The organism is Ensifer adhaerens, assembly GCF_002940685.1.
Taxonomy (GTDB): domain Bacteria; phylum Pseudomonadota; class Alphaproteobacteria; order Rhizobiales; family Rhizobiaceae; genus Ensifer; species Ensifer adhaerens_E.
The window spans coordinates 228,162-458,847 of record NZ_PNFP01000003.1; the positions used below are offsets into that span (position 1 = coordinate 228,162).

A 230,686-nucleotide genomic window follows, 5' to 3' on the forward strand; every position below is an offset into this window, starting at 1 on the left:
TCACCGGTGCGATCGGGGTCGGGCGAGGCGAGGGCGGCAGCGCGATCGAGGCGATGAGGTTTGACGGGTCGGCGACGGCGCGAAAGGCTGGCATCGAAGTGAAGGTGCCCGTCTACCAGGGCGGGAAGGCGGCGGCGGAAGTGCGCCAGTCGAAGGAAAACCTCGGGAATGCGCACTTCACCGTCGATGTTCAGCATGCCGAAGTGCAGGCGAAGGCGGCCTCTGCCTGGGCGCAATACCAGGCAGCCCTCGCAACCGCCTCCGCCAGTCGGGCGGCGGTCAAGGCGGCGACAATGGCCAAGGACGGCATGATGGAAGAACAGGCGATCGGCCAACGCACCCTGCTCGACGTTCTCGAGGCCCAGGCCGATGTGGTGAAAGCGCAGGTGAGGCTTGCCAACGCCGAGCGCGACACGGTGGTCGGAGGGTATCGAATTCTGTCCGCCATCGGCAAGCTTGGCGCCAAGGACCTGGGCCTTGTGGCCCGGCGGACGGATGCCGAGGGGCGCTGAACGGACGCGCCCTTCGTTCCTGCGCTGCGGACGGCTCGGTTACACGCATATCGAGGTTCTAACGGGTGCATGCGGTCATCCCATCGGATGACCGCATTCGAGCTGGAGATGCCGGGCGATCCAGCCTGCTCGGTGCACGCCAAACGCTGGCATTTGCTTGCGCCGGAAGGCCGGCCCTATCCGAATGTCTCGATCCCCTCCGCCAGATCATACCATGTGTGCCGGCGCGAGGCCCAGAAGACGGCGGCCGGCGGCGGAAATTCCGGGTCCGCAAAACACCCGACCGAGACCACCACCGCATCCGAAAGCGCTTCCGCCTCCATGTAGACGAGCGTCCCACATGTCGGGCAGAAGGTCTGGTCCACCCAGCGTCCCGAGCTGCCGTTGCGCCGCCATATCCGGCGTTCGCCTTCTATGCTGGCGATGGCTTGCCTGGAAAATCGGGCGCGGTAACCGAAACCGGACCCCGTTGCCCGCTGGCATTCCAGGCAGGCGCAGGCATAGACGCGCGCAGGAGGACCGGTAACGGTCATTTTCAGACCGCCGCACGCACAGCTTGCCGTTCGCCTGCCGGCGTCTTCCGTGTCCTGCGGTCGTCCATCTTGTTGCAAGCGATCGTTCGTGCTCATCGCACGGCCCTGCCAGCAGCCGAGACGTCGCGCCGCAGATGTGCGGCGATGGCTTCAACCTTGTCCGAAAACACCCGGGCGACTGCGGGCCCCATGCGCCCGGCGCCGAGACCACCTATATTGATCATGAACGACAACTCCGATTGGTTGGGGAGCGCGGTCACCGCCCCCCCGACAAAGCTGCCGTCTAATAGGAGCGGTTTTCGGAGCCTGTAAATTACGCACTTTAAAGTAAGCGGTAACTCGGACGTAAGGAGTATTGCGAGTGAAACGGTTGCAGCAGGACGATTGCGGCTTTGCTTCGGCGCTCAACGCAATAGGCGGCAAATGGAAGACGCTCATATTGTGGGAGGTCAACGTCGAGCCACGCCGCTTCGGCGAGTTGCGACGGCTCCTTCCGGGCATCAGTGAAAAGGTCCTGACCCAGCAGCTTCGCGAAATGGAAGCCGATTGCCTTGTTCGCCGTGAGGTCTTCCCGGGCGCGGTTCAGAGGGTCGAATATTCGGTGACGGAAGCTGGCAAGTCGCTGAACGCGGCCGTCACAGTCCTGTCGAACTGGGGCAAGGAGCATCAGGCGAGGCTCGCCTCGAAGGGTGACGGAAGAGGGGACGTCGGTTCGCCTATTCTGGCCGAGGCCTGATATCTCAATCTCGCCCGAGATGGTGGTGCCGGCCTTCGTCCCGGCGTCGACTGCGTTTTAAATCCGTCTTGTCGGATGTAGCGACCAAGGACACGGCCACCGCAATCCGCTGTCATTGTGCGGACCTGGCACCGGAAGTTTCTAGCCTGGCCCGCTGTTTGCTGATCCGTCCAGATATTGCCCTATCGCCGTAGCGGCGGTGGGCCGACGGAGTTACGGATAACGAGGTCCGGCCGCAACAGGATTTCGGTTTCGGAGGCAGCCCGGTCCGAGAGCAGCTCAAGCAGCAAGGCCATCGCATGCTTGCCGATGGCGGTGCGCGGTTGGCGGATCGTCGTCAGCGACGGGGACATGAAACCCGCCTGCGGCACATCGTCGAAGCCGGTGACGGAAAAGTCCTGCGGTATGTCGTAGCCGCGCGCCTTGAGGCCGAGCGTCACGCCAAGCGCGGTCTGGTCGTTGACGCACATGAAGGCCGTCGGAAGGTCGTCACGCATGAAGAGCTGTTCCAGCGCCAGCCTGCCGCTTTCCACCGTTCCGTCGCCTTCGAGGATCAGCTGACGGTTCAGGGGAATCCCGGCCGCGGCGAGACCGGCTTCGTATCCGGATCGACGCCGGGCGTAGGCGAGGCGGGTATGGGAATCGCCGATGAAGGCGATGCGCCGGTGCCCTTCGGATATCAGGAGATCGACGACCTTGCGCGCACCTTCGACGTCATCGACCCCGACATAGGGGATGCCGCCGTTGAACACCGGCTCGAAGACGCCGACGGTCGGCGGCAGCCTCGCCGTCAACGTCTGGTGGCCGAAAGGAAGGATGCCCGTAAACAGGATCATGCCCGCGGCCTGGTTGGAATTGAAGAATTTCAGATATTCCAGGCCACGCTGGGCGTCGTTCTGCGTATGGCCGATCAGGACGCCGTAACCGTGCGCGCGCGCTTCGTTTTCGAGACCGACAAGAATGCTGGAAAAATTCGGGTCGCCGATATCGGGCGCGACCACGAGGATCATGTTCGAGCGACCGAGCCTCAGGCTGCGCGCCATCGCGTTGGGCGTGTAGCCGGTGATCGCGATCGCCTGATTGACTTTCAGCCGGGTGGATTTGGCAACCTTCTCCGGCATGTGAATGGCCCGCGACACGGTCGCGATCGACACTTCGGCGATCCGTGCGACGTCTTCGATGGTTGCGGGCTGGGAATTGGACACGCTTGGCCTCGGAATCTGCTGCGAGGACGTTACACAGGTTCGCCCGACGGTCAAACGAAGAAGCCAAAAAAATTGTCGGGCAATCATGATGTAAACCTTTACATCGGCGAGTGTAAAGGTTTACATCAGTGAAATAGCGGTGGAGGCCGCAGGGAGGGGATAATGACCACGGAGCATGTCGACGGGGCTCCCGTCGTTTTGTCCGCGCGCCGCATCAGCAAATCGTTCAGCGGCGTGCAGGTCCTGTTCAGTGTCGATTTCGAGCTGCGCCAGGGCGAAATTCATGCGCTCATGGGCGAGAACGGGGCTGGCAAATCCACGCTGGTGAAGATCCTGTCGGGCTTCGAGCAGCCGACATCGGGCGAGATCCTGTTCGACGGCAAGTCGACGAAGCTGCCGGCCAATGGCGCTGCGGAAGCGCTCGGTATCGTCATCATCCACCAGGAATTCAATCTCGCCGAACATCTGACCGTCACCGAAAGCCTGTTTCTCGGCCGCGAGGTAACCCGCTTCGGCGTGCTCGACCGCAAGTTCATGCGCGCCGAGACCCGTCGCGTGCTCGATCTCTTGGGCTCCCATGTCGACGAGAACGCGTTGATCGGCTCTCTCTCGATTGCCGAAAAGCAGATGGTCGAGATCGCCAAGGCGATCAGTCGCGATGCGCGCGTCGTCTTCATGGACGAGCCGACGGCGGTGCTGTCGCGTGAGGAGACGAACTTCCTGTTCCGGCTCGTGCGCAAGCTGCGCGACAAGGGAACGAGTTTCGTCTTCGTGTCGCACAAGCTCGACGAAGTCATGGAGCTGACCGACCGCGTGACCGTGCTGCGCGACGGCCAATGGATCAAGACCTCGCCGACCTCCGTGCTCGACGGCGAGGCGATCGCCCAGCTGATGGTCGGGCGCGAGCTCTCGAGCCTCTATGCCGCAAAGAACGAGCCGGATGTCGACGAAGAGGTGGTGCTGCGTGTCGATGCCGTATCGACCGGCTACGTCCGCGACGCGAGTTTCGAGGTGCGCCGCGGTGAGATCCTCGGCTTTTCCGGCATGATCGGCTCCGGCCGGACGGAGCTGATGGAAGCGATTGTCGGGTTGCGTGCCCGCACGGCCGGCGAGGTGCTGGTTCGTGGCCAGCCCGTCCCGGCCGGCGACGTCCATGCCGCCAACAAGGCCGGTCTCGCCTACATGACCAAGGATCGCAAGGCCAAGGGGCTGCTGCTCAATGCCGGCATGATGGCGAACCTGACGCTGCAGTCGCTCGGCCGGCACAGCCGTCTCGGCTATCTCGACCCCGCAAGCGAGGAGGCGGCGCTGGTGAAGGCGCGCCGGCGCTTCGACATCCGCGTGCGGGACGACAAGATCGTGGCCGGGCGCATGTCCGGCGGCAATCAGCAGAAGCTGCTTCTCGCCAAGGTCATGGAAACCGATCCCAGCATCATCATCATCGACGAGCCGACCCGCGGCATCGACGTCGGCACCAAGCAGCAGATCTATCACTTCATCTCGGCGCTCGCGCGGGACGGCCGCTCGATCATCGTCGTCTCCTCGGAAATGCCCGAGATCATCGGGCTGTGCAGCCGCGTGGCGGTCATGCGGGAAGGCCAGATCGCCGGCGTTCTCGAAGGCGACGAGATCTCCGAGCAGGAGATCATGCGCTACGCCGCAGGGCTGAAGAAGAAAGCGGCGGCCTGAGTCGCGCCGGCTGGCGCGCCGGCAATCACAACAAGATTCCCGACAGGTGGGACGGAGGTTCGATTGGATATGAGCGTGAACCAGGAAGGCAGCCAGGAGGCCATCCGCCGCCGGAGCTGGCGTGACATCGATCTGAGAGCCGTGGCGCCGTTCGTTGCGCTGGCGTTGCTGCTCCTGGTCGGCGCGCTGGTCAATCCCAACTTCATCAGCATCAACAACCTCGCCAATGTCGCGACCCGGAGCGCCTTCATCGCCATCATCGCGGTCGGCGCGACCTTCGTGATCTCCTCGGGCGATCTCGACCTGTCGGTTGGCGCCATGGTGGCCTTCATCGCCAGCCTGATGATCCTGTTCATGAATTCCGGCGTCATTGCCGATCCGGTGCTGATGCTTCTGGGGGCAATCCTCTTTGCCATCGTTGCTGGCACGCTCTGTGGCCTCACCAACGGCCTGATCACGACGGTCGGCCGGATCGAGCCCTTCATCGCGACGCTCGGCACGATGGGCATCTATCGCGGGCTGACGACATGGCTCTCGCAAGGCGGAGCGATCACGCTCAAGGAGCCCGAGCTTCAGGAAATGTATCGCCCCGCCTATTTCGGCACGATCGCCGGCGTGCCGGTCCCGATCGTCGTCATCCTCGCGGTGACCGCCGTTGCCGCCTTCATCCTCTACCGGACGCGCTATGGGCGCCACGTGGTCGCCGTCGGCTCCAATCGCGACGTCGCGCGCTATTCCGGCATCTCCGTCAACCGCGTGCGCACGGTCGCCTTCGTCATTCAGGGCCTGTGCGTGGCGGTCGCCGTTCTCCTCTATGTGCCGCGCCTCGGCTCCACGTCTGCGACAACGGGCATCCTGTGGGAGCTGCAGGCGATCACCGCCGTCGTCGTCGGCGGCACGGCGCTCAAAGGCGGCGCGGGCCGCGTCTGGGGAACGATCTGCGGCGCCTTCATCCTCGAGCTGGTCGGCAACATCATGCTGCTCTCCAACTTCATCAGCGAATACCTGATCGGCGCCATCCAGGGTGCGATCATCATCATTGCGATGCTCGTCCAGCGCTCGCTGGTGCGGAAATCGTGAGACGGCCGGGTCCACAGGTCCCCCGGCCTGCAACAGGCTGACCTGATATTTGGGAGGAACTTAATGCGTAACAAGCTATTCGGCCTGACGCTCGCAGCCATGACCGCCCTTGCCGGCGTGTCGCATGCGCAGGAGGAAAAGAAAGTGACGATCGGTGTGTCGATCCCGGCCGCCGATCATGGCTGGACGGCCGGTGTGGTCTTCCACGCCGAGCGCGTCGCCAAGCTCCTGATGGAGCGTAATCCGGGCCTCAACGTCATCGTCAAGACCTCACCGGATCCGGCGAGCCAGGCCAACGCCGTCCAGGATCTGGAGACGCAAGGCATCGATGCGCTCGTCATCCTGCCGACCGATCCCGATCCGCTGGTCAACGCCATCAAGGAAGTGAAGGGCAAGGGGACCTTCGTCGCGCTGGTCGACCGGGCGCCGAGCGTCAACGACAATTCCGTGCGCGATCTCTATGTCGCCGGCAATAACCCGGCGCTCGGCCAGGTCGCCGGCGAATACATCAAGGCGACCACGCCCGAAGCTGAGGTCGTCGTCATCCGCGGCCTGCCGATCCCGATCGACCAGCAGCGGCAGGACGGTTTCGACAAGGGCATCGAAGGCTCGAAGGTCAAGGTTCTCGACCGCCAGTACGGCAACTGGAACCGTGACGATGCCTTCAAGGTCATGCAGGACTACCTGACCAAGTACCCGAAGATCGACGTTGTCTGGTGCCAGGACGACGACATGGCCGTCGGCGTGCTGCAGGCGATCGAGCAGGCAAAGCGCACCGACATCCAGTATGTCGTGGCCGGCGCGGGCTCGAAGGAAATGATCAAGAAGGTCATGGACGGCGACAAGATGATCCCGGTCGACGTGCTCTATCCGCCGGCGATGGTCGGCACGGCGCTCGAAATGACCGTCGCCAACTTCTACGGCCAGGTCCCGGTCCGTGGCATCTACACGATCGACGCGACGCTCGTGACCAAGGACAACGCCAAGGACTTCTACTTCCCGGATTCTCCGTTCTGATCCAGATCTGATGCGATGGCGGCCCACCGTTTTCGGGCCGTCATCAACCGTCACGGAAGGGCCGGGCCGGCCGCCGGATCCCTCTGCAACGCGGGTCCATCGGGCCCGACACGATGCCGGGACGACTGTCGTCCCTCCGGCTGTCCGATTGCATTAGCATCCTGTTGAATTTCGCCCGCACTCGTCATAGAACTGTCACACAGGCACCCGACCTTCCCTTCGCCTCCAGCCAGTTCAACATGTGAACGATGATGCAAACAACCACTGTGTCACGTCTGTCATCTGACGCGATCGCCGTTTCCGAAGCAGCGCCGGTCACCGTCAATCAGGCCGGCGCAATCTGCTTTCGCAGGGAAAGCGGCGGGAATTGCTTCGAGGTGCTGCTGATTTCCGGCCGCACCACCGGGCTCTGGGGTATTCCCAAGGGGCACCTGGAATGCGGCGAGGACACGGCTGCCGCCGCCGCCCGGGAAGCGTTCGAAGAGGCCGGCGTCATCGGAACGGCGCTGAAGGACGAAATCGGCGGGTTCACCTACAGCAAGATCGGCAAGGCCGCCGTCTATCACGTCCAGGTCCACCTGATCGCCGTTGCTTCGATGGCGGCTGACTATCCGGAAAAGGGTGCGCGGACGATACAGTGGGTGCCGGTATCCCTCGCACCGTCACTTGTGGGGCAGCCTGGTCTCCGGATGCTTCTTGCGGAGCACCTGGGTGGGCTTGCAGACTGCGATCTCGAGAACTCCGTCCGCCTCGCCTGTCCCTAAAGCGCGTCGCGATCTTTCAGATTCGCTCGGTGCGCTTTAAATATTTGATTTATCACATGTCGTCATCGCAAGACCGCTGCGCACTTTTGCGCGACCCGCTTTAGAGCCGGTCCCGTCTGCGGCGCAATTCGGCGGCGATCATGGCCTCGTCCCGCCGAAGGCTGAGGCGTTGCGCGGCCGCCATGCCCTCCTTCCAGACGGACATGGCAGCCGCTTCCTTTCCCTCCAGCCAGAGCGATACACCCGACCACAGCGCAAGTTGTGGCCCGCCGATCGGAAAGACCCGGGCATAACGTTTGAGCTCCCGCAGCGCCTGGCCCTCCCAGTGCGGCCATTCCTCATAGGCGGTGGCGAGGCCGGCCTCGCGGCCGCGCAGGAAGACTTCGGCCGCGCCGGAGATACCGACCAAGGTGCTGTGGGACGATGGCCGTCGCATCAATTTCACCAGTTGCAACGTTTCGGCGGCCGCCTGGACGCTCTCGGCATGCCGCCCGGTGCGCGCCAGGGCGAGCGCAAGCGCGCCCTTTGCCGAGATCTGTGCGGCAAGATCGACCGAGCCGAGCATGGCCGAGCCGATCAGCCGGAGAATGTCGACGGCCTCGCGCGGTTGATCCGTGTGCAGCACGCAGAGCGCCTTGCACCGCAACGCCCAGATCTCCTGCTGGATGTTGCCGGCATTCTGTGCACGGGACAGAAGGGCGATCGTCGTCGGTTCGAGAGCGGCCTGCTCGCCGCGATAATAGAGCGACCAGAAGCGCATGCCCTGGGCGTTGCACCACCGCAATTGATCGCCTGCTCGAAGGCAAAACTGCTGGCCCTGCTCGAGCCGGGCGTCCACTCCCGGCCATTCTCCGCGCCCGAGCTGCCACAGAGCGTCGAGATTGCAGACATGCGCATGGATGGCGGTGTCTGCGAGCTCGGTCGCGATCCGCTCCGCCCTCTCCATGAAATACCCGCATCCCGACCGCCAGCCCATCATCCCGAAGCCGCAGCCGAGCTGCGAGGCGGCAACGGCCATTTCGGTCGTCCGCCCGGTCCGCTCCGCGCGTGTCACCGCGCCGATGAGGTTGCACATGCCACGGGTGAAGCGCAGCTCGAAGTAATCGACCAGCGCCGCCTGGTTCAGGCAACGCGCCATCTCTCTCTCCCAGGACAACCGGTCGTCGCGGCGGGCAAGCTTCGCCTTGTCCGGCAGCACCTGCTGTGCCGCCAGCCGCAGGCCGCCGGCAGCAAGGCGCAAAAGGGTCGCGGACGAGGAAACGGGAACCGGCTGGCCAGCCGCCTTCAGCGCGTTCCTGACGGCAATACCCTGTGCGTGAATATCGCCGCGACTGTAGTGCGCTTCCGCCAGCTTGCGCCGCCAGCGAACCGCCTGCAGCCGCTGCTCGGGCGTCCAGTCCTGCGGCTTCGGTTCGTGCGCCATGCAAATGCCGAGAAAGGACTCGACTTCCCTGAAGGCGCCGACCTGCAGGGCCCTGGCGGCGGCCAGGTCCGCATATTTTACGACCTTCTCCTTGTTCTCCGCCGCCTCGAAATGCTGGACGAGAACCGCGAGGTCGCCGCCCATGGCCTCGATGCGTGTGCGCTCCAGCCAGTGGGCGAGCGAAGCGTGAAGGCGGCTGCGCAGGTCGCCGGGCATCGATCCGTAGACCACGTCGCGCGTCTGGTCATGGCGAAACTCGTAGTTTCCGGCCTGGCTGAGCCGGCGCACCAGATGGGCATCGACGAGCCGTTCGACGGCGGATGCGAGGCCTTCCGCGTTCAGCTCGTCCTTCAGCAGCGCCTCCAGTTCGGCGAAGGCGAAGGAGCGTCCGATGACGGCAGCGGCCTTGATCACATCCTGCGATATCGGGTCCAGGCGATCCACCCGCTCCCGGATGACCCGTTCGACGCCCTCGAAATACTGGAGATCCTCAAGCGGACGGATCGAGCGCCAGAGGCCGTCGCGCACCGCGATGAGGCCCTCGCTCTTCAGCGTGAGGGCAATCTCCTCGGCAAAGAAGGGATTGCCTCCGGCAAGGACGGCGATCCGACGCGCAAGGTCCTGTTGCGGCGGCACCTCCCCGAGGGTGCGCGAAACGAGTTCGCAAACGGTGCCGTCGTCGAGCTCTTCCAGCTCGAGGAAGCGGTAGCGTCGCGCCGGCTCCTCCGCCTCGGTCCCCGCCTCGACCCGTCGCCTAAGTTGCTTCAGGTCCTCGGGGACCTCTTCGGAGCGCACGCAAAGCACGAGCATCAGTGAGGGAACGGCACCGAGCACCCAGTCGACGAGGCGCAATGAGGCGGAATCCAGCCACTGGCTGTCTTCGAGCACGAGGGCAAAGGGCCGGGGCGCCAAGACCCCGAGAATATCGCCGAGGAGGCGCATCGTCGCATCGGCGCGATGGGCGCCTTCCAGATGGCGCGTCCCCTCGTTCTGCTCGATCTCGATCGCCAGAAGATCGTTGAGGAGGGGAAGGCGGTCGGCGATCCACGGCGCCGTGCGGATGCGCGCGGTGATACTTTCGAGCAGGATGAGGCCATCGCTTTCGACGGGCAGTCCCAAAAGCGTTTCAAGGACGCGCCGCCATGCCAGAAGCGAGCTTCTGCGGTCGTCCCGTTCGGCGAGCGTTATGGCGATGGCGATGCCGGCAGCGTGAAGATTGTCGGTGAAGGTGGCCGCCAGCCTGCTCTTGCCGATGCCCGGCTCGCCCAGAATGACGACGAGACGGCTCGAACCGCCAAGGGTCTCCTCGAATACATGCTGCAGAAAGGCGAGTTCACGCTCGCGTCCAATCAGCGTTGCCGCAGGCAGGGCCCGCGGCCGCGGCTCAAGCGGGCGATAGACGGGCGCCACGTCGCCAAGCCCCGCCAGTTGGACGGTTCCGCGCCGTTCAAAATCGAAGGACGCCCGGCTTGCCCTCTCGGTCGGCGCATCGCACAGCACGTCACTGGAGGCTGTCATAACGAGGCGTGCGGCGCGATTGACCGGCGTGCCGAGAACCATCAGCTGTCGGCGGCGGGCACTGCCGACGACGCGAAACAGGGCGTCGCCCGTCGCCACGCCGACCGACACGGCGAGCCCCATATCCGTGATGTGGCGACCGATCGCGCGGGCCGCGTCCACGGCACGGGCGGGGTCGTCGCGGTGAAACGTCCCGCGGGTCCCGAAAACGCAGAGGTAGACGAGCCCCTTGTCGTCGAACAGGAGCTCGCCCGGCGGGCCGCCGCAGCGGTGTGAAATCGCCTGAAGCGTTGCGCAGAGGTCCTGGTGCCGGCCGAGCGCTTCGGCGTCCTGGTGCTGGAGACCGATGATCCGCACGAACACGACCGACACCGGCCTGATCTCTGCAAGCGTGTCCAGCCTCGCATCGCGATGGACATCGGCTTTTGTGGCCGGGGGCTCGCTGATCGAAGCCGTCGGCGAGGCGACCAGCAGCTCCTGAAGCTGCATCGGCAGGAATGCGACGAGCCATTCGTCGGCGATTTGCGGATGCGGTTGTGTAGCGACCGGCGCGCGTATCTCTCCGCCACCGTCGCCAAGGGCCTTCGCCGCCTCCGGCGACAGGACGACCTCCCAGCGATGGGCAAGCACCTGCGCGCTCGCGGCCTGAACGACCGCATCGCCCCCGGCGACCAGGTTCCAGACCGGCTGGCCGCCGATGGCCGCCGCCCAGAGCTGCCCGGCGCCAATGCCGATATGCAGGGTGGGCCCGATTTCGCCCGCGCCCGGATCTCGCCGCTCGCGGCTCTCCACGCAGATCGCTTCCGCGCACTCGGCCGCACATTTGACCGCGCTCGCCAGGCCCGTTTCGTCCGCTGGCCAATAGCCAAGAAGCGAGTCGCCCGCAAAACAGAGGACTTCGCCGCCCCGGTCGCAGATATGATCCGCGCAACGCGCATAGGAAAGACCTAGCAGTTTCGGGATCTGCACGAGGCCTTCCTTGCCGCGTCTCGCCAATTGCTCGACGAGGGCCGTGTAGCGCGAAACGTCGACAAAGATCACCGCGGCCGGAAACTCTACCGCCGCCGGTCGCTCTCCGTGAGCGCCGTAAAGCCGGCCGAGCAGGTTCAGCGGCAAAAAACCTTCGAGCGATTTTGCGATCGTCTCCATGTTTCCTTCGCGCGGTGATTGATCACGAACTGCGCGAAACAGGGGCATTCTTCGCGCAGAAGTGCATTTATCCCTCGCCGATTTGCTGACTCTCGCATATTATTTAGCAATCGCTAAGAGGGCAGCCGGCTTCGAGATACCGGCAGTGGCGGAAACCGCGCAAGTTTCGGACTTTTTGCATTCTTCCCGGATGTCGATGTCCTTTTTGGGATTCACCGAAAGACATGAGCCACCGCGGCTCGCACACCGAGTTCAGGCGTCAGACGCATCTTATGGAGAGCGTTATGCCCGAGTGGAACTACGGATACCCACCCCCGCAGCACCGGTTCCAGGGAGGCGGCAATGGTCGGCGCTGACTTCGACAGCGACTCTCACACGGCCTGGATATCCAAAGGTTTCGAAACGCTGGTCGACCGGGTTCGAAAAGCGCCGGCAGCACTCCACTTTGACGTTCTCATCGTCGGCAGCGGCTATGGCGGCGCAATCGCGGCCGCCACCTTGGCCGGACGCACGAATGGAACCGGCACGGTCAAGGTAGGGGTGCTCGAGCGCGGAAAGGAGTATCTGCCCGGCTCGTTTCCAACGGGCCTCGGCGAATTGCCCCGCCATATCCGTCGCGATCGCAACAAGGAAGGTCTGGTCGACGTGCGCATCGGCCCGGAGGTCGTCACTGTGGTTGCGAACGGTGTCGGCGGCGGTTCGCTGATCAATGCCGGGGTCATGGAAGTTCCCGACGCCAAGGTATTTCAGTCGCGCTGGCCCGACGACCTCAAGGATCTCACCACCTGGCGGCAGTATTTCGACCGCGCATGCGAGCTTCTGGGCGGCGCGAAAAACGGCGTTGCGAACAGCATCTCGAAACATCCCGACGGCCTTCCGCAGAAACACAAGTCCTTCCGCAACATTGCGCCGTCCGGCTTCCGCGAGGCCGCGATCACCGTCGCGATGACGGACACGGAGAGTTCGGGAAACGTCAAGCTCAACAAATGCGTGCGCTGCGGCGACTGCGCGACGGGCTGCAATTTCGGCGCCAAGAACTCACTCGACGTCAACCTGCTCGTGACCGCCTTGCGCAAAAAGGCGGAGATCTTCAGCGGGGCGACCGTGCTCAGCATCGAAAAGGACGTTGGCAACTGGATCGTCAATTGCGTCTACACCGATGCGGCCCTGCGCGCCCGCGACGGCGAGGTTCTGCAGGTGCGCGCCGGCAAGGTCGTGCTGGCGGCGGGCACGCTCGGCTCATTCGAAATCCTGAAGCGCTCGCAGGCCGCCGGGCTCGCTCTTTCCCTCCATCTCGGCAATCATTGTTCCACCAACGGTGACATGCTGGTGACGGACTATGCCACATCGAACCCGGTCAACACCGTCTCGGACGAGACCTTGCAGCCGTCGAAGCGTGCCATCGGCCCGACGATCACCGGCGTCATCGATCTCAGAAAAACGGCGGGCGTTCTGATCGAGGAACTCTCCGTTCCGGCCAGCCTGCGGGTGGCCTTCACCGAGATCTTTGCAACGCTGAACACCCTGCACGGCCTCGACCGGATCGACTGGTCAATGCATGCAAAGGGCTTTCCGACAGATGATGCCTATGTGGTGCCGACCGGCCGGATCGAACATTCCGCCGTCTATGCGGTCATGGCAGATGACGGGGCTGCCGGCCGCCTGGAGCTCGACGGAACGGCGTCGGAGAGCAACGACGGCATCGCGCGGATGCACTGGGACGATCTGCCGTCCCTGCCGGTGTTCGACGCCGAGGTCGAGGCATTGGCACGACTGACCAGAAATACGGGCGGACGCATCATTGCCAATCCCGTATGGAAGCTCCTGCCGGTTGGTTTGAACTGGCTGCTGCAGAACAAGCGCGGTCCACTGACGACCGTGCACCCGCTCGGCGGATGCGTGATGGGCAACAGCGGGGCGACCGGCGTCGTCGATCATCTGGGACGTGTCTTCAAATCGGATGCGCCGCTCGATTTTCACGGGGGTCTCGTGGTCCTCGACGGCTCGATCATCCCGACGGCGCTTGGCACCAACCCGGCGCTGACGATCGCGGCGGTGGCCTTGCGCGCCTCGGAGGCGCTTGCGGCAGAGTGGAGCTATGCCGTCCCAGCCACTGCAGCCTCTACGGCCCCTGCGGCTCCTGAGCTGCCCTCGGTCCGCCCGGTGTTTCGCGAAACCGATGTCGCTGCGTCCGCTCCCGATGCCGACGCAGAGATCATCGAGCGCCTTGTCGGCCGGGTCAGGTTTTCATCCGGGGGGGCGCCAGCCGAAACCAGGATTGTCGAGCTCACGCTACGTTTCGAGCCGAAGGCGCTTATCGATCTGGCTCCAAGCAATGGCGGCGATGGTATCCTTAAGGTTGCGTCCGATGCCACGGTGCCGCTCGCCCGCAGCATGATCCGCATTTTCCCTGCGGATCAGTGGGAAAATCTGCACAAGACATGGGCGCCTGCCGGGCTGAAGGAGCAGAAGCTCGAGGCGATCGCCATCTTTACCGCACCCTTGACCGGTAGCCTGCGCGTCCTTGAGCGCCAGTCGAGCTGGGTTGGCGGCAGGATATGGCGTGCCGGCAAGGCCTGGGTGCTGAACCGCGGCCTGCGTGACAGCTATCAGGCGGTCGTTGACGGCGACGGTGGCCCCGGCTTTTTCGAACGCGTCCGGTCGGGCCTTGCTATCGCCAGCCGGTCCGGCGAGATCCGCGCCTTCGTCTATGATCTGAAAATCGGTGCGCCCGACCCGATTACCGGCGGCATCGCGCTTGCGGGCGACCGGATCGTCGGCACAAAGCGCTTCACCTATGACCGGCGCTCCAACCCCTGGCGTCAGCTGATGGAAGTGGCGCTGGAGCAGTTTCCGGGGGCGGAGGCAACCGGTGGCGGCGTGCTGACGCTTGACCTCGACTATCTCGCCCGCATCGGGGTACCGCTTTTCCGCATGACGGAGCAGCGCGATGGCGTTGCCGCGATCGGGGCGCTCCTGACCTTCCTCGGATATTTCCTTCGGCTCCTCTTGGGCATGCACATCTGGAGCTTCCGCGCGCCGGACAAGGACAAGGATCCGGCAAACGACGTCGTGGACTTTCGCCCTCCCGCGCAGCTGAAAGTTCCCGGTGGTACGGTCGCCGCACAGCGGCAGACGCTCGTCGTCGGCACGACGAAGCCTCAACTCGGCGGGCCGCCGGTTCTTGGAAAGATCCTGCTGACCCGCTACCCCTATCCGGGAACGACGAAGCGGCCGCTGGTGATGATCCACGGATACAGCGCCGGCGGCACGACCTTTGCTCACCACGCCGTCGATCCGAACTTCGCCAGCCATTTCTGGAAGACGGGGCGCGACGTCTGGATCGCCGACCTCAGGACCAGCCCGGCGCACCCGACCGCCAGCGCCGCCTGGAGCTTCGACGAAATCGGCAAGGAAGACGTGCCCCTGGTGTTGAAGACGATCTCGACGCAGACCGGCGCGCCGAAGCTCGACGTCATCGCGCATTGCATGGGCACGATGGTTTTCAGCATCGCGGCGCTGGAAGGCAAGATCACCGATCTCGTCGACCGGGTGGCCTTCACGCAGGTCGGACCGCTGGTGGTCTTCACGCCAGCCAACATCTTCCGCGCCTATGTCGTGCGTTATCTTCTCGGCTTCCTGCCGGACAGCTACAGCTTCAACCCGGAGAAACCAACGCTCGCCGACGATCTCTGGGACCGCGTGCTGTCCACGCTTCCCTATCCGGTGGAAGAGTTCGACGTCGAAAATCCGGTCTGGCCCTGGAAGCGAACGCCGTGGACACGGACCCGGCACCGGATGGACGCCCTTTACGGTCGGGATTTCAACGTCGCGAACATGGAGCCGGAAATGCTGCGTTTCATCAACGAGCATTTCGGCGCGCTCAGCCTCAACACGGTTTCCACGACGGTTCACTTCGTGCGCAACGCGATGCTCACGAACTACAAGGGCCAAAACACACTGGTTGCGCGAACCAAACTGGAAACGCTTTGGCCTTTCCCGACGTTCAGCGTGCATGGGTCGGCCAACGGTCTCACGGATCCGGCCACCGTCGATCGCATGCGCCGCATCTTTGACGACGCCGGCCGCGTTTATCTGGAACCCTATCTCAATCCGGGAGCCGGCCATCAGGACGCACTGGTCGGCACGACCCGCCACGCGAGCTTGCAGAAGATCGAGGCGTTCCTCAACCAGAACATCCAGCGACAGCCCGTGGCCGCAGACACCGAGATGACGGCCTACCCGCCCTGGATCGGTCCCATCATCACGGAGGAGAATGGTGAACTGATCATCCGCCTCGGCGCGCTGCCGTCGATCCGCCAGACCGAGGGCGTGATCATGCTGCGCGTCCAGCTGAATGGCGACGACCTCCTGCGCCCGGACGGCCAGCCCTGGGATCTGCCCTACGTCCTCAGCCACATGATGGTCTATTGGTCACCCGCTCTGCGCGACATTGGCTGGGATGCATTCAAGGCGCCGCTTCCCACGTCGATGCCGGGATACGATCCGAACTATCCCGGGAACGCATTGCTCGTCCTGCTCGCCTACGCGGAGGATGCCTTTCTGGCCCCGCCCGGCGCCATAGAGGCCGAATACTACGCGCTTGCCAAGGAAGGCATCGTCTACGAGGCATTTCCGCTCGCATCGAACGCCAATCCGGAAAAAATACTGGAAGCGCTTCCCTTTAGGCGTTTCGAGCGGATTTCCAGCGCGGTCTCCCGGACAATGAATGCGCCCCGACCCGACATCAATCCGGGCAAGGGTTCGAAACTGGCGCCGAACCGGCTCGTCTTCAAGGACATGACCCCAACGACAAACCTCACGGTTGACGCCGGTCCGGCGACAGGAACGACTGCCGCATCCGCAATGACGCTGAATTTCCTGATGGGCGAGTCCGCGCTCGAAAATCTGGTCGAGCAGGACCGGGCGCTGATGGACGGCGTCATCCCCTACGATTCGCCGCAGGGCCAACCGGCGTCCGGCGATACCAGCTTCATCCTGGCGTCATGCCAGTATCCAGCCGGCTTCATCGACGGCAAAGTCGCCTATCGCTCCTATGCGGACGTCGCCGGCAGAATAGGGGCGGGCGCGGGGATCCAGCCAAAATTCGCACTCTTCGTCGGCGACCAGGTCTATGTGGATCCGACCGCGGGGCTCTATGATCCGGCCGCCAACGATGACAGGTACCGTCTCCCCTACGAGGCGTGGCTGCGCGAACGCAGCGTGCGCGAGGTCTTGCGACGCATGCCATCGTTCATGCTGCTCGACGACCACGAGATCGGCGACAACTGGGAGCCGCTTGCGTCTCCGAACGATATCGGGTCGAACGCCGATCTGAAGAAGTACGGCCTTGAGGCCTATGAAAAATATCAGCGCGGGCTGTTGAAGAGCCTGGAGGAGTTCGACTACGAGGGCTTGCATTTCTTCCTGCTCGACACCCGAAGCCAAAGATCGCACCGCAAGATCGGCGCCGGGCTCGCCAATGCAACCCTGTTCAAGGCGGGCAACGGCGAGACGTTCAGTCGGCTGGAGACGTGGCTTGGAAAGGTCGGCCCCAAATTCATCGCGTCGCCGGCGATGTTCCTGCCGCGCCACAGGCGGGCAGTCCAACGCGACGCCAGTCTCAGTCCGGACAATCTGAGTGCGCTGCATTCCGACGGTTGGGATGGCTATCCGAACAGCCTGCGCGATGTTCTCGGCGTCATCGCCGCCGGAAAGATCAGGCATGTCGTGTTCCTCTCCGGTGACGAGCATCGCGGCTGCGTCGCGACCGCGCAGCTGACGGAGCTGGACCACACACCGCTCACGACCGTTCATTCGATCCATACCGCCGCGATGTACGCGCCCTATCCCTTCGCAAACGGGATCGACGAGGACATCGTCGAGCAGGAAACCTTCGAGTTCGACTACATGGGCAAACGCTATCGCTGCGTCGTCGAAGCGACGCGCCCCGCTCCCAGAGATGGCGCAACGTACCTTCGCGTCCGGCAGGACGCGGGCGATTGGAAGCTCGACTGCGAGTATGCCGGGGCCGTGCAGACGCTCGTGCTCTGACCCAATCGTCGCACGCAAGACGGTCAAGGCATAGCCGTCAGGCAGTCGTGACCGAAGCGCCGGGGGCTTGCGGTCATGTAAGCCTTGAACCCGACGCAAAGGCATATTTCAGGACGTCCGTCACAGCATTTCGCAGCGTCGAATCCACACGGTCGCGCAGCCCCTTGTCGTCGCTTGACAGTCGGTTCAAAATAAACTTAACATGTTAATGGATTGAAGTTTCCCGATGAAGAGCGAAGGGAAGCTTCAAGCGACCGGGGAGGTCTGCCGACCGGATAACCTTCATTTGAAGTGAAGGGTCCGGCGCGTGCATGCGATGCTCTTCGAGCACAAACATGGGGTCGACAGGGAGGAACTTATGAAACTGAGCAGACGGAACTTGATGAAGACTGGCGGTGCATTTCTTGCCGCACCCTTCGTTCTGAAGATGGGCGTGGCGCGTGCCCAGGAAACGGTGACGCTGAAGCTGCACCATTTCCTGCCACCGGCGTCCAACGTTCATCAGCGGCTGCTGACGCCATGGGCGAAAACGCTGGCGGAGCAGAGCGGCGGTGCGCTGAAGGTCGACATCTTCCCGGCCATGCAGCTCGGCGGAAAGCCGCCCCAGCTCTACGATCAGGCGTCCAACGGCGTCGTCGATATCGTTTGGACCTTGCCCGGCAACACGCCCGGACGTTTCCCATCCACGGAAGTGTTCGAACTGCCGTTCGTGGCGGCAAAAGAGGCCACGGTCAATGCACAGGCCTGCCAGGAATATGGCCAGACGCACGTGCTGAAGGAAACCGGCGAGACGCAGCTCCTGTGCTTCTGGGCGCACGATCAGGGCCTGATCCATACCAACAAGGAAGTGAAGACCGGCGCGGATCTCGCCGGGCTGAAACTGCGCAATCCGACCCGCCTTGCCGGTGAAGCGCTGGCGGCGCTGGGGGCGACGCCGGTCGGCATGCCCATTCCGCAGGTGCCGGAGGCGCTGGCCCAACGGTCGATCGACGGCTGCGTCATCCCCTGGGAAGTCGTTCCCTCGATCAAGGTGAACGAGCTCACCAAGTTCCATACCGAGATCCCGGGTTCGCCGACGCTCTATACCGCAACCTTCTTCCTGGCGATGAACAAGAGCAAGTATGACGGCTTGCCGGCCGACCTGAAGGCCGTGCTGGATGCCAATAGCGGCATGGCCTTCGCCAAGAAGGCCGGTGAAATGTGGGACAGCGTCGGTGCCGAGGTGCGCGCCGCGATCGAAGCGGCCGGAACCGGAACAATCAGCACGATCAGCGAGGACGAGAAGGCGAAGTGGGTGGAGGCGACCAGGCCCGTCCATGACAAGTGGATCGAGGACATGCAGGCCAAGGGTCTCGATGGCAAGGCGCTGATCGCCGCGGCGCAGGAGCTTATCCAGAAGTATTCGGGCTCCTGAAACCTCCACCGCCCCATCCGCCCGAACGCGGCGTCTGAACGCGCCACCACATGAACCAACAGCTCGAGGCCTCAATGATGGACGACGTGGGACACGAGGAAGCGGTCAAGCTGCCGCGCCGCCGCGAGGTTGAGCGCCTCGCAGCGGGGATGGCAATGATCGGCGGCACGCTTCTTTGCCTTGCGGCGGGACTGGTCACCGTCAGCGTACTCGGCCGTTGGCTCTTCAACCGGCCGGTGCCGGCCGACTACGAACTGGTGGAGGTGGCGGTCGGGGTCGCCGCCTTCTCCTTTCTCGGATATACGCAGGCGCGCAACGGTCACATCGCCGTCGATACCTTCACGCTGGCTCTGCCCGCCCGGGTCACAAGGGTCATCGACGGCCTATGGGACCTGCTGCTGGCCGGTTGCCTGGCATTTTTTGCCTGGGGCCTGTTCACCGGCGGCCTGGAGGCGAGGGGATACGGGACGACTCTCATCCAGCTGCCCTGGCCGATCTGGCCTGTCTACCTGATCTGCGCCGCGCTGGCGGCGCTCGCATCCCTCATCGGGTTGTCTGTTTCCCTGCTCAAGATCGGAGGCGACCGATGAGCGGTTTTGCCATTGCTTTCGTTGGCTTCGCAGCCATGCTGCTGCTGATCGCCATCCGGATGCCGATCGCCCTTGCGATGCTCGCGGTGGGGGCTGCCGGTTATGCCTATCTCTCCGGCCCGCATGCGCTGATCTACTACCTGCAGACCAACACCTACAGCCAGTTTGCCAGCTACACGCTTTCCGTCATACCGCTGTTCATCCTGATGGGCGCGCTTGCCGAGCAGTCCGGCATCGCGGCAACGCTGTTTCGCGTCGCCGAGCGGGGCTTTGGACGGTTCAAGGGCGGGATGCCGATGGCGGTCATCGCCGCCTGCACCGGCTTCGGCGCGATCTGCGGTTCGTCGGTCGCGACCACGGCGACCTTCGGCCGCGCGGCCCTGCCGGAACTGCGCCGGGCGCGGGTCGATGCCGGCCTCGGTACGGGGACGATTGCTGCCGGCGGTACACTCGGCATCCTCATTCCCCCATCCGTCATCCTGGTGATCTACGCGATCACTGCCGAACAGAACATCGCCAAGTTGTTTCAGGCCGCCTTGGTGCCGGGACTGCTCGCGGCAGCCTTCTATCTCATCGCGATCGCAGTCGTCGTCCGGCGCAAACCCGATCTCGCGCCGCCGGTGACGGCGACCGAAGTCGCACCGACACCCCGTCCGCTCTGGGCAAGACCCGCAGGACTGGCCATTCTTGCCGGTGGTGCTGCCGGCTGGTTGCTGGGTTCGCTCGGGACCGTCGGCGGCATATTGCTGGTGATTTTCGGCGTGCTTCTGCTGGCGGCGGATTTCGCCATCGTCCCGGCCGCGGCGGTCGCGGTTACCGTTGTCGGCGGTATTTATGGCGAGGTGTTCACGCCGACGGAAGGGGCTGCGGTCGGCGCCGCGGTAACGCTGGTGATCGGGCTCCTGCAAAGGACGCTGAGCCTTTCGGCCCTGAAGAACGCCCTGCTGCAGACGGCAGAAACCAGCGGGATGATCTTCCTGATCCTGCTCGGTGCGGAGGTCTTTGGCGCGTTTCTGGCCTTGACCCAGATGCCGGCGACACTGGCATCGATGGTCGGACAATCGGGCTTGCCGCCCTATGTCGTCATCTGCGGGATGCTCGTCACCTACCTGGTGCTCGGCGCCGTCATGGACGAACTGGCGATGATCCTGCTGACGCTGCCCGTCTTCATCCCGATCATCCTGACGCTGGACCTGGGCATGCCGACCGAGGACGTGGCCATCTGGTTCGGCATCCTCGTCCTCATCGTCGTCGGCATCGGTCTTTCGGCCCCGCCGATCGGCCTCAACGTTTTCATCATCAACAAGCTCGCCTCCGACGTTCCGATCATGCAGACCTATCGCGGCGTGATGCCATTCGTCGTCGCCGACCTGATCAGGCTGGCTATCGTCACGCTCTTGCCTGGCGTCGCGCTGGCGCTCGTCCGGCTGTTGAATTGAGGCTCGAAGGTCCCGTCGGTCCGGCGTGGCTTACTGGTCCTTCCAACTGTGGAACATGGCGGCCTGGCCGGCATGTTCGCCGTTGGCGCTGATGAGTTGCCAGACCGTCGCGTCCTCGATCCAGAACCGGCGGCCGGACTTTGCGATCCGGAGGCCGCGATAATTGTCGATGAACCCTTTGGCGGCGACGCTGTCGAGAAGGCGCTGGCGTTCCGCGCGGTCCGGCGCCTCGGCCGAGAGGCGCGACGGCATCCCGACGAACTCCTGCCAGTCATAGCCGAAGCAGGCCTGGGCCGTTCTGTTCGCGTAGAAGAAACGAGGGTCCTCCGACCGGTCGTGCGCAAGCAGCGCAAAGGGCGCGCTCTCGTAGAGCCATCTGCTATCGATCGGATGATCGACCAGCTCTCTGCCCGTCACCTGGCGGAAACTTGTGACGATCAGGGCGAAGGCGTCCTCGGCGTCATGCTCGGTTGTCATCGCCCGTCGCCTCCATGTACCGCCGTTGGACCACGCCTCAGGCACTCAGGGCGGGGATGAATTTTCCGTCATAGCGAACGCGAAAGTTCCGGCGCTGGGCATCTTCCTGGAAGCAGACGAACACCAGTTCCAGGTCGTTTGCGCTACTGCGCCTGCCAAGCAGGCTGAGCGTGATGACGACCACGCCGCCATAAGTGCGGGTCAGGGCGATCGCTGCCCTTCGAATTTCGTTGGTGCCGGCGTCGTCCCGCTCTTCGCGGCGCTCGTAGACCTGCCAGAAGGGAGAAGCTTCCCAGGCCGCGCGCAACGCCTCGGTGATCTGGTCCTTGAACTCCTCGACGGATCTGCCCTTGCTCCACGAGACGGTCTTTTCGGTGTAGTCGGCAAAAATGTCGAGATAGCCGTCATAGTCGTTCGCATCGGAGAAACACCGCTCGATCATCCCGAGCGCCGTTTCATCGGAAATTCCTGCCTTGAAGTATATCGTCATCGAATCGCCAACCTTGCCTTGAACGCCTATCTAGTCAAAGCGCCAAGGATGTATCTAGTCCCCAGAATGCCGGATCGGCTCAATCTGCGCCGGTCGTTGCTCGATGGTACGGCCTCCGCGCGGGCCGACCAAATCGTGTGGCGCGTTTTGCATGCCAAGCGAGACATCCCGCAATGGGTGCAAGGCCCGCACGAGCCCTGACGCTTCGGTCCCTGACTGTAAGCTATTGGTTGCCTTGGGAAAGATGAGGCAAAAACGTTGCGAAACTGCGGGGAAACGAGACGAAATTTCTAAGGCTTGGCACAACCAGGGTCCGCGTTCCCTCGCGCTCCCACACGCCGGCCGATAGGTTCTGAGGCAGCATCAACACCGGAGATCCGCATGAAACGCCTCCTCATTCTCGGCGCCACTCTTGCCGCGTATTTTGTGACCCCTGCGCTGGCACAGGAGCCGACGAAGCTTCTCAACGCCTCCTACGACGTTTCGCGCGAACTCTTCGTTGCCGAGAACGAGGCCTTCATCAAGCAGCATCCGGGCGTGACGATCGACCAGTCGCATGCCGGCACGTCCAAGCAGGCGCGTTCGATCCTCGAAGGTCTCGAAGCGGATGTCGTGACCTTCAACCAGACCACCGATATCGAGTTCCTCGCCAAGAACGGCTTTGTTTCCAAGGATTGGGCGAAGGCCTTCCCGAACAATGCCTCGCCGTTCTATTCCTTCCCGTCCTTCCTGGTGCGCAAGGGCAACCCGAAGAACATCAAGGACTGGTCCGATCTCGCCCGTGACGATGTCCATGCCGTCTTCCCCAATCCGAAGACCTCGGGTAACGCGCGCTACACCTATCTCGCAGCCTATGCCTGGGCCAAGGAGGCCTATGAGGGCGACGAGGCGAAGATCGAAGCCTATATCACCAAGATCTTCGACAACGTTCCGGTCTTCGACACCGGCGGCCGCGCCTCCACGACCACCTTCGTCGAGCGCGAAACCGGCGACGTCCTGATCACGTTCGAGGCGGAAACCCGCAGCATCGCCAAGCAGTATGGCGCCGACAAGGTCGAGGCCGTCATTCCTTCGGTCAGCCTGCTTGCCGAGTTCCCGGTCGCGGTCGTCGACAAGGTCGCCGAGAAGCACGGCACGCAGGCGCTCGCCAAGACCTATCTCGACTTCCTCTATACGGAAGAAGGCCAGCGCATCGCCGCCGAATTCGGCCACCGCGTCCGCAATGAAAAGGTCGCCGGCGAGTTCAAGGATCAGTTTCCGGCCATTCGCCTCGTCAATGTCGATGATGTCTATGGCGGATGGAGCAAGATCCAGAGCGAGCACTTTGCGTCCGGCGGCATCCTGGACAAGCTCTACGGCAGCCGCTGATCGCCACACGACCCCACAATCAGTCAGCCCGGCAGACGAACCCGTCTGCCGGGTTTCACCATGACATGACAAGGAAATGAACGCTTGAGACGCAATGTCCTGCCCGGGTTACGCCTGTCGCTGGGGGTGACGCTGCTCTATGTGAGCCTGATCGTCGTCCTGCCCCTGGCGGCCCTCGTATTCAAGGCGGCGAGCCTCGGGCCGCAAGACTACTGGCAGATCGTCACCTCGTCGCGCGCCCTCGCCAGCTATCGGGTCACTGTGCTGGCAGCCCTTGGCGCCACCCTCTTCAACCTCTTCTTCGGCCTGGCGCTCGCCTGGGTGCTGGTGCGTTATCGCTTTCCGGGGCGCCGCATCGTCGACGCCATGGTCGACCTGCCGTTCGCCTTGCCGACGGCGGTTGCCGGCATTTCGCTGACGGCACTCTTCACCACCAACGGCGTGTTCGGCTCGATCCTCGACAGCTACGGCATCAAGGTGGCCTATACCCCGCTCGGCATCATGATCGCCATGTGCTTCACCTCGCTGCCCTTCATCGTGCGAACGGTGCAGCCGGTGCTGGAGGATCTCGATCCGGCGTTGGAGGAGGCGGCGCAGTCGCTCGGCGGTTCGGATTTCGCGATCTTCCGCAAGGTCATCCTGCCGTTGCTGACACCGGCGCTTCTCGCCGGCGTTTCGCTGTCGTTTGCCCGCTCGCTCGGCGAGTTCGGCGCAATCATCTTCATCGCCGGCAACCAGCCGATGTCGACAGAGATCACAGCACTGCTGATCTTCATCCGGCTGGAGGAGTACGACTATCAGGCGGCCGCCGCGATCGCGTCCGTCCTGTTGCTCACGGCCTTCCTCATGCTCGCGGTGACCAACTGGCTACAGGCGCGGGCGTTGCGCTACACGCGGAGGTCCTGACCATGAGTTTCAAGAAAACCGCACGCACGCTGCCGCGGGTCGGCGATGGCCCCTTCTTCCGCCGCGCCCTGATCGGCATCGTGCTGACGCTCGGCGCGCTGCTCATCCTCGCACCGCTGCTGATTATCGGCGTCGAAGCCTTCTCCAAGGGCTGGCAGGTTTATCGCGACACGATCCTGCATCCCGACACGCGGCACGCGATCATGCTGACCGTACTGGCCGCTCTGATCGCCGTTCCTGTCAACACCGCCTTTGGCGTTGCTGCTGCGTGGGCGATCACCAAGTTCGATTTCCGTGGCAAGGGCTTCCTGCTTGTCGTGATCGAGATCCCGTTCTCGGTCTCGCCCATCGTTGCCGGTGTCGCCTACCTCTTCGTCTACGGCCTCCAGGGCCTGTTCGGTCCGACGCTCGACGCCTACGGTATCAAGATCCTGTTCGCCATCCCCGGCATCATCCTTGCCTCGATGTTCGTCACCGCACCGTTCGTCGCCCGCGAACTGATCCCGCTGATGCAGGCCCAGGGGCGCGACCTCGAGGAGGCCGCGACCTCGCTCGGCGCCTCCGGCTGGCGCACGTTCTTTTCGGTGACCTTGCCGAACATCAAATGGGCGCTGCTCTACGGCGTCGTGCTTTGCAATGCGCGGGTGATGGGTGAGTTCGGCGCGGTTTCGGTCGTCTCGGGCAACATCCGCGGCCAGACCAACACGCTGCCGCTCCATATCGAGCTGCTCTACCACGATTACCAGGCGGCGGGCGCTTTTGCGTCGGCTTCCATTCTGGCGCTCATCGCCGTTTTCACCATCATCGCCAAGGTCGCCCTGGAGCGCCAGGGGGCGGGCCGCGTCCGCCCAGCCGCCAATCCCGCGGAGAATGCATCATGAAGATCCGCCTTGACCATGTCGTCAAGACTTTCCAAACCTTCCGTGCCGTCAAGGACGTTTCGCTCGAGATCGAAAGCGGCGAACTTGTTGCGCTGCTCGGGCCCTCCGGCTCGGGCAAGACCACCATATTGCGCATGGTCGCGGGTCTCGAATTCGCCGATGGCGGTCACATCTACTTCGGCGACCAGGATGCGACCGACATCCCGGTGCGCGATCGCGGCGTCGGCTTCGTGTTCCAGCACTATGCACTTTTCCCGCATATGACCGTGGCGCAGAACATTGCCTTCGGCATGGAGGTGTCAAAAGTGAAGCGGGACAAGGCGGCCATTCAAACGCGGGTCGCCGAACTCTTGCACCTGGTGCGCCTCGAAGGGCTCGGCGAACGGTTTCCGGCACAGATCTCCGGCGGTCAGCGCCAGCGCGTCGCGCTTGCCCGCGCGCTTGCGGTCGATCCCAAGGTGCTTTTGCTCGACGAGCCCTTCGGCGCGCTCGACGCCAATGTGCGGCGCGAGCTTCGCCGCTGGCTCCGCGAGATCCATACGAAGCTCGGCATCACCACGCTGTTCGTCACCCATGACCAGGAGGAGGCCCTGGACCTCGCCGATCGCGTCGTGATCCTGAAGGATGGCCATATCGTCCAGCAGGGAACGCCGGAAGAAGTCTGCCGCGAGCCGAAGTCGGCCTTCGTCATGAAGTTCCTGGGTGACGCCAACATGCTTCCCGCCGAGGTGCGCGACGGCCGCGCCCATGTCGATGGCGCGGTGATCGAGGTCTCCGGGATCGCCGACGGCAAGGCCGAGCTCTATGCCCGCCCTGTCGATCTCGATTGGGCGGCCAGCGGGCCCGGAATTCCAGCCAGCATCGCCCGCGTGATGGACCGCCCCGGTGGTCGCCGGGTGATCGCGACCACCGGGAGCGGCGTGCCTCTCGAGCTGGACCTGGAACCGGAGCGGGCCGTGAAGGCCGGCGATACGGGCTACGTGACGTTGCGCCGCGCGACGGTGTTTGCGGCCTGACGTCCGGTCGCAGGCATCGATGGCGCCCGGCAACTGGCGCGGCACGCTTGGCTTGAGTTCGAAATATGCTGCATTGCGAAAATGCCGGCGCAGCAATACAGTCGCATTCTCCTCACTGCGGTCGCGAAGATGAAGCCGAGCGGATTGAACGTACTGGTCATCGACGAGAATCGCATTCGCGCCGCCATCATCGAAGAGGGGCTGCGCGACGCGGGCTATGACCAGCTCACCGTCATCGACGACATGCACGGTCTTGCGCGGCGCATCGCCGACCTCAATCCCGACGTCATCGTCATCGATCTCGAAAACCCCAACCGCGACATGCTGGAGAGCATGTTCCAGCTGTCACGCGCGGTGAAGCGCCCCATCGCGATGTTCGTCGACAAGTCCGACGAGGCGTCGATCGAGGCTGCGGTCGAGGCGGGGGTGTCGGCCTATATCGTCGATGGGCTCAAGCAGGAGCGGGTGCGCCCGATCCTGAAGATGGCGATCAGCCGCTTCAATGCGTTTTCCCGTCTCAACCGCGAGCTCGAGGAGACACGCGGCGAACTGGAAAACCGCAAGGTGATCGATCGGGCCAAGGGGTTGCTGATGCGCTCTCGCGGGCTCACGGAAGAAGAGGCCTATGCGCTGCTGCGCCGCACCGCGATGAACCAGAACCGCAAGATCGTCGAGATCGCCCAGAGCCTTGTCACGGCGGCCAGCCTGCTCGACCCGGGAGGGAAGGAATGACGACGCGCCACGCCATCACCGCCGGCTTCGTGCCGCTGCTCGACAGCGCGCTTCTCGTCGTCGCCCGCGAGATCGGTTTTGCGCAAGAGCAGGGGATCGACCTTACCCTCCTGCGCGAACGCTCCTGGGCGAGCATCCGTGACCGGCTTGCGGTTCGCCATGTCGATGTCGCGCATATCCTCGGTCCCATGCCGATCGCCGGCAATCTCGGCCTCAATGTGCCTGCGCCCGAAATGATCGTGCCGATGTCGCTGGGTCTCGGCGGCAATGCGGTGACCGTGTCCCAGGCGCTCTGGCAAAAGATGGCGAACAACGGCGCGACCGCCAATCTCGACGCGCGGACAAATGGGGCAGCCCTGCGCAAGGCGATCGATGCGCAACCGGGCACGCCGCTGCGTTTTGCTGTCGTACATCCCTATTCCGGGCACAATTACGAACTGCGCTACTGGCTGGCGGCGAGCGGCATCGATCCGGACCGCGACATCGAGATCGTCGTGCTGCCGCCGCCGGACATGGGCGATGCGCTCGCCGAAGGCGTGATCGACGGCTATTGCGCCGGCGAACCCTGGAACACCTTCGGGGTGCTTCGCCGCGGCGGACATCTGGCAACCGTCAAGGCGGCGATCTGGCGATCGAGCCCGGAAAAGGTGCTCGGCGTCAACGCGCGCTGGGGGCGGGCCAATCCCGAAGCCATGGCCGCTTTGCTCGTCGCCCTCCACCAGGCCTCGCTCTGGTGCGCGCGGCCGGAAAACCACGAGGCGCTTGCCAGCCTTCTGGCAAGGCCCGCCTATGTGGGCCGCGACGCCGAGCTGCTTCTTCCAGCGCTCAACGGCAAGCTGCCGGTCGGCGGCGGTGAGGTGCGGGCGATCAGCGACTTCTTCGTTCCGAATGCCAAGGCGGCGACCTTCCCCTGGAAGAGCCATGCCCTGTGGTTCTACACCCAGATGGTGCGCTGGCGGCAGATCGAACACACGGCCGAGCGCCAGCGCATCGCCGCGGAAACCTATCGGCCGGACATCTACCGCGCCGCCCTGAAGCATCTCGGCCTTGCCATGCCGTCGGCAAGCGCCAAGGTGGAGGGCGCCTTGACCGTCGAAACCCCGGTCGGCTCGTCAGGCGCACTGACGCTCGGCCCGGACGGCTTCTTCGATGGCGGGCGCTTCGATCCCGACGACCTCGACGCCTATATCGCGGCACAGTCTGCCGGCTGAATGCGCGGCGCCTAATTTATGCGCACTGCACAAAAAATGGCTTCGCATTGCACCAGCCATCATCACGCATCTGGGTTCGTCAGAGCGCAATTTTTCACTTTTGCATATATATCAATAGCTTGCTGAAACTGGCACGCCGATTGCATTTCTATTCGTAGGCCCTCGGGCCACGAGATCGGTGTCCAACGACGGGCGCCTTACCAGCAAAGCCGCTGATCGGGAACTGCGCGCACGGACTGTCCGTGTCGCGGCACGCCCGGCCAGCGGTTTTTTGTTTTCAACCCCAAGATGGAGCGGCACGACCTTGTCGGGCCACGGAGAAGCCATGTCTGAGAACAAGCAGCCACTATCGGCAAGTGAACCCGCCACCGCGTTGTGGATGTCCACCTTCGCCTTCACCATCTGTTTTGCCGTCTGGACGATCTTTGCGATCATCGGCATCCGCATCAAGCAGGACCTTGGCTTGAGCGAGGCACAGTTCGGCCTGCTCGTCGGCACGCCGATCCTCACCGGCTCGCTGGTGCGCATCCTGCTTGGCGTCTGGACCGGACGCTACGGCGGGCGGCTGGTCTACACCCTCACCATGCTCGCGGCGGCGCTGGCCACCTTCCTGCTCGCTTACGCGACCACCTATGCGCAGATGCTGCTCGCCGGCCTCGGCATCGGTCTTGCCGGTGGGTCCTTCGCCGTCGGCGTCGCCTATGTCTCGCCGTTCTTTCCGCCGGAAAAGCAGGGCACCGCGCTTGGCATCTTCGGCGCCGGCAATGTCGGGGCGGCGGTGACAAAATTCGTCGCGCCTTTCGTCCTCATTGCCTGGGGTTGGCAGACGGTTGCCGAGATCTGGGCGGCCGCACTCGTCGTCACGGCGCTCGTCTTCTGGTTCACGACCAGCGACGATCCGGCCTTCCGCAGCCGCCGCGAGCAGCAGGTGCCGAAGCGCAGCTTGCTCCAGGAATTCGCGCCATTGAAGAACGCGCAGGTCTGGCGCTTCTCGCTCTATTACTTCTTCGCCTTTGGCGGCTTCGTCGCCCTTTCGCTCTGGCTGCCGCGTTATCTCGTCGGCGTCTATGGCTTCGACATTGCAGCCGCCGGCATGATCGCCGCCGCCTATTCCATCCCCGGCAGCATCTTCCGCGCCTTTGGCGGCATGCTTTCGGACCGCAAGGGCGCACGCAGCGTCATGTACTGGATGCTCGGGGTCTCGGCGGTGGCAACGCTGATCCTGTCGCTGCCGGCAGCGGGCGAGGCGAGCGGCTTCGGCATCACGCCTGCTGTGTTCATCATCGTCGTCTTCGTTCTCGGCTTCGTCATGAGCCTCGGCAAGGCCGCCGTCTACAAGCACATCCCGGCCTACTACCCTGACAATGTCGGCGCGGTCGGCGGCATCGTCGGCATGGTCGGCGGGCTCGGCGGCTTCGTCCTGCCGATCGCCTTCGGCCTGCTCAAGGATGCGACCGGCCTCTGGTCGAGCTGCTTCCTGCTTCTCTTTGGCGTCGTCGCCGTGTCGCTCGTCTGGATGCACGTCTCGATCCGCGAGATGGAGCGCCGCGCGCTTTCCCTGCCCACGGCTGCCGCCGCCTGAACTGACAAGGACAGACCATGACAGAGAAACTCGTCATCATCGGCAATGGCATGGCGCCGGGGCGCATGCTGGAGCACCTCATCGAAAAGGCGCCCGACCGCTACGAGGTCACCATTTTCAACGCCGAGCCGCGCGTCAACTACGACCGCATCATGCTCTCGCCGGTACTGTCCGGCGAGAAGGAATACGAAGAGATCATCATTCATGGTGATGGCTGGTACATCAAACACGGCATCACGCTCTACAAGGGCCACCGCATCGTGGCCATCGACCGCGATGCCCGGACCGTGACCTCCGACCATGGGGTTACCGAGACCTACGACAAGCTCGTGATCGCCACCGGCTCCGTGCCCTTCATCCTGCCGGTGCCCGGCAAAGACCTGCCCGGCGTCATCACCTATCGCGATCTCGACGACGTGCAGGCCATGCTGCTCGCCGCCCAGTCGCGCGAAAAGGCCGTCGTCATCGGTGGCGGCCTGCTCGGCCTCGAAGCCGCCGCCGGCCTTGCCGGCCGCGGCATGGACGTCACCGTTCTTCACGTGATGCCGACGCTGATGGACCGCCAGCTCGACCCGGCCGCCGGCTATCTCCTTGAGAAGGAGCTGGAAGGCCGCGGCATCAAGATCATCTGCAAGGCCAACACCAAGGCGATCGTCGGAAACGGCAAGGTCGAGGGCATCGAACTTGACGATGGCCGCATCATTCCGGCAACGCTCGTCGTCATGGCCGTCGGCATCCGGCCGAGCGTCGGCCTCGCAAAAGAGGCTGGCCTTGCCGTCAACCGTGGCATCGTCGTCGACCAGGGCATGCAGACCTCGGACGGTCACATCTGGGCGCTTGGCGAATGCGCGGAAGTGGGCGGCATGGTCTATGGCCTCGTGGCACCACTCTATGAGATGGCGCGTGTCGCCGCCTCCCATCTTGCCGGCGAGCGCTCCGCCGCCTTCGTCCATTCCGACACGCCGACCAAGCTCAAGGTGACCGGCATCGAACTCTTCTCGCTCGGCGACTTCGCCGATGGCGACGACCGCGAGGAGATCGTGCTGCGCGATGCCGCCGCCGGCGTCTACAAGCGGGTGGTGCTGAAGGGCAACCGCATCATCGGCACGGTGCTTTACGGGGAGACCGCTGACGGAGCCTGGTTCAACGATCTCAAAAAGAAGGAGACCGACGTCTCCGAGATGCGCCAGACGCTGATCTTTGGTCAGGCCTTCCAGGGAGGTGCTCCGCTGGACCCTATGGCGGCCGTTGCAGCCTTGCCGGATGATGCGGAAATCTGCGGCTGCAACGGCGTTTGCAAGGGCAAGATCGTTTCCACGATCGCCGGCAAGGGCCTGACGTCGCTCGACGACGTGCGTGCCCACACCAAGGCGTCCGCCTCCTGCGGCTCCTGCACCGGCCTTGTCGAACAGTTGATGACGCTGACGCTCGGCGAGAGCTACAGTCCCGCGGCCGTCCAGCCGATGTGTGGCTGCACCGACCTCGGTCATGACGAGGTGCGCCGCCTGATCAAGGCCAAGGGACTGAAGACCATTCCCGCGGTCATGCAGGAGCTCGAATGGAAGACCTCCTGTGGCTGTGCCAAATGCCGCCCGGCGCTCAACTACTACCTCGTCTGCGATTTCCCGGACGAATATGCCGACGACTACCAGTCGCGCTTCATCAACGAGCGTGTGCACGCCAACATCCAGAAGGACGGCACCTATTCGGTCGTGCCGCGCATGTGGGGCGGGGTCACCAATTCCGGGGAACTGCGTGCCATTGCCGACGTCGTCGACAAGTTCGAAATCCCGCTGGTGAAGGTGACCGGCGGCCAGCGCATCGACCTGCTCGGCATCGAGAAGGAAGACCTGCCGGCCGTCTGGGCCGATCTCGGCAAGGCCGGCTTTATCTCAGGCCAAGCCTACGCCAAGGGTCTGCGCACGGTGAAGACCTGCGTCGGTTCGGACTGGTGCCGCTTCGGCACGCAGGATTCGACCGGGCTCGGCATCCGCATCGAGAAATTCATGTGGGGCTCCTGGACGCCGGCCAAGCTGAAGATGGCGGTCTCCGGCTGTCCACGCAATTGCGCCGAAGCCACCTGCAAGGACATCGGCGTCATCTGCGTCGACTCAGGTTTCGAGATCCACTTCGCCGGCGCCGCCGGTCTCGACATCAAGGGCACCGAAGTGCTCGGGCTGGTCAGGACCGAGGACGAGGCGCTGGAGCACATCGTCGCGCTGACGCAGATGTATCGCGAACAGGCGCGCTATCTCGAGCGCATCTACAAATGGGCAAAGCGCATCGGCCTCGACGAAATCCGCCGCCAGATCATGGACGATACCGACAAGCGCAAGGCCTTTTTCGACCGTTTCGTCTTCAGCCAGAAATTCGCCCAGGTCGATCCCTGGTCGGAGCGCGTCTCCGGCAAGGACAAACACGAGTTCCGGCCGATGGCGACCATCGGCTACCCCCAGGCTGCGGAATAGGAGATCGGCCATGACCTGGTTTGCCATTGGAAACATCGCCGACATTCCACTGCGCGGCGCGCGCTGCGTGAAAACGCCTCAAGGAAAGATTGCCGTATTTCGCACCGCGGAGAACGAGGCTTTTGCCATCGAGGACCATTGCCCGCACAAGGGCGGGCCGCTCTCGCAGGGCATCGTCCATGCCAAGGCCGTCACCTGCCCGTTGCACAACTGGGTGATCTCGCTCGAGACCGGCCGGGCGCTCGGCGCGGACGAGGGGGCGGTGAAGACGATTGCGCTGCGCAACGATGATGGCGCGCTCTTCATCGCGCTCGAAAGCCTGATGATGGCGGCCGAATAGAATGGAGAAGGCCGTCAAGACAACCTGCCCCTATTGCGGCGTCGGCTGCGGCGTCGTTGCGACCGTTGCCGACGACGGTGCGGTCTCCGTCAAGGGCGACCCGGATCACCCGGCAAACTACGGCCGGCTCTGTTCGAAGGGTTCGGCACTCGCCGAAACGCTCGATCTCGACGGCCGCATCCTTCATCCGGAGATCAGCGGCCGTCAGGCGTCCTGGGATGAGGCGCTCGACCTGGTGGCGGGACGTTTCGCCCAGACGATCGCCGAACACGGGCCGGATTCGGTCGCCTTCTATGTCTCCGGCCAATTGCTGACGGAGGACTATTACGTCGCCAACAAGCTGATGAAAGGCTTCATCGGTTCGGCCAACATCGATACCAATTCACGCCTGTGCATGTCCTCCTCCGTCGCCGGTCACCGCCGTGCCTTCGGTTCGGACACGGTGCCGGGAACCTACGAGGATCTGGAACTGGCCGATCTGGTGGTGCTCACCGGCTCCAACCTTGCCTGGTGCCATCCGGTTCTCTACCAGCGTCTTGCCGCGGCCAAGGCAAGGCGGCCGGGCATGAAGGTCGTCCTCATCGACCCGCGCCGCACCATGACCGCAGACATCGCCGACCTGCATCTGGCGATCCGTCCCGATACGGATGCAGCACTCTTCGTCGGCCTGTTCTCACATCTGGTCGCAGGCAATGTTGTCGACCAGAACTATGTGGCGGCGCACACGACCGCTTTCGCGGAAGCCTTGACGGCATCCGGAGCCGTCTCCTTTACCGAAGTGCTTGAGCGGACCGGTCTTCCGGCCATGCAGCTGCGCGAATTCTATCGGCTGTTTGCAACCACCGAAAAGGTGGTGACCTGCTACAGCCAGGGCGTCAACCAGTCCTCCTCGGGCACCGACAAGGTCAACGCGATCCTCAACTGTCACCTCGCAACCGGCCGTATCGGCCGGCGGGGCATGGGGCCATTTTCGCTGACGGGGCAGCCGAATGCCATGGGCGGCCGCGAGGTCGGTGGCCTTGCCAATATGCTCGCCGCCCATATGGCGATCGAGAACGCCGGGGACCGCGACCGCGTGCAGCGCTTCTGGCGCTCGCCGGCCATTGCCGAAAAGCCCGGCCTGAAGGCAGTCGACCTTTTCCAGGCGGTGGCTGACGGGCGCGTCAAGGCGCTCTGGATCATGGCGACGAACCCCGTCGTCTCGATGCCGGATGCCGATGCCGTCGAGGCGGCGATCCGGGCCTGCCCCTTCGTCGTCGTTTCGGATGTCCTGAAGGAGACAGACACCGCCCGTCACGCCCATGTGCTGCTGCCGTCCCTCGGCTGGGGCGAAAAGAGCGGCACGGTCACCAACTCCGAGCGCCGCATCTCCCGCCAGCGCGCGTTTCTTGAAGCGCCGGGGGAGGCGAGGTCAGACTGGTGGCAACTTACCGAGGTTGCCCGGCGCCTGGGCTTTGCCGAGGCCTTTACCTATGACGCTCCGGCCGAGATCTTTCGCGAACACGCCGCCCTCTCGGGCTTCGAAAATGCTGGCAGCCGCGATTTCGATATCGGCGCCCATGCCGATCTGACGTCGGAGGATTATGAGGCGCTGACACCGTTCCAATGGCCGCAGCCCGCCGGACAGGGGAGCGCCGAAAGCCGTTTCTTTGCGGATGGCGGCTTCTACCATGCCGATGGCAAGGCCCGTTTCGTGGCGCTTCGGCCGCCCGAAACCGTTCGGACCAATGCCGATTACCCGTTCACGCTGAACACCGGGCGCATCCGCGACCAGTGGCACACGATGACCCGCACAGGCAAAAGCGCGCGCCTTTCGGCCCATATCGCCGAACCGTTTGCGGAACTGCACCCGCGTGACGCAATGGAGATCGGCGTTGGCAACGCCGGCCTCGTCGAGATCGAAAGCCCTCAGGGCAAGGCGATCGTGCGCGCGCTGATCACTGAACGTCAGGCGCGCGGCAGCATCTTTTCGCCGATGCACTGGAACGACCAGTTTGCGGCCAAGGCGCGCATCGATGTCCTCGTGCCGGCGATCACCGACCGCCTCTCCGGCCAGCCAGCGTCGAAAAACGTTGCCGTCGCCGCGCGCAAATTCAAGGCGACGCACTACGCCTTTGCCGTATCGAAGGCAAAGCCGGTCGATCCGGGTGCCGCCTACTGGGCGCTGGCAAAGGCCGAGGCCGGCTTTCGCCTGGAACTGGCCTTTGCCGGGCCGCTGGACGACTGGGCCGGCTGGTGTCGGCGCGTCTTCGCGATCCCGCAAGGGGTAGAGCCACTCGGCTATGCCGACGCGCAGACCGGCGACATCAGGCTCGCCTTTTTCGATGGCGCGCGACTTCTCGCCGCCTTCTTCCTGGCGCGCGAACCGGTGGCCGTCGCCCGCAACTGGGCGATCGCGCAGCTTGCGGCCGACCACCTCGACCTGCGCAAGCGTTTCGCGCTCGTCGCCGGCCGGCCGGGCGCGGACAAGCCCGATCCCGGCGCCACCGTCTGCTCCTGCTTCGGCATCGGCGTCAACCAGATCGTCGCGGCCGTACGCGGCGGTTGCCACAGCGTCGAGGCCGTCGGCAAGTCGCTCAACGCCGGAACCAATTGCGGCTCGTGCCGCGCCGAGATCAGGGGGATCATCGATGGATGCCATGCAACCGCCGCGGAATGACGAACCTGCCCGCATGGAGCCGCTCGCCAAGCTGCCGGTCTTCTGGGCACTGGAGGGCCGGCGCGTCGTCGTTGCCGGCGCAACGGATGGCGCGATGTGGAAGGCCGAACTGCTCGCCGCCTGCGGCGCTTGCGTCGATGTCTACGCCGAAGCCTGCGACGAGACCTTCGAGGCGTTTCTTGACCGCACACCGGAACATCCGGCCGCGAGCATAGCGCTTAACCGTCGGCGCTGGGCGCCCGCCGATCTTGACGGTGCAGCGCTCGCCATCGGCGATTGCGAAGACGAGGCGGAGGCGCGAGCCTTCGTCGCCGCAGCCCGCGCGGTGGGCGTTCCGGTCAACGTCATCGACAAGCCGGAATTCTGCGAATTCCAGTTCGGCTCCATCGTCAACCGCTCGCCGGTGATCGTCGCGATATCGACGGATGGCGCCGCTCCGATCCTCGCCCAGACGATCCGGCGCAAGATCGAGACGCTGTTGCCGAAAAGCCTGAAGGTCTGGGCCGCGCTGGCACAGTCTCTTCGCGATGCGGTAAACCGGCGTCTTGAGCCCGGTCCCCGACGTCGCGTCTTCTGGGAGCGTTTTGCCGACCGGGTCTTTTCGACAATGGATACGCCGGAGGAGGGCGTAGGCGGGGTGCTTCTTGCTGATGCCGAAAGGCTCGCGGGAGCCCCCGCCATCGGTCGCGTGACCCTTGTCGGCGCGGGGCCGGGTGATGCCGAGCTTCTGACATTGAAGGCCGTGCGTGCGCTCCAGGCTGCCGATGTCATCCTGTTCGACGACCTCGTCTCCGCAGACGTGCTCGAGCTCGCGCGGCGGGAGGCGAAACGCATGCTGGTCGGAAAACGTGGCGGCCGCGAAAGCTGCCGGCAGGACGACATCAACGCCATGATGGTCAAGCTCGCCAAGGCCGGAAAACGTGTGGTGCGGCTGAAATCCGGCGACCCCATGGTCTTCGGCCGGGCCGGCGAGGAAATCACCCATCTCGACCGCGAGAACATTCCCGTGGACGTCGTCCCCGGCATCACTGCGGCAAGCGCCATGGCCTCCCGTCTCGGGCTTTCGCTCACCCATCGCGACCATGCCCAGTCGCTCCGGCTCGTGACTGGCCATTCCCGCCATGGCGGCCTGCCCGACGATGTCGACTGGGCAGGTGTCGCCGACCGCCGCTCGACGACGGTGTTCTACATGGGAGGCCGAACGGCGGGACTCATTGCCGAAAAGCTCGTCGGGGAGGGCCTTCCGCCCGAAACGCCCGTCGTCATCATGAGCGATGTCAGCCGGCCAACCGAGCGCAGCTGGCGCGGCACGCTTGCGACCATCCCCGAGGGCATCACGGCAATCGGCTACGACAACCCGGTGCTCATCGCCGTCGGCGACGCGCTTGCCGCCCGACAGGTCTCCGCCGGTTCGATCGATACAAGTTCGATCGATTCAAGCCGGCCCCTCGCCGCCTGCGCGGGGTGACGGCGTCTGACCTTCAGGTGAGCCGTGAAGAGGCTTCCTCCCTTCGGCGATGGCTTTACCGACTGAGGCGGTCGATGCCGGCGCGAACACGGGCGATGCCCTCCGGGATGCTCGCGGCGGGAATGGACGAATAGCCCATGCGGAAATAGCGGCAGGGCTGGTCGCTCCGTGGGAAGAAGGGAGAGCCGGACTCGACCAGCACGCCATCCTCCCGCAACGCGCTCACCAGCCGGTCGGCATCCAGTCCCTGCGGCCCCTCCATCCAGAAGGACGTGCCGCCGAAGCCGGATGAACCGGCGACGGTCAGATTTTCCCGACGCAGCGCCTCTGCCATCAGCACATGGCGCTTGTGGTATTCGGTCCGCATGCGGTGGAGCACGGCGTCATAGTGGCCGAGCGCCAGGAAATAGGCAGCGGTGCGCTGCAGGTGGCCGGGCGGATGGCGCAGCATCAGCGAACGAAGCGCGCGCGCCTCGCGAATGAAAGGGGCGGGCGCGACCAGATAACCGAGCCGGAGCCCGGGAAACAGCGACTTCGAGAAGCTGCCGATATAGAGCACGCGGCCCGTCGGATCGAGCGCCTTCAGCGCCGGCGAAGGCGGGGCGAGATAGCTGATCTCGAATTCGTAATCGTCCTCGACAATGACGAAATCTCTTTGCTCGGCAGCTCCAAGCAGTTGCGTTCGGCGTTCGACCGGCATTGTCGCGCCTGTCGGCGAATGGTGGCTCGGGGTCACGAAGACGGCGTCGACTTTCTCCGGCAGGGCATCCGGCGACAGGCCTTCGCCATCGACGTCGACCGTCGTGACTTCGGCGCCGCTCAAGAGCAGCGACGCGCTGATATCGGGATGGCAGGGGTTCTCGCACACTGCGGCAGAGCCCTTTTCCAGGATCAGCCGGGTCACGATCCACAGCGCATTCTGCGCGCCGACGGTGACGAGGATCTCGTCCGGCGTGGCATGGATGCCGCGCCGCGGCAGCGTGCGCGAACAGATGTAGTTGACGAGCCGAACATCGTCGGCCGCGGCAAAATCGCTCGCCATCAGCACGAAGTCCTCGCGCGCCAACGCCCGGCGGGCGCAGTCGCGCCAGGCGTTGAGGTCAAACAGCGTCGGATCCATCTGCCCGTAGAGGAAGGGGAAGGGGTAGCGCCGCCAGTCCAGCGGTTTGCGGACCTGGCGCACCACATCGAAATTCATCTTGATCTTGCGGCTCCAATCCACCCGGTCCGAGCCTGCGGCCGGCCGGTTGCCCTCCACATCCAGGCCTGGCGGGTTGCCGGAGATGCGATAGGAGCTGCGGTTGGCGGCCTCGACATAGCCCTGGTTGATCAGTTCCTGATAGGCGAGCGTCACCGTGATGCGCGAGATCCGCAGATAGTCGGCGAGCTTGCGCGTGGAAGGCAGGTGCGCGCGCGGCTGCACCCGCCCGGCGAGCACCGCCGAAACGACCGTCTCGCGCAATTGCGCCTGCAGGCCGATCCCGCTGTCGCGGTCAATGAAGAATATGGTCTCGGAAACGTTGATCTGCACGACGCCCGCTCCCCTTGGCGACGTTAAACTGGATCTATTCAACTTCCAGACTGGATATAACGCAAGCCGGATCTCGGCCTTATCGTCATGAGCAAGACCGGAAAAACGGCCAGGGAATAAACAAAGGGAACAAACAAAGAGGAGGAAGAAGAATGCTACATGGACATTTCAGACGACTGGCCGCGGCGGCCAGCATTGTCGCAAGCCTGGCCGCATCCGGCGTCGCCTACGCGGAAACGAAACTCGTCGTCGGCTATCAGCAGATCGTCGGCCCGTTCGTCGCCGCGATCGCCGATGGCCGCTTCGACGCCGCCGCCAAGGAAGCGGGCTATTCAATCGACTGGCGTCAGTTCAGTTCCGCGGGCGATATCACGACAGCGCTCGCCTCGGGCGACGTGCCGATCGGCGTTCTCGGGTCCACCGGGACTGCCGCTGCCGCCACCCGCGGCGTCGAACTGCAGCTTTTCTGGATCCTCGACAATATCGGCCAGTCCGAGGCGCTGGTCGCCCGCGACGGGTCGGGCATCGAGACGCCGGCCGATCTCAAGGGCAAGAAGGTCGCCGTGCCCTTCGTCTCGACCTCGCATTTCCATCTGCTCGTCGGCATGAACAAGGTCTGGAACGTCGACCCGCGCGAAGTGGAAATCCTCAACCTGAAACCGCCGCAGATCGTTGCCGCCTGGCAGCGCGGCGATATCGATGCGGCCTATGTCTGGCCGCCGGCACTTTCCGAGATCCAGAAGACCGGCAAGACGGTTTCCGACTCCGAGGTGATCGGCGCTGCGAGCGTGCCGACCTTCGACGGGCTGGTGGTCGACAAGGCGTGGGCTGCGGAAAATCCGAAGCTCATGGAGGCCTTCACCAAGGTCCTGGCCGACGCCTATGCCGACTACAATGCCAACAAGGCGGCCTGGACGGAGGAGTCGCCGCAAGTGGAAGGCATCGTCAAGCTGATCGGCGGCGATGGCCCGAGCACGGTGGAAGCCTTGCGCCTTCTGTCGTTCCCGAATGCGGATGAGCAGGCCTCCGAAGTCTGGCTCGGCGGCGGCGCTACGCGGGCGCTCACCGAAAGCGCCAAGTTCCTGGTCGAGCAGAAGCAGATCAGCAACGCGCTCGACGACTACGGCCCTTACGTGAATGCCGAGTTTGCCAAGGCGGCAGCGCAATAGGCTAATCTGCCATTTGCGCCGGCCGTTGAGGAGCGGCCGGCGCACCATCATAGACCGTGACCGAGGTGCAGGGAGGCATTTCTCATGGAAACATTGAGCGTCAGGAACATCAGTCTGACCTATCCGGGCCTCTACTCGGACCAGGCGATCATCGCCTTGAAAGGCGTCAATCTCACCATCAACAGCGGCGACTTCGTCGTCGCGCTCGGTGCCTCGGGCTGCGGCAAGACGACCTTGCTCAACCTGATGGCGGGCTTCATGGCGCCCTCGGAGGGCGACATCACGCTTGGCAACCACCAGGTGAACGGTCCCGGCGCCGAACGTGGCGTGGTCTTCCAGAAGCACGCGCTTCTGCCGTGGCTGAACGTCATCGAGAACACCGAATTCGGCCTCAAGCTGCGCGGCGTCGACAAGGCGACCCGGCGGGAGCTTGCGACCAAGAACCTTGCGCTTGTCGGCCTGCAGGATTTCCATCGCCACATGATCTATCACCTCTCGGGCGGCATGCAGCAGCGCGTCGGCATCGCAAGGGCGCTCACCTGCGACCCTGCCATGCTGCTGATGGACGAGCCGATGGCGGCGCTTGACGCACTGACGCGCGAGACCATTCAGGAGCTGCTCTTGAAGGTCTGGCAGCTCACCAACAAGATGTTCTTCTTCATCACCCACAGCGTGGAGGAAGCGCTGTTCCTCGGCTCGCGGCTGATCGTCATGTCGCCGCGTCCGGGTCGCATCACCCACACCTACGAGCTCAACTTCAACAAGCGTTTCCTCGCCGAGGGCAATGCCCGCGCGATCAAGTCCAGCCCGGAATTCATCCGTATGCGCGAGGAGGTGCTCGGCATCATCTATGGCGACGAACGTGCGTCCGGCAACCCGGAGGTGGCCCATGCTTGACAGAGTGACACGGGCCAAGCCCGCCAAGGCCGGCAAGATCTTTGGTGCTCCGGGTGACGGAAGCAGCGGCCTGATCAGCTTTTCGACGACGCTCGTGATCGTCGCTCTCTGGTTCCTCGTGACCGAAGGCGGCTGGGTCAAGCCGCTCTTCCTGCCGTCGCCGCTGGCGGTCTGGGACAAGTTCATGCTGGCTATGACCGACGGCGTTTCGAACTCGACATTGTCGCAGCATACGCTCGCCAGCATCGGCCGCGTCTTCGGGGCCTTCCTGCTGGCGCTGCTGACGGCAGTGCCGATCGGCGTGCTTATGGGCGTCAACCGGTTCGTGCGCGGGCTGTTCGATCCGATCATCGAGTTCTATCGGCCGCTGCCGCCGCTTGCCTACCTGCCGCTGGTCATCATCTGGCTCGGCATCGGTGAGTTCCCGAAGGTGTTCCTGATCTATCTGGCGATCTTTGCGCCGATGGCGATTGCCGCAAGGGCAGGGGTGCGTTCGGTCTCAACCGAGCAGATCCATGCAGCCTATGCGATGGGCGCCACCCGCGGACAGGTCATCAGCCAGGTGATCATGAAGGCGGCCCTGCCCGAAATCTTCACCGGGATGCGCATCGGCATCGGTGTCGGCTGGACCACGCTGGTGGCGGCCGAAATGGTGGCCGCCAACCGGGGCCTCGGCTTCATGGTTCTGAACGCCGCCGAAAACCTCGAAAGCGACACGGTGATCATGGGCATCTTCATCATCGGTATCTTCGCCTTCGCCTTCGATCTCTTGATCCGCTACCTCGAAAAGGCGCTGATCCCCTGGAAGGGCCGCCTCTAACCGGCGGCTACCTCCGACACTTCAACTGAATACGGCCTGGCGGCCTTTTGAAGACGGCCTTTCCCGTCTCCGGCGAAGCCATGCCTGACGACCAAGCCAAAGGACAGGACGATGACACTCTCTGCAACCGATCTCAAAACCTTGTTCGATGCCTTCAACCGGCACGACATCGATGGGGTCATGCACTTTTTCGCGGAGGACTGCGTGTTCAACGCGGTCGCAGGCCCCGAGGTCTACGGCAATCGTTTCACAGGCACTGAGGCGATCGCCGACGCCTTCAGCGGCGTCTGGACCTCGATGCCGGATGCCGCGTGGGGCAACCACAGCCACTTCGTCGAGGGGGATCGCGGCGTGTCCGAGTGGACCTTCTCCGGGACGGCGGCCGATGGCAGCCGCATCGAGGCCGAGGGCTGCGACCTCTTTACCTTCCGCAACGGCAAGATCGTGCGCAAGCAGGCGTTCCGCAAGAACCGCCCGGTCCTGCAACCCCGCTACTGACGGCTGGAGCAAGAGCCATGCAACTGCGCGCCACTCCCTTGAAGCCTGCGAGAGAGCCGTTCGATCCGGCCTACGACCCCAACCATGCCCGCAGCCCCGGCACGGGCAAGGACTACGCGCCGACCTACTGGATCGGCACCGCCGGGCAGGAGCCGGAGGATGACGGCCCGGTCACGCGCGACATCGATGTCGACGTCGCCATCATCGGTTCGGGCTATACCGGCCTCTCCTGCGCCATCCACCTGGCGCGTGAACACGGTATCAAGGCGACGGTGCTGGAGGCCAATGGCGTCGCCTGGGGATGCAGCACCCGCAACGGCGGGCAGGCGCAGATTTCCGCCGGTCGCCTGAAGCGCTCGCAATGGATCGCCCGCTGGGGCGTGGACGTTGCCCGCAAGATGCATGCCGAGATTTCCGAAGGCTTCGACCTATTTCGCTCGCTGATCCGCGAGCCGGAGATCAACTGCGACCCGCAGGACGGCGGCCATCTCTACATCGCCCACCGCGACAAGATGCTGCCGGCACTCGAAAGCGAGGTCCGCGTCCTCAACGACACCTTCGGCTATCGCGCCCGCATGATTTCGCGCGACGAGATCCATCGCGATTTCGTCCGCGACGAGGAAGCGCGCGGAGCGATGTACGAGCCCGACGGCATGGGTATCCATGCAGCCAAGCTCGCCTTCGGCTATCTGAGGCTTGCCCGTAAGCTGGGCGCAAAGGTGCACACGTCGAGCCCGGTGCTTGAGTGCACGGCCAAGGGCGGCGTGCATTATCTGAGGACGCCGGGTGGCACGGTCAGGGCGCGCGCCGTCTGCATCGCCACTGCGGGCTATACGTCGCCCGGCATGAACGCGCTCACCCGCCACCGACTGATGCCGATCCTGTCGAACTCGATCGTCACCCGGCCGCTGACCGAGAGCGAGCAGAAGGCGCTGAACTTCAAGGCGCGCATTCCGCTCACCGACACCCGGACGCTCCGCCACTACTACCGCATGCTGCCCGACGGACGGGTGCAGATCGGCAGCCGCAGTGCCATTACCGGGCGCGACGCCGGCAACCCGAAGCATCTCGAACTGCTGCTCGCCGGCCTCTACCGCAAGTTCCCGGCACTCCGCGGCATCGACATCGATTACTCCTGGTGGGGATGGGTGGATGTCAGCCACGACATGATGCCGCGCATCTTCCAGCCGGATCCGGCCCAGCGCCTGTTCTACGCCATGGGCTATGGCGGCAACGGCGTCATGTACTCCGCCCAGGCCGGGCGCCGCATGGCCCAGATGGTCGCCGGCAAGGGCGGCGGCCTCGACCTTCCGATTTTTACCTCTTCCCTGCCGGGCCACGGGCTTCTGACCCCGTTCCGAAGGCTTGGGCAATGGGGGATGTACCGCTGGTACTACCTCCGCGACGAGATCCTCTAACTCACTGAAATCACTGCCAGGAAAGGAACCACCCCATGAAAATGACCACCGAGGAAGCCTTCGTCAAAGTCTTGCAGATGCATGGCCTCGAACATGCCTTCGGCATCATCGGCTCGGCCATGATGCCGGTGTCGGACCTGTTCCCGAAGGCCGGGATCAGGTTCTGGGACTGCGCCCACGAGACCAATGCCGGCATGATGGCCGATGGCTTCAGCCGTGCCACGGGCGCGATGTCGGTTGCGATCGGCCAGAACGGCCCCGGTGTTACCGGCTTCATCACCGCGATCAAGACCGCCTACTGGAACCACACGCCGCTTCTGATGGTCACGCCGCAGGCGGCCAACAAGACGATCGGCCAGGGCGGCTTCCAGGAAGTCGACCAGATGGCGATGTTCGAGGAAATGGTCTGCTACCAGGAAGAGGTCCGCGACCCCTCGCGTATCCCCGAGGTGCTCAACCGCGTCATCGAAAAGGCCTGGCGCGGCTGCGCGCCGGCGCAGATCAACATCCCGCGCGACTACTGGACCCAGGTGATCGACGTCGACCTGCCGGCGATCGTTCGTTTCGAGCGTCCGGCGGGCGGCCCGCAGGCGATCGCGGAAGCCGCCAAACTGCTGTCGGAGGCGAAGTTCCCGGTGATCCTCAACGGCGCCGGCGTCGTCATCGGCAATGCCATCTCCGATTCCATGAAGCTTGCCGAGCGTCTGGACGCGCCAGTCTGCTGCGGTTACCAGCACAACGACGCCTTCCCCGGCAGCCACCGGCTTTCGGTCGGCCCGCTCGGCTACAACGGCTCGAAGGCGGCGATGGAGCTGATCTCCAAGGCCGATGTGGTGCTGGCGCTCGGCACCCGTCTCAATCCGTTCTCGACGCTTCCGGGCTACGGCATCGACTACTGGCCGAAGAACGCCTCGATCATCCAGGTCGACATCAACGCCGACCGGATCGGCCTTACCAAGAAGGTGTCGGTCGGCATCTGCGGTGATGCCAAGCAGGTCGCCCGCCAGATCCTCGAACTGCTTTCGCCGTCGGCGGGTGACGCCGGCCGCGAGGAGCGCAAGGCAACGATCCACCAGACCCGCTCGGCCTGGCAGCAGCAGCTCTCCTCGATGGATCACGAGGACGACGATCCGGGCACGGAATGGAACGAGAGCGCCCGTTCGCGCGAGCCGAACCGCATGTCGCCGCGCCAGGCCTGGCGGGCGATCCAGGCGGCGCTGCCGAAGGAAGCAATCATCTCGACCGACATCGGCAACAACTGCGCGATCGGCAATGCCTATCCGACCTTCGAAGCGGGCCGGAAGTACCTGGCACCGGGCATGTTCGGTCCTTGCGGCTACGGCTTCCCGTCGATCGTCGGCGCCAAGATCGGTTGCCCTGACGTGCCGGTGGTCGGCTTTGCCGGCGACGGCGCCTTCGGCATCTCGATGAACGAGATGGGTTCGATCGGCCGTGAGGGCTGGCCGGCGATCACCATGGTGATCTTCCGCAACTACCAATGGGGTGCGGAAAAGCGCAACACGACGCTCTGGTACGCCAACAACTTCGTCGGCACCGAGCTCAACCCCAACCTCTCCTACGCCAAGGTGGCCGAAGGCTGCGGTCTGAAGGGCGTTGCCGTCGACACCACGGCAGCACTCACCGAGGCGCTGTCGACGGCGATCGCCGACCAGAAGAACGGCGTGACGACCTTCATCGAGGTCATCCTCAACCAGGAACTCGGCGAACCCTTCCGTCGCGACGCGATGAAGAAGCCGGTGCCGGTTGCCGGCATCGACCGTGCCGACATGCGCCCGCAGAAGCGCGCCTAACCTCAAGAGAATGACATGCCCGTCCGGCGCGTCCGGGCGGGCTGAGCGTCCCGCGAGCGACCGGAATGACACCATGACCTTCACCGCCTCCGTCCACGAACGTTTCCGAAGCGTGCCCTTAGGCCTTGCGGCCTATTGGCCGGGCTTTGCCGTCACTGCGGCTGTCGCCGTCGCCGCCCAGTTTCTCTCCGACCACTATGGCGCGCCGGCCATGCTGATGGCGCTCTTGCTCGGCATTGCCTTTCACTTTCTGTCGGAGGAGGGGCGCTGCGTCGCCGGCATCGATTACTGCGCCAAGAAGGTGTTGCGCATCGGTGTCGCGCTGCTCGGCATGCGCATCAGCGTCGACCTGCTGATCGGGCTCGGAGCGAGCACGATCCTGCTTCTCGTCTCGGCCATCGCCGCCACCATCTGTTTCGGCCTGCTCGCCGCAAAGCTGCTTGGGCGCGGCTGGCGGCTGGCTCTTCTCACCAGCGGTGCTGTCGCGATCTGCGGTGCGTCGGCGGCGATGGCGATCGCCGCGGTGTTGCCAAAGAACGAGTTCTCCGAGCGCAACCTGATCTTCACCGTGCTTTCGGTCACGGTCCTCTCCACCCTTGCGATGATCGCCTATCCGATCATCGCTGACACCATGGGGCTCGATGCGCGGGCGACCGGCATCTTCTTCGGCGGCACCATCCACGACGTCGCGCAGGTCGTCGGCGCGGGCTTTTCGGTCTCGCCGGAGGCGGGCGAGACCGCGACGCTCGTCAAGCTGATCCGCGTCACCATGCTGGCACCGGTCGTGCTCATCTTCTCGCTGTCGCTGCGCAAGGTACCGCAGCCCGAAGGCGAAACCGGCAAGCGTCCGCCGCTGCTTCCCGGCTTCGTCGTCGCCTTCCTGATCTTCGCAGCACTCAACTCCTTCGGCTTCGTGCCGGAGCTGGTGGCCAAGGCAGGCATGGAAACCTCCCGCTGGGCGCTGCTTGCCGGCATCGTCGCCGTCGGCATGCGGACTTCGCTTCGCCGTGTTCTCGACGTCGGCGGCGACGCCGTCGCGCTGATCGTCGCCGAGACCGTCTTCATCGCCCTCTTCATTCTCGTCGGCATTCACTATCTGGGGCACGCCTGATGAAACCGCTCGACCGCATTCTCGACGCCGCGAAAGCCGCGCCACGCCATATCGTTCTTGCCGAGGGCGAGGACCCGCGCATCGTCGAAGGCGCCTTGCGGGCCGTGCGGGCCGGCCTTGCCGAGATCACGCTCGTCGGCAACCGCAATGTCGTTGAGGAACGGCTGGCAGAAGCAGGCGCACGATCAGACGAGGTCCGTATCGAGGATCCGGCCTTGTCGCCGCTGAGCCCGCGTCTCGCGGCCGCCTACCATCAGCTGCGCCGGAGCAAGGGCGTCGATGAGGGAGCGGCGGCCGAAGCGGTGCGATCGCCGCTCGTCTTTGCCGCGATGATGGTGCGCGAGGACGAGGCCGACGGCACGGTCGGGGGCGCGGTCGCAACCACGGCCGACACGGTGCGGGCTGCCCTCCAGACCATCGGCCGTGCTCCCGGTGTCGGGCTGGTGTCGAGCTTCTTCCTGATGATGCTTTGCGCGCCGCACCACGCCAAGAAGGGGGCCTTCGTCTTTGCCGATTGCGGGCTGGTGGTCGACCCCGATGCTGCGGGCCTTGCCGATATCGCGGTCACGTCGGCAGGATCCTTCGAAGCGCTCGCCGGCAAGCCGGCGAAGGTGGCGATGCTGTCGTTTTCGACTGCCGGCAGTGCGGCGCACGAGCGCGTTTCGAAGGTGGTGGAGGCGACACGGCTTGCGCATGCCGCAGCGCCGGGTCTCGTGATCGACGGCGAGTTGCAGTTCGACAGTGCCTTTGTCGAGGCCGTCAGCGCGGCAAAGGCACCGGATTCGGCGCTTCACGGCGAGGCCAATGTCTTCGTCTTCCCGAACCTCGATGCGGCAAACATCGGTTACAAGATCGCCCAGCGGATCGGCGGCGCCGCCGCCATCGGCCCGATCCTGCAGGGGCTCGCCAAGCCCGCCAATGATCTCTCGCGTGGCTGCAATTCCGATGACGTCTTCCACATGATCGCCGTCACCGTGGTCCAGGCTTCGAGCGGGCAGGGCTGAGACCTGCGATTTCCATCTCGCTTGCTTGCGTCGACCGTCCCTGCGGCGTCGCGCCCGTCAGGCGAACCGGACGGCGGCCCGTGCGCGTGCCTTGGCAGCCTCTTCTTCGCGGTTGCGCGGGGGCTGCGACGTCTCAAGCGCGTCGATCAGTTCCTGCGCGCAGGCCGCGATCGAACGGACCGCGCGCTCGAACGCCGCTTCGTTGCGCTTGGATGGCTTGTTCGTTCCGCTCAGTTTGCGCACGAACTGCAACGCGGCGTCATGGATCTCCGCGTCCGTCGCCGGCGGCTCGAAATTGAACAGGGGTTTGATGTTTCGGCACATGACGGGCTCCCGGTCCTCTTCCTTATCGCTCCTGTCGAGGCCCGGATCTTAATGCCCGTTCCTCATCGGCGGAAGACCTTTGCCGTCCCCTCCTGCAGATCCGGCTGCCGGCGAGCCTCCCGTCAGGAGTTCCTGCCGTTCTGAGCCAGGCGCATGCCGGCCGCGCGTCCGCCGCTCGGCACCACGACGATCTGCTTGACCTTGCCCTGCTTGAAGGCGGTCAGGAACCGTGGATAGTCGGCGAAGGCGACGCAGCCATGGGATTCCGCGCGCTTGCCGCGCAGCAGGTAGCTGTGGGTCAGGAAGCCGTCGCGGCCGTGCTTGTTCTTTCCGTCGACCGGCAGCATGCGGATCGCCTCGACCCCGTGGAAGCGCGTTTCGCGCATCCTGAGATTATAGGTGTGCGGCGGGGTCGGTCCGGTCATCCTGACATTCACATAGCGTGGATTGTCGGCCATCTTGCCGATCCCGGAATGGGCCTCGAGCACACTGCCGTCGGGCATGTAGACCTTGGCGGCGGTGATGTCGTAGACGGCAACGCCATTGCCCGCCTTGGCGCCACCGCCAAACATGTTGCGCAGCGCCTGGCCGAAACCGGTGCCGGCGCTGTTCTCGGTCGGATCCTCCGGCCGCGCATAGGCAAGTTTCTGCTTCTTCGGCGGTTCGTCCTCGTCTGCCTTGGCGGTCTCTTCTTCTTTTTTCGCCGCTGCGTCCTCGGCCTGCTTGGTCGTGGGTTTTTCGTCTTCGGCAGGCAGCTTTTCCGTCTGCGCACTTTGCGGGCGGAACTGCGGCATGGGACCGACAGAGGGCGTGTCCTCATGGCTCGGCAGGGCGGCCGTGTCCTCGGCTGTATCCTGGTCCGACTCTTCGGCGAGATCGTCCTCGGAAGGTGCGGTCAGGAGCGCGGAAAAGGCGCTGTCTTCCACATGGCTCTGAGCGGGCGTGGCGTAGGCGAGCTGGACCGGCTTGTTGTCCAAGGCACCGCCTGTCACCGGCGCGAAGCGCTCCGGCGCCGGCAGGCCAATCGTCGCGCTCTGATGGCGCGCCTCCGCAGAGGGAGCGGAATTGCTGGCGATCTTTTCGGACGCCAGCACGGCCTTCTTCACCGCGGCTGCAATCCGGGCACTCTTGCCGATCATTTCGGCGTCCTTCGGGAACTCGGGATCGTGCGCGAATCTCGCTTCGCTGGGGGCGAGGCTAGCGACCATGACCGGCTGCGCGGCGGCGGCAGCCACCAGCCGCGTCGCCTGGTTGGTTCTGGCGTGTTTGTCCCAGGCGCGGTCTTTCGTCTTCTCGACCAAATGCAGCTGCGGCCTGGGCAGCAGGCTGCCCGAACCATGCGCATAGGAACTGCCGATTGCCGCCATGCCGACAAGCGACCACGCAGCAGCGCCAACGAGAGCGGTACCGCAGCAAGTGATCAGCAATGGGCGCAACAGACGGCGCAAAGACTGTGAGCGAATGATCTTACTCAACTACGCAAATCAAGCCAGAAAATCCCACAAAGGCTCTCTGCCCGGCGAACGACCGCCGCTGCACGATTTCTGGATTGTCCCCTTCTTGACGACTGATGGACAAAAGATGGACAAGTATGGTTAAATTTTGCTTTCCAACGGCCGAAATAGATCTCGAATCGAATTTCTTGCGCCTCACGGCGCCATTCGGTCCATTTTCCCGATGGTCGGCAGTTGAGCGCAAGACCACGAAGGCTCTTGCGACACTATCCCCGATCCCGGGAACGCCTGCCGTGCGGCGTCGATATCCACGACCTGTGGCGTCATTGTGGCCTTCAGATGCGCGCTTGGCCGAAGGCCAGGCGAAAGCACGCGCCTCCCGTTGGCGAGGTCAGGATGCTGATGCGCCCGTTGTGTCGCTCTGCGATCTGAAGAACGAGGTTCAGTCCGAGGCCCGCCCCGCGGTCGCGCGGCTTGAGACGATAGAACGCCTCGAAGACACGCTGGCGTTCCGCCTCGGGAATGCCGGGGCCGTCGTCGCTGATTTCTATCACGCCGTCCGGTTCGACCCGCACGACGATAACCCCCTGGTTTCCCGCATGCTCGATCGCATTCTGGACGAGATTGGTGACAGCGCGTTCGAGGGAGGCTGCGTCTCCCTGTATCAGCGACTGCTCAGTGTTCTGTTCGAAGGACAGGTCGTAGCCCTCGTCGATAGCGAGCGGCGCGAGGTCCGCAGCGACGGTGCGGCATAGGGCGACGAGCTCGACGGAGGTGAACGGCCGGGCATTGGCCTCGAGCCGCTGAAGGTCGAGCAGCTGCTCAGCAAGCGCCGATATCCGCTCGCAGTCGGAGACCAGCCGGTCGCGCTCCGGCCCGCAGGCGAGCAAATCGAGCCGCGCCTGGAGAATTGCCACAGGGGTTCGCAACTCATGGGCGGCGTCGAGGATGAAGCGCTGGTGTTGTCCATAGGATTGATCGAGCCGGTGGAGCGCGCTGTTGATGCCGCGCACGAGCGGGCGGACTTCGCTCGGAACCGCCGTTTCGGCCAGACGGTGGCTTCGGTGCGCAATGTCGATCTCATCCGTTTCGCGGGCGAGATCGGAGATGCCCCGGATCGCCCGGTTGACGATGCGAGGCACCCCGAAGATCGTGACGAGCGCGAGCAGCACCAGCATCGGCGCGACGAACAGCCGAGAAAACGAGAGGATGAGGGAGGGCTGGCTGAGAAGCGTTCCCTGTCCGAACACGGTGAAGGTGCCTTCCTCGTTTGTCATGCGCCGGATGACGGCGAGATAGTGCGATGGCGGACCGTCGTCGCGGATGTCCGAATAGGTCATTCGGCCAAGGACCCCGCTCATGCCGCGGTAGATATCAGGCACGTCGCCGGCCTCGATGATCTCGCCCTTCTCGCTGCGCGCAATGAACCAGAAATCGGGTTGCTTGATACGAACGCGCGCCAGGTCCGCAGTGTCGGCGAGTTCGAACTTGCCGCTGGCGTTTCTCTTGAGCGCGCGGAACGCCGTCTCGACCGGGGCCGGACTGACAAGCGCGCCACCCTCGTCTGCGACCACCAGGAGCGTGACGAAGGATAGGCCGAAAGCAAAAAGCACCGCCAATTGCAAAACCAGCAGGTGAGCGATGAGACGTTGCTTGAGAGACCTTGGCCAAAGCTTCCACACGATCCGCACCATGTTGTTGGATTGCAAACGCCGCCGAGCCTGGCTGACGTTGTTTTGACGCGGTAAGAACCGGTGTCAGTAAAACCTTGAAGCGACGATTGTAAACATCAGGTTGCATGGACATTACGCGTGTTTGGCGGGGCAGGGCGCGGCTCCGTTCAAGGCGCTGACTTGTCCCAGGCTCTCGCGAAATCGACGAAGGCTCTCAGTGCCGCCGGCATCTGTCGCCGGCTCGGATAATAGAGATAGAGGCCGCCATAATAGGGGCACCAGTCTTCAAGGACGCGGACCAGCTTGCCTTCGTCGATGAGGGAGCGCACCTGATCCTCGAAGGTAAAGGCAACCCCTGTACCCAGCAGCGCGGCTTCGACCATCAGATCCTGGTCGTCGACGACGAGGGGACCGGTCACCTCGACCTGAACCTCGACGCCCCCGCGCTCGAACTCCCATGCATAGAGCCGCCCGCTGCCGAAGCGCAGCCCGATGCAAGGCAGCGCCTTCAGGTGGTCGGGGGAGGTTGGCCTCGCGTGGCGCTCGAAGAAGGACGGGGTTGCCACGATCGCGGTACGCTGACGCGGTCCGACGGGAACGGCGATCATGTCCTGGGCGATAATCTCGCCGAAGCGGATGCCGGCGTCGAAGCCCTCCGACACCATGTCGACGAGATCGTTGTCGACGACGATCTCGATATTGACCTTCGGATGGTTTTCCAGAAACCGAGCGACCAGGGGTAGCAGCACCATCCTTGCCGACGTGCGTGCCGCATTGAGCCTCAACCGCCCGACCGGCGCTCCGCGGAAGTTGTTGAGGTCATCGAGCGCGTCCTCGATATCGCGAAAGGCCGGCGCGACGCGGGCGAGCAGACGCTCTCCGGCCTCGGTCAGGGCGACGCTGCGGGTGGTTCGGTTGAAGAGCCTGAGGTCCAGCCGCTCCTCAAGCGCCTTCAGGGCATGGCTGAGGGCGGACGGCGTGCAGCCGATCTCGTCGGCGGCGCGACGGAAGCTGCGGTGGCGGGCGAGCGCCAGAAAAGAGGAAAGGTCGGTCGGCGATATGGTTCGCATTATTGAGATCTGCTCATCAACTTAACGAGAATTCTGTCGATTATCTCAGCAGACGTCTCGCAGTACAACCTCCTCAGCCGCCGACGATGAGCGGCGAAACAAATCGGAGGTTCACATGCATACCTGGTTCATCACTGGCGCATCCCGTGGATTTGGCGCCCTTATCGTCGAAAAGGCCCTGGCGAAGGGCGATCAGGTGGTCGCGACGGCGCGCAATCCCAAGGCGATCGCGGAGCGCTTCGCAGATCATCCCAACCTCCTGGCCGTGGCGCTCGACGTCACCGACGAGGCCCAGGCACATGAGGCCGTCACACAGGCGATCGCGCGTTTCGGGCGCATCGACGTTCTGGTCAACAACGCCGGCTATGGTCTGCTTGGCGCGGTCGAAGAGGCGAGTGGCCCCGAGATCGAGGCGCTCTATCGTACCAACGTCTTCGGGCTTCTTGGCGTGACCCGCGCCGTGCTGCCGCACATGCGTCGCCAGCGCGCGGGGCGGATCCTCAATTTCTCTTCCATCGGCGGCTACCGCAGCGGGCCTGGCTTCGGCGTCTATTGCTCGACGAAATTTGCCGTCGAGGGATTGACGGAGGCCCTGGCGGCGGAGCTTGCGCCTCTCGGCATCTATGCGACGGCGATCGAGCCCGGCTACTTCCGCACGGACTTTCTCGACCAGACGTCGCTGAGCGTCAGCCCGATCGAGATCAGTGACTATGCCGAGACCGCGGGCGCGGTCCGCAGCAAGGCGAAGGAGATCAGCCATAACCAGCCAGGCAATCCCGACAGACTTGCCGACGTGCTGATCTCGTTCGTCGATGCGGACCAACCGCCGGTTCGACTTCCGCTTGGCAGCGATACGGTCGCAACGATCGAGGCAAAGCACGCTTCGGATCGGGACCTTCTCGCCCAGTGGCGTACGGTTTCCGTTTCGACCGACTTCGAACCGGCTGCTTGAACGGAGCCTGAGCCGATCTCCCGCTGATCAGCATAAGATGTCGCCGGTACCGACTGCCCGGAACCTTCCGGGATGCGGTACCGGCGATCCAATCCCGGCGTTTTCGCGCAAAGGTGCTTGTCGGACTCTAAAACATGAGTATAAGAGACAAGTATTATTGATCATGCGGCATCGGTCGAGCCGCAGGTTTTTCCCGCGAAGTTTGCCCTCATGCCTGTCGAAATCCACCCCCAAGACCACCGTGTCGCGCTTCGCTAGGAGGGGCGGCAGGATGGCAAGTTCTCTCAATCACTGGCTCGGCCTGCTCTTCAGGCGTCACCACAAGGAGGTGGTGCGCTATGCATCGCGCCTGATCGGCAACCGGGACGATGGCGAGGAAGTCGTGCAGAACGCCTATCTGCGCATGGTGAGGGTGGACCGCCGCAGCGTCGAGCATCCGCGTTCCTACCTGTTCAAGGCAGCGAGAAATGCAGCGATCGACTTTCGCATCAAGCTCGAGCGGGAGTGGTCGCGCCGGGTCGAACTGGACCAGGCGGACCGGCTGTCGTCGCCCGACGATTTTGCGCAGAGGCTGGAGTTTCGCGACAAGGTCGCAGCACTTTCGGTGCTCCTGAACGAACTGCCGAGCGCCTGCCGGACGGCCTTCATCATGAACAAGGTGGAGGGGCATTCGCACCGGGAAATAGCCGAAACGCTGGGCATCTCGGTCAGCATGGTCGAGAAGCACATGCTGCGTGCCCTGTCCCATTGCCGCGACGTGCGGCGCGAGATGGACCATGTCTGACAAAGCGCCGGCCGTGAAACACGCATCGACACCACCGCATTGTCCCTCCAGGGACATTTCCGACGCGGCGCTCGCCTGGGTCGTCCGCCTGCATTCCGGGGAAGCCACCGGCGACGACCGGCGCGCCTACGAGGCCTGGCGCGGACAAAGCGTCGAGCACGAGGCAGCGGCGCTCGAAGCCGAAACCTTGTGGAGCGACGCGGCGCATCTCAGGCGTGATCGCCGGACCGGTCTTGTCTATCCCGGCCGCGACACGGCCATGCTTTCGCGCCGCCGGCTTCTGACCGGCGCTGCGGGCATTGCGGTGCTGGGAGGCGGGCTGACCGCTTCGCGCCCCTGGCTGCGCAGCCTCGGCTCCGACTATGCGACCGACACGGCAGAGACGCGATCGATCGACCTGCCCGACGGATCGCGAGTGGTTCTCAACGCCCGTTCGGCGATGGACGTCAATTTCGACGAACGGGCGCGCCGGGTGGTTCTGAAGGAAGGCCAGGCATTCTTCGACGTGGCGGCGGAAGCGCGACCCTTTCGCGTTGCCTCAGGCGGCGTCGTCGTCACCGCCCTCGGCACCGCCTTCGACGTCGACGCCAACACTGCGGACGGCTCGCTCGGCGTCGCCGTCACCCGTCATTCGGTTCGCGTGCAACCAACGGCCGGTGGCTTTGCCGGCGTTACGGTCGCCGAGGGACAACGCGTGTCGGTCGCCCGCAATGGCGTCGTCGGCGCGCCCGTCGCGCAGGATCCGGCAATCGCGCTCGCCTGGCAGTCCGGCATGTACGTGGCCGAAAACCGCAGGCTCGATGACATCGTCGCCGCTCTGAGCCGCTATCACGGCGGCTGGATCGTCTTCAGTCACGACAGCCTGAAGTCGACGCGGGTCAGCGCTGTACTGGACTTAAGAACGCCCGACGCCTCGCTTGCAGCGCTTGCGTCCGGCCTGCCGATCCGGGTCACGCGCATGACACGCTTCATGACATTGATCTCGGCAGCCTAGCCGTTCTGAAATTTTGTTCGAACCGCGTTGTGGTTTTTTGGCTGGCGCCTCGTCTCGGCTTTTGAGGGATGTGTCCTGCCACCAGCAACACCGATCCCTCGCTCACAGGCATGGGAATAGGGATCAGATGTCCAGACAAACGGGGCGAAACAAACTTCTTGGCGCGGTCGTGGTCGCAACCACGGCGGTCGGGTCACTTCAAACGGCAATGCCGGCTTTGGCACAACAGGAACGGTCTGCCCGCGCAGGCGTCCTGGCCTTCGACATTCCGGCGCAATCCCTGACCGGGGCGCTCACGGCGTTCGCGCGGCAATCCGGGCTGAGGCTCGCCTATTCGGCCTCGCTGACCCAAGGGAAATCCGCACCGGCCGTCAGCGGACCGATCGCCCCGACGCAGGCCCTTTCGCAGCTGCTCTCCGGAAGCGGCCTCTCCTATAGCCTGAGCGGCGGGACCGTCACGATTACCGAACGGGTCTCCGGCGCGCATGCGGTCGGCGCAGCCGGCGGCGAAACGATGCTCGCACCGATCGTCGCCGGCTCCGGGATCATCAATCCCGTGAACGCGCCCTATGAAACGGCCGCGCCGACCGCCTACATCTCTGGAGAAAACATCGACCGTTTCCGCGGCTCGAGCCCGGCCGATATCTTCCGCGGCACGCCGGGCGTGCTCTCCGGCGAAGCGCGCAACGGTGCCGGCGCCGTCGACGTCAACATCCGCGGCATGCAGGGCATGGGCCGCGTCGCCGTCACCGTTGACGGCGCCAGCAATTCGGCCACGGTCTATCAGGGCTATCAGGGCATCTCCAACCGGACCTTCGTCGATCCGGATTTCCTCGGCGGCGTCGAAATCACCAAGGGTTCGGACGTCGCATCGAGCGGCATTGCCGGCACGGTGGCGATGCGCACGCTCGATGCCGGCGACATCGTGAAGGAGGGACGGACATTCGGCCTCAGGGTCAAGGGCGGCTTCGGCACCAACACCTCCACGCCGCCGCCGGCCGGCACCACCGCCGGCTATGCCTGGCCAGGTGGCACCTGGGCGCCTCCCGTGGCAACGGCAAAGAGCGACGGAATGGACCGCCCCTCGTTCTTCGACCCGACCAGCGGCTCGGGCAGCATCGTCGGCGCGATGCAGGAAGAGAACGTCGATCTGCTTGCCGGCTACGCCTATCGCCGGCAGGGCAATTATCACGCCGGCACCAACGGACCGGCGGCAAAACCGGTCAGCATGGGGCCGCGACCCTTCTGCTACGAGAGCGGCGTGTGCCTGCCGCCGGCCCGGGGCTGGAAGGACTATATCGACAATATCGGCATCGCCAACTATCGCGCCGGCGAGGAAGTGCTCAACACGCAGCTCCAGACAAAATCCTATCTCGCCAAGGGTACCGTTCGTTTCGAAAACGGTCATAGCCTGCAATTCGGCTACAACGGCTTCCGCAGCGAGGCCGGCGACCTCCTGGCGTCGCGCCTGACATCCGATCGCGGCCAGGCGATGCAGCAGGGCCAGACGGCGGGAACGAAGGTCGATGCCGGCACCCTTCGCTACGGCTGGAAGCCGGACGACAACGACCTCATCGATCTCAAGGCCAACCTCTGGGCCACGCGCCTGGAGCTGCGCAATCCCCGGCGGAGCGGCGTGCTCTATCCCCAGCCCGGAGATTTCGGCCTGCCGGCCGACTTCCGCACCGGATCCGATACCTTCATGTGGGGCGCCGATGTCGCAAACACGTCGGCATTGACGACCGACTACGGCGCGCTCGACCTGACCTACGGCCTGTCGTTCCAGAGCGAGGACACGCGACCGAGCAAGTTCACGCCTGAACTCGAAACCTGGCTCGACCTTCGCGACGGCACGCGGCAGGAGGCGGCGGCCTACACCAAGGCCGCCTGGAAGGCGACCGATTGGCTGACGATCAATGGCGGCCTGCGCTATCAGCACTACTGGACCGAGGATCGAAACGCCCCGGAACAGGTCCGCCCCGGCTACACCTACGACACGGCCCTCAGCGACGGCGGGTTCAGCCCGTCGGTGGGCGTGACGCTGGAGCCCTTCGACGGCACCCAATTCTATGTGAACTACTCGAGCGCACTGCGCTCGCCGAGCATCTTCGAGGGCGTCTCGGCCTTCACCATGAACGTCAATTCCGACGTTAGGCCGGAGCGATCCAACAATTGGGAAGTGGGCACCAATCTCAGACGCGAGGGCGTGATTTCAGCCGACGACCAGGCGATGATGAAGCTCGGCTTCTTCGACTGGAACGTCGACAACTACATCTCGCGCGAATGGTATACCGACCCGCGCGGGATCTCCGGCATGCGCATCCACAACATCGCCGGTGCGCATTTCCAGGGTATCGAACTCTCCGGTCGCTATGAACGCGGCGGCTTTACCGCCGAGCTTGCCGCCAACTACTACACCGATGTCGAGTTTTGCCGAACGGCCACGACCTGCGGGAACAAGTCGCTCTACGCCGACTACGCCACCAACCAGGTGCCGCCCGAGTACACGGTCGCGCTGACCCTGTCGCAAACGTTCCTCGACGACGCCTTGACGGTCGGCGGGCGCGTTTCGCGAACGGGATCGCGCGCGATCGGCCACGGCGACGTGACCGCCCAGGGCGCCTCGCAGTTCATCTCGCTGATCGACTGGAAGCCCTATACGCTGGTGGACGCGTTCGCCGAGTACCGCATCAACGAGAGCCTGACCGCCAGCTTCCGGATCGAGAACCTGACCGATGCCTATTATGTCGACCCCTTGAGCCTCGTGCAGCAGCCCGGCCCGGGACGCACCTTCTACGCATCGCTGAAGGCGGAGTTCTAAGCCCCACGATCAAAAATGCCGTCCTTGGCCGCGCCGAGACAGGCGCGGGCGGCAGCGATCTCGCTATTCGACGGCAGCGGCTACCGCACTCTCGTCGCGGCCCCGCAATGGTTTTTCCGGCATGAGATGAAAAAAGACGAGCGCCGCCGCCATCGCTGCGGCGCTCGCGATGAAAATATAGGTGAAAGGCACGGCCGACGTGATCGTCGTGCCGAGAGTTTCCATCCCTTCGCCAGCGAGCGGCAGGCCGTTGCCAAGGGCGATCGCGCCGAATGCCGCGACGCCGAGAGCGCCACCGAGCGATCGCAGGAACGTCAGAACGCCGGTTGCGACGCCGAGATGCGCCTGGTCGACGGAGTTCTGAACCGAAATCGTCGCCACCGGAAACGTCATGCCCGAGCCAAAGCCGGCGGCGAATGTCAAAAGCTCAAGGACGATCAGCGAAGTTCGTCCGGCAAGAACGGCAAGGGCCGCCAGGCAGAGGAAGGCAAGCGCACCGCCAACCAGCGCCATCCGCTTGTAATGAACCATGCGCGCTATCGTCCGCCCGCTGGCTGATGCACCACAGACAGTTCCAAGCAACAGGCCGAGCATCACGACACCCGAACTACTGGCCGACAGCCCATGGAACGATTGCGCGTAGACGGGGATATAGACCGCGAGCCCGACATTGGCGCCCTGGGCCAGGAACATGGCAAGCGTTCCATAGCGCACGACAGGATTGCCGAGCACTTCCAGCGAGATCAGCGGTTCGCTCGCCCTGCGCAGTCGCAGGGCAAATGCGAGCCACAGGACGACGGAAGAGCCGAGCAAGCCGAGTATGACGGTGGAAAGCCAGGGATAGCGGCTGCCGCCCCAGTTGAGCGCAAGCAGCAAGAGCGCGGTCGCGGCGACGAGCAAGAAAGCACCGGCGCCGTCGATCCGGTGCGCACGGGCGACGGTCGGAAGCTTCCTCAACGGCCTGTTGATGATCGCCATTGCCGCAAGCCCGAGCGGAATATTGATCCAGAAGATCAGGGACCAGTGCAGATGCTCGGCGAAGGTGCCGCCGAGCAGCGGTCCGGCGATGCTCGCAACCGCCCATGTTCCGGATATCCAGGCGGCGTAGCGCGCCCGTTCCTTGGGCGGAACGAGGTCGCCGATGACGGTCTGCGCCAGCGCGAACAGGCCGCCGCCGCCCAGGCCCTGCACGGCGCGGCCGACGATCAGCGTCAGCATGTTGGGCGCCAGCGCGCTTATCAGCGATCCCGCGAGGAAGATGACGATGGCGGCAAAGATCGTCGGCCGCCTTCCGTAGATGTCCGAGATCTTGCCGTAGAGCGGCGCCATGGCCGTCGCGGTCAGCAGGTAGCCGGTCACGACCCACGGCAGGTACTCGCTATGTCCCAGCGCCTTGCCGATGGTCGGCATCGCCGGCGCCACGATCGTCTGGTCGAGCGCAGCCAGAAGCATGGAGAGAAGAACGCCGCCGATGATGATGTTTTTTTCCGGCTCGGAAAGGGCGGATCCCGTTGCGGCCATTCCATTTCGATGAAGCGTCTCTGTCATTCCGAAGGTCCGATTGCGATCCGTCGTTCAGCCTGTGCCGATGGCATTCAGAAAGGCTGGCACGCCGATAGTCAACCGGCGCGGCGGCCAGACCGCGGCCTTCAAGGGGTGGCAGGGAACGAGGCTATCGGGGAAGGGTCGTAGCTGACGCGCGCCAATTTGACAAACTTTGCCAAAAAATGCCATTCTCCCTGCAGCAACGGAGGCCGACATGGCGACGATGAACGTATCCTTGCCCGACCCGATGAAGGATTGGGTGGAAGCGCAGACGCGCACGGGCCGTTATGCCAATGCCAGCGACTATGTGCGCGACCTCATCCGCAGGGACCAGGAGCGGAACGACAAGGTTGCGGTGATGCAGCGCTTTGTCGACGACGGTCTGAAGAGCGGCGTCGGGTCGCGTTCCAGGGACGAACTCTTTTCCGCGGCGCTGGCGCGCGCTGACGCGCCGCGCGGATAATGGCATTCCGGCTTTCCGTCGCGGCAGAAGAAGACATCATCGCGATCGCCGAGGATGGGGTGCGCCTTTTCGGCGCCGCCCAGGCGCGACGATATCACGATGAGCTCTTCGACATTTTCGCCCTGGTTGCCGCCAATCCGGGCATGGCGCGCGAGCGCACGGAACTGTCGCCGCCGATGCGCATCCATCCGTTCAAGGCGCATCTGCTCGTCTACCGGATCGAGCCGGACGGCGACATCCTCATCGTTCGTGTCCGCCATGGGCACGAGGACTGGATGAGCAACGCACTTTAAGCAGGGGACGACGTCTCGTCGCCGTCCCCGTTGCTTTATCGGTCGAGCAGGCGTTTGCCTGCAGCCGGTGTCAGACGCTCTTGCGCGTGACGAAGCGCGTTTCCAGATAGGCCTCGATCGCTTCGGAACCGCCCTCGGTGCCGTAGCCGGAATCCTTGATGCCGCCGAAGGGGACTTCCGGCAGCGCCAGGCCCAGGTGGTTGATCGAAATCATGCCGCTTTCGACCTCGCTTGCGAGCCGATAGGCGCTGCGCTCCGATCCGGTGAAGGCATAGGCCGCAAGGCCGAAGGGCAGGCGGTTCGCCTCATGGATCGCCTCGTCCAGGTCGCCGAAGCGGTTGATGATCGAGACCGGACCGAAGGGCTCGTCGTTCATGATCCGGGCCGTCACCGGCACGTCGGCAAGGACCGTCGGCTCGAAGAAGTAGCCGCGGTTCCCGATGCGATGGCCGCCGGTTGCAAGTCGCCCGCCGTGTTCCACGGCATCCGAAATCAGGCTTTCGATCGCCGGGATGCGCCGCTCGTTGGCAAGCGGCCCCATGTCGACACCGGCTTCGAGACCGTTGCCGACCCTGATCTTTTTCGAGGCGGCGACGAAGCCGTCGAGGAACTGGTCCGCGACGCGCTCCTGCACGAGGAAGCGGGTCGGCGACACGCAGACCTGGCCGGCGTTGCGGTACTTGCTGCCGGACATGACGGCGACGGCGCGCTCGACATCGGCATCATCGGTGACGATGACAGGCGCATGCCCGCCGAGCTCCATCGTGGCGCGCTTCATGTGCTGGCCGGCAAGGGCAGCGAGCATCTTGCCAATCGGCGTCGAGCCGGTGAACGACATCTTGCGGATCACCGGATGGGCAATCAGATATTCCGAGATGACGGAGGGCACGCCGTAGACGAGATTGACGACGCCTGCCGGAAGCCCGGCGTCGACAAAGCAGCGGATGAGCTCGGCCGGCGAAGCCGGCGTCTCCTCAGGCGCCTTCACGATGATCGAGCATCCGGTGGTCAGCGCCGCCGACAGCTTTCGCACCACCTGGTTGATCGGGAAGTTCCAGGGCGTGAAGGCGGCAACGGGACCGACGGGCAGCTTGACCGTCATCTGGGTGACGTCGGGTGCGCGCGGCGGAATGATCTGGCCGTAGGCGCGTTTTCCTTCCTCGGCGAACCACTCGATGATTTCGGCCGCAGCCAGGATCTCGCCCTTGGACTGGGCAAGGGGCTTGCCCTGTTCGCGGGTCATCAGAAAGGCGATGTCGCCGGCCCGTTCGCGAAGCAGGGCGGCAGCCGACCGCATCACCTGGGCGCGATCGAAAGCAGACGTTGCCCGCCACGTCTTGAAACCCTTTTCGGCCGCCGCAAGCGCCTCGTCCAGATCCTCCACTTCGGCCCAGGCCACATGCCCGATCGCTTCTTCGTTGGCAGGGTCGATGACGGGAATGGTCTTGCCCGATCGCGCCGGCCGCCAGGCGCCGTCGATATGAAGCAGAGTGTCTGGATAGTGAGCCATGGGAAACCCTTTACTGAATGAAATTCGTCGCCTTGCTTGCGACGCCGTAGGATCAGGTCGATGGGGGATGGGCTGCCTGGCCAGGCAACCTCAAGATCTGGAGATGGGGACGTGGCTGCCGCGTTGCAAGCCGTCATCCCTGTCCCGGATGATCTGAAGACGCTCAGGCTCTGCACGTCAACCCCCTGGCTGCCTGCCCGCGGCTGTTTGACTGCCGCTGTCCAAAAGGGCGGCAGATCAGGCGAGCGCCGATGTCGCCTGCCGCTGGCCCCTGAAATGGGCGAGCAGGAGATTGCAAAGGCTTTCCATTGCGGGCCCGCGAACCCGATCGATCCGGCGGATCGCATAGAAGGGGAGAAGCGGGCCGGGAAGACCGTTGCGGGTTGCAAGCGGTACCTCGCAGAGGCGCCCTTCGTCGAGATCGGCCCTTACCAGCCACAGGGGCAGATGACCCCACCCGGCTGCGGCAAGAATGAGCGCGTGTTTGGTGGCGATGTCGCTGACCCGCAGCGTTTGCTGCGAGAACACGGCGTAGCTCACCCCTTGCTGCTCGGCAGAGGGATCCGCGACGACAATCTGCAGATGGTCGGCAAGGTCGACCGTCGTCAGGCCCGCGGATCCCTGGACGGCAGCCGCGAGAGGATGCTCGCGTGCCGATACCGGCACCATGCCCGGAAAGACGGCGACCGCCTCGCTGGCGATATGCGCGTCCGTCTCCTGCGCGGCGGTCAGACCAAGGTCGCAGTCCCCGTCGAGCACCAGGTTCAGCGCCATGGTCATCGGCGCCGTCACGAGTTCCACCCGCACACCGGGATGGGAGAGCGTGAAGTCGCTGACAACCCGGGCGATATCCGGCAGCGGAAGCAGCGGGTCGAGTGCAACGCGCAGTGCCGATTCCATACCCTGATTGAAGCCGTTCGCCTTGGCGCGCAGCGCGTCGGCCTTGATCAGCAACGTTCTCGCTTCCGCGAGCAGCGTCGCTCCCGCTTTCGTCAGCTCGGGGCGGTGCTGGGAGCGGTCGAACAGCGGCAGGCGCAGTTCCGTTTCGAGGTTGAGAATGGCGTTGCTGAGGCCGGACTGGGCACGCCCGAGGACGCGCGCCGCCGCCCGGAACGAGCCGTGGTCGACGATGGCGACGAACACGCGCAACTGGTCCAGTGTCAGGGCATCCAGCATGATCGGCTATCCTGATCAATATGATCGATATTCGAGCAATTACATGGATCAATGAATTGAGGCAATGCTCCGCCTAGGGGTCTGAGGGAGCAGGAAATGAAACGGGCGATCACCGATCACGCCACTGGCACGCGGGAGGCTCACGACCGTGATCGCATCATCCTCGGCTCCGACGCTCGTCCCCTCCCGCACAACTTCGGTGAAGCCTCTATCGCCGGCCGGCCGCCGGACGAGGCTTTCCTGCTGCTAGAGCCTGGGGCGGATCCGGTATTCCGCACCCACGTTGCCGGATCTGTCGTCCAGGCTCTAGTGGTCGGCCATTGGACCGCCAGGCTCAGTCTCTCCTTCAGCGACATCGGCGTGCCGGCAGCGGTCGAGGCCTTACGGTGAGGCCGCGCATGCGCCCCATCCCCGAAATCGCTGAGGCCAATGGCGCATCACCCGCTGATGCCCGCGATGTCGGCGCCATTCTCGCGCTCGTCGCCCGTGTAGAGGAGACCCAATGGGCCCGGGACGTCGACGGTTTCGCCTCGCTGCTTGCACCGGAGGCCGTGTGGACGACGGCTTTCGGGCGCCGGCTCGTCGGCTCGCAGGCAATCCACGCCTTCACCGCCGCGGTGCTCCCGACCGTGTTTCGCGATTTCCAGGCGTTCTACGACGTCGAGCGCATCACCTTTCTGCGTGCGGACGTTGCCGCCGTGAACGTGCGGCAAATTCCGGTCGACGCCAAAGGCAATCACCGGGCCGGCGAGGACGAGGGACGGCCGCTCTACATTCTTCGACGTCACAATGACGCCTGGAGGATCGTCATCGCCCAGAACACCACGCACCAAAGCGAAAAGATCGCCGCCCAGAAGCGGGCGGTGGGTGAAGCAACCAGCAGCGAGACCCACGAACATGACTGAAAGATCCGTCAACCACGCAACCTTCGTCATTCGCCGCAGCTTCGCCGCGACCCCGGCACGTGTCTTCCATGCCTTTGCGGACGCCGCCACCAAGCGGCGCTGGTTCGTCGAAGGGGAGGGATGGACGATCGAGGCGTTCACCTCGCTCTTCGAGGTTGGTGGGCGCGAGCACAGCCGCTTCCGCTTCGGCAACGACCCGGCAATCAGCAACGACACGATCTATCTCGAGATCGTTCCGAATGAGCGCATCGTCTTCTCCTATACGATGACCGTGGACGAAAGGCCGATCTCGGTCTCTTTGGGAACGCTCGAATTTGTGGCCGAGGGTGAGGGAACATGCCTCACCTATACGGAGCAGGCCGCCTTCCTCAATCGTCTTGACGAGCCGCGCGAACGGGAAATCGGGTTTCGCGAGCTGCTCCAAGCGCTTGCCCCCTTAGTCGAGCGCCCGCCGGTGGACGCCTGAGGGGCGGCCGTCTGCGGCTTCAAAGATGAACAATTTTTAATTGTTTTTCAGTGTCTTGCGCCATTGAAGCGGCCAGATTCGGGCCCAACCTGCGATGGTCGGCACCACCTGTCGCTGCGTGCCGACCGCAAGGACTGCGGAGGCGCCGATGGTCAGCCGGTCAGGTATCACGTTTCGTATCGCCGTCGTTCTTCTCTCGATCGCCGCGATCGGGTTCGTGGTCACGCGTAAACCCGCCCCGACGGAAGCGAAATTGCCCGGCAGCGCCGCCGCAAGCGCAAGGCATGGCGGCGCGGTGTCCGTGCAGACGGCGATGGTCACGCTTAAGGACGTCCCTGTCGTCGTCCATGCCCTCGGCAACGTTCAGGCTCCCGATACCGTGGAAGTGGGCGCGCGCATTGCGAGCCAGATCACCGCCATCCGCGTCAAGGACGGGCAGATGGTCAAGGCGGGCGACCTGTTGTTCACGCTCGACGACCGCGCGATAAAGGCCGGGCTCGCTCGTGACCAGGCGATCGTCGCCAAGGATACAGCGCAGCTTGCCGACGCCAACACGGAACTCGAGCGTGCCAAAACCTTGCGCGACGACAAGACCGGCACCCAGCAAAGCTATGACACCGCTCTCTCGCTGCAGCAGGCGGCGCAGGGGACCCTGGATGCCGATCGCGCCACCGTGGATGCCGATCAGGTTACGCTAAGCCTGACCGAGATCACCGCGCCGATCGGTGGACGCCTGGGCGCCGTGCAGGTCGCGCTCGGCGACCTCGTCGGTCAATCGGGCGCAACATCGAACAATCTGGTGACGATTACGGCGATCGACCCGATCGACGTGACGTTCCGCCTGCCGGAAGAGCGCTTGCAGACGTTCAAGGATCTGATTGATCGCGGGACGCCTCCAGCGGTTCGTGCGAGGTCGAGCGGCACGCAAACGGTGATCGGCGAAGGCGTACTCGATTTCATCGATTCCGCCGTCGATACCGCATCCGGCACCATCGCCATGCGCGCGACCTTCCCCAATGCCACGCAAAGGCTCTGGCCGGGCCAGTTCGTGGATGTCGATATCGATCAGGCGCAACTGCATCAGGCGCCTGTTATCCCGAGCGTTGCAGTCCAGCCGGGACAGGACGGCCCCTTCGTCTTCCATGTGAAGCATGACAACACAGTCGAGACCCGCGCCGTGTCCGTGCTGGCCGACGACGGCAAGGAGGCCGCCATCGGCACGGGCCTTGGCGCCGGTGACCGGGTCGTCGTCGAAGGGCAGGCGCGCCTGAAACCGGGGGACGTCGTTGTCGCGGCCGGCGGGGCTGCGACAGATTAGGTTTTGCCGATCATTCGGGAGTGCGTGAGATGCCGCTGTCCGAGTTCAGTATCCGCCGTCCGATCGCGACTGTGTTGTTGTCGGTCGCGCTCATCCTTGCAGGCGTTTTCAGCTATTTCGCCCTGCCGATCGCCGCGCTTCCGCGCACGGATTTCCCTGTGATCAATGTCTCCGCCGCGTTGCCTGGCGCCTCGCCCGAGACCATGTCGACTTCGGTCGCCATTCCTCTGATCAAGCAGTTCGCCACCATCGCCGGGATCGACACGATTTCGACGACGAATGCACTCGGCTCGACCTCGATATCGATCGAGTTCGTGCTCGGGCGCAACATCGATGCCGCTGCCGCCGACGTGCAGGCGGCCATCACCAGGACGCTCAGGCTGCTGCCGCAGGACATGCCCGCTCCGCCAAGCTACCGCAAGGTCAACCCGGCGGACGCACCGGTTCTGCTCCTGGCGCTGAAGAGCAGCACGGTGCCGCTCACCGACCTCGACGCGATCGCGCAGCAGGTGATTTCGCCGACCCTGTCGGTGCTCGACGGTGTGGCGGAAGTCTCTATCTTCGGCAGCCAGCAATATGCCGTGCGGATTCAGATGCACCCTGACGCGCTTGCCGCGCGCGGTATCTCCGTCGACCAGCTGAAGGGAGCGGTTGCGGCGGCGAACGACAATTCGCCGCTCGGCACTGCGCAGACCAGCGATCGCCAGGCAGCGATCGTTGCCGACACGCAGCGCATGAATGCCGCCAGCTTCGCCGACATCATCGTCAAGAGCGTCGATGGCAAGTCCGTGCGGCTCGGCGATGTCGCAACCGTGATCGATTCCGTTGCCAACAACCAGACGGCAAGCTGGCACGACGGCTCGCGGGCGATCATCCTGGCGATCCAGCGTCAGCCGGATGCGAACACCGTTGAAGTCGTCGACCGGGTACAGGCGCTGCTGCCGTCGCTTCGTCAGTCGCTTCCGGCCTCCGCCTCCATCGAAACGCTCAGCGACCGGTCGATCTCGATCCGCGGGGCGGTGCACGACGTTCAGTTCACGCTGATCCTCACCGTCGGCCTTGTGGTTCTCGTCATCTTTGCCTTCGTTCGCCGCCTCTGGGCGACGCTCATTCCGGCGCTCGCGGTTCCCATCTCGATTATCGCCACCTTTGCGGCCATGTATCCGCTTGGCTTTTCGATCGACAACATCTCGCTGATGGCGCTCACGCTTTCCGTCGGACTTGTGGTGGACGACGCCATCGTCATGCTGGAAAACATCGTGCGGCACATGGAAGCGGATGGCATCGATGCCTTCTCGGCGGCACTCATCGGCTCGCGCGAAATCGGCTTTACCATCGTCGCGATCTCCCTGTCGCTCGTCGCGGTGTTCATTCCGGTGCTTTTGATGGGTGGGGTGATCGGCCGCATTCTCAACGAGTTTGCGATCGTCGTCACCGTTGCCATCCTCGCTTCCGCCTTCGTTTCGCTGACCCTGACGCCGATGCTTGCGGCGCGGCTTCCGGCCCGGGCCGACAGGGGAGGGAGCGTGCGTTGGCCCCAGCGCCTGGATCTTGCCTTCGAGCGCGGATTCGATGGGCTGCTGCGCGCCTATGAACGGCTGCTCGCGATCTGTATGAAAGAGCGCGCGCTGATGCTTCTGCTCTTCCTGTTTACCGTCGTCATCACCGGCTACCAGATCGCCACGATCCCAAAGGGGTTCTTCCCACAGGAGGATATCGGCCAGCTACAGGTTACGACCCAGGCCCGCCAGGATATTTCCTTTGCCGCTATGTCGAAGCTCCAGTCCAATGTGGAGGCCGTCTTTGCCGGCTCGCCCTACGTTGCCCATGTGGCAAGCACAATCGGTTCGGGCGGTACGTCGAGCGCACTCAATTCCGGCCGGCTGTTCGTGGAGTTGAAGCCCAAGGGCGAGCGTCCGCCGCTCGAAGCCGTCCTTGCGGATTTGCGCCGGAAGCTGGCGGCGATCCCCGGCATCCAGGCCTTCATGTCGCCGGTCCAGAACCTTTCGGTCGGATCGCGCGCCTCCGCCAGCCAGTATCAGCTGGTGCTTCAGAGCCTCGATCAGCCGCTGATGAACGAATGGGCCTTGAAGCTTCACGATGCCATGAGCGCGGACCGGACCTTTTTCACCGACGTCAACAGCGACCTTCAGATCAACGCGCCACAAACACGACTGGTGGTCGACCTCGACAAGGCGGCAACGCTCGGGGTCGATGCGAGCGAACTGCGCAGCACGCTCTATGGCAGTTTCGGTACCGAGCAGATCTCGACGATCTATACGGCGGGCGACAGCTACGAAGTGATCCTGGAGCTGGATCCCTCAATGCAGTGGTCGGCGGACCGATTCGACGAACTGCGTGTCGGCAGTGCCAGTGGCGGCCTCGTGCCGCTCGGGGCCTTCGCCCGTGTCGAGACCGTGTCCGGGCCGCTCACCATCAACCAGCTGGGCCAGCTGCCAGCCGTCACGCTGTCCTTCAATCTGCCGGCCCAGGTCGCCCTCGGCGACGCGCTTGCGGAGGTCGATCGCCTCAAGGCACAAATCGGCATGCCGTCTGGCGTGACGACCCGCAATTACGGCACCACGCAGCTGTTCGAGGACGCAGCCGCCAACCAGGGCCTTCTGGTCCTGGCCGCGATCGTCGTCATCTACCTTGTGCTCGGCATCCTCTATGAAAGCCTCATTCATCCGCTGACCGTGCTTTCCGGCTTGCCGTCCGCGATATCCGGGGCGCTCCTTGCCATCTCTTTCGGCGGCTTCGATCTTTCGATCATTGCCATTGTCGGCGTGCTGATGCTGATCGGCATCGTCAAGAAGAATGCGATTATGATGATCGACGTCGCGCTGACGCTGCAGCGCTCCGGCGCGCCGGCCCCCGAGGCCATTCACACGGCCTGCTTGATGCGCTTCCGCCCGATCATGATGACCTCCGTCGCCGCGATCATGAGCACGCTGCCGATCGCGATCGGCTCCGGCGCGAGCGCTGAACTGCGTCAGTCGCTCGGTGTCGCAGTCGTCGGCGGCCTCATGGTGTCGCAGCTCGTGACCCTCTTCGTGACGCCCGTCATCTATCTGTACATGGACGATGTCACGCGGGTTGCCTCCCGCCTTTTTCGCCGGGGACTGCGGATCACACGGGGCAAGCGACCGGCCGAGGCCAGCGATCCACCAGAGCGCGGTTAGGCACTTGCCTGTCCGTTCCGCCCGTCTGCCTGATGAGCCGATGTGAAGACCGCAAGCTGCGCGTCGAATGCGCGCCTGTAGGCTGGACGCGCCTTGCCGCGCGCGACGTAGGCCGAAAGGCTCGGATACTCGCCGAGCAGGCCTGAGCTTTCCAGGCGGCGCAGTACTGTCACCATCATGAGGTCACCGGCGCTGAACGCGCCATCGAGCCACTCGGCATCGGCGAGCCATCTGGACAACTGGGTCAGCCGGAAGCGGATGCGATCTTCGAGCATCAGGAGACGCTCCTCATACCAGGCCTTGTCCCGCTCCAGATAGGTCGTTGCCTCGCGCTCGACGATCGGCGGTTCGACCGTGTTGAGCGCGGCAAACATCCAGGCGATCGCGCGTGCCCGGGCACCGGGGTCACGCGGAAGCAGGCCGGCATGACACTCCGCAATATGCAAAACGATGGCGCCGGTTTCGAACAGGGCAAGATCGCCTTCCTCATAGGTCGGGATTTGCCCGAAAGGCTGGAGCGCGGTGTGGGCGGGCTCCTTCATCGTCTTGAAGGTCACGAGGCGGACCTCATAGGGCTGCCCCACTTCTTCGAGCGCCCAGCGAACGCGCATGTCGCGTGCGAGACCTCGGCCTCGATCGGGCGACTTTTCAAAGGCGGTAATGGTGATCGTCATCTTGTCCTCCACAGATTGCCTGTCTTGAAGACGATTGGTCGACCGGGGCCCCGACATCTGTATTTATCGTCCAGCCGCAGGATTGGATTCACTGTGGCGGCCGTATGCATGATGGGCTCTGTCGAGGCAGCAGAACAGGCTTCAGCCTGAACAAAACATATCCCCCATCGAGATTAGGCAGATGTCATAGCCCAAATGGACAGCTTGTTCCGACAGGATGTCCGCATTATAAATGTATCATAAACGTAATTGTCGAGCGCGATTGAAGTTGATGCCGGCAATTACGTATCGCTTTCGACTTTTGACCATGGATGTATTGGCAGAAGCCTTGAGGGCGAAAAAGAAAAGAAGGCCGGGGCCAGCGCGCTCCGGCCTTTTTTACTTGTCTCCCGCCGCCGCGTCATTTCGGACTGATTGGTGCCTGCGGGCACCCGCCGCGGTCACGCATTGTTCCTGCTCCACCGGGGTTAATCCAGGAGTAGGTTTCCCCGTTTCGTCCTGTGGATGTTCGCGTCCCGTTCGGGCGCGTTTATTAAAAATGTCTGCGTCGGGTTCCGAAGTGCGGCGCGCCTAGGGGCTGCTATGCCGTGCCATCAGCTTGGCCTGAAGCACGACCACGACGAGCAGGAAGGCGCCGCGGATAACGGACTGCCAATAGGCGGAAAGCGAGATCCAGCCAAGACCGTTTTCGAAGTTCAGGATGTTGAATACCATGGCGAGCAGCAGAGCGCCTGCCAAGGTGGCGCCGACAGAGCCTGAGCCGCCTGACAGCAGCGTGCCGCCGACCACCACCGAGGCGATCGCGAAGAGCTCCCAGCCGACGCCTTCGGCGGGTTGCCCGGCGCCGAATTGCGAGGCGAGAATGACGCCGGCAAGCGCGCGCTCGACCTTCAGGCCCATCAGTCCGGCCGTCGCCTCGCCGTCGCCGATCGCCAGGATGTGGCGGCCGATCGGGAGCTTCTCGAGCACGAGCCAGCCGAGCACATAGGCTGCAAGCGCGATCCAGGCGGGAATGGGGAAGCCCAGGAGCTTAAGAGTTGTAAGCCGGTGCGAATCTGCGGTGAAAGACGCGATGGAGAGGCGTAGCAGCACCGCCGTCACAGAAAGAATGACGATGGCATCAAGCCTGGTCGGCGGACGTACCGCTTTTCGACGGCCGTCGGCGACCGAAACCTCTTGACCTGCCCTTGAAACGGAGAATCATCTGCTCAGAATACTGCCGATCCGACGACACGCCTTGCTTAGGGATGGTGGAGGCCTGCAGCAGTGGAGGTATGTTGGGGATGGCCCCGGTTCGCATCGCCATTGTGCTACCGCAACGTCGTGCCAAGTTACGATCGGAGCAAGTGCGGGTGGAGAAAAGATCGCATGAACAGATCCGCAATGACTACCTTCATGCACGAGCGAATCCACAGCCGGGCGAACGACGGTCGGCCGGACACCTAGCCTTCACGAGCTGCGCAAGAAGGGGGTGGTAGTTCATGAACGAAAAAGCACCAGAGATTGGATCCGCTTTACTTGTCGCCCCGACTGCCTCCAGTTTCCAGCCGCTCAACGCCGCCGAAGCAAAGGTCCTTGCCCACTTGCAACTCGGCAATTTCGACAGGTTGGGCAACGGCTTGCTGCCGAAACCGGGAGACACCGATCGCATCGTGCGCGCAGATTTTCTGCGCCTGCTCATTCTTGGCAAGGACGACCTGTGCCTTCACGAGAAGGGGCTGCGGCTGAGCGGTGCTTGGATTACCGGTCTTCTCGACCTTGAAGGTTGTCGAATTCCCCGTGACTTAGGTCTGAAGGATTGTCACTTCGAAGCCTCCCCGGTGTTGAACTCCGCCATTATCGACAACCTGTTTCTGGATGGCTCGATCTTGCCAGGCCTGCAGGCCGAACGGCTCGAGGCGCGTGGCTGCCTTTCCCTTCGCAGCACAACGATAATGGGCGAAATCCGGCTCACGGGCGCGCGCATAGGCGGCAACATTGAGGCGGACGGCGTGTCGATTTCAACGCCAGGGATCGCGGTCGATGCCGGTGGCCTGGAAACCCGAGGTGGCATCCTCTTGCGTGGTGCGGTTGTGCGCGGAGGGATCAATCTTTCGATGGTTCACCTCGGCGGGGACCTCAACGCGACCGGTGCGTGCATCGATCGCCCGGGCGAAGTCGCCTTGAACGGCGACGCGATGGTGGCAGGGGGAGACCTGGCTTTGCGGGGCGCGACCATCACCGGCGAAGTCCGCGTGGTGGGCGCTCGTGTGGGCGGAGACGTGGATTGCACCTCGGCTTCGCTCTCGCAGCCCGAAGGTCATGCACTGAGCCTCAATCGGACGACGATTGCTGGCGCGTTCTTCCTGCGGCAGAACGCGTCCGTAGTCGGTACACTCGACCTCACGGCCACGACAATGGGGGCGATCGATGACGAACAGGCAAGCTGGCCAGAGCGCGGTGATCTGTTGTTGAACCGGTGCCAATACGGCGCCTTCATCGGCGGACCGGTCGATGCGGTAAGCCGGCTGGACTGGTTGTCACGGCAAACTCCTTATCAATGGCAGGCGGATTTCTGGCCGCAGCCTTACGAGCAGCTCTCGATGGTGCTGCGAGAGATGGGACACGAGGAGGATGCCCGCGCCGTTCTTATCACCAAGGAACGCCTGCAACGGCGTGCGCGCCGGGCCCGGACCCGAAATCCGGTGATGCGTGCGGTGCTGCGCGCCATTGACGCTCTACTGGCCGGAACCCTCGGCTATGGGCGCCAGCCGTTGCGAGCGCTGGTTTGGCTCACGTTTTTCTGGGTGATTGGCGCGGGCGTGTTTGCTGTCGCCTATCAGAATGGCGCGATGAAGCCGAGCAGCCCAGTTATCCTACGGTCGCTTGAATGGACAATGTGCGATATTGAGCAGGGCGAAAGCCGTTACATGCCCTCAAGTGGACAGATACTGGCGGGACGGGCGAATGCCGGGGAGAACCAGCTCTCTTGTTTTCGCAACCAGCCGGAAGCTGCCAGTTATCCGGAATTCAATCCGATGATGTATTCACTGGATGTTCTTTTGCCGGTGCTGTCGATCGGGCAGAAAGACTTCTGGCGAGCCAACTCATTGAAGCCTACAGGCGCATTCACTTTGAAATACTACTTTTTTCAGTCGGTGATAGGTTGGGCCTTAAGCCTGCTGGCCGTCGCCGGATTCTCGGGATTGGTCAAATCGAAATAGGCACATCGCTTGCTCTCGACGCGACCCGCCTTAGGCTAAAGTCCGATCGTGATCGTGACGCCCTGCAGCAATCCGAGCGGCGATTAAACAGATGCCACGCTATCGAGCGTTTTGGCTGGACGAGAAAAGGCCGCGGCCGTGCTTTGATTGTTGTTGTACTAATCGTTCCTTGGAGCGGCCGGTACTCAAGCAGCCGCAGCAAGGGCATATCCCGGCCGACTTTGTATTCCCGCAAAGCTCAAAAGCGCCAGATCAATGGAACAACGAACACCGACACGACGAAGAACCAGATCAGTAAAGGCAGGCCGAGCTTCCAATAATCGTTGAAGGCATAGCCGCCCGGACCCATCACCATCAGATTGGTGGGGGTTGCGATCGGGGTTAGGAAGGCGGCTGCGGCCGCCACAGCTGTACTCATCAGCACCGGGCGCGGTGAAATTCCCATTGCCGTCGCTGCCGCCACTCCGATCGGGATGACGATCAGCGCGGTTGCGGTGTTGCTGATCAGTTGGCCCATGGCAGCCGTCAGGACGAAGAGTCCGGCCAGCAGCGCGATAGGGCCGGCATCGCCGACGAGGTTGACAAGGTGTTCCGCCATCAGCTTTGCAGCTCCTGTTTGCACCATGGCGGTGGAAAGTGGCATCATCGCCCCCACGAGGATTACGGTCGTCCAGCCGACGGCGCGATAGGACTGCTCGACGCTCATGATCCCTGACAAGATAGTCGCACCGGCAGCAAGCAGGCCGGCCACCGCGGGCGGAACAACGCCTGTGGCGAGAAGCAGAACCATCGCGATCAAGATGATGACGGCCTGGCGGGCGCCTGGACCCAACGGAACGGCTTGACGGCGGACGAGCTCAGGCGAGTTGACGACCAGGACGTCCGGGTCATCCAAATGGACATCAAGGGCCTTCCAGGTTCCCTGCAGAAGCATGGTGTCCCCTGCCTGCAGCACAATGCCGCCTGTACCTTTGGACGCGCTTCCGGCCGCGATCTGCGTCCCAGCACGCTGTACTGCCAAAACGATCAAGTCGCCGCTATCGGTTACCATGCCCGGGAAAACGGCTTCGCCAATGAGCCCCGAGCGTGGCGGGATGACGACTTCGGCGAGGCCTGAGCTGCGATTGAAGAGCGTTTCCTGGCCGTGGCCCGCCGCCTCGTCGTCGCGAAAGGCGAGATGCATCTTGGCGGCGAACACGGCGGCGCTCTCAGCCTCTCCGCGCACAAGGAGATGATCCCCTTCGGCTAATTGCTTTCGCCGAATAGGACTGGCGGTCTCGCCTTCCTGAATGGCGACCAGCTGCAGCCCTTGATAGGGAGACAGATCTATCTCGGATAATGATGCACCGACGAGGGGCGAGCTGGCGCGCACACGCATCTGATAGATACCGGTCGCCAGGCCATATTGCTCCACGAGTGTCTTGGCATGCTGGCTGAAGTCGGCAGGCATGGTTGCCCCGTTGCGTTCGGGCAGAAGCTGTTTTCCGAAAAGCACGATGATTGCCATGGTCCCGGCGAGAAGCGGAACACCTACCAGGGCGAATTCGAAGAAACTGAAACCTCGGCCTTGCGCGTCGATGGCTGCTTCCGACACAAGAACGTTGACCGGTGTTCCTGTCAGCGCAAGCATGGAGCCGGCATGCGCGGAAAAGACGAGTGGCATGAGCAATTGGGAGGAATTTCGCCGCAGGCGGACGGCGATGACCACCACCACAGGCAGAAGCGCTGCGACAGCACCGTTAACGCTTATCAGCGCTGTGAGAAGGGAGACGAGCACCATGGTGAGGACCAAGAGCCTGGAGCGGCTTTCTTCGCCCGCCCCGCGGATGAGCAGCTGCCCTGCCCAAGCAGTGACGCCAGTGATCTCCAGCCCGGAACTGATGACAAAAAGCGACGCGATAAAGATGACAGCCGGGTCGCCGAAGCCACCGAGGGCCTGTCCAAGTGAAAGCACGCCAGTCGCCCACAGCGCTAATGCAGTCAGCATCGCCACGACGACGACCGGCAGCTTGTTCCAGACGAAGAGGAAGACGGTAACGGCGATAATGGTGGCGGTGTATGCTATCGGGCTCAATCGTTCCGCTCCTCATTTGGTCCAATCGGACCCTCCAAACCACACGACTGCCGACAGGTGGCGTCGACCTACACAATGCATCCGGTGAGCCTGCCTCCGATATCATGCACTTGCGCGCTCGTTGAGGCTCTTGCACTGCCAGATCGGCGGTTGAGCACGGTGGCGCCGCCGATCTGGCAGGCAAAGGGTCAGCGAAGCAGCTAGTCGTCCATGGTCGCCATAAGAATGCCCAAGCGGCAGCCTTTTTCGTACTCCCTTAGGTTCACATATTCCTTGATGGTGTGGATCTCCGCCTGGCCCGCACCGATCGTGATTGTGGGGACGCCGTGCTTGTCAAGCCAATTGGCGTCCAAGCCACCATTTGAAAAGACGTAGACCGGTTCGATGCCGAGGATACCCAGCGCCTTGACCGCACGCTTCACAATCGGCGTGTCCTTCCCAAGCTCGAATGGCGGATAAGCCGGCTTGTGGCTAAATTTCACGTCTGCCACATCGCCCTTGTCATCCACCACCTCGTTCTGGGCTTTGACGAAGGCTTCCTTGTACCCGATGGCAATTTTTGTCGCGAAAGCCGCTTCAGGGCTGCGCGCCTCTCCCTTGAGGAAAGCGTAATCGGTAACCACGTTGGTGGCGTCTCCGGCGGGTTTGTCGCCCTTGCCGCCGAAGATACCGATATTGCTGGTGCCCCGGCCATCCTGCTTGACCACTTTGCCGAACCAACCGCTGCGCTTTACCTCGGCCAGCCCCAATGCTCCGACCAACGTCGCGGAGATCCCCTTCTCCGGCGCAACCCCCGCATGCGACGCTCTGCCCGTGATCTCGACTTCCCAATTCTCCTGCCCGACCGCACCCACGATCAGGTCCGAAGCCGACTGACCATCGACATTGATGCACATGACAGCACCATTGAGGTCAGCAGGGTTGAGTTCCCTTGCGCCATGCAGACCGCTTTCTTCGCGCACGGTAAACAACAGGGTGAGGGGAGGGTGCGGCAAGTTGTGCTTGATCAGTGTTTCCGCAACAACGACAAGAAGGGCAACTCCCGTGCGCGCATCACCGCCAAGCGCGGTCGTGCCATCGGATACAATGCGGTCGCCCTCTCGGCGTGGCTTGGCGCCGGCGCAAAGCGGCACCGTGTCAAGGTGGGTTGAAAAGAGCAGACGTGGTCCGGGACGCGTTCCTGGTATATCCACGATCAGATTGCCCGTTTCGGTCGGCAACGGAATTCGCTTGTTGACGTCGTCGAAGCGAATTGCGGAGTCGGGCACCCCGATTTTCTTCAAGGCGTCGCATACAGCCAAGCCGATGTTCTTTTCCTGTCCGGTAACACCCTCCACCGAAAGGAATCGGATCAGATGTTCTTCCGCCGCGGTGACGTCGAGAGGAATTGAGAAATTGCTCATGATATCCATCCGGTTGTTTGCATATGGTTTCGATCCGAGGTGTCCAAAAGGCCGTTACAGGCCCCACGGCAGGCCAACGGCCTTCCAGAAAGCGAAGAGACCCGTCCACAACACGAACATCAGCACGACATACGGGAGCATCATGGAGACGATCGTACCGACGCCGGCAGACTTGTCGTACTTCTGGGCAAAACCGACGACGAGCGCGAAATAGGCGTTGAGCGGGGTGATGGCGTTCATCGGAGAGTCGCCGACGCGATATGCCGCTAAGACAGCTTCCGGCTCGACGCCGAGTTTCATCAAAAGCGGCACGAAGACGGGAGCAAAGATTGCCCATTTTGCAATCGCCCCCGTCAGCAGCAAGTCGATGATCGCGACCACGACGATGAAGCCTATCAGGAGCGGCAGAGGCCCGATATTGGCAGCCTGCAGGGCGCCAGACAGGCTCAACGCCATGACGGTGCCGATGTTGGTGTAGGTAAAGTAGGCAACGAACTGGCTGAGAACGAAGAAAAGGAAGATGGTTCCGCCCATGTTCTTGATCGATTTCTCAATCGCCGCAATCACCTCGGCCAGGCTTCGCATCGTCCCCGCACCGATACCGTAGGTCCATCCTGTCACCAGAAAGATCAGCATGATGAGAGCAATGAGGCCGTTCATGAAAGGTGAATTCCCGATGAGCTCCCCAGTAGTGGGATTGCGCAATGGAGCGCCGCTTGGGATCGTCAAAAGCAGGAATACGGCAAGGAGGGCCACGAGCCCGTAGAGGGCAAACCGCAAGCCTCGTGCTTCCTCTTCGGAGAGCGTGGCCCCTCGCGGCTGAACGCTGCCTTCAGCGGCTTCGGGGTTATATTCTCCTAGCCGTGGCGCGATGATGCGATCGGTTATGAAAGCGATCACGATAGTCAAGAACACCACCGAGGCGGTTGAGAACCAAATGTTGGATGCCAGGCCGATTGATCGATTGGGATCTACGAGATGGGCCGCATCATTGGTGAATTCGACAAGGACGGCATCGAGTGGCTTGATTAGCATATTCACTGTAAAGGCGGCGGCCACGGCCGCGAAGCCGAGCGCAAGGCCTGCAAGCGGATGCCGGCCGACCGCCAGATAGGCGACGCCGGCAAGCGGTATCAGCACCAGATAACCGGCGTCTGCGGCAATGCTCGCGAGGATGCCGACGAAGGCGAGGATATAGGTCAGCGCCCACCTGGGCGAAACGATGACGAGCTTGCGGATCAGCGCAGTGACCAGGCCGGATTCCTCTGCGACACCCGCGCCGATCATCGCTGCGATCATCAGCCCTACGGCAGTGAAGCTCATGAAGTTGGGAATGAGCGAAGAGTAGAGAAAGCGTATCCCCTCCACACTGACCAAGCTGCGGATGGCCGCCGTCGCCTGTTCTATCTCATGCGTTTCCGGATTGATGCGCTCGTAGGTGACAGACGCTCCAAACGCGCCGAGCACGGCTGAAAGAACAATGACAATGCCGATCAGAATCAGGAAGATAACCACCGGGTGGGGAACCATGTTGCCCACCTTCTCGACACCGTCGAGAAATCTCTGCATCACAGTCTTTGATGCTACATTGGCAGTGGCCATATCGTGCCTCCGTTTTAGCTAAAAGGCGTATCCCGTGGGAGACTTGGGACCTCGAGGTTCGGGTGGTGTGTTTTCTTGACGGTGGTTCAACACTCATCGGCCTGACCCGAGCCAGACGGCCGTTGCTGCCGACTTGATGTCTTTTGCGAGAGGCCGGGATGGACCTCCCGGCCCGAAGCCCCTCACTTCTCACTGCGTGGGGAAGTGGAGGACAGAAGAACGCGCCAGATCATCGTCGCGACACGCCGGTTCAGCGCGGGCATGGCCCAACATACTCGCGGCCGGTGCGACGATCCCGGAACCGGCATTGGCCCGGCTGGCCAGCCACATTTCCGATGATGGCTCCTGAAACACCGCCGATTGCAGCACCGACGGCGGCACCGCGGACATCGTTTCTGATAGCGCCACCAACCACTGCACCAGTTGCCGCACCGATGCCGGCACCCTGTTGGGTCGGTGAGCAGCTAGCCAGCGCCAAACCTGCCAAAATGCACAGCAGCAACTTCTTCATCACATTCCCCTATGTAACGTCCAACCGATATGAAGGTCGCGGCAGAAGCTATGCGCGCCGTCACTAAAGTATTATGTCGCTTCAAGTTTGGCTGTGATCAGCATGGAATCCCAAAACTACGCTCCGGGTCCAAATTTGTTGGCCGGAGCAGGGGATAAAGCCGGGAATGAAGCCCCGGAAGCGATCATCCGCGTTCCAGGTGTCGGCGCGTAAAGCATATTTCTGCGTGGTGCAGACCGGAAAGCAGAAAGTGTCTTTAAAACCCGTGGCTTGCCGTGATCTGGGGGAAGATCGACGCGGTGCATGCAGCCGAGATAAATGCACAAGGATGTCGATTGAGCTGTTCAAGACCTTCAGAGGCCACAACGGATTGCGCGCCCTGACCGCGCGGGGACGCGCCGAGACCGATTGGTAAAGTCGACCGGAACCTTTACGCTTTTCCAGCGAGATAGCTGTTCATGAGGAGGGAGTTCAGAGACAAGGCCGCTCCTCGTTGCATGTCCCCAGACGGGATCCGCGGATGCTTGATTCCGCACCAGCCCGCTTCGCGAGCCTCCTTCGGCGTCATGCCGAATTCGCGTCGGAAGGTTCGGCTGTATGTCGATGCGTCCGTGAACCCCCACTCCTCGGCGATCGCGGAGATCGACCGCCTATCCATGTCGTCGGCAAGGATGTCCCTGGTGCGCAGCAGACGTTGGCGCCGGATATGGTTGGAGATACCTCCGTTCGGCTCAAAAATCCGGTATAGACGGGACCGCGAGACGTCCAGATCTCGGCACAGTCTTTCCGGAGAGAGATCGCGATCGGCGAGCTGTGCCGCGATGAGCTTGTTCGCACGCGCCATGATCACCGCGTTGATAGGCCCCTCCGCTTCAAGAACGTGATTGTGGGATAAGGTGACGCATGCGGTGAGCAGGTTGGTCGTCGCAACGGCGATGTATTCGGCATCACGCTCGGTTCTGTCCGGAAGCGAATGATGAAGGAGCTGGATGTAGTCGGTGATGAAGGTTGCCATTTCCGGGCGGATGGAGAGATCGAAAGGCTGCGAGAATGCGAAGTCCCTTGGGAGGAAAAGGGCAAGAACGCCATCGTCCTCGGCCTGGCCTTCATGCGGGGCTGCAAGGCAGTGCCAACGCAGCTTCCCGACGTGCCCCTTCCCCCCGTTCGAGGGAAGCGTATACGGGATGCTAAGAAGCCAATGATCGAAAACCGGGTTCTTCTTGCTACTCCAACGCCGGCGATAGCCGGTGCCGGGATATTCCAGTGACAACAGTGCAAGATTGCCGAGTTGCCAAACCCGCTGGCGGGCGCCGAATGATTCGAATTTGTCCCGCAGGAGCGTGATGTCCACAAGGCTGGCGTGCCAGGTCCTGTATAGGTCGAACTGTTCAGCCGGTGGTGCCTCGGACGTGTCAACGTCGATGACACACTTCAGTGGCGCCTGTTCTTTACCCTCAGCGGCAACTTGAACTCTGTTCTGCATGGCAAACCACCCGGATCGTCAGGGTTGGGCGCTATAGGCGAGACTTGTCCCGCCATTAAATTTGAACATATGCAAGGAATCCCAATTTTGGACGCGACATCCACTTCTTGGCCGGGGTGGTACTGAGAATGATCAGGCCCTGCATGTTTCAGGCACACGTACTGCACTTTCAGCAACTGGCGTTTATCGACAGCCCCAGCGAGTTGTTGATCAGGAGGCTGTTGAGGGTGCTGGTATTGCCTACGGGCTGGTCGATGCTCAGCCAGGTGGAATGCTGTACTCCCTGCCATCCGAGCGCTCGCGCTTCCTTTGGTGATAAACCGAATTCCTGTTTGAACATGCGACTATAGGTCGAAGGGTCCATGAACCCCATGCACTCGGCAATATGGGAGACTGAGCGTCCGTCTGCACTGTCCGCAAGAGCGCTGCGCGTCTCGAGCAGGCGCTTGCGGCGGATAAAATTCGAGATGCCCCCGGCAGGCTCGAAAATTCGATAGAGGCGGGATCGGGAAACCCCGACGCTTCGGCAGAGATCGTCCGGGGTCAGTTCCGGATCGGCGAGCCTTGCGTCGATCACGCGAATGGCGCGAGCGATGATCACGGCGTCGATCGGAGCCTGCGCCTCCTCAAGCTTTTCACGCGAAGGGGCAAGTGTTGCTGCGACGATGTGCGTAGTTGCCGCGACGATCCCGGAAACGTTGCTTCGCTTGAGGTTGGCCAGATTGCGATGGAGCAGGACCAAATAATCTGCGAAGAATTCGGCGGCGCTGTCAGTGATTTCCGGGTGAAGAGGGGCAGAAACCGTTGTGTGGGGAAGGAAAAGTGCGATGAACCTGCCTTCCGTTTCGCAGACGTCGGGTACCGCCAAGTTCCTCATGCGAAGCGTTCGCCGGCATTTTTCATCGGCCGCCAAATTCACGGTAACGAGCCAATGGTCGACGACCGGCTTTCTTTTATGCTCCCAACGGAGGAGATGCAGCGAAGAGGATTCGATCGCGGCAAACGCAAAGTCGCCAAGCTGCCAGATCTTCTCGTTCGCCTCGAAGGTAACGGCATCGCCACACCGAAGGCTGACATCAACGATATCTGAATGCCACGTGCGAAAGTACTCGAAGCGCTGCGGCGCAGATGCATAGTTTGTGCTACATTCGATCGCGCATTGTAGAGGCGCATCCTGAAAAGGATCGATCGCTTTCCGTTCTACCCGAGCGTCCATGATAGCTCCTTGAACTCAAGAGTAATCAGGCGCGAATTCCGCCACTGTTCGCGCGTATTGCACAATCAAGAGAAAAACCTATTCGACAAAACGCTGCAATGCCGATTTTATACTAAAAATAACTCGTGGCGAACGTCTTTAACAATGCATGACATCCGTGAACCGAGGGTACGGAACGGCACAGGCGACAAGCTGCAGTGACGCCGTTCCGGCGGTCGATAACCCCGACATCCTCTTCGGTGGTGACAGGGGCGAGGTCCCCTACAGTCGCATTATCGTCTCCGTTCCCCGTGAGCTTGGGGCGCGCACACTCCAGCTTCCACGGCACGTTCCTGGAAATCTCAAGCGCGACTTTGTCGTAAATGCCGTGACGCCGATTAGCCGGCAGGACATCGCATCTGCCTTCCATGCCAACGGCCCGCGCAAAAGCCGCGTCTTTCTCTTCGTGCATGGTTACAGCACCACATTCGATCGAGCCGTTTTCCGTTTCGCGCAGCTGGTTCATGACGCCGATGCGCAGGCGGTGCCGATCCTCTTTTCCTGGCCGTCATGCGGCCGCTTTCTCGACTACAAGCGCGATATGGACAATGCGTCCTATTCGCGTTCGGTCCTCGCACAACTACTTCAGACTACAATCGACAGTCCAGCAATCGACGAGGTCGTCGTGCTCGCCCATTCGATGGGCGCTTGGCTCGCCGTCGAAGCGGTCAGGCAGGTCGCTCTGCAGCACGGTGGCACGCCCGGCAAGATCACGAGCCTCATTCTCGCATCGTCCGACCTCGATGTCGGTGTTTTTCGGCGCCAAGCCGAGGATATGGGGCCGAAGCGTCCGTGGATTACGATCTTCGTTGCTCAGCACGACCGGGCGTTCCAGCTGTCGCAGTTCATTTCGCGCGGCGGGGCACGTCTCGGCGGGATAGACCTGTCGCGGGAAGACTACCAGCAGGCGTATTGGGCCTTGCGGGCATCGCCGTGCTGGATCTCAGCGCGTTGAGTTCGGGCGACCGGGTCAATCGCGCTCTTTATGTCACCAGCCCCGACGTCGTCCGCCTGATCGGCGACAGGTTGTCGGAGGGGCAGGTGATCACCGATGTCGACGTCGCGCTGCCGACAACCGCAGTGGATGCGCTCGGTTCCGCAGCAACCTTTGTCGTGACCGCTCCCATCCTGACCTTCGATATCGCCGCAAGTCGCTAAGCGTGAATTCCCCGGCCGACCTGGAGGGGGCGTCGAGGTAAAAAAACGGAACGGCCAGCACAGTTTTGGGATTATGGGCTCATCCTTGTCGACGCGTCAATTGGTATCGTCCCCGATCGCCGGGGTAGGCCGCACCTCGGCCTGCATTTACGGCCGATCCCGCCTGTGAACCGAAGGCGAGGTTTGGCGCGAGCATGGCATCCCGCAATGTTGGCGTTTCAAATGAGAGGATCTCGACATGAGTGATCTGGTTTTCATCGCATTCCCGACGGAAGAAAAGGCAGAGGAGGTGCGCCAGAGGGTGCTTTCGCTGCAGCGGGAATATCTGATCGAGCTCGGCGATGCCGTTGTCGTGGTGAAGAATGAGAAGGGGCAGATCAAGTTGAACCAGCTCGTCAATCTCACCGCGCGCGGCGCGGTATCCGGTGCTTTTTGGGGCACACTTATCGGCGCCATCTTCCTGATGCCGCTCGTTGGAACGGCGCTCGGTGCAGCATCCGGCGCGCTCGGCGGCGAACTCAGTGACATTGGTATCAATGACAGGTTCATGAAGGAATCCGCGGGGGCGCTTCAGCCGGGAACGGCCGGTCTTTTCCTGCTGGTGCGAAAGATGACGACCGACAAGGTTCTGGCCGATCTCAAGGGTGTGGGCGGTGAACTCTTGCAGACATCGTTCGACGAGACCAAGGAAGCCGCTTTGCGCGAAGCGCTATCCGCCGCCCAGTCCGAGGTCGAGAAGGTTCCAGCTGCGAACCTGTGAGGGGAGCCTGAAAAATCGCACCTCACTGAGGCCGGGCGTGATAGCCTCCTGTCTCGGCGCCACTTGCTGAGGCTTCAACCGGCCTGGGGTTCGCCGAGTGCGGCAACCACGCGCAGGGGATGAGTTGTGACCGAAATTCAAAGCACAGGTCTCATCATCTTTGCCACGATTGCGCTGTTTGCGTGGAACAGGCTTCCGGTTATCGCCGTCGCCTTCGTTGCAGCTCTTTCCCTGTGGGCCGCTGACCTTGTCAGCCTCGAGCAGGCTTTCGCGGGGTTCGGTGACCGTGCCGTCCTGTTCATTGCCAGTCTCTTCGTGGTGAGTGCCGCGCTCGAAAGGACGGGCGTGACGGCATGGGCCGGGCAGGTCCTAATGGCACGAGCAGGCGAGAACAATCGTGACCGGCTTCTTCTCATTCTCATGATCGCCGTAGGCAGCCTGACTTCGCTCGTCAGCGGAAGCGGCGCGGTTGCGGCGCTGATGCCCGTCGCGGTGTTAGCGGCGGTGCGTGTGGGTCACTCGCCCGCCCAGTTACTCATGCCGCTGGCCTTTTCCGCGCATGCCGGGGCCAACCTGCTCTTGACTGGCGCTCCGAAGAACTTTCTTGTCTCGGAGGCGCTCGAAGAGGCGGGACTTGGAGGGTTCGCATTCGCCGAATTTTCCCTTGTCGGCGTACCCTTGCTTGCTGGAACCGTTCTCATCATCCTCCTCCTCGGCAAGCGCCTGCTGCCCGGCCACAGCGGCGCGCGGCTACCCGCCGATTTCAGCCGGCACGCTCAAACCCTCGTCGAGCACTACGGTTTGAGCGATGGACTGTTTCGGCTGCGTGTCAGGAAGAGTTCCCAACTTGTCGGCCTATCGCCAGACGACATCGATCTGGGAGGCTTTGGCGATTTGCAGGTCATGGCCGTACAGGCCTCCGCGTCGGGCCTTCCGGTGCGAGGCCGCGCGATTACATCGGAAGATTACCTGCTTGTTCGCGGCGCTGCACAATCCGTCGCCGAAGCGGCGTCTCACCTGCATCTGGCCGTTCGCGAAGACGCTGAAGGCGGAAATCCAGCCTTCAATCGTCGGTCGGGTCTGGCCGAAGTGATGATCCCTCCGCGCTCCGGGCTGATCGGGCAGCCGATGTACCCCGGCGTGGCAACCGAAGATGGTGACCTGATCGTCCTGGCGGTGCAGCGGCGCGGCGAAGAAATCGACTACACCAAGCCGGAACTGAAGGCGGGAGACACCATCCTTCTCGAAGGGAGCTGGGAGGCCCTCGACCGGCGACTAGATGATCCCGATGTGCTCGTCGTCGATTCGCCTGATCTCGTCCGCCGGCAGGCCGTGCCCATGGGGCCGGGGGCGGGGATCGCCGTCGCCACGCTCCTCGGGCTCGTCGTCGTGCTGGTGGTGAACATCGTGCCGCCCGCTGTCGCAGGCCTTCTGTCCGCCTGCATCCTCATTGGGGCGGGGGTGGTCACGGTTGAACAATCCTACCGCGCCGTCCACTGGACCACGGTAATCCTGGTTGGGGCGATGATGCCGATCTCGACGGCGATGATTGAGTCCGGCACGGCGGAGTTCGTGGCCGACGAGCTAGTGTCTGCAATCGGTTCCGCCGGGCCGACGGCGCTCCTTGGAGGGCTTTTCCTGCTCACTGCGTCCCTAGGACAGATAATGAGCAATACGGCAACGACGATGCTGGTCATTCCGATTGCGATGGCCGCAGCGGCGGGCATGCACATCGCGCCGCAGCCGGTCCTGATGAGCCTTTGCATCGCCAGTTCGGCATCGTTCATGACGCCGATCGCCACGACAACAAATATGATGGTGATGGGGCCGGGTGGGTATAAGTTCGGTGATTACTGGAAGCTCGGCACACCACTCATGGCCTGGTACTTCGTCGTGGCCGTTTTCATCGTCCCGTTGATCTGGCCACTCTAGATGTGCAGACTCAATGGGTTACCCTGGATTGAGGCGATTGGCCGGTGTCGCTCAATCTAGACTGCCGTGAGGACGGTGCCAACAGTAGGTATGGTCTACGCGCAAGCCGGCACATAAGCCCATTCCCTCAAGACAGTGGTCCGGATGAAACGCTGTGGGCCCCCAGCTAACGAATTACAGACTCGGCCGGATTTGTGCCTTCGTCCGAGAAAGAGTTACGCGGCTGACGATCGCCGGCTCGATATCCGTTTCGAAGGAGCTATGCTTGCTGGTCAGACGCTGCATGCAAAGGTCGACGATCGTTGGCACATCCCTTTGCCGATAGTACACAAATAGAGACACAGCGCATGGCTTTGGGACAGGCAACTAGTTGTTCGCCCGCCGATATTTGCAAAGATATCTCGTCGCAATGCTGCGGCCCCGTAAAGGGAAGAGTTCATTTCGGAGAGGGAAAATGCGAAAAGCGTCTTTGATGCGTCCATGCTCGCAGGCTGTACCTCGAACGAACAGCGCGTGGAGGGAGCGACCGTCGCCGGAGTTGCCGCCGCGCCGCGATTTGGATCCCTAGTCGGTACGGCAGTCGGTAGCGCGACGGGTGCAACGGTGGGCGCAGCCACCAAGCCTAGTGAGTGCCGGCTACGCGAAGGTGGGGTCATCGCGTCGGAGTACGTTGCTGACGCACGGCTATCTAAACGATGAAGGCCCGGAGCAATCGGCATTCAATTCAGCCCACGCTTGCCTGAACGGGGTACCGATTTACCCTCTGGCCATGCTGGTCTTTTGTGATGGCGGCGGTGGTCATACGTGGCGGTCAGTTGTAGCCTGCAATAACATTGCCTCTAGCCACCACAGTGCCGCCGGCGCTTCCAGGGAACATCGTCATCATGACCAGCCGAGCGCAGGTTGTCCCCCTCGTCATCATCGCAGTCATTGCGCTCGTATCTGCCTTGCAGCTGGCGGCTGCTGTCTTCGCTCCCGTTGCCGGTGCGCTCTTTATCATCGCGCTCGTATGGCCGTTCCAGAAGAGCCTGCAGCACTTTCTGCCTAAGCTGCTGGCCCTCGCACTGGTGGTCGCGGTTATCGTCCTTGTCTTCGTCATGCTGACGTCGATCGCAGCCTGGGGATTCGGGCGCATCGGCCGCTCCGTGGTTGCCGACAGTGCACGGTTCCAGGCGCTTTACGGTCAGCTTGCCGCCTGGCTCGAAGGTCATGGCATTGTCATCGCCGGTGCGTGGGCCGCACATTTCAACGTAGGATGGTTGCTGCATGTTTTGCAAGGCGTGACAGCTAGGTTGAACACGACGATTTCGTTCTGGATCGTCGTTGTCGTCTATGTGCTACTCGGCCTGCTCGATACGGAGGCCACCTCCCGGAATATCCGAAGGGCTCTTTCCGGGGAAACCGCAAATGCCTTGATCGGCGGCGGCGCGCTCACGGCATCCAAGTTGCGGCGCTACATGCTTGTCAGGACGGTCATGAGCCTTGCCACTGGCGCGCTGGTCTGGGCTCTTTCCGCCGCGTTCGGACTCCGGTTCGCCGCAGAGTGGGGCGTGATCGCCTTTACACTCAATTACATCCCTTTCATGGGGCCGTTTGTATCGACGCTCCTGCCAAGCGCCTTTGCGCTGGCGCAGTTCGGATCACCGCAGGCGGCCGTCCTCATCTTCGCCGGCCTCAACATCATCCAGTTCGTCATCGGCAGCTACATAGAGCCAAGAGTGGCGGGCTACGCACTTGCGATGTCGTCCTTCCTGGTTCTCTTCTCGGTTTTCTTCTGGTCGTTCGTGTGGGGCCTGTTCGGCGCATTCATTGGCGTACCGATCACGATTGCGATCCTGACCTTCTGTGCGCAATTCTCGTCGACGCGATGGATCGCGGAGATTTTTGGCGCACCCACGGCGTAGGAAAACGAGCTGCAACGATAGCCCGGTTCTGAGCTACCGGCCGCGTTCCGCCGATGATGGCGGCGCAAAGCATCGCGTAAAAGCTTGCGGTAGCGTCGACGCCGATCCTCAGCCATCTGGTGCGCCGTCACGTGCCAGTAGCCCTCGGCGACGGGAACCTCACGGTCGTGCCAGAAATTCGGTCGCAACTCGCGGCAGATGGTCGAGTGGTCTCGGCGAAGCGTCCGTGCGATCTCTGCCTGGCTGATCTTCTTTTCATGCATCCGCGCAATGACGCAGCGTTCATCCATACTCAACTGCACAAAAGAACGGGCCACATCCATCCTCCTGAAACGATAGCCGATTTGTCCTTGTTACATTTGAAAATGGAATCCGCCTCGTGACACAGAATGTCAAAGCTGGATGGAGATGCGACGCCGCTGGCCCGTTAGAAATGCGACACTGGCCGCGTTCTTGCGCTGACGGTCAGCCCTCGACCGGACCGGCTGGACCGGGTTGCAAGGGTAGGGAGGGGGCGGGTGAGGGGCACCCCTTCGGCTTTAGCTTCCTCAGTTGTGGTGACTGCTTTGTCCAATAGCGGTCATCAGACGAAAGCTCTAACCGCCAGAAGCTATCGGCAACGGTGGCAGAACTGCTTCCCGTAAAAGTCTTGATGCAGGGTGCTTTACTCCATCGAACCCTGCCGCATTGATCTTCTCTACAATGCCGCCTTCATCCAAAAGCAGACAAAGGTGATTTGAAGCATCACGCGAATGAATTTGCCAGTTTGGTGAGATGGGGGGTAGGGATTGTGTTAAACCTGTTTCCAAGGAACAACTACATGCGCTCCTACAAAGTTGTCGATGCCTTCTCAAATAAGCCGTTCATGGGAAACCCGGTAGCGGTCATTCTCGACGCGGAGGGGATTAGCGACGCTGAGATGCAGACGATTGCTCGGTGGACCAACCTTTCCGAAACCACATTCCTACTTCCAGCAACATCTCCGGAAGCGGACTACAGGCTTCGTATATTCACCCCTCGCAGCGAACTGCCATTCGCTGGACACCCTACGATTGGCAGTGCCCATGCCATCCTTGAGGCGGGCCTACATACTCCACGCGACGGGCAGCTCGTGCAGGAGTGCAAAGCAGGTCTGATCAGGATCGCTGTGTCTGGAGAAGGATCAGAGCGGACGCTCACCCTTTCGATGCCGCCCGCTAAACTCAGAACGCTTTCCGATGATGAGGTGGCCGAGCTTGAGGCGATCCTCGGCAGCTCTGTCCTCAAGGATGAAGCGCCGGCGATCATCGACGTAGGCGCAGTGTGGGTCGTTGCTCGGCTCGACAGCGCTGAAGCTGTCCTTCAGTTGACGCCGGATTTCGCCCGCTCTGCAATGTTCGAGCGGAAGCTTGGTGCTACCGGTGTGACTGTCTTCGGCAAACACAACGACGGAATCACCGATATTGAAGTGAGGTCGTTCGCTCCTTCATGCGGCGTGGAAGAGGACCCGGTATGCGGTTCAGGCAACGGAAGCGTCGGTTACTTTCGTGCGAGCAGAGAGAGTGTTGCTGTCGGCCGCCTGACTTACACTGCGTCGCAGGGACGACAGGTCGGTCGGGACGGTCTTATCTCCATTATTGCCGAGAACGGGCTCGTCAGTGTTGGCGGAATGTCCGTCACCTGTGCTGAAGGGAAGCTCAACTGCTGAATTCTTGACGGCGGCTTTGGGCCGAAAGCTGCCTTCATTCAGCAGCCTCCATTCGAGCGAGTGCCCTCTGTCGTCTCGCAATCACCTCCGGATCGTTCATGAAATCCGTCCGCCGCCCAGGCTTGCGGCCGCGCTTTTGATATCCATTGCTCTGGCTGCCGTCCGGGATCTCAAACATGCTGTTGGTCTGTCCGGTTCGTCGCGGGCCACGTTTGCTCCGTTGCAAATCGCGGCCTTCCTGCATCTGAGCAAGCAGCGACAGCATATCGTCCAATCGTTTGTTCTCAACCACAGGCGACCGGTGAACCGAGCGAAGCGTGTCGAAGGTTCTGTAGGACAGGTTGAAACTCTCGTGCATGATCTCCAGAATGTACCCTCCCACACAGAACGATCGCATAAGATAGCTTATGGAACTGCGCGGCAACCCGACGCTCGGGCTCGTGATCGCGAGCATTCTGGGCGGACCGATCGCGCGTCGACCCATGGCGCCGCGCCGATTGTCTTCATCACTCTCTCACCGGTATCGGCATTCTTCATCGATATAGCCAACGCCGGGATCATTACGTTCATGGTGAGGTAAGCCGTCCGCACGCTGCGCACGCGAGCCGTCCCGCCTCGATAGCAGCGGGCGCTCCTGTCCGGGGTCGACGGCAGCGCCGATTAATCCCGAACACTGCGAGGGATGCATCGTCGTAGTTTGGACGTCGGACAAACATTTTGCAGCTTGCGGACGTGCTTCGGGATAATATCGTCTCGCCCAACTACGAAAGGCTCCGAGCATGGTAGATAGATCCGAAAAAAGCATCAAACGCCGCGATCTGATCAAGACATCCATTGCTGCGGTCGGGGCAGCAACGGTGCTTGCGGCCAATGCCAGCCCAGCGGCTGCGCAAACCTCGTCCTCCGCCGACGCGATGGCTGGAAAGAGAACGGTTTATACCGGAGAAACAATCCAGGGGAAGAAAGTCGTCAGCGCGCTCGACGTCAACGATCTGGAACCCGGCAAGAAGCACCTCCTGTATCTTCAGGGCGTGCAGATGCGCACCGGAGAGCACTGGTACGTGTCCGTAATCGTCGCCAGAGGCGCAAAGCCGGGTAAACGCGTCGTCCTGACCAGCGGCGTGCACGGCGACGAGATGAGTTCGGTGCATACGGTCATGACCGTGATGAACCAGCTCGATCCGGCACAGATGTCGGGGACGGTGATGGCGGTCACGGACATAGCGCGCCCGGCCATGTTGGCCATCCAGCGCAAATGGCCCAACTCAAGCAGGAGCATCGACCTGATCGATATGAACAGGGTATGGCCGGGGAACGAGAACGGCACAGCGCCCGACCGGCATGCCGCGCTGGTGTTCAACCGGCTGCTACGGCCAAATGCGGACGCTGCGATCGACTTCCATACCGGGACGACCGGCTTCGAGGTCAGCGCATTCAATATCGCCAGCATGGATGTGCCGGAGACGAAGGCGATGGCCGAACTCTATCCGGTCGGCCAGATCCTCGACATGCCGCAAAATGCCTTTCCCACAACCCTGCACAATGCGCTCCTCGCCGCGGGCGTCCCTGCGATCTGCCCGGAGGTCGGCGCCGCGCGCGTCCTGGATCTCCCGATGATCGCGCAGTTCGTAGAGGGTACAATGAACGTGCTCAAGCAGCACGGGATCATCGCCGGCCCGTTGGGGCGTACCGGCAAGGATGTGCGCGTCTTTGTCGGCCGTGGCGCAGTCCCGGTTGCCGCAACCCACGGAGGGTTCGTCGAGCATCTGGTCAAGCTCAACGACAAGGTCGAGGCCGGCCAGAAGATCGCCATCCAGCGCAACAGCTTCGGTGAAGTGGTCGCAGAATAAGCGAGCAGCGTGACCGGCGAGGTGTCGGGCCTGCGCACCGATGTGATGTCCGAACCCGGAGACAACCTGGCGTTTATTCTGTTCGAGAAGCCGGCTCCGTACGGCGAGGACGCCTATCAGGAGTAACGAGTGCCTCCAGACAAGAAGCCGTAAGCTGCGATGTTCTCAGCGGCCTGCGGCGCGCCGGACCCTGCCTTCTCTTGCCAACGCCCCTATTTGGAGCTCTATGATGTTGAGAAATCTATCGATCGCGGCGATTGGTGCCCTGTTGCTTGCAAGCTCCGCGCATGCCGAAACCGGAGCGTCGATTGGCGGGGGCAACCCTTACCCCGTCAGCGACTACACGTGCCAGGACGGCACGCATTTGGCAGTGCGTCTGTTCGGCGACCGCGCTTCGGTATCCGTCAACGGCGCACCTGCGGTTGATCTGCTGGCCATGGGGACAGAAGGAACGACTTATTCAAACGGCCGGTGGACGCTGACCATCGTGCAGGGACAACTGTCGTGGGGCGTCGGCCGCGCCGTGCCGTCGCCATGCACCGGCGGTTGAGCGTCTCGTTGCAATAAAATCGGTATCGTGGGTATCTGCGCATGCGATGCGATCGAGCGTGCCATCGCCGGCATCTCGACCTCCGACGGTTTACGATCCGTCAACTAGAATGGGGAGGTCAGCAAAGATCGAGTCGCGTTTGCGAGCGTTCCAGGCATCTGTCGTTCAACCTGCACCAAACGCACGAAGATATTTCGTACGCTCTGCATAGCCTGGGCCCTTCGCTTCGGTTAGGTTAGGTTAGGTTACCGCTGCTACAGACCCCCCATTTGTTGGAGTGACCCGATGACATCTCGTTTTTTGGCAGTCCTTATGGTGGCTTCCAGCCTCGTTTCCGCACCGGTCGTTCTTCCCAACACCGCGCAGGCCGCCGTCGAAATTAGCATTGGTACAATTCTCAATGGCGGCCGCGGAATCACCTGTTCACAGGGCGAACGTATGCTGCGGCTACGAGGTTATCGGGATATACGTCGAGTCGATTGCCGCGGGCGGTTCTTTGTATACCGTGCTTGGCTCGGTGTGGGCAGATTTGAAATTGCCGTCCGTGCTCGGGATGGAAGAGTGGTGGACAAGCGCCGCCTTTGGCGATGAGCCTGTAGCTGGCTCTGAGATGGTTAGCTATGTCATCAATAAGATTCCGACCTTAAATCCTGGGCAAAGCCCTCAGTATGGCGAACTCGACAAGCATGGCGATTTCATTTTCGGCCGGTCGAATACGCAGGCCCCGAAGCGCCCGTTGTCGACGCTATGAAAACACCTTCGGGGGTAACGATTGATCTACCCCCGGACGTCGCAGCATCGATGAGCGTTATACTGGTTAATCAACCCGCCGAGCGAGCGCGGCGTTCTACAGTGTTCTGGATCCTCTATCGGCGCGACATTGGCACGACGGTGGCGGTCGCCGACGCCGCGAAAGTCATCAGTCGATCATTTTACTCTAGCATAATCGAGTATTAGACCTTATCATCGCACTTCATCTGAGCATTATTTAGTATGCGGACCCAGAAGAGGACGGCCTCTTTAACGCAGCGTAGCCATCGTTTCCGTTGAACACGCGGCACTGCGCTGTAGTGAAGAGCGCATATCAAGTTTCGTTCCTTTCACTACACTCACGTATACTACTGAAAATGGGGCCACTACATGGCTGGACATGGCAACTTCAACCTGATGAAAATGAAGCTGATTGGCTTCGCTAGTATCGTTATCGGGTTCCTCGTCGTAGCGTCCGGCTACCGCTATGGCTCGTTCGGGTTCGGATTCGCAGGAGCGGTCCTCTTGCTTATTGGAATAGCTTTCGTCATCGGCCACGTCCTCCGCCGAAATGAACGGCGGTAGGGCCATTGGCGCCACGTAGTCTATAGACGCAAAGCCAACTGACGCATTCTGTGCGCCCGGCAGATCGATACGACTGCGCAATCGACGGATTGCGCGCCCCCGGAGCGTATTCGGACTTTCTCCCAGCACTCTCCGCTGGTCGGGGAGGAGCGGCAAACGAACAGGGGAGTGACAACGAAACCATGACTTCTCACGACACCATGCCGCGCAATGCAGGTGGCGATCCGACCGGCCCGCCGGCGTCAGTTCGCTTAGTGCTGGGCGGAGTTATGCTTTTAGCGGGATTGGTCGTCCTGACGGATGTGGCGTTTGCGTCATTCGTTGCTCCAGCCTTCATCGGAACCGCTGCCATCATGGTCGGCACATTCGAAATCGTCCACGCCTTGTGGGCAAGAACCTGGGTCGCCGTGTCGTGGCAGATGCTGCTGGGGTTTCTTTACATCGCCCTGGGCCTGATCCTTACTGACGCCGCCGGCTCGAGCGTGATGGAGATGTTGACGAACATTGTGGCCCGGTCCGGGCGTACACAAGAGCTGTTGCAAACCTATGCGATCGGCCTGTTGTTCACCCTGTCGGGCATCGTCAGGATCTTGCTCAGCATCAGCCATTGGCGTGAGGCAGGATGGACGATGATGCTGTCGGGAGCCTTTGGCGCCGGGGCAGGATTAGTCATCTTGTCCGAGTTCCCAAAGTTAAGTCTGTGGATGCTAGCGCTCTTGCTCGGCATCGATTTCCTGACGCAGGGCCTAGCGTGGCTTAGATTTGCATTCTCCCCTCGGCCGGAGAGAGGTGGAGACGGTGCGAACCACCCGCGGAAGCGAACTCAAACGAAATAAAGGTCAAGAATGCCTCAGTTCATCGGGGGGCGGACAAGACTCATGGCGGGGCGAGTATCCGAGAGTGCGGAGCGAAAATCATCCATCATGTTGCCTTGCGCGGCGAGGGCGACTTCGGTGCGATTTGTCGCATTTAGCTTGCGCATGATGTTCGAGATGTGGACCTTTATCGTGTTCTCCGACAGGTTCAGCTGTTTGGCGATGACTTTGTTGGGCAGGCCGCGCTGCAAGCTTGCCAGCACCTGTCGCTCGCGTTCCGTAAATGCAACACGCGATTTGTCGGTACTGGAGGCCAACTCACCAGTCTCGTCACCCGCCGGCAATTGCAGGGCACCGCTATTTCGGGCTAGACGGGGGCATGTGTCATACAGCCTACCCCGCCTCCAGTCGTAGATTGCGGAAAGTGGACACCGGCGCCCATGACATGGGTTTTCGGCACCCCGGCCATTCCTTTTCGAGCGCCCTGATCGCGCCCGAGGTGTGCATCTAAGGGTGGCGCCCGTGAGGTCAAATTCACGATCCGATCGCACATCCTCGCTCGAACGTCGCGTCAGATGGCCTTCTGGTCCGGAACCACCAGCGGCCCGCCGGATATAGGATCCTCTATGATGACGGCCGAAAGACCGAAGACATCGCGAACGAGGTCGGCCGTCACGATTTCCGTCGGTGGTCCCTCCGCCAAAATCGCTCCGTCGCGCAGGGCGATCACATGGGTCGCATAACGACAGGCAAGATTGAGGTCGTGCAGGACGGCAACCAGCGTCCGGCCCTCGCGATTGAGGTGCCGGCAGAGGTCGAGCAGCTCGACCTGATGTGTGATGTCGAGGTAGGTCGTCGGCTCGTCGAGCAGCAGGATCTCGGTTTGCTGAGCCAGCACCATGGCGATCCATGTCCTTTGCCGTTGCCCGCCGGAAAGCCGATCGACGCGCTCCAATGCGAGATGCTCGACACCCGTTGCCGCCATCGCGTCTGCAACCGCTACCTCGTCCTGTCGCGACCAACGCCTCAAGAACGTCTGGTACGGATAACGTCCGCGCGCCACCAATTCCGCAACAGTGATGCCCTCAGGTGCGACCGACGATTGCGGCAAGAGCCCAAGGCTTCGGGCGACCTCTCGCGAAGCGTAGGTGCCGATCGGTTTCCCCTTGAGGAAGATTTCCCCACTCTCCGGCTTCAAAAGCCGGGCGAGCGCTCTGAGCAACGTCGACTTGCCGCAACCATTTGGCCCGATGATTGCGGTGAAGGAGCCCTCAGGTATCGCAACGCTGAGGTTGCGCAGCACGGCGTCCCGATAGCCAACCGTGATGTCCATTGCACGAAGCGGATGTGGGGATGTCATGGCCTTGTCTCCCGAACGAGCAACCAGATGAAATAGAACCCACCGATAACGACCGTCATGACACCGACTGGGAGCTGGTTGCCGAAGGCCCGTTGAACCGCGAGGTCGGCCACGAGCAACAGCAGTCCGCCGCACAAAGCAGATGTGAGGATCGATACGCTCGCCGTCGCAGTCATCCGGCGTGCGACTTGCGGGGCCACCAGGGCGATGAAGGCGATCGGGCCGGCAAAGGCCGTTGCCGCCGCGGTGAGAGCGACGCCGACAAATGTCAACGCGAACCGCATGCGCATAACCGGAACGCCAGTGGCTCTCGCCACGTCGTCGCCAAGTTCCATCTGGCGCATCGCTTGCGCAAGGTAGGCGCTCGCCGGCAGAAGCACCGCAAAGGCGAGAGCCGCAAACCGCAATTGGTCGAAACCGAGGCCGTTCAGCGATCCGGCCCCCCAGAATGCGGCTCCGAGCGCTGCCTGGAGGCTCGCCTGGCGGATCATCCACATGTTGAATGCGCCGAGCAGGGCAGACACACCGATTCCGATCAGGATCATGCGGAAGCCGTCGACGCCGCCGCGCCAGGCCAACGCGTAGACGAGCGCGGCTGCGCCGAACCCGCCCGCCACGGCACCACCTGCGGTCAGCCAGTAGCCTCCGCCGAGGTGCAAGAGAACAATCAGTGCGCCGGTGTAGGATCCGGCCGAGAAACCAATGACATCGGGGCTTCCGAGCGGGTTGCGGGTCAGCGATTGGAAGATGGCGCCGCTGACGCCGAGCGCCATGCCGATGAGCACGGCGCCAAGGACGCGCGGCAACCGCCATTCGATCACGACGAGTTGCGCGCGCTCATCGCCAACACCAAGGAGAGCCGAAACGATATCGCCAACCCGCAGCGGAAATGCCCCGCCAGCCAGCGCAAGCGTTGCGACTGCCACGAGCGCAATGGCCAGCAGAAGCGCTGCAATGGCGGTGTGTGTTTCCACCTTGAAGGAGAACGGACCACAACGGATCACGCGATGCGCCGGCCCATCTAAGGCGGTTGCGTCCACTTCATATCGACAATTGTCGCGCCGCATCGAGGCCGAGCTGTTCATGGTGCCATGGCCCCTCCTCGGCGCGCCAGCAGAATGAGCACAGGGGCGCCGATGCAGGCTGTGAGGATCCCCGCTTCGAGTTCGTCCGGATAGAGGGCGAACCGGCCGACAAGATCGGCCAAGAGCAAGAGGATCGGCGAGAGCACGATGGTGAAGGCGATGATCCAGCGCTGATCCGGGCCTGTGAGCAAGCGCACCGCATGAGGGACCATGAGCCCGATGAATGTGATCGGGCCGGCAGCCGCAGTCGCCCCGCCAGCAAGAAGGGTGACCGCGAGAACGACGACGATGCGCAGATGGGAAAGCCTGGTACCGAAGGCCTGTGCGAGATCGTCGCCGAGTGCCATGGCATTCAGGGACCCGGCAACGGCGACTGCCAACACCAGTCCGAGCAGGATAACGGGGGCCGCGGTCAAGACCACCGTCATGTCGCGACCGCCCATCGAACCGATCGCCCAATGGCGCATGCCGTTAAACGTTGTCGGGTCAATCAGCGAGATCGACATGCTAAGGCCGCCGAGAACCGCCGAGAGCGCAACGCCGGCAAGGATCAGCCGCACGGGCTCTGCGCCGCCTCGGCCGACAGTACCGATCGCATAGACAAGCGTCGCCACGGTCATCGCGCCAAGCAAGGCAAACCACATGTAGGCGCCGATCGAGTGCCAGCCGAAAACACCAACGGCAAGGGTGACGAAAAACGCAGCCCCGGCATTGACGCCAAGCAGGCCGGGGTCGGCGAGCGGGTTGCGCGTCATTGCCTGGATCAGGGCGCCGGCGACACCGAAGGCACTGCCGCACAGGAGCCCCAGAAGCGTTCGCGGCACCCGGTACGCGCGAACGACAACATGGTCGACATTCGTCGAGTCGTAGGCAGTGAATGCTTGAAGCCCGGTCGGAAGGTCGATGGAGCGAGGCCCGGTCAGAATGCTGGCGGCCAACACGACGACGAGAACGGCAAGGGCGACAAGAAGCACCGGCAGCAACAGACCAGCACGGCGCCGGCATCCCGAGCCAACTGCCCTGACCAAGGCCCGATCGGCCACGCCGAGCGCCCCGTCGTCTGCAGCACCGGTCACGATCATACCCGCGCCTGCCCTTCGACCCAGTAGCCGACGGCGTCTATCCTCGTCTTGTCGAAGCCGAGCGTATCGCGAAAGTGCTTGCGGGCTGCGGATGCCGCGCGCGCCTCGCCGGCGATATAGATGTAACCCGGACCATCCGGCAGCATGTCGATGCTGCGTGCGATCGCATGCAATTGCGTCGGCCCGTCGCGACCGGCCGCATGCCCATGGGTGTGATGCCAGGTTAGCGACAAGGCGGCATCGCTTGACAGATCCTGCTCGTCTGCCGGCGCGGGCACCTCGACATGAACAATCACGGTAACCGCGTCCGGCATCTCCTCGAGAATGCGCCCTACCGCCGGCAGGCCGGTAATGTCCGTCAGGAGCAGGATCCATTGCGCATCCGCCGGCGGCTCATACCGCCCTTCCGGATTACAGAGACCGATGACATCGCCGGCCCTGGCATGTGTTGCCCAGCTTGCCGCGACACCCCCCTCATGCGCGACCAGGTCGACGGTCATTTCGCCGGTCGAGCCATCCCATCGGCGCACGGTGTAGGGACGGTTCGGGCAGGATGGAGAGCCGTCGAAGCGACCCCATCTCCCGTCCCTTTGCTGCGGCAAGGTCACCGGCAGACCACCACCGGGAGAAAAGGCGAGCCGGACCCACTCATCGGCATGGTCGCTCGCCTGATACCGGCCATGGTCCTCGACCTGGAGGCGAACGCGGATCATGGAGGGCGTGAGGTGCCCGGCAGAGAGCACCTCTGCGAAAAAATAGTCCTCGTGATACATCAAAGTTCCTCCGATTGGCCTTTTGTGCGGACAGCCGCGTCTGCGAGTGCCGGCACCAGCCTTGGAAAGACATGAGGGATGGAAAGAACGCTCGGCCAGGACGCGGCCCAAACAGACAAGGGGTCCTCAAGCGGGACATAGGCGCGACGCCTGACGGGCGAAAACATCTGGAACAGTGGTTCATTCTCCATCGCCTGGCGCGCACCTTCCTCGTACCAGGCGACAAGGACATCGGCATCGACGGTATCGAGTAGCTCCAGGCTGACATCGACCGAGGTGCGCCCCGGATTTGCCTTGGCAAGCCGATCGACGCCGGGCGCCACGGCCATTCCAAGCTCGATCAGCCAGTCGACCCGCGTCTCGCCCGGCAGATAGACCACCATCGAGCCTGAGCCTGCGAAATGCGTCGCGAAGGTGAAGGTCCTGCCCGCGAGTGAAGGATTTGCCGCGGCCAACTCGCCAATTGAGCCGCGCGTGCGGCTGATCAGCTGTTCGGCGTCGTTGTCGCGCCCAAGTGCTGCACCGATCAGGCGTGTCTGTTCGCGCCAGTCCGCCAGCCACGGGCCACTGCGATAGGTGATCGTCGGCGCTATCGTCGATAGTTTCCGGTAGACCAGTTCGTCAGCCCCGGAAAAGACGTTGATGATCAGGTCAGGCTCGAGCGCCAGGATCGCCTCGTAGTCAATACTGACGCCGTCGAGTAACACCGGCCTGCTTTCGCCGAGCAACGGTTCGCACCAGGGCGCGACACCGCTCTTAAACATGCCGCGCCGGACCATCGCGATCGGTCGCAGGCCGAAAGCCAGCAGGCTATCGTCGTCGCAAAAGCCGGCGCAGACGATGCGTCGCGGAAGACGCGGCACGACCGTCTTTCCGAAGGCGTGATCCACCGACACCGGGAACGACATCGCCCCGCTACCCGCGTACGCAGCTGTAGGCGGGCCGAACACGCCGCCAAGGCAAAGGCCCAGGAAAGCGCGGCGCCGAAAGCGAATTTCGTCGTCGATTGCGGCGCTCCCAGATCGGTGCATCATCTTTCAGCCTTCAGGGCGCCGCGGTCCGCCTCGGCGCCCTCCCCATTCGATCTCAGAAGCGGAACTTAGTCGAAACGGTGAAGCTGCGCGGCTCGCCGTAGAAGCCCGTGTCGAAGTTGCCGAGAGCCGCGAAATACTTCTCGTTGAAAATGTTTTTCGCGTTGAAGGTGACATCGACCTTCTCGTTGAACGAATATCTCGCCATCACATCCACGAGCATGACGTTCTTCTGCTTGAACTCTTCGTAGACATTGGCCGGGCTCCACACATTGCCATAGATCGCGCTCTGCCAGCGCATGCCGCCGCCAATGGTCAGCTTTTCCCATTCTCCCGGCAGCCGGTAGGTGGTGAACAGCTTGAAGACGTTTTCCGGAGCACTCGTCTGGATGAAGGAATAGACGCGCGTACCATCGGCCTTGCGCGCGTGGCTGTAGGTGTATCCGGCATAAAGGTTCCAGTTGGGCCGGATCTCACCAGATGCCTCTAGTTCAAAGCCCTTGGTCGTGACCCCATCGGCGGGCGTGTAGTAGGGATTGCCAGTGCCTGGATCGATGCCAACCTGCTCGGCAACATTGTCTTGCTTGGTCATGAACAGGGCGGCGCTGGTGTTGAGCGCACCGTCGAAATGCGAGCCCTTCAGTCCGACTTCGAAGCTGTGCCCCTCCTCTGGGTCGAGGTAGTTGCGGCCGATGTCCTGGTACTCCTGCGGCTTGAAGATCGCCGTATAGCTGCCATAGACGGAATAGCTGTCGTTCAGGTCGTAGACGGCGCCCAGATAGGGTGTGAGCTTGGCGCTGACAGAATAGTCCTTTGACGAGGACCAGGTATCCGTCGCGAAATCAAGCGTGCCCTTGTCGTCCATGTCCCACCAGCTCAAGCGACCGCCGAGAATGAAGGAGAGCTGGTCGGTGGGCTTCAGCCGCGCCGCGGCATAGGCGCCGTATTGCGTCAGGTCCTTGGCATACTTGCCGGTCTGCTCGAAATCCGGCTCGTTCGTCTTGCCGTCCCAGTCGAAGAAGTCGGGAATGTTCGGATCGTAGCCGATACCACCATAGCCGTACCATGGCCCCTTGTCGGTGCTGCGCGAAGCGGTCGCGCCGAACATCAGGTCATGCTCACGGCCGAACAGCTCGACCGGCCCGGACGCTTTCACGTCGAAGGTGTTCTGGACGACACGGCCGGCATATTTGCCGACAAACTGGAAAACGCCTGCACCAGTGACCGGGTCCGGCCAGCCGCCGCCGGCAGAGCCGAGCACGCTGTCATGCCCGTTTCGCCGATGGTTGTAGACGGCCTCAACGTTCCAGCCGCTGTCGAACTCGTGCGAGAGCTTGGCGAAATAGTTGTTGGTGTAGGTGTAGCGTCGGCTCCACTCGGTGGCGGGGTTCTTCGACACGTCCCAATCAGTGCGGGTGCCGTCGCTGAAGAACATCGGGAGGCCCGTCCAGGAGGTTCCGCGCGGCAGGTTGCGCTGGTAGTCCGAGCCGAGCGTCAGCATCGTCTGGTCGGTAATATCAGCCTCAAGCACGCCATAGAGGGTGAGCTTCTTGCGCTCGTAATGGTCGAGATAGGATTCGCCATCCTCATAGGCGCCGGCGAAGCGGCCGCGCAGCGAGCCATCGGCGTTCAGGGACCCAGAGAGATCCAGCTCGCTTCGGTAGGTCTGCCAGGATCCGATATCACCGGTCACCGAAGCCTGGAAATCATCCGTCGGCCGCTTGCGCACGAAGTTGACGGCGGCACCGGGGCTGCCGGCGCCCTGTAGAAGACCATTCGCCCCTTTCACGATCTCGACGCGGTCGTAGATGGTCATGTCGGCGTTGCTCAGACCATAATCGTAGACACCGTCGGTCTGCACCGACACCCCGTCATACTGGAACTCCGTCAGCGCGAAACCGCGCGAGAAGAACTCGGTGCGGTCGCTGTCGTAACGCTGCAGCGTGATGCCCGTCGTGCTGTCGAGCACATCGGCGATCGTTGTCGACTGCTGGTCGTCCATGCGCTGCCTGGTGACAACCGTGACCGATTGCGGCGTCTCGCGGATGGTGAGCGGCAGGCCGGTCGCCGTGCTCATCTCGCCCGTCGTGTAGGAGCCGGTTCCCTCCGTGTTCATGCCGAGGCCCGTTGCCTGGATGGGGGCAAGCATCGTTGCCCCATCGACGGCGGCTCCCGTGGCGCCCGCACCGGCGCGCGGATCGAAGATCGTCACGGTGTTCGCATCGGTAAAGCGGTATGCGAGCCCCGAGCCGGCAAGAAGCTGCGCAAGCGCGGCTTCCCGCGACAGGGTTCCCGAAACACCCGCCGTCGACTTCCCGCGAACGAGATCGGCCGGATAGAGAACCTGGAGATTGGCGCTGTCACCGAAGCGCATGATTGCCGACCCGAGCGCGCCGGCAGGAATGGAAAAGGCCTGAGACCCGGTCCGGGCACTCCTTGCCGGCTGCTCCTGTGCCAGCGCGGGCACGACGGCAACCGAAGACATCAACATAGCTGTCAGCCCGACAACAGTCGCTCGAGCGCCGAGCGAGGCGCCGCCCCTCATTCCCCTGACCATGACCCCGATTTCACTCCATTTTCACGATGCATTCGGGCGCTCTTAAGCGCCTTTCGCCTCCAAGACGGATGGACTTCGGGACTCCCTCACCCCTAACTTGAAAATAATCTTCAAGATTATGGTTGGCTCAGACCGGCCGTACCAACACGAGATAGTCGGTCAGTCGGGTAAGGCGTACCGGCAGGGCGGCAGCGATCGCATCGAGCACGCCCTCGGGATTGCGGATATCGAAAATACCGCTGATGCGCAGGTCGTTGAGGCGTCGATCCGTGACCTTGATCGTTCCCTTGCGATAGCGATTGACGTCGGCCACCACCTGCCGCAGCGGCTTGTCCTCGAAGATCAGCTTGCCGCGTCGCCAGGCCATCTCGCTGGCAAGGTCAACCGCGCCTATCTCGCCCATGCCTTCCTCGCCGTAGGAAACATTCTGACCGACACCGATCGTCACGGTTGAGCGGTTGGGAGCAACCACAGAAACAGCACTTTCTTCAACGGCAATGGTCACCGTGCCATCCCATTCGTGTATCGCAAAGCGCGTGCCCAACGCCCTCGTCGCGCCAGATGCGGCTTCGACGACAAACGGCCTTTGCGCATCCTTCGCGACGTCGAAGTAGGCACGCCCGCGCAAAAGCGTGATCCGTCGCTCCTTGCCGGTGAAGTCAACAGCAATCGCGCTATCGGCGTCCAGACTTACCGACGATCCGTCCGCAAGCGCGACGTCCAGTTGTTCGGCAGTGCCTGTGGCGAAGTCGCTCACCCAGAAATCCGGGAGCCCGGCGATCGCCACATAGCCTGCAACCCCAAGCGCTGCGACGCTTCCGGAAAGGAAGGCCCGACGCCCCATCGGCATTGCTGCAACCGGCATTCGTGTTGGCGCTAGCCGTGGGTCCGGCAGACCGTCAAGGTCCGTCCACACCTGCTCAAGGCGGGCGTAGGCACGGCGGTGCTCCGCCGAGGTTTCCATCCATGCGGCATGCGCGACGCGATCCGCCTCGGTCGCGTCGCCGGACTGCATGCGCGCAAACCAGGCGAGCGCCTCTTCCTTGTGTCTTTCCAACAATGGGCTGGCACTAGCCATCAACAACACCGCGGTCTCGTGCGACCGGATACGTCCGCCAAGCGGTACCCGGACTCTGTCTTACTTGCATAGACGTTTGTCGCCTGCATATCCCTCACCCCTTCCCCCATCAATCCAGCAGGCCATCGAGGCTGTCCCTGCAGGCGGCGAGCGCCTTCATGACCAGCTTTTCGACAGCGCTGCGCGTGATGCCCAGTTCGGCAGCAATCTCCTGATGGCTCAGCCCGTCGAACTTGTGCATGAGAAAGACTTGGCGCTGCCGGGACGGCAAATTGGCAATAGCCCGTTCGAGCACGGCCATCCGCTGGCGATAATCAACCACTCGCTCCGCCGAGGCGTCATCCGCCTCAACGTATTCAGCGTCGGTCGCCACCAGATGCCGGCCTCGCGCGACCCGGCTTCGCAGATGATCGGTCGCTACATTGTCCGCCATGCGGAACAGGTAAGAACGCGGGTTCTGAATGTCCGTGTCCTGCGGGATTTTCTGAACGCGGAGAAACGTGTCCTGGACGACGTCGTCGGCGTCGGCTGGTCCGCCGAGACGGCGCGTGACATGTCTCACCAGTTCGCTGTAGCTGTCGGTCAGCAACTGGACCATGGACGGTTTCTTTTTCTCGGTCATTCCTGGCAGCCGATAAGCGCGCAACAACCAACCCAGGTCGGCCGCAGCGAAAAAGGTGGCCGCTCAATAACCCATAAAACTAGACTTTTGAACTCATATTTTTTAACGACCTAAAAAAGCTGTAACGCGATCCACAAAACACCTTGCCCCTCGCTCCGTCGGTTCGGGGTTTCGGAGATTGCAGCTTCACAGACCGCTTTCGGAACCAGTCGCGCAGCCAAGATCCTCCTGAGGCCCGAGCAGCTTCGCGTCGTTCCTGTCGCCCGGGGAACCGGATGGCGAATTCTAACGATCAAGCAGCTCGGTCCGCAGACACAAATCACCGTGGCGTGCGCAAACGGGCAGGCCGAACATCGCCTCTCCTTCAAGACGCCGAGCATCGACATCCCCCCCCGCGGGATCGACGGTCGCGCTCAAAATCTCCGGCCCGGCCCGTCGGTTTCCGTGACCTTGTTCAGCGCAGTCTCGAAGCGTTGGTATGCCGTCAGCCATTTAGCAGGCCTGCAAGTGTGCTATCGCGGCCGACCAAAAAAGAACACGTATCCATTGGGATCAAGCAGCCCGAGGCCACATAGGCCGTCATGCGTATGCGCAATTGGCAAGCTGAACCAATGCCCGCGATCGGCATACTCTGCAGCAAGCGCGTCCGGGTCGGGCGCGCGTCCCAGCGCGTCACTGGATTTCAACCGGCCACGGCTGGGACGATGAGGCATTACTTATGCCGACAACGACGTCACCGATCTCTATGTCGGTGACAAGCCGGGCTCGCCTGGCCTGCTGAGCCTAGCGACGCACAATCATTGATGCCAGGTCGCCGGCGCCGGGCTCGTGTTCCTCGCGGCCGTCGCTTGGCTTGACGTGTGAGATCCGAGTTGCAAAGTCTTCGAGCCCCTCGGGCCTACGATGCCGGCACGGATCCAGACGTATTGCCAAGAGTGGGCCGGGAAATATAGAGAGGTTTGCCGTCCTTTTGAGGCGGGCCTTGCAAGGTGCTTTCGCGATGAATGAAACTGAAACCTCGTCCGCACCGCTTCACACGTTTTCGCTGGAGAATGTCGGCGTGGCAGTCGACGGGCGGGTGCTACTGCGTTCGATTTCGCTGGATATTGCGGAAGGCAGGTCGGTTGCGCTGGTCGGCCACAACGGGTCGGGCAAATCAACGCTTCTGAAACTTCTCGGCCGACTTGCCACGCCCACCACCGGCCACATCCACTTCGAAGGCGCGCCTCTTGAAACCTGGGATCGCCGGAAGTTGGCGCGCCGCCTCGCCCATCTCCCTCAGAACCTCCCGCATGCTCCAAACCTAAAGGTGAAGGAACTGGTGGCGCTCGGACGCTATCCCTGGCACGGCGCCTTAGGTCGCTTCTCGCAAGCGGATCGCCAAAAGGTAGACGAGGCGATCGAGCTCACCCAGCTCGCTCCGCTCGCCGACCGCATGGTCGACAGCCTTTCCGGCGGCGAGCGACAGCGCGCCTGGATCGCGATGCTGGTCGCCCAGGACGCCACTTGCATGCTGCTAGACGAGCCGATCTCCGCGCTCGACATCGCTCACCAGATCGAAGTCCTTTCGCTCGTGCGGCGACTGACGGCGGAAAGAGGCGTCACGGTCATCTCGGTGCTGCATGATGTCAACATGGCGGCACGTTACTGTGATGTGACAATCGCTCTTCGAAACGGCGAAGTCGTCGCTATTGGAACGCCCGAAAGCATCATGAGGCCCGCGGAGCTCGGTCGCATCTTCGGGGTGGAAATGGGTGTTCTCAGCGAGCCGTTCTCCGGCCGTCCCCTCGCCTTCGCTCGGTAGGGGTGCCTGTGCTGCCATTGCAACACCATCGATGCTGAAATATGAATTCTACAATCAAGTATTGAGAACCGTCGTCGCCGACCCTATGAAGACTGGGGCAACGGCGGGATGGGGCGGTGGCGGAGAAAGACGACGATCTGCTGGATGTGTTTCTGCGTTTGCAGCCGCATCTCATCCGCTACTTTTCAGCCCGAACCCGCTCTCGGGAGGATTCAGAGGACCTCGCACAGGAGGCCTGGATAAAGCTCTCGCGAAACGGAGCCGCAGCCCTTGCTGCTCCGGCGCCGTATCTGCGGCGTATCGCCCGCAGTCTGGCCATCGACCACTCACGCGGTCCGTCGCGCTACCTGACGCCGACCGAGGTCGGAGTTCTGCTTAATGTTCCTGACCAACGCCCAACGCCCGAAAGGATGCTGGAGCATCGCGACACACTGGACCATCTGCGTCGGGCAATGGATGAACTCACGCCGCGCCAGCGCGCCATGCTGATAGCGTCACGCTTTGAAAAACAGCGCCACCGCGATATAGCAGAGAACTTCGGTGTCTCGATCCGCACAGTCGAAACGGAGATCCGCAAAGCAATCGATCATTGCGGCGAACGGCTTGCGAAACTAAACCGCAGATAGCGATTTCGCTTTTTCGCATCTGGTTCGTTAAGTCTATCGAACCCGTCGAGAGTGCGCGGGCTGAGGGCGTGTCGTGAACGATTTTGAATCGATTAAGAAAGAAGCGTCAGCCTGGGTCGTGCGCTTGACTTCGGGCGAGGCCACAGTGCGCGACGCCGACGCCTTGAATCGCTGGCGGGCGCAGAGCCCGGAGCATGAACGCGCGTTTCGCGAAGCCGCCCTCCTCTGGCAAACGCTGGAACAAACTGCAGCGCCACACGGGCAACGAGCGCGTATCACGCGTCGCAGCCTTCTTTCGGGAAGCATTGCCGCCGGCGGATTGCTTGCAACAGCCGGCCTGTCCGAACTTGGATACCTGCCCTCCTTGATCACGCTGACCGCTGACCACGCCACGGCAGTTGGCGAACAGAAAACCGTAAGACTGCCGGACGATTCCATCGCCACTCTCGACGGAGGAACGGCAATCGATCTTGATTTTACGGAGAAGCAACGGCGGCTCGTGCTGCGCACAGGTGCGGCACTGTTCGAAGTACGGCCGGAAGTGGAGCGTCCGTTTGTTGTTGCAGCCGCGACCGGCATCAGTGCAACCACGGGCGGATCTTTCGCGGTCGAACTTGGGCCTGCCGAAGTCGCCGTCGACTGTCTGGAGGGAAGCACCTCTGTCGATTGTGTAGGCATAGTCCGTCTCGCTACAGGCGAGGGCGTGCGCTACTCGAAGCACGGCCTTAGTGATGTCACGTACTCGGATGCCGAGGTGTCCGCATCCTGGCGCAGAGGCTTTCTGACGTTTCGTGATCGCACCGTGGCGGATGTGGTCTCTGACCTGAACCGACATCGTAAGGGCCGCGTCGTGGTCCCCGACCGCGCGGCTGGCGCGCGTCGCATTACCGGTGTGTTCCACCTCACGCGGCCAGAAGAGATTCTCTCCCATCTCGAGTCGATGCTGCACCTGCAGCGCCTGGATGCGCCTGGCGGCATCGTTCTCCTCATCTAGATCAACGTTTGTGCGCTCATCCAGCCCGGCACTTTGGCGCCAATCCGACGCTACGAACAGATGAGCAGAAGGCCCGCCCCAAGAAAATTTGCGGGTTTTCCGTTCTCCATCGTTTTGGCCTGTGACACGCGCGCTCAGCGAGCGCCGGAAACAGCAAGACGGGGCTAAACCATGCACAACTCGAAGCGGCAAAAGCAGAGCGGGATCCACCGCCTGCGTACAAAGGCCGTCCTTTATGCCAGCGTAACACTCGCGATCGGGCTGGCCGGCGTTTCCTTGTCCGCTTCTCCGGCTTTAGCCCAGGCAGCGACTGTCTACTCGATCCCTGCCGGAGCCCTTGACACTGCGCTTACCCGCTTCGGCGTGGCGAGTGGCATTCAGGTCCTCTCTGACAGCGGGACGACCCGGCGTCTGACAAGCCGAGGCGTCAGTGGGGCGCATACTCCAAACGAGGCGCTGTCGGCCCTTCTTTCCGGTACGGGTCTTACCTATCGCTTCGCGGGCCCGAATAGTGTGACCATCCTCGATCCCGCCCACGACGTCGGCGTCCAGACGGGCGCCACGCAGCTTCAGGCAATCGTCGCCCACGGCGAGCAGACGGGCTGGGGGCCGGTCGACGGCTTCGTCGCCAAGAATAGCCTGACCGGCACGAAGACCGACACGCCGCTCATGGAAACGCCGCAGTCCGTTTCCGTTGTCAGTGCCGCGCAGATTGAAGCACAGAATGCGTCATCGATCGGCGCAACGTTACGCTACACGGCCGGCGTCGTCGGCGAGACCACCGGCGCAGCCGATACGCGGTACGGCGGGCTCCTGATCCGCGGCTTTGACATGACGGGAGAGGCCTTTTACCGCGATGGACTGAAGCTGCCGGCAACCAGCTACGGCGATTTCCAGACGCTTGACCCCTATGGTGCCGAACGTATCGAAGTCTTGAAGGGACCGGCGTCGGTGCTCTATGGCCAGAACGGCCCAGGCGGTATCGTCAACTATGTCAGCAAGCGGCCGACCGATACGCCGTTCAACGAAATTGCGCTGGGCGCCGGAAATTTTGACACGTTCGAAACCCAGTTCGATTTCTCCGGACCCTTCAGCGAAGAGAGCGATTGGAGCTATCGTCTGACAGGCGTCGGTCGCAATGCCAAATCCCAGGTCGATTTCGTTGACGACGATCGCATTTTCGTTGCCCCGGCGCTGACCTACAGCCCCGATGAAAACACAACGCTGACAATCCTCGGCAACTACCAGCGCGACCGGGCAGGCTGGGGACTTCAATTCATGCCGGCGCTTGGCACAGTCTTCGATAACGACGGGCGCAGGATTCCGACGAACAGGTTCCTCGGCGAACCGGATTTCGATTACTACAACACGGATCAGGCATCGCTCGGCTATATGTTCGAGCACAAGTTTTCCGAGGATCTGACAGTCCGCCAGAACGTTCGCTATTCGCATCTCTCAAACGACCAGGCGATCATCTACGGCGGGGGTTACCTGGACGCAGCAACCGGCGAACTATCCCGGTGGTCAGACAAGGGCAGTTCGCGGCTCAATACGATCGCGATCGACAATCAGGTCCAGTACGAAGTCGATACCGGAGCTCTCTCGCACACCCTGCTCGGTGGTCTGGACTATCGTCGAACACGGTTTCACGACATCTCCGATGCCTATGCCGTCGACCCAATCAACGTCTTCGACCCTGTCTATGGTAGCGATCCGGTCTTCTCGCGCCATTCCAACAACACGGTCACATCGCAGAACCAGGTCGGTCTCTATGCCCAGGATCAGATAAAGATCGACAACTGGTCCTTTGCGCTGGGCGGCCGCTACGACTGGGCGTCGACCGACCTCGACAACCGGCTCGCCGGCACAGAGGTAGACAAGTCTGTTTCCGCGTTCACCGGACGCGCCGGTGCGCTCTATACGTTCGACAACGGTATCGCACCCTATGTCAGCTATTCGGAATCCTTCCTGCCGCCTCTCGACGTGTCTGCAACCGGTAACCTGTTTGAACCGGAGCGCGGTCGGCAATGGGAAGCCGGCGTAAAGTACCAGCCGCCAGGCTTTGACAGTTACCTAACCGCCTCGGTCTTCGAACTGGTGCGCGAGAATGCGATCCGCTGGGATGCCGTGGGCGGCACTTGGCAGCCGCGCCAGACCGGCGAGATCACCTCACGTGGTCTCGAGATCGAGGCGGTGGCGAGCCTCGAGCACAACTTCGACCTGCGCGCCAGCTATACCTATCTTGATGTCGAGATCACCAAGGATCCCGACGGAGGCAACAAGGGGCGCTGGCCGACAGCAGTTCCGCAGCACACCGCCGCCCTATGGGCAGACTATCGCGTGGACAATGACGGTTTCCTCGATGGCCTCGGCATCGGCGCGGGCGTGCGTTACATCGGCTCCAGTTACGGCAACGACGCAAATTCGTTCAAGGTGCCGGCCAGCACCGTTGTCGATGCCTCGCTCAGCTACAAGATCGAAGACGTCACTCTCTCGGTGAACGCGACCAATCTGTTCGACAAGAAGTATGTGGCCTCGTGCTTCAATGAGACATTCGGCTGCTTCTACGGCGAACGACGTCGCGTCATGGCGAAGGCGACGCTTCGTTGGTAGTGACCCAGGACCTTTACCGGCGAGCTTTCCTAATTGCCGCCGGCACAACGGTGCTCCTGCCCCGGATGTCACCAGCTCGCGCGGCCGATGCACTTTCCGTCGTCTGCCTGGAGTGGACGTCCGCTGAAATGCTTCTGAGCCTCGGCATCACGCCGCGCGCCGTTGCGGACGTTGCCGGTTATCGTGTCTGGGCCGCAGCACCGGACCTGCCGGAGAGCGTCCTTGATCTTGGCTCGCGGGGTGAGCCGAGCATGGAACGCATCGCCATAATCAAGCCCGACCTCATCGTCACCGCCTCGGGCTACGGCCTCGACGCCACCCGCCTTCAGCGTTTTGCTCCGGTCGAGACGCTGAAACTCTACGAAGGGTCCGCCACCGCACTTTTCGACACGGAGCGTGAGTTCCTTCGGCTTGCCGCGCAGATCGGACGGCGCCCGCAGGCGCAACAGATGCTTGCGAAGTTCTTCGCCGACCTTGCGGCAATGCGGGCCGAGCTCTCAACCAGGAAGCTTCCACGCGTCGCCGTCGTCAGTCTCTTCGACGACCGGCACGCCCGCGTTTACGGCCGCAACGGTCTGTTTCAGGACGTTCTGGACCTACTCGGCGTGGAAAATGCCTGGACCGGAGATACTTCCGCCTGGGGCTTTGCGACCGTGGGCTTTGAGAAGCTCGTGACCCTTGGCGATTGCGTCATCGTTTCCCTACAGCCCGTTCCAGCAAACGTTGAGATTCGCATCCGCCAAAGCCGCCTTTGGGCGGCGCTGCCTGCGGTCCAGCGGCAGCAGGTCATGAACATTCCGGCAGTCTGGCCGTTCGGAGGTATCGCAGCGGCCGATCGCTTTGCCCGCTTCCTGCAGGTAAGCCTGCTTCGCTTATGACCTCTCTTGTCGCCATTCGCGAACCCTTTCGCCTCGTTAGTCTGCTTCTTGGGGCTGCCGCCGGCGCCCTGACAGTCCGCGATGCACTCGCCATGCTTCCGGCGCGAAACTGGCTTGCACTGTTGTGGAACGAGCCGGTGACGCCGGCTGAACTGCTCGCCCGTTTTGCCTTTGCGCCGCAGATCGCCATGGCGTTGCTAGCCGGAGCGGCACTGGCCATGTGCGGTGTGCTCCTGCAACAAGCGATGCGCAACCCGCTCGCCGAGCCGACAACGCTCGGCACCTCCGCCGGCTCTGCGCTGGCGCTTACGGCCGCGACAATCTTCACACCCTCCTGGCTCGAGCACGGCCGCGAACTGATTGCGATCGGCGGAGGCGCCTTGGCGACGGCGGTGGTCATGCTCATCGCCGCGCGGGGGCGATTCTCAGCCTCCGCCATAATACTTGGCGGCATTGTGGTCGCCATGACCGCGGGCGCCGCGACGGGAATGCTGCTTGCATTGTTCACCGACTATCTCGCAGAGATCTTCGTCTGGCAAAGCGGATCACTTGTGCAAAACGGTGACGGCGTTGCACTCGCCCTCGCCTCCCGCCTTGCCGTCACCACGCTTCTCATCCTCGCCTTCCTGCGGCCGCTCGGGCTTCTCTCACTCCCAGATTCATCGATCGCGTCGCTCGGCGTGCGACCTTGGCTCGTGCGGTTGCTGACCGTTTGCCTCGGCGTCGCTTTGGCCGCAAGCGTCGCTGCGGCAGTCGGGGTGATCGCGTTCGTCGGGCTCGCGGCTCCAGCGTTCGCGCGGCTGACCGGGGCGCGCACCTTCGGCCGGCTTCTCACACGCTCCGCCCTGTTGGGTGCGCTTGGGCTGCTCGCCGTCGATCGCCTGTCGGTAGCCCTGTTCGACGGATTCCTCCCGATCGGAGCAATGACCGCGGTCATTGGCGCGCCGGTACTGATCCTGCTCATTCGAGCCTTGCCGCCCGACATGCCGGATCAGTCGGCCGGCTGGGTCAGCAGCTATGACGCGTCCCGGCTCAAACTCCCCCTGCTGGCGCTTGTCCTCATCCTTGCCGTCAGTGCAAGTCTTACCATCGGCCCTTCGGAGCACGGTGGCTTTGCCGTCACGCCGGTGGAGTGGCGCTATCTGCTTGAATTTCGCGGGGCGCGGGTACTGGCGTCCGCCGCGGCAGGCGCCTTGCTCGCCATCGCCGGCGGACTTCTCCAGCGCATGACCGCGAACCCACTCGCCGCACCGGAGGCGCTCGGCGTATCGGGCGGGGCGATCATGGCCGTCCTGCTCGTAATCGTTGCGACTGAGGCTCTCGATCCGGTTTTGCTGTCAATTGGCGCGGGCGCCGGTGCCTTCGCGGTCTCTGCCGCACTTGGCGCTGCCCTGGTACGCGGGCGCGCAAGGCCGGAGCGCACCCTGCTCGGTGGTCTTGCCGTCACGATGATGGCGACAGGCTGGGCCTCCGTCTTCCTCGCCAGCGGCGACCCGCGCACGATTTGGGCGATGAGCTGGCTTTCCGGCTCGACTTACCGGGTGACGGGGGAGCAAGCACTGTTTTCGGCCGGCGCCGCAGTGTTTTCCCTGGCAATTGTTCCGCTCCTACGTCGGCCGATGACCGTGCTGCCGCTTGGAATAGAGACGGCCGCCGGTCTCGGCATGCGGGTGCAGACAGCGTGGAGCCTCGGCTTCTTGGTCGCGGCATCCTGTACCGCGGTCGCCACAATGGTCGTCGGTCCCTTGAGTTTCATCGGTCTGAGTGCGCCCCATGTGGCGCGCCTTCTCGGCTTTCGCCACGCAACGCAACAGCTTTGGGCCGCCGCTTCTGTCGGTGCAATCATCATGGTGCTGGCGGACTGGCTCGGGCGAATTGCCATCTACCCTTGGGAGATCCCCGCGGGAATCATCGCCGCCGTGGTGGGGGGGCTTTATCTGGGACTGCTGCTTTGTAAGGGCTCACGATCCGCTTAGCCGGTTCCGGTCGATACATGGCCCTTATCAACCAAAGACAGCGGCTGCTGATTTGACGATGATGCCACCATCCGGACTTCTGCGCAGTTGACGGCCGGTCGCGGCGCGAAAGATTTGCAGCGATTGCAGCGCCGTCGGCACTCGCGACCACATGGTTCCTGCCATTTCGGGGTTTCCGAACGGCCTGGCCCGTCACAAATACGCTGTGACCAGCGGAAACCGATCTCATGGAAATACAGGTCGGCCAAGTCGGCTTTCGAACGCTCCTTGAACAAGCTGCAGCTCGACTATCTTGACCTCTGGCTCATCCATCAGCCCTTCGGCGATGTATACGGAGCGTAGCGGGCGATGGAGGAGCTTTACAAGGCGGGCCGCATTCGCGCGATCGGCGTCAGCAACTTCTATCCAGCAGCTCTTCGATCATCGCGATCCGGAAATGGTGAAGTGGCTTGGCACGCGCAAGCTCTGAATCAGGGTTCGGTCAGCCGGCTCAAGGCTATCGTCCGCTTTGGACCGAAAGCTGACCAACGAACCTGTCGCCTTGAAGGGATCTGAACGGGCGACCTGCAGTTAGCAACAGCGCAATTTCCTCGCGGCCAGCGGTTCGCCGGCAGCACCGAATGAGAGCGGCGCCCGGCGCACGCGGCAAACTCAAACGGTTACGATGCAAAGCCGATCCCGACGATAGATTATGCGATCCTCACGGCGCACCGAGAGCAGAGACCGCGCGCAGCCACTCAATGAATAGCCGCCCACTTTCCTTTTTCGGCTTCCTCGCCGGTACAACGACGAAATAGGCTGCCCTGGTGCGGATGGAGGCTTCGGTAAGCCGGACCAGGCGGGTCTGCTGGATGAGGTCGCCGACCAGGCGGTTCCATCCAAGCGCGATGCCCTGACCGTTCATCGCGGCATAAATCGCCTCCGTGTAGAAGCTGCATCGCAAACCACGGGCTCTCTTCGGCGCCTTCACGGAAAACGCAGCAAACCATTCGTCCCAACCGGTCCATGTCGGGTCGTCAATGTCGCTTGATATCAGGGGATGCCCAACAAGATCTTCGGGTGTGCGGATCGGGTCGGCCGTCAGCAAATAATCGGCGCTGCAAATCGGGAAAATCTCGTCCTCGAACAGAAATTCGGCCTGGCCGTCCGACCAGGTCCCGGTCCCATAGCGGATTGCGAGATCCACATCGCTAGCCTCGATGCGCGTCCTCGTATCCTGTGTGATGATGCGAAGTTTGATTTCGGGGTAGGCGCGCGAAAACGCGGCGATCCTTGGCAGCAGCCAGAAATGCGAAAAGGAGATGGTGGCGGAGATCGCCAACTCGTCGTCCGGTCCTTCCGCCCGCAGATCGGCGACCGTGTCCGCGATCAGATTGAACGCGTCGCCCGCCGCGGCTGACAGCAACCTGCCCTTCTCCGTCAGCTCGATCTTGCGGTGGAGCCGCCGAAACAAGGGGAAACCGAAGTCTTCCTCCAGCAAATGGATCTGCCGGCTTATGGCCGCCTGGGTCACGCCGAGTTCTGCCGCGGCGCGCGTGAAGCTGGACAGTCGTGCCGCTGCTTCAAACGCCGTCAGGGCGGTGAGCGGCGGCAGCTTCTTCCTGAGGTTCACCATCGTTTTGCCATTACATTTGGTATTGTCATGCGCGTATATTTGTGCCGTTGAGCGACTAAAAATACTGAGCGATCCTGCCTTTCAGCCCGTCGGCTATTCGATCGGAACATAAGGTGGAATTATGCTGCAGACATTTGCTTCTCCCATATCGACCCTGCTCGACGCAAGAGCCGAAGGACATTCCCTTCCGGCTGGCCTTTACACACGCGAGGACGTGTTCGAGGCGGATCTCGAGGTGTTCTTCCGCCGCCACTGGATCTGTATCGGTCTTGAATGCGATGTGCCGGAGCCCGGCGATGCGACGGTTGTCGATATCGGCAAGACCAGCCTCATTCTTCTTCGCGACGACGACGGCGAGATCCGCGTCATGCACAATGTCTGCCGCCACCGCGGCGCCCGGCTGCTCGATCCAGGCAAGACGATCGTTTCCAAGCTCGTATGTCCCTACCACACCTGGACCTATGAACTGACCGGCGAGCTGAGCTACGCGCCTCACATGGGGAAGGGCTTCGACAAGGAATGTCGCAGCCTGAAGCCGGTGGCCTTCAGGTCGGTGGGAGGCCTCATCTATGTTTGCCTGTCAGACAGTCCGCCGGAAGACATCGGCCGCCTTGTCGACGTCATGGCCGAACGCCTTGCGCCCTATGACATCAGAAGCGCCAAGGTCGCGTATGAAACCGACGTAGTCGAGCGGGGCAACTGGAAACTCACCATCGAGAATAACCGTGAATGCTACCACTGTTCCGCCAATCATCCGGAACTCTGCGTCTCCTTCGTCGATCTCGATTTCGGTTTCGACCCGGACGCACTGAGCCCGGAAGATCGCGCCCAGGCCGAAGAGCATTTTGCGCTCTACGAAGAACGCACCAAACAATGGGAGGCCGATGGCTATCCGTCCGCAGCCGTCGAGCAACTGCTCGACTGCACCACGAATTTTCGCACGCAGCGGCTGATTATCTCTGGTGCCGGCGAGTCCCAGACTCCCGATGCAACGGCGGCTTCGGCAAAGCTGCTTGGTACCATGTCACGCAAGGATCTCGGTGACATGCATCTCTGGGGGCACAACAGCTGGAACCACTTCATGGGCGATCATGCCGTCGTTTCGATCGTCATTCCGCTCTCCGCGGACAGGACGCTGGTGCGCACGAAATGGCTTGTGCACAAGGACGCCGTCGAAGGCGTCGACTACGATCTCGAGAAGCTGACCAACGTGTGGATCGCCACGACCGATCAGGACGCGGAACTCGTCGCCCGCTCCCATGCCGGCGTCGAGGATCCCGCCTATGTACCAGGCCCCTACTCACCCTTCTCCGAAACAAACCTCGACAAGTTCGCGTCGTGGTACATCGACCGGATGCGCGCTCATGGATACTAAGAACACCTTTTCTGCAGCCGAGCGTCTTGAGCTTGGCGACGTGTGGGATCGCGACACGGATGAAGATCTCGTTTGCGTCGATGTCCATCAGGAAACGCACGACGTGAAGACCTTCACCTTCGCGTCGACGCAGGGCAAGCGCTTTTCCTTCGAAGCCGGTCAATATTTCTCGTTCGACCTCGATGTCGACGGCGAACAGGAAAGCCGTTGCTACAGCATCTCGTCGTCGCCGAGGCGCAGCAATGCGTTTTCGGTTACGGTCAAGCGTGTGGCCGGCGGCAAGATTTCAAACTGGTTTCACGACGAGCTGGCGGTCAATGCCAAGATCAGGGCGAACGGCCCCCTCGGCCAATTCACGCGCCCGAACGCGAGGAAATATCTGCTTCTGTCCGCAGGATCAGGAATTACGCCCGTCATGGCGATGGTCCGGGAGCTTGCCGACACCTGCGAGCCTGCCGACGTCGTCTTCATGCATGCGGCGCGAACGCCGAAAGACCTCATCTTCCGCGATGAACTCGCCACGCTCGCCAATCGGGTGAAGGGCCTTCGGCTTCAGCTTCTGCCGGAAGTCGTTTCCGGCGAAGCCAATTGGCATGGCCTGACCGGCCGCATATCGGCAGCGTACATGTACCTTGCGGTTCCCGATATCGCCGAGCGCGTCGTGATGTGTTGCGGTCCGGCGCCTTTCATGGCTGCAGCGCGCGCGATCACTGGCGAACTGGGCGTTCCCCCGTCGAACTATGTCGAGGAAAGCTTTGATGCGGCCGCGATCGACGACGCTGATGTTGCCGTTGACGAACAGCCTGTCACCCGATCATTCCAGGTCGAGTTCTCCAAGCAGGCCCGAAAGATCGAAGTTGCCGGAGAGCAGACCATTCTGTCCTGCGCAAAGAAGGCAGGCGTGAAGCTGCCATCATCCTGTTCGAACGGCGTCTGCGGCACGTGCAAGTCCAAGCTCGTATCCGGCTCGGTCGAGATGAACCACAATGGTGGTATTAGGCAGCGCGAGATCGATGCCGGGCTTTTCCTGCCCTGCTGTTCGAAGCCGCTGAGCGATCTCGTCATCGACCGCTAGGCGCGCGGGTTAAGGGATCCCGACCCAGCCATCGCTGGGCCGGGATACGTCATGCCGGAAGCGCGCCGCTCTTCTTGGCAGCCCATGTGGCGATCACATCCATCAGGACCGGGTTGAGGCAATCATAGGGTTCGAGCCCCAGCTCGCGCAGCCGACCCCGCACGCCGTCCATCTTCGCTGGATCGTAGCCGCTCTCGATGATCGAGGAGACGAAGGCGGCAAAGCCGGGCTTCGCCCACCCCGTTTCCTGGAACCGTTCCGGATGCACGAAGGAGAGACCCTTGAACGCATGGTCGCGTTCGACCGGGCCGTACATGTGAACGCCGCAGTCCTTGCAGGCATGGCGCTGGATCAGTGCGTTGGGATCAACGACCGCGAGCTTGTTGCCATTTTCGAGCACCTCGACATTGGTCGTCGGGGCGACCGCGACGACCGAGAAAACGGCGCCATCGGGCTTCCAGCACTTGGTGCAGCCACAAACATGGTTGTGGGCGATGTCACCCTTGACGCGGACCTTCACGGGATTGCTCGCGCATTTGCAGACGAGCGTGCCGCCGGAAAAGGCGGCGTCCGTCGCCTTGAACCCGCCGTCGACGGATGGATGGATCGCTATGCTTGGCATTGGCTTCTCCTCCTTGTGGCCGGCGCACGATGCCCCGGCGCTCGTTGGCGCCGCCCGCAGGAGCGCGGCGGCGCGAAAATGCGCTTGCAGTCTGGGAACAGTCCTCAACCCGCACTCAGTATAGCACCACCGAGCGGATGCTCTCGCCCGAATGCATCAGTTCGAAGCCCTTGTTGATGTCTTCGAGCGGCATCGTGTGGGTGATCATCGGGTCGATCTCGATCTTGCCCTCCATGTACCAGTCGACGATCTTCGGCACGTCGGTGCGGCCGCGCGCGCCGCCAAAGGCGGTGCCCATCCAGCTGCGACCGGTGACCAGCTGGAACGGTCGGGTGGAGATCTCCTGGCCGGCGCCGGCAACGCCGATGACGACCGACTTGCCCCAGCCGCGGTGCGAGGCTTCGAGCGCCTGGCGCATCACCTTGGTGTTGCCGGTGCAGTCGAAGGTGTAGTCGGCGCCGCCGATCTGGTCGGCACCGCGCTTCGTCATGTTGACGAGGTAGGGCACGATGTCGTCGCCGACTTCCTTCGGGTTGACGAAATGGGTCATGCCGAAGCGCTCGCCCCAGGCCTTCTTGTCGTTGTTGAGGTCGACGCCGATGATCATGTCGGCACCGGCAAGCCGCAGGCCCTGGATGACGTTGAGGCCGATGCCGCCGAGACCGAAGACGATCGCGGTCGCACCCATTTCCACCTGCGCCGTGTTGATGACGGCGCCGATGCCGGTCGTCACGCCGCAGCCGATGTAGCAGATCTTGTCGAAGGGCGCGTCCGGATTGACCTTGGCAACCGCAATCTCCGGCAGGACCGTGTAGTTGGCGAAGGTCGAGCAGCCCATGTAGTGGTGGATCTTGTCCTTGCCGATCGAGAAGCGCGAGGTGCCGTCCGGCATCAGGCCTTGGCCTTGCGTCGAGCGGATCGCGGTGCAGAGATTGGTCTTGCGCGACAGACAGGACGGGCAGGAGCGGCATTCCGGCGTGTAGAGCGGGATGACGTGGTCGCCCTTCTTCACCGAGGTGACGCCCGGGCCGACGTCGACGACGATGCCGGCACCCTCATGGCCGAGGATGGCCGGGAACAGGCCCTCCGGATCGGCGCCCGACAGCGTGAAGTCGTCGGTGTGGCAGATCCCGGTGGCCTTGACCTCGATCAGCACTTCGCCGGCCCGCGGGCCTTCGAGCTGAACCGTCATGACCTCGAGCGGCTTGCCTGCCTGAACTGCAACGGCGGCGCGTACATCCATTGTGGATCCCTCTTGTTGTTCGCTGAAGAGCAGGCTGGACCGGGCGCGCGCAGCGACCGGTCCCCCTTGGTAAAGTTGTTCGGCGCAAGACGCGTTAGAGCGTCTTTTCGACGTCCGGCAGGGCGTCGAAGAGATCGGCAACCAGACCGTAGTCGGCGACCTGGAAGATCGGTGCCTCTTCGTCCTTGTTGATCGCGACGATGACCTTCGAATCCTTCATGCCGGCGAGGTGTTGGATGGCGCCGGAAATGCCGCAGGCGATGTAGAGATCGGGTGCGACGACCTTGCCGGTCTGGCCGACCTGCCAGTCGTTCGGGGCGTAACCGGCATCGACCGCGGCACGCGACGCGCCGACGGCGGCACCGAGCTTGTCGGCCACCGGCAGGATCACTTCCTGGAACTTTTCCGACGAGCCGAGCGCGCGACCACCGGAGATGATGATCTTGGCAGACGTCAGCTCCGGACGGTCGGACGACGACAGGGCGTCGGCGACGAAGCTCGATACGCCCGGATTGGCGGCAGCCGAAACGCTTTCGATCGCCGCCGAACCGCCTTCAGCGGCCGAGGCAAAGGAGGCGGTGCGCACGGTGATGACGCGCTTGGCTTCGGTCGTCTGCACCGTCTGGATGGCGTTGCCGGCATAGATCGGACGCTTGAAGGTGTCGGCGGAGACGACCTCGATGATTTCCGAGACCTGGGAGACGTCGAGCAGGGCCGCGACACGCGGCATGACGTTCTTGCCGACCGAGGTGGCGGCCGCAACGATCGTGTCGTAGTTGCCGGCGAGCGAAACGATCAGGGCTGCGAGCGGCTCGGCCAGGTTGTTGGCAAGCGACGCGTCGTCGGCGACGAGCACCTTGGCAACACCCGCAAGCTTCGAGGCCTGTTCGGCCGCCTGCTTGGCGCCGGCGCCGGCGACGAGAATGTGCACGTCGCCACCGATTTTCGAGGCAGCGCTCAGCGCCTTGGCGGTCTGGTCGGAAAGGTGGTTGCTGTCGTGGTCAGCCAGAAGAAGAATGGCCATGATGAGATCTCCCTTTCCTGAACTTACAATACGCCGGCTTCGGTCTTGAGCTTTTCGACCAGCTCGGCGACCGACTTGACCTTGATGCCGGCCTTGCGGCCCGACGGCTCCTCGGTCTTCAGCACCTTGAGGCGGGCGGCGGTGTCGACGCCGAAATCGGCCGGCGACTTCTTGTCGAGCGGCTTCTTCTTTGCCTTCATGATGTTGGGCAGCGAGGCGTAGCGCGGCTCGTTGAGGCGCAGGTCGGTGGTGACGACCGCCGGAAGCTTGATGTCGATGGTCTGCAGGCCGCCGTCGACTTCGCGGGTCACGGTCGCCTTGCCGTCGCCGATCTCGACCTTGGAGGCAAAGGTGCCCTGCGCCCAGCCGAGGAGGGCGGACAGCATCTGGCCCGTCTGGTTCGAATCGTCGTCGATCGCCTGCTTGCCGACGATGATCAGGCCCGGCTGTTCGGCGTCGGCCACGCCCTTGACGATCTTGGCGACGGCGAGCGGCTCGACCTGGTCTTCGGTCTCGACCAGGATGGCGCGGTCGGCACCCATGGCAAGGGCGGTCCTGAGCGTCTCTTCGGCCTTGGCCGGACCGACGGAAACGACGACGACTTCCTCAGCCTTGCCGGCTTCCTTCAGCCTGAGCGCCTCTTCGACCGAGATTTCGTCGAAGGGGTTCATCGACATCTTCACGTTGGCGAGCTCGACGCCCGTACCGTCTGCCTTCACGCGGATCTTGACGTTGTAGTCAACCACCCGCTTCACCGTCACAAGTATTTTCATGGCAACCTTCCTTCTGCGATCGGTCTGAGCCGAACGCATTCACATCAATGTTTCGGTCGATCAGGCAACAGCGCCCAGAAGGCAAACAACGGTGTTTCGCCGGAACGCATGGCGTGCCGGACGCCAGGCGGATTGTAGAAGGAACCGCCGACCCCGGGTGAGAACCAGTCGGAGCTGCCGTGTTGAAACTCCCCCTCCGATAGGACCAGGTACGTTTCTTCCGGGGCGTGGTCGTGATCGGGATAACGCACCCTCGGCGCCATCAGCGTGGCGCCGAACCACAGGTCTCTTCGGTCCTCCAGCCCGCCCGGTCCGACGATCATCGTATTGGCATGGCTCATCAGGAAATTCTCGCTGGCCGTATGGTCGTAGACCGAGCGCCACTTCCATTCGAGCATCGGTTCAAGGCTGACGAAGCGCTCGATAAGCGCGTCCAGGGACGGTCGCCCGGTTCTTGTTGCCAGAACGCTCTCAAGATGTCGTTGGCAGACCGGAAGACGTTTGCCGATGTTCAAGCGTTGGGGTTGCGGCGCTTTGAGTTGCGCAAATATCTCCATGACCGAGCGACGCGCTCTGAGATCCTGAGCGAACTGGTCGAACGCGACGAAAACTGCGTCCAGAAAAACCTGCAGAGCGTCGGACCGCTCCATCGTCAGAGATCCTTGGCAAGACGCAGCGCGTCATAGATGGCGGCATGCGTGTTGCGGGCAGCGACCGCGTCGCCGATCCGGAAGAGCTGGTAGGCCCCTTCGGGGTTGCGCTCAACCGATTGCGGCGTGCCGGAAATCAGCTCGTCGTAGGAGACCTCGCCGAGGTTTCTCGAGCCAGGCTTCAGTTCGAAATAGAGGTCGTCGAGCGGGATGGTGCCGTGATTGACGACGATCTGGTCGAAGGTCTGCTGCTTGGCCACACCGCCATAGTCACTGCCGACATGGGCGATGATCTGATTGCCGCTCTTTTCCGCAGCCTCCAGCCTGTAGGTGACGGTGAAGGTCACATCGAGCTTCTGCAGCGAGCGCATGTAGGGAACGAGGTTCATCGCCATGACCTCCGGTGCGAAGGAGCGATCCGGCGTCATGATCTCGACCTTGGCGCCCGCCTTGGCGAGGAACTCCGCAGCCTGCAGCCCCGCATGGTCGCCGGCGTCATCGAAAATGAGCACGTTGGTTCCAGGTTTTACATCGCCTGAGATGATGTCCCAGGAGGAAACGACGAGCTCGTTGCCCCTTGAAAGAACCTCCGTGTGCGGCAGTCCGCCCGTCGCGATGATAACCACGTCCGGCATTTCGGCAAGCACGGTGTCTGCCTCGGCCCAGGTGTTGAACCGGAAGGTGACGCCGAGTTTTTCGCACTGGCTCATGCGCCAGTCGACGATGCTGATCATTTCCCGCCGGCGCTCGCTCTGGGCTGTCAACCGGATCTGTCCGCCCGGATGGTTCGCGGCCTCGAAAACGACGACGTCATGTCCTCGCTCGGCGGATACACGAGCGGCTTCAAGACCGGCGGGGCCCGCCCCCACGATGACAATCTTTTTCCGGGCAGCGGCCTTCGGGATCCGATGCGGCATCGTTTCTTCACGGCCGGTCGCGGCGTTATGGATGCAGAAGGCCAGTCCCCCTTGGTAGATCCGGTCGAGACAGTAGTTGGCACCGACGCAAGGGCGGATATCATCCTCGCGCTTTTCCATGATCTTCCGCACGATATGCGGGTCGGTCATATGGGCGCGGGTCATACCGATCATGTCGACCTTGCCGGCAGCGATTGCGTGACGAGCCGTCGCCACGTCCTGGATCTTGGCGGCATGGAAGGTCGGGAACTTGGTTGCCGCACGCACATCGCCGGCAAAATCCAGATGCGGCGCGCTCGCCATCCCCTGAATCGGGATGACATCCGTCAGGCCCGGATCCGTATCGATATGACCGCGGATGACATTCAGATAATCGATGAGGCCGCTTTCCTTGAGACGACGGGAGATCTCCAGGCCTTCGGCCTTTCCGGTCCCGCCGGGAAGACATTCATCTGCCGTATAGCGAACGCCAAGGATAAAGTCGTTGCCGACCCTTTCGCGCATGGCTTTGAAGACGTCGAAACAAAAGCGCAAACGGTTATCGAGCGAACCGCCGTAGGGACCGTCGAGTTCGTTGGTAAGCGGCGAAGTGAACTGGTCAATAAGATGCCCGTAGGCTTCCAGCTCGACACCATCCATACCGCCCGCCTTCATCCGTTCGGCGGCGTCCGCAAAGTCCTTGATAATGCGCTCGATGTCCCAGTCTTCAAGCTTCTTCGGAAAGGCTCGGTGCGCTGCCTCGCGATGATGTGAGGGTGCAACGACCGGGAGCCAATCGCCCTTGTCCCAGCGGGTACGCCTGCCGAGGTGCGTGAGCTGGATCATGATCGCAGCTCCCTCTTCATGGACCGCGTCGGTCATTTGCCGGATCCACGGCACGATCTCGTCCTTGTAGGCGAGCAGGTTGTTGAAGACCGGAGGGCTGTCCTTGGAGACCGCCGCCGAGCCAGCGGTCATCGTCAGCGCCACGCCGCCCCTTGCCCGCTCAACCGTATAGGCGCGGTAACGGTCCTTCGGCATGCCGTCTTCGGGATAAGCAGGCTCGTGAGACGTGACAATGATGCGGTTGCGCAGGGTCAAATGCTTCAACTGAAACGGCTGAAGCAGGGGATCGTTCGACATGCGACGGGCTCCGGTTTATGGGAATTTATCGCAACGGTAAGCGGAAATGTACATAAGTGTCAATAATAAAAAACACCAGAGTTCATATATTCGACACACGTGTACATTTTGCTTGAAACGGCCGTTTGTATTTGTTAGGAGGCAATCATGGAACAGGCGATGACTGACACTGGCTGGCGCGGTTCTCAGGAGGGGTGGCTCGAAGCTGCCTATGACTCTCTGCTCGAGTCGGGCGTGGACTCGGTGAAGATCCTGCCGTTGGCCAAACGGCTCAATCTTTCCCGGACCAGCTTCTATTGGTTCTTCAAGGACCGGGAGGAACTGCTGAGTGCCCTCGTCGCGCGCTGGAGGGAGAAGAATACCGGTAATCTGGTCAAGCAATCCGAAGCCTATGCGGAGTCCTTGGCCGAGGCGATGCTGAACGTCTTCGACTGCTGGGTCAACAAAGACCTGTTTGACTCCCAGTTCGAGTTCGCCGTTCGCAGCTGGGCGCTGCAATCGCCCGAGATACTGGCCGAAGTACATGAGGCCGATCAGGCGAGAATGGAGGCGCTGGGCCGCATGTTCATGCGGTTCGGATATGACGCGGGACCGGCGGACGTTCGCGCACGAACGACCTATCTGGTCCAGATCGGATACATCTCGATGCAGTCCAAGGAGGATCTCGCGCTCCGCATGAAGCGTATTCCGGAATACATCGCGATTTACACAGGACAAACACCACAGCAGAGGGAGCTCGATCGCTTCTTCGCCCGGCATGGCTACAAACCAGAGTGAGAAAAGCATGGAAACGGGCGGGCCTTTGAGGGTTGGCGTAATTGGTGGTGCGGGATGGCTGGGCGGAGCAATCGCCGACGCCATTCTCGACGCCGGCGTCGTCAAGCCTCAGAACCTGTCACTCTCCTATCGCAGCGAGCGCCCCGACCGTTTCAACCGCTCCTTCTGGACAACGGACAATCAGGAGCTTGCCGACCGTTCGGACGTTATCGTTCTCTCCGTCCGTCCGGCCGACTGGCCCAGCCTGAACGTGGTTGCCGAGGGCAAACTTCTCATCTCCGTCATGGCGGGCATCCGCCTGAAGGCTCTGAGTGAGCACCACCGCACAGACCGCGTGGTCCGCACCTTGCCCAACGCCGCGGCCGAAGTTCGCAAGTCCTATACCCCATGGATCGCCAGCGCCGGTATGCAAGACAACGATCGGACGATCGTACGAGCAATCTTCGATGCCTGCGGTTTTCAGGATGAAATGCGCTCGGAGGCCGAGATTGACTATCTGACTGGCCTCACCGGATCGGGTCCAGCCTTTCCGGCGCTGCTCGCTGCCGCGATGATGGCAGATGCCATCTCGCACGGACTGAAGCCCGAGATCGCCAAGCGCGCCGTCAACGCCCTCGTCGTGGGCGCCGGCCGGATGCTGGAACAGCGTGACGACTGTCCGACCGACATTGTCCAGACCTTCCTCGACTACCGCGGCACCACTGCGGCCGCGATCGAGGAAATGCGCACGGCCGGCTTTGATGCCGCCGTTTCGCGCGGGCTGTCGGCAGCGTTCAGGAAATCGGTTCGCATGGGAGAAGCCTCCTAGCGCTGGAGGGCGGGTTTTGCGGCAACCCGTTCCAAAAGAAGAAGCCGCCAAAGAGGGAACGATAATGAAAAGCTTGCTAGCATCGACATGCCTGTTCCTTGGAACCGTCGCCGGTTCGTCGCTTGCCAATGCGGCGGACTGTGGCAGCGTCACCATCGCCAGCATGAACTGGCAAAGTGCCGAGGTCATTTCCAATCTCGACAAGATCATCCTCAATGAGGGTTACGGCTGCAGCGCCGAAATCACCATCGGCGACACTGTGCCGACGATCACCTCCATGGCAGAAAAAGGCGAGCCGGATATCGCACCCGAAGCCTGGATCGATCTGCTTCCCGACGTGGTCAAGAAGGGAACCGAAGAAGGCCGTATCGTAAAGGTCGGGTCTCCGCTGCCCGATGGCGGCGTCCAGGGCTGGTGGATCCCGAAGTATTTTGCCGATGCCCATCCGGACATCAAGAGCATTCCCGACCTTCTGAAACATCCCGACCTCATCAAGGATCCCGAAGACCCGAGCAAGGGTGCGATCTTCAACGGCCCACAAGGCTGGGGCGGCACCGTCGTGACGGCGCAGCTCTACAAGGCCTTCGAGGCCGAGAAGGCCGGTTGGACCCTGGTCGATACCGGCTCGGCAGCAGGCCTCGATGGTTCGATCGCGAAGGCCTATGAGCGCAAGGAAGGCTGGGTCGGCTATTACTGGGCGCCGACTGCCCTCCTCGGCAAATACGAGATGGTACAGCTCGAAGCGGGCGTGCCCTATGACGCAGCTGAATGGAAGCGCTGCATCACGGTTGCCGAATGCACCGACCCGAAGCCCAGCGCCTGGCCCGTCGATACGATCGTGACACTTGTCGCCAAGCCATTTTCCGAAAAAGCTGGCCCCGAGGTCATGGAGTATCTCAACAAGCGCTCCTGGAGCAACGAGACCATCGCAAAGCTTATGGCCTGGATGACCGACAACCAGGCGAGCGGCGAAGAAGGTGCAAAGCACTTCCTCGAAGAAAATCCGGACATCTGGAAAAAGTGGGTTTCGCCCGAGGCCGCCACGAAGATCGAGGCCGCGCTGTAACCGGCACTGCCACAAGCCCGGTGCGGTTTGCTTCGCAGACCGCATCGTTCCTGCCGACATAACAAGAAGAACGCATCGGCTCTTTCGAGAAGGGGAACCGAATGGACTGGTTTTATCAATTTCCAAGCATGGACGACAACGCGCTTCGAAACCTCAAGAAAGTCATCGACGAAACGTTTCGCGGCTTTACCCGAAACTACGGTGATCTGATCGAGGGCTTCTTCGCGCCGCTCCAGCATTTTCTGATCGCCTCTGAACGGTTCATGACCAAGACGCCCTGGCCGATCATCACGCTCCTCATCCTCGCCATTGCCTGGGGAGCGACCAGAAGCATTCGCATCGCCGCCGGCTGTCTCGTGACGCTGTTGCTGATCGGCTACTTTGACATGTGGGACGATACGATGCGGACGATCTCGATGATCTTCGTCTGCACGATCCTGTCGATCGCGATCGGCCTGCCGATCGGCATTCTCATGTCTCGCTCCGACAGGGTCCAACGGGTCGTCAACCCGGTGCTCGACGTCATGCAGACCATGCCGAGCTTCGTCTACCTCATTCCCGTCGTCATGCTGCTCGGCATTGGCAAGGTGCCGGGCCTGATCGCCGTCGTCATCTACGCCATCCCGCCGATGATCCGCCTCACCAATCTCGGCATTCGCCTGGTCGACAAGGATGTACTCGAAGCGGCCGACGCTTTTGGCGCCGACAACCGGCAGAAGCTGTTCAAGGTGCAGCTTCCGCTGGCACTTCCGACCATCATGGCCGGCATCAACCAGACCATCATGATGGCGCTGGCCATGGTCGTCATCGCCTCGATGATCGGTGTTCAGGGTCTCGGCCAGCCGGTGCTGAAGGCGATCGCCAACCAGTACTTCACGCTCGGCATCTTCAACGGTCTTGCGATCGTCGGCATCGCCATCATGTTCGACCGGGTCAGCCAGGCCTATGGCGAACGATTGCAGAAGCACCGGGAGGTGGTCCATGGCTGAGCACGCTTTCGGCGGCATCGCGATCCGCCATCTCTATAAGATCTTCGGACCGAATGCCGGGGCTCATGTCGAGGCGGTCAGGAACGGCCTGACCAAGACCGAACTGAACGAGCGTCACGGGCACGTGCTCGGCCTTCGCGACATCAACATCGAGATGCCGTCGGGCTCGATCCAGGTGATCATGGGGCTTTCCGGCTCGGGTAAATCGACACTCATCCGGCACATCAACCGGCTGATCGATCCGACTGCCGGCGAAGTTCTCGTCGACGGGGTCGATGTGGTGAAGATGCCAGAGGCGGAACTGCGCGAGTTCCGCCGCCATCAGACCGCCATGGTGTTCCAGAAGTTCGCACTGCTTCCGCATCGAAGCGTGCTCGACAACACGATCTTCGGCCTTGAAATCCAAGGCATAGCGCGCGCGCAAAGCATCGATACCGCCATGCGCTGGCTGGAGCGGGTTGGGCTCAAGGGCTTCGAGCACAAGTATCCCAATCAGCTCTCCGGCGGCATGCAGCAGCGCGTCGGACTTGCCCGGGCGCTTGCCAATGACGCACCGGTACTTTTGATGGATGAGGCCTATTCGGCGCTCGATCCGCTGATCCGCACGGACATGCAGACGGTGCTTTTGGACCTTCAGAAAGAGATCAGGAAGACGATCGTCTTCATCACCCACGATCTCGACGAAGCGCTGAGGCTCGGTGACCAGATCGCCATATTGCGCGACGGCGAGGTCATTCAGCAGGGCACGAGCCAGGATATCGTGCTGAGGCCTGCCGACAACTATGTCGCCAATTTCGTCAAGGAGGTGAACAGGGGTCGCGTTGTCCATGTGGAAGCGATCATGGCACCGCTTGGCACAGCTGCAGCCGAAAGCGGGCAACGGATTGCCGCCGATCTCACAATCGAAGAAGCGGTCCGTACGCTCGCCTCTGCACCCGAGGGTGATATCACGGTCGTCGATCCGTCCGGAAGGCCTCTCGGCACTGTCACCTTCCGCCAGCTCGCGGGCGCCATGGTCAATGCGCACGAGACGAACGATCACGCAACGGCGATCGCGGCCAACGCGGCGTAAGCGCGGATCGGCCGGCGAATGCAATTCCTCCGGGCGGCGATCCTCCGCCCGGGAAAGCGCCATGGGTGGCTACCCCCACATTCCATTCCAGTCCCGATCCCCTCCCCGCCAGGAGTTGCGCCATGTCCAAGAAATTTCCTCGGCTGTTTTCCCCTCTCAAATTGCGGTCGCACACGCTGAAAAACAGGATCGTGTTCGGCGCCCACACCGCGAACATGGCGGTCGAGGGGCTGCCTACCGAACGACATGCCGCCTATTACCGGGAACGGGCGATCGGCGGGGCGGCAATGATTGTCGTCGAGCCCATGCCGGTGCACGCCGCAGCCGTTTTGACCCGCGGCAATTTTCGCCACTCCGACGATAGCGTCATCCCCCATTTCAGGAAGGTGGTTGAGGCGATCAAGGAACATGGGTCCGTAGCGATCCAGCAGCTCTATCACGTCGGAGCGCACGGCGATTCCGACAACTCCTTTCATCCGCACTGGTCGCCTTCGGGCGGGCCTAGCTATCACGACAGCGACGGCTCGCATCCGATGACCGAGGGTGAAATCCTGGAGACGGTCGACGGGTTCGTCGAGGCGGCACGGCGATGTCGGGACGCCGGCTTCGACGGCGTCGAAGTCTGGGCGGCCTATCTTGGCATGGTGGACCAGTTCTGGACCCCCTGGTGCAATCGGCGCGACGACCAATGGGGCGGCTCGCTGGAAAATCGCACGCGGATGTCGCGAGAAATCCTGACACGGATCAGGCAGGTCTGCGGCCCAGACTTTATCGTCGGCCTTGCCGTCAGCGACGAACCGGACGTGAAGGTAGCGCTTCAACGCGACGAGCTTGCCGAAATCATCCGCCTGCACGACGAGCTCGGCCTCATCGACTATGTCACCTGCGGCTCGGGCGGATACCTCGATTTCTACAAGCTGATGCCGACGTTTCTCTATCCTGAGAAGCTTGGTGCCGACCTGGCATTGGTTCTGAAACGTGTCGTCAAGAATGCCCTTGTGATCGCCGAAAGTCACATCCGGACCCCGGAAAATGCCGAAACGGTGCTTGGCGAAGGATCAGCCGACCTCGTCTCGATCGTACGTGGCCAGATTGCCGACCCCCACCTCGCGACCAAGGCGGGCGAGGATCGGCCGGATGATATCCGCGGCTGCATTTCGTGCAATCAGATGTGCTGGGGACGCCGGTCGCGGGACTACTGGATCAGCTGTCTTATCAACCCCTCGGTCGGGCGCGAAGCCGAATGGAACGGTGATCGCTTTTTCAGGACCGGCGATCCGAAGCGCCTGCTGGTGGTCGGCGGCGGACCCGCCGGGCTGGAGGCGGCTCGGGTGGCTGCGGAACGCGGACACAAGGTCGTGCTTGCGGAAGCATCGAGCCGTCTCGGCGGCAATTTCCTTTTGGCGGGCATGCAGCCGAGAAGGGCACAGATCCTCGATCTCATCGCCTGGTATGAACGGCAGCTCGACAAACTCGGCGTCGAGGTTCGCCTGAACTCCTATTTCGAGGCCGAGGACATCGACGTTGCCGAATTTGACCACGTCATCGTTGCCACAGGCTCCGATTCCCCGGAGACGGGTTTCCAGAAGGCACTTCCGACAGTCGAGACGATGCCGGGGCTGGAAAAGGGCAATGTCTTCACGGTCGAAGCGGTCGTGGCGCGGCAGGCGAGACCGGGCAAACGCGTGCTGCTCTTGGATGAAGGTGGCGGCTGGCGCGGCTGCGGCACCGCCTGGAAGCTTGCCGAGGAAGGCCACCAGGTGACGATCCTGACACCCGATCCGTTCGTCGGCAAGGAGCTGCAGAGAACCGCGGCCGACGTTCCCATGCGACAGACGCTCCGGAAACTCGGCGTCAAATGGATCGTCGAGGCGAGCATCACCGAGTGGCATGGCAGTGGCGCTACGATCGTCGATCACATGACGGGAGAGCGCCGCTTCGTCGAGGCAGACGCCCTTGTCACGGCCACCACGAATTCCGCCGCCGACTGGCTGATGCCCGGGCTAGCCGAACGCAATATCGCCGCCCGCCAGATCGGTGACTGCGCCGCGCCGCGCCAGGCGCCCTATGCATTCTACGAGGGTCGCAAGGCGGGACTGGAGGTCTGACATGAAAGAGATCGAACTCAGCGAGAGAGAGTCACGAGATCTGGCGCTGAGAGCCTGCCTTGGTGCCGGCGCCAATCTGGCGAGCGCCCGATCGCTCGTGGACGCGACAGTGTCGGCCGCCCGCTTCGGCGCGAGCGCGGTCGGGTTTCCGCACCTGGTCGATTATCTGAACAGTTTTCGCGAGGGGCGCATCAATTGCGATCCTGCGCCGGTCGCCAGTCGCCCCTTGCCCGCTCATCTCGCCTGTGATGCCGACCGAGGCATCGCGCAGCTCGGCTTCGACCTTGCCTTTCGCGACTTCGTCGATGCCGCGCGCACCTTCGGGGTTGCGCTCTTCACCCAGAAGAACAGCTATACAACGGGCGAACTCGGCTTTTACGTACGCCGGCTTGCGCTTGAAGGCTTGAGCGGACTTGCGGCGACCAACGCCAATGCCATGGTCGTTGCAAAGGCAGGAGGGCCGGCCGTCTACAGCACCAACCCGATCGCCTTCGGATTTCCGCTCGGCGCCAACCAGCCACCACTCATCATCGACCAGTCGTCGAGCGCGACTGCCTACGTCAACATTGCCGCTGCCGCCGCCGAGGGGCGACAAATCCCGGAGGGATGGGCGGTCGACGCAGCAGGCGCCGATACGCAGGATCCCGGGAAGGCACTTGTAGGCGCGCTCCTCCCCTTCGGCGGCCGCAAGGGCGCAAATGTCGCGTTGGTCGTCGAAATACTGTCAGCCGGTCTTTCGGGCGGGTCGTGGTCGCTTGACACGCCAAGCTTCCAGGCGGGCGATGCCTCTCCCGCCGTCGGCCTGACGGTGATTGCGTTGATGCCGGGTCCGGCAGGCAGCGACCACGTCGCCCGTGCCCACGACCAGATCCGGCGGTTGGAAGAACTCGGTGTTCACGTCCCGGGCGTCAGCGGCAGGCAGCCTCGCTCGACAGAGGAACCTCTGCGCATGTCCCGCGCTGCCTTCGACGCCATTAGTCGTTTCGCGTCGAATGAGGACCAATCGTCCAGCAGGCGAAGGTAGACTGCGTCACACACCGAGAGAAATCGCCATCCCTTCCGGGGCGGCATACATCGCCATGTTCTTGCGCGATAGATCGAGGTGAGCGCGGATCAACGCCTCCGCTCGGTCAGCATCGTGGTTCGCGATCGCATCGATAATTTCGTCGTGCTGGCGCGACGCCTCATGTAATTCTTCCAACATGCGCGCGTTGCTCGGTCTGTAGAAAATCTTGCCGATACGCGCATGATCAATCAGCAGCCGGCGAAGGCTTGGAAGAACGTACGCATTGTTCGCGATCTCGCCGACCCGAAGGTGAAATTTGTCGTTGTAGAAGACGCGTCCGTCGACGTCATTGCTGTGGACCGCGTCGCGAAAGCTGTCCTGTATCTCGCGCAGGCCCGCGATATCAGCCTTCGACGCGTGTTCGGCGGCGAGCCGCGTGGCCGCAACATAGATCATCGGTGCGATCAAAAAGAAATCCCGAAGGGATTGGTAGCTCATTGAGGTCACACGGGCAGGTCGGTTCGCCTCAAGCTCGATGAACCCTTCCCCCGCAAGCTGCCGCATCGCTTCGCGCACTGGAGGGCGAGAGAGCCCAAATTCCTCGCTCAAGGCGACTTCGTCCAGAACCGATCCCGGCGCTATCTGCATCGTCAGGATGCGGTGGCGCAAGGTGTTGTTCAGCGCGGCCTTTCGATCCGGACCAACGCCTGCTTCAGGTGAGCTTTGATTGTGCGCCATGACAAACTCCTTCTGCGCGCAGAATGTCTACAAAATGTAGACTGGTCAACGTATTTCGATTTTCGTCGACTCTCCCCTACGACCACGCGGCTCCTTTTGCCCCCTCTTCAGACGATGCGCAAGGTCCGACCTGCAGCACTTGCGCGTTAATCCTTGCCGCATGTTCGGTCGCTCGCTCCGCAGGAGCAGCCGCCCGCCTTGCCGTCGCATTTCATGTGTCTATTGACAGTAGATCAAATGTCTATCTATTGTATTATATAGAACGAGACGAGCGGCGAGCCAGGTCGAACGTTGCGGATAAATTTCGGATCGATGGGAGCAGACGAATGACGGAACTTCTGACCAGGGCGCAGTACGAGCAAATCGCGTCGCAACTGTCCCTGCCCGCAAAGGCCATCATCGATGGTCGTTCTGTCGACGCGAGATCGGGACGCACGTTTGCGACGACCAATCCCGCGACAGGAGAGAAGCTCGCGGACTTGCCCGCCTGCGGCCCCGAGGACGTCGACGCGGCGGTTGCGAGCGCGCGGCAGTCGTTTGCCGATGGCCGCTGGGCAAAACAGCATCCCGCCGCCCGCAAGCAGGCTCTTCTTCGCCTTGCCCAGCTTATCGAAGACAACCTCGTCGAACTCTCCGTCATGGAAAGCCTGGACAGTGGCAAGACGATCCTCGACTGCCAGACGGTCGACGTGCCCGAGACCGTCAACTGCCTGCGCTGGCATGCCGAAACCATCGACAAGATCTACGATCAGGTCTCGCCTGCCTCGAACGAGCACATTGCGCTTGTCGTTCGCGAGCCCGTGGGTGTTGTCGGTCTGGTCCTGCCGTGGAACTTCCCGCTGCTCATGCTTGCCTGGAAGATCGGTCCGGCGCTGGCCGCCGGCTGCAGCCTGGTGGTCAAGCCTGCGGCTGAAACCTCGCTGACCGCGCTTCGGGTGGCTGAACTGGCGCTCGAGGCCGGCATCCCGGCCGGCGTCTTCAACGTGGTGACAGGCTCAGGTTCGCAGGTCGGCGAGCCGATCGGCCGGCACATGGATGTCGATGCCGTGTCGTTCACGGGCTCGACCGAGACCGGTCGACGCTTCCTGAAATATTCGGCCGAGTCCAACCTCAAGGAAGTCGTCCTCGAAATGGGTGGGAAGAACCCCTCGATCGTCATGGACGACGCCGACGACCTGGACGCGGTCGCTGCGCATATCGTCAACGGTGCCTACTGGAACATGGGCGAGAATTGCTCGGCCATTTCTCGACTGATCGTCCACTCTGCCATCAAGGGGAAGCTGCTCGACAAGATCGTCTCCGAGGTGAAGAATTGGCGCGTGGGCGATCCGCTCGATCCGGGCAACCGTGTCGGCCCCCTCGTCTCCGAGGCGCATTACCGGAAAGTTGCGAGCTATCTCGGCGATGGCGTGAAAGTTCTTCACGGCGGCGAAACCAGCAAGGGTCGCTTCGTTCATCCGACCATCGTCGAGGTCGAAAGCAACGCCGCACGGCATGCGAAGGAAGAAATCTTTGGACCGATCCTGACGGTCATCACGGTTGACAGCCTGAAAGAAGCGGTCGCGATCGCCAACGAGACAGAATACGGCCTGACGGCTTCCGTCTTCACCGGCAACGGCAAACGGGCCATGCGCGCCGCACGCGCCCTTCGAGCAGGTACCGTCACAGTCAATTCCTTCGGTGAGGGCGATATCACCACTCCGTTCGGTGGCTACAAGCAATCGGGCTTTGGCGGGCGCGACAATTCCGTTCACGCCCACGACCAATACACCCAGCTCAAGACCATCTGGCTCGACCTCAACGACGACGAAACCGCGGACTTTTAGCCATGACCAATTTCCCGTTTCCCGGACTGAACCTCGCAATCGCAACGCCCTTCGATGCCGAGGGCCGGATCGACTACACGAGGCTCGAGCAGAATATCGAGCGCTATCTGGCGCTCGGCGTGCCAGGCTTCGTGTTGAGCTCTGGCACCGGCATGCATGTGTATTTGACGAAAGAAGAATCGAAGGAGCTCGTGCAGCGCGGCTCAAGGATCATCAATGGCCGAGCCAAGGTGATCGCCCAAACCTCCGCACTTTTGACCGCCGACGTGGTCGAGCGGACGAAATTTGCGGCCGATTGCGGCGCTGATGGCGTCATGGTCCTGCCGCCCTTCTTCGAGGGCCCGACGGACGATGAGAGCATCATCGACTTCTACGCGGAAGTGGCGGCTGCCGGTCTTCCGGTCATCGGCTACAACGTTCCGCACGCCGTCGGCGTGACCGTGACGCCGGAGCTTCTCAAGCAGCTTTGCGCGATCCCGAACTTCTGTGCCGTCAAGGACTCGAGCGGTGATCTCGGCAAGCAGGCATCGCTCATTCGTACCGGCCTCCCGGTCATGAACGGCGCCGACCACCTCGTTCCCTTCGCACTCTGGTCCGGAGCGAGCGGCCTCATCTGGGGTGGCGCCAACTTTGCGCCGCGCACTGCGCTCGCGCTGGTCGCGGCTGCTGCCGCCGGCGAATGGGGCAAGGCGCGCGACATCTGGTCCCTGCTCGAACCGGCAATGTCGCTCATCTGGGAAGGCGACTACGTGCAGTCGGTCTATGCCGCCGCCGAACTCACCAGCTTTGGTGCTGGCGCGCCGCGCAAGCCGCTCCGTCCGCTGCCTGCTCACCGGATCGAAACCATCCGCGCTGCCCTCGGCAGCCTCATCGAACGGGAAGCCTGAGCCGTGAGCAGCCCCTCGAAAAAGGTCTTCGTCGCATCGAGGCTCCCGAAGAACACGGGCGTTTCCGGATGGGTGGCGATGCTCGCTGCCCGCCAGGCAGGACCCCGGCTCGAGGGGCATATCACCGCCGACGTCGTCGTCATCGGCGGCGGATTTGCGGGCCTTTCCGCAGCCCGCAGGATCATGGAGCTCGATCCGACACTCGATGTCGCCGTCCTTGAGGCCGGCGTCATCGGAGAGGCTGCGGCGGGACGGAACTCCGGTTTCATCATCGACCTGCCGCATGAGGTTTCCTCCGAGGATTACGGCGGGGACTCGACCATCAAAAGCCGCGAAGCCATCGAGATCAGCCGCACCGCGATCGCTCTTGCGAGCACCGTTGCACAGGAACAGGGCTGGGGCCGCGAGGTCTTCGATCCGTGCGGACGCTATAGCGTAGCCATCAGCGACGAGGGCGACCGACATCTGGTCGACTATGCCAAGGGATTGGTGAAGCTCGGCGAAAAGCATCAGCTGCTCAATGGGCACGAAATCGCCGACGTGACCGGCACGAGCACCTATACGTCAGCACTTTTTACGCCTGGAACCATCATGGTACAGCCGGCGGCCTATATCCGCGGCGTTGCAGACAGCCTGCGCGACCCCGTCAGGGTCTATGAAAACACCCCTGCAGTGCAGCTGGAAAACGTCGGCCGCGGTTGGCTCGTCACGACACCCCAAGGCTCGATCAGCACAGGCCGGATCATCCTTGCCAACAATGGCCATGCCGAGAGTTTTGGCTTCTTCAGGAGCCAGTTGCTCCACGTCTTCACCTTTGCCTCGATGACCCGCGCGTTCGAACCGAGCCTGTTGCCCGGTCAGCGCAAATGGGCGGCAACGCCGGCCCTTCCGATGGGCACGACCGTCCGGCGTATTCAGGGCCAGGCTGGCGACCGGATCCTCATCCGCTCCCGCTACACCTACCACCACAACATCGAGGCGAGCGAGAAAACCCTGCGGCGTGCGGGCGTGAAGCATGACCAGAAATACCACGCCCGCTTTCCCCAGTTGCCGGATGTCCCGATGGAGTATCGCTGGGGCGGAGCCATGGCACTGACATGGAACTCAGTGCCCGCGTTCGGGGAGCTCGAGCCCGGCCTGTTCGCAGCCTGCGGCTGCAACGGCGTTGGTGCCACGAAAGCCACGGCAAACGGCATCGCAGCAGCGGACCTCATGCTCGGCATCAAATCACGACTGACGGAAATCTTCGCGCGCTTCGACGCACCGAAATCGCTGCCTCGCCAACCGTTTCGGACGATCGGTGCCAAGGCGAACCTCGCGTTTCGCGAATGGCGTGCCGGTGGCGAGTAGATAGTCGCCGCGAACAGGGCGCGGCAGCAGATCCTTTCGATAACTAAAGCCGGTGGTCGCGGCACTCCGGTTTTGATGGAACACGCCGCCAAAAGAGGGAACGGAAAAATGAAAAAGCTGCTTGCATCCACCTGCCTGATGTTCGGCCTGCTTGGCGGAGCATCGGTGTCACATGCCGCGGAATGCGGAAGCGTGACCATCGCCAGCATGAACTGGCAGAGCGCCGAGGTGCTCTCGAACCTCGACAAGTTCATCCTCAATGAGGGTTATGGCTGCAGCGCCGAGATCACCATCGGCGACACCGTGCCGACCATTACTTCCATGGCAGAGAAGGGCCAGCCCGACATCGCTCCGGAAGCGTGGATCGACCTTCTACCCGACATCGTCAAGAAGGGAACGGAAGAAGGCCGGATCATCAAGGTCGGCTCGCCGCTGCCCGATGGCGGCGTGCAGGGCTGGTGGATCCCGAAATATCTCGCCGATGCCCATCCGGACATCAAGACGATTGGCGACGTGCTGAAGCATCCGGAACTCTTCCCCGATCCGGAAGACGCGAAGAAGGGCGCCATCTTCAACGGCCCGCAGGGCTGGGGCGGCACGGTGGTCACCGCCCAGTACTTCAAGGCGTTTGAAGCCGAGAAGGCCGGCTTCACCCTGGTCGATACCGGTTCGGCCGCAGGTCTCGACGGCTCCATCGCCAAGGCCTATGAGCGCAAGGAAGGATGGGCGGGCTACTACTGGGCGCCGACCGCGCTGCTTGGCAAGTACGAGATGGTCAAGCTCGATGCGGGTGTGCCGCTCGATGCCGCCGAATGGAAACGCTGCATCACCGTTGCCGATTGCTCGGATCCGAAGCCGAGTGCCTGGCCGGTCGATACGATCGTGACGCTGGTCGCCAAACCGTTTTCCGAAAAGGTCGGGCCTGAGGTGATGGACTACCTCAACAAGCGCGCCTGGAGCAACGACACGGTCAGCAAGCTGATGGCCTGGATGACCGACAATCAGGCAAGCGGCGAAGAAGGCGCCAAGCACTTCCTCGAGGAAAACGAAGCGGTCTGGTCGAAGTGGGTCTCGCCGGAAGCGGCGGAGAAGATCAAATCGGCCCTTTAAGCCTCGTCCCGGTGCGGTGAGCCCAGGCACACCGCACCCTTTGCCAAAATCGAAATCTTGCGCCGGCTTCTTCAAAAAGGAGGAACCGAATGGAATGGCTTTATGAATTCCCACACATGAACGACGACGCTCTTCGCGCGCTGAAGAAAGCGATCGACGAAGGTTTCCGGTCGTTCACACGCGCCTATGGCGACGTCATCGAGGGCTTCTTTTCGCCCTTGCAGCACTTCTTGATCGCTTCCGAGCGCTTCATGACCCAAACGCCCTGGCCCATTATTATCATCATCATCCTGGCGATCGCCTGGGGCGCGAGCAGAAGCTTGAAGGTCGTGCTCGGCTGTCTGGTGACCCTCTTGGCGATCGGCTATTTCGACATGTGGGACGACACGATGCGGACGATCTCGATGATCTTCGTCTGCACGCTGCTGTCGATCGCCATCGGCATTCCGATCGGCATTCTGATGTCTCGCTCCGACCGCCTCCAGCGGGTCGTCAACCCGGTGCTCGACGTCATGCAGACCATGCCGAGCTTCGTCTACCTGATCCCTGTCGTCATGCTCCTCGGGATCGGCAAGGTGCCGGGCCTCATCGCCGTCGTCATCTATGCCATCCCGCCGATGATCAGGCTCACCAACCTTGGCATTCGCCTGGTCGACAAGGATGTTCTCGAAGCCGCTGACGCCTTCGGCTCGTCGAGCTGGCAAAAGCTCAAGAACGTGCAGCTGCCGTTGGCGCTCCCGACGATCATGGCCGGCATCAACCAGACGATCATGATGGCGCTTGCCATGGTGGTCATCGCCTCGATGATCGGCGTACAGGGCCTAGGCCAACCGGTGCTGAAGGCGATCGCCAATCAGTACTTCACGCTCGGCATCTTCAACGGGCTTGCGATCGTCGGCATCGCCATCATCTTCGACCGGGTCAGCCAGGCCTACGGCGAGAGACTGCAGAAGCACCGGGAGATCGTCCATGGCTGACACCACCTTCGGCGGCATCAAGATCCGCCACCTCTACAAGATCTTCGGCCCGAACGCCTCCGCGCATGTCGAGGCCGTGCAAAAGGGTTTGACGAAGACCGACCTCAACGAGCGGCACGGGCATGTCTTAGGCTTGCGGGACATCAACATCGAGATCCCGTCCGGTTGCATCCAGGTGATCATGGGCCTGTCGGGGTCGGGAAAGTCGACCCTCATCCGCCATATCAACCGCCTGATCGATCCGACCGCCGGCGAAGTGCTCGTCGACGGTGTCGATGTCGTCAAGATGGGCCAGCCGGAACTGCGCGAGTTCCGGCGCCACCAGACGGCAATGGTGTTTCAGAAGTTCGCGCTGCTCCCGCATCGCAACGTTCTCGACAACACGCTCTATGGTCTTGAGGTTCAGGGCGTCGAGCGTGCGAAGGGCGTCGACATCGCCATGCGATGGATCGAGCGCGTGGGGCTGAAGGGCTTTGAAAGCAAATACCCCAATCAGCTCTCCGGCGGCATGCAGCAGCGCGTCGGGCTTGCCCGCGCGCTTGCCAACGATGCACCGGTGCTTCTGATGGACGAGGCCTATTCGGCGCTCGACCCGCTCATCCGCATGGATATGCAGACAGTGCTTCTCGACCTGCAGAAGGAAATCAAGAAGACCATCGTCTTCATCACCCATGATCTCGACGAAGCCTTGAGATTGGGCGACCAGATCGCGGTCCTGCGCGACGGCGAGGTCATCCAGCAGGGCACCAGCCAGGACATCGTCTTGAGGCCAGCGGACGACTACATCGCCAACTTCGTCAAGGAGGTGAACCGTGGTCGCGTCGTTCATGTCGAGGCCGTCATGACACCGGTCGCCGCCGATCACGCCGTCAATGGCGCGACGCTGAGAACGGGAAGCACGATCGAAGCTGCGCTGAAGATCCTGGCGCACAAGGAGGCCAAGGATCTGGTGGTGGTCGATGCCGGCGGAATGCCCGTCGGCACCGTCGATCTGAAGCGGCTGGCTGCAGCGGTCGTAACGCCGCACTGAGCGGCGGGAGCCCTGCATTTATCCAACGAGAACCTGAAAAGCCGGGCCAGGCGTCGCCCCACGGCTGGGGCCGTTCGTCCAAAATTCCGGCACGATTGATGGAGAAGACAACATGAAGTTCGAAGGCATCTACACCCCGGCCATCACCCCGATCGAGCAAGACGGGAAGATCGACCGCAAGGGTTTTGCAGTCGTGCTCGAGTCCCTGATTGAAGCGGGCGTTCACGGCATCATCATTGGCGGATCAACCGGCGAATATTACGCCCAGAGCGCGGAGGAACGCTTCGCCCTCGCCGCCCTCGCCAGGGATGTGATCGGTTCACGCCTGCCGCTTGTCGTCGGGACGGGTGCCACCAGAACGGAGGACTCCGTGGCGTTTGCCAAGGCGGCCAAGGAGATCGGCGCCGACGCCATTCTCGTGTCGTCGCCACCTTACGCACTGCCGACCGAGGAGGAGAACGCGGTCCACGCGCTGACGGTGGATCGGGCAGCGGGTCTCCCGATCATGCTCTACAACTACCCGGCCCGCATGGGCGTGATGATGGGGGACGCATACTTCTCCCGCGTCAGCGAATCCAGAAACGTCGTGGCGATCAAGGAAAGCTCCGGCGACATGGCCAATCTCCACCTGCTCGCCCGCAAGTACCCGCATATCGCTCTTTCCTGCGGCTGGGATGACCAGGCACTCGAATTCTTCGCCTGGGGCGCAAGGAGCTGGGTCTGCGCCGGCTCCAACTTTCTGCCGAAGGAACATGTCGCCCTCTATGAGGCCTGCGTCATCGAGAAGAACTTCGACAAGGGACGGGCGATCATGACGGCGATGCTGCCGCTCATGGATTTCCTCGAATGCGGCAAGTTCGTCCAGTCGATCAAACACGGTTGCGAACTGAAAGGCCTGCCGGCGGGACCGGCCCGGGCACCGCTCGGTCCGCTCAACACCAATGAAAAGGAAACACTCGAGACGATCGTCGCGACTCTGAAACGCGATGTCGCCCAAATTGTCGCAGGAAATCGCCATGCGTGAGCGAATGATCGCAACCAGAGCAATCACCAGGTTGCGCCTTCAGAGAATGAGGGAGACGCCCCGATGATCACGCGGCCCGTCAAACGCTTGCCTGTCGAAAATGGCATCTCGGGCTGGGAGGCGATCAGCCGACGTTCGTTTTCGGTCCGCAGTCTCGACAGCCACGTGAACGCCGACTGGCTGATCATCGGGGCAGGCTTTGCCGGGCTTTCTGCAGCGCGCCGCCTGCTGCAACTGCGTCCCGATGACAAGATCGTTGTTCTCGAGGCGAGTGAGGTCGGCAAGGGCACGTCGGGTCGGAACTCCGGCTACATGATCGACGTGCCGCACAACCTGTCATCCGGCGAATATTCAAGCGGAGGCGCTGACAGCACGCGCCGGGAAATGGCCCAGAACCGCTACGCGATCGAGTTCGCCAGCCAAGCGGCGGAAGCCTATGGGATGTCGCGCGAGACCTTCGACCCGGCAGGCAAGATCAACGCAGCTGCGACGGCCCGCGGCATGAAGCTCAACAGGAGCTTTGGCCAGTCGCTCAAGGTCGCGGACGAGAAACACACCCACCTCGACGCCGCAGAGATGCGCGCGATAACGGGCTCGAACTATTACCTCGGCGGCCTTTACACGCCCGGCGCAGTGCTTATCCAGCCGGCGGACTACGTGCGCCAGTTCGCTGCCGGCCTTTCACACGACATCAATCTCTTCGAGCGATCTCCGGTGACGTCGCTCCAGCGCGAAAACGGCATTTGGACGGCATTGACCGCGCATGGTTCGGTCAGCGCGCCCAAGGTCATTCTCGGCGTCAACGGCCATGTGGAGGATTTTGGCCATTTCGGCGGGCGGCTGATGCACATCTTCGCCTACGCCTCGATGACCGCGCCGTTTTCCGCCGACGGTATCGGGCGCAAAGCGTCCGGTCGGGATCGCTGGGCCTTGCTCCCGGCCGACGCAATGGGTGCCACCGTGCGCAAGATCACGTCAGGTGGCCAGTCGCGGATCGTGATCCGCACCAAATACACCTACGACACGACGCTCACCCTTTCGCAAAGCCGCCTCTCGAAAATGGCGCAAGCGCATCGACGTTCGATGGATGCGAGATTTCCCGACCTTGCGGGAATACCGTTCGAGCACAGTTGGGCAGGTCGTCTTTGCCTCAGCCTCAACCACGTACCAGCCTTCGGCGAGATCGACGAAAGCCTCTTTTCCGCCTGCTGCGAGAATGGGCTTGGCACCGTCAAAAGCACACTTGCCGGCATCATGGCCGCCAACCTGGCGACAGGGTCCGCCTCACGGGAACTCGAGGAATACATGAACCACCGCGACCCAGCCCGGCTCCCGCCCGAGCCATTTGCCTGGCTCGGCGTAAACTCGGTGATCCGATTGCAAGAACTGCGCGCGGGCCGGGAGGGGTGACCTTCACTGAGTGAACAGGCACGTAGGGTGAATTTCAACGGGGTCTCTCGATCACGAAGAACTCGCCACCAGACAGTGGACATCAAGGTAGGCTTGAAATGATAACGACCATGAAATCCAGTGTACCGCCGACGAACCGCCTCAGGATCGGCTTCGTGCTTGCGCGGTCCTTCACGCTTTCCGCCTTTGCTCTCTTCGTCGACACGCTCAGGCTTGCGAGCGACGAACTCGACAAGTCGGGGCGTGTCCGCGCCGACTGGCAGGTGCTTGGCAACACCCGGCATCTGATCAGCTCCAGCTGCGGAGTGCAGGTGGCACCGACGTCGGATCTCGTCGATCCCGCGCAGTTCGGCTACATCGTCGTGGTCGGTGGCCTGCTCACCTGTGAGAGCCCAATCGACAACGAAACCGTCAGCTTCCTCAAGAAGGCAGCCGCGCGAAAGGTGCCGTTGATCGGTCTTTGCACCGGAACGTTCATCCTGGCCGACGCTGGCCTGATGACGGGGCACAATGTCTGCGTCAGCTGGCTCCACTACCAGGCGTTCCGCGAACGTTTCCCGGATCTCAAGGTTCGTTCGGACCGCCTGTTCAATCTCGACCGCACCCGTGGCTCCTGCGCCGGTGGCAGCAGTGCGGCCGACATGGCCGCCCATATCGTGCGACTGCATATCAGCAAAGAAGCGGAGCGAAATGCACTCGAAGTGCTGCAGATCGACAAGGCGCGGTCGCACCTTCATGTCCAGCCGAGAAAGCCGCTGGCGATCGAGAGCAACGATCCTCGCTTAAACGCGGCCCTCATCATCATGGAACAGCATATCGAGAACACAATTTCGATCCCGGAACTGGCCTCGTCGGTCGGCTTGTCGCGGCGGCAGCTTGAGCGCCTGTTCATGGGAAAGGCGAAAATGTCGCCAGCGCTCGTCTACCGGAAGTTTCGGCTGGAGCGCGCCAAACATCTCCTCACCCAGACCGATGCATCGCTGATCGAAATCGCCCTTGAAGTCGGCTTCGAAAGCGCCGGGCACTTCTCCAGAATATTTGCCAGGACCTACGGACAAACACCGAACCAGCTCAGAGCGCAAACGCCGCAGACTTCCAGTGGCAGCGCCTAAAGCAGTGGATGCCACATGTCGCAATCAGACCTCCCCTACCGTCACCTTCCCGGCCGCGCCAGCAACCGGCAATGTCGACGATGTCGTCACGCGACGCGGTCGGGTCTACGAAGCCCGAGGGGTCATCTTCATTGAGAGCGGTACCCCACCGGATGGCGGTCCAGACGTCCAGCCGCTGTGCCGAACCAAAGCCTTACTCGCGTCAGCGCCACCGGAATACGACCTTCATGTCAGAGAGAGTGGCAGAGGTGGGTTGTGTCGCGTTTATGGACTCAAGTGGTGAGAACTTTGATTGAAGGCCGTTTCTAACCGCGTCCGCGCATGCGCGATATCTGCAACAACGGAGATGGCAAGTGCACGTGCATCCCTTGCTTTGTCGAAAAGACCTATCGGCGCTTTGATACGGTCAAGCACGCTTTCCGCTTGTCCGCATGCACGTAGGGCCTCGCAACGCTTGGCATGCGTGCGGCGACTGCCAAGTGCGCCGACGTAGAAGGCGTCGGACACGAGCGCCGTGGTAAGAACCGGTAACTCACGGTCGACATCGTGAAACAAAAGCGCGACCGCCGTGTCAGCGTCGAGCTCGCTTGGCGTCGGCACTTGGCCACGCTCAAGCTCAACGATCTCATAGCCCGCCGCGACAGCAACGCGTGCAACCGCTCCAACCTCCAGCGGCGCGCCGGCAACGACTATCCGTGGCTTGGCCCTGTAGGCCCGCACGAAACACTCACCATCCCAGCCGCTTGCTCCGCCGCCCTTTCGCAAAGTGAGCGATCGCTTGCCCGGATTATAGCGCAGACATACCGGCTTTCGGCGATCAAGGGCGGCCAGCGCCTGCCGCAAGACCGCGGCGTCCGCTAACACGTGGATCGCAAGCGTAATGCCGCCGCCACAGGGCAGGACAATATCAAAAAACGGCGAGCCTTCGCCAAGGCGAAGGAGACGATCCATGCCCTTGTTCAGGGCAGTCATCGCATCGGCGGCGACGGCCGCTTCGGTGCAGCCACCGGAGACGAAACCGCAATAGAGACCATCACTTCGCACGACCATTTGCGCGCCAAGGGCGCGCGCTGCGCCGCCACGGATATCGACGAGCGTGATGAGGGCTGTCGGTTGCCCCTCTTCGAGCGATTGCGCGGCGAAGGACAGTATCTCGATCGCATCGTCCGACAGGAAGGCGGCGCGCGGCTCCTTCGCAAGCGTTTCCGGATCGGCGGCAATGCGGATCGTCATCTTACTCCACTCCCTGCGTTCCCCGCCAGCGGCGTACGATACCCGGGTCGAGATCAAAGAGATCGAGCACGCGGCCGACGGTGTGGTCGACCATGTCTTCGATGCTTTGAGGCTTCGCATAGAAGGCGGGCACCGGCGGATAGATGATGCCGCCCATTTCGGTCACCTGCGCCATGTTGCGGATATGGCCGAGATGAAGCGGCGTTTCTCTGAGCATCAGGACAAGGCGACGGCGTTCCTTTAGTACCACGTCGGCCGCACGGGAAATGAGGTTGTCCGTCGTGCCCGTGGCGATCTCGGCCAGCGTCTTGACCGAACAGGGGGCGACGATCATGCCCAGAGTTTTGTAGGAGCCGGAGGAGCAGACGGCGCCGATATCCTTGTTGGAATGGGTCGTCGTCGCCAGCGCTTCGAGGTTCTGCCTGGAAAACGTCGCCTCGGCCGCAAGCGTGATACAGGCCGCACGCGACATGATCAGATGGGTCTCGATCTCGAGGTCACGCAACAGTTCGAGGATGCGCTTGCCGTAGACCACGCCCGACGCGCCCGAAATGCCGACGATCATGCGTTTTGGATGGGTCATCGCCTATCCCACGTTTCTCAAGAGGGTCGCGGCGCGTGCACTTGCCTCGTCGCTGATGCGGGCGCGCACGCCATGGAAATTCGGGCCGCGCGTCGCATCGAGCCCCATCCGCGAGGTCGTACCGATGCCGCTCGCCGAGGGATCGAGCGCATTGCCCGGTAGGCCTTCGATGATGACGACGTCCTTGTGCGGCTGGAAATGCGTGGCAAGCGCCCAGAGCACCTCACTGTCGCGGGTAATATCGACGTCCGCGTCCACCACCACGACGGTCTTCAAGTACTGGTCCCAGCCAAGAAGACCGAGCATGACCTGCCGCGCCTCCCCCTCGCGCGTCTGGTTCATGGCGATGTAGGCATGAAAATGCGTGCCCGACGAGGGGTAGTGCACGGCGGTAATCGAGGGAAAGCGCGCCTTCAGCTTCTCCACCACCTCGGCCTCGCGCGGCACGCGGCCGAGGTTCAAGTGTTCGGCCGAATTGCCGCCCGCCACGCTGACGAGGATGGCATTGCGCCGGCGCATCACGGTTTCGACCGTGAAAAGGTTGTTGGTCGAGCGGTCGGAGGAATAGCCGGTGAATTCGCCGAAGGGGCCCTCCTCGACATGCGCCTCGGGATCCAGCACGCCTTCGAGCACGATCTCGGCATGGGCAGGAACGCGGATACCGTATTTCGGGGTGCGCACGACCTGAAGCGGTTCACCCATCAAGCCGCCGGCGACGTCGCGTTCGTCTTCACCGAAGGCAAGTCGGGCAGAGGCTGCGATCATGAAGAGCGGATGGCCGCCGATGACCATCGCGACCGGCATCGGCCTGCCCTTCTCCTTGGCCATGTTCATCAGCCGCCAGAGATGGCCGCGCGAATGCAGCGAGGTGGCGAGCGCATTCTTCGAATGGATCATCGCGCGATGGTAACTGAGATTGCCGGCGCCGGTTTCCGGATGCTCGCCGATGATGATGCCGCTGGTGATGTACTTCGCCCGGTCCGTGTCAAAGTGCTTGAGCATCGGCAGCGCGTTGAGGTCGACGGCATCGCCCGAGATGATCTCCTCGGTGATCGGACCTTCTTTCAGGAGCTGCGGCGTGAACGGTCGGTTGGCGCGCGCCTGGTAGGCCTCGTGCAGCCTGTCGGCGGTCGAACCGAGCAGACGGGCGATACGATCTCGCGAGGCAAAGATGTTGCAGAGCACTTCGCTGCCGATGCCGCTGACGTTCTTCAGGTGCAGCATGGGGTGTCGCCCCCGCTCAGCCAGATTCCAGATCAGTGCCGTTGCATCCTGATCGTCTGAGACCGGCCGGTCGATGGTGATGACATCTTCTGGGTGCTCCGCCCTGTAGTCGGCGAGGAAGCTGCGGACATCTTGCTTGTGGTACTGGGTCATATCTCGGGCCTCGACGCGACTGGAGGGTGACGGCGCCCGGAATGGGCGCCGTCGTCTTTACTCAGGCAAATTCCTTGTGCTTGCCCGTGGCCCGGTCGACACCGGCGTAGCTATCCTTCAGGCGCGCTTGCGCGTCCCTCAGATCGCGCGGCGGCGGCGACGGATCGATGCCGACGAGCTTGGCGATGTTGTTGCCGAGATAGCCTTCGAGATCGTCCTCGGAGAGGTTGATGCCGTGCGGCGGATCCTTGCAGAGCACTTCCAGTTCGCGCAGCCACATGCCCGGATCGTTCGGCGGACTGTCCGTGCCGAAGACGATCTTGTTCTTCGGCAATTGCTGGGCGAACTCCACGATGCGCGACTGGAAGCACCAGCCGGACTCGCAGTAAACGTTCGGCGTATCCATCGCCATCCAGAAGGATTCGAACGAGTAGTTGCCGCCGGTCTGGATGCCGAAATGACCGATGATGAAGTTGACCATCGGAAACTCGCGAATGATCGGGTAGAACATCGTCGGGATGGTGTACGGGCCGTCGCCGGTGTGGATGAGAACCACGACGCCGAGTTCTGCGCACTTCTTCATCGCCGGACGCAGCCAGTCGAGCGCGCGGTCAGGACGATAACCGTGCATGTTGGCGTGCAGCTTCAGCATCTTGAAGCCGTATTCCTTGACGTGGAATTCCAGCTCCGCCGCGCCGTTTTCCGGTCCCCAGCGCGGGTTGTAGTTGAAGTTGCCGATGAAGCGGTCCGGGTATTTCTGGCACAGCTCGGCGCAATAGGCCATGTAGTCGCGAATGCCGTCGCGGCCCTTGCGGTTACCGTCGCGGTAGCCGGTGTTGCCGGGCGGCGGCTGGATGAAGCCCATGTCAATCCGGCGCGGCTTGCCGTTGATCATGTAGGGACCATCCATCAGCTTGAGCATCCGCTCGCCGGTGAAGGGCTCGCCCGTGTGACGCCACGCCTCGTCGACGAGGTTGGTCGGGTGAAGATGGGTATCAATGATCATTGTTCACTCCGTTCAAATTTACGCGGCAAGTGCTACGCCGTGTTGGCGCAGATACGCTTCGGCTTCCTCGACGGTGGCCGGTGGTTTCGTCGCTTCCAGCCCGATCATGCGGGCGACATTGTTGCCGAGGTAATCTTCGAGCGTATCCTCATCGAGGTTCAGGCCCTGCGGCGGCTCGTGGCAGAGGACTTCCAGGAGGTTGATCCACATGCCCGGCTCGTTCGGCGGCGTGTCGGAGCCGAAGAGGATCTTGTGCTTGGGGAGCACCTTGGCGAATTCGACGATGCGCGACTGCAGGCACCAGCCCGATTCCACGTAGACACTCGGCGTGTCGAGCGCCATCTGCATCGGCTCGAAGACGTAGACGCCACCGGTCTGGACGCCAAAATGCGCCAGGATGAAGTTCACTTCCGGGAACTCGCGGATGATCGGGTAGAACTCCGTCGGGATCGAGTACGGACCGTCACCGGTATGCACCTTCACCATCAGGCCGAGATCGGCGCACTTCTTCATGGCCGGACGCAGCCAGTCGAGCGCACGGTCCGGGCGATAGGCGTGCATGTTCGCCTGCAGCTGCACCATCTTGAAATCGAACTCCTTGGCGTAGCGTTCGATTTCTTCGGCGCCGTTCTGGGTGCCGTAGCGCGGGTTGTAGACGAAGCAGCCGAGGAACCGGTCGGGATGCTCGGTCACCATCTTTTCCGTGTAGGCCATGTACTGGCGGATGGCGGCCTTGCCTTCGAGATCCATCACCTCGTGGGTGTAGATGGTGTTGCCTTGCGGCGGCTGAATGAAGGCCTTGTCGATCCGGCGCGGCTTGCCGTTCACATAGTACGGGCCATCCATCATCTTTAGCAGTTTGTCGCCGGTGAACGCCGGTCCGTCGTGTCGCCAAGCCAGGTCCACCAGGTCGGTGGGATAGCAGCTCAGGTCAATAATCATAGGTTTCTCCTGTCGTAGAGGGTCCGGTCGATGCGGGGCCGCGCGATGAACGCCATGCCGGCCGAAGCCGGGCGTGGATCCGCGATCTCAGGAAATGCCGAAGACGGAGAGAACGGGCCGGCGCATAAGCCCCCAGGACAGGGCAACCGGGCGTTCCTTTTGTGATCAGCAACGACATCGCAGCCTCATCTTCCAACAGACGGTGAGCAATTGTCGGTGCTTCTACTCGCCTCCAAGGGAACCACTGCGCGTGATCCGTGTCAACTCGAAAATTCCAGTTAAGCCATTATTTTTGAACGTCTTTTCGAAAGAAACGGCAGCGACCGCCCGCGCTGGAGGGGCGCGGGCGGCTCAGACAGAAAGGCTTACGCAAGCGCCGTCCGGCGTGGAGACTCGCTGCTAGGGCACCAGGCATGCACGCAAGTTTCTGTCGATGCTGTCACGGTCGAGATTGCGTCCAATGAACACGAACTTCGACTTCCGCTTGTCTTCACCCCAGGCGTGGTCCGGGCGGAAATCGACGAGCTTGTGCACGGCTTGAAGCACGAAGAACCGATCGTCACCGGCAACGGAAACGATGCCCTTCGTGCGAAAGATGTCGGCCCCGTGCGTGCCGAGATAGCCCTTGAGGAACCCTGCGAGCTTCTCGCCGTCGAAGGCTTCGGGATAGACAAAGGAGTGGGATTTCACCGTCGCGTCATGCTGGTGGGGCCGCAGGGCGGTCGCGTGCGCGCGTCCTTGGTCATGATGATGGTGGTGCCCATGGTCGTGATGGGCGTGATCGCAACACGGGTCCTTGCAATCATGGTGGTGATGGTGCTCGGCGTCGTGATCGTCATCCATGTCGATGTCGAGGATTTCCGCCCGCTCGCGCACATAGGACGGCCGGAAGCCCTTGACCCCGAGGATGTTGGATAGGTCCACCTTGCCATAGCTGGATCTGAGGATGGGTGCTGTCTGGTTGAGCCTGCGCAGCGAGCTTTCCAGCGAACCGAGGGCCTCCTCTCCGGCAAGGTCTATCTTGTTGACGAGGATACGGTCGGCCGCAACGATCTGGTTGACCGCCTGGTTGTCGCTGCCGTCGAGCACCGGGTCATAGAGATGCTGGTCGATGTGCATTGCGTCCACCAGCGTCACGACGGCGTCGAGCTCCACTTCTTCGGCAACGCTTCGGTCGACGAAGAAGGCGGTCGCGACCGGCGTCGGGTCGGCAAGTCCAGAGGTCTCGACAATGATATGGTCGAACTTGTCCTTGTGGCTCAGGAGCTTCTTCATCACATCGATCAGGTCGTTGCGCACGTCGACGAAGCAGCAGATGCAGCCGTTCTGCATCTGGAAGATTTCCTCGTCCGAGGCGAGCACCAGGTCGCTGTCGACGTCCACCTCGCCATATTCGTTTTCGATCACCGCAATGCGATGACCGTGACGCTCGGTGAGAATGTAGTTGAGCAGCGTCGTCTTTCCCGATCCCAGGAACCCGGTAAGGATCGTGATCGGGAGCTTCTGCTGGCTCGCAGGCTCGATATGCATGTTCATGCGCCCTTCTCCCTCAAGGCTTTCAGGATGTCTTCCGGCGTGATCGGATAGTGGTGGAAGCGAACGCCGATGGCGTCGTGGATGGCGTTAGCGATGGATGGGCCGATGGCGATGATCGGATCTTCGCCGACGCCCTTGGCGCCCCAGGGACCGCCCGGATCGGGTGCTGCCTCGAGGATGATCGTCTCGATGTCGGGCATGTCCATCGACAGCGGCATCTTGTAGTCGACCAAGCCTGCATTGAGTGAGCGCCCGGTCTTCTTGTCGATGACGTAGTCCTCGGTCAGCGTGTGGCCGATACCCTGCTGGATGCCGCCCTCGATCTGGCCCTGCGCCGCAATCGGATGGATGACGCGTCCGACATCATGCACCGGCACGACGCGCTTGACCTCGACGAGGCCTGTTTCCGTGTCGACGTCAACCTCGGTGAAATGCGCGGCGAAGGAGTAGGATTTCGTCGGCTCGTAGGTGCCATTGGCGACGATGTTGGCAGCAGGAATGCCACGCGAGGGGCCCATGGCCTCCGAAACCGTCATGCAGCGATCGGGCTCGGCAATGAGGAAGACCTTGCCTTCGGAAAGGTCGATCTCTTCGGGCGCGACCTGCAGTTTCATCGCGGCCCTGGCAAGCACGGCTGCGCGCACCTTGCCGGCCGCCATCTTTGCAGCCGTTCCGACCAGATAGGTCGTGTGGCTGGCGAAGGCCCCGATGTCCCACGGAACCACGTCCGTGTCCCCGTGAATGACGCCGACATCCTCGAAGCGCACGCCAAGCTCTTCGGCAACGATCTGCGCCAGCGCCGTATGGGCGCCGGTGCCAAGACCGGCAGCGCCAGTCAACAGCGTGACCGTACCGTCCTCGTTGACCTTCACCGTGGCGTTGCCCTGCTCCTTGATCCCGGGATAGGCCGACGAGCCGTGCATTTCGCAGCCGATGCCCCATCCCGTGCGGATATGCGGGCGCTTCGGATCGGGCGTCCGGTCGCGGTTCCAAAGCGCCTTCCAGTCGAGCACGTCGATGCCGTGCTGAAGGCAGATTTCGAGACCATGGCCGATGATGGGATGGCCGGACGGCGCGATATCGCCGGCGCGCACCACGTTCTTCAGCTTCAGCTCGGCCGGATCCATACCAAGACGTTCAGCCGCTTCGTCCATCTGGATGTCGAGCGCGTAGTAGCTCTGCACCACCCCGTAACCGCGGAAGGCGCCGTTGATCGGGGTGTTGGTGTAGACGCAGCGCCCCTCCAGCCGCACGTTCTCGCAGCGATAGAGGGAGGTGGCGGCGGTGGTTCCGACAATGGTCACGCCCGGACCATGGGAGCCGTAGGCGCCGGAATCGTAGACCAGCTTCATGTCGCGGGCGACGAGCGTGCCGTCGTTCTTGAAGCCCTGCTTCAGCCAGATCTTGCAAGGGTGGCGCGAACGGCCGGCGACGAAGGTCTCATGGCGGGTGAATTCCATCTTCACCGGCCGGCGGGTTTCCTTGGCCAGAAGCGCGCAGAGAAACTCATGCTGGAACAGGTCCTGCTTGGCGCCGAAACCGCCGCCCATATGGTCGACCAGCACGCGCACCTTGGTGAGCGGCAGGCCGAGCACCTCGGCAAGGATGCCGCGCACCATGAAGGAGGTTTGGGTCGAGGTCCAAAAGGTCAGCTTGTTGGAGCCGTCCCAGTCGGCGACGCAGACGTTCGGCTCCATATAGGCCGGGTGCGGCCGTCCGCCGGCAAAAGTACCCTCGAGCACGAAGTCCGCTTCGGCAAAGCCCTTGTCGACGTCGCCGCGGTTGACGCGCACCGGGTCGAGCACCAGATTGCCGCCGGGGCCGACGTCGTGGATCAGTGGTGCGCCTGGCTGCGCGGCGTCCTCCGGTTCGAAGACGGCCGGCAACGCTTCATATTCCACCTCGATGAGGTCGAGCGCCTCGTCGGCGATCTCCTCGCTGATTGCAGCGACGGCGGCAACGCCCTCGCCCCAGAACCGCACCTTGTCGTCGAGAATGTACTGGTCCTTGGTGCAGGAGGCCGAGCGTGGATGCGGCGAGCCGTAGTGCAGCACGCGCGGCACGGTCTCGTGGGTCAGGACAGCTTTAACGCCCGGATAGGCGAGCGCCTTGCTGACGTCGATCGACTTGATCCGTGCATGGGCGATCGCCGCGCGCTTGATCTTGCCGTGAAGCATGCCAGGCAGCTTGATATCGCCGGTATACTGCGCCTCGCCCGTCACCTTTTCGAGCACGTCGTCGCGCTTGACGCTCTTGCCGACAATCTTGAACTCGCGCGGTTCGATGGGGGTGGTCATGTTCATGATCTTGCTGCCTCCATCTCGCGCGCGGCGGATCTGATCGCGTCGAATATTTTGGTGTAGCCGGTGCAGCGGCAGATATTGCCGGATAGCCCGAAGCGGATGTCCTCGTCGGTTGGGCGCGGATTGTCGTCGAGCAGCTTCTTGGCCATCATCAGGATGCCAGGCGTGCAGAAGCCGCATTGCGAGGCGCCGTGCCGCATGAAGGCATCCTGCAGCGGATGGAGCGTATCGACGCCCGGCTGCAGCCCCTCGACCGTCTCGATCGAGCGGCCCTCGGCCTCCACGGCAAGCACCAGGCAGGCGTTGACCGGCTCGCCGTCGATCAGCACGGTGCAGGCACCGCAGTCGCCGACATCGCAACCCTTCTTGGTGCCGGTGAGACCGACATCGTCGCGCAGCGCATCAAGCAGAGAGCGACAGGTATCGACCGCCATTTCCCGTGTTTCACCGTTCACGGTGAATTCGACCATCCGTTTCATGCGAAAGTCTCCAATGCCTGTTTGATGGCGCGGCCCGTCAGCACGCCGACCATGTCGCGGCGGTAATCGGCGCTGGCGCGCACGTTGCTGATCGGCGTGCATTCCTCCATCGCCTTGTCGGCGGCGCTCCTGACCGCAGAAGCATCGAGCCTCGTGCCACGCAGCATGGCCTCGGCTTGCGGCGCGCGCAGCACGGTCGCGCCGACCGCTCCGAGCGCAATGCGGATGTCGCAGCAGACACCCTCTTCCATTGAAAGGCTGACCGCGACGCCGACGGTGGACAGCTCCATCGCCTTGCGGCGGCCATGCTTGATGTAGGCCTTGCCGGCCGTGTCGCCTGCCGGCGGCACGGTGATGCCGGTGACGATCTCGCCCTTGGCGAGTACGGTCCTGCCGGGGCCGGTGAAGAACTCGGCGATCGGCACGACGCGCATGTTGGTGCGGCTGTAGATGTGAACGAAGGCGCCGTCCGCGACCAGCGGCGGGATGGTATCGGCCGACGGCGAGGCGCGACAGATATTGCCCACCACCGTTGCACGATTGCGCACCTGGATGGAGCCGAGGGAAGCAAAGGCGGCTCTGAGATTCGGGTAGCGCTGGCAGACCAGCGGCAGACGCTCCAGGCGCCCCACCGTCACCAGTGCCCCGAAGGTGAGCCCGCGCGTCTCGTCATAGGTGATATCGGAGAGACCGGGGATCTGCTTGATGTCGACGACATTGCGCACGCGGCGCAGCCGTTCGCGGATCTCGACCAGAAGGTCGGTGCCACCGTTGAACAGAAACGTATCATCGCCAAGCTCGGCGAGAAGACGGGAGGCATGCTCCAGCGTTTCCGCCCGATGATAATCGAAGCGTCTCATGGTTTCCTCATGGAGTTGTGAGCTCCGGCGGCTCAAGCGCGCCGCCGGACGAATGATGGGGGCCTCTAGGCCGGGTCGGCCGCAGGCGCACCCTCGGCGAGTTCTGCCTCTACCGGCTCCCTGTCGGGGATACCGTTGAAGAGAATGTTGAGGAGTGCTGCCGCGAAGGTGCCGACGAGCACGCCGCTATGCAGGAACTTCTCGAGCGCTGCCGGCAGCTGATCGAAGATGTTCTCGGCAACGACCGGCACCATGGCGAGGCCGACGCTGACGGCGACGATGTAGAGGTTGCGCCTGTTGGCGACGAAATCCACCTTCGACAGGATCTTCACCCCGGTCGCCGACACCATGCCGAACATCACGATTGCCGCGCCGCCGACGACGTAGCTCGGGATCGATGCGCTGACGAAGGCAACCTTCGGCAGCGAACCGAGCAGGATCAGGATAGCGCCGCCGGCTGCCACCACGAAACGGCTGAGCACACCAGTGATCTGCAGCAGGCCGACATTCTGCGCATAGGTCGTATAGGTGAAGGTGTTGAGCAATCCGCCGATGATGTTGCCGACACCGTCGGTTCTCAAACCCCGGGTGAGCTCGGCCTCGGTGATCTTGCGGCCGGCTATGTCGCCGACAGCCAGGAACTGGCCGGTCGATTCGATCATCATGACCGTCATGACCGCACAGAGCGACAGGATCGACCAGAACTCGAAGATCGGCCATCCAAAGGCGAGCGGGTGAATGACGCGCACCCAGTCGGCTTGAGCAACGCCGTGAAAATCCACCTTGCCGGCGGTGATCGCAACGACGAAGCCGATCCCGATCCCGATCAGCACCGCAAGATTGGCCATGAAGCCCTTGAGTACACGGGTGAGAAGCAGGATCGACATGAGCACGATGGCGGCCACGGCGAGCGCGAAGGGCGCGCCGTAGGCAGGGTTCGGGATCATGCCATCAGGGCCCTTGATCATAGGCTGGCCACCTGCGGCCCAATTTACGCCGACGCGCATCAGCGAGAGGCCGATCACCAACATCACCGTGCCAGTGACAACAGGCGGAAAGAACCGCACCCAGCGGCCGAAGAACGGGGCAACCAGGATCGTGAACACCCCGGAGCCGATGACAGCGCCGATGACGCCTGGCATGCCGAGATCGGGATTGGTGCCCGTGGCGATGATCGAGGGCACGGCCGTGAACGAAATCCCCATCATGATCGGCAGGCGAATGCCAATGTTCCAGATGCCGAGCGCCTGGATGAGGGTGACGATGCCACAACAGAAGAGATCCGCGCTGACGAGCATCGCGATCTGTTCCTTGGGCAATTGAAGTGCGCTGCCGACGATCAGCGGCACGGCGACCGCTCCGGCATACATGACGAGAACGTGCTGCAGGCCAAGGGCCATCAAACTCGGGATCGGATAGGTTTTTTCGACAGGATCAGTCGTATCGGGGTTATGCATTCGCTTTCCTCCCAGCGAACAGCTTCCGGCGCGGTGGGAGGGCAACTTCGGCCTCATGATCTTGTCACCGCACGCCGTACAGGGCGGATCATGCGGCTGGCCAAATCAGTAAACAATCGGCATAATCATATTTATTCATATAGTAATTGAATGAATGGATCGGCATGGACATCACGCTGAAGCAGCTTCGAGCCTTCGTCACCGTAGCCAATCTGGGGCAGTTCACTTTGGCCGCCGACAGGCTTGGCTCCTCGCAGTCGGCGGTGAGCACGCTGGTGCGACAGCTGGAGCAGAACTTGAAGCTGCGTCTTTTCGACAGGCACACGCGCCTCTTGCGACTTACGCAGGCGGGCATGGACATCTTGCCGGTTGCGGCACGTGCCGTCGCCGACATCGACGGCATGGTCGAAAGCTCGCGCGAGTTGAATGCATTGAGACGCGGCAAGGTTTCGATCGCGGCCGGCACCGTGCAGGCGGCTTTGATGCTGCCGCAACTCGTCAACGCTTTCACCAGACTCTATCCCGACATAACCGTCGCGCTGCATGACGTGGCGGAGATCGCCGTCTTGGAACAGGTGACCAACAGTTCGGTGGACCTTGGCATCGGAACTGTGCCGGAGGACGATACCGAATTGATGGGTACCCGGCTGACGACTGACGAGTTCCTCATCGTCCTTCACCCGGACGACCCGCTGGTCAGGCTGCATGAAATTCGCTGGACCGACCTGGTCGACCGCAAGCTGATCGGCCCGCACCGGGGCAATCCAATCCGCGACCGCCTCGAAAGCGAGCTGGCGCGCAACGGTATCGTGCTGCCGTTCGACAAGGCGATGCAGGAGGTGGCCTTGCCACTGACGATTATCGGCATGGTCGAAGGCGGGCTCGGCGTCGCGATCATGACATCGGCGGTCACGCGGCTTGCGACGTCCATGGGACTCGTCGTGCGCACCCCGACCGAACCACACATCAAGCGCGAAGTCAGCCTGATCCAGAAACGCACGCGCTCGCTGTCTCCCGCTGCCCGGCGGTTTCGCGACTTCCTGCTGAAATCCGTGCACTAGCCAGTACCGAAAAAGGACAGGCGTCTTCCAGACGTTGCGCCTCGCTGTTTGACCACGCGCTAATTCCGGCGTTATCTGGACGCGCTGCTGGACCGCCAAACGGCGGGCAGGCAGGGCGCAGCGTTCGCTGCGCGCGGCGGGCTTTCGGCCGGCCGCCGCTCCCAGCTCAAGCCAAACCAGGAGCACTCATGGCGCATTCCCTGAAAAGCAGCACCGAAACGGCACGGCCGAACCGGCCCGACCTTTCCACCGACGCCATCCGCAGCACCAGGGAAGACCTCGCGGCCTGCTTCCGCATGGCGGCGCGCAACGGCTTTGAAGAGGGCATATGCAACCATTTCTCGGCTGTCGTACCCGGCCATGACGATCTCTTCATCGTCAATCCCTACGGCTATGCCTTTCGCGAGTTGACGGCATCAAAGCTGCTGGTTTGCGATTTTGCCGGCAACGTCATCGACGGTGACGGTGAGCCGGAGGCGACCGCTTTCTACATCCATGCCGAAATCCACCGTCGGCTACCGCGCGCAAAAGTCGCCTTCCATACGCACATGCCCTATGCGACCGCCTTGTCCATGACAGAGGGCGCCCCATTGATCTGGGCCGGCCAGACGGCGCTGAAATTCTACGGTCGCACCGCCGTCGACGAAAACTACAACGGCCTTGCGCTTGACCATCGGGAAGGCGCCCGCATTGCGGCGGCAGCAGGCGATGCCGATATCGTCTTCCTGAAACACCACGGCGTGCTGGTCCTGGCGCCGACGATCGCCGAAGCCTGGGACGACCTCTACTACCTGGAACGGGCGGCCGAAGTGCAGGTGCATGCGATGTCCACCGGCCGGGAGGTGCTTCCGGTCGATCCTGAGATCGCAGAGGCCGCCTACCGGCAGATGCGTGAAGGCGATCCTCAGTCGGCACGAGCCCATCTTGCCGCCATCCGCCGGCAACTCGACGCCGAGGAGCCGCAATACAGGCACTGAGTGAAACCGGGCCGATGCCAAAAGCCGATCGTATCGGCCCGTGCCGGATGATAGGTCAACCGGTTGATCAGACGTCTCATTCCGTGAAGTCGGCCCATACTCGCGCGTTGCCTTGCCATCGGCAATAATTGCGATCTATTTATCAAACGATTGAAATAATGAATTTGTTTGAATTAAAAGCGCGTGCTTAGTTTTCCGCCATAACAACAAGGTGGGAACGACATGGTACGTGAAAATCCAGCTGCGTTGCTCGCAAGACTGATCCCGGGTCAGTCCTTTGCTCTCACGGGCGGAACCGTGATCCACGACGATGGCTCGCAGTCGGCAAGCGATATCATCGTCGGCGCCGACGGGCGCATCACGGTCGTCGAGCCCTTTCTCGACACCGGCTCCTGCGGCGCCTGCATAGACATTTCCGGCATGCTCGTTTCGCCGGGCTTCGTCGACGCGCACCAGCATCTCGACAAGACGGGGGTGCTGCGGTTTACGCCCAATCCTTCCGGCACGCTCCAGGGCGCCCGCGAAGCTTTTGCGAAATACGCCCGCACCGCCGGCCCCGACGACATTCACAAGCGCGCGACGCGCACGATCGGGCGATGTCTTTCCCGCGGCACGACCGCGATCCGCAGCCACATCAACGTCGACAAGGATGCCGGTTTCCATGGCATCGAGACGCTGGCCGCCATTCGCGATGCCGAAAAGCACCGCATCACGCTACAGCTCGTCGCCTTCATGACGCCGCATCCCGGCCAGGACTTCGAATGGCTCGGCAAGAACATCGACGGCGCCGTGGCACTTGCCGACGCTGTCGGCGGAACGCCCGCCGTTTCCGAGGACCCGCCGCGTTACCTCGACATCCTGTTTTCCGCCGCGGTGAAATCCGGCAAGCCGATCGACCTGCATCTCGACGAACACCTCAATGCCGGCGTGCATCTCATCGACGCCGCGCTCGATCGCGTCGAGCGCTTCGGCATGCAGGGGCGCACCATCTTCAGCCACGTCTCGGTGCTGAGCGCCCTGCCGCGCCGCGATTTCCAACGGATAGCCGAGCGTCTGGGCAAATTGAACGTCGGCGTCGTGACGCTGCCAGCCGCAAACCTCTATCTGCAAGGCCGCGACTACGACGTTCTGCCGCCGCGCGGACTGACGCGTGTCGCCGAACTCTATCGCGCAGGCATCACCATCGCCACCGCATCGGACAACATCCAGGATCCGTTCGTTCCGACCGGCTCGGGCGACATGCTGGAAATCGCCCGCTGGACCCTGCTTGCCGGCCACCTGCGCGGAGACGAGCTCGCCGCCGCGCACACCATGATCACGGCCGCCCCTGCCCGGCTGATGGGGCTTGCGAAGGACTATGGCCTGAAGCCCGGCGCGCGCGCCGACTTCGTCATTACCGACTGCATCGATACCGACACGCTGGTTGCCGGCGGTCCGGATCGGGCTTTCGTCTTCTCTAACGGGCGCCTTGTCTCGCAGAGCACGACTGAAAATATCCGCCTGAAGGAGGACGCATAAAAGGGAACGGCTGCTCCGGGGGGATTGGAACTTCAATCTAATGGGAGGAATGAAATGATTATTGAGATTTCGCGTCGTTCACTGCTTGCGTCCACGCTCGGACTGGCCCTTGCCGGAATGCTCTGGCTGGACCACGCACAGGCCGAAGACTTCAAGATGGGTCTGCTCGTGCCTGGTAGCGTTTCCGAAGAGGGTTGGAACCGGATCGGCTACAACGCGCTCAAGGGCGTCGAGGAACAGCTCGGCGCCAAGATCAGCTATGTCGAGCTGCAACAGAATCCGGCCTCGTTCGAGAAGGCGTTTCGCGACTATGCCAGCCAGGGCTACAAGGTCATCCTCGGGCACGGCTTTGAATTCCAGGACGCCGCGCGGGACGTCGCCGTCGATTACCCGGACACCTATTTCCTGATTTCGTCGAGCGCGATCCACGAGGGCAACGTCATCGGGCTCAACACCGACACCAGCCAGCCCTTCTACCTGATGGGCGTGATCGCTGCGAAAATGGGTGGCAAGGCGGGCCTTGTCGGCGGCATGGAAATCCCGCCGATCCAGCAGGCTTTCGCCGGCTTCAAGAATGGCGCAAAAAGCGTCAATCCGGACTTCCCGATCAGCGAAGCCTATATCGGCAACTTCACCGATACGACAGCCGCCAAGGAAGCAGCGCTGAGCATGATTTCGCAAGGTGCTGACTTCGTCGTGCCGAACGCTTCGGGTGCCACCGTCGGCGGCTACCAGGCGATTGCCGAATCCGGCCCGGACGTGCGGTCCTTTTCGATCTTCAGCGACTTTACCGAGGTAGCACCCAACAACATCCTGGGGCTCTATGTCGCCGATTATGCTCAAGGCGTGGTCGAAGTGGTTCGCGCGATCAAGGATGGCCACCCGCCGGCGGAAAACGTGGTCTTTGGCCTGAAGGACCCGAAGGTGATTTCGTTCACCTTCCGCGACGACGGCCCGGTCTCCGTGCCGGAGGATGTCCGCGCCGAGGTCAAGGCAATCAGCGCCAAGATCGCCGCCGGCGAGATCAAGACCGGCGCAGAATAGCCGGCTCCATGCTGCGGCAGGAAATCCGGCCGCAGCCCTTCCCGCGTCACACCAAAATCCGGACACACCCATGGCTGAGATAAACCAGGGAGTGCGTGAGACCGTGAATTCTCAAGCAGCCCAAGCTTTCTACAGGACGCTCTCGCAGGCTGCGATCAGCGCCCTGGCACCCATCGCGGCGGTACTGGTCGCACTCGCCTTCGGCGCTCTCCTGCTATGGCTCAACGGCTTCAACGGCAGTGACGTCGTCACCGTCATGGTCTTCGGCTCGTTCCAGGACATGCGATCGGTCGGAGAAATTCTCCTGAAGGCGACACCGCTGATCCTGATCGGTGCGGGGCTCTGCGTCGCCTTTCGCTGTTCGATCTGGAACATCGGCGCCGAAGGCCAGCTCTATGTCGGCGCGATCGCCGCAACCCTTGTCGGTACCAGCATCGATGGTCTTTCCGTCTGGGTTCACGCACCGCTCGTGATGTTGGCCGGAGCACTGGCGGGCGCTGCCTGGGCCGGCATAGCCGGCTACCTGAAGGTGCGTTTCCAGGCGAGCGAGATCGTCACCACAATCATGCTCAACTACATTGCCCTCATTTTGACGAGTTATCTCGTCACCGGTCCGATGCGCGACGCGAGTGCTGCCTATCCGCAATCGGCAAGGCTGGTGCGCGAAGCCTGGACGCCACGTCTGGTGAGCGACCTTAGGCTTCACATCGGCATCCTCGTCGCGGTGGTTCTGGCGGTTGCGCTCTACATTTTCCTGCGAAGAAGCAGCCGCGGCTTTGCGCTGCGCGTCGTCGGTCTCAACCCGCATGCCGCCCGCTATGCCGGCATGAACGTCGCGCGCAACGTGATGATCGCGATGTGCATCAGCGGCGCGATGGCAGGCCTTGCCGGCGCCTTCGAGGTCGCCGGCGTCACACGCCGGCTCTACCAGAACATCTCGCCGGGTTATGGTTTCGAAGGCATCGCGGTGGCGCTTCTGGCGGGCAACAATCCGCTGGCGGCGATCCTGTCGGGCGGGCTTTTTGCGACGCTTCGCTCCGGCTCGGAAGTCCTCCAGATCACCTCGCAGGTCCCGCAGGTCCTGGTGCTGGTCATTCAGGGCATCGTCATCCTCTCGGTCGTCGCCTTCGCAAAACTGCGCGACATCCTCAGGACTGTGGCTTGAAAGCATGGAAACTCCCGCATGGCTTTAGACCGCCCGCGGGAAAACAAAACCTTTGGCGATATTCCTGGAGGGTCGACCCCATGGACGACATGATTTCTCTCACCTTTCTCGCGACGCTCGTCGGCGCCGCCTGGAGGCTTGCCACGCCGCTCATCTTCGCCTCGATCGGCGAGGTCTTTTCCGAGCGCGCAGGCGTGCTCAACATCGGGCTCGAAGGCACGATGCTCGTCGGCGCCTTCTGCGGCTTCGCTGCGGCCGCGGCTACCGGCAACATTCCGCTCGGGCTATTGGCCGGCATTGCCGGTGGGATGCTGTTCGGACTTGTCTTCGCCTTCTTCACGATCTCCATCAAGGCGGACCAGATCGTGGTCGGCGCGGCACTCAACCTGCTCGGGATGGGCCTGACGGCCTTCCTCTTTCGCACCTATTACGTTTCGACCGGCAAGGGCATCGAAATCGCCCAGCCGGTCCACATACCGTGGCTGAGCGATCTGCCCTTTCTGGGCGAGGCGTTCTTCCGCCAAAATCTCATCGTCTATTCCACTGTGCTGGTCGCCATTCTCGCCGCCCTGGTGCTCTATCGCACCTCCTTCGGCCTGACGCTTCGCTCCGTCGGCGAGCACCCGAAGGCCGTCGACGTCTCCGGTCGCAGCGTCGTTGGCTACCGCTATGCCGCCGTGCTCGTCGGTACCGGGCTTGCCGGGCTCGGTGGCGCGTTCCTGACGCTCGGCCATTCCAACCAGTTCGTCGAAGGCATCACCTCGGGCCGCGGCTTCATCGCCCTTGCCGTCGTCGTCTTTGCCCGCTGGTCGCCGATCGGCGCCTTCTTCGTCTCGCTGCTCTTCGGCCTCTTTTACGCCCTGCAGCTCATGCTCCAGGCGCAGGCGTCCATCGTCGTGCCCTACCAAGTGCTGCAGGCGCTTCCCTACATCATGACAATCGTCACGCTGGTCGCCTTCCGCGGCAAGGGTGCTGCACCCAGTAAGCTTGGCCAGCCCTACGAGATGAGGTGATCGACATGTCGGTAAAACCATTCCTGCGCATCGACAATATCCGCAAACGTTTCGGCCCCATCGTCGCCAGCGACGGCGTTTCGCTCGAAATCGAGGAAGGCGAGATCCATTCGCTGCTCGGCGAAAACGGCGCCGGCAAGAGCGTGCTGATGAGCATGATATGCGGCATGGTCCGGCCGGATGAGGGCGATATCGTCTACAAGGGGCAATCGGTGCGCTTTGCAAGCCCGCGCGACGCGATCCGCCAGCGCATCGGCATGGTGCACCAGCACTTCATGCTGGTTCCGAACCTGACCGTGGCGGAAAACTACATCCTCGGCCAGGGTTCGGCGCTCAGTGTCATTTCCGACATGACATCGGTGCATCGAAAGATCCGCGCGCTTTCCGAGCGCTACGCGCTCGACGTACGACCCGACGCAATCGTCGAAGACCTCTCGGTCGGCGAGCAGCAGCGGGTGGAAATCTTAAAGGTGCTGTTCCACGGTATCGACCTGCTCATCCTTGACGAGCCGACCGCCGTTCTCACCCCGCAAGAGACCGACCGTCTCCTTTCGCTGATGGGCGATCTCGTGAAGGACGGAAAGACCGTCGTCTTCATTTCGCACAAGCTGGACGAAGTGATGCGGGTCAGCAATCGCATCAGCGTCATGCGTGACGGCCGCGTCGTCAATACGGTCAGGGTCGGGGAGACGAATGCGCGTGAGCTCGCGCGCATGATGGTCGGTCGTGACGTGCGCATGGAGCTGCCGCGTAGCCCTAAGCCCCCCGGTCGTATCGTGCTTTCGGTGGAAAACCTCACCTGCCGCGCCGAGACCGGCCTTCCGGCGGTGCGCGGCGTGAGCCTCGATGTGCGCGCCGGCGAAATCGTCGGCATCGCCGGCGTATCCGGCAACGGCCAGACGGAACTGTCGCTAGCACTTTCGGGCCTCCTGCCGGTTGATGCCGGGCGCGTCATTCTCAACGGAAACGACATAACCGGGCTCGACCCGGCCGAGATCAATGCCCGGCGCTTTTCTCACATTCCGGAAGACCGGCATAAACACGGCATCGTGCTGCCTTTGTCGTTGAGCGAAAACACCATTCTCCAACGCTACGACCGGAAGCCTTTCGCGACGGGTGGCATGCTCAACCGCAGGGTCATCGGCGAGCACACCCGCGACCTGATCAAACGCTTTCGCGTGAAGAGCCGGGACGAGAACCAGCCGATCGCAGCACTTTCGGGCGGGAACCAGCAAAAGCTCGTCGTTGCGCGAGAGCTGGCGCGCGATCCCGATTTCATCCTCGTCAATCAGCTTGCGCGCGGGATCGATATCGGCGCGATGGAGTTCGTGATGGAGGAGATGCTGCGCCAGCGCGACAGCGGCCGCGCCATTCTGCTGATCTCCACGGAACTGGAGGAGCTGTTTGCGATTTGCGATCGCATCCTCGTGATGTTCCATGGCGAGATTCTTGGCGAATTGCCGCCAGACCGCACCCGTCTCGACGAACTCGGCCTGCTGATGGCTGGCAACAAGGATGAACCGGCACTTGCGGGGTAGACAAGTTAAGGTCTGACAGGCTTTGATGGGAGCGAGATAACGGGAGGCCGCGCCTACATGAACATAACCCTGCGGCAACTCAGGGCCTTCATCGCAGTGGCCGAGCTCGGCCAGTTCAACATCGCCGCACGCAACCTCCATCTCACCCAGTCTGCAGTCAGCATCCTCATCCGGGATCTGGAACGGGAGATAGGCGTGCGTCTGTTCGACCGGCACACGCGCATGGTCTCCCTCACCCTGGTTGGACAGGAGTTCCTGCCCCAGGCGCGCAAGATCCTGAAGGACCTAGAGCTTGCCGTTGGCGACGTGCGCGACAACGCCACACTGAAGCGAGGGCAAGTGACGATCGCCGCTGCGATCGTGCTTGCCGCAACGGTGGTGCCGCCGATCATCGCCAGATTCCTGAGCAAATATCCGGAAATCTCCGTCAACATTCGCGACATGCCCGAAGAGCAGATAACCCCGGCGCTCAAGCGCCATGAGGTCGATATCGCCATCGGCACCCTTTCGGAGGAAGACCCTGAGATCGCCGCCACTCGGCTGCTGAGCGACAAGCTGATGCTGGTCTGCCGCGAGAATCACCGATTTGCCAAACGCAAGTCGGTACGATGGGCCGAGCTCAAGGACGAGACGCTCATCACGCTCGCGGCCTCGAACCCGTTGCGCAACATCGTCGAGCACAACCTCATGCGGGTGGTGCCGAATTACCGGCCAACGTACGAGGTCCGGTTTTCAACGACGGCCATCAGCATGATAGCCGCCGGAATGGGCGTTTCGATCCTACCGGAAAATTCCGGACAGCTCGCCTCGGCCGTCGGGGTGACCACGGTCGATCTCATTGACCCCGTCGTCATGCGTGACGTGTCGCTTCTGCAGCGTCGTCATCACAGCCTTTCACCCGCCGCCGAGCATTTGAAGGCCGCTTTCATTGCCAGTGTTGCGAAACAAACGTGAGCGCAGGCGAGACCTTAGGATGAAAAACGCGAGTGTCTTTGCGGGGGTGTTCGCAAAGGACTGATAGTGGCTGAGTGCTTCTAGAGGGCGTGGAGCCGGTTGGTCCGCGGGGCAGGCTAGCCGGACGTCGTGTCGAGCCAGATCGTTACAGGACCGTCGTTCGCCAACTCCACACGCATGTCGGCGCCGAAGACGCCGTTCGCAACGGCAACGCCATGGGCCGAGACGTTGGCGGAGAAATTCTCATACAGGCGTTTGCCCTCCTCCGGCGGCGCAGCCGTAGAAAAGCCCGGTCGGTTTCCTTTCGTCTCAGCGGCCAATGTGAACTGGCTGACGATGAGCGCCGAGCCGCCGACATCGACCAGCGAACGGTTCATGCGATCTGCATCGTCCCTGAAGATGCGCAGGTTGACGATCTTGCGCGCCAGCCATTCGCTTTCCCTTTCTGTGTCGCCCTTCATCGCACAGACGAAGACCAACAAACCATTGCCGATCTCGCCCGTAACCGCATCGTCGACGCTCACGCGCGCAGATGAAACGCGCTGGATAAGTGCTCTCATGGCGCCGATTCTCCCTTTGGCTTCCCGCTCTTATCGGCTCCGAAGCGGCACAAGCAAGCTTTGTCCATAACCCTGCGCCAAAGCAGGACACACCCGAACGCCCCGCAGCTTCAGGCGTCGGTTCGTTCGGGACGTAGCGAGCTGGCACTTTGGAGCAGCTCATTCATTGTTGTTTGCGCCTCACGGCGCGAAACAGTGCAAGGCGGCTGTCGAGACAGAACTGGAACTACACGTCCTTGAGGCAGGGGGGATGATCCCGTTGATTCTCAAGAGAACCTTGAAGAACTGCGGCTCGAACTCCTGAGGGCCGATAAGTACCTTCACCCGTCTATCTAGTCGCACCCGAACACAGCAGCGCCTGTCGACAGCAGCCAACGAGCATGTCAAATTCTCTCGCCCATGACGAAGCCAACTGCTCCGCCCTTGTGCGCAGGGGCTAAGCGCCGCTGCCCCACGGGCCGTGGTGGCTGTCGGCACCGTCGATACGGTCGAAGCCATGAGCGCCGAAGAAGTCGCGCTGCGCCAGAGTTCGCCTGCGGTTTGATCGGTCAAGTACTGGTGCGAAAAGGCTCAGCTCGCTCGAGCAAGGCGATCACGACCGTGCAACCTCCCTGCCAAGCCGCAACACCTCAGCGATCAACAAGCTGAGGTCTTCCGCGCGCGTGCGATGGTTACAGATCGCCGCGCGCAAGCAGTGTCTCCCCCGGATCGTCGTGTCGGAGAGCGCTGCCACCCCGGTTTCCTGCAGGCGCAGCATGATCTCGAGATTGATCTCTTTCAGCCGCTCCTCGCTCAGACCTTCCGGCGCATAGCGGAAGCAGACGATGTTGATCTCGGGCTCGGTGATAAGCTCCAGCGGCGGATGCGCGCGCACAAGGTCGGCGAGGTAGGTGGCCTGTGCGATGTTCTGGTCGATCAGCCGACCGAACTTGGCAACGCCGTGTTCCATCAGCGCCATCCAGACCTTGAGCGCCGAAAAGCCGCGACTGGTCTGCAGATTGAATTCGTGAAGCCACGGACCGGAGGCGATGCCGCGCGGCATGCCCTGCAGAAATTCCGGCGATACAGCGAAGGTCTCCCGATGCTTCGTCCGGTCGCGGACGAGCGCAAAACCGACCTCGAACGGGGCATGCAGCCATTTGTGCGGGTCGAGAGCGACGGAATCGGCCCGTTCGATACCCTTTACGCGCCAGGCGTTCTCAGGCGCGATCGCCAGCAACGCGCCGATACATCCGTCCACATGGAACCAGAGATCCTCCTCGGCGGCGATCCCGGCCAGGCCGGTGAGATCGTCGACCGCGCCGGAATTGACCGTACCAGCCGTGCCGATGACACAGGCGGGTCTGAAGCCTAGCGCGCGATCCTCGGCGATTGCTGCGCGCAAAGCCGCAAGGTCGATCCGGTAGCGGCTATCGCTCGGGATCCGTCGCAGTGCCTTGTTGCCGAGGCCGAGCGTTTCGACCGCCTTGCGGTGGCAGGAATGAACCTGGTCTGAAGCGTAGAAACGCAAGGGCTGCTTGAGGGCTGCAACCCCCTCCTCGCGCAGATCGATCCCCGCCATGGCGTTTCGAGCGACCGTCAGCCCGATAAGATTCGCCACCGAACCGCCGCTGACCAGCGTACCGCTCGCCGTCTCGGGAAAGCCGATCATGTCGCGCAGCCAACCGACGACCTGCTGGTCGACGAGGGCTGCGGCATGGCGGCCGCCGCCAAGGTTGGAACCCTGGACCGCAGCAAGGAAATCGCCGAGTGCGCCGGTGAAGTTGCCCGAGCCCATGTACCAAGACCAGAACCGCGGGTGGATGTTGCCCATCGGATAGGCGAGCACCGTGTCCTTGACCAGGCTGTATACGTCATCGATCGGCGTCGGTTTATCCGGGACCGGCGCACGAAACAGTGCCTCGGCCTCCTCCGGCAGCGGCCGCCAAACCGGACGCTGGCGCACCTGGCCGACGTGCTCGACGGCGTCGTCGACCACCCGGTGGGCGAGCGCCGCAATGGACGCCCAGTCCGGCGGGTCGAGGGTTTCGGCAGGGGCCAGATTTTCCGGCCGCTTCACCGATCCTTCGCTCCAGTCCAGCGATTGCGCTTCCATTGTTTCCTCCCTCTACTCGGCTGCGAGCTGGAAGCCGGGCGTGGAGCGCGACAGCTCCATCTCCTCGGCATCCATGTCCGCGGGGATCGTTTCGAACAGCGGCGTCGACAGGTAGCGCTCGCCGGTGTCAGGCAGCATGCAGAGGATCACCGAGCCTGCTGGCGCGCGCTCCGCGATCTGGCGCGCAACGCCGAAGGTTGCGCCGCCCGAAACGCCCGTAAAGATGCCCTCCTTCTGGGCAAGCGCCTTTGCCCATTCCAGCGCCTTCGGACCGGCGATCGGGACGAGTTCGTGATAGTAGTGGCGATCGATCGCCTCCTGCAGGACATCCGGTATGAAGTCGGGTGTCCAGCCTTGGATCGGATGTGGCTCGAAGGCCGGGTGGCTTGCTGCCGGTGCACCGCCCGTGCCGCGCTGCTGCACATGGCTGCTGCCGAGCAACTGCGCGTTGGCGGGTTCGGCAAGCACGATCTTCGTCTCCGGCCGTTCGCGGCGCAGAACACGGGATACGCCGACGAGCGTTCCCCCTGTGCCGTAGCCGGTAACGAAATAGTCGAGGCGGGAGCCGGCAAAGTCGTTGACGATCTCCTGGCCGGTCGTCGCTTCATGGATCGCGGCGTTGGCCGTGGTCTCGAACTGCCGGGCGAGGAACCATCCGTTCTTCTCGGCGAGCTCGGCCGCCTTGCGATACATACCGAGACCCTTCTCCGCGCGCGGCGTCAACACGACCTTGGCGCCCAGCATGCGCATCAGTCGGCGACGCTCGACCGAAAAACTATCGGCCATCGTGACGACGAGCGGATAGCCCTTTTGCGCGCAGACCATCGCCAGTCCGATACCGGTGTTGCCACTGGTCGCCTCGACCACGGTCTGCCCAGGCTTCAGCTTGCCGCTGCGTTCGGCCTCCTCGATGATCGCAACCGCCAGCCGGTCCTTCACCGACGAAGCCGGGTTGAAGAACTCAGCCTTTACATAGATGGTTGCGTTCTCGACGCCGAGATTGTTGACGCGGATCGACGGCGTGTCGCCGATCGTCTCCAGCACGCTGTCAAAAAGCCGCCCGCGGCCGCTCGTGGTTCTCTGTCCTGAATTCGTGGGCATGGGTTCTCTCACTCTTCCGGATGCCAGGTTACGCAAGCGATGCTAAAGTGCGGGCGTGGGAGCCCGCGTGGGAGTGCGCATGGAAACGGATGGCCCGGACGTGGATTTTTCGGCGCCGGAGCTGGAACTGCGGCTCCTCGGACCGATGAAACTCTTGCGCCGTGGCGTGCTCGTGACCCTGCCGCCGTCGCGCAAGGTCCGCGCGCTGCTCGCCTATCTGGCGCTCACGCCCGGTCCGGTTTCCCGTGAGCGGCTCTGTAATCTGCTCTGGGACGGGCCGAGCGATCCGCGCGGAGAATTGCGCTGGAGCCTGAGTAAGCTGCGATCGCTCATCGACGCCGATGGCCGCAGGCGCGTGATCGCCGCGGGCGACGAGATTTCGCTCGACCTTGGCAACTGCGATGACGTCGACGTGCGGCGCCTCAAAGAGGCAAGGCGGCGCGGGATCAACAACCTGGATCTGCCTACGTTGCGAACGATCGCTGAGCGATGCGGCGGCGACCTCCTTGAAGGCGTCGACATCGACAACTGTCCCGCCTTCGCACACTGGCTGACGTCGCTCAGGAGCGAATTTCGTCTCTACGCGCTGGAGATTGCGGCAGAGATCGGCAGGAGAACACCTGTCGGTAGTGAGGACGGCTTACCGGCGGCCCGGCAATGGCTTGAGCGCGCGCCGCTCGACCCCGGAGCCAATATCCGTTTCCTTTCGGAACTGTTCCACCGGCGAATGACCGACGCCTGCGATCGGCATCTCCATACCGCGGCACGCCTCTTTGCCGATGAGGGCGAGGACTTTCAACCGGTCCGCGCGGCATGGGTGCATCTCCAGCGCCCGCCTCGGCAATCGGCCGTCACGATCAATTCGGAAGGCAGCGGACCGGTCGAGCCCGTTCAAATGGCGGCCTCACGCCGCGCCTCGATCGCCGTCATGCCGTTCCGCGATCTTTCCCCTGGCCTGGCGGGCCAGCACGATTTGGGCAGCGCGATCGCGCATGACGTCATCAGCAAACTCGCGCGCTTGCGCAGCCTTTTCGTCATTGCCCGTGGCTCTGTCTTTGCCATCGCGGACGAAGGGCTCGAACTGCAGGAGATTGGTCGCCGCCTTGGCATCGACTACATCGCGACCGGCTTCCTCGAGCGACACGATCACGGAATAGGCGTGACGGTGGAGGTTGCCGAGGCGGTAACCGCCCATATCATCTGGACCGAGCGCTTCGAGGCCCGCTCTGCGGAGCGCTTCGCCCTCGTCGACGAGGTCGGCAACAGCATCGTCTCGTCCATCGCCGCCGAAATCGAGAACGAAGAACGCAACCGGGCGATCCTGAAACATCCAGACTCGCTCGATGCCTGGGAGGCCTATCACCGCGGGCTCTGGCACATGTTTCGCTTCACGGCCGAGGAAAACGCCCGCGCTGCCGAGTTCTTCCGCCAGTCGACCCGCCTCGATCCGACCTTCTCGCGCGCCCATGCGGGGCTCTCCTTCACCCATTGGCAAAGAGCGTTCCAGCGCTGGGGCGACCGCGAAGCAGAGACCCGGGAGGCGCTCAGGGCCGCCGGGCAGAGCCTGCTGGTCGACGACCAAAACCCGGCTGCGCACTGGTCGATGGGGCGTGCCCTTTGGTTGACCGGCGATCACGACCAGGCAGTGCGCGAACTGGAGCACTCCGTCCATTTGAGCCCCAACTTCGCGCTTGGCCACTATGCACTCGCTTTCGTGCATTCGCAGTCCGGCGACCCTGCAGCGGCGATCGCCGCTTCCGATCATTCACGTCTCTTGAGCCCCTACGATCCCCTGCTCTTCGGCATGCTCGGCACTCGGGCGATCGCCCTCATCCGGCTCGGCGCCTTTGAGGAAGCGGCCAATTGGGCCGTCAAGGCGGCCGCCCGCCCGAATGCACATGTCCACATCCTGGCGATCGCCGCCCACTGCCTCGCACTCGCCGGACGCCTCGGCGAGGCCCGCGGCTACGCCGCCCGCATTCGCCTCCAGAACCCGAACTACCGAACGGACAACTTCCTCGACACCTTCCACTTCACGCCCGACGTCATCGCCCGATATCGTGAGGCGGCGGCCTTGATCGGGCTTGCGACCTGAGTGATCGGACAGAACGGGTTCGAAGAGCCAGGGGCGGCTATCGCCTGCCTGCGGATCCAGTATTGTTCGGCGGCCTCCAAGGTAGGATTCGGGCACCTGCAGAATGCCACTGGGGAACGGATTTGATGTCGGATCATGATGCGTAAGAAATCGACCTGCTGATCATTGCAAGCTTTCGACAGCTGACGGGCCGAAACCTTATCGACCCGGCGGCGAGTAGCAGATGGCTCTACGAGAGCGCGCCGTTCGCCGTCCTTGCGCACGATCGATCCGATGATCCTCGCTTCATTTACGCCAACAAAACCGCCCAGGATTGCTTCGAGTATAGCTGGGACGAAATGGTAGGGATGCCTTCGCGCCTTTCTGCGCAAGCCCCTGAGCGCGAAGAAAGGCAGCGCTTTCTGGAGAGCGTTTCTTCCCAGGGGTTCATCGACAACTATCGCGGCCTTCGCATCGCGAAATCCGGGCGCAGGTTCTGGATCGAGGAGGCGACCGTCTGGCAACTTGTGCGCCCCGGCGGCGAATGTTTCGGTCAGGCCGCCGTCTTTCATAGGTGGAAAGACCTGTAACGCAGCACCTAATCTTCGCCACGGGACTGCGGCGCTCCTTCAAGGAAATCTACGTTTCCAGCCTCGGGGCGCCACTCTTGTGTGATTGCCGCTGGGTGGTTCATCGGCTCGCGGAATAAGCGTTAGACTCATCGTCCGTTCGGACTTTGCCCCTACCTTTGCCGACCATCACAGAAGGCTGTAGCGCGCAAGGATTTCGGCGATCTGATCGTCCTGTTCCTTGTTCGGCAGCAGCGCCGGCTGACGGCTCGCGCCGACTGAAGCGTCCTGCAGAAAGAGGGCTCGCTTGACCATGGCAGGAGCAAAGCCCAGCGCATAGAGATCGGTTCGGAAGGCGGCAAAGGTCGCCTGTTGCTTCTCTGCCTCGGCAATGTCGCCGGCATTGAAGGCCTTCAGGATGCGGGAAAGCACCTGCGGCATGGCATTGCCAAGGCCCGAAATGCAGCCGGCGGCTCCGTTCTCAAGCGCCCAGAGCACGAGATGGTCAGGACCGGAATAGACTTCAAACCCCTCGACCTCCTTGGCAACCTTCAGATAGGCCTCGAGCGTTTCCTTTGCACCACCCGAATCCTTGATACCGGCGATATTGCCGTGGCCCGCGAGCGTGCGGGCGGTCTCCGGTTCAATGTGGTTCTGCGTGCGAGCCGGAATGTCGTAGAGGTAGACGGGCGTCTTCACGGCATCGGCCACGATCGAGAAGTGGCGGATAAGACCATCCTGCGTGCAGGCGATGAAGAAGGGCGTGATCACGGCAATGCCGTCGACGCCGATGCGGTCGAATTCGCGCGCAAGCTTCAGCGTCTCGAAGGTCGCCGGCATGCCGGCATTGACGATCACCCTTACACGGCCGCCGACCTCGTCGACGACTTCTTCGGTGAGCCGGACCTTCTCCTCGAAAGTAAGCGCGGAAAAGTCACCATTGGTGCCGGCGCACATGATGTTGTTGCCGGCTTCCACCTGGCGACGGACCTGGGCGCGCGTGGCCTTGTAGTTGATCGTTTCGTCCTCGTTGAAGCAGGTCACGAGCGCGACATAGGCTTGTTTGGTCATTCGATCGTCCTTTGAATGAATAATCTCGCGTCTCAAGAGGCGCGCTGGAGACGGGCGGCGCGGTGCTCGGCCTGAACGTCGGGATCGGGGTCGAGGCCGGCCGCAAGCAGCGCGCGCGTATAGTCTTGCCGCGGCGTCTCGAACACGTCGCGCACGGTACCGAGTTCGACGACATTGCCCTTCTGCATGACCATGACGTGGTCGGCGAAATCGCGAACCACCGGCAGGTCATGGGCAATGAAAATAAACGCGATACTCATTTCCTTGCGCAGCTTGTCGAGCAGGGCGATCACCTGAGCCTGCACCGAGACGTCAAGCGCCGAAACGGCCTCGTCGCAGATGATCAGTTGCGGTTCGAGTGCGAGTGCGCGGGCAATCGCAATGCGCTGGCGCTGGCCGCCAGAGAACTGGTGCGGGTAGCGGCCCATGTGTTCCGGGCCAAGCCCCACCTGCATCAATAGTTCGGCCACGCGCTCGCGCCACCGCGCCTTCGGCAAGATATCCGGATGGATGACCCAGGCCTCGGAGATCAGCTGATAGACCGTCATACGCGGATTGAGCGATTGCGTCGGATCCTGGAACACCATCTGCAGGTCCCGGCGCAGCTTGTAGAGTTCGGCCGGAGACATGGTGAAGAGATCGCGGCCCTTCCACAGGGCTTTGCCGCTGTCCGGTTCGTCGAGACGCAGCAGGATGCGCGCAAGCGTCGATTTGCCGGAGCCGCTCTCGCCGACGACCGCCATCGTCTCGCCGGGCATGAGGTCAAAGGAAATGCCCTTCAGCGCCTCGAAGGAACCATAGCGCTTGCGCACGTCGTGGACCGACAGAACGGGCTCGACCCGGGCGGCTGGCGCGTGCATGTCACCCTTGCCGGGGGCTGCCGCAATCAGCTTTTTCGTGTAGGGATGCTGCGGATTCTTGTAGACCTCACGCACGGTACCGGTCTCGACCAGCACGCCCTTTTCCATCACCACGACGCGGTCGGCGACTTCCGCGACAACACCTAGATCATGGGTGATGATCAAGATCGCCATCCCGGTCTCTTGCTGCAACTCCTCGAGGAGCGCCAGCACCTCGGCCTGAACAGTGACATCGAGCGCCGTCGTCGGCTCATCGGCGATCAGCAGATCCGGGCGAAGCGCAAGTGCCATGGCAATCATCACGCGCTGTCGCTGGCCGCCGGAAAACTCGTGCGGATACTTGCCGAGCGAGCGCTCGGGCTCGGGAATGCCGACCCGTGTCAAAAGGCGCAGCGCTTCCGAGGCAGCCTTGGCGGCGGCGGTTCCGTGGGTTGTGAGCGCCTCGCGGATCTGCCAGCCGACGGTATAGACCGGGTTGAGGTGGCTGAGCGGATCCTGAAAGATCATCGCGACCCGGCGTCCGTTCACCTGGCGCCGCTCATGCGCCGGCATCGTCAGCAGGTCGACACCGTCGAGCAGGATTTCTCCCGAACTGATCCGGCCGGGTGGCATATCGATCAGGTTCATGATCGCCGACGAGGAGACCGATTTTCCGGACCCGCTTTCGCCGAGGATCGCCAGCGTCTCGCCGCGGTCGAGGTGATAGGAGATGTTGCGGACCGCCTTGACCACGCCGACGGCGGTGTGGAACTCGACCGAGAGGTTGCGGACTTCCAGCAGATGGTCAGCCATTCTTGTGACCCTTCATTTCGAGGCGCCAACGCTGCACCGGATCGAGCGCGATGCGCAGCCAGTTGGAGAGCAGATTGAGCGACATGGTCGTGAGAATGATGGCAAGCCCCGGCCAGAAGGACAGCCACCACGCATTGGTGAGGTATTGCCTGCCTTGCGAGATCATCAGGCCCCAGGTGATTTCGGGCGGCTGGATGCCGATGCCGAGGAAGGACAGCGCGCTTTCGGCGAGCATGACGTAGGCGAAGTCGAGCGTCGCAAGCGTCGTCAAGGTCGGCAGAACCACAGGCAGGATGTGACGGAAGAGGATGCGGTTCTTCGACGCGCCCATCACGCGTGCCGCCTGGACGAACATGCGCTCGCGGATTTCCAGCACCTCGGCGCGCGTCGTCCTGAGATAGACCGGAATGCGGGTGATCGCGAGAACCAGCATCAGGTTGAGGATCGACGAGCCGAGGATGTAGAGCACGATCACCGCGATCAGCAGCGACGGGAACGACATGATGACGTCGGCAAGGCGCATGATCACCTGATTGACGCGCGGCGAAGAAAAACCGGCAATCAGGCCGAGGAACGTTCCGGCGACCGCGGAAAGAGCGACGGCACCGGCCGCGACCATCAGCGTGTTCTGCGTCGCGACGATGATGCGGGCAAGCAGCGGCCGGCCGAGCGCGTCGGCCCCCATCCACCAGACCCATCCGCGTTGCCAATCGAAGGGGGCGGCGTTGCGCCCGCGCAGGTTCTGCTTGGTTGCAAGGTCCCCGAGCCAGCTTGGCCCGATGATCGCAAGGATCAGGATGAAGACGAGGAAGATCACCGCACAAAGGGCAAACTTGTCGGCGAGCAGCATGCGCCACATCCGCGTTACGAAAGGCGGCTCTTCGAGGATGACGCTGTCGTTGGTCACAAGGGTCATGGGCCGTCTCCTCAATGCCGGATGCGCGGATCAAGCAGCGCATAAGCAAGGTCGATCAACAGGTTCATCAGGAAGATCGCCAGCGCCGTGACGAGAATGGCGGCAAGCACGACATTGAAATCGCGCTGCAGGATGGAATCGATCATCAGCTTGCCAACGCCGGGAAAGCCGAAGATCGTTTCGACGATAACAGCACCGTTCAACAGGCTTGCGGCCTGGTCGCCGAGCACCGTGATGACCGGCAGCATGGCGTTGCGCAAGGCGTGCACGAAGATGATGGGACCGGATTTGACGCCCTTGGCGCGGGCCGTCTTTACATAGGCCGAGGAAAGCGCGCCGATCATCGAGCCGCGCACCACCTGGACGATGATGCCGAAGGGCCGGATGAACAGAACCGCGATCGGCAGGATCCAGTGCAGCAGCGAACCCGTTCCCGACGTCGGCAGCCAGGCGAGATTGACCGAGAAGACGACGATCGCGACGATCGCAATCCAGAAATCAGGAACGGAGGCGCCGATCAGCGAAATGACGGAGGCGAGCCGGTCGAAGAAGCCGCCGGCGCGGAAGGCGGCAAGCGAGCCGACGACGATCGCAGCACCGGCAACCAGCGTCATGGTGATGACGGCAAGCCAAAGCGTCCAGGTGAAGGCTTCGAGCACCACGTCCAGCGCCGGGCGCGCCTTGCGCAGGGACTCGCCGAAATCACCGGTGACGACGTCGCCGACATAGCGCGTGAACTGCACCAGCAGCGGATCGTTCAGACCGTGCAGTTCGCGGAACTGCTCCTTCATTTCGGCGGAAGCCTCGACCGGCAGGAACAAAGCCGCCGGATCACCCGTCAACCGCGACAGGAAGAAGACCATGACAAGCAGCCCGACGAGCGAAATCAGACTGGCCACGGCGCGTGTTCGAACGAATTTCAGCATGGCGCCCTCGAAATCCGGCGATGGGATCATCCCACCGCCTTGATTGCTGTTGGTCCGGCGAACCTCGTTCGCCAGACCCGTTTACTTGCCAGAGCCAGTTTACTTGATCTTGATCTCGGAAAGCTGCAGCGTTCCGTTGGTGGCCATTGTCGGCTTGAAATCCAGCCGTTCCGATACGCGGGAGAAACCGACCATGTGGAACAGGAGGACATCGGCGACGACATCGTCATGCACGTAGGCGATCAGTTCGGACCAGAGCTTGGCACGTTCCTCGCCGACGGCAGCCGATGCGCGCTTGATCAGATCGTCAACTTTCGGATCGGAAAAACCGGACTGCGTGCCGTCGGTCGCATACTTGAAGAACATCGAGAATGACGGATCACCCTTGGAGTTGTCGTGCATGGCGGCGACGATCTGAGGGCCGCGGCCTTCCTTGAACGGCTTCGAGTAATACTGCTCGTGCTCGGCGACCTCGACGAACTTCAGGTCGACCTTGAAGCCCACTTCCTGAAGCTGTGCCTGGATGGCTTCCATGATTTCGGTGACGTTCGGGAAGTTGGCCGAGCGCGCGATGATGGTGATCGGCGTTTCGACCTTCACGCCATCGGCCTTGGCTTCCTCAAGCAGCTTCTTTGCGCCTTCCGGATCGTACGGAAAGACCTTCACATCGGGGTTCCATCCAAGTGTCGGCGGCGGCACGATCGCGGTGGCGAGCAGCGCACTGTCGGGAACGAGCGTGCCGAGGAACGCCTGCCGGTCGATCGCGACGTTCAATGCCCGGCGAACGCGAACGTCGTTCAGTGGCTCGATATTATGGTCGATGCGCAGATAGACGGTCTCGCTGTCGAGATAGGAGAAATCCGTCGCCGGATTGGTGGCGTCGAGCTGCGAGATCGACGGCGACAGATCGGCCTCACCGGTCTGCACCATGGCGGCGCGCACCGACGGATCGGCGCGGAAGAGATAGGTCGCTTCGGTGACCTCAGGCTTCGTGCCCCAATAGTCGTCGCGGCTCGTTAGCACGATCTGCTGGCCCGGTGTCCAGTTGGTGAGCTTGTAGGGACCGGTACCGACCGGCTCGCGGATGAATTCGAGCGGCGTTTCCTCAGGCACGATCGTGACGAGAGACATCAGGAGCGGAAGGATCGGCTGGACCGGATCGGCGCTGAAATCGATCGTGTAGTCGTCGACGACGGTTGGGGTCACCGTGATGCCGCCGAAATAACGACGCGACTCGCAGGTGTTCTTGTCGCTCATGATGCGGTCGAAGCTGTGCTTGACATCCTTGGCGTCGAAGGTCGTGCCGTCGGAGAACTTGACGCCCTGGCGCAGGTGAAAGCGCCAGCTGCCATCCTCATTCTGTTCCCATTTCTCGGCAAGCCTCGGCATGACGCCCTTTTTGTCACGAACATCGAGCTCCGTCAGCGTCTCGCTGACGTTCTGCATGATGATACGGCCGATGTTCGAGCGCGTGGCCATGCAGGGTTCAAGCAGATCAGCCTCTTCGGCCAGCACGATCTTGATCGGACCTGACCCAGCAAAAGCAGGCGACAGGGCAGAACTCAGCATGAGTGCACTCAAGACAAACAGTTTCTTCACGGCATTTCCTCCCTAGTGAAATTCGTTCAGCCGGATGTTGCTTTTCCGGATCGCGCGGCGATCAGCGCCGCAAAACCAATGAGTCCGCCGCCACACAGCGTGGTGAGGGCAATGTTCTCGCCAAAGAGCGCAAAGCCTCCGAGCGCCACCAATGGCAGGCGCAGGAAATCGACCGGCGCGACAATCGTTGCGGGGGCGAGCGAGAAGGCATGTGTCATCATACCCATGCAGGCTGTGCCGACGACACCTTGAAGCGCCAGCAGCGACAATTCCTTCGCGCCCGGCATGCTCCAAAAAGGAAGTGCAAAGAGAAGCGCGATCGGGACGGTCAAGAGAAGGTTCCAGACGACGAGCGTCGCGGTCCTGTCGCCCTTGGACATCGACTTCAGGATCAGCTGAATGGCGGACTGCAGCACCGCGCCGACGAGGGCGAGCAGAATGGCGAGACTGAAACCGGCGCCAGACGGACCAACGATCAGCATTGCACCGGCAAAGCCGAGCGCCACGGCACCGATCATGACAGGACCAGGCCGCTCGCCCAGCGTCAGGGCCGCGCCCAGCAGGACGAAGATCGGCGACATGAAGGCGATCGCGGTCACATCGGCGAGCGGTCCCCAGCTGAAGGCGGCGAAGAAGGCGACCATGGCCAAGAGCTTGAAGCCGGCGCGCACCGCATGCTGACGCAGCGGATGACTTGAACGCAGGAGCGACGGACGCAGGGCCACCCAGGGCAAAAGAATGACGGCGCCGAAGAAGGCGCGGAAGAAGCCGATGACGAAGGGATGCACGGCGCCGTTCAAGGCACGCACGATCACCGCGTCGGCCGCCGCAAGAGCTGCTGCACCTATCGCAAAGATCACGGCCATCCTGGCCCCATGAGGGCCGGCGCTTCCCGGCATGAAAACCTCCTCCCCGGCATCCTCTTGCCGGCTTGACATGACAATCTCCTTTTCACACAAATTTGTCAAACAATTTCGTTATGTAAAATTTCGCCAGCACTCCTTGCATTATTTTATCACGTAATTTCAATATTTTAACAAAACATAATCTGCCACAGCGGAATTATGATAACATAATAGAACTTGACAACTTTGTAATTTTGGCGATTTTCGAGAGCAAGCAGGAGGAGCCAATGACCCCAGAGGAAATAGCCCGCAGCATGGATGGCGCGCTCAGACCCGTGTCGCCGACGCGCCACGAGGCTTTGCTGCCTTCGCCCATGGTGCAGAACCACGCCGCATTCCTGCATCTGCTTTCGGACGGTGCGCTTGCCTGCGCGTGGTTCGGAGGCACCCTTGAGGGCAAGTCCGACATTTCGATTTTCGCCTCGGTGCTTCCAACGGATGCGACAACGTGGGGGCCACCTCAACGCCTGAGCTTCGACCCTGCTCATTCGGAACAGAACCCGGTGCTCTTTACGGCTCCTGACGGCCGGCTCTGGCTCTTTCACACCTCCCAGCCTTCCGGAAACCAGGATGAGTGCCGGATCCGCATGACCGAGATCCGACGCCACCCGTCCGACCCATCGACGCTCACCGCTGATGAAGGCCGCTATCTCGATCTGCCGCGCGGCTGCTTCGTCCGCGCACCTCTGGTGGTGCGCGAAGACGGCGCGTGGCTGTTGCCGATCTTCCGGTGCATCCAGCGCCCCGGCCAGAAATGGAACGGCAGCCATGACACTGCGGCCGTCGGCATTTCGCTTGATCAGGGCGAAACGTGGCGTCTGGAGGATATCGACCAGTCGATCGGCTGCGTGCACATGTCGCCTGTTTCCTTTGGCCACGGACGCTTTGCAGCCCTCTTCCGCCGTCGGCAAGCCGACTGGGTCTACAGAACGGAAAGCCTTGATGGCGGCCGCACCTGGTCGGCGCCGGAAGCAAGCGATGTACCGAACAACAATTCCTCGATCGCCGCCGTCCGCCTGGGTGACGGCCGGATCGCAATGATCTGCAATCCCGTCAGCGCCGCAGAGTTCACGGAGCGGCGCGCCTCGCTATACGACGAACTCGGCGAGGAGGACGACCGCCCGGATGCAAACCCGGAAGGCGGCTGCGTGCCGGTCTGGGGTGTGCCGCGGGCGCCCGTTGCACTTTGCCTGTCCGAAGATGGCGGCAAGACCTTTCCTGTCCACCTGCTGATCGAAGACGGCCCCGGGACCTGCCTCTCCAACGACTCGACCGACGGTCGCAACAAGGAAATGTCCTATCCCTGGCTGATCGAGGGGCCGGACGGGACCATGCACCTCGCCTACACCTATCACCGGCGCGCCATAAAATATGTCCGCCTGGCCTCTGGCTGGGACCGCGCCGACGCACGGAGACTTTCATGAGCAACATCATCGGCATCACCATGGGCGACCCATGCGGCGTCGGCCCCGAGATTTCAGTCCGCGCGCTTGCGGAAATGCCTGAGCAGGAGCGCGAGAGCATCCGCATCTACGGGAACTTGGCAACACTTGAGGCGGCGCGCACGGCACTCGGCCTTACCGTCGACCTCACGCCCTACGTCGTCGACCTGCCGATCGAAGGCGCGCCGCTTCCCTGGGGCAAGCTCAGCCCGGTTGCCGGCGACGCCGCATTTCGCTTCATCGAAAAGGCGGTGCGGGACGCCGAAGCCGGCGTCATCGGCTGCATCGTCACTGCACCGATCAACAAGGAAGCGCTGAACCTTGCCGGCCATCACTATGACGGCCACACCGGGATGCTGCGCAGCCTGACCGGTTCCAAGGCAGCCTACATGCTGCTCGCCTCCGAGCGGCTCAAGGTCATCCATGTCTCGACGCATGTCTCGCTTCAGGAGGCGATCAGACGTTCGACGACCGAGCGCGTGCTTGCCACCATCAGGGCTGGCGACGCGCATCTGAAGCGCATCGGATATGCGGCGCCCAGAATCGCGGTCGCCGGCGTCAACCCGCATTGCGGCGAGAACGGCCTTTTCGGCACCGAGGATGACGATGAGATCGCGCCGGCGGTCAAGGCCGCACGGGCGGAAGGCATCGACGCCCATGGTCCGATCTCCGCCGACACCGTGTTCCATCGCGCCTATTCGGGCGGATTCGACCTCGTCGTCGCCCAGTATCACGACCAGGGACACATCCCGGTAAAGCTCGTCGCGTTCGACACCGCCGTCAATGTTTCAGTGGATCTGCCGATCGACCGTACCTCGGTCGACCACGGCACGGCTTTCGACATCGCCGGCAAGGGCATTGCCAACCACGGCAACATGAACTCCGCGATCGCCTACGCCCGCAAGTTGGTGTCGGGCGCAGCCAAGCGAGGATGACGCCATGACCATCGCTCAGATCACCCTTCACCAACCCCGCCGCCTTGTCGTCGGCGCCGGCACCATCGCAGAGGTCGGCGCCTGGGCTGCCGATGCTCAATCGATCCTCGTCATCGCGACGCCGATCACCGCCGGCTTCGTCGATCGGCTGAAGCTCAAGGGTCGCGTCGCCGTGTTCGACGCCATCCCCGGAGAACCCGATATCGCAACATTGAATGCTGCCCTTGAGACTGCGCGCCAACAAAAGCCGGATCTGATCGTCGGTCTGGGCGGCGGCTCGGTTCTCGACGTCGCCAAGCTGGTTGCCGTGCTTTGGAACTCAGAGCAGACGCTTGCCGACGTCGCCGGACCCAACAGGGTCGCTGGCCGCGGCACGCGGCTCGTTCAGGTCGCCACCACGGCCGGCACGGGCTCGGAAGCAGGGATCCGCTCACTGATCACCGATCCGGAAAAGGGCAACAAGATCGCGGTCGAAAGCCCGCACATGATCGCCGATCTCGCCATCCTCGATCCGGAACTGACCTATTCGGTGCCACCGGCGGTAACCGCAGCGACGGGCGTGGACGCTATGGCGCACTGCGTCGAGGCCTTCACCAATCGCCGCGCCCATCCGATGATCGATGGCTTTGCGCGGATGGGCTTCAGGCTCGTCGGCAAGTATCTGGCGCGCGCCGTCAAGGATGGCACCGATACCGAGGCGCGCGAGGGAATGATGCTTGCCTCCTATTACGGCGGCATCTGCCTCGGGCCGGTCAATACGGCGGCCGGCCACGCGATCGCCTATCCGCTTGGAACAAGGCTTGGCCTGCCGCATGGGCTGGCCAATGCCATCATCTTCCCCTACGTCCTTGCCTTCAACCAGACCGTTGCAGCAGACAAGACCGCGGAAGTCGCGCAGGCGCTCGGCCTTGGCGACACCCTTACAGCCCGCGAGCTGCTTTCCGCCGCCCGCGGCTTCTGCCGCAATCTCGGGATCGAAATGTCGCTTGCTGCCCACGGCGCGAAGATGGATGACCTGCCGCTCTATGCGAGTGAGGCGCACTCCAACCGTCGCCTGATGGACAACAATCCAATCGACATGAGCGTTGAGGACGTGCTGGGCATCTACAAGGCGGCTTTCTAACGCACCTCGTCAACAAGACGGAACCCCGGCGCCTGGCCGGGGTTCCTGTTTGCCCTATCACTTCGTTGCCTGAAACAGGCGTTCGCGCGAACCGGCCAGATGATCATGCATCAACTGTTTCGCCTTGGCGGGCTCCCGCGCGGCAATGGCCTTGGCAATCGCCTCGTGCTCGCCAAAGACCCGCGTCAGGCCCGTCGTCTCGCGCTTGACCGACGCGCCGTGAAACCGCATCCCGACGGCGATGTGGTCCTTGAGCGCTTCCATGGCCGTGAAGAAATAGCTGTTTTGAGCGGCGCGCGCGATCGCGAGATGAAACTGGAAATCCGCGTCCTCACGGTGAGACTGGCGGTTGGTCGCGTCCCGCATCAGCTCCAGCGCCCGGTGAATGGCCGCCAGGGTGCCCGCGTCGTGGCGCTCCGCCGCAGCGGCCGCCGCGGCCGGCTCAACGGTCAAGCGAAACTCGTAGCAGTTGAGAAGATCAGCGACGTTCTCGAGCTGGCCGAAGCCAAGCGGCTCACGCATGCCGACGGCGCGCACGAAGCTGCCTGCGCCGCGGCGCGAATAGATGAACCCCTGTTCGCGCAGCCGCTGCAGCGCTTCGCGAATGATCGGGCGGGAGACCTCGAATTCGCTGGCGAGATCGTGTTCGGTCGGCAGGCGCTCGTCAGGCTTGTAGGCGCCGGATTTGATCGCACGGTGCATGCGCTCAAAGACGAGATCGCCAAGGCTCTTGCGTGCAGTTCCGGTCTCCAGTCCCATTTATGATCCCATCTTGCGCAGAGAGGCCTCCGCGATCTGCTGCAGCGTGTCCGGCGATCCGAATCCGCCGGATTTCGCAATGATGCAACGTCCCTCGACCTCAGCCAAGCCCAAGCCCGGCAGGCATTCACCGAGCAGGCGGAAACGCTGGAAATTCATCTTCTTCAAGACCGCCTCCGCCGTGGCGCCGCCGGAAAGGAGCATGATGCCGGCGGACCGGGCGAGGTTCGGGCATACGCTTTCGGCGAGCGCCTCGGAAACCTCTTCCGACGAAATGGCCGCTTCGCCCGGGACGGCCTGCACAAGGGTAATCGCGCTGTTATCGTTCTTTGTCTCTGCAAGCCGCCCATTGGGTGCTGCCAGATAGCGCGCCGTGACCGAACTGCGCAGAACGTCGATCTGCGCCAGGGTGATGGGATCGCGAGAACCGATAACGAACAGGACCGACCCGGCTGGGATTTCGGCCGCCTTCGCCGCCGCTTCGCCGGTCATGCGTTCGGCAAGCGCTTCAGCCAGACCACGCGCGCCGACTAAAAGATCGACACCACTCCGCTCCGCATGCTCAAGCGAGGCGCGCACCTCAGCCGCGGTAGATGTATCCGGGATCATGGACCGGTCGGCAAGCCGACCGAGCCGTTCACGAACGGAAATTGGCGCGTCCACGCCAAAGCCGCAAACGTACCCACCTTTCACATACCGACCAAATGCGGGAATGGCCGGAGCGACCAACGCGGAACGAAACCGCATGCCCTCGAGTTCGGCGGCGATATGACCCTTCAGACGCGAGTCGACCTTCTTGAACAGACGCGTTCCGGACGGCAGGGCCGCAAGAGCTGCGGTCACCCGCTGCATCGCGGCTTCGCCGCTTAGCTCGCGCGAGCCGGTATTGATTGAAAGAACGTCAGGTTTTTGCCGGAGCGCACCGTCAATCGCCTCGCCCACGAGGGCGACCTCGACGCGCATGCCCCGCGCTGCAAACGGCGCGGCGGCATCGAGCGCTCCCGTCAAATCGTCCGCGACAATGGCCAGCATAGTAGAAGCCCAAAAATTTGTTGTTATCTTCATAACGACACGAAACATTGAAATGTCAATGTTTTTCGATTTACATTTTACAAATTATTTAGCGAACGGCCGAGGGGTAAACTACGATGCCCAAAGCGGTGCGCGATCTCTTGGGTATCGTGCCTGGTAGCAAGATAGAGTTCCGACGCACTCCGGATGGAAGCGCTGTCCAGCCCGATCTGACCGTCTGATGCTGTGTTCTGGGCACCAACCGCATGAACCCCGACTCTTGGGCGTGGTGCCAGCGGGGTACCGAAAGACTGGGACTGCTTTTCGTCCGCCTGCAGCACTGCATCGGTTTCAGCCAGCCACTTTAAGTCTGCCTTAAGGTAGCGGGCTGATCGCTCCGCCCTCGATATAGGACGGGGACGCAAGAACGATGCGGAAAACAAGCCTGCTGGCACTGGTTTGGGTTTTGATTGCGGCAATCCTGCCAGCGCGGGCGCTCGAAGCGCCCCTGCCGATGGATGAGGCCTTCGTGCCTGCGATCGCCAGGCAAGAAGACGGCCGGCTGACGATCACATGGTCGATCGCCGAGGGATACTACCTCTACAGGGACTTCCTGGCAGCGGAAGATGACGGCAACCGGCCGGTCGCCCTGCAAACCGAGCAGGGCACTGTCAAGGACGACCCGGGCTTCGGCACAACCGAGGTCTATTACCAGAAGGCTTCCGCGTGGATCGCCAACGCGCCTCAGGCCATCCGCCTGACCTATCAGGGTTGCCAGGATGGCGGGCTGTGCTATCCGCCGACAACGCGGACGATCGATACCGTTGCCATGATCATCGGCAAGCCGGTCAGCGGTTTTGCGTTTGCACCGGCCAAGGACGCGCGCCCGGCGGAAAGGACGGATGCAGGGTTTGCCATCGCAGCGGACAACGGCGAAACGGCGGTCGATCGGCTCATGTCCGGTGGCGGCCTTGCGCTGCTTCTTGCCGGCTTTCTCGGCTTCGGCCTGCTGCTTGCCTTCACGCCCTGCGTCTTCCCGATGTATCCGATCGTTGCCGCCATGCTTGCGCGCGAGGGAGAGGGGCTGACGGCCGGACGCGGGCTCATGCTCGCATCCGCCTACGTGCTGGCGCTCGCTTCCGCCTTCGGGCTCCTCGGCATCGCAGCCGCGTGGTCTGGGCAGAACCTGCAGATCGTACTGCAATCGCCCGTCGCGATCGGCGTGATCGCCGCACTGTTCGTCCTGCTGGCGCTCTCCAGCTTCGGGCTCTTCCACGTCAAGCTGCCGGCAATGATCGGCAACCGCCTGAACGGCGGCAGGCAGAGGGGCGGTTCGGTCAGCGCAACCGCGCTGCTCGGCTTTTCCTCTGCCTTCCTCATCGGCCCCTGTGTGACCGCACCGCTTGCCGGCGCCCTTCTCTACATTGCCCGGACGGGTGACATTGTAGTCGGCGCACTCGCCCTCTTCGCTCTTGGCCTTGGCAAGGGCATCCCGCTGATCATCATGGCGACGATCGGCGGCAAGGCGCTGCCGCGCGCCGGCGCGTGGATGGAAAGTGTCCGGCACGTCTTCGGTTTCGCCTTCCTGGGAACCGCGCTATGGCTTGCGACGCCGCTGGTGCCGGATCGTTTGCTCCTTCTGCCCTGGGCCGTACTGGCCCTTGCCTTCGGAATCTACGCGGGTGCTTTCGACGGGTTGCGGCCCACACGCGGCTACGGCGTGCTGGCGCGCTTGGCCGCCGTCGTCTCCGTGCTTTGGGGCAGTCTCCTGCTGGTGGGCTTCGGCCTTGGAGCAAGCGATCCGCTCACACCGCTCGGCCCGCTCAAGGGGGCGGCGGGAGTTGGGCAGGCAACCGCCATCCAGAAGTCGGATTTCACCAAGGTCGGGTCCGCCGGTGCGCTCGCCCGCTTCCTCGACGCCGCAACAGCAGACAAGCAGCCCAGCCTCGTCTACGTCACCGCCGACTGGTGCGTCACCTGCCGCACGATCGAGCGATCCGTGTTGACGGCGCCTGATGTCATCGCCCAGCTCAACGGTGTCCGGCTGGCAAGCCTCGACGTCAGCACCCTCGACGCGGAGAATGACGCGCTCATGCGTTCACTTGCCGTCGTCGGTCCACCAACCATGATCTTCTTCGGCCGCAGCAAAGAGGAGGTCCCCGGCACGCGCCTCGTCGGAGACGTCACGCCCGCCTCACTTGCGGACGCGGCACGGCTCGTAAAGGGCGACGCGCGATGAATGCCGTCGCAATAGGTCCCTTCGCCTTTTCCGCCGATCGCTTGTCGGTGATCGCCGGACTGATCGTCTTCATGATCGCCGGCTCCCTCCTTGCCGCCCGCGTCGACAACCGGCTGGACAGGTTTACGACGGTCGCGACGCTTCTCGGCGTTGCCGGCGCACGGGCCGGGCATGTGCTTGCCCATGCCGAGAGCTTCCTGCAGGAGCCGCTGCGTGTCCTTGCCATCTGGCAGGGCGGCTTCTCTGCGACGGGCGGCTTCATCGGCGTTTTCCTCGCCGCCGTGATACTTTGGCGCAATGCACCGAAAGCTGCCCCCTGGGCGCTCTTGCCGCTCGCGGCCGGCCTCTTCGTGTGGGTCGTCGTTACCACGCTCACCGATGGCGGCGCTGCGCCCCGCGCCCCGGAAACGTCCTATGCCGTTCTCTCGTCGGACGAGACCCTTGCCATCGCCGAGCGCAAGGGCCGTCCGGCGGTTCTCAATCTCTGGGCAAGCTGGTGCCCGCCCTGCCGACGGGAAATGCCGATGATGGCGGAGATGGCCGGAAGCAATCCGGACGTCGACTTTCTCTTCGCTAACCAGGGCGAAAGCCGCGGGGTGATCGCCGCCTATCTCAGCCAAACCGGCGTCGACCTGGAAACCATCCTTCTCGACCCTTTTTCAGACCTGTCCCGGCATTACGGCGCAATCGGCCTGCCCGCTACGCTTTTCATCAACCCGGACGGCACGCTTGCCGCCACGCATCTCGGCGAAATCTCGCGCGAGACAATCGCCGAGCGGCTCGCCGGCCTTTCATCTGAGGGCAGGAAACGGACAGAATGACAGCTCCAGTCCCTTCGGCTTGCGCCGCTTGCCTACGCAACGTGGTCCCTGCCGTCCACATCATCGGCGCGCGTGCCGACGTTTTCGGCTCTAATCCATCCGCACAAGGAGACATCTGATGCTCACCCGCAGAACCGTCCTGACCGCAACGGTCGCCACCACAGCCGCCGTGCTTGTCGGGAGTCGACCATCCTTCGCCCAGCAATTGACCAAGGAGGAGGTGTTCTTCGACAAGGACGCGCCCGTCCTCGGCAACCCCAAGGGCGATGTCACCCTCGTCGAGTTCTTCGACTATCAGTGCCCCTACTGCAAGAAAGTGCATCCCACAGTCGAGAGCGTGGTCAAAGCCGACGGCAATGTGCGGCTCGTGCTGAAGGACTGGCCGATCCTGGGCGATGCCTCCGTCTTCGCCGCGCAAGCGGTGCTCGGAGCCGCCCAGATCGGCAAGTACCGGCTGGCGATGGAGGCGCTGATGAAAACCAAGGCGAGGCTCTCGCATGACGATATCGAGAAGGCTCTGACCGAGGCGGATCTGTCGATGAAGGAGATAAGTGCTGCCGTGAACACGCACAATGCCAAGATTTCCGGACTGCTCGACCGCAATTACAGTCAGGCACTCGCCTTCAATTTCGCCGGCACGCCGTCTTTCGTCATCGGTTCGGTGATTGTCCCAGGCGTTCTGGATGAAAAAGGACTGAAGAGCGCCATCGCCAAAGCCCGCGGCTGAATCATGAATAATCCGAAAGTGGTGACTGCCCCTGATTAGGTAGACTATGCGCAAAACGTCATGCATTCCGCTCCTCATTCGCAATACGCCAGAGGCCTTTCGATCGAAGATGTTGACTACCTTCCGGGCACGTCGATCGGCGCACTGAGGACCAGATCAAGATGAGACCCGACTTTGGTCGGTTTCGACACCAATGCCAATCCGCCGCCAACTCGAATAGAGCCGGACGAAAAAATGTGCGCGACAATGTTCTCGTCCTGTCGCAGGCGGCGGCCGAGGAACTGATCCGGGGGCGCCTGCCGGTCCAGCATGCGCGCGAGATCGGCGTTGCCGTCATCGACGCACCCGGCAGCAACGCAGAGACAACCCGCTCGGCGTTGGTCGCGGCCTATCCGATGGAGCAATTTAGCGATTTCGTATGTACTGAAGCCGCCTAGTCGGTTCGCGTTCGTCGGTTCGGCTTATGAAGCGGCCACTGCCAAGGCGGCCGCGACAGGTCTTACCGAGTGATCAGGACCGAGAGAGTTAGCGCCCGGGGGCGGCGCCGTTCGAATCTGGCGCCTTGATGGGAATCGAGCAACTGAGCCCGCTGTCACGTAGACGTCGGCCACCTTCGCGGTTGACCGCACAATCAGCGTGCGCGCGACGGAAAACACTTAGACGCCTTCAAGCCAGCATATCCGTAATTCTTCGCGCAGAGCCAAGCGCGAGCGTCCATCCGAGCATGCCGTGTCCCGCATTAACATAGACGCCCCGGATTTTTCGAGATTGCGCGATGATGGGCCGGGAAGATGGGGTCATGGGACGTTCGCCAGACCAGACATACTGCCATTCCGCCTGTCCGAAACAATCGGGCAGTACGGCACTCGCCGTTTCTCGCAGAACCGCAAGGCGATCCGCCGTAAAGCCAGCGCCGGGTCGTGCAAGATCAGCGAGACCGGCGACGCGAAAGCGGTCGCCAATTGCGGCGAAGGCAAGCTTGCGCTTCACGTCTGTCAGGCTGACCTGGGGAGCCCCTTCTCGCCATGGCACTGTCAGGGAGTACCCGGCGACGGGCTGGATCGATCGCGCTTCCGGCAAGTCCGCGACAAGGGCGCGGATCAGCGGCCCGACCGTGACGATGGCGGCATCGACCGGTAGCGGATCGCGATCGGCAAACCGAACAGCCGTCAGCTGCCTCCTATGCCGCTCGAACCCCGCAACCCTTCGGCCGAAGCATACGGAAACGCCGAAATTTTTGGTAATGACCGCCGTAAGCTGGCGGCAGAAGGCCGCCGCGTCGCCAAGCGCATCATCGGGCGTATAGACGGCGCCGGAGATCTCGTCCTGATACGCTTTCAGCGCTGGCTCCACGGCCTCGGCTTCCGGTCGCGACAGCATGCGCTGGTCGATGCCTATCTGCCTTTTGCGTTCCACGGTTGGACGCGCGGCGCAAAAGCTTGCCTTATCCGGATAGAGATGCAGCTTGCCGGCGATGCGGTAGTCGAAGACGATGGCCGTCTCCGACAAGAGCAACGCCATTTCCTGGCGGGATTGCTCGGCAAGCGCCAGAATGTCCCGTGTATTGTGCCACCACCGCGTGGAGGGCATGTTGGCAAGAAACCGAAGCCCCCAGAGCAGGAAGTCCGGATCGAGCCGCAGGCGGATGCGAAACGCGGGATCGCGCCCGGCAAGAATAGCAGGCAAATGTTTCAGCAATGCGGGCGAGGCCATGGCATCGCCATAGGCCCAGGAGAGCTGCGCCGCATTGCCGGCGCTTGCACCTCTTCCCGGCTCCGTTTCCATATCGATCAGCGTGACGCGATGTCCCGCCCGCGCCAGCAGATAAGCAGAGGAAACACCGACCACCCCGGCCCCGACAACAGCGATACGCATCGCGTCAGGCCTCCGCTTCGCTGACAAGAGCCGTCAGTTCGATCTCCACCGGCGCGCCGCGCGGCAACGATCCGACGCCGACCGCAATGCGCGCATGAGGCCAGCAGTGCGGATACATTTCCCGCAGCAACTGCGATGCGCCGTCGATCACCGCACCATGCTGGGTGAAATCGGGGGCAGCGGCCACGTAACCCGCGAGCCGCACGAAGCCTCTCACCCGATCGAGCTTTCCGGCGATGCACTCCAGCTGCGCCAGTGCGTTGAGAAGCGCCCAGCGCGCGCATTCGCGCCCCTCCTCGAGCGAGACATCCCTTCCCAAATGGCCGGTCCTGAGAACGACCTTGTCCTTCAGGGGCACCTGGCCGGATACGGTCACGATCTCGCCAGACCTGATTGCACCAACAAAGGAGCCGGGAGGTGCGGAGGCCTCCGGCAAGGCGAGGCCGAGCGCGGCAAGGCGTGCGCGCACGGAACATGCGGCTTCGGGCGTAACATCCGTCGCGGCCCGCGTGGCGCTCCGCGACACGAACATGCGAAAGATTGCGCGATCGAAATCCGTGAGGCGATACTCAGGGTGCCATTGAATGCCAAGGCATAGGCCCGGTGTTTCTCCCTCGAAAGCCTCGATCACTCCGTCTTGGGCACGCGCAACGACACGGAACCGGCCGACCCCGGTCAGGGCATGACGATGCAGGCTGTTCACGGTTGCCTCGGCGCCGCCGAGAATGCCGGCAAGCGCACTTCCCGGTTCCACCGATATTTCGTGGGCCAGCCGATCCGGCACCGCGGTTGGCATGTGTTCGACAACTTCTGCACCAGGACCGGGCAGGCTCCTTGAAAAGGTGCCGCCCAACCATTCTCCGATGAGCTGCATACCGTGGCATATGCCGAGAATGGGCTTTCCAGCCTTTACCGCATGTTCGACAAGTCTCAGTTCGAATGAACGCCGTTCCGCCTCCCCGTCTGCGCCAGGGATCGTCCCTGTGATCACCACACCGTCGGCGAGATCGAGTGCGGCGGCGATCGCCTCTGTCTCATAGGGCAATATCAGCGGAATCCCGCCTGCCTCGCTGATCGCTTCGGCGTAGTTTGCCCGCACCGCATAGGTCTTCTCGCTCGCGATGCCGGCCGGATTCTCGATGTCGGGGGTCATCAGGATCACGGGGCATCGTGTCCTGCCGCCCTCTTGTGCGGAAGAAGTCATTGTTTCGTGTCTTTCGATGGAGGCTAACGGCTGGCGCGAGGCGCAAGACGCTTGGAGAGGAGTGAAAACGGCCAGGCGATGAGGAAGTAGCAGAGCCCCACCGCCACGTAGATCTGCAGGGGCAGGAAATACTCCGTCGCCATTGCCCGGCCCGTCAGTACCAATTCGTCCACCGTGATCAGAGAAGCGAGCGAGGAATCCTTGAGCAACGAGACGAAGGTGACGATGAGCGGAGCAAGGCTGATGCGCACGACCTGCGGCAGGACGATCAGCGTGAAGCTCTGGTACGGCGTGAAGCCGACGGAGAGCGCCGCCTCACGCTGACCTGCAGGAACGGCCATCAGGCCTGCACGAAAAAGCTCCGCCACCTGTGCGGCAAAGGCAAGCGCCAGGCCGAGAACGGCAGCGGTGAAGGCATCGAGTGTGACGCCGATACCCGGCAACCCGAAATAGAGGAGGAACAGAATGGCGAGGAGCGGCACGCCCCGAACGGCAACGACATAGAGGGCCACGGCGCGCTGAAGCGCCCGCCAACGGCTATTGCGGCAGGCCGCCAGCAAGAGGCCAAACGCCAGCGACAACGCAAATCCTGAGATCGAAAGCAGGGCTGTATTGCCCATCGCCTCCAAAAGCAGTGGCAACCATTCCCCGGCATGCTCGGCATAGGGTTCAATGAAACTGGTCACGTCTTTACCCTCCCATACCGCGCCTCGAGCATTCGGATCGCCTGCATCAGCGGCAAGGAAATGGCGAGATAGAGCACGGCGACAGTGGTGTAGATCAGGGTCGTCTGGAATGAAGAAGTCACCATGGATCGTGCGTAGAACATGATCTCGGGCGCGGCGATCGCAGACACGATCGACGTATCCTTGAGCAGTTGCACGGCATAGTTTCCAAGCGAAGGCAGCGCGATACGCATGGCCTGCGGGGTGAGGATGTCGCTGATCGCCTGAAGAGGGGTGAGGCCGACAGCGAGTGCCGCTTCACGCTGGCCCTTCGGCAATGCCGCGAAACCGGCCCGAAACAGGTCGCAGGTTACCGCGCCGCCGATCAGCCCCAGGCCGAGGATCGCCGCAGTGATGGACGAGAGCCGCAACCCGAGGCTCGCCAGCCCGAAATAGAGAATGAAGAGATGGGTGAGCGCCGGAATGTTGCGCATGACCTCGCAGTAGGCGTCGATCAAAGCATGCAACATAGGGCTCTTTGCGAACTGCCGCACGAGGGCGAGAAGGAAACCGAGCGAAACGCTGAGAAGGAGGGAGGCCAGGGTAACGGCGATGGTGATGCCCGCGCCGGCAAGCAGCCCCTCCAGTATCAAGGTGAAGGTCGATAGTGCGCTCACGACATGTCCCTCAATGCCGGATCTGGCGGAGAAAAGCCTGTGTTCGCGGCTCCCGCGGAGTGAGGATCAGCTCGCGGGCCGGCCCCTCTTCGACGATCCTGCCGCCATCGAGAAAGAGCACGCGGTCGGCGATGTCGCGAGCAAACGCAATCTCGTGCGTCACGATGATCATGGTGCGCCCTTCCAAAGCCAGTTCCTCCATCACTTTCAGTACTTCGTGCACCAGTTCCGGATCGAGCGCGGAGGTCGGTTCATCGAACAACATCAGCTTGGGCTTCTGGGCCAGCGCTCGTGCGATCGCGACGCGCTGCTGCTGGCCGCCGGAAAGCTCCAGCGGCGAAGCATCGGCACGATGGGTCATATGGACCTTCGCGAGCATCTCGAGCGCGAGTTCCCGCGCTTCTTTCGCCGGAAGACCCCGCACTTTGCGTGCCGCAATCGCCACGTTTTCGGTGACGGAGAGGTGCGGCCAGAGATTGAAGAGCTGGAAGACCATACCCATCTCAGCCCTTTGCGGCGCGAGCTGCCGGTCATTCATCGGCCGGTCGTGTCGAACGCCGATCCTTTCACCGTCGAGCCGAACCTCGCCGGCACTCGGTTTTTCGAGAAAATTGAGACACCTGAGGCAGGTCGACTTGCCTGACCCGGAGGGGCCGATCAGGGCGATCTTTTCGCCCGGCGCCACGTCGAAATCGATGCCCTTGAGAACCTCGACCGCGCCATAGCTCTTGGTGAGACCCGTCACGCTCAGAAGCGGGTTCATGGGATTCCCCTTTGATTGTTCGTTTATCGCGGCTGCATTGGGCGGTGGCCGGAGAAGCGACAACCGCCCAGGCCCATGGGTCAGTTGCCGGCAACGCAGGACGGTAGCTTGTAATCCGCGGGGCGATCGACGCCCGCGCGGAAGTTCTCGCCCGCCGGCGTGTACCAAACGTCGGCGGCAAGCCCGTAGCGCTCGCCGATCTGCTTCATCTCGCAGGTCTTCCACATCTCTGCGAGGATGGCGTCCACCTTCTGGCGCAGGTCGTCGTTCTTCTTGTTGAAGCCGTAGACCACCTGGCCGAGGCCTGTGAGCAGCGGGAAATCCGGATTGGCATCCGCAAAGGCCAGGAAGTGCATGTTCCAGTCAGGGTTCTGCTTGATCGCGTAGGAGACGACCGGCGGATCGCCGATGACGGCATCGATGCGGCCGGCGATGAGATCGCGCACGGCAGCGTCGGACGTATCATAGAGCGAGAGCTGCAGGCCCTCGATCTTCTTCAGTTCCGGCACGAAGGAAAAGCCGGTGATCGTGCCAACCTTCTTGTCCTCAAGGTCGGCGAGCTTGTCCCAGTTCGTCTTTGACGACTGCATGATGCCGTTCTTGAAGTAGTGGATCGGTTCGGAAAGGCTCATGATCTGGGTACGCTTTTCCGTCCAGCCCATCGTGCCCAGCATCACGTCAACTCGACCAGCCTCGACCGAAGCGATCGTGCCCGACCACTCCATCAATGCCGGCTGCACCTGCAAACCGAGCTTCGCGGCGACCCGCTGCATGATTTCGCCGTCATACCCGATGAGCTTGCCATCCTGCCAGCCGGAACCAGGCATGTCGCCGGTGAAGGCAACCGTCATTTTGCCCTCTTCGACCAGTTCAAATGCCTGCGCCGCCGAAGAAAATACCGAAAAACTCCCGCCCGCCAGCAGCGCGAACGCCACCAGCCTTCTCGAAAGAGAAAGTGCCATCTGTCCAATCCTTGACTTTGTTTGTTCCCCGAACCGGTCGTGTCGCCGACCGGCTGTTGCGTTCAACGGGGAGCATGGTGTCACCGACGGCGGTCGCTGGATTTCAAAAAACAGACTTTCTCTTTGAAAAAATGACACAGGCTTGGCAGAGTGCGGCTGTGGAGGGTTCGATGACGGCACAGAACGAAGCCGACTACATTCACTGGCTGGACAGTCTCTGGGCGGAACGGCTGCTGGCGGCGCGGGACCGTAAGCCGGACGTCTCCGTTGGCATCCTGCTATGGCCGACCTTCCCGATGATGTCGCTGACAGGGGTCGTAGAGCCGCTCCGCCATGCGGCAGATTTCGCCGACAGTTCCCGTCCGATCCATTGCCGTTGGTCGATCATGGGCAAGCCTGGTTATGAGGCCGTGGCTAGCTGCGGCATCAGCGTGCGGGTGGACGCGCCCTACATCAACCCCACGGACTTCGACTATGTCGTCGTCATCGGCGGCCTGCTTCCACATCTCCAGGCGGCGCCTGCCGCGCACCGCGATTATGTTCGCGTCGCCGCCTCCGCGGGTGTTCCCCTCATCGGCGCCTGCACGGGGTCATTCGTGCTCGCCCAAGAGGGGCTGCTCGTCGGGCGCAAGGCTGCCATCCATCCATTCCATGCGGAGGATTTCCGGGTAGCGTTTCCGCGCCAACCCTTTTCCACCAGGGACGACTTTCTGATCGAGGATGGCCGCATCACCGTGCCGGGCGGCGTATCGATCCTGTCGCTGATGACCGAGCTGATCCGCAATCATTGCGGTCCCGACCGAGCGGCAAAAGCCGTCTACCAGCTCTCGCTCTCAGACCAGAAGACCATGAGCAATTTCGATCACGAGCGCGCCTCCGCGTTCCGCCATGTCGGGGACGCCCGGGTGCAGAGGGCAATCGTGCTGATCGAGAGCCGCAAGGGCCGCGACGTCTCACCCGAGCAGATCGCCGCCACCATCGGCCTGTCACCCCGCCAGTTCACGCGCCTGTTCCAAACCCATATCGGCATGTCGCCGAAGCACTTCATTGTGGAAACGCGGCTGCGCTATGTGCGCTTCCTTCTCGACAACAGCGTCCTCTCCGTCACGGCGATCGCCCATGAAACCGGCTTTTCCGATTCTGCCCATCTCGCGACGGCGTTCCGCAAGAAGTATCAGAGCTCGCCGAGTGAATTCCGACACCGGCGCAACTGATCCACGGCACAACCAGTTGCAGGCTCTTGAACGGGTTCGAACCACCGACAGCCAAAGAAGACGGTTGAAATCACTCGCCGTCGAATTCGAAGGGCCATATCTGGGCGCCATACAGAATTCGCAGAATGCGGAATCCGGTCCGCTGTCACCATATATGCCGCGATGTATGGTGACAGCGGAACTACCGGCTCCCGCGTGCCCTCAACTCGACCAGGACGACCGCTTTCGGGAAAGTCGAGGAGACGTCCAACCGCTCGCGCAATCTCCTCGTCGACGTGGATCGCCGCCCTCGGATTTTCGCTCTCAATGTAGCTGAAGATAGCCTCTCGATCGTCGAGCGCATACTGCGCCCAGACAAGCCTCATCGGTCGCCGGCCCCTGCCTTACGCAGAGCCGCCGCCCGGCGCTCGCGGAAGCGAGCCTCAACATCAGCATCCTCGCGGATTGTCGGCTCAAACGGCGGGCTCTCCCATAGTTCCGGCGGGTCAGGAGGTTGTACGTCGTAGTGGCCATAGAGCAGCACCGTTGGCTTGGCCGACGACGCGTTGCGCCGACCGAGAACTACCGGATGGTTTTTTCGTCGGCACGGCTTCTGCTTCCATGCCGAGTGCGCTCAACATGTTCACCAGCATGCCGGCGACTTCACTAATCCCGACATTGTGGGCGCTTGTGCTCGGATGGCGCACGTAGTCGATCAAGCGCCCAACGAATGCCCGGCGGTTGGCCTCAATATGATCAAACAGCTTCTGATGATCGACGTCGGCGACAACGTCGACGACAAAGAATGGAAGCGATCAGCACCGAGGATTGTCGGCGTCAAGGAACTCCAGTAGCCGGTGGGCGATCGGGTTGAGCCCCTGTGGATCGGCGACGGCAAAGAGGTTCGCAGTGACACCCTGCTTCAACGCCCGGAACTCAGCTTGTGGCCAAGCTATCCGAGAATAGCTTTCCGGCAACAAGGTGAAGCCATCACCGGCACCAACCAAGGCTAGCGCTGTTTGCGGTTCGACGACGGTATGTGCAACTTTCGCTTCGATCTCATACGATCGGAATATCTGGGCGACATACTCTCCCAGGTTGTAAGGCCCCTCCGAAATCATGATCAAAGGTTCGTCGGCCAAGTCGACAAGCGAGATGGCACGTTCACGGACGAGAAGACGGTGGCCGATCGGCAGGGCCACAAACATCCGCTCTCGTTCGATCAATCGGCTGGTAAACGGTGCAGGAAGCTCCGCTTGCCTCACTTCTCGCCACATCCCGACATCAATCTCGTGTCGCTGAAGGGCGGCGACCTGTTGCACGGGTGTCATCTCTATCATTGACCATGTCATTCCAGGCGATTGCGACGAGAATTGCCTCATTGCCGGCAACAGCTTGCCCCATGCCGCTGATCCAACCATTCCGAGATGGACGTGGCCGGCTTCACCGCGTCCCATCAACTGCACCTGGCGCAGTGTCTGCCTTGTCATGCCTTGAATTCGCCGCGTATTTTCCATGAGGACAGCGCCAGCGGCAGTCAATTCGACACTTCGTGAGCTTCGTCGAAACAGTTGAGTTCCGAGCAAGGTTTCAAGTTCTTTGATGTGCATGCTGAGTGGTGGCTGCGACATGTTCAAGCGGGCGGCGGCCCTGCTGAAGCTCAACTCTTCCGCAACGGCGCTGAAATAGATCAGGAAGCGCGACACCGAACGATCAAAATTCGGATCAAGGCTCTCAGTTCGGTCATTAAGCATCTGGACACCCCATCGGTAGCTTGCACGACCCGTTCCCCAAGGCCCACGAGCTGGACGGCAGAGGCCTGCCAGCAAGGATGCGATGCTCGGGCAACATCTATATACCAGGACTATAAATCATCGCATAACAATATATTGGACGGAACAACGGGCCACAACTAACGTCTTCCGAAGGCTATCAAGCGGAGGAGACCAAATGCCCCACACCGACGCGCACAAAGCGGCGAATCTGATCCTTGAGAAACTCCCTGGCTTTAAGCCCAGAGCAGCTTTGATCCTTGGATCTGGTTTGGGTGGGTTAGCGGATACTCTGGGCGGAGCCGAGGCGTTTCCCTATGCCGAGCTACCGGGATTTCCGGTCAGCAGCGTTCAGGGTCACGCGGGAGAACTGGTTGCAGGCACATTGGAAGGCGTCCCCGTGCTATGCATGAAGGGCCGCGGCCATTTCTACGAAGGCCATGGCACGAAAGTCATGACCAGTGCCGTTAGAACTTTCAAGCTGCTGGGATGCGAATTTCTGCTTGTGACGAATGCCGCAGGCTCCATGCGGGCGGACGTCGGTCCGGGGCGATTGGTCGCGTTGACCGATCACATCAATTTCATGCCGGACACTCCGATGATCGGCCGCAACGATGATGACTTCGGCCCACGCTTTTTCAGCATGGCGAACGCCTACGACCGCGACTTGCGCGCGGGAATGCGCGAGGTAGCGAAGTCGCTCGGAATTGATCTCGCAGAGGGTGTCTTCGCGTCCTATTCCGGTCCGAATTTCGAAACACCGGCGGAGATCCGAATGATGCGGACGCTGGGCTGCGACGTCGTGGGCATGTCGGTGGTTCCCGAGGTCATCTCAGCACGACACTGCGATCTCAAGGTGCTCGCAGTCTCCGCAATTACCAACCATGCCGAAGGCATGTCTGATGTGGCCTTGTCGCATGAGCAGACGCTGCGCTGCGCCGCCTTGGCCGCGAAGGACTTCATGCGCCTGATCCGAGGGTACTTCGCGGATCTTTCCAAGAGGGCTGAGGCTTAGCTGTGGAATCGCGAGCCGCCGTTGCAGGCTCACCCTACCGCGACCCCTTTGCGGGGGCCGCCGGGGCGCGGCGAACGGCAACGAACCAGTTCCGCTGCGTAGCGGGCCTTTTGTCCGGCCGCCTCGGTAAGCCCGCAATGTCAAGCGCCAAGGAAAAATGAAAGGCTACGATGTCGAGGGTCTTCATACTCGTTCTCGATTCCCTGGGAATTGGTTCCAGCCCTGACGCCGAACGTTTCGGCGACAGTGGCGCCAACACCCTGCTCCATATCGCGCAACGTTGTGCCGGCCGGCAGGCTGACGATGGCCGTGAGGGCATCCTTCGCATCCCCAACCTTTGCGCGCTCGGTCTTGGACATGCTCTCGAATTGGCCTGCGGCAAGACGCTGCCGGGTGAGCCTGCTCGCCTCACCGCCGCATGGGCCGTCGCCAGGGAAATCAGTGCGGGCAAGGACACACCTTCGGGTCATTGGGAGATGATGGGTGTTCCTGTGGAGAAGGAATGGGGGATGTTCCCGGCCGCAGGAGATGGCACATGCTTTCCGGCTGAACTTCTGCAGAGCATAGCCGAGCGGGCCGGCATTTGCGGGTGGCTCGGAGATTGCCATGGGTCCGGCACCGAGATCATATCTAGGTTCGGCGTCGAACACATGGTGTCGAACAAACCGATTTTCTATACGTCGGCCGACTCGGTCTTCCAGGTGGCGGGCCACGAGGAAACATTCGGGCTCGACCGGCTATATGCGCTTTGTGAGGTCATAAGGCGAGAAATCGACCCATTGCGGATCGGGCGGGTAATCGCCCGGCCATTCATCGGACAGGCGCCTTCGGACTTTCGTCGCACCAACAATCGCCGCGACTATACCACCCCTCCATTCTCACCAACGGTCCTCGATCAACTTGTCGAGGATGGCGGAACAACCATCGGCATCGGGAAGATTACAGACATTTTTGCACACCAAGGAATCACCAAGGCGATAAAGGCCTATGGGACTGAAGAGTTGTTCGAAGCGACACTCAAGCAGGCGTGCGAAGCGCCGAGCCACTGCATCGTCATGACCAACTTCGTCGATTTCGATCAATCCTATGGGCATCGTCGCGATGTAGCCGGCTACGCCCGGGAACTCGAGCTATTCGACCGGCGACTGCCGAAACTGTTGGCTGAATTGCGCGAAGACGACCTGCTCTTGGTAACGGCCGATCATGGCTGTGATCCAACCTGGCCCGGATCGGATCACACGCGCGAATATGTCCCTCAACTCGCTTGGGGTCACCGAATAGAACCGGGATCACTCGGAATGCGGGATAGCTTTGCCGATCTCGGTCAAACTGCAGCACATTGGCTCAATCTGCGCCCAATGCAACACGGGACATCCTTCTTCTAACCGTGGCAGCGCATCTTGGGTGGTGCACAAGCGAGCACAGAACTTCACGAAAACAAGGTCAAACATAACAGCGGACGGCCGTCGCGGGCGGCAGTCGGCATAAACCGAGCGGCTGGGAGGCCGCCACCAATCTGGGAGGAGTCACCATGCCAATAGCCGGCAGACTGAAAATGCTGTCATTTCTTCAGTACTTCATCTGGGGAAGTTGGCTCGTCACGCTCGGGTCCTACATGATAAAGACGTTGGGCTTCACCGGCTTGCAGGTGGGCGCCGTCTATAGCACCAAAGGTCTGGCGGCAATTATCATGCCGGGACTGATCGGCATCATCGCCGATAAGCTGGTGCCAGCCAACCGCCTCTACATGCTGTGTCATTTCGCAAGCGGCATCACGCTGTTCTACGCGGCAAGCGTCAATGATCCGACGCTGATGTTCTGGGTAATGCTGGCTAACATGCTTACCTTCATGCCCACTATCGCCCTGTCGAACTCGATCTCCTACTACTGCCTCAGCAAACACAAGCTCGATGCAATCGCGACATTCCCGCACATCCGCGTTTTCGGAACGGTCGGGTTCATCGCAGCTATGTGGACCATCAGTTTGTTGCGGCTCGAACTCAGCAACGTCCAACTCTATATCGCCGCCGGCGCATCAATGCTGCTCTGCGTCTACAGCACAACATTGCCCCATATCCCGATAGCGAGCGGAAAGCGGAAGCAGAACCTTGCAGGCAAGCTCGGGCTCGACGCCTTTGTCCTGTTCAAGCAACCAAAGATGGCCGTCTTCTTCCTGTTCGCCATGCTGCTGGGGGTGGTTCTCCAGATCACAAACACATTCGGAAATCCGTTCCTGCATGATTTTGCAAACAACCCGGCCTATCGCGACAGCATTGTGGCGCGATATCCGTCTATGCTTCTGTCGATCTCGCAGATTTCCGAAGTCCTGTTCATCCTGACCATCCCCTTCTTCCTGAAACGGTTCGGCATCAAGGCAGTGATGCTGATCAGCATGCTGGCGTGGACACTCCGCTTCGGCTTCTTCGCTGTGGGGGATCCATCTCCGGTCGGCTTCGTCCTGCTCACGCTGTCGATGATCGCCTACGGATGCGCCTTCGATTTCTTCAACGTATCGGGCTCGATCTTCATTGAACGGGAAGTCGACCCAAGTATCCGAGCAAGCGCTCAGGGTCTGTTCATGACCACGGTCAATGGACTCGGCGCCTTCGTCGGCGCCTGGGTTAGCGGCATGGTCGTCGATTACTTTACAACCGACGGAACCCGCGACTGGGCGTCCATCTGGCTCTTGTTCGCGGCATATACGCTGGTGCTGGCCGTCATCTTCTTTTTCAGCTTTCAGTATCGGCACGTTCCGGAAGGAACATCCACCGCCGCCGCGTGAAGGACGAGGAACCGTTCACAGCCTATCCGGCTGAGGGGCTCCGAAGGAAATGCGGCCAGGCGCAGGTTGGATCATCCCTGCACAGCGCCTGGCCGGAAGGAACAATTTGAGCGACCATCTTAGCCTTGGTTGGGCACTGGCTGTCGCGCGCAGTCAGGCAGAACGGCTTACATTCACCCAGCGAAGGCGAGCCGTCATTTGGAATGCGTCGACGTGGGCCTTTCCAAAGAGGGACGTTGACGTGCTGACACAATGGGCGCTGGAGGGCCGCGGCATCATCAACAAGCCGTCCTTCGGGGTTATCAAGTTAGAGCGGCGAGCGGTGGTGTGACTTCTGCGACCCGCACCACAGGCGATCGGAACGACCTGGCCTGCAAAACGGCAGGGCTTTGGCGACGCCGCTCTTTCCGCAGCACCTCCTCCACGAGGCATCCAGCTCCACTGCCGGGTGATCAGTGCTTCGGCTGCGTAGCGTCGAGGATCGCGGTCAACTCACCAATGACCGGCGTGCGTGGAATGCCGCCAACGAGCAGCTCAGTAGACTAATCGCGTTCGTATCGTTCCAGGAATTTCGCGTAGGGCCTGAAGAATCTCATCGGCATTTTCGGAAATTCCATCGGCCTCCACCACCACATAGCCCGTGTCGCCAAGCGTTTGAAGGAACTCAGCGACGATATTCAGCCCGCGCGACGAGAAGATCTCGTTCAGCTGGATGAGCATGCCGGGGCGGTTTTCATGCACGTGAATAAAACGCGTGCCGTTCGGGCGCTCCGGTAGTTGTACTTGCGGAAAGTTGACGGCCCCCATCGTTGAGCCGATGTCGGAATACTCGACCAGCTTCCTTGAAACCTCCCCGCCGATGCGCTCTTGGGCTTCCTCGGTGGAGCCACCAATATGCGGCGTCAGAATGACATTGCTCAAGCCTTGCAGCGGCGTCTCAAAAAGCTCGTTGTTGGATGCCGGCTCCTTGGGGAACACGTCCACCGCGGCACCGGCCAGATGCCCATCCTTCAGGACTTTCGCAAGCGCATCGAGATCGACCACCGTGCCGCGAGAATTGTTGATGAAGATGGCGCCCTTCTTCATGCGGCGCAATTCCGTTTCGGTGATCATGTTATGCGTCGAGGGTGTTTCGGGAACGTGCATCGTCACATAGTCAGAGATCTCGAGAAGGTCGCCGAGCGAAGCCATCGATTCCGAATTGCCCCGGCGCAGCCGATCGGAAAGATCGAAGTAGCGCACGACCATGCCCATGCTTTCGGCGAGCGCGCTGAGCTGCGAGCCGATATTGCCGTAGCCGACAATTCCGAGCGTTTTGCCGCGGACCTCCCGGCTGCCGACAGCGGATTTCTCCCACCCACCTTGATGCGCGGAAGCCGAGCGCGGAAAGATCTGCCGTGTCAGCATGATAATCTCGCCGATCACAAGCTCGGCCACCGATCGCGTGTTTGAATAAGGTGCATTGAACACAGGGATTCCGCGCCGCCGCGCTGCATCCAGATCGACTTGGTTCGTACCGACGGAAAAACAGCCAACGGCGATCAATTTCTTGGCGGCTTCGAAAATCTCGTCCGTCAACTGCGTGCGGGAGCGAATGCCGATGATATGAGCGTCGGCGATGTGGCACTTAAGATCCTTGTCGTCGAGCGCCTTCGGTAAGTGAACGAGATTGGTGTAGCCGGACGAAGAAAAGTAGTCCACGGCGGTCTGGCTAATGCCTTCCAGCAGAAGCACGGAAATTCGCTCGCGTGAGAGAGAAAGCTGGCGGGTCATAAATATTGCTCCGATGTCCGGAAGGCCGATGTGGCTTCGGCGACTATGAAGATTTAAGCGGCCGAACAGGCTAATATCAACACACTGATACCGCGAACAGATCCGAGGTACCGCGGTTTTCAATGCTTTCTACCCAAAGGCTAGCACTTCGCTTCGAAATCCACCCAAGGCCGGCGGCCGACGTCTGGTGTGGCGCCCTCATGGGGCGATGCGGTTGCCAGTCGGATCATCACCGAGACTTGGGACTTTCCGGTATTGAGCGACTTGCTAATGACGTCGCGAGTGAAGCCGGCGGCCTCTTGCGCGCGCAAACAGGCACCGCTCGATTAAATGAGAGATCGAAGCGGTTGCTGTTTTCCTTCGCCCTGCAGAACGAATCTTCGTCGTTCAAATCCCGGGCCATCGCCTTGAACTTGACACCCTAGCGCTCCGATTCAACGGCCCGGCGAAGCGCCGGCCTGCGGAAGTCCCCGATGTCCATCGTAAGCGAGGCTGCTTCGGCTAGGATGCTTCGGCGGCCTCGCGCGCGACTTCCGGCATTGCCGGAAGCAGGAGCAGGAGCGCCACCGACATGAGGTGAATTGCGCACACGACGAGCGCGAGCGCCGCGAGCCCGCCGGTGATGATCGGTGCGGCAACCACGGTTCCGAGTGTGGTGATCATGAAGATGAAGAAGACGATCAGCGCGGATCCGCGCGCATTGTTGGCGCCGGACGCAAGGATGCCGCGATAGAAGCCGATGGGGCCGCGCAGGCCCAGGCCGATCGCCATGGGTGTAAACAGGACGGGCAACATGAGCGTGTTCGTTCGACCCGAAAGCCCATAGGCCAACAGCGCAACGGCGCTGACGGCAGCCATGACGGTGCCGAGCAGGATGATGTTTTCAGCGCCGAAGCGTTCGGCGATCCGGGCGGTGAGATTTGCCGCGATGATGAACCCGGAAATGTTGATGACCTGCATGACTATGAAGTCGTTAAGCGAGCCCCCCATCGACGCAACGATGACTGTCGGCGCACCGAAGACGAAGGTGAGAAGTCCGCCGAGCGTCATGGCTTGGCTCAGCGCATAGCGCATGAAGACGCGATCCGCGAACAATTGGCCATAGCTGCCGCGCGTATCGGAAGACTTCTCTTCCCGCGGCAGCCCAAGCACGAGGATGAGGACCGCAGCAAGTGACGTCAGCACGCCGAGCAGTTCGAATGACGATTGCCATCCGAAATGCGAAAGCAACAGCACGCCGAAGATGGGCGCCAGCGCCGGTACCAGCGATTCCACGCTGCCAAGGAACCCGATGGCGCGGACGGCCGCCCTGTCGCTGAACAGCTGCCGGATCAGGCCCGGGCCAAAGACCGGAGCCGCGGCCGACGCTACGCCCTGGACAAACCGCAGCGCGACGAGCACGGCGATGTTGGGCGAGAAGGCGCAGGCGACTGAAGCGGCCGCGAAGGCGGCAAGCGAGGACACCAGCAGCATTTTGCGCGAAAAGTGATCTGCGAGGCGTCCATAAAGAAGCAGGCCCAGGCCGCCGCCGCCGACATAGGCGGCAAGCACCAGCTGTGCGGTCGCGCTGTCGGTGCCGAAGATTTCGGGCAGTTGCGGCACGGCCGGCAGGACAAGGTCTGTCCCGGCGAGCGACAGGGTTGCGCACAGGATGAGAAGAAAAAACGTGATGGCACGACGCGAATTTGTCATGGGAATGGAGAGCTCTTGGCCGGTGTATCAAGACCGAGGGAATGGCGTGCAGATGCCCGCCAACCGGGGTTTCCGGTGCGGCGCCTTCGGTCAGTTGCAGATAACACCATGCTAGCAAGAGCGGGACAGCCCGGACAACGAATGAAATATTCGCGTCTCGCATAAGAAATGTTCGCCCCTCAGATGAGATCGGCGCTGGAAACCAGGCGGCCGACGCGTCCGTCGGAAATCCCTATCCGTTCCCACCTTATGACGCTCGGGGGGATCGGCATCTCTGGATCGTCGCTTCCGCCAGTCGGGAACTGGACTGCGCCCGACCAGGCCTCCTCGAACCAGCCAAGGTCCTGCAGCGCCAACTCGCTCTCAATGATTTCCGCCGTCGCATACCGCCACAACGAGACGCCGAAGAAGGATGAGGCGGAAATCTGCCACTGGGCTTGCCTGGCTGGCGAAGCGCTCAGAAGCGCATGGGTGTCGTCACAGACAAGGTGGACCGGGAACGGCGCCGCTTCGATAAGACGCCGCAACGTGCTGTCTATGCCGACATTTTCGTGCCGCGCCAGCAACGTCTCGACCCTGCTCCGGGTTTTCGCCGATGGTTCGTGCAGGCCTGCTTCCCATCGCGACAGGAGACCCTGCGATACGCAAAGATCCGCCGCCAGCGTTTCCTGCTTGATCTGCCGCAGTTTGCGGAAGCGGCGCAGCCGGCATCCGAGCGGCAGAGCGCGATATTTCAGATCGAGCACCATAGCTTCCTCGCGACAATAGCCCCTGCCCGCCTTGGATAGCAGAAGCGCGTCGCCCTCTGTCAACAGAGCCTGCTCTCCGGCCGACGGGTTTTCAGCTCAAAGCCGCGCAGCGGTCATTTTCGCCTTACGTCGAGGCCCAGGGCCTCGGCGATGACAATCGTCTGGTCGATGGTGATGATCGCGTCCCTGAGACGGACGTTTTCCGGATCGATGGCGGTGAGGTCGCTGCCCCTCAGATCGCAGGCGGTGAAATCTGCCCCGTGCAGCCAGGCGCCGGAAAGATCCACGTCTCTGAGCGAGCCGCCCTTGCAGGAAGCGCCGGTCAGATCCGCTTCCCGCAGGCGGGTATCCTTGAAGGATGCGCGGCCAAGAGCAGCACCCGGCAAGCCGGTAAAGGACCAGTCGCCGCCGGCAACCTGCATCTGGTCGAACTCGCAGGCGTCAAACATGCTGCCGACGAACTTGCACTCGGTGAAACGGCTGTCGAAGAACTTGGTGGAGACGAATGTGCAATTCACGAAGGCACTCGCCTGATGCGACGAGGCGTTGAAGCGGGCCCGACGGAAGGTGCATTCGTGAAAGACCACCCCGACCGTCTGTGCGTCGGTCAGGTCGAGATCGACGAACAGCGTGTTGTCGTGCCGCTCGCGCTCCAGCTGCCGACCGTACCAGTCGGCGCCAGCGATCGTCGTATCGGTCTTCGGCGGCGCTTCGCCGTATCGTCGTTCAGCCATCGTTATCCAGCTTCGGCGCCGTACGGAACGAAACGCCTTCTGTTGTCTCGCAGCCAGCATTTCCATCTTCGTGATGATTGGCAATGCGAAAAAGGACGGGGAAAGAGCGAAGCCACCCTGCCCGGGAGCTTCCACGACTGGTCCCGCTTCCCGACGAGTGTCGGGAAACGATCCAAGCATGCGAGTTTCTGCCTTTAGACCGTGGGGCCGTCGACGAGCGCCCAAGCGATCCTGGCGTTTGCGGTCAGGGGGCGGCGCTATTCCACCAGCCGCACGCCGCCTCCCCCGCCGAAGCCGCTGGGGACGAAAGCTTCGGCGCCCGCCGCGGGTTTCTTGAAGAACGCCGTTCCGGACACGTAGAGGTTCAAAACCTTGGCAATCAGCGCCGTAAACTTCGATTCCGAGTTGAGGCTACCGCTGACGTTCCAGTCGATCACCGCATAGGGCAGGTAAATCGCCCCGTTGTAGAAGCTCCCTGCGGATGTGTTGATGCGGAACTGGACGCTGCTGTCCTTCGCCTTGCGGCCCTGGAACATCAGGATGCCGGCATGGGGGCCGGTGGTGGGGGCCGACACCTGCAGGATCGCCGCCCCGTTCAGCATCAGCGGCGACTGGGCGTCTTCGAAATAAAACAGCACATCCTTGCCGCTCACCCTGGCTGACGTGTTCAAGGTCAAGGCGCCGCCACGAAACGCATAGATCCCGGGTTTCAGCGTCAACTCGTCCGTGGCGTTCACGGTCAGCCCACCGCAATAGACGCCCGGCTCGAGCGATGTCTTGCCCTGGCTGTTGATCGTCTTCAGGCTATTGGAGGTACAGGCGGCATTTCGCGGCAAGGGTTCGGCCATGTCGGCCATGGGATCCGGCACGACGGGAGAGCCGTCGGCGGGCGGCGGCGAAATTATCCGGCCGGAAAGCTTCGACTGGCCGTTGACGGCAATCTGCGGCGCTGAAAACTTGCCCTGGTTCTCGGCATAGAACGCACGCTGCGCATGGGACGAGTTCACCTGGAAGCCGCATTCGCTGGTGACCGAGTTTGAATTGATGATCTTCAGTGTGTCGGCCCTGCCTGGATCGAGGATCAGGATACAGGCGGAGCTGCCGGACCTTCTGGCAGCTTTCGCCAGGACCGAGATCGGGACCGTCCTGAACCCGAACATATGCATGATGGCGGTTTCGTGTTCCTCGTTGACAACGACCGCCACCGTATCACGCTCGACGCTGACCCGATGGTTCCAGCGAGGCGGCTCCTTCGGGGTTTTCGTGTCATCTCTGCCAAGATGGGCGCCAAGAAACTCTTCGGCGATCTTCTGTTCCGCTCCGGCGCCTGCCGCCGCCCCCGCCAATGCCGCGGCATCGGCAGCGCCTTGCATCACGGCCTTGCGGTTGAGCGCGGCTGCAAGATCGATCGCAACGCCAATGGCGGCGATAAGGGGAATGGCGACAATCGCTGCCAACAGGCCGAAGTTGCCGGACCGGCATTTCAGCAGGGCCGCGGCGCAACGTTTGATCGGTGGCAGGTTCAGTATGTTCATGGCAGTTTCTTTGCAACTAGGTGGAGAGTAACTGCCTCTTCCTGCAGGGAGCCTTGCCAACCCTTTAATTTCGAGCCGAGTTAACGGTATGCAATTTGCGGAGCCTCCCGCCAGAAGCTGACAGAGACGGCGATACGCGCTCTTCTTGGCAGATTTTGCGCTCCTAGCGCTTCTCGCACAGGCCGAACCGGCCGGCTGCCGTCTCCTTCGGTACGACGCGATCCGGCTGCCGCCACCACGCGGTCGCTCGCCAGATTTCACTCACAGGTTGTTTGGTCGCGATGAAAGGGGTGAAACACTAACCCGTTTGCGCATCTGCCTAATCCTTGACTGGACCGTGCACTGTGAGACGCTTGCGACTTCATGGTTGTAGTGCGTAAGGGGCGGACGATGAAATTTTCCAAGGCGAAGAGGAAACATCCCGGTAAAGCATTCAAAATGAGCGGGGCAGACAGAAGCGCCTATGACGGATTCGTCGGGGCGGCGCGCGCAGCGCCCGGCTTCTCCTATCGGGGGCGATGGACCAGCGAAGGGTGCCCCGGCACCTTCGAGACCTGGCTCGTAAACAAGGGCGTCATGCCCAAGCAATAGGCTCTGCCGATCCTGATCCACGATCCGCCGGCGTCGGCGATGACGCCGGCCGTACGGCTTGAGACGATTTGCCCGACGAAGCGCTTTCCCCTTCGCTCGTGCTTTCAAATCCCGTCGGCAGAAAGCGCCAAACCGTTTGACGAGGCAATGCGCCCGGGTGACGCGGTGATCGCCCATGCCACCAGGACTACGTTCCCCGTCTAGACCTTCCCGGTTTCAATCGCGCGTGCCCATGCCGCGGCGCGCTCCGCCGAGGCCGCAAGGACCGGCTTGGGCGCCTTGTACCACTCGTCCCCGGGGATCTCGCGCTTCTCGCGGACAAAGGCGATTGCGCTTTCCAATGTCGGGAACTGGTCAGGCAGCGTCAGGTGCAGGAACAGCGACACGACGACGACCGAGCGCGAGCGGCCGCCGCGACAGTTGACGAGCACGCCGCCGCGCTCGCGCCTGGGATAGGATGGCTTCTCCGGCAGGACCTGTTCCAGTGCGGCTCGCAGGATGTAGTGCGCGGCGAGCATCTGCGTGTCCGGATTGCCATCACCGTCGATAAGGCCGATCTTGTAGTAGCGGATTTCGCCCGGCCCATGAACGCTGTTGCGGTGATCGGAGACGAGCTTCGGTTGGTCGACGAAATTGAAATCTAGATTGACCGCGCAATTGACGACCGTCGTGATCCCCTTGCTGCGCAAGAGTTCGAGGTCGCTTGCCCCTTCCTTTCCGGCGATGAAGATGTCGACGCCATAGGTCGGATGCCTGGCATAGACAAGGCTGAGCCGCGGCAATTCGCTGCTTACCTTGTCGGAGACGGGTGGGTTGCCGAGACTGTCGGGCATGCTTTCCTCTTGTGCGTTCATGACGCCGGCGCCTTGGCGATGCGGCCAGCCGAAATCGCTGCGGCGACACGGTTCAAGGTTGGATAGTCGCCGCCGCGGCCATGGGCCAGATAGCCGGGGCACAGATAGTCGGCTGCCCCTTCCGGCACCTTGCCAAGCGACAGCGGCTGGTAGCGGCCGCCCGCGTTGTTCAGGATGAGGATGGCTGCCGCCACGTCCCAGGCATTGACGCCGAAGCCGGCGGCGGCATCGACGAAACCTGCCGCCACATGGGCAATGCTCAAGGCAGCGCTGCCGGGGCGGCGCACCGTCGAGAAGGCTTCGACGAGTTCGCCGAAGCGGGCAAGAGCGACAACCCGGCCGTCGAGGCGAAAATCCCGTGAAACGGGATACCCGGTGATCAGGGTCGCGCGCGCCTCGTCGGCCACGGCCCTTGAGGCGATGACCTCCCCGTTCAGATAGGAGCGCTCGATGTCAGCGGAAAAAAGCAGACCGGCCACCGGATCGTAAACAACCCCCGCCACGACGGCCCCATCTTCGACCGCTGCGATCGATATGCACCAGAAGGCGAGCCCGCGGGCGAAGTTCGCAGTTCCGTCAATCGGGTCGACATACCACTGGATCTCGCCGTCGCCGACCTGACCGCCCTCTTCGCCCAGCATGGCGGAGTTCGGCTCATGCGCGAAGATGTAGTCGCGGATCAGCGCCTCGGCTTGTCTGTCGTGGATGGTGACGACGTCATGGAGATCGCGCTTGTAGTCGACGGCCATTTCCGAGCGGAAGGCGGCCAGCAAGGGTACGCCTGCCGCGCGGGCGGCACCCTCGGCGATTTTCATCAGCCTGCGGGCGCGATCGGGCAGGCTATCCATGTCTGGATGGTTCCGGCTCGCAGCCGTATTGGCATCGGTCATGCTCACGTCCTGTTGATGCTGGAACGGCCGGCGCGGCCAGTCCTCGTCCTGTCGCGCCGGCCGGGGTTCTACTTGCTGTAGTTTACGCGCCAGAAATCCTGCCACTCCTCGCGCCGGTCGAAGTCCTCAAGACCGGTAGCGGCATCGTAGGGGAACAGGCGGTCCGCAACTTCCATGATCCCCGACGGTTCGTCCGCCGGCATCTTGATGTCCACGTTGGTCGGAAGCTTGCCGTCCTTCATCTGCGGCGCGATGCCCTCCTCCGTCAACACGTAGTGGATCAAGAGCTTCGCCGCATTCGGGCTTGCCGTTTTCGAGGCAATGAGACCGAGCTTGGTGTAGGTCCAGCCGACCCAAGGGGTAATCGCGGTACACAGACCGAGCTTGTAGCCCTTGCCTTCGTTGTCGCGGAACTTGGCCGAGCTCAAGAGCCCGAAGAACGGCTCCTTCTGGCCGGCCGCACCGACGGCTTCGGCAACAGGATCGTCGCCATCCGTCAGCAGCGGTCCGTTTTGCGCGAGAGCCTTGATCCAGGCTGCCGCAGCACTCTTTTCGCCGGTCTCCAGGTCCTTGCCGAAGTGGGCCTTGTAGGCCTCGGCCACTTTGGCGTCGGCGTGCTTTTCCAGCTGGTTGAACCAGTCGGTATAGGTGCTCTTGGTCAGGGGATCGACGAGTGCGATCTTGCCTTTCCACTTGGCCTCCGTCAGTTCCCAGATGTTTGTCACCGGGCACTTGTCGTAGGCCTCGGTGTTGTAGGCCCAGACGTTGGCGTTGGTCGAAATCGCCAGGGGATTCTGGAAGGCTGCCGGTATCTTCTCCTTCATGTCGCCGGGCAGGTAGCTTTCGACGAAGCCCTGCGGCAGGAGCTGGGCGAGTGCTGCCGGCGCGTCGGTGATCAGCGCGACGTCACCTTGGACGTTGCCCGCCTGTGCCTCCCGGATGATCATCTCCAGCTGGCTGTTGGCCGAGACCTTGACGCCCGTTGCCTTGACCCCGTACTTGGCGGTGAAGGCCTCCGCCATCTCGACGATCTTGCCGGTGCTGTCATAGACATTGATCGGCTTTTCCTTCTTTGCCGCCTCCACCAGCGCATCGAGATCAAACGCCTCCTCGGCGCTTGCCTCGACGGCGAATGCGGCCGTAAGGGCGGCGAATGCCGCCCCCATGACCATAAACCTGTTCTTACCTTTGCTCATGGTTTCCCCTCCCAAGGAGACCGTTTCACAACGTTCAGGCGATTACTTCTGGTAGTTGATCCGCCAGAGATCCTGCCAGGTCTCGCGTGCGTCCCAGTCTTCAAGGCTGGTCGACATCTGATAGGGCAGGACCTGATCGAGCACGGCACCGATGCCCGACGGTTCGTCGGCCGGCAGCGAGACATCCCTGTTGGTCGAGATCTTCCCATCCTCTGCCTGCGGCGCGATGCCTTCGGCCGTCATCACATAGTGGATGAAGAGCTTCGAGGCGTTGGGGCTGTTGGTACCCTTGGTGATCAGCCCGACGCCCGGATACATCCAGCCGAGCCAGGGCTTCAGGTCCTTGCACAGGCCCAGCTTCATGCCCTTCTCCGCATTGTCGCGGAACTTCGCCGAACTCATCAACCCCATGAACGGCCGCGACTGTCCCGGTGCGCCCACCGCGTCGGCCGCAGCCGCATCCGCATCCGTCAGAAGCGGCGCGTTGGCTGCAAGCGCCTTCACCCAGGCCGCCGTCGCGCTGCCGTCGTCGGTTTCCAGCGCCTTGCCGTAGAGCTCCTTGTAGGCGGCGGCCACCTTGTCGTCACCGTGCTTGGCCATCTGGTTGAACCAGTCGACATAGGACGGTTTGCCAAGCGGGTCCTGCATCGCGACCTTGCCCTTCCACTCAGGCCCGGTCAGTTGCCAGATGTTGGTGACCGGGCACTTGTCGAAGAGTTCGGTGTTGTAGGCCCAGACATTGGCGCTGGTGACCACCGTCAGCGGGTCCTGATACTCCGCCGGGATCTTGGCGGCGAGATCCGGCGGCAGCCAGCTCTCGGCAAAACCCTGCGGAATGAGCTGCGCCATGGCCGCAGGCGCATCGCTGATGATCGAGACGTCGCCCTGAATGTTGTTGGCGCGGGCCTCGCGAATGATCATTTCGAGCTGGGCGGTCGCCTTGACCTTGGAGCCCTCGGCCGCAACACCGTACTTTTCCGCGAAGGCCTTGGCCATTTCGACGATCTTGCCGGTGCTGTCGTAGACGGTGATCGGCGGCTCCTTGCGCGCGGCCTCGATCAGCGCGTTCAGGTCGAACGCATCCTCGGCCAGCGCCGGTCCGGCGATCGCGATGACGGCCGTCGCCAGCAAGGCGCGCCGTGTTATGTGTTTCCGAAATTGCATCGTCTGTTCCTCCCTCAGAGCGTGTTTCGGTATTCCCTTCGGCGCCGGGCGCCTCAGTTCAGCGTGTTCCTGCGCAACAGCGCATCGGCTTCGAGAACCCGCTGGCCGTTCCTGTCGAAGACGTGCAGCGCCTCGGGCGGCGCGAAGAACGAAACGCTGGATCCGGTTTCGATGCGCGGCAGGGCGTTGGTCGTCAGGAACAGCGTGTCGCTGTCGTTCCTGAGTTCCAGGATCCAGCTGCCGCCGGTCGGCAGCACACCGGTGACCGTCATCTCGCCGGCAAAGCTGCCGGGCGGCACGTCCGTAGCGTTGGCCGCATAGCCGATCGCCTCGGGACGGATGCCGATGGAACCGATGCCGCGCAGCGACGGATAGCGTTCGCCGAGATAGGCCTCGACGGCACGCGCCGTCTGCGAATTCGGCGCGCCGAAGGTCAGGATGTTGATCGGCGGGCTGCCGACGAATTCGGCAACGAAGCGGTTTGCCGGACGGTCGTAGATGTCGTTGGGCGTGCCCATCTGCTGCAGCGTGCCCTCGTTCATGACGGCAATGGTGGTTGCCAGCGTCATCGCCTCCCACTGGTCGTGGGTCACGAAGACGATCGTCGTCTTGAATTCCTTGTGGATGCGCTTCAGTTCGGCGCGCATTTCAAGCCGCAGCCGTGCGTCGAGGTTCGACAGCGGCTCGTCGAGCAGAAGCACCCCCGGATTGACAGCCAGCATGCGGGCGAGTGCCACGCGCTGCTGCTGGCCGCCGGAGAGCTGCGACGGATAGCGGTCGCGATACTTGGCGATGTCGAGCGCCTGCATCACCTTTTCGACCCGTGCCTCGCGCTCGGCCCTCGGCAGCTTGCGCAGCCTGAGTCCGAAATCGGTGTTGCGTTCGATCGTCAGGTGCGGCCAGAGCGCGTAGCTCTGGAAGACGAGGCCCATTTCGCGCTTTTCCGGTGGGATGAACACGCCCGACCGCACCGAATCCACCAGTCGCTCGCCGATGCGGATCTCGCCATCCGACAGGTTTTCGAGCCCGGCGATCATGCGCAGCGTCGTGGTCTTGCCGCAGCCCGAGGGACCGAGAAGACACATGAACTCGCCGTCGCGGATTTCGAGATCGAGGTTGGAAACGGCATTGGCGGAATTGACGCCGTAGTTCTTCTGGGCGCCGCTGAGATTGATGGATGGCATCAGCTTCCGAGTCCTTCTGCGAGATTGGTCTTGGTCAGCTTCTGGGCTGCCAGGGTTCCGAGATAGGCGATGGCCGCGATGATCAGCACGACGGCGTTGGCTGCCTGGGTGTAGTGGTAGTCGACGAGCCGGAGCGAGTAGGTGGTCAGAACGTCGGTGCTCGGCACGGCGAGGATGACGAAGAGGCTGAGGCCCTTGATCCCCGAAATGAAGGGCAGGAGCACGCCGGTGACGAGCGACCCCTTCTGGATGGGGATGACGATCAGGAACATCCGGCGAAGCCAGCCGGCGCCGGCGATCTGGGCAGCCTCTTCCGGATCCTTGCCGAGCTGGGTCATGGCGGAGATGCCGGCGCGCGAGGCATAGGGCATCTGATCGGCGATCAGCGCCAGGACGAGGATGGTGACGGTGCCGTAAAGGGCGGGCATCGGCCCGCGCGGCACGGCGAAAAGCGAGAGATAGGCGGCAGCAAAGGCAATGCCCGGCACGAGATAGGGCAGGAACGTGACCTGCCGCAGATAGACCGACAGCGCCTTGACCGGAGTGCGGATGACCACGTAGCCGACGAGCAGTCCGAGAATGCCCGAGGTTAGGGAAGCAAGGCCGACGATCATGAGGGTATTTTTCGCGGCCGCCCAGAGGTCGGGGCTTAGGAGCACCCCGGTCTGCAGCGCCACCGTGTGCAGGTCACGGCCGATCCAGTAGTCCAGCGTGAAGTTGTCGAGCGTGAACTGGGCCGGCAGCTTCATGATGGTGGACAGGAACAGGGTCAGAAGCGGCAGGCCGACGCTCATGACGAAGATGAGTGTGGCGAAGCCGGTCGCCGGCAGGCGGTACTTGCCGAGCCGGCTCTGGCGGTTCATCGAACCCTTGGAGCCGACGGTGACGAAGCGGCGGGCTTCGCGCACCAACCGGGCGTCGATCATCAGGGTGATGATCCCGATCAGCATGATCGAGGCCGCAACCACGCCGGCAACGCCGGTCTGGCGGGATGCGATGCTGCGGAAGAGCGAGGTGGAAAGCACCTCGAACTTGACCGGCAGGCCAAGCACGTAAGGCACGCCGAACTCGCCGAGGCACTTGGCGAAGATCAGCACCATGGAAGACAGGAGCGCCGGCCGCATCAGCGGCAGGATGATCTGCAGCGCCACCTGATAGCGCTTGGCGCCGAGGATACGGGCGGAATCTTCGAGCTGGCTATCGAAGCGGCGAAGCGCCGAGCCAAACAGCAGGATCACGAACGGGGTGTAGTGCAGCGCCAGGATGACGATGATCGGGAAGCGCCCATAGGCGACCCAGTCGGGAGGCGTCAGCCCCATGGCCTCGAACCAGCCCGGCTGTCCGCCGACCGTCCTGTTCTTGAAGAGCGTCGTCCAGGCAAGCGCGAAGGTCCAGGCGGGCAGCATGTAGGGCACGATCAGCGCGGTCGCGAACCATCGCCGTCCGAACATGTCCGTCCGGCTGATCAGCCACGCCAGCACCGTGCCGATGATGAGCGACAGGCTGATCGCGCCGAGGGCGACCGACAAGGTGTTGAAGAGCGGCCGCCAGAAGAGGTCGACCGAGACCGGCGACAGGAAGGCGCGATCGAGATAGTAAAGCGTGAGCTCGCCGAAGTCCTTGCCGAGCCGCCTCTCGTGACCGAATTGCACCCGCACGGAATCGAGCACGATCGAGATGATCGGCACCACGATGAGATAGGTAAAGAGAAGTGCCGTCAGTACACCGATCAGCGTCGTCGGCTCCCGGGACGCCACCTTCGTTCGGTAGCGCCACCGCTGCCATGCCGTCGGCGCCGTTGCCGCATCCGGCAATGTCGCCGCCTTGGCTGTTTCACTCACTAAGGCCATGCTCTTCCCCTTGGACCCAACATGCGCAGCCTGCCGCGGCGATCGATGCCGGACGGGACCTTTAAAGTGCCAACGGGGAACAGAAATCAGCCGCCAGGGCGTGGCGCTGAAATACGCAAAAGGCCGCTCTGCGACGCGAAAAAGCGCGGCTATCGGGTACTCAATCCTCCCCGCTCGCGGGACAGGCACGAGCGCCTGCAAAACGTCGGCGCAAGCTCCTCAACCGCGCCGCCATGACCACGAACATAGACAGAACAAACATTCCAACTCAGCTCCGTCTATGGAACGTATGATCCAATGGCGGGGCGCTGTTGTCAACAAAAAAATGCACACGTGCGCAATGCCATAACGCATTGTTTATTATAACTATTTTTTGGTTGCGTTGCATGTTATTTGGAACACGTGATCATTCGGTCATAGCCTATGATCAGGGGGGAGCGAAATGGCAGATTTATATGGGCCAATCGCGGCCGTTCGCCCATGTCATTGGTCGGTTCGCAGAATGTGTGCGCTCGAACTTTTTCGTTGGAATGGGGCCGCTTTTGTGGCCCTGATTAGAAGCGTCTGATTCTGCAGGAGAAAGGCATGGCAAGGGGCTTTGTGACGGCCGAAGAGGTTGCAAAACGCGCGGGCGTCTCGCGTTCGGCGGTCTCGCGAACCTTTACGCCTGGAGCCAGCGTATCCCAGGCTGTGCGGCGCAAGGTGTTGAAGGCGGCCCGGGAACTCGGTTACCGGGTCAACCGGCTGGCGCAGGGGCTGAACAACGACCGCTCCAACCTCATCGGCGTCGTCGGCGCCAATCTCAGTACGCCCTTCCATGCAAAGCAGCTCGATCTCTTGAGCATCGGCCTGTTGCGACGCGGCTTGCAGTGCCTGCTGCTCAATGCCGCGGACGCACGCAAGGATATCGCGCCGCTGATCGAGCTTCTCTTCGAGTTCCGGGCGCAGGCGATCATCGTCCTGTCCGGAGACCCGCCGGAATCGATCGTCGACCAATGCATCGCCAACGGGGTGCGGCTGATCCTGATCAACCAGAAGATCGATCGCACCGACACCAGCATGGTGTTGAGCGACGATTCCCGCGGCGCGGATCTTGCCGCGCTGCGCCTGATCGAGGCGCGTTGCAAGAAGGTCGCGGTGATTTCAAGCGGCAGCCAGACGCCCGCCCAGGTTCGCCGCACCACCGCGTTCAAACAGAAGATGGCGACCGCCGGCGTCGAGGTTGTCGCCTGGTCGGGTGGCACGACGAGCTATGAGAGCGGCTACCAGGCCGGCTGCGAACTGCTCGTCGATGAAGCGATCGACGGTGCCTTCTGCGTTACCGATCTCCTGGCGCTCGGCTTTCTCGATGCGGCCCGCACCGAAATGCACCGCCGCGTCCCGGCCGATCTTTCCGTCGTCGGCTTCGACGATATTCCGCAGGCCGGGTGGAAGAGTTACGAACTCACCACAGTCGCGCAGTCCTTTTCCGCTCTGACGGAGCGTGTTCTTGAAGCGCTCGAAGCCGACGAAATGGAGACCCGGCTTCAGGTGGTCCCGGTCGCAATGGTCGAGCGCAAGACGGCCCGCCGTTAGAGCATCCTGCCTTCAAGCAGACCACTTCAGCAGGGCCACGGCTCCGAAGAGGTTGATACTGACGATCACCGATTCCATGGCTCCTCCCTCCCCGGCGCGATCTATTGCCGACCGCGCAGAAGCTCGGCTCGAAAGAGCTGCTGAAAGGAAGCATAGGTCTCGAACCCGAGATCGCCGACGAAACGCATGACCGTCGTCGTGGACACGCCGCTGCGCGCTGCCACCTCCCGTGCGCTGGCAAAGGCGACGTCGTAGGGATGGGCAAGCACGAACTTTGCCACTTCCAGACGTCCACCCTTCAACTGGCGCGCACCGATACGGCAGGATTCGCGCAACTCGATGAAGGTCCGAGGCGGCACGGCGGAAGGGGCTGCGGAGATCGACGGATTCATGATCAGGCAGCCTCCTCCTTGGCGGATGTGCTTCCGATTTCGATCTCAAGGCTTCCCGCTTCGGCGCGATCGAGGAAGGCATCGAAGGCGCCGAGGAAGATCGCGAGAAAGCCTGATGCCGATCCGTCCCATCCGGTCTCGGGCGAACGACCGAGATGCTTCGCCAGCACACGATAGAGCGCGCGGCGCGGCGCGGGGATCTTGTCCAGTGCCAGCACGCCGGCCTGACGCAGGCAATACCAGTCTGCGATCAGCTCGATCATGTCGAGGCGCGCAAGGCGAGCCAGATCCTGTGAAAGCTCGCCCGGACCTTCTCCGAAAATGCCCGCGGTCACGCCGGCATCGGCCACTAAGTTGCAGGCGGCGGCGATCGTAAGCCCCGATATTTCGTCCACGACGATCCCGGGCCATTCCTTCGGAAAGTAGCGGTGCTGGACCAAAGCGCGCTTGTGCGCCTTCAGGAAGGATCCGTAGTCAGAGGTGGCAAAGGCGAGGTCCGGCCCCTCGCCCGCGTGCATTGTTTCGCGTCGATAGGCCTGCTGCACACGTTGGTCGACGGCCATCGCCGCCAGCTCGACGGTCTCGACGATTGAGCCCGACGCGGAGGGTCCGATGATCTTGAAGGCGGGCGGAAAGGCGACCAGCGACGGCACGGCGATGTTGATCAATGAACGTTCGCCGCGGCTGCGGCGCGTAAGGCCCTCGACATGCAGGTGCCCGCTGAAATGCACACTCATTCCCGCGGTCATCAGCGCGTCCGCGACGGCCTCTTTCGGTGTGCGGCGGGCAATGTTGGTGTCGCCGAAGAGAACGCCTTCTGCCCCGGTCGCGCCATCGAAGGGATCGAGCACCGGATAGTGCGAGAAGGCAAGCAGCGTCTTGCCGAGCTTCTCCGCGCGCGCAGACACATCGGCAATCCAGTCGACGATGAACGGCTTCAGCCTGAGAAGCGCATTCCAGCCGGCGCCGGTGCTGTCGACGAAGGCCGCCTCCTCGCCCTCTTCGAACAGGCCGTCGCGCGGCTCGAATACGTTGGCGTCGATCATCATCAGCCAGAGCCCCGGCTCCGGCTCGACCAGATAGGACGCGTCCATGAGACGGTAACGGTTCCGGCCGTCCGGTGACGAGACCTCATAGAGGCGATCTTCAGCGAGGTCCGAGGCGCCGAAAGGGGTTTCCCAGTGAACGTAATCCGGCCTTCGGAAGTAGCCGCAGGCAGCCATCGAGACGAGGCCCTTCGGATATCCCTCGCAATACATGCGGGGCGTGGCGTAGCTGCCGGGGCCGGCCTTGGTCGCGTCGCTGGTGACGAAGATCCTGGCGTCGGTTTCGTCGAGAAATTGTTTGGTGTGGTTGCGGCCCTTCAGGCCGAAGATGTCGTGGTTGCCCGGAAGCACATAGAAGCGCGTGCCGTAGGCGTTCTCATGTCGCTCAAGGATGATGCGCAGGCGCTCCGTCGTCTGCCTCTGGCCGTCATCCGTGTAGTCGCCGAGAAGCACGACGTGACGGATGCCGCGGCGGGAGACCTCCGCCAGGGCCTCGTCCAGTGCTCTGGCGCTCTCGTTGAAGACGCGAGTCGATTCGCGCGTGTCGACCCAGCTTCTGACTGCCAGTTTCTCGCCGTCGATCTCTATCCTCGGGAACTCGAAGTCACCCTCAAGATCATGGAAATGGGCGTCGGCGATGACGGCGATCCGCGGCAGATCAGACATCGGCTTTCGCCTCCGCGCGTGCGGCCTCGACGAGGTCGATCCATGCCGAGGCGCGTCGTGCCGCTTCATAGAGCATGGGCTTCGGCGTCTCGAACCATTCGTCCGGCCGCAACTCGCGATGCTCGCGGATATGGGCGACGGCCGCGTCGAGTGTCGCAAACAGATGCGGCTGCTGCTTGTGCAGGAACAGCGCCACCAGCGAGACCGAGCGGCTGCGTCCGCCGCGGCAATTGACGAGGATGTTGCCGCCATCGGCAAAGGGATAGGTAGCGCGCTTCGGCATCGTCTGGCGCAGCGCCCCGTCGAGAATGTAGTAGGCGCCGAGCATCATCGTGTCGGGGCTGCCGTCGCCGTCGATCATGCCGAGCTTGTAGTAACGGATGTCGGCGTAGCCACTGGCGCACAGGTCGTCGTTGACGGCGACTTCCTCCTCCCGCACCAGATTGATGTCCAGGTTGATCGCACAATTGACGACGATGGTGATCCCGTGCCGCTTCAGCAGGTCCAGGTCACGCGCGCCATCGCTGCCGCCGATATAGAGATCGGCGCCGTGCGGTCCGAGCCCCCTGGCAATCAGACTGATAGCGGGCCGCGGATAAACCGGTGCGTCCATGGGAACTTCCTCTTCGTATGCGAACGGGCGACGGGCATGACTATGCCATCGCCATTTCAGGCCAGCTGGAGTTCGACGGCCTGTTCCCGGCCTCGGATCGGAATGCCGGAGGCCACACTGACACCGGCAGCGATTGCCGGTGTCGATGCGAGGACCGGTCCCCCGTCGAGCAGGCTGCCGATTTCCAAGAAGGGGCAGACAATGCCGCCCGCCTCAGCCACAAGCAACAGCCCGGCAAGGCAATCCCAGGCATTCATGTGCAGCTCGACATAGGCGTCCGAGCGGCCGTCGGCGACATAGGCGAGCGCAAGCGCTCCCGAAGCGCCGCGCCGGACATTGGCGCCCTTCTCCAGCATCTGCCGCATCGTCTCCAGATAGGTCTCGTCCGGCACCCGTCGCGACCAGCCCATTTCGACCGAAGCGGCATCGAAGCTTGCCGTCGAGGAAACCGTGATGGCCTTGTCGTTCAGCGTCGCCCCACCTCCCCGGCGGCAGAAGTAGAGCTCGTCGAGGGCGGGATTGTAGATCGCGCCGATCTCTGCGCTCCCGTGCTCGACATAGGTGATGGAGATGCAGAAGTGCGGGATTCCGCGCGCGAAGTTCGCCGTGCCGTCGACCGGGTCGACGACCCAGACGCAATCGGCGACCGTGCCGCCGCCTTCCTCGCCCAGGAATGCATCTTCGGGGAAATGGACGGCAATCGCCTCTCGGATATGGGCCTCGGAGGCCGCATCGGTTTCCGTCAGAAAATCCTGCGGACCCTTTAGCGAAAAGCCGCGCTCGGCGCTTGCCTTGAACCCGCAAAGGACGAGAGCGCCGGCGGAGCGGATGACATCCCGACACAGCAAGGCCCGGCCAGACAGGTCGTTCGAATAGCGCGGCTTGTAATCGTTCATCGGCGAAACTCCATTGCACACGCGTGCATAATTGCACGCGTGTGCACGGCGTGCAAGTCGAAATTGCCGGCCTATGCCACGTGACCCGAAGATCACGATCGATGATCGGGGCCGCACGGAACCCGTGCATCTGCGGCATTTCTGCAATATTCAAGCTGGCGCGGCCGACGTAGTGTCCAGGCGTCGAATCGCAAGGCGGGCCGAATGACGACCATCACGATACAGGAAGCGCTCGACCGCGCGGGCACGGGGCCCTATCAGCGACGCCTGATGGGCATATTCGGCCTGGTCTGGACGGCCGATGCCATGCAGGTGCTTGCAGTCGGATTCACCGCGGCGTCCATTGCCGCAACATTCGGATTGACGGTTCCGCAGGCGCTGCAGACGGGCACGCTGTTTTTCCTCGGCATGCTGATCGGTGCCGTCGGGTTCGGCAGGCTTGCCGACCGGATCGGCCGGCGGCGGGTCCTGATCGCCACCGTTGCCTGCGACGCGGTCTTCGGCATCCTGTCGATATTCGCTCCGAATTTCGCGGTCCTGCTTGTCCTGCGTTTCCTCACGGGCGTTGCGGTCGGCGGCACGCTTCCTGTCGACTATGCGATGATGTCGGAGTTTCTGCCGGCCCGCAGCCGCGGGCGATGGCTGGTGATGCTCGAAGGGTTCTGGGCCGTGGGCACGTTGATCGTGGCTGTGGCGGCATGGCTCATCGCACTCGCCGGCCTTGCGGACGGGTGGCGCTACATCTTCGCGGTCACGGCCATTCCCGCCGTCCTTGGCGTCGGACTTCGCTTCCTCGTGCCGGAATCGCCGCTTTACCTGCTGCGCTCGGGAAAGACGGAGGCGGCCAAGGCCATCGTCGATCGGATGCTGGCGGCCAACGGTCGACCACAACTCGAGCCGACCGTCTCGATCGCCCTGCCCGCACCTTTGCCGGACATCGGTATCTTCTCAAAGAAGCTGCGTCGGCGCAGCCTTCTGATCCTGTCGGTCTGGTTCCTCGTGTCGGTCTCCTATTACGGCGTCTTTACCTGGATGCCGCCGCGGCTTGCGGGCGAAGGCTTCGGCTTCGTGCGTGGCTACGGGTTCCTCGTTCTCATCGCCCTGGCGCAGATCCCGGGCTACGCGCTCGCCGCCTATGGTGTCGAGAAATGGGGACGTCGCCCGACGCTGGTCGGTTTTTGTGCGCTCTCGGCGCTGAGCTGCCTGCTGTTCGTCGTGGCGGTTGGGGCACCGGTCGTTGCCGCCGCGCTGCTGATCATGAGCTTCGCGCTGCTTGGCACCTGGGGCGCGCTCTATGCCTATACCCCGGAACTCTATCCGACCGCCTCGCGCGCGACCGGAATGGGAGCGGCCGGCGGCATCGCCCGGCTCGGCGGCCTGCTTGCCCCCTCGCTCATCGGGTTGCTGGTGGCGGAGGGTTTCGGGCTGGCGATCGGCACCTTTGCCGGCTTGCTGCTCGTGGCCGCGATCGCCGCCGCGATGATCGATGCAGAAACCCGCGAGGTATCGCTGGCCTGAGGCGGTGCACACTTTTCAGGCCCTGTAAGTCACAGCTTGGAAAAGCCGGTTCCGCTTCAAGCGGTTGGCGCCTTCCCTGCCTGTGAACAAGCTGTGGACCGGCCGCGGAAAAGCCGGGAAGTCCGGCCGCGGGCTGTTCGATCGCAAAGGCCGCCGTAGAATGGTTGTGCGGTCAAGCTCACGACCGTTAGTGTAGCAACTATCTCATCGGGACCGGCACGTGTGCCGGTCCCGATTGTTTGCCAGGACGAATGTCCTTGGCGGCGTCCCCTCCTCCCACAGAACGCTCATTTTGGCACCGGTTGGCAATTCCGGCCGACGACCGCGGTGCACGTCTTCCGTTTATGCATAGCTGCATTGCACAATAATTGTTTTCCAGCTGGTCAAAAATCAGGCATAAAGCACACAGCTGATGCACATGGCGGGTCTCCTCCCAGTCCGCCGCAGCAGCTGTTCCCCTCTGGAGGTTTTTGACCTTCACACCTTTATGGGCCGCGGTCTTCCGCTGGCCCTTTTTTCTTGCCCGAACGACGCCGCGTGCGCCAGGCGCTCTGCGCCCCAAATCTGCTGACGCTTCGTGCGGCATCCGACGCAGCAATTGCGTTTCGGCAAAAACCTGCTCTGTAATAAAGCCGATCGTCATATGGCTGGAGGTTACGGCTGGTGGAACCGACACAGTTGTTCGAGTTGGTGATCGGCATGTTCGTGGCGATCATCGCGCTGCATTATGTCGCCGACCGGTTGGCCCTGCCGCCCTCGGTGGCACTTTTGACCGGAGGCGCTCTGCTTGCCTTTGTCCCCGGACTGCCGACGATCGAGGTCGACCCCGAGCTGGTGCTCGTCATCTTCCTGCCGCCCCTGCTCATGGACGGCGCCTGGACGATCGCTCTCGGCCGCCTGCGGCGTCATTCGATCGGCATCGCTTCGCTGGCGGTCGGGGCCGTGTTTTTCACCTGCGCCGTCGTGGCAATGACGACGCATCTGCTCTTCCCGGCGCTGCCGCTTGCGGCCTGCGCCGCGCTCGGTGCCATCGTCGCGCCACCGGATGCCGTATCGGCTCGTGCCGTTCTTCAACGCGTGCGGCTGCCGCGGCGGCTACAAATCCTGCTTGAAGGCGAGAGCCTGCTCAACGACGCAAGCGGCCTCGTGCTTTTTCGCTTCGCCGTTGCCGCCGGTGTCACTGGCGCATTCAGCGCGGGCGAGGCCGTGGGCAACTTCTTCCTGCTGGCGATCGGTGGCGCCCTGGTCGGCATCGTGATCGGTAAGGGCTGGGTCCAGCTTGCGCGACGGCTTGGCGACGAATACCTGATCATCGCCGCGACCGTCCTGCTTTCCTGGACCTCCTATCTCGTCGGCGAGTTCCTGCACGTCTCCGGGGTCATCGCGACCGTAACCACGGGCCTCATCGCCAGCTGGCATCAGCACACGGTGCTGTCCGCCGCGACCCGCATGCGCGGAACATCGTTCTGGACGGTGATCGTCTTTCTGATGGAGGCCGCCGTCTTCATCCTGATCGGCCTGTCGCTTCGCGGCGTCGTCGAGCGCGGCGGCGGCTTCGAGACGGTTGCGGCAACCCTGGCATGGCCCATCGCCGTCATCCTCCTCGCGCTCACCCTTGCACGCTTCGTCTGGGTGTTCGGGTCGGATCTCGTGATCCGGCTCGGCAATGCGCTCGGGGTCAAGCGATATTCGCCAGTCGGCGCGCGCGGCGCGACCGTGCTTTCCTGGGCCGGCGTTCGCGGCGTGGTGACGCTCGCCCTTGCGCTGAGCGTGCCCGAGGGCTTTCCGGGCCGGGACTTCATCCTGGTGACCTCCTTTGCCGTGATCCTCGGAACGGTGCTGATCCAGGGCATGACGCTCGGTCGGGTGATCGCCTGGGCGCAGCTCGTCGAGCCTTCGTCGGAAAAGGCGCCCCTCACGCTCAGCCAGGCCGAGGCTGCCATGGCCCAGGCGCAACTCGTCACCATTCAAAGCCGGGCCTACGACACCGACGGCAATCTCATCCATCCGCAATTGCTGGACCGCTACCAGCGCCGGGCGGTGTCTATCGTCGACTACGCCGCACGCACGGAGCACTACGTGCCGATCCTGCATGCCCATTTCGACGTCGTCCTCGAGGCCGTCGCGACCGGGCGGCGCGAACTCATCCGGCTGCATCGCGCCGGCGAGATCGACGACGAAACGCTGCATGAACTGGAGCGGGATCTCGACCTTGAGGAGTTGAGCGCAATATCTGCCAAGGCATGAGCCTCTTTCCCGAACGTTTCTTTCCATTTTCTCCTTTGACCTGAAGGGCGGATGTCCTAGATGTCCGGCAGTTGGCGCCAACAGTCGAGGAGCTGAGAGCAATCAAAAAGTCGAAGGCGCCGAAATCACCAAAACCGAAGACGCTGTTGCAGAAGCTGGCCGCCTCGCCCGAGAAGCTGTTTTCGGGTTCGTTTCGCCAGCAATGCGCAGCACTTTGCTATCGTCCTGCGCCTGACGGGGCGATCGAGATCCTTCTGGTGACGTCGCGCGACAGCGGCCGATGGCTCATTCCGAAGGGCTGGCCGATGAAGCAGAAGGAACCGCATGAGGCCGCCGCCATCGAAGCGCTTCAGGAAGCCGGCGTCCGCGGCAAGGTCCGCAAGAAGCCGATCGGCAGCTACACGTACCTGAAGATGCTCGACGACGGCGACGTCGTCCCTTGCGTCGTCGACGTGTTCCAGATCGAAATCACCAAGCAGGTGGAAAAGTACAAGGAGAAAGGCGAGCGTCTGCTCGCCTGGGTGAGCCCTGACGAAGCGGCGCGGCGGGTTCGCGAGATCGAGCTTAAATCGCTGCTCGTCGACTTCAAGCCACGGTGACGCCGGCTATTCGGTCGAAAGCTGGTGTCGTGACGATTTGATCATCGGAAGGGGCGCCGTCGGTCGCACCGGGTTCAGTCGGGAGACGCCCGGATGACCAGCAGAAGGTCGACCTTCTGCCGCCGTCACATCAGCCGTTCGCCGTTTGCGCCGAAAACATGGAGTGCCTCGGCCTTCGCCCCAACCTTCACCGTGTCGCCGATTTCGTAGCGGGCCCTGCCCGATACGCGAAAGATCAGGTCCGCGCCGTTTTCCAGCCTTCCATGGATCAGGCTTTCCGCCCCGACCAGTTCGATCCCGTCGACCCGTACCGTCGCCGCGAACGGCGACGTGGCGGCGTCGGCCGCGAGCGGAGAAAGATCCTCCGGCCGCACGCCGAGGGTAAACTCGCCGTTCGGCCGCGAAACGTGCGGCGTAAGAGACCATCCGGCAGACACGTCCGCACCTTTGAGCAGGTTCATGGACGGCGAACCGATGAAGGTGGCGACGAAGGTCGTCGCGGGCCGCTCGTAAAGTTCAATCGGCGTGCCAACCTGCTCGATGCGGCCCGCATTGACGACGACTAGTCGGTCGGCAAGGGTCATCGCCTCCATCTGGTCGTGCGTGACATAGACGCTGGTGGTTCCAAGCGAGCGTTGAAGCCGTTTGATTTCAATGCGCATCTGCCCGCGCAGCTTCGCGTCGAGATTGGAAAGCGGTTCGTCGAAAAGGAAGGCGGCCGGCTGCCGCACGATGGCCCGCCCCATGGCGACACGCTGACGCTGGCCGCCCGAAAGCTGGCGCGGCTTGCGATCGAGATAGGCCTCGATCTCGAGCGTTCGGGCAGCCGTGGTGATGCGCCGATCGATCTCGTCAGCCGGCGTGTTCCGGTTCTTCAAGCCATAGGCGAGGTTCTGGCGCACCGTCATGTGCGGGTAGAGCGCGTAGTTCTGGAAAACCATGGCAATGTCGCGTTCGGCCGGCTCGACATCGTTGACCCGCCGCCCGCCAATATGGATGTCGCCGCCGGTGATGCCCTCGAGCCCTGCGATCATGCGCAGAAGCGTGGACTTGCCGCAGCCGGACGGGCCGACCAGAACGACGAACTCTCCATCGGCGATGTCGAGCGAGACACCCTTGATCGCGTCCACGGTGCCGTAGGTCTTGCGGATGTCTTTAAGCGTAATCTCAGCCATTACTTTTCTGTCTCCACAAGACCTTTGACGAACCAGCGCTGCATCAGCACCACGACGAGGATGGGTGGGATGATCGCGAGGATCGCAGTCACCATGACGTAGTTCCAGGGGGTCGAGGCATCGGTGAAGTCGATCATGCGCCTGAGCCCGATGATGATCGTGTTCATCTTGGCGTCGTTGGTGACGAGCAGCGGCCAGAGATACTGGGTCCAGCCATAGATGAAGAGAATGACGAAGAGCGCCGCGATGTTGGTTGCCGACAGCGGCAAGAGGATATCCTTCATGAAGCGGAACGGACCCGCATTGTCGATGCGCGCCGCCTCGACCAGTTCTCCTGGTATCGTCAGAAAAAACTGCCGGAAGAGGAATGTCGCGGTCGCCGAAGCCATCAGCGGCAATGTCAGGCCGGCATAGGTATCGATCAGGCCGAGATCGACGATCACCTTGTAGGTCGGCAGGATGCGCACCTCGACCGGAAGCATCAGGGTGATGAAGATCATCCAGAAGAACAGCATCTTCAGCGGAAAGCGGAAGAACACGATCGCAAAGGCCGACAGGAAGGAGATGACGATCTTGCCGACGGCGATCGCAAGGGCGACGACCGTGGAATTGAAGAGCAGCCGTTCGAGGCTGACGCCGACGACGCGCTCGACGCCGCCGCCGACGGCCTCACTATAGTTTTCGACCAGATGATTGCCGACCGTCAGCGACATCGGCGGGCGCACGATCTCGATCGAACTGTGGGTTGAGGCGATGAAGGTGTAGTAGATCGGCAGCGCGACGATGACGATGCCGATCACCAGGACCAGGTGGCTGATGAGCGTTGAAATGGGACGGTTCTCGATCATCGGCGTCTCACGAATAGTGGACCCGCTTCTCGACGAAGCGGAACTGGAAGGCCGTCAGGGCAACGACAATTGCCATCAGGATGACGGATTGGGCGGCCGAGCTGCCGAGGTCGAGATTGACGAAGCCGTCGTTGTAGACCTTGTAGACGAGCGTCTCTGTCGCCTTGGCGGGCCCCCCGCCGGTCACCGCGTGGATGATGCCGAAGGTGTCGAAGAAGGCGTAGACGGTGTTGACGACGAGCAGGAAGAACGTCGTCGGCGCAAGCAGCGGGAAGACGATGGTCCAGAAGCGTTTTGTACCGCGGGCGCCATCGATCGCGGCGGCCTCGATCAGCGATTTCGGGATCGCCTGCAGGCCGGCGACGAAGAAGAGGAAATTGTAGCTGATCTGTTTCCAGGCGGCGGCGACGACAACCAGCAACATCGCCTGGTCGCCGTTCAAGAGCGGATCCCAGGTGAAGCCATTGCGGCGCAGGATATAGGCGAACGTTCCCATTGCCGGGTTGAACATGAACAGCCAAAGCATGCCCGCCACGGCGGGAGCAACCGCATAGGGCCAGATGAGCAGCGTACGATAGACGTTTCGCCCGCGCACCACCCGGTCGACCGAGGTCGCGAGCAGCAGAGCGAGAGCCATCGACAGAAGTGCAGTTGCAAGGCTGAAGACGACCGTGACCTGCAGCGAATGCAGGTAATCCGGATTGGACAGGATGGCGCGGAAATTGGCGAGGCCGACGAAGCCGGATTTCAGGCCAAAGGGATCCTCGCGCAAGACCGACTGGTAGAGCGCCTGGCTTGCCGGCCAGAAGAAGAACACCACGGTAAGCACGATCTGCGGCGCCAGCAGAAGATACGGCAGCACCTTGTTGGGAAAGACGACGGACTGCATGGCGTGCCCCTTCCGTGAAAGATCGGGCCCGTGCGTTAAGGTGACACGGGCCCTATGGTTGGGGGATTAGTTGCCGGCCGCGGCGGCAATCGCCGCGTTGGCCTTCTCGACACCTTCGGTCAGGGCAGCCTTTGCGTCCTTCTGCCCGGCAAGCATGGCCTCGAACTGTTCGTTGAGGATGTCGCGAACCTGGGGAAGATTGACGAGGCGGACCCCCTTGGAGTTTTCCGTCGGCGCCTTGCCCATCATCTGCTTGATCGGGGTTTCGCGACCGGGGTTCTTTTCATAGAAGCCGGACTTCTTGGTTTCTTCATAGGCTGCAAGCGTCACCGGCAGATAGCCGGAGACCTGATGGAGCTGAGCCTGGGTTTCCGTTTTCGACAGGAAATGGAAGAACTCCGCAACGCCCTTGTATTCGGCGTCTTCCTTGCCGGCAAACACCCAGAGACTTGCGCCGCCGGGAATGGTGTTCTGAGGACCGTGGCCTTCATAATAGGGAAGCTGGCCGACGCCGTAATTGATGCCGGATTTCACGATGTCGCCGAGGCCACCGGAAGACTCCGTCAGGATGGCGCATTCGCCCGACATGAAGAGCTGCTTTGCTTCCGATGTGCGGCCGCCATAACGGAACGTGCCGTCCTTGGCGAGATCCGCAATCGACTGGAAGTGCTCGACGAAGAGCGGGGCATCGATCTTCAGCTCCACGTCCAGGCCGGCAAGCCCGTTTTCGTTGGTGCCATAGGGCACGTTGTTCCAGGCAGAAAAATTCTCGGTCTGGATCCAGGTCAGCCAGGTCGAGGTGAAACCGCAATTCGCCGCGCCACTTGCCTTGATCTTCTTGGCGGCATCGAACACTTCGGGCCAGGTTGCCGGTGGTTTCTCCGCGTCGAGACCAGCCTTCGAGAAGGCATCCTTGTTGTAGTAGAGGATCGGTGAGGACGAGTTGAACGGGAAGGACAACATCGTGCCGTCGGGCTTGGAGTAATATGCGACGATGCCCGGCAGGTACTGGTCCTTGTTGAATTCGTAGCCACCCTTCTTGAGGACGTCGACAACCGGGACCACGGCGCCTTCAGCGCCCAGCATCACGCCGCTGCCGGCGTCGAAGACCTGCAGAATGGCGGGAGCCTGCTTGGAGCGGAAAGCGGCGATGCCCGCGTTCAGCGTCTCGCCATAGGTGCCCTTGAACACAGGGACAATCTTGTACTCCGACTGGCTTTCGTTGAACTCCTTGGCAAGCCTTTCGACCGTTTCGTTGTTGGCGCCGGTCATCGCGTGCCACCAGGAAAGCTCCGTTGCTGCCAGAGCGTCCGAGGCGGCAACGATCGAAAGCGCGGATGTGGCCGCAAGGGCCCACTTGGATACTCGCATGAAGGTTCCTCCCATCATTAAGACGAAAATGTTTGTCCTCGGGCGCGTCAGCTCTCCTCAATCAGACGCGTCTGGCTTTCGTGGCGAAAGCGACCTGATTAAAAACGAACGAGAACGAACCCGCAAGAGAAAATGGAACGAGAAAACCGAAGATATTGTGGATCGGAATATTCATTCTGCTTTATATGCGCGATAACTAAATCAGATGATGGCGATGGAAGGATCATCGCCGATCATGCGCCGCCAATCGTTTGATGCCCGGAAAATGCGCGCAAGGGCTCGAAGAGCGGGCATCCGCTGCGACGGCTGCCGGCCTGCGCGCTCGATGGATCCGCCAAGACAGCTATGGCCGCGTGCCGACGACCGGAAGCGCTGCCTGACGTCGAGGCGCGCTCGAGGGATCGTTGCAAACGCAATGAACACGCGGACGATACCCGCGCCTTCGCTTGCTCCTCAGGACATCCAGGAACAGCGTGACTGCCTGCATTTCGTCGTCGAAGTGATGGGCCATCGATTGTCCCGAGGTGCCGATCCGGCCCCAGCGGCGCGTCAGACACGCAGTTCCAAACAGCGTCCGCTCAATCGACATGGCATAGAAGCGAGCCATGTTTGCGCTCGCATCCGTTCTCTCGACATAGAGGTGATAGGGCTGATTAAGCATGGGACGACGATGGGCCAAGGAGGTGCCGCGCGTCCAACGAGAGTTTTGAATCGATCGCAGCCGATCGATTCAAAACGTTGATGTGTGCCTGGCCGTGTTATTGCACGGCGGTCGTTCCATAGACGAGATTCGGCAGCCACAGCGACAGCTGCGGGAACATGCTCAGCATCACGAGCAGCACCATCATCATCGCCAGGTAAGGCAGCACCTCGCGGGCATAGGCCATCATCGGCACCTTCAGCACCATGGACGAGATGTACATCAGCCCCCCGACCGGCGGGGTGATGCCGGCAATGGTCAGGTTGGTGATGAAGACGACGCCGAAATGCACCCGGTCGATCCCGACGCCGTCGATGATCGGGATCAGCATCGGGGTCAGGATGATGAGCGCTGCCGATCCCTCGATCGCCGTGCCGATGACGATCAGCAGAACGTTGATAAGAAGCAGCATCAGGAGCGGATTATCAGTTGCACCGCCGAGCCAGCCGGACATGGCCTGCGGCACCTGTTCCCAGGCGAGATAGAAGCCGAAGGCGGCCGCCGCGCAGATCATGATCATCACCACGGCGGAATCGCGCACCGCCTCGGCCAGCACCTCGGGGATCTGGCGAAAGGTGAACTCGCGATAGCCGAAGACGGCGACGAAGAGCACGTAGACGACGACAACCGCGCCGGCCTCCGTGGTGGTGAAGATGCCGTAGCGCGTGCCCGCGAAGATGACGACCGGGATCGACAGCGCCCAGAGGCCGTCGATCAGCGCCCGGCTCGCCTCCGCCCTGCTGGCGCGCTCCTTGCGCAGCGGCTTGTAACCGCGCTTGCGGGCGATGAAATAGGTGGTGATCATCAGACCGGTCGCGAGCACCAGGCCAGGCACGACGCCGGCGGCAAAGAGCCGACCGATCGAGGTTTCGGCCAGGAAGCCATAGACGATGAGACCGATCGAAGGCGGAATCAGGCTGGTGATGATCGCCGCCGAGGAGGTGATGACGGCGGCGAAGGCACGGCTATAGCCCCGTTCCGACATTTCGACGCCGAGCGTCTTTGCGAGCATTGCAGCGTCGGCGTTGGCCGACGCGGTGAGGCCGCCGAGAAGCGTGCCGAGCACCGTGCACATCTGCGCCAGCGCGCCGGTCATGTGACCGACCATGACGTCGGCAAGCGCCAGCAGGCGGCGGGTGATGCCCGATGCGTTCATGATGCAGCCGGCAAGCACGAAGAGCGGCAGCGCCAGCAGCGACACGGACTGGCTGCCCTCGGCCATCTCCTGTGCGAAGTTGGCAAGCGGGATCATGTCCATGTTGATGAAGAAGAAGGCGAGCGCCCCGATCGCCATCGCCCAGGTGATCGGCGTCGACAACAGGAAGAGGACGACGACGAGGAGCGAGGGGCCGGCAAGATGAAAGAAGGTCATATCAGCGATTCCACATTGCGGTGCAGGCGTTCGGTCCAGGGTCTTTCGACAATCAGGTGCTGGAGGAACATGCCGGCCGACGCCAGCGCCAGCGGCCCGTAGGAGAGACTGCGCGACAGGTCCATCGCGATCGTGTGCACGTGGCGCGACGTCCAGGCCTGCCAGCCGAAGAGAACGGTCATGACGATGAAGAACAGCGCCAGCAGCAGATAGTTGAACCAGGCGATCGCCTGCTGCCAGCCGTTGGGCAGCGCTGCGACGAGCACGTCGATTGCCGCGTGGGTGCCGAGACGAACGCCGGCGACCGCGCCGAAGAAGACGAGATAGGCAAAGGCCATGATCGCCAGCTCATAGGTCCAGGCAGCCGGCTGCGGGAAGATGTAGCGGCTGACGACGCCCCAGAGGATCGAAAAGACGATGACGAGGAGTGCCGCGACGCCGATCGCTTCATCGGCGCGCCGCAGGCTGAAGAGAGGAGCGGTCTCTTCAGGGGAAGGTGAGGTTTCCATAACGGCCTCAATCATTTTGAAAGGCGAAACAGAGCCGGCGCTTGAACCGGCCGATGGCTTTGCGTCCGGGCACCGGCTGATCGGCCCCGACGCGATCGCGACGCGGCATCTCTATCGCCGCGTCGCGCAATTGCCGGCTTTACTGTGCCATCGCCTTCTGGACCTGGTCGTACATGCCAGGGGTGATGTTCGGCACTTTCTCGTAGGCCGCGCGCGAGGCTTCGATGAAGGCCGGGATATCGATGTCGGTGACGATCTCGACGCCGGAGGCCGAAAGCTGCTTGGCGTAGGCGTCATCCGTTTCGAGCGTCATCGCCGTCAGTTCCTTGGCGATCGTCTGGCCTTCCTCGAGCAGGATTTTCTGCAGGTCTTCCGGCAATCCGTTGAAGAACTGGCTGGACGCCACCCACGCCGTGAACATGATCTGGTGGCCGGTCTTGGAGATGACGTTGCGGGTCTCGTTGAGCTTTGCGCCGGCGATCGAGCCGAAGGGGCCCTCTGCCGCATCGACGACCCCGGTCTGAAGGGCGTTGTAGACGTCGCCCCACGGCAGTTCCGTCGGCCGTGCGCCGTAGTTGCCGAAGGTCGCCATCATGATCGGCGACGAGGGAACGCGGATGGTGACGCCGGCAAGATCGGCCGGTGAGCGCACCGGCTTGTTCGCGATGATGTGACGATAGCCGAAAAGACCGTTCGGCATGATGATCTTGATGCCCTGCGCCTCCAGCTTGCCGGAGAGTTCCTTGTAGAGGTCGGACGCGAAGAGGCGGTCCGTCGCCGCCAGATCCGGGTAGACATAGGGGCCTGCCAGAATGGAGAGATCCGGCACGAACTGGCCGAGCTGACCGTAGTCCGTGGCGCTGAGCAGGCTTGCGCCGCTCATGACCATCTCGTTGACCTTCTTCTGCGCGCCCAGTTGATCGCCGGTCATGACGGTGATCGCGATACGGCCGCCCGAGCGTTCACCGACGCGCTCGGCGTAGGTCTTCATCGCCTTGACGATCGGCTCGTTGGGGTTCACCTGCGACGTCGAGAACCGCAGGCTGTATTCCTGCGCCTGAGCGACGCCGCAAAAGGACAGGGCAGCCATGGCAGCAGCCAGAACAAGGGTCTTCATCTTTCCTCCTCTTTCCGGACTCCCCTCCGGAATTCACAATGAATGAATAGATCATTCATAAATGAACGCATGCCGTCAAGAGGCGGCATGCCACGGCGCGTGGAAAGGAAGCGAATAACGACGAAGCCGGAGCAGTTCTCACTGCTCCGGCCTCACATTCTTAAAGACTGTATTTTTATATGAAAGTTTCTCGCACTAACCGCCGAACGTGTATTCGGCGATCGATTGCGGCTTCATCTCGATCGAGAAGCCGGGCCGTTGCGGCGGCATGTAGGCGGCATTCTCGATGACGCAGGGGTCGAGGAAATGTTCGTGCAGATGGTCGACATACTCGATGACGCGGCCGTCCTTCGTGCCGGAGACGGCGACATAGTCGATCATCGACAGGTGCTGCACATATTCGCACAAGCCCACACCGCCGGCATGCGGCCAGACCGGCAGCCCGTATTTGGCGGCAACGAGCAGAACTGCCAGCACTTCGTTCAAGCCGCCCATGCGGCACGAGTCGATCTGGACGATGTCGATCGCGCCCTCGGCGATGAACTGCTTGAACATGATGCGGTTCTGGCACATCTCGCCGGTCGCGACCTTCACCGGACCGATCGCTTCGCGGATCTTGCGGTGCCCGGCTACATCGTCGGGGTTCGTGGGCTCCTCGATGAAGAAGGGCTTGGCGAAGGCGAGCTGCTTGACCCAGTCGATCGCCTCGCCGACCTCCCAGACCTGGTTGGCGTCGATCATCAGATAGCGCTCGGGCCCGATCACCTCACGCGCGATCGTCAGCCGCCGGATGTCGTCGGCAAGATCGCGGCCGACCTTCATCTTGATGTGATTGAAGCCCTCGTCGATCGCCTCCTGGGCAAGGCGCCTGAGCTTGTCGTCGTCATAACCGAGCCAGCCGGCGGACGTCGTGTAGCAGGCATAGCCCTCCCGCTCGAGCGTCGCGATGCGCTGCGCCTTGCCCGATTCGGCCTTGCGCAAGATCGCGATCGCTTCATCGCGGGTCAGCACATCCGTCATGTAGCGGTAGTCGACGATGTCGGCGATCTCTTCCGGCGACATGTCGGCGACCAGCCGCCAGACGGGCTTGCCCGCTTCCTTGGCCAAGAGATCCCAGACGGCGTTGACCACGGCACCGGTGGCGAGATGCATCGCCCCCTTCTCCGGGCCGATCCAGCGCAACTGGCTGTCGCTCGTCAGGTGCCGCCAGAAGCGGCCGGGATGGGCGAGGATGTCTGCCGTATCCTGGCCAACGATCAGGTGCCGCATGGCCTTGATCGCCATGCAGCAGATGTCGTTGCCGCGGCCGATGGTAAAGGTGAGACCATGGCCAGCAACGCCCTCCCTGTCGGTGTCGAGGATGACATAGGCCGCGGAGTAGTCCGGGTCCGGGTTCATCGCGTCGGAACCGTCGAGGCTCTGCGAAGTGGGAAAGCGCAGGTCGAAGACGCGCAGGTCAGTGATGCGGGTCATGGTCACTCCAGTCGATGGGTATCAATTGTCCGCGCGAACGGACTGCTTCTGGCTGCCGAGGCCCTCGATGCCGAGTTCGACGACATCACCGGCCTTGAGGTAACGCGGCGGCTTCATGCCCATGCCGACGCCGGGCGGGGTGCCGGTGGAGATGATGTCGCCCGGCTGCAACGACATGAACTGCGACAGGTACGAAACGAGATAGGCGACGCCATAGACCATGGTCTTCGACGAGCCGTTCTGCATGGTCTCGCCATTGACCTTCAGCCACATCGGCAGGTTCTGCGGATCCGGGACCTCGTCCTTGGTCACGAGCCAGGGGCCTGTCGGGCCAAAGGTGTCGCAGGACTTGCCCTTGGTCCACTGGCCCTGGCGCTCGATCTGGAAGGCGCGTTCGGAAACATCGTGCACGGTGCAGTAACCGGCGACGTAGTCGAGGGCCTCGGCCTCGGTGACGTACTTTGCCTTGCGGCCGATGACGACGCCGAGTTCTACTTCCCAGTCGGTCTTCTCCGAGCCACGCGGGATGACCAGGTCGTCGTTCGGACCGACGATCGCCGACGTCGCCTTCATGAAGATGATCGGCTCGGAGGGAACCGTGGCGCCGGTCTCGGCGGCATGGTCGGAATAGTTGAGGCCGATGCAGATGAACTTGCCGGTGCCGGCGACGCAGGGGCCGAGGCGCTGGTTGCCGTCGA

Annotated in this window: 194 protein-coding genes and 10 pseudogenes (2 of these 204 only partly in view); 105 read left to right on the top strand and 99 right to left on the bottom strand. The window is 62.4% G+C overall.

What is annotated here, in order from left to right; genetic code table 11:
• Positions 1-512, top strand: the 3' end of a protein-coding gene (locus C1A35_RS07140; RefSeq protein WP_104663653.1) for a TolC family outer membrane protein. 787 nt of this gene lie to the left of the window's left edge; only the last 512 of its 1,299 coding nucleotides appear in the window; its start codon lies beyond the left edge, outside the window; it ends in the stop codon at positions 510-512.
• A 176-nt stretch (positions 513-688) separates the two neighbouring features.
• Here C1A35_RS07140 and C1A35_RS07145 read toward each other — a convergent pair whose 3' ends face one another.
• Entirely contained in the window at positions 689-1,123 is a 435-nt protein-coding gene (locus C1A35_RS07145) for a GFA family protein (RefSeq protein WP_440271507.1), read from the bottom strand.
• 14 nt (positions 1,124-1,137) lie between these two features.
• Positions 1,138-1,269 (bottom strand): hypothetical protein, encoded by a 132-nt coding sequence (locus C1A35_RS37055; RefSeq protein ID WP_272939255.1) that lies wholly within the window; start codon positions 1,267-1,269, stop codon positions 1,138-1,140.
• 137 nt (positions 1,270-1,406) lie between these two features.
• Here C1A35_RS37055 and C1A35_RS07150 point away from each other — a divergent pair, with 137 nt between their 5' ends.
• Positions 1,407-1,781 carry a winged helix-turn-helix transcriptional regulator gene (locus C1A35_RS07150; RefSeq protein WP_104663655.1) on the top strand — a complete coding sequence of 125 codons (375 nt, stop codon included), beginning with the start codon at positions 1,407-1,409 and terminating at the stop codon, positions 1,779-1,781.
• Positions 1,782-1,963: 182 nt separating this feature from the next.
• Here C1A35_RS07150 and C1A35_RS07155 read toward each other — a convergent pair whose 3' ends face one another.
• Positions 1,964-2,986 carry a LacI family DNA-binding transcriptional regulator gene (locus tag C1A35_RS07155; protein ID WP_104663656.1) on the bottom strand — a complete coding sequence of 341 codons (1,023 nt, stop codon included), beginning with the start codon at positions 2,984-2,986 and terminating at the stop codon, positions 1,964-1,966.
• Between the two features lie 162 nt (positions 2,987-3,148).
• Here C1A35_RS07155 and C1A35_RS07160 point away from each other — a divergent pair, with 162 nt between their 5' ends.
• The 4 genes from C1A35_RS07160 to C1A35_RS07175 all read left to right on the top strand — a co-directional run bounded on the left by C1A35_RS07160 (position 3,149) and on the right by C1A35_RS07175 (position 7,536).
• On the top strand, positions 3,149-4,675 hold the full coding sequence (locus C1A35_RS07160) for a sugar ABC transporter ATP-binding protein (RefSeq protein ID WP_104663657.1): 1,527 nt from the start codon (positions 3,149-3,151) through the stop codon (positions 4,673-4,675).
• 69 nt (positions 4,676-4,744) lie between these two features.
• Positions 4,745-5,755, top strand: a complete 1,011-nt coding sequence (locus C1A35_RS07165) for an ABC transporter permease (protein WP_104663658.1) — start codon at positions 4,745-4,747, stop codon at positions 5,753-5,755.
• A gap of 63 nt (positions 5,756-5,818) precedes the next feature.
• Entirely contained in the window at positions 5,819-6,772 is a 954-nt protein-coding gene (locus C1A35_RS07170; RefSeq protein WP_104663659.1) for a substrate-binding domain-containing protein, read from the top strand.
• A 251-nt stretch (positions 6,773-7,023) separates the two neighbouring features.
• On the top strand, positions 7,024-7,536 hold the full coding sequence (locus tag C1A35_RS07175) for an NUDIX hydrolase (protein WP_104663660.1): 513 nt from the start codon (positions 7,024-7,026) through the stop codon (positions 7,534-7,536).
• Positions 7,537-7,636: 100 nt separating this feature from the next.
• Here C1A35_RS07175 and C1A35_RS07180 read toward each other — a convergent pair whose 3' ends face one another.
• Positions 7,637-11,626: an AAA family ATPase gene (locus C1A35_RS07180; protein ID WP_104663661.1), complete on the bottom strand. Its 3,990-nt coding sequence runs from the start codon at positions 11,624-11,626 to the stop codon at positions 7,637-7,639.
• A 342-nt stretch (positions 11,627-11,968) separates the two neighbouring features.
• On the opposite strand from C1A35_RS07180, the gene C1A35_RS07185 reads away from it, so the two are divergent.
• The 4 genes from C1A35_RS07185 to C1A35_RS07200 all read left to right on the top strand — a co-directional run bounded on the left by C1A35_RS07185 (position 11,969) and on the right by C1A35_RS07200 (position 21,123).
• A complete protein-coding gene (locus tag C1A35_RS07185) occupies positions 11,969-17,680 on the top strand; it encodes an alpha/beta fold hydrolase (protein ID WP_104663662.1) in 5,712 nt (1,903 codons plus the stop codon).
• Positions 17,681-18,038: 358 nt separating this feature from the next.
• Entirely contained in the window at positions 18,039-19,094 is a 1,056-nt protein-coding gene (locus C1A35_RS07190) for a TRAP transporter substrate-binding protein (RefSeq protein WP_104663663.1), read from the top strand.
• A gap of 74 nt (positions 19,095-19,168) precedes the next feature.
• On the top strand, positions 19,169-19,684 hold the full coding sequence (locus C1A35_RS07195; protein WP_158665010.1) for a TRAP transporter small permease: 516 nt from the start codon (positions 19,169-19,171) through the stop codon (positions 19,682-19,684).
• Positions 19,681-21,123, top strand: a complete 1,443-nt coding sequence (locus tag C1A35_RS07200; protein WP_104663665.1) for a TRAP transporter large permease — start codon at positions 19,681-19,683, stop codon at positions 21,121-21,123. Before C1A35_RS07195 ends, C1A35_RS07200 begins: the two co-directional genes overlap by 4 nt.
• A gap of 30 nt (positions 21,124-21,153) precedes the next feature.
• Here the strand turns inward: C1A35_RS07200 and C1A35_RS07205 are convergent, their stop codons facing one another.
• Both C1A35_RS07205 and C1A35_RS07210 read right to left on the bottom strand, forming a co-directional pair.
• Positions 21,154-21,600 carry an MEKHLA domain-containing protein gene (locus C1A35_RS07205; RefSeq protein WP_104663666.1) on the bottom strand — a complete coding sequence of 149 codons (447 nt, stop codon included), beginning with the start codon at positions 21,598-21,600 and terminating at the stop codon, positions 21,154-21,156.
• Between the two features lie 37 nt (positions 21,601-21,637).
• Positions 21,638-22,090, bottom strand: coding sequence for a hypothetical protein (locus tag C1A35_RS07210; protein WP_104663667.1), 453 nt, complete (start codon positions 22,088-22,090; stop codon positions 21,638-21,640).
• Between the two features lie 381 nt (positions 22,091-22,471).
• Here C1A35_RS07210 and C1A35_RS07215 point away from each other — a divergent pair, with 381 nt between their 5' ends.
• The 11 genes from C1A35_RS07215 (at position 22,472) to cysG (ending at position 36,721) form a co-directional block, all read left to right on the top strand.
• A complete protein-coding gene (locus tag C1A35_RS07215) occupies positions 22,472-23,458 on the top strand; it encodes a sulfate ABC transporter substrate-binding protein (protein WP_104663668.1) in 987 nt (328 codons plus the stop codon).
• An 84-nt stretch (positions 23,459-23,542) separates the two neighbouring features.
• Entirely contained in the window at positions 23,543-24,364 is an 822-nt protein-coding gene (cysT, locus tag C1A35_RS07220; protein WP_104663669.1) for a sulfate ABC transporter permease subunit CysT, read from the top strand.
• Between the two features lie 2 nt (positions 24,365-24,366).
• Positions 24,367-25,245 carry a sulfate ABC transporter permease subunit CysW gene (cysW, locus tag C1A35_RS07225; RefSeq protein ID WP_104663670.1) on the top strand — a complete coding sequence of 293 codons (879 nt, stop codon included), beginning with the start codon at positions 24,367-24,369 and terminating at the stop codon, positions 25,243-25,245.
• Positions 25,242-26,261 carry a sulfate/molybdate ABC transporter ATP-binding protein gene (locus tag C1A35_RS07230; RefSeq protein ID WP_104663671.1) on the top strand — a complete coding sequence of 340 codons (1,020 nt, stop codon included), beginning with the start codon at positions 25,242-25,244 and terminating at the stop codon, positions 26,259-26,261. The genes cysW and C1A35_RS07230 overlap by 4 nt, the downstream gene beginning before the upstream one ends.
• Before the next feature lie 129 nt (positions 26,262-26,390).
• Complete coding sequence (locus C1A35_RS07235; protein ID WP_104663928.1) at positions 26,391-26,993, top strand: ANTAR domain-containing response regulator; 603 nt, start codon at positions 26,391-26,393, stop codon at positions 26,991-26,993.
• Positions 26,990-28,204, top strand: a complete 1,215-nt coding sequence (locus tag C1A35_RS07240) for a CmpA/NrtA family ABC transporter substrate-binding protein (RefSeq protein WP_104663672.1) — start codon at positions 26,990-26,992, stop codon at positions 28,202-28,204. The genes C1A35_RS07235 and C1A35_RS07240 overlap by 4 nt, the downstream gene beginning before the upstream one ends.
• Before the next feature lie 325 nt (positions 28,205-28,529).
• Positions 28,530-29,786: an MFS transporter gene (locus tag C1A35_RS07245; RefSeq protein WP_104663673.1), complete on the top strand. Its 1,257-nt coding sequence runs from the start codon at positions 28,530-28,532 to the stop codon at positions 29,784-29,786.
• A gap of 17 nt (positions 29,787-29,803) precedes the next feature.
• Positions 29,804-32,254, top strand: coding sequence for a nitrite reductase large subunit NirB (nirB, locus tag C1A35_RS07250; protein ID WP_104663674.1), 2,451 nt, complete (start codon positions 29,804-29,806; stop codon positions 32,252-32,254).
• 10 nt (positions 32,255-32,264) lie between these two features.
• Positions 32,265-32,594, top strand: coding sequence for a nitrite reductase small subunit NirD (gene nirD, locus C1A35_RS07255; protein ID WP_104663675.1), 330 nt, complete (start codon positions 32,265-32,267; stop codon positions 32,592-32,594).
• A 1-nt stretch (position 32,595) separates the two neighbouring features.
• On the top strand, positions 32,596-35,253 hold the full coding sequence (locus tag C1A35_RS07260) for a nitrate reductase (protein ID WP_104663676.1): 2,658 nt from the start codon (positions 32,596-32,598) through the stop codon (positions 35,251-35,253).
• Positions 35,225-36,721 (top strand): siroheme synthase CysG, encoded by a 1,497-nt coding sequence (gene cysG, locus C1A35_RS07265; RefSeq protein WP_104663677.1) that lies wholly within the window; start codon positions 35,225-35,227, stop codon positions 36,719-36,721. The genes C1A35_RS07260 and cysG overlap by 29 nt, the downstream gene beginning before the upstream one ends.
• A gap of 55 nt (positions 36,722-36,776) precedes the next feature.
• On the opposite strand, the gene pdxR is transcribed toward cysG, so the two are convergent.
• Positions 36,777-38,252, bottom strand: a complete 1,476-nt coding sequence (gene pdxR / locus C1A35_RS07270) for a MocR-like pyridoxine biosynthesis transcription factor PdxR (protein WP_104663678.1) — start codon at positions 38,250-38,252, stop codon at positions 36,777-36,779.
• A gap of 152 nt (positions 38,253-38,404) precedes the next feature.
• On the opposite strand from pdxR, the gene tauA reads away from it, so the two are divergent.
• From tauA to pta, 8 genes are all read left to right on the top strand, one after another.
• The gene (tauA, locus tag C1A35_RS07275; protein ID WP_104663679.1) at positions 38,405-39,421 is read left to right on the top strand and encodes a taurine ABC transporter substrate-binding protein; all 1,017 of its coding nucleotides are present in this window, start codon (positions 38,405-38,407) and stop codon (positions 39,419-39,421) included.
• Positions 39,422-39,505: 84 nt separating this feature from the next.
• Entirely contained in the window at positions 39,506-40,318 is an 813-nt protein-coding gene (locus C1A35_RS07280) for a taurine ABC transporter ATP-binding protein (protein ID WP_065375984.1), read from the top strand.
• Entirely contained in the window at positions 40,311-41,138 is an 828-nt protein-coding gene (locus C1A35_RS07285) for an ABC transporter permease subunit (RefSeq protein WP_104663680.1), read from the top strand. Before C1A35_RS07280 ends, C1A35_RS07285 begins: the two co-directional genes overlap by 8 nt.
• A 111-nt stretch (positions 41,139-41,249) precedes the next feature.
• Positions 41,250-41,636 (top strand): nuclear transport factor 2 family protein, encoded by a 387-nt coding sequence (locus C1A35_RS07290; RefSeq protein WP_104663681.1) that lies wholly within the window; start codon positions 41,250-41,252, stop codon positions 41,634-41,636.
• 17 nt (positions 41,637-41,653) lie between these two features.
• Positions 41,654-43,054, top strand: coding sequence for an NAD(P)/FAD-dependent oxidoreductase (locus C1A35_RS07295; RefSeq protein WP_104663682.1), 1,401 nt, complete (start codon positions 41,654-41,656; stop codon positions 43,052-43,054).
• A 35-nt stretch (positions 43,055-43,089) separates the two neighbouring features.
• Positions 43,090-44,865 carry a sulfoacetaldehyde acetyltransferase gene (gene xsc, locus C1A35_RS07300; protein WP_104663683.1) on the top strand — a complete coding sequence of 592 codons (1,776 nt, stop codon included), beginning with the start codon at positions 43,090-43,092 and terminating at the stop codon, positions 44,863-44,865.
• Positions 44,866-44,938: 73 nt separating this feature from the next.
• The gene (locus C1A35_RS07305) at positions 44,939-45,976 is read left to right on the top strand and encodes a YeiH family protein (RefSeq protein ID WP_104663684.1); all 1,038 of its coding nucleotides are present in this window, start codon (positions 44,939-44,941) and stop codon (positions 45,974-45,976) included.
• Positions 45,976-46,980, top strand: coding sequence for a phosphate acetyltransferase (pta, locus tag C1A35_RS07310; RefSeq protein ID WP_104663685.1), 1,005 nt, complete (start codon positions 45,976-45,978; stop codon positions 46,978-46,980). The genes C1A35_RS07305 and pta overlap by 1 nt, the downstream gene beginning before the upstream one ends.
• 57 nt (positions 46,981-47,037) lie before the next feature.
• Here pta and C1A35_RS07315 read toward each other — a convergent pair whose 3' ends face one another.
• From C1A35_RS07315 to C1A35_RS07330, 4 genes are all read right to left on the bottom strand, one after another.
• Positions 47,038-47,304: a DUF2277 domain-containing protein gene (locus tag C1A35_RS07315; RefSeq protein ID WP_104663686.1), complete on the bottom strand. Its 267-nt coding sequence runs from the start codon at positions 47,302-47,304 to the stop codon at positions 47,038-47,040.
• Positions 47,305-47,426: 122 nt separating this feature from the next.
• Positions 47,427-48,779, bottom strand: a complete 1,353-nt coding sequence (locus tag C1A35_RS07320; protein WP_440271501.1) for a tlde1 domain-containing protein — start codon at positions 48,777-48,779, stop codon at positions 47,427-47,429.
• Positions 48,780-49,093: 314 nt separating this feature from the next.
• Complete coding sequence (locus tag C1A35_RS07325) at positions 49,094-50,371, bottom strand: sensor histidine kinase (RefSeq protein WP_234822829.1); 1,278 nt, start codon at positions 50,369-50,371, stop codon at positions 49,094-49,096.
• Positions 50,372-50,598: 227 nt separating this feature from the next.
• Entirely contained in the window at positions 50,599-51,501 is a 903-nt protein-coding gene (locus tag C1A35_RS07330; protein ID WP_104663689.1) for a LysR family transcriptional regulator, read from the bottom strand.
• A 115-nt stretch (positions 51,502-51,616) separates the two neighbouring features.
• Between C1A35_RS07330 and C1A35_RS07335 the strand changes: the two genes are divergently transcribed.
• The 4 genes from C1A35_RS07335 (at position 51,617) to C1A35_RS07350 (ending at position 57,052) form a co-directional block, all read left to right on the top strand.
• The gene (locus tag C1A35_RS07335; RefSeq protein WP_104663690.1) at positions 51,617-52,453 is read left to right on the top strand and encodes an oxidoreductase; all 837 of its coding nucleotides are present in this window, start codon (positions 51,617-51,619) and stop codon (positions 52,451-52,453) included.
• Between the two features lie 271 nt (positions 52,454-52,724).
• Positions 52,725-53,237 (top strand): sigma-70 family RNA polymerase sigma factor, encoded by a 513-nt coding sequence (locus C1A35_RS07340; RefSeq protein ID WP_104663691.1) that lies wholly within the window; start codon positions 52,725-52,727, stop codon positions 53,235-53,237.
• Entirely contained in the window at positions 53,230-54,231 is a 1,002-nt protein-coding gene (locus C1A35_RS07345; RefSeq protein WP_104663692.1) for a FecR family protein, read from the top strand. The genes C1A35_RS07340 and C1A35_RS07345 overlap by 8 nt, the downstream gene beginning before the upstream one ends.
• A gap of 127 nt (positions 54,232-54,358) precedes the next feature.
• The gene (locus C1A35_RS07350; protein ID WP_104663693.1) at positions 54,359-57,052 is read left to right on the top strand and encodes a TonB-dependent receptor domain-containing protein; all 2,694 of its coding nucleotides are present in this window, start codon (positions 54,359-54,361) and stop codon (positions 57,050-57,052) included.
• Between the two features lie 63 nt (positions 57,053-57,115).
• On the opposite strand, the gene C1A35_RS07355 is transcribed toward C1A35_RS07350, so the two are convergent.
• Entirely contained in the window at positions 57,116-58,600 is a 1,485-nt protein-coding gene (locus C1A35_RS07355) for an MDR family MFS transporter (RefSeq protein WP_104663694.1), read from the bottom strand.
• A gap of 211 nt (positions 58,601-58,811) precedes the next feature.
• Between C1A35_RS07355 and C1A35_RS07360 the strand changes: the two genes are divergently transcribed.
• Both C1A35_RS07360 and C1A35_RS07365 read left to right on the top strand, forming a co-directional pair.
• A complete protein-coding gene (locus tag C1A35_RS07360) occupies positions 58,812-59,060 on the top strand; it encodes a type II toxin-antitoxin system ParD family antitoxin (protein ID WP_104663695.1) in 249 nt (82 codons plus the stop codon).
• Positions 59,060-59,353 carry a type II toxin-antitoxin system RelE/ParE family toxin gene (locus C1A35_RS07365; RefSeq protein WP_104663696.1) on the top strand — a complete coding sequence of 98 codons (294 nt, stop codon included), beginning with the start codon at positions 59,060-59,062 and terminating at the stop codon, positions 59,351-59,353. Before C1A35_RS07360 ends, C1A35_RS07365 begins: the two co-directional genes overlap by 1 nt.
• 70 nt (positions 59,354-59,423) lie before the next feature.
• Here C1A35_RS07365 and C1A35_RS07370 read toward each other — a convergent pair whose 3' ends face one another.
• Both C1A35_RS07370 and C1A35_RS07375 read right to left on the bottom strand, forming a co-directional pair.
• Positions 59,424-60,863 (bottom strand): NAD-dependent succinate-semialdehyde dehydrogenase, encoded by a 1,440-nt coding sequence (locus tag C1A35_RS07370; protein ID WP_104663697.1) that lies wholly within the window; start codon positions 60,861-60,863, stop codon positions 59,424-59,426.
• 237 nt (positions 60,864-61,100) lie between these two features.
• Positions 61,101-62,039: a LysR family transcriptional regulator gene (locus C1A35_RS07375; protein WP_104663698.1), complete on the bottom strand. Its 939-nt coding sequence runs from the start codon at positions 62,037-62,039 to the stop codon at positions 61,101-61,103.
• A 96-nt stretch (positions 62,040-62,135) separates the two neighbouring features.
• Between C1A35_RS07375 and C1A35_RS07380 the strand changes: the two genes are divergently transcribed.
• The 5 genes from C1A35_RS07380 (at position 62,136) to C1A35_RS07400 (ending at position 67,910) form a co-directional block, all read left to right on the top strand.
• The gene (locus tag C1A35_RS07380; RefSeq protein WP_104663699.1) at positions 62,136-62,429 is read left to right on the top strand and encodes a hypothetical protein; all 294 of its coding nucleotides are present in this window, start codon (positions 62,136-62,138) and stop codon (positions 62,427-62,429) included.
• 8 nt (positions 62,430-62,437) lie between these two features.
• Positions 62,438-62,944 (top strand): SgcJ/EcaC family oxidoreductase, encoded by a 507-nt coding sequence (locus tag C1A35_RS07385; protein WP_104663700.1) that lies wholly within the window; start codon positions 62,438-62,440, stop codon positions 62,942-62,944.
• The gene (locus tag C1A35_RS07390) at positions 62,937-63,410 is read left to right on the top strand and encodes an SRPBCC family protein (RefSeq protein ID WP_104663701.1); all 474 of its coding nucleotides are present in this window, start codon (positions 62,937-62,939) and stop codon (positions 63,408-63,410) included. Before C1A35_RS07385 ends, C1A35_RS07390 begins: the two co-directional genes overlap by 8 nt.
• Before the next feature lie 148 nt (positions 63,411-63,558).
• Entirely contained in the window at positions 63,559-64,728 is a 1,170-nt protein-coding gene (locus C1A35_RS07395; RefSeq protein WP_104663702.1) for an efflux RND transporter periplasmic adaptor subunit, read from the top strand.
• A gap of 29 nt (positions 64,729-64,757) precedes the next feature.
• Positions 64,758-67,910, top strand: a complete 3,153-nt coding sequence (locus C1A35_RS07400) for an efflux RND transporter permease subunit (RefSeq protein WP_104663703.1) — start codon at positions 64,758-64,760, stop codon at positions 67,908-67,910.
• Here C1A35_RS07400 and C1A35_RS07405 read toward each other — a convergent pair.
• Positions 67,907-68,584, bottom strand: coding sequence for a glutathione S-transferase family protein (locus C1A35_RS07405; protein WP_104663704.1), 678 nt, complete (start codon positions 68,582-68,584; stop codon positions 67,907-67,909). The two genes, C1A35_RS07400 and C1A35_RS07405, sit on opposite strands and share 4 nt — an antisense overlap.
• A gap of 570 nt (positions 68,585-69,154) precedes the next feature.
• A pseudogene (locus C1A35_RS07410) lies at positions 69,155-69,709 on the bottom strand (ABC transporter permease); the annotation flags it as partial.
• Positions 69,710-70,065: 356 nt separating this feature from the next.
• Between C1A35_RS07410 and C1A35_RS07415 the strand changes: the two are divergent.
• Positions 70,066-71,787: a hypothetical protein gene (locus C1A35_RS07415; RefSeq protein ID WP_104663705.1), complete on the top strand. Its 1,722-nt coding sequence runs from the start codon at positions 70,066-70,068 to the stop codon at positions 71,785-71,787.
• A 238-nt stretch (positions 71,788-72,025) separates the two neighbouring features.
• Here the strand turns inward: C1A35_RS07415 and C1A35_RS07420 are convergent, their stop codons facing one another.
• The 6 genes from C1A35_RS07420 to C1A35_RS07445 form a co-directional block, all read right to left on the bottom strand.
• Positions 72,026-73,861: an SLC13 family permease gene (locus C1A35_RS07420; RefSeq protein WP_104663706.1), complete on the bottom strand. Its 1,836-nt coding sequence runs from the start codon at positions 73,859-73,861 to the stop codon at positions 72,026-72,028.
• A 200-nt stretch (positions 73,862-74,061) separates the two neighbouring features.
• The gene (locus C1A35_RS07425; RefSeq protein WP_440271502.1) at positions 74,062-75,264 is read right to left on the bottom strand and encodes a M20/M25/M40 family metallo-hydrolase; all 1,203 of its coding nucleotides are present in this window, start codon (positions 75,262-75,264) and stop codon (positions 74,062-74,064) included.
• Between the two features lie 54 nt (positions 75,265-75,318).
• Entirely contained in the window at positions 75,319-76,866 is a 1,548-nt protein-coding gene (locus tag C1A35_RS07430) for an AbgT family transporter (protein WP_104663708.1), read from the bottom strand.
• A 250-nt stretch (positions 76,867-77,116) separates the two neighbouring features.
• Positions 77,117-77,377: a YMGG-like glycine zipper-containing protein gene (locus C1A35_RS07435; protein WP_104663709.1), complete on the bottom strand. Its 261-nt coding sequence runs from the start codon at positions 77,375-77,377 to the stop codon at positions 77,117-77,119.
• Positions 77,378-77,807: 430 nt separating this feature from the next.
• Positions 77,808-78,860, bottom strand: coding sequence for a helix-turn-helix domain-containing protein (locus tag C1A35_RS07440; RefSeq protein WP_104663710.1), 1,053 nt, complete (start codon positions 78,858-78,860; stop codon positions 77,808-77,810).
• Positions 78,861-79,029: 169 nt separating this feature from the next.
• Complete coding sequence (locus C1A35_RS07445) at positions 79,030-80,076, bottom strand: helix-turn-helix domain-containing protein (protein ID WP_104663711.1); 1,047 nt, start codon at positions 80,074-80,076, stop codon at positions 79,030-79,032.
• A gap of 148 nt (positions 80,077-80,224) precedes the next feature.
• Between C1A35_RS07445 and C1A35_RS07450 the strand changes: the two genes are divergently transcribed.
• The 5 genes from C1A35_RS07450 (at position 80,225) to C1A35_RS07465 (ending at position 85,869) form a co-directional block, all read left to right on the top strand.
• Positions 80,225-81,070, top strand: coding sequence for an alpha/beta hydrolase (locus C1A35_RS07450; RefSeq protein ID WP_234822818.1), 846 nt, complete (start codon positions 80,225-80,227; stop codon positions 81,068-81,070).
• A complete protein-coding gene (locus tag C1A35_RS36645) occupies positions 81,049-81,273 on the top strand; it encodes a hypothetical protein (RefSeq protein ID WP_234822819.1) in 225 nt (74 codons plus the stop codon). The genes C1A35_RS07450 and C1A35_RS36645 overlap by 22 nt, the downstream gene beginning before the upstream one ends.
• Positions 81,274-81,511: 238 nt before the next feature.
• Positions 81,512-82,033 carry a DUF1269 domain-containing protein gene (locus tag C1A35_RS07455; protein WP_104663712.1) on the top strand — a complete coding sequence of 174 codons (522 nt, stop codon included), beginning with the start codon at positions 81,512-81,514 and terminating at the stop codon, positions 82,031-82,033.
• A 126-nt stretch (positions 82,034-82,159) separates the two neighbouring features.
• Positions 82,160-83,965 carry an SLC13 family permease gene (locus tag C1A35_RS07460; RefSeq protein ID WP_104663713.1) on the top strand — a complete coding sequence of 602 codons (1,806 nt, stop codon included), beginning with the start codon at positions 82,160-82,162 and terminating at the stop codon, positions 83,963-83,965.
• An 884-nt stretch (positions 83,966-84,849) separates the two neighbouring features.
• Entirely contained in the window at positions 84,850-85,869 is a 1,020-nt protein-coding gene (locus C1A35_RS07465) for an AI-2E family transporter (protein ID WP_104663714.1), read from the top strand.
• Positions 85,870-85,940: 71 nt separating this feature from the next.
• Here the strand turns inward: C1A35_RS07465 and C1A35_RS37320 are convergent.
• Together C1A35_RS37320 and nikE are read right to left on the bottom strand one after the other, a co-directional pair.
• A pseudogene (locus C1A35_RS37320) lies at positions 85,941-86,186 on the bottom strand (helix-turn-helix domain-containing protein); the annotation flags it as partial.
• A 279-nt stretch (positions 86,187-86,465) separates the two neighbouring features.
• Positions 86,466-86,597: pseudogene (gene nikE, locus C1A35_RS37325) on the bottom strand (nickel import ATP-binding protein NikE); the annotation flags it as partial.
• Between the two features lie 92 nt (positions 86,598-86,689).
• Between nikE and C1A35_RS07475 the strand changes: the two are divergent.
• Complete coding sequence (locus C1A35_RS07475) at positions 86,690-87,556, top strand: PhzF family phenazine biosynthesis protein (RefSeq protein WP_104663716.1); 867 nt, start codon at positions 86,690-86,692, stop codon at positions 87,554-87,556.
• Positions 87,557-87,590: 34 nt separating this feature from the next.
• Here C1A35_RS07475 and C1A35_RS07480 read toward each other — a convergent pair.
• Positions 87,591-87,923, bottom strand: a pseudogene (locus C1A35_RS07480) (ISNCY family transposase); the annotation flags it as partial.
• 412 nt (positions 87,924-88,335) lie between these two features.
• On the opposite strand from C1A35_RS07480, the pseudogene C1A35_RS07490 reads away from it, so the two are divergent.
• From C1A35_RS07490 to C1A35_RS35825, 3 genes and pseudogenes are all read left to right on the top strand, one after another.
• Positions 88,336-89,532: pseudogene (locus C1A35_RS07490) on the top strand (succinylglutamate desuccinylase/aspartoacylase family protein).
• Positions 89,533-89,632: 100 nt separating this feature from the next.
• The gene (locus tag C1A35_RS07495) at positions 89,633-89,956 is read left to right on the top strand and encodes a hypothetical protein (RefSeq protein WP_234822820.1); all 324 of its coding nucleotides are present in this window, start codon (positions 89,633-89,635) and stop codon (positions 89,954-89,956) included.
• A 400-nt stretch (positions 89,957-90,356) separates the two neighbouring features.
• Positions 90,357-90,707, top strand: coding sequence for a hypothetical protein (locus C1A35_RS35825; RefSeq protein ID WP_158665012.1), 351 nt, complete (start codon positions 90,357-90,359; stop codon positions 90,705-90,707).
• A gap of 269 nt (positions 90,708-90,976) precedes the next feature.
• Here the strand turns inward: C1A35_RS35825 and C1A35_RS35830 are convergent, their stop codons facing one another.
• On the bottom strand, positions 90,977-91,264 hold the full coding sequence (locus tag C1A35_RS35830; protein ID WP_158665013.1) for a hypothetical protein: 288 nt from the start codon (positions 91,262-91,264) through the stop codon (positions 90,977-90,979).
• Positions 91,265-91,473: 209 nt separating this feature from the next.
• On the opposite strand from C1A35_RS35830, the gene C1A35_RS07510 reads away from it, so the two are divergent.
• Entirely contained in the window at positions 91,474-92,127 is a 654-nt protein-coding gene (locus C1A35_RS07510; protein ID WP_104663720.1) for an HdeD family acid-resistance protein, read from the top strand.
• Positions 92,128-92,141: 14 nt separating this feature from the next.
• Here the strand turns inward: C1A35_RS07510 and C1A35_RS36655 are convergent.
• From C1A35_RS36655 to C1A35_RS07555, 10 genes and pseudogenes are all read right to left on the bottom strand, one after another.
• Positions 92,142-92,390, bottom strand: a pseudogene (locus C1A35_RS36655) (response regulator transcription factor); the annotation flags it as partial.
• A 287-nt stretch (positions 92,391-92,677) separates the two neighbouring features.
• Positions 92,678-93,466, bottom strand: coding sequence for an ABC transporter ATP-binding protein (locus C1A35_RS07520; RefSeq protein ID WP_104663721.1), 789 nt, complete (start codon positions 93,464-93,466; stop codon positions 92,678-92,680).
• Positions 93,463-94,551: a FecCD family ABC transporter permease gene (locus C1A35_RS07525; protein WP_234822821.1), complete on the bottom strand. Its 1,089-nt coding sequence runs from the start codon at positions 94,549-94,551 to the stop codon at positions 93,463-93,465. The genes C1A35_RS07520 and C1A35_RS07525 overlap by 4 nt, the downstream gene beginning before the upstream one ends.
• Entirely contained in the window at positions 94,548-95,627 is a 1,080-nt protein-coding gene (locus tag C1A35_RS07530) for a FecCD family ABC transporter permease (protein ID WP_234822822.1), read from the bottom strand. Before C1A35_RS07530 ends, C1A35_RS07525 begins: the two co-directional genes overlap by 4 nt.
• Before the next feature lie 2 nt (positions 95,628-95,629).
• Positions 95,630-96,406 carry a siderophore-interacting protein gene (locus C1A35_RS07535; RefSeq protein WP_104663723.1) on the bottom strand — a complete coding sequence of 259 codons (777 nt, stop codon included), beginning with the start codon at positions 96,404-96,406 and terminating at the stop codon, positions 95,630-95,632.
• A complete protein-coding gene (locus tag C1A35_RS07540) occupies positions 96,406-97,314 on the bottom strand; it encodes an iron-siderophore ABC transporter substrate-binding protein (RefSeq protein ID WP_158665014.1) in 909 nt (302 codons plus the stop codon). Before C1A35_RS07540 ends, C1A35_RS07535 begins: the two co-directional genes overlap by 1 nt.
• A gap of 178 nt (positions 97,315-97,492) precedes the next feature.
• A complete protein-coding gene (locus C1A35_RS07545) occupies positions 97,493-99,994 on the bottom strand; it encodes a TonB-dependent siderophore receptor (RefSeq protein WP_199772883.1) in 2,502 nt (833 codons plus the stop codon).
• A gap of 127 nt (positions 99,995-100,121) precedes the next feature.
• A complete protein-coding gene (locus tag C1A35_RS07550) occupies positions 100,122-100,751 on the bottom strand; it encodes a FecR family protein (RefSeq protein WP_234822830.1) in 630 nt (209 codons plus the stop codon).
• 168 nt (positions 100,752-100,919) lie between these two features.
• Positions 100,920-101,072 (bottom strand): annotated as a pseudogene (locus C1A35_RS37065) (FecR/PupR family sigma factor regulator); the annotation flags it as partial.
• A 109-nt stretch (positions 101,073-101,181) separates the two neighbouring features.
• Positions 101,182-101,694, bottom strand: a complete 513-nt coding sequence (locus C1A35_RS07555; protein ID WP_104663726.1) for an RNA polymerase sigma factor — start codon at positions 101,692-101,694, stop codon at positions 101,182-101,184.
• 1,000 nt (positions 101,695-102,694) lie between these two features.
• Here C1A35_RS07555 and C1A35_RS07560 point away from each other — a divergent pair.
• From C1A35_RS07560 to fhuB, 6 genes are all read left to right on the top strand, one after another.
• On the top strand, positions 102,695-103,498 hold the full coding sequence (locus tag C1A35_RS07560) for an ATP-binding cassette domain-containing protein (RefSeq protein ID WP_104663933.1): 804 nt from the start codon (positions 102,695-102,697) through the stop codon (positions 103,496-103,498).
• A gap of 116 nt (positions 103,499-103,614) precedes the next feature.
• Positions 103,615-104,124, top strand: a complete 510-nt coding sequence (locus tag C1A35_RS07565; RefSeq protein ID WP_104663727.1) for an RNA polymerase sigma factor — start codon at positions 103,615-103,617, stop codon at positions 104,122-104,124.
• A 73-nt stretch (positions 104,125-104,197) separates the two neighbouring features.
• A complete protein-coding gene (locus C1A35_RS07570) occupies positions 104,198-105,118 on the top strand; it encodes a FecR family protein (protein ID WP_104663728.1) in 921 nt (306 codons plus the stop codon).
• A 171-nt stretch (positions 105,119-105,289) separates the two neighbouring features.
• The gene (locus C1A35_RS07575) at positions 105,290-107,731 is read left to right on the top strand and encodes a TonB-dependent siderophore receptor (protein WP_104663729.1); all 2,442 of its coding nucleotides are present in this window, start codon (positions 105,290-105,292) and stop codon (positions 107,729-107,731) included.
• 65 nt (positions 107,732-107,796) lie between these two features.
• On the top strand, positions 107,797-108,609 hold the full coding sequence (locus tag C1A35_RS07580) for an ABC transporter substrate-binding protein (protein WP_104663730.1): 813 nt from the start codon (positions 107,797-107,799) through the stop codon (positions 108,607-108,609).
• A complete protein-coding gene (gene fhuB, locus C1A35_RS07585) occupies positions 108,606-110,585 on the top strand; it encodes a Fe(3+)-hydroxamate ABC transporter permease FhuB (protein ID WP_104663731.1) in 1,980 nt (659 codons plus the stop codon). The genes C1A35_RS07580 and fhuB overlap by 4 nt, the downstream gene beginning before the upstream one ends.
• 27 nt (positions 110,586-110,612) lie before the next feature.
• Here the strand turns inward: fhuB and C1A35_RS07590 are convergent.
• Positions 110,613-110,830, bottom strand: a pseudogene (locus tag C1A35_RS07590) (IS1595 family transposase); the annotation flags it as partial.
• A 103-nt stretch (positions 110,831-110,933) separates the two neighbouring features.
• Here C1A35_RS07590 and C1A35_RS37070 point away from each other — a divergent pair.
• The gene (locus C1A35_RS37070) at positions 110,934-111,140 is read left to right on the top strand and encodes a hypothetical protein (protein WP_272939256.1); all 207 of its coding nucleotides are present in this window, start codon (positions 110,934-110,936) and stop codon (positions 111,138-111,140) included.
• 145 nt (positions 111,141-111,285) lie between these two features.
• Here C1A35_RS37070 and C1A35_RS07600 read toward each other — a convergent pair whose 3' ends face one another.
• Positions 111,286-112,200, bottom strand: a complete 915-nt coding sequence (locus C1A35_RS07600) for a LysR substrate-binding domain-containing protein (RefSeq protein ID WP_104663732.1) — start codon at positions 112,198-112,200, stop codon at positions 111,286-111,288.
• A gap of 121 nt (positions 112,201-112,321) precedes the next feature.
• Here C1A35_RS07600 and C1A35_RS07605 point away from each other — a divergent pair, with 121 nt between their 5' ends.
• Together C1A35_RS07605 and C1A35_RS07610 are read left to right on the top strand one after the other, a co-directional pair.
• A complete protein-coding gene (locus C1A35_RS07605) occupies positions 112,322-113,575 on the top strand; it encodes an aromatic ring-hydroxylating oxygenase subunit alpha (RefSeq protein ID WP_104663733.1) in 1,254 nt (417 codons plus the stop codon).
• Positions 113,565-114,650 (top strand): hybrid-cluster NAD(P)-dependent oxidoreductase, encoded by a 1,086-nt coding sequence (locus C1A35_RS07610; RefSeq protein WP_234822824.1) that lies wholly within the window; start codon positions 113,565-113,567, stop codon positions 114,648-114,650. Before C1A35_RS07605 ends, C1A35_RS07610 begins: the two co-directional genes overlap by 11 nt.
• 49 nt (positions 114,651-114,699) lie before the next feature.
• Here C1A35_RS07610 and gfa read toward each other — a convergent pair whose 3' ends face one another.
• The 6 genes from gfa to C1A35_RS07640 form a co-directional block, all read right to left on the bottom strand.
• Positions 114,700-115,272 carry an S-(hydroxymethyl)glutathione synthase gene (gfa, locus tag C1A35_RS07615; protein ID WP_104663735.1) on the bottom strand — a complete coding sequence of 191 codons (573 nt, stop codon included), beginning with the start codon at positions 115,270-115,272 and terminating at the stop codon, positions 114,700-114,702.
• A gap of 115 nt (positions 115,273-115,387) precedes the next feature.
• Positions 115,388-116,515, bottom strand: coding sequence for an S-(hydroxymethyl)glutathione dehydrogenase/class III alcohol dehydrogenase (locus tag C1A35_RS07620; protein ID WP_077961485.1), 1,128 nt, complete (start codon positions 116,513-116,515; stop codon positions 115,388-115,390).
• Positions 116,516-116,609: 94 nt separating this feature from the next.
• Entirely contained in the window at positions 116,610-117,539 is a 930-nt protein-coding gene (locus C1A35_RS07625; protein ID WP_104663736.1) for an electron transfer flavoprotein subunit alpha/FixB family protein, read from the bottom strand.
• A gap of 23 nt (positions 117,540-117,562) precedes the next feature.
• Positions 117,563-118,312 carry an electron transfer flavoprotein subunit beta/FixA family protein gene (locus C1A35_RS07630; RefSeq protein ID WP_104663737.1) on the bottom strand — a complete coding sequence of 250 codons (750 nt, stop codon included), beginning with the start codon at positions 118,310-118,312 and terminating at the stop codon, positions 117,563-117,565.
• Positions 118,313-118,356: 44 nt separating this feature from the next.
• Entirely contained in the window at positions 118,357-118,962 is a 606-nt protein-coding gene (locus C1A35_RS07635) for a dimethylsulfonioproprionate lyase family protein (RefSeq protein WP_104663738.1), read from the bottom strand.
• A 2-nt stretch (positions 118,963-118,964) separates the two neighbouring features.
• Positions 118,965-121,001, bottom strand: a complete 2,037-nt coding sequence (locus C1A35_RS07640) for an NADH:flavin oxidoreductase (protein ID WP_104663739.1) — start codon at positions 120,999-121,001, stop codon at positions 118,965-118,967.
• Positions 121,002-121,148: 147 nt separating this feature from the next.
• Between C1A35_RS07640 and C1A35_RS07645 the strand changes: the two genes are divergently transcribed.
• From C1A35_RS07645 to C1A35_RS07675, 7 genes are all read left to right on the top strand, one after another.
• Entirely contained in the window at positions 121,149-121,778 is a 630-nt protein-coding gene (locus tag C1A35_RS07645) for a TetR/AcrR family transcriptional regulator (RefSeq protein WP_104663740.1), read from the top strand.
• Positions 121,779-121,785: 7 nt separating this feature from the next.
• Positions 121,786-122,586: a pyrroline-5-carboxylate reductase family protein gene (locus C1A35_RS07650; RefSeq protein ID WP_104663741.1), complete on the top strand. Its 801-nt coding sequence runs from the start codon at positions 121,786-121,788 to the stop codon at positions 122,584-122,586.
• Positions 122,587-122,650: 64 nt separating this feature from the next.
• Positions 122,651-123,652: an ABC transporter substrate-binding protein gene (locus tag C1A35_RS07655; protein WP_104663742.1), complete on the top strand. Its 1,002-nt coding sequence runs from the start codon at positions 122,651-122,653 to the stop codon at positions 123,650-123,652.
• A gap of 101 nt (positions 123,653-123,753) precedes the next feature.
• On the top strand, positions 123,754-124,641 hold the full coding sequence (locus C1A35_RS07660) for an ABC transporter permease (protein WP_104663743.1): 888 nt from the start codon (positions 123,754-123,756) through the stop codon (positions 124,639-124,641).
• A complete protein-coding gene (locus C1A35_RS07665) occupies positions 124,634-125,713 on the top strand; it encodes a quaternary amine ABC transporter ATP-binding protein (protein WP_104663744.1) in 1,080 nt (359 codons plus the stop codon). Before C1A35_RS07660 ends, C1A35_RS07665 begins: the two co-directional genes overlap by 8 nt.
• A 122-nt stretch (positions 125,714-125,835) precedes the next feature.
• A complete protein-coding gene (locus C1A35_RS07670; RefSeq protein ID WP_104663745.1) occupies positions 125,836-127,821 on the top strand; it encodes an oxidoreductase in 1,986 nt (661 codons plus the stop codon).
• Position 127,822: 1 nt separating this feature from the next.
• On the top strand, positions 127,823-128,845 hold the full coding sequence (locus tag C1A35_RS07675) for an Ldh family oxidoreductase (protein ID WP_104663746.1): 1,023 nt from the start codon (positions 127,823-127,825) through the stop codon (positions 128,843-128,845).
• Between the two features lie 6 nt (positions 128,846-128,851).
• Here C1A35_RS07675 and C1A35_RS07680 read toward each other — a convergent pair whose 3' ends face one another.
• Complete coding sequence (locus C1A35_RS07680) at positions 128,852-129,565, bottom strand: GntR family transcriptional regulator (protein WP_104663747.1); 714 nt, start codon at positions 129,563-129,565, stop codon at positions 128,852-128,854.
• 326 nt (positions 129,566-129,891) lie between these two features.
• Here C1A35_RS07680 and C1A35_RS07685 point away from each other — a divergent pair, with 326 nt between their 5' ends.
• The 9 genes from C1A35_RS07685 (at position 129,892) to C1A35_RS07725 (ending at position 140,291) form a co-directional block, all read left to right on the top strand.
• The gene (locus C1A35_RS07685) at positions 129,892-131,391 is read left to right on the top strand and encodes an aldehyde dehydrogenase (protein ID WP_104663748.1); all 1,500 of its coding nucleotides are present in this window, start codon (positions 129,892-129,894) and stop codon (positions 131,389-131,391) included.
• Between the two features lie 2 nt (positions 131,392-131,393).
• Entirely contained in the window at positions 131,394-132,278 is an 885-nt protein-coding gene (locus C1A35_RS07690) for a dihydrodipicolinate synthase family protein (RefSeq protein ID WP_104663749.1), read from the top strand.
• A 3-nt stretch (positions 132,279-132,281) separates the two neighbouring features.
• Positions 132,282-133,628 carry an NAD(P)/FAD-dependent oxidoreductase gene (locus tag C1A35_RS07695; RefSeq protein WP_104663750.1) on the top strand — a complete coding sequence of 449 codons (1,347 nt, stop codon included), beginning with the start codon at positions 132,282-132,284 and terminating at the stop codon, positions 133,626-133,628.
• Between the two features lie 108 nt (positions 133,629-133,736).
• Positions 133,737-134,738 carry an ABC transporter substrate-binding protein gene (locus C1A35_RS07700; protein WP_104663751.1) on the top strand — a complete coding sequence of 334 codons (1,002 nt, stop codon included), beginning with the start codon at positions 133,737-133,739 and terminating at the stop codon, positions 134,736-134,738.
• Between the two features lie 89 nt (positions 134,739-134,827).
• Entirely contained in the window at positions 134,828-135,715 is an 888-nt protein-coding gene (locus C1A35_RS07705) for an ABC transporter permease (RefSeq protein WP_104663752.1), read from the top strand.
• On the top strand, positions 135,708-136,745 hold the full coding sequence (locus C1A35_RS07710) for a quaternary amine ABC transporter ATP-binding protein (RefSeq protein WP_104663753.1): 1,038 nt from the start codon (positions 135,708-135,710) through the stop codon (positions 136,743-136,745). Before C1A35_RS07705 ends, C1A35_RS07710 begins: the two co-directional genes overlap by 8 nt.
• Before the next feature lie 112 nt (positions 136,746-136,857).
• Positions 136,858-137,769 carry a dihydrodipicolinate synthase family protein gene (locus C1A35_RS07715; protein WP_104663754.1) on the top strand — a complete coding sequence of 304 codons (912 nt, stop codon included), beginning with the start codon at positions 136,858-136,860 and terminating at the stop codon, positions 137,767-137,769.
• Positions 137,770-137,832: 63 nt separating this feature from the next.
• Positions 137,833-139,179: an NAD(P)/FAD-dependent oxidoreductase gene (locus C1A35_RS07720; RefSeq protein ID WP_104663755.1), complete on the top strand. Its 1,347-nt coding sequence runs from the start codon at positions 137,833-137,835 to the stop codon at positions 139,177-139,179.
• 110 nt (positions 139,180-139,289) lie between these two features.
• A complete protein-coding gene (locus tag C1A35_RS07725) occupies positions 139,290-140,291 on the top strand; it encodes a GlxA family transcriptional regulator (protein ID WP_199772884.1) in 1,002 nt (333 codons plus the stop codon).
• A 264-nt stretch (positions 140,292-140,555) separates the two neighbouring features.
• Here C1A35_RS07725 and C1A35_RS07730 read toward each other — a convergent pair whose 3' ends face one another.
• From C1A35_RS07730 to C1A35_RS07775, 10 genes are all read right to left on the bottom strand, one after another.
• Entirely contained in the window at positions 140,556-141,581 is a 1,026-nt protein-coding gene (locus C1A35_RS07730; RefSeq protein WP_272939257.1) for an XdhC family protein, read from the bottom strand.
• A complete protein-coding gene (locus tag C1A35_RS07735) occupies positions 141,526-142,107 on the bottom strand; it encodes a UbiX family flavin prenyltransferase (protein ID WP_104663758.1) in 582 nt (193 codons plus the stop codon). The genes C1A35_RS07730 and C1A35_RS07735 overlap by 56 nt, the downstream gene beginning before the upstream one ends.
• Before the next feature lie 3 nt (positions 142,108-142,110).
• Entirely contained in the window at positions 142,111-143,484 is a 1,374-nt protein-coding gene (locus C1A35_RS07740; RefSeq protein ID WP_104663759.1) for a UbiD family decarboxylase, read from the bottom strand.
• Between the two features lie 61 nt (positions 143,485-143,545).
• Positions 143,546-144,490 carry an amidohydrolase family protein gene (locus C1A35_RS07745; RefSeq protein ID WP_034791749.1) on the bottom strand — a complete coding sequence of 315 codons (945 nt, stop codon included), beginning with the start codon at positions 144,488-144,490 and terminating at the stop codon, positions 143,546-143,548.
• Positions 144,491-144,508: 18 nt separating this feature from the next.
• Positions 144,509-145,432, bottom strand: coding sequence for an amidohydrolase family protein (locus tag C1A35_RS07750; RefSeq protein ID WP_104663760.1), 924 nt, complete (start codon positions 145,430-145,432; stop codon positions 144,509-144,511).
• Positions 145,433-145,831: 399 nt separating this feature from the next.
• Positions 145,832-146,962: a CobW family GTP-binding protein gene (locus tag C1A35_RS07755; protein ID WP_440271508.1), complete on the bottom strand. Its 1,131-nt coding sequence runs from the start codon at positions 146,960-146,962 to the stop codon at positions 145,832-145,834.
• Between the two features lie 2 nt (positions 146,963-146,964).
• On the bottom strand, positions 146,965-149,271 hold the full coding sequence (locus C1A35_RS07760; protein ID WP_104663762.1) for a xanthine dehydrogenase family protein molybdopterin-binding subunit: 2,307 nt from the start codon (positions 149,269-149,271) through the stop codon (positions 146,965-146,967).
• Positions 149,268-149,750 carry a (2Fe-2S)-binding protein gene (locus C1A35_RS07765; RefSeq protein WP_104663763.1) on the bottom strand — a complete coding sequence of 161 codons (483 nt, stop codon included), beginning with the start codon at positions 149,748-149,750 and terminating at the stop codon, positions 149,268-149,270. Before C1A35_RS07765 ends, C1A35_RS07760 begins: the two co-directional genes overlap by 4 nt.
• Positions 149,747-150,610 carry an FAD binding domain-containing protein gene (locus C1A35_RS07770; protein ID WP_104663764.1) on the bottom strand — a complete coding sequence of 288 codons (864 nt, stop codon included), beginning with the start codon at positions 150,608-150,610 and terminating at the stop codon, positions 149,747-149,749. Before C1A35_RS07770 ends, C1A35_RS07765 begins: the two co-directional genes overlap by 4 nt.
• Positions 150,611-150,675: 65 nt before the next feature.
• Positions 150,676-152,067 carry a nucleobase:cation symporter-2 family protein gene (locus C1A35_RS07775; protein WP_104663765.1) on the bottom strand — a complete coding sequence of 464 codons (1,392 nt, stop codon included), beginning with the start codon at positions 152,065-152,067 and terminating at the stop codon, positions 150,676-150,678.
• Between the two features lie 164 nt (positions 152,068-152,231).
• Here C1A35_RS07775 and C1A35_RS07780 point away from each other — a divergent pair, with 164 nt between their 5' ends.
• The 8 genes from C1A35_RS07780 to C1A35_RS07815 all read left to right on the top strand — a co-directional run bounded on the left by C1A35_RS07780 (position 152,232) and on the right by C1A35_RS07815 (position 161,337).
• Positions 152,232-153,128, top strand: a complete 897-nt coding sequence (locus tag C1A35_RS07780) for a LysR substrate-binding domain-containing protein (RefSeq protein WP_104663766.1) — start codon at positions 152,232-152,234, stop codon at positions 153,126-153,128.
• A 188-nt stretch (positions 153,129-153,316) separates the two neighbouring features.
• The gene (locus C1A35_RS07785; RefSeq protein WP_104663767.1) at positions 153,317-154,105 is read left to right on the top strand and encodes an aldolase; all 789 of its coding nucleotides are present in this window, start codon (positions 153,317-153,319) and stop codon (positions 154,103-154,105) included.
• A gap of 222 nt (positions 154,106-154,327) precedes the next feature.
• Entirely contained in the window at positions 154,328-155,623 is a 1,296-nt protein-coding gene (locus C1A35_RS07790) for an amidohydrolase family protein (protein WP_104663768.1), read from the top strand.
• Positions 155,624-155,683: 60 nt separating this feature from the next.
• Positions 155,684-156,667 carry a BMP family ABC transporter substrate-binding protein gene (locus tag C1A35_RS07795; protein WP_199772889.1) on the top strand — a complete coding sequence of 328 codons (984 nt, stop codon included), beginning with the start codon at positions 155,684-155,686 and terminating at the stop codon, positions 156,665-156,667.
• Positions 156,668-156,737: 70 nt separating this feature from the next.
• A complete protein-coding gene (locus tag C1A35_RS07800) occupies positions 156,738-157,832 on the top strand; it encodes an ABC transporter permease (RefSeq protein ID WP_104663770.1) in 1,095 nt (364 codons plus the stop codon).
• Positions 157,833-157,912: 80 nt separating this feature from the next.
• On the top strand, positions 157,913-158,845 hold the full coding sequence (locus C1A35_RS07805) for an ABC transporter permease (RefSeq protein ID WP_104663771.1): 933 nt from the start codon (positions 157,913-157,915) through the stop codon (positions 158,843-158,845).
• 5 nt (positions 158,846-158,850) lie between these two features.
• On the top strand, positions 158,851-160,383 hold the full coding sequence (locus tag C1A35_RS07810) for an ABC transporter ATP-binding protein (RefSeq protein WP_104663934.1): 1,533 nt from the start codon (positions 158,851-158,853) through the stop codon (positions 160,381-160,383).
• Positions 160,384-160,440: 57 nt separating this feature from the next.
• Entirely contained in the window at positions 160,441-161,337 is an 897-nt protein-coding gene (locus tag C1A35_RS07815) for a LysR family transcriptional regulator (RefSeq protein WP_104663772.1), read from the top strand.
• A gap of 116 nt (positions 161,338-161,453) precedes the next feature.
• On the opposite strand, the gene dtd is transcribed toward C1A35_RS07815, so the two are convergent.
• The 3 genes from dtd to C1A35_RS07830 all read right to left on the bottom strand — a co-directional run bounded on the left by dtd (position 161,454) and on the right by C1A35_RS07830 (position 165,093).
• A complete protein-coding gene (gene dtd / locus C1A35_RS07820) occupies positions 161,454-161,897 on the bottom strand; it encodes a D-aminoacyl-tRNA deacylase (RefSeq protein ID WP_104663773.1) in 444 nt (147 codons plus the stop codon).
• Between the two features lie 592 nt (positions 161,898-162,489).
• Positions 162,490-163,992 carry a pyridoxal phosphate-dependent decarboxylase family protein gene (locus tag C1A35_RS07825; RefSeq protein WP_104663774.1) on the bottom strand — a complete coding sequence of 501 codons (1,503 nt, stop codon included), beginning with the start codon at positions 163,990-163,992 and terminating at the stop codon, positions 162,490-162,492.
• A gap of 12 nt (positions 163,993-164,004) precedes the next feature.
• On the bottom strand, positions 164,005-165,093 hold the full coding sequence (locus C1A35_RS07830; RefSeq protein ID WP_104663775.1) for a PLP-dependent cysteine synthase family protein: 1,089 nt from the start codon (positions 165,091-165,093) through the stop codon (positions 164,005-164,007).
• 79 nt (positions 165,094-165,172) lie between these two features.
• Between C1A35_RS07830 and C1A35_RS07835 the strand changes: the two genes are divergently transcribed.
• Both C1A35_RS07835 and C1A35_RS07840 read left to right on the top strand, forming a co-directional pair.
• A complete protein-coding gene (locus tag C1A35_RS07835) occupies positions 165,173-167,188 on the top strand; it encodes a transcriptional regulator (RefSeq protein ID WP_104663776.1) in 2,016 nt (671 codons plus the stop codon).
• Between the two features lie 149 nt (positions 167,189-167,337).
• Positions 167,338-167,757 (top strand): MEKHLA domain-containing protein, encoded by a 420-nt coding sequence (locus C1A35_RS07840; RefSeq protein WP_104663777.1) that lies wholly within the window; start codon positions 167,338-167,340, stop codon positions 167,755-167,757.
• 168 nt (positions 167,758-167,925) lie between these two features.
• Here C1A35_RS07840 and C1A35_RS07845 read toward each other — a convergent pair whose 3' ends face one another.
• The 6 genes from C1A35_RS07845 to C1A35_RS07870 form a co-directional block, all read right to left on the bottom strand.
• Positions 167,926-168,807, bottom strand: coding sequence for a dihydrodipicolinate synthase family protein (locus C1A35_RS07845; RefSeq protein WP_104663778.1), 882 nt, complete (start codon positions 168,805-168,807; stop codon positions 167,926-167,928).
• 32 nt (positions 168,808-168,839) lie between these two features.
• Entirely contained in the window at positions 168,840-170,459 is a 1,620-nt protein-coding gene (locus tag C1A35_RS07850; RefSeq protein ID WP_104663779.1) for a dipeptide ABC transporter ATP-binding protein, read from the bottom strand.
• Positions 170,452-171,375, bottom strand: a complete 924-nt coding sequence (locus C1A35_RS07855; protein WP_104663780.1) for an ABC transporter permease — start codon at positions 171,373-171,375, stop codon at positions 170,452-170,454. The genes C1A35_RS07850 and C1A35_RS07855 overlap by 8 nt, the downstream gene beginning before the upstream one ends.
• An 11-nt stretch (positions 171,376-171,386) precedes the next feature.
• Positions 171,387-172,301 carry an ABC transporter permease gene (locus C1A35_RS07860; RefSeq protein ID WP_104663935.1) on the bottom strand — a complete coding sequence of 305 codons (915 nt, stop codon included), beginning with the start codon at positions 172,299-172,301 and terminating at the stop codon, positions 171,387-171,389.
• A 99-nt stretch (positions 172,302-172,400) separates the two neighbouring features.
• Positions 172,401-173,870, bottom strand: a complete 1,470-nt coding sequence (locus C1A35_RS07865; RefSeq protein WP_440271509.1) for an ABC transporter substrate-binding protein — start codon at positions 173,868-173,870, stop codon at positions 172,401-172,403.
• A 56-nt stretch (positions 173,871-173,926) separates the two neighbouring features.
• A complete protein-coding gene (locus tag C1A35_RS07870; RefSeq protein WP_234822826.1) occupies positions 173,927-174,838 on the bottom strand; it encodes a DMT family transporter in 912 nt (303 codons plus the stop codon).
• Between the two features lie 194 nt (positions 174,839-175,032).
• Between C1A35_RS07870 and C1A35_RS07875 the strand changes: the two genes are divergently transcribed.
• Genes C1A35_RS07875 through C1A35_RS07885 form a run of 3 tightly spaced genes read left to right on the top strand, consistent with a single transcriptional unit; the run spans position 175,033 to position 178,305 of the window.
• Positions 175,033-176,229, top strand: coding sequence for a sialidase family protein (locus C1A35_RS07875; RefSeq protein ID WP_104663782.1), 1,197 nt, complete (start codon positions 175,033-175,035; stop codon positions 176,227-176,229).
• Positions 176,226-177,182 (top strand): 4-hydroxythreonine-4-phosphate dehydrogenase PdxA, encoded by a 957-nt coding sequence (gene pdxA / locus C1A35_RS07880; protein ID WP_104663783.1) that lies wholly within the window; start codon positions 176,226-176,228, stop codon positions 177,180-177,182. Before C1A35_RS07875 ends, pdxA begins: the two co-directional genes overlap by 4 nt.
• A 4-nt stretch (positions 177,183-177,186) precedes the next feature.
• A complete protein-coding gene (locus C1A35_RS07885; RefSeq protein ID WP_104663784.1) occupies positions 177,187-178,305 on the top strand; it encodes an iron-containing alcohol dehydrogenase in 1,119 nt (372 codons plus the stop codon).
• A 57-nt stretch (positions 178,306-178,362) separates the two neighbouring features.
• On the opposite strand, the gene C1A35_RS07890 is transcribed toward C1A35_RS07885, so the two are convergent.
• Entirely contained in the window at positions 178,363-179,064 is a 702-nt protein-coding gene (locus tag C1A35_RS07890; protein WP_104663785.1) for a FadR/GntR family transcriptional regulator, read from the bottom strand.
• Positions 179,065-180,096 (bottom strand): four-carbon acid sugar kinase family protein, encoded by a 1,032-nt coding sequence (locus tag C1A35_RS07895; RefSeq protein WP_104663786.1) that lies wholly within the window; start codon positions 180,094-180,096, stop codon positions 179,065-179,067.
• Between the two features lie 116 nt (positions 180,097-180,212).
• Here C1A35_RS07895 and C1A35_RS07900 point away from each other — a divergent pair.
• The 5 genes and pseudogenes from C1A35_RS07900 to C1A35_RS07920 form a co-directional block, all read left to right on the top strand.
• A pseudogene (locus C1A35_RS07900) lies at positions 180,213-180,296 on the top strand (AbrB/MazE/SpoVT family DNA-binding domain-containing protein); the annotation flags it as partial.
• Between the two features lie 209 nt (positions 180,297-180,505).
• Positions 180,506-182,314, top strand: a complete 1,809-nt coding sequence (dsbD, locus tag C1A35_RS07905) for a protein-disulfide reductase DsbD (RefSeq protein ID WP_104663787.1) — start codon at positions 180,506-180,508, stop codon at positions 182,312-182,314.
• Complete coding sequence (locus tag C1A35_RS07910) at positions 182,311-183,135, top strand: TlpA disulfide reductase family protein (protein WP_104663788.1); 825 nt, start codon at positions 182,311-182,313, stop codon at positions 183,133-183,135. The genes dsbD and C1A35_RS07910 overlap by 4 nt, the downstream gene beginning before the upstream one ends.
• A gap of 118 nt (positions 183,136-183,253) precedes the next feature.
• Positions 183,254-183,862: a DsbA family protein gene (locus tag C1A35_RS07915; RefSeq protein WP_104663789.1), complete on the top strand. Its 609-nt coding sequence runs from the start codon at positions 183,254-183,256 to the stop codon at positions 183,860-183,862.
• 236 nt (positions 183,863-184,098) lie between these two features.
• Positions 184,099-184,299, top strand: a complete 201-nt coding sequence (locus C1A35_RS07920) for a hypothetical protein (protein WP_104663790.1) — start codon at positions 184,099-184,101, stop codon at positions 184,297-184,299.
• 229 nt (positions 184,300-184,528) lie between these two features.
• Here C1A35_RS07920 and C1A35_RS07925 read toward each other — a convergent pair whose 3' ends face one another.
• The 6 genes from C1A35_RS07925 to C1A35_RS07950 all read right to left on the bottom strand — a co-directional run bounded on the left by C1A35_RS07925 (position 184,529) and on the right by C1A35_RS07950 (position 190,008).
• A complete protein-coding gene (locus C1A35_RS07925; protein ID WP_104663791.1) occupies positions 184,529-185,737 on the bottom strand; it encodes an FAD-dependent oxidoreductase in 1,209 nt (402 codons plus the stop codon).
• A 4-nt stretch (positions 185,738-185,741) separates the two neighbouring features.
• Positions 185,742-186,890, bottom strand: coding sequence for an Atu1372/SO_1960 family protein (locus C1A35_RS07930; protein WP_234822833.1), 1,149 nt, complete (start codon positions 186,888-186,890; stop codon positions 185,742-185,744).
• Between the two features lie 74 nt (positions 186,891-186,964).
• Positions 186,965-187,627, bottom strand: a complete 663-nt coding sequence (locus C1A35_RS07935) for an amino acid ABC transporter permease (protein ID WP_104663793.1) — start codon at positions 187,625-187,627, stop codon at positions 186,965-186,967.
• Positions 187,624-188,283, bottom strand: a complete 660-nt coding sequence (locus tag C1A35_RS07940; RefSeq protein ID WP_104663794.1) for an amino acid ABC transporter permease — start codon at positions 188,281-188,283, stop codon at positions 187,624-187,626. Before C1A35_RS07940 ends, C1A35_RS07935 begins: the two co-directional genes overlap by 4 nt.
• A 10-nt stretch (positions 188,284-188,293) precedes the next feature.
• Positions 188,294-189,046: an amino acid ABC transporter ATP-binding protein gene (locus tag C1A35_RS07945; RefSeq protein ID WP_104663795.1), complete on the bottom strand. Its 753-nt coding sequence runs from the start codon at positions 189,044-189,046 to the stop codon at positions 188,294-188,296.
• Positions 189,047-189,126: 80 nt separating this feature from the next.
• On the bottom strand, positions 189,127-190,008 hold the full coding sequence (locus C1A35_RS07950) for an ABC transporter substrate-binding protein (protein ID WP_104663796.1): 882 nt from the start codon (positions 190,006-190,008) through the stop codon (positions 189,127-189,129).
• Positions 190,009-190,178: 170 nt separating this feature from the next.
• On the opposite strand from C1A35_RS07950, the gene C1A35_RS07955 reads away from it, so the two are divergent.
• Complete coding sequence (locus tag C1A35_RS07955) at positions 190,179-191,222, top strand: GlxA family transcriptional regulator (protein ID WP_104663937.1); 1,044 nt, start codon at positions 190,179-190,181, stop codon at positions 191,220-191,222.
• 70 nt (positions 191,223-191,292) lie between these two features.
• Here the strand turns inward: C1A35_RS07955 and C1A35_RS07960 are convergent.
• A pseudogene (locus tag C1A35_RS07960) lies at positions 191,293-191,587 on the bottom strand (type II toxin-antitoxin system RelE/ParE family toxin).
• A 165-nt stretch (positions 191,588-191,752) separates the two neighbouring features.
• Here C1A35_RS07960 and C1A35_RS37200 point away from each other — a divergent pair.
• Positions 191,753-192,055, top strand: coding sequence for a hypothetical protein (locus C1A35_RS37200; protein WP_158665016.1), 303 nt, complete (start codon positions 191,753-191,755; stop codon positions 192,053-192,055).
• Here the strand turns inward: C1A35_RS37200 and C1A35_RS07965 are convergent.
• Positions 192,017-192,955, bottom strand: coding sequence for a LysR family transcriptional regulator (locus tag C1A35_RS07965; protein WP_104663797.1), 939 nt, complete (start codon positions 192,953-192,955; stop codon positions 192,017-192,019). The two genes, C1A35_RS37200 and C1A35_RS07965, sit on opposite strands and share 39 nt — an antisense overlap.
• Before the next feature lie 196 nt (positions 192,956-193,151).
• Here C1A35_RS07965 and xapA point away from each other — a divergent pair, with 196 nt between their 5' ends.
• The 3 genes from xapA to C1A35_RS07980 all read left to right on the top strand — a co-directional run bounded on the left by xapA (position 193,152) and on the right by C1A35_RS07980 (position 196,770).
• The gene (gene xapA / locus C1A35_RS07970) at positions 193,152-193,988 is read left to right on the top strand and encodes a xanthosine phosphorylase (protein ID WP_104663798.1); all 837 of its coding nucleotides are present in this window, start codon (positions 193,152-193,154) and stop codon (positions 193,986-193,988) included.
• A gap of 170 nt (positions 193,989-194,158) precedes the next feature.
• Complete coding sequence (locus tag C1A35_RS07975; protein ID WP_104663799.1) at positions 194,159-195,373, top strand: phosphopentomutase; 1,215 nt, start codon at positions 194,159-194,161, stop codon at positions 195,371-195,373.
• A gap of 146 nt (positions 195,374-195,519) precedes the next feature.
• Complete coding sequence (locus C1A35_RS07980; RefSeq protein ID WP_104663800.1) at positions 195,520-196,770, top strand: nucleoside permease; 1,251 nt, start codon at positions 195,520-195,522, stop codon at positions 196,768-196,770.
• Between the two features lie 534 nt (positions 196,771-197,304).
• Here the strand turns inward: C1A35_RS07980 and serA are convergent.
• From serA to C1A35_RS08010, 5 genes are all read right to left on the bottom strand, one after another.
• Positions 197,305-198,543 (bottom strand): phosphoglycerate dehydrogenase, encoded by a 1,239-nt coding sequence (gene serA, locus C1A35_RS07990; RefSeq protein ID WP_104663802.1) that lies wholly within the window; start codon positions 198,541-198,543, stop codon positions 197,305-197,307.
• Positions 198,544-199,044: 501 nt separating this feature from the next.
• Positions 199,045-200,235: an MFS transporter gene (locus tag C1A35_RS07995; protein WP_104663803.1), complete on the bottom strand. Its 1,191-nt coding sequence runs from the start codon at positions 200,233-200,235 to the stop codon at positions 199,045-199,047.
• Positions 200,236-200,414: 179 nt separating this feature from the next.
• On the bottom strand, positions 200,415-201,047 hold the full coding sequence (locus tag C1A35_RS08000; protein ID WP_158665017.1) for a helix-turn-helix domain-containing protein: 633 nt from the start codon (positions 201,045-201,047) through the stop codon (positions 200,415-200,417).
• Between the two features lie 50 nt (positions 201,048-201,097).
• Positions 201,098-201,718 carry a pentapeptide repeat-containing protein gene (locus C1A35_RS08005; RefSeq protein WP_104663805.1) on the bottom strand — a complete coding sequence of 207 codons (621 nt, stop codon included), beginning with the start codon at positions 201,716-201,718 and terminating at the stop codon, positions 201,098-201,100.
• A 257-nt stretch (positions 201,719-201,975) separates the two neighbouring features.
• The gene (locus tag C1A35_RS08010; protein ID WP_104663806.1) at positions 201,976-203,253 is read right to left on the bottom strand and encodes a TadE/TadG family type IV pilus assembly protein; all 1,278 of its coding nucleotides are present in this window, start codon (positions 203,251-203,253) and stop codon (positions 201,976-201,978) included.
• A gap of 390 nt (positions 203,254-203,643) precedes the next feature.
• On the opposite strand from C1A35_RS08010, the gene C1A35_RS08015 reads away from it, so the two are divergent.
• Positions 203,644-203,844: a hypothetical protein gene (locus tag C1A35_RS08015; RefSeq protein WP_158665018.1), complete on the top strand. Its 201-nt coding sequence runs from the start codon at positions 203,644-203,646 to the stop codon at positions 203,842-203,844.
• Positions 203,845-204,044: 200 nt separating this feature from the next.
• Here the strand turns inward: C1A35_RS08015 and C1A35_RS08020 are convergent, their stop codons facing one another.
• The 6 genes from C1A35_RS08020 to C1A35_RS08045 form a co-directional block, all read right to left on the bottom strand.
• Positions 204,045-204,677, bottom strand: coding sequence for a dual specificity protein phosphatase family protein (locus C1A35_RS08020; RefSeq protein ID WP_104663808.1), 633 nt, complete (start codon positions 204,675-204,677; stop codon positions 204,045-204,047).
• Positions 204,678-204,694: 17 nt separating this feature from the next.
• On the bottom strand, positions 204,695-205,546 hold the full coding sequence (locus C1A35_RS08025) for an inositol monophosphatase family protein (RefSeq protein ID WP_234822834.1): 852 nt from the start codon (positions 205,544-205,546) through the stop codon (positions 204,695-204,697).
• 110 nt (positions 205,547-205,656) lie between these two features.
• Positions 205,657-206,754, bottom strand: coding sequence for an ABC transporter substrate-binding protein (locus tag C1A35_RS08030; RefSeq protein ID WP_234822835.1), 1,098 nt, complete (start codon positions 206,752-206,754; stop codon positions 205,657-205,659).
• A gap of 72 nt (positions 206,755-206,826) precedes the next feature.
• The gene (locus C1A35_RS08035; protein WP_104663811.1) at positions 206,827-207,948 is read right to left on the bottom strand and encodes an ABC transporter substrate-binding protein; all 1,122 of its coding nucleotides are present in this window, start codon (positions 207,946-207,948) and stop codon (positions 206,827-206,829) included.
• A gap of 53 nt (positions 207,949-208,001) precedes the next feature.
• Complete coding sequence (locus C1A35_RS08040; protein WP_104663812.1) at positions 208,002-209,132, bottom strand: ABC transporter ATP-binding protein; 1,131 nt, start codon at positions 209,130-209,132, stop codon at positions 208,002-208,004.
• On the bottom strand, positions 209,132-210,982 hold the full coding sequence (locus C1A35_RS08045; protein WP_104663813.1) for an ABC transporter permease: 1,851 nt from the start codon (positions 210,980-210,982) through the stop codon (positions 209,132-209,134). Before C1A35_RS08045 ends, C1A35_RS08040 begins: the two co-directional genes overlap by 1 nt.
• Positions 210,983-211,567: 585 nt before the next feature.
• Between C1A35_RS08045 and C1A35_RS08050 the strand changes: the two genes are divergently transcribed.
• The gene (locus C1A35_RS08050; protein ID WP_077965697.1) at positions 211,568-212,557 is read left to right on the top strand and encodes a LacI family DNA-binding transcriptional regulator; all 990 of its coding nucleotides are present in this window, start codon (positions 211,568-211,570) and stop codon (positions 212,555-212,557) included.
• Positions 212,558-212,658: 101 nt separating this feature from the next.
• Here the strand turns inward: C1A35_RS08050 and C1A35_RS08055 are convergent, their stop codons facing one another.
• From C1A35_RS08055 to C1A35_RS08070, 4 genes are read right to left on the bottom strand one after another with little or no spacing between them, the layout of a single operon-like run.
• Positions 212,659-212,949: a MurR/RpiR family transcriptional regulator gene (locus C1A35_RS08055; protein ID WP_104663814.1), complete on the bottom strand. Its 291-nt coding sequence runs from the start codon at positions 212,947-212,949 to the stop codon at positions 212,659-212,661.
• A gap of 2 nt (positions 212,950-212,951) precedes the next feature.
• On the bottom strand, positions 212,952-214,661 hold the full coding sequence (locus C1A35_RS08060; RefSeq protein ID WP_104663815.1) for a metallophosphoesterase family protein: 1,710 nt from the start codon (positions 214,659-214,661) through the stop codon (positions 212,952-212,954).
• Complete coding sequence (locus C1A35_RS08065; RefSeq protein ID WP_104663816.1) at positions 214,654-215,274, bottom strand: dual specificity protein phosphatase family protein; 621 nt, start codon at positions 215,272-215,274, stop codon at positions 214,654-214,656. Before C1A35_RS08065 ends, C1A35_RS08060 begins: the two co-directional genes overlap by 8 nt.
• 56 nt (positions 215,275-215,330) lie before the next feature.
• A complete protein-coding gene (locus tag C1A35_RS08070; protein ID WP_104663817.1) occupies positions 215,331-216,170 on the bottom strand; it encodes an inositol monophosphatase family protein in 840 nt (279 codons plus the stop codon).
• Positions 216,171-216,374: 204 nt separating this feature from the next.
• On the opposite strand from C1A35_RS08070, the gene C1A35_RS08075 reads away from it, so the two are divergent.
• The 3 genes from C1A35_RS08075 (at position 216,375) to C1A35_RS08085 (ending at position 220,534) form a co-directional block, all read left to right on the top strand.
• Positions 216,375-217,688: an MFS transporter gene (locus C1A35_RS08075; RefSeq protein WP_104663818.1), complete on the top strand. Its 1,314-nt coding sequence runs from the start codon at positions 216,375-216,377 to the stop codon at positions 217,686-217,688.
• Between the two features lie 663 nt (positions 217,689-218,351).
• Positions 218,352-219,935 (top strand): Na+/H+ antiporter, encoded by a 1,584-nt coding sequence (locus C1A35_RS08080; protein ID WP_104663819.1) that lies wholly within the window; start codon positions 218,352-218,354, stop codon positions 219,933-219,935.
• A 92-nt stretch (positions 219,936-220,027) separates the two neighbouring features.
• Complete coding sequence (locus tag C1A35_RS08085; RefSeq protein ID WP_104663938.1) at positions 220,028-220,534, top strand: NUDIX hydrolase; 507 nt, start codon at positions 220,028-220,030, stop codon at positions 220,532-220,534.
• A 125-nt stretch (positions 220,535-220,659) separates the two neighbouring features.
• On the opposite strand, the gene C1A35_RS08090 is transcribed toward C1A35_RS08085, so the two are convergent.
• From C1A35_RS08090 to ugpB, 4 genes are all read right to left on the bottom strand, one after another.
• Positions 220,660-221,709 (bottom strand): sn-glycerol-3-phosphate import ATP-binding protein UgpC, encoded by a 1,050-nt coding sequence (locus C1A35_RS08090; RefSeq protein WP_104663820.1) that lies wholly within the window; start codon positions 221,707-221,709, stop codon positions 220,660-220,662.
• On the bottom strand, positions 221,709-222,557 hold the full coding sequence (gene ugpE / locus C1A35_RS08095) for a sn-glycerol-3-phosphate ABC transporter permease UgpE (RefSeq protein ID WP_104663821.1): 849 nt from the start codon (positions 222,555-222,557) through the stop codon (positions 221,709-221,711). Before ugpE ends, C1A35_RS08090 begins: the two co-directional genes overlap by 1 nt.
• Before the next feature lie 7 nt (positions 222,558-222,564).
• Positions 222,565-223,446 carry a sn-glycerol-3-phosphate ABC transporter permease UgpA gene (gene ugpA / locus C1A35_RS08100; RefSeq protein WP_104663822.1) on the bottom strand — a complete coding sequence of 294 codons (882 nt, stop codon included), beginning with the start codon at positions 223,444-223,446 and terminating at the stop codon, positions 222,565-222,567.
• A 66-nt stretch (positions 223,447-223,512) separates the two neighbouring features.
• Positions 223,513-224,817 (bottom strand): sn-glycerol-3-phosphate ABC transporter substrate-binding protein UgpB, encoded by a 1,305-nt coding sequence (gene ugpB, locus C1A35_RS08105; RefSeq protein ID WP_104663823.1) that lies wholly within the window; start codon positions 224,815-224,817, stop codon positions 223,513-223,515.
• On the opposite strand from ugpB, the gene C1A35_RS35845 reads away from it, so the two are divergent.
• Positions 224,816-225,013 (top strand): hypothetical protein, encoded by a 198-nt coding sequence (locus C1A35_RS35845; protein WP_158665019.1) that lies wholly within the window; start codon positions 224,816-224,818, stop codon positions 225,011-225,013. The two genes, ugpB and C1A35_RS35845, sit on opposite strands and share 2 nt — an antisense overlap.
• A gap of 147 nt (positions 225,014-225,160) precedes the next feature.
• Here C1A35_RS35845 and C1A35_RS08110 read toward each other — a convergent pair whose 3' ends face one another.
• The 6 genes from C1A35_RS08110 to C1A35_RS08135 form a co-directional block, all read right to left on the bottom strand.
• The gene (locus C1A35_RS08110) at positions 225,161-225,478 is read right to left on the bottom strand and encodes a WGR domain-containing protein (RefSeq protein WP_104663824.1); all 318 of its coding nucleotides are present in this window, start codon (positions 225,476-225,478) and stop codon (positions 225,161-225,163) included.
• A gap of 97 nt (positions 225,479-225,575) precedes the next feature.
• On the bottom strand, positions 225,576-226,889 hold the full coding sequence (locus C1A35_RS08115; protein WP_104663825.1) for a TRAP transporter large permease: 1,314 nt from the start codon (positions 226,887-226,889) through the stop codon (positions 225,576-225,578).
• Positions 226,886-227,398, bottom strand: coding sequence for a TRAP transporter small permease (locus C1A35_RS08120; RefSeq protein ID WP_104663826.1), 513 nt, complete (start codon positions 227,396-227,398; stop codon positions 226,886-226,888). Before C1A35_RS08120 ends, C1A35_RS08115 begins: the two co-directional genes overlap by 4 nt.
• A gap of 139 nt (positions 227,399-227,537) precedes the next feature.
• Complete coding sequence (locus C1A35_RS08125) at positions 227,538-228,515, bottom strand: C4-dicarboxylate TRAP transporter substrate-binding protein (RefSeq protein ID WP_104663827.1); 978 nt, start codon at positions 228,513-228,515, stop codon at positions 227,538-227,540.
• Between the two features lie 195 nt (positions 228,516-228,710).
• Entirely contained in the window at positions 228,711-229,988 is a 1,278-nt protein-coding gene (locus tag C1A35_RS08130; protein WP_104663828.1) for an L-fuconate dehydratase, read from the bottom strand.
• Between the two features lie 21 nt (positions 229,989-230,009).
• On the bottom strand, positions 230,010-230,686 hold the 3' portion of the coding sequence (locus C1A35_RS08135) for a fumarylacetoacetate hydrolase family protein (protein WP_104663829.1). It continues 169 nt past the right edge of the window; 677 of the gene's 846 nt are visible here — the last part of the coding sequence; the start codon falls outside the window, past its right edge; it ends in the stop codon at positions 230,010-230,012.

Bases quoted from the DNA above. Each gene is read 5' to 3' on its own strand.
- C1A35_RS07740 (WP_104663759.1), bottom strand. From the start codon at position 143,484: ATGACCCAGTACCACAAGCAAGATGTCCGCAGCTTCCTCGCCGACTAC.
- C1A35_RS07355 (WP_104663694.1), bottom strand. From the start codon at position 58,600: ATGACAGAGACGCTTCATCGAAATGGAATGGCCGCAACGGGATCCGCC.
- C1A35_RS07170 (WP_104663659.1), top strand. From the start codon at position 5,819: ATGCGTAACAAGCTATTCGGCCTGACGCTCGCAGCCATGACCGCCCTT.
- C1A35_RS07195 (WP_158665010.1), top strand. From the start codon at position 19,169: ATGATGGACGACGTGGGACACGAGGAAGCGGTCAAGCTGCCGCGCCGC.
- C1A35_RS07545 (WP_199772883.1), bottom strand. From the start codon at position 99,994: ATGGTCAGGGGAATGAGGGGCGGCGCCTCGCTCGGCGCTCGAGCGACT.
- C1A35_RS07640 (WP_104663739.1), bottom strand. From the start codon at position 121,001: ATGTCGAACGATCCCCTGCTTCAGCCGTTTCAGTTGAAGCATTTGACC.
- C1A35_RS07750 (WP_104663760.1), bottom strand. From the start codon at position 145,432: ATGATTATTGACCTGAGCTGCTATCCCACCGACCTGGTGGACCTGGCT.
- C1A35_RS07395 (WP_104663702.1), top strand. From the start codon at position 63,559: ATGGTCAGCCGGTCAGGTATCACGTTTCGTATCGCCGTCGTTCTTCTC.
- C1A35_RS07430 (WP_104663708.1), bottom strand. From the start codon at position 76,866: ATGGCCACTGCCAATGTAGCATCAAAGACTGTGATGCAGAGATTTCTC.
- C1A35_RS07760 (WP_104663762.1), bottom strand. From the start codon at position 149,271: ATGAACATGACCACCCCCATCGAACCGCGCGAGTTCAAGATTGTCGGC.
- C1A35_RS07455 (WP_104663712.1), top strand. From the start codon at position 81,512: ATGAGTGATCTGGTTTTCATCGCATTCCCGACGGAAGAAAAGGCAGAG.
- C1A35_RS07450 (WP_234822818.1), top strand. From the start codon at position 80,225: ATGACATCCGTGAACCGAGGGTACGGAACGGCACAGGCGACAAGCTGC.
- C1A35_RS07185 (WP_104663662.1), top strand. From the start codon at position 11,969: ATGGTCGGCGCTGACTTCGACAGCGACTCTCACACGGCCTGGATATCC.
- C1A35_RS07445 (WP_104663711.1), bottom strand. From the start codon at position 80,076: ATGGACGCTCGGGTAGAACGGAAAGCGATCGATCCTTTTCAGGATGCG.
- cysG (WP_104663677.1), top strand. From the start codon at position 35,225: ATGGATGCCATGCAACCGCCGCGGAATGACGAACCTGCCCGCATGGAG.
- C1A35_RS07785 (WP_104663767.1), top strand. From the start codon at position 153,317: ATGGCGCATTCCCTGAAAAGCAGCACCGAAACGGCACGGCCGAACCGG.
- C1A35_RS07885 (WP_104663784.1), top strand. From the start codon at position 177,187: ATGACCATCGCTCAGATCACCCTTCACCAACCCCGCCGCCTTGTCGTC.
- C1A35_RS07755 (WP_440271508.1), bottom strand. From the start codon at position 146,962: ATGCATATCGAGCCTGCGAGCCAGCAGAAGCTCCCGATCACGATCCTT.
- C1A35_RS08035 (WP_104663811.1), bottom strand. From the start codon at position 207,948: ATGCAATTTCGGAAACACATAACACGGCGCGCCTTGCTGGCGACGGCC.
- C1A35_RS07345 (WP_104663692.1), top strand. From the start codon at position 53,230: ATGTCTGACAAAGCGCCGGCCGTGAAACACGCATCGACACCACCGCAT.
- C1A35_RS07245 (WP_104663673.1), top strand. From the start codon at position 28,530: ATGTCTGAGAACAAGCAGCCACTATCGGCAAGTGAACCCGCCACCGCG.
- C1A35_RS07710 (WP_104663753.1), top strand. From the start codon at position 135,708: ATGGCTGACACCACCTTCGGCGGCATCAAGATCCGCCACCTCTACAAG.
- C1A35_RS07890 (WP_104663785.1), bottom strand. From the start codon at position 179,064: ATGGGACTGGAGACCGGAACTGCACGCAAGAGCCTTGGCGATCTCGTC.
- C1A35_RS07790 (WP_104663768.1), top strand. From the start codon at position 154,328: ATGGTACGTGAAAATCCAGCTGCGTTGCTCGCAAGACTGATCCCGGGT.
- C1A35_RS08045 (WP_104663813.1), bottom strand. From the start codon at position 210,982: ATGGCCTTAGTGAGTGAAACAGCCAAGGCGGCGACATTGCCGGATGCG.
- C1A35_RS07700 (WP_104663751.1), top strand. From the start codon at position 133,737: ATGAAAAAGCTGCTTGCATCCACCTGCCTGATGTTCGGCCTGCTTGGC.
- C1A35_RS08065 (WP_104663816.1), bottom strand. From the start codon at position 215,274: ATGGACGCACCGGTTTATCCGCGGCCCGCTATCAGTCTGATTGCCAGG.
- C1A35_RS07860 (WP_104663935.1), bottom strand. From the start codon at position 172,301: ATGCTGAAATTCGTTCGAACACGCGCCGTGGCCAGTCTGATTTCGCTC.
- C1A35_RS07875 (WP_104663782.1), top strand. From the start codon at position 175,033: ATGACCCCAGAGGAAATAGCCCGCAGCATGGATGGCGCGCTCAGACCC.
- C1A35_RS35825 (WP_158665012.1), top strand. From the start codon at position 90,357: ATGGCGGCCGCGGAATCACCTGTTCACAGGGCGAACGTATGCTGCGGC.
- C1A35_RS07715 (WP_104663754.1), top strand. From the start codon at position 136,858: ATGAAGTTCGAAGGCATCTACACCCCGGCCATCACCCCGATCGAGCAA.
- C1A35_RS07805 (WP_104663771.1), top strand. From the start codon at position 157,913: ATGGACGACATGATTTCTCTCACCTTTCTCGCGACGCTCGTCGGCGCC.
- C1A35_RS07160 (WP_104663657.1), top strand. From the start codon at position 3,149: ATGACCACGGAGCATGTCGACGGGGCTCCCGTCGTTTTGTCCGCGCGC.
- C1A35_RS08020 (WP_104663808.1), bottom strand. From the start codon at position 204,677: ATGCCCGACAGTCTCGGCAACCCACCCGTCTCCGACAAGGTAAGCAGC.
- C1A35_RS07235 (WP_104663928.1), top strand. From the start codon at position 26,391: ATGAAGCCGAGCGGATTGAACGTACTGGTCATCGACGAGAATCGCATT.
- C1A35_RS35845 (WP_158665019.1), top strand. From the start codon at position 224,816: ATGAAGGTTCCTCCCATCATTAAGACGAAAATGTTTGTCCTCGGGCGC.
- C1A35_RS07720 (WP_104663755.1), top strand. From the start codon at position 137,833: ATGATCACGCGGCCCGTCAAACGCTTGCCTGTCGAAAATGGCATCTCG.
- C1A35_RS07650 (WP_104663741.1), top strand. From the start codon at position 121,786: ATGGAAACGGGCGGGCCTTTGAGGGTTGGCGTAATTGGTGGTGCGGGA.
- C1A35_RS07525 (WP_234822821.1), bottom strand. From the start codon at position 94,551: ATGAACAGCTCGGCCTCGATGCGGCGCGACAATTGTCGATATGAAGTG.
- C1A35_RS07830 (WP_104663775.1), bottom strand. From the start codon at position 165,093: ATGCCCACGAATTCAGGACAGAGAACCACGAGCGGCCGCGGGCGGCTT.
- C1A35_RS07835 (WP_104663776.1), top strand. From the start codon at position 165,173: ATGGAAACGGATGGCCCGGACGTGGATTTTTCGGCGCCGGAGCTGGAA.
- C1A35_RS07230 (WP_104663671.1), top strand. From the start codon at position 25,242: ATGAAGATCCGCCTTGACCATGTCGTCAAGACTTTCCAAACCTTCCGT.
- C1A35_RS07535 (WP_104663723.1), bottom strand. From the start codon at position 96,406: ATGTATCACGAGGACTATTTTTTCGCAGAGGTGCTCTCTGCCGGGCAC.
- C1A35_RS08030 (WP_234822835.1), bottom strand. From the start codon at position 206,754: ATGGGGGCGGCATTCGCCGCCCTTACGGCCGCATTCGCCGTCGAGGCA.
- C1A35_RS07855 (WP_104663780.1), bottom strand. From the start codon at position 171,375: ATGACCCTTGTGACCAACGACAGCGTCATCCTCGAAGAGCCGCCTTTC.
- tauA (WP_104663679.1), top strand. From the start codon at position 38,405: ATGCTACATGGACATTTCAGACGACTGGCCGCGGCGGCCAGCATTGTC.
- C1A35_RS07215 (WP_104663668.1), top strand. From the start codon at position 22,472: ATGAAACGCCTCCTCATTCTCGGCGCCACTCTTGCCGCGTATTTTGTG.
- C1A35_RS07425 (WP_440271502.1), bottom strand. From the start codon at position 75,264: ATGAGCAATTTCTCAATTCCTCTCGACGTCACCGCGGCGGAAGAACAT.
- C1A35_RS07620 (WP_077961485.1), bottom strand. From the start codon at position 116,515: ATGGATGTACGCGCCGCCGTTGCAGTTCAGGCAGGCAAGCCGCTCGAG.
- C1A35_RS07340 (WP_104663691.1), top strand. From the start codon at position 52,725: ATGGCAAGTTCTCTCAATCACTGGCTCGGCCTGCTCTTCAGGCGTCAC.
- C1A35_RS08010 (WP_104663806.1), bottom strand. From the start codon at position 203,253: ATGAACATACTGAACCTGCCACCGATCAAACGTTGCGCCGCGGCCCTG.
- C1A35_RS08125 (WP_104663827.1), bottom strand. From the start codon at position 228,515: ATGAAGACCCTTGTTCTGGCTGCTGCCATGGCTGCCCTGTCCTTTTGC.
- C1A35_RS07635 (WP_104663738.1), bottom strand. From the start codon at position 118,962: ATGGAGCGGTCCGACGCTCTGCAGGTTTTTCTGGACGCAGTTTTCGTC.
- cysW (WP_104663670.1), top strand. From the start codon at position 24,367: ATGAGTTTCAAGAAAACCGCACGCACGCTGCCGCGGGTCGGCGATGGC.
- C1A35_RS07630 (WP_104663737.1), bottom strand. From the start codon at position 118,312: ATGAAAATACTTGTGACGGTGAAGCGGGTGGTTGACTACAACGTCAAG.
- C1A35_RS07680 (WP_104663747.1), bottom strand. From the start codon at position 129,565: ATGGCGCACAATCAAAGCTCACCTGAAGCAGGCGTTGGTCCGGATCGA.
- C1A35_RS07895 (WP_104663786.1), bottom strand. From the start codon at position 180,096: ATGCTGGCCATTGTCGCGGACGATTTGACGGGAGCGCTCGATGCCGCC.
- C1A35_RS07390 (WP_104663701.1), top strand. From the start codon at position 62,937: ATGACTGAAAGATCCGTCAACCACGCAACCTTCGTCATTCGCCGCAGC.
- C1A35_RS07670 (WP_104663745.1), top strand. From the start codon at position 125,836: ATGTCCAAGAAATTTCCTCGGCTGTTTTCCCCTCTCAAATTGCGGTCG.
- C1A35_RS07240 (WP_104663672.1), top strand. From the start codon at position 26,990: ATGACGACGCGCCACGCCATCACCGCCGGCTTCGTGCCGCTGCTCGAC.
- C1A35_RS07465 (WP_104663714.1), top strand. From the start codon at position 84,850: ATGACCAGCCGAGCGCAGGTTGTCCCCCTCGTCATCATCGCAGTCATT.
- pdxA (WP_104663783.1), top strand. From the start codon at position 176,226: ATGAGCAACATCATCGGCATCACCATGGGCGACCCATGCGGCGTCGGC.
- C1A35_RS07675 (WP_104663746.1), top strand. From the start codon at position 127,823: ATGAAAGAGATCGAACTCAGCGAGAGAGAGTCACGAGATCTGGCGCTG.
- C1A35_RS07370 (WP_104663697.1), bottom strand. From the start codon at position 60,863: ATGGCTCACTATCCAGACACTCTGCTTCATATCGACGGCGCCTGGCGG.
- C1A35_RS07280 (WP_065375984.1), top strand. From the start codon at position 39,506: ATGGAAACATTGAGCGTCAGGAACATCAGTCTGACCTATCCGGGCCTC.
- C1A35_RS07605 (WP_104663733.1), top strand. From the start codon at position 112,322: ATGCTGCAGACATTTGCTTCTCCCATATCGACCCTGCTCGACGCAAGA.
- C1A35_RS07350 (WP_104663693.1), top strand. From the start codon at position 54,359: ATGTCCAGACAAACGGGGCGAAACAAACTTCTTGGCGCGGTCGTGGTC.
- serA (WP_104663802.1), bottom strand. From the start codon at position 198,543: ATGACCCGCCAGCTTTCTCTCTCACGCGAGCGAATTTCCGTGCTTCTG.
- C1A35_RS07930 (WP_234822833.1), bottom strand. From the start codon at position 186,890: ATGACCCCCGACATCGAGAATCCGGCCGGCATCGCGAGCGAGAAGACC.
- C1A35_RS07510 (WP_104663720.1), top strand. From the start codon at position 91,474: ATGACTTCTCACGACACCATGCCGCGCAATGCAGGTGGCGATCCGACC.
- C1A35_RS07810 (WP_104663934.1), top strand. From the start codon at position 158,851: ATGTCGGTAAAACCATTCCTGCGCATCGACAATATCCGCAAACGTTTC.
- C1A35_RS07995 (WP_104663803.1), bottom strand. From the start codon at position 200,235: ATGACAAATTCGCGTCGTGCCATCACGTTTTTTCTTCTCATCCTGTGC.
- C1A35_RS07200 (WP_104663665.1), top strand. From the start codon at position 19,681: ATGAGCGGTTTTGCCATTGCTTTCGTTGGCTTCGCAGCCATGCTGCTG.
- C1A35_RS07955 (WP_104663937.1), top strand. From the start codon at position 190,179: ATGACGGCACAGAACGAAGCCGACTACATTCACTGGCTGGACAGTCTC.
- C1A35_RS08040 (WP_104663812.1), bottom strand. From the start codon at position 209,132: ATGCCATCCATCAATCTCAGCGGCGCCCAGAAGAACTACGGCGTCAAT.
- C1A35_RS07380 (WP_104663699.1), top strand. From the start codon at position 62,136: ATGAAACGGGCGATCACCGATCACGCCACTGGCACGCGGGAGGCTCAC.
- C1A35_RS07190 (WP_104663663.1), top strand. From the start codon at position 18,039: ATGAAACTGAGCAGACGGAACTTGATGAAGACTGGCGGTGCATTTCTT.
- C1A35_RS07775 (WP_104663765.1), bottom strand. From the start codon at position 152,067: ATGCATAACCCCGATACGACTGATCCTGTCGAAAAAACCTATCCGATC.
- nirB (WP_104663674.1), top strand. From the start codon at position 29,804: ATGACAGAGAAACTCGTCATCATCGGCAATGGCATGGCGCCGGGGCGC.
- xsc (WP_104663683.1), top strand. From the start codon at position 43,090: ATGAAAATGACCACCGAGGAAGCCTTCGTCAAAGTCTTGCAGATGCAT.
- C1A35_RS08120 (WP_104663826.1), bottom strand. From the start codon at position 227,398: ATGGAAACCTCACCTTCCCCTGAAGAGACCGCTCCTCTCTTCAGCCTG.
- C1A35_RS07825 (WP_104663774.1), bottom strand. From the start codon at position 163,992: ATGGAAGCGCAATCGCTGGACTGGAGCGAAGGATCGGTGAAGCGGCCG.
- C1A35_RS07415 (WP_104663705.1), top strand. From the start codon at position 70,066: ATGAACGAAAAAGCACCAGAGATTGGATCCGCTTTACTTGTCGCCCCG.
- C1A35_RS08025 (WP_234822834.1), bottom strand. From the start codon at position 205,546: ATGGATAGCCTGCCCGATCGCGCCCGCAGGCTGATGAAAATCGCCGAG.
- C1A35_RS07705 (WP_104663752.1), top strand. From the start codon at position 134,828: ATGGAATGGCTTTATGAATTCCCACACATGAACGACGACGCTCTTCGC.
- C1A35_RS07865 (WP_440271509.1), bottom strand. From the start codon at position 173,870: ATGCTGAGTTCTGCCCTGTCGCCTGCTTTTGCTGGGTCAGGTCCGATC.
- C1A35_RS07965 (WP_104663797.1), bottom strand. From the start codon at position 192,955: ATGCTTAATGACCGAACTGAGAGCCTTGATCCGAATTTTGATCGTTCG.
- C1A35_RS07600 (WP_104663732.1), bottom strand. From the start codon at position 112,200: ATGGTGAACCTCAGGAAGAAGCTGCCGCCGCTCACCGCCCTGACGGCG.
- C1A35_RS07625 (WP_104663736.1), bottom strand. From the start codon at position 117,539: ATGGCCATTCTTCTTCTGGCTGACCACGACAGCAACCACCTTTCCGAC.
- ugpE (WP_104663821.1), bottom strand. From the start codon at position 222,557: ATGATCGAGAACCGTCCCATTTCAACGCTCATCAGCCACCTGGTCCTG.
- C1A35_RS07610 (WP_234822824.1), top strand. From the start codon at position 113,565: ATGGATACTAAGAACACCTTTTCTGCAGCCGAGCGTCTTGAGCTTGGC.
- C1A35_RS07315 (WP_104663686.1), bottom strand. From the start codon at position 47,304: ATGTGCCGAAACATCAAACCCCTGTTCAATTTCGAGCCGCCGGCGACG.
- C1A35_RS07405 (WP_104663704.1), bottom strand. From the start codon at position 68,584: ATGACGATCACCATTACCGCCTTTGAAAAGTCGCCCGATCGAGGCCGA.
- C1A35_RS07210 (WP_104663667.1), bottom strand. From the start codon at position 22,090: ATGACGATATACTTCAAGGCAGGAATTTCCGATGAAACGGCGCTCGGG.
- C1A35_RS08090 (WP_104663820.1), bottom strand. From the start codon at position 221,709: ATGGCTGAGATTACGCTTAAAGACATCCGCAAGACCTACGGCACCGTG.
- C1A35_RS07560 (WP_104663933.1), top strand. From the start codon at position 102,695: ATGAATGAAACTGAAACCTCGTCCGCACCGCTTCACACGTTTTCGCTG.
- C1A35_RS07260 (WP_104663676.1), top strand. From the start codon at position 32,596: ATGGAGAAGGCCGTCAAGACAACCTGCCCCTATTGCGGCGTCGGCTGC.
- C1A35_RS08075 (WP_104663818.1), top strand. From the start codon at position 216,375: ATGACGACCATCACGATACAGGAAGCGCTCGACCGCGCGGGCACGGGG.
- C1A35_RS07165 (WP_104663658.1), top strand. From the start codon at position 4,745: ATGAGCGTGAACCAGGAAGGCAGCCAGGAGGCCATCCGCCGCCGGAGC.
- C1A35_RS07330 (WP_104663689.1), bottom strand. From the start codon at position 51,501: ATGCGAACCATATCGCCGACCGACCTTTCCTCTTTTCTGGCGCTCGCC.
- C1A35_RS07950 (WP_104663796.1), bottom strand. From the start codon at position 190,008: ATGGCACTTTCTCTTTCGAGAAGGCTGGTGGCGTTCGCGCTGCTGGCG.
- ugpB (WP_104663823.1), bottom strand. From the start codon at position 224,817: ATGCGAGTATCCAAGTGGGCCCTTGCGGCCACATCCGCGCTTTCGATC.
- C1A35_RS07375 (WP_104663698.1), bottom strand. From the start codon at position 62,039: ATGCTGGATGCCCTGACACTGGACCAGTTGCGCGTGTTCGTCGCCATC.
- C1A35_RS07175 (WP_104663660.1), top strand. From the start codon at position 7,024: ATGCAAACAACCACTGTGTCACGTCTGTCATCTGACGCGATCGCCGTT.
- xapA (WP_104663798.1), top strand. From the start codon at position 193,152: ATGCCCCACACCGACGCGCACAAAGCGGCGAATCTGATCCTTGAGAAA.
- C1A35_RS07335 (WP_104663690.1), top strand. From the start codon at position 51,617: ATGCATACCTGGTTCATCACTGGCGCATCCCGTGGATTTGGCGCCCTT.
- C1A35_RS07915 (WP_104663789.1), top strand. From the start codon at position 183,254: ATGCTCACCCGCAGAACCGTCCTGACCGCAACGGTCGCCACCACAGCC.
- pta (WP_104663685.1), top strand. From the start codon at position 45,976: ATGAAACCGCTCGACCGCATTCTCGACGCCGCGAAAGCCGCGCCACGC.
- C1A35_RS07735 (WP_104663758.1), bottom strand. From the start codon at position 142,107: ATGACCCATCCAAAACGCATGATCGTCGGCATTTCGGGCGCGTCGGGC.
- C1A35_RS07815 (WP_104663772.1), top strand. From the start codon at position 160,441: ATGAACATAACCCTGCGGCAACTCAGGGCCTTCATCGCAGTGGCCGAG.
- C1A35_RS07925 (WP_104663791.1), bottom strand. From the start codon at position 185,737: ATGCGTATCGCTGTTGTCGGGGCCGGGGTGGTCGGTGTTTCCTCTGCT.
- C1A35_RS07655 (WP_104663742.1), top strand. From the start codon at position 122,651: ATGAAAAGCTTGCTAGCATCGACATGCCTGTTCCTTGGAACCGTCGCC.
- C1A35_RS07180 (WP_104663661.1), bottom strand. From the start codon at position 11,626: ATGGAGACGATCGCAAAATCGCTCGAAGGTTTTTTGCCGCTGAACCTG.
- C1A35_RS07580 (WP_104663730.1), top strand. From the start codon at position 107,797: ATGTCACCAGCTCGCGCGGCCGATGCACTTTCCGTCGTCTGCCTGGAG.
- C1A35_RS07660 (WP_104663743.1), top strand. From the start codon at position 123,754: ATGGACTGGTTTTATCAATTTCCAAGCATGGACGACAACGCGCTTCGA.
- C1A35_RS07360 (WP_104663695.1), top strand. From the start codon at position 58,812: ATGGCGACGATGAACGTATCCTTGCCCGACCCGATGAAGGATTGGGTG.
- fhuB (WP_104663731.1), top strand. From the start codon at position 108,606: ATGACCTCTCTTGTCGCCATTCGCGAACCCTTTCGCCTCGTTAGTCTG.
- C1A35_RS07765 (WP_104663763.1), bottom strand. From the start codon at position 149,750: ATGAAACGGATGGTCGAATTCACCGTGAACGGTGAAACACGGGAAATG.
- C1A35_RS07770 (WP_104663764.1), bottom strand. From the start codon at position 150,610: ATGAGACGCTTCGATTATCATCGGGCGGAAACGCTGGAGCATGCCTCC.
- C1A35_RS07725 (WP_199772884.1), top strand. From the start codon at position 139,290: ATGAAATCCAGTGTACCGCCGACGAACCGCCTCAGGATCGGCTTCGTG.
- C1A35_RS07205 (WP_104663666.1), bottom strand. From the start codon at position 21,600: ATGACAACCGAGCATGACGCCGAGGACGCCTTCGCCCTGATCGTCACA.
- C1A35_RS07305 (WP_104663684.1), top strand. From the start codon at position 44,939: ATGACCTTCACCGCCTCCGTCCACGAACGTTTCCGAAGCGTGCCCTTA.
- C1A35_RS08060 (WP_104663815.1), bottom strand. From the start codon at position 214,661: ATGTCTGATCTGCCGCGGATCGCCGTCATCGCCGACGCCCATTTCCAT.
- C1A35_RS07780 (WP_104663766.1), top strand. From the start codon at position 152,232: ATGGACATCACGCTGAAGCAGCTTCGAGCCTTCGTCACCGTAGCCAAT.
- C1A35_RS07665 (WP_104663744.1), top strand. From the start codon at position 124,634: ATGGCTGAGCACGCTTTCGGCGGCATCGCGATCCGCCATCTCTATAAG.
- C1A35_RS08130 (WP_104663828.1), bottom strand. From the start codon at position 229,988: ATGACCCGCATCACTGACCTGCGCGTCTTCGACCTGCGCTTTCCCACT.
- C1A35_RS08070 (WP_104663817.1), bottom strand. From the start codon at position 216,170: ATGAACGATTACAAGCCGCGCTATTCGAACGACCTGTCTGGCCGGGCC.
- nirD (WP_104663675.1), top strand. From the start codon at position 32,265: ATGACCTGGTTTGCCATTGGAAACATCGCCGACATTCCACTGCGCGGC.
- C1A35_RS07290 (WP_104663681.1), top strand. From the start codon at position 41,250: ATGACACTCTCTGCAACCGATCTCAAAACCTTGTTCGATGCCTTCAAC.
- C1A35_RS07575 (WP_104663729.1), top strand. From the start codon at position 105,290: ATGCACAACTCGAAGCGGCAAAAGCAGAGCGGGATCCACCGCCTGCGT.
- C1A35_RS07520 (WP_104663721.1), bottom strand. From the start codon at position 93,466: ATGACATCCCCACATCCGCTTCGTGCAATGGACATCACGGTTGGCTAT.
- C1A35_RS07285 (WP_104663680.1), top strand. From the start codon at position 40,311: ATGCTTGACAGAGTGACACGGGCCAAGCCCGCCAAGGCCGGCAAGATC.
- C1A35_RS07980 (WP_104663800.1), top strand. From the start codon at position 195,520: ATGCCAATAGCCGGCAGACTGAAAATGCTGTCATTTCTTCAGTACTTC.
- C1A35_RS07645 (WP_104663740.1), top strand. From the start codon at position 121,149: ATGGAACAGGCGATGACTGACACTGGCTGGCGCGGTTCTCAGGAGGGG.
- C1A35_RS08115 (WP_104663825.1), bottom strand. From the start codon at position 226,889: ATGACCTTCTTTCATCTTGCCGGCCCCTCGCTCCTCGTCGTCGTCCTC.
- C1A35_RS07945 (WP_104663795.1), bottom strand. From the start codon at position 189,046: ATGAACCCGCTTCTGAGCGTGACGGGTCTCACCAAGAGCTATGGCGCG.
- C1A35_RS07845 (WP_104663778.1), bottom strand. From the start codon at position 168,807: ATGACCAAACAAGCCTATGTCGCGCTCGTGACCTGCTTCAACGAGGAC.
- C1A35_RS07495 (WP_234822820.1), top strand. From the start codon at position 89,633: ATGATGTTGAGAAATCTATCGATCGCGGCGATTGGTGCCCTGTTGCTT.
- C1A35_RS08050 (WP_077965697.1), top strand. From the start codon at position 211,568: ATGGCAAGGGGCTTTGTGACGGCCGAAGAGGTTGCAAAACGCGCGGGC.
- C1A35_RS07365 (WP_104663696.1), top strand. From the start codon at position 59,060: ATGGCATTCCGGCTTTCCGTCGCGGCAGAAGAAGACATCATCGCGATC.
- C1A35_RS08110 (WP_104663824.1), bottom strand. From the start codon at position 225,478: ATGCTTAATCAGCCCTATCACCTCTATGTCGAGAGAACGGATGCGAGC.
- gfa (WP_104663735.1), bottom strand. From the start codon at position 115,272: ATGCCAAGCATAGCGATCCATCCATCCGTCGACGGCGGGTTCAAGGCG.
- C1A35_RS37055 (WP_272939255.1), bottom strand. From the start codon at position 1,269: ATGATCAATATAGGTGGTCTCGGCGCCGGGCGCATGGGGCCCGCAGTC.
- C1A35_RS37070 (WP_272939256.1), top strand. From the start codon at position 110,934: ATGGAGGAGCTTTACAAGGCGGGCCGCATTCGCGCGATCGGCGTCAGC.
- C1A35_RS07475 (WP_104663716.1), top strand. From the start codon at position 86,690: ATGCGCTCCTACAAAGTTGTCGATGCCTTCTCAAATAAGCCGTTCATG.
- ugpA (WP_104663822.1), bottom strand. From the start codon at position 223,446: ATGCAGTCCGTCGTCTTTCCCAACAAGGTGCTGCCGTATCTTCTGCTG.
- C1A35_RS07975 (WP_104663799.1), top strand. From the start codon at position 194,159: ATGTCGAGGGTCTTCATACTCGTTCTCGATTCCCTGGGAATTGGTTCC.
- C1A35_RS07400 (WP_104663703.1), top strand. From the start codon at position 64,758: ATGCCGCTGTCCGAGTTCAGTATCCGCCGTCCGATCGCGACTGTGTTG.
- C1A35_RS07385 (WP_104663700.1), top strand. From the start codon at position 62,438: ATGCGCCCCATCCCCGAAATCGCTGAGGCCAATGGCGCATCACCCGCT.
- C1A35_RS07690 (WP_104663749.1), top strand. From the start codon at position 131,394: ATGACCAATTTCCCGTTTCCCGGACTGAACCTCGCAATCGCAACGCCC.
- C1A35_RS07435 (WP_104663709.1), bottom strand. From the start codon at position 77,377: ATGAAGAAGTTGCTGCTGTGCATTTTGGCAGGTTTGGCGCTGGCTAGC.
- C1A35_RS07850 (WP_104663779.1), bottom strand. From the start codon at position 170,459: ATGGCTGACCATCTGCTGGAAGTCCGCAACCTCTCGGTCGAGTTCCAC.
- C1A35_RS07910 (WP_104663788.1), top strand. From the start codon at position 182,311: ATGAATGCCGTCGCAATAGGTCCCTTCGCCTTTTCCGCCGATCGCTTG.
- dsbD (WP_104663787.1), top strand. From the start codon at position 180,506: ATGCGGAAAACAAGCCTGCTGGCACTGGTTTGGGTTTTGATTGCGGCA.
- C1A35_RS08005 (WP_104663805.1), bottom strand. From the start codon at position 201,718: ATGGCTGAACGACGATACGGCGAAGCGCCGCCGAAGACCGATACGACG.
- C1A35_RS07295 (WP_104663682.1), top strand. From the start codon at position 41,654: ATGCAACTGCGCGCCACTCCCTTGAAGCCTGCGAGAGAGCCGTTCGAT.
- C1A35_RS07540 (WP_158665014.1), bottom strand. From the start codon at position 97,314: ATGTCGTTCCCGGTGTCGGTGGATCACGCCTTCGGAAAGACGGTCGTG.
- C1A35_RS07870 (WP_234822826.1), bottom strand. From the start codon at position 174,838: ATGTCAAGCCGGCAAGAGGATGCCGGGGAGGAGGTTTTCATGCCGGGA.
- C1A35_RS07745 (WP_034791749.1), bottom strand. From the start codon at position 144,490: ATGATCATTGATACCCATCTTCACCCGACCAACCTCGTCGACGAGGCG.
- C1A35_RS07555 (WP_104663726.1), bottom strand. From the start codon at position 101,694: ATGACCGAGAAAAAGAAACCGTCCATGGTCCAGTTGCTGACCGACAGC.
- dtd (WP_104663773.1), bottom strand. From the start codon at position 161,897: ATGAGAGCACTTATCCAGCGCGTTTCATCTGCGCGCGTGAGCGTCGAC.
- C1A35_RS08055 (WP_104663814.1), bottom strand. From the start codon at position 212,949: ATGAATCCGTCGATCTCCGCAGCCCCTTCCGCCGTGCCGCCTCGGACC.
- C1A35_RS07685 (WP_104663748.1), top strand. From the start codon at position 129,892: ATGACGGAACTTCTGACCAGGGCGCAGTACGAGCAAATCGCGTCGCAA.
- C1A35_RS07800 (WP_104663770.1), top strand. From the start codon at position 156,738: ATGGCTGAGATAAACCAGGGAGTGCGTGAGACCGTGAATTCTCAAGCA.
- C1A35_RS07440 (WP_104663710.1), bottom strand. From the start codon at position 78,860: ATGCAGAACAGAGTTCAAGTTGCCGCTGAGGGTAAAGAACAGGCGCCA.
- C1A35_RS08015 (WP_158665018.1), top strand. From the start codon at position 203,644: ATGAAATTTTCCAAGGCGAAGAGGAAACATCCCGGTAAAGCATTCAAA.